The sequence below is a fragment of the Paenibacillus sp. MAHUQ-63 genome, from assembly GCF_028765165.1.
In the GTDB taxonomy this organism is placed as follows: Bacteria; Bacillota; Bacilli; order Paenibacillales; family NBRC-103111; genus Paenibacillus_E.
The window spans coordinates 1,265,646-1,496,331 of the sequence record NZ_JARADB010000001.1 but is presented as its reverse complement, the minus strand read 5'-3'; the positions used below and the strand labels follow the sequence as shown (position 1 = coordinate 1,496,331).

Genomic DNA, 230,686 nt, shown 5'->3' with positions numbered 1-230,686 from the left:
TCGGCCAGCCGCGGCCGGTGTCCCACGTCATCAAGCCCAAAGAAACCGTCCAGCCATTGGCTAGACGGTTTTTGTTATTCAAAAGAAGGCTTCGTGAGCGGACAATTCGGCAGACCCAGAATCTCCACATTATAAGCGGCCAGCTTGCGCAGGAAATAGCACGTCTCCGGGATGTGATGCTCCAGGAACCGCAGCGTCAGCTTGCTGAGCAGCTCCGTATGCTGAAAGTCGTTGATCACCTTCTCCACCACGTGATAGAAGCCGATCGTCGTTTCGGCGACCTGTCTGGCGAACTTCTGCTGGACGGGGAAGCCCGGCGCCGTGAAGCGGAGGAAGCCGCGCATGGCGGTATTTTTGACAATATGGGCGGAGAACTGCTGCCCGTACTGCTGCGTGCTTTTGAGCAGCTCCATTTCCGTTGGATCCAGATGGTTCCCCAGAAGCACCGTGTGCCCAAGCTGATCCTCCATCCACATCTCGATGAGGGCAACGAGCGGGAGGGGCTCATAGTTGACGCCGTTCATCCAAGCGTGCAGAATCCGCAGGTACTCGCCGTTCTCCAGCAAAGTTCCGTTGAAATAAACCGGGGTCATGGAGATCACGACTTTATTTTGAATGCGTAAATGCTGCAAGTGGCCTTCGAACTGGTAATAACCGTGGGCAATGGGGTATATATCCTTAGAGAGCTGAATCATGGTTTCCGATGAAACCGGCAGCGACGGGTCTGTTCGTAAAATCCGGTTCCGCAGTTCGGTGAAGGCGGCGATGTACCTTTTGGCGACGGTGATCCACTGAACCTCTTCGTTGGCCAGCGCCTCGTCCACAAAAATGGCGTGATCCTGCAAAATTTCCACCCAAAACAAATGTTCCTGCCAGGGCGTGATGGTTTCATTTAGACTCATGGAAACGTTCCTCCTAAGCATCTTAACTTCATTCCATTCCCTGCCGATACTACCCATACCGAAATGTATTCGGCAGTTTCAGGATCGAGAACAGCTTTCGTCGGATTTTGTGGTAAAATAGAAGGAATGGTTGATGAATATGGAGCAGAAAGAGATGTTATGACAATGAAAAAAGAAGCTAAGTATATAGCGACGGTCTCCTTAGGCGTGATGGGAGCCGGCTTCCTGGCCACGCTGCCCGTATCCTCCACGGTGTGGGGAGGCTTTCTGCAAGGCGGTTTTGAAGCCGGTGTGGTAGGCGGATTGGCGGACTGGTTCGCCGTTAGCGCCCTGTTCCGTCACCCGCTGGGCATTCCGATTCCGCATACGGCCCTGCTGCCGAAGAACCGCGAGAAAATTACGAATGCGCTCGTGTCCACGGTTCAGAATGAGCTGCTGTCCAAAGAAACGATCCGTGCCCGCTTGCAGCAAATCCGTTTCCTTGAGAAAGGGCTGGAGCTGGCGGAAGGTCATCTGGACAACGCGTCGCTGCACAAAGGGTTGAGCGCTCTCGCCACACAGGCCTTGCTGGCCATCGATCTTGAGAAATTAACTCCGCTGCTCGCAGAGGAGCTGCGCCAGGCGCTGCTGGACGTCGATACGGGCAAGCTCGTTCGCACGCTGGTCGATACGGTGGTTGAAGGCGGCTATGACAGCAAAACGTTCGATTTCGTCCTCGATAAAGTAGAGTCTTGGGCGTTCAAAGCGGAAACGCGGGACCAGCTCGGCGCGATGGCGCTCAAAGCGTTCGAGGGACTGCAGTCCAACGGGTTCATGGCTTTCGCCGTGAATGCGTTCATCGGCATGGTCAACGAGGAGAAGATCGGCGGCATCATTCAGAACTTCCTGCTGTCCTACATCGAACAGCTGCGCATGAAGCATCATCCCCGCAGGGAAGCCGTGCTGTCGTTCATTCGGGGCGAGCTGAACAAGCTGGAGCGGAATCCGCAGCTCTTGGCGGAGCTCGAGGCGCTCAAAGCGAAGCTGCCGGACATGTTTGAGCTGGACGCGAAGCTGTCGGGGCTGCTCGCACGCATTAAAGAGAAAGCGCTGGCTTTCGTGGAACAGCCGGATTTCGTTCCTGCGCATGTGGTGCCGGTGATCCGCAACGTGCTGGCAACGGTCAAGGCGAACGAGGCCTTGCTGCAGCGCGGCGAGAGCTGGGTACAGGATCAGATCGCTTCTTATTTGGAGAAAAATCACAGCAAAATCGGCCAGCTTGTCAAAGAAAATCTCGACAAATTCGATAACGAGAAGCTGACGGAGCTGATGGAAGATAAGGTCGGCAAAGATTTGCAATGGATCCGGGTGAACGGCGCCATCTGCGGCTTCATAATCGGACTGGGCTTGGCCGGAATCAAGATGCTGTTCTAGTTGCAAGGCTGACGGGACATACCCGGGGGAGGGGAAGCGGTTTGATCGAAATCAAAGGAGTCAGCAAGACGTTCGTTCAGAGAGTCGGAGGCAGCTACAAGGCGCTGGACAACATTACGCTGACGATCAGAAAAGGGGAGTTCATCTCGATTCTGGGACCGTCCGGCTGCGGTAAATCTACCGTGCTGAATCTGGTCGCAGGGTTCGACACGCAGAGTGAGGGCACGATCGAGGTGAACGGCAAGAAGGTCACGGGAGCGGGGGCCGACCGCGTCGTTGTGTTCCAGGAGCACGGCTTGTTCCCGTGGCTGACGGTGCTGGACAATGTGGCCTTCGGCCTCAAGCAGAAGGGTATCCCCAAGAAGGAGCGTCATGAACGGGCGATGGAGCAGATCAAGGCGGTGCATCTCAGCCGCTTTGCGGACCGGTATCCGCATGAGCTCTCTGGGGGAATGAAGCAGCGTGCGGCGATTGCCAGAGCGCTTGCGATGGATCCGGAGATTTTGCTCATGGATGAGCCTTTTGCTGCATTGGATGAGCAGACCCGTCTAATTTTGCATAAAGAACTGGAAGAAATATGGATGCGGACTCGTAAAACGATTCTCTTCATTACCCATAACATCCGTGAAGCGGTCATTCTCTCCGACCGGGTTGTCGTGATGTCGACACGTCCCGGCACCATTAAGAAAGAGTTTGCCGTGCAGGCGGCGCGGCCGCGGGATATCGCGGATCCGCTGCTGCACCATGTGGAGAATGCGGCATTGGATGCCTTAGCGGATGAACTGGAGAAGGTGGTCAGAGAGGAGACGGGTGATGAGTACCGCATTAAGAAGAACGATTTTTCTGGTACTGCTTCTGATAGCTTGGGAGGCGGGATTTAGGCTGTTTGATTGGGGGTGGAAATTCCCTTCGGTCACCCAGACGCTGCAAGCTTTCTACGACGGGTTCGTCCACGGGGAACTGCTGGAAGCTTCCGTCGCTTCGATGATCCGCTTGCTGGTCTCCTTCGTCATATCCTTGGCAGTCGGCACGACGCTAGGCTTCCTGTTCGCACGTTACCGTCTGCTGGACGATACGCTAGGGTTTCTAGTCGTGTCGCTGCAGACGATTCCGAGTATCGCTTGGCTGCCTTTCGCCATCATTTGGTTCGGTCTTAACGAATCATCGGTTATTTTCATTACGACGCTGGGCGCAACGTGGACGATGGCGCTGGCGAGCCGCACCGGGATCAAGAACATCCCGCCGATTTATTTGCGGGCGGCACAGACAATGGGAACGGGGAGCGGCTTCAAGCTGTTCGTCCAGATTATGATTCCGGCATCGTTCCCGCATCTGATCAACGGGGTGCGCACGGCTTGGGCTTTTGCTTGGCGCGCTCTCGTGGCCGGGGAGCTCATCGCCAAAGGGGCGGGTCTCGGCCAGCTGCTGCAGGACGGACGGAACCTCGGCGATACTTCGCTGATGCTCTGCATCGTCATTATCATTGCTGTGCTCGGGACGGTTTCCGACCATTTCTGCTTCAAGAAACTGGAAGATAAAGTGCTGGAGCGCTACGGCCTCGCAGGCTCGAAATCTTAAGCAGGGAGCGGTCGCATGAGAAAAATAGCATGGATGCTGCTGCTGCTGTTCATTGTCACGACGCTGAGCGCTTGCGAGGAGAAGCTGACGGCCACAGGCAAGCCGGCAACGGTTAGGGTTGGCGTCTTCAAAAATGTCACGCACGCCGCTGCCTACATCGCGTTGGAGAAAGGCTACTTCGCCAGGGAGTGGGGCGACGATGTGAAGATCGAAGTCACCGCCTTCGATAACGGCTCGGATTTGTCGATTGCGATGGCCACAGGCGATATCGACATCGGCTTCGTCGGCCCGGGTCCGGCAACGACGTTCTTCCTGAAGAGCGGGAACTTCCGCGTGGTGTCCGGTTCCAACAACGGCGGTGCGGTGCTTGTCGCCCGGAATGGCGCAGGAATTAACGGGGTTAAAGATTTAGTGGATAAAACGATTGCGATCCCGTCCAAAGGGAATACGAATGAAATCTCGCTGCGGATGCTGCTGCAGCAGGAAGGCATCACGATCTCGCGCGATGCGGGAAGCGCGCATCTCATCGTGCGCTCTCCGTCGGACGCGCTCATTTCCTTCCGGCAGAAGGAAATTGACGCGGCGCTCGTCCCCGAGCCGTGGGGGACGCAGATCGAGAAGGCCGGACTCGGCAAAGTCGTCGTCGACTGGCAGGCGATCCCGCCGAATCGCGGTGACTATCCGACGGTTATCATGGTGGCGAGCGATAAGCTCATTCAGCGGCACCGGGATATCGTCAAGGGCGCGATCAAAGCGAATATGGACGGCATCGCGTTCATACGGAAGAGCCCGGAGGAGGCTTACGGGCTCATCAACAACCAGCTGAAGCAGTACAGCGGCAAGGGAATGGAGAAGAGCTTGATTCAAGCCTCGCTCAGCCGTTTGAAGCTGACCACCGACGTCGACGTCAAGGTGATGGAGGATATGGCGAAGGTGTCGATTGCCGCGCGGTATTTGAAGGGGATAAAGGCGGAAGAATTGGACTTGAGTCCGTTCGTCGACCTGTCGATGCTGGCGGAGGTAAAGAGCGGACAATAAGGCGCATGATGAGAGAAGCGGCCGGTATCTTACGGGATGCTGCCGGTTCTCTTGCTGTCTCCGTTCTATATTCATGAAAGCGCTTAAAAATTCATATTGTCAAATGGAAAAGTTAGCTATATACTAAAAACCAGAACCATGATGAACAATATGGAATCGGTACCAGAATGAAATATGGTTTTTCTAGTTTTTTAAGAGAGGAAGGCATGATCAATATGGAATCGATACCAGTGTTTGTGAACAAAGTTGGGGAAGGTGGTTAGACCATGCAAACAGATCTCTCCACAGCGAAGGCAGGCAAGGCAGCGAAGAGGAAGCATGCAGAATTAAGAAAAAGAATCATCCAGCATAAGTACATGTATCTGATGCTGCTTCCTTGTATTGTTTTCTTTATCATTTTCTCGTATATCCCGATGGGGGGCCTGCTGCTGGCTTTCAAGGAGTACCAGTTCAATAAAGGCATTCTTCTCAGCCCATGGGTCGGCCTCCGGTATTTCAAGACCTTCTTCGAGAGCTATGAGAGCGGCAAGCTGATCGCTAACACCGTGATTATTAGCTCTATGAAATTATTTCTCGGCCTTCCGTTTCCAATCATCCTTGCGCTTATATTTAACGAGGTTAAAAGTAAGCGTTTTCGGGGGATAACCCAGAGTATTGCGTATCTGCCCCATTTCTTATCTTGGGTGATCGTCGTAGGGGTTATCCAAAGAGTGCTGGCTCCGGATACAGGCTTACTGAACGAAGCTATTAAAGCGTTTGGCGGTAATGGCGACACCTTTTTCCTAATGGAACAAAGCTATTTCTACTCGATCATGTTCGGCAGCCATATTTGGAAGACGGTCGGATGGGATTCGATTATTTACTTGGCGGCCATTGCGGGGATCAATCCGGAGCTGTACGAAGCCGGAAGAATTGACGGCGCAAGCAAATGGCGCGAAATTTGGAACATAACGCTCCCGATCATTAGGCCTACCATCATGATTTTGTTTATCTTATCGCTGGGCAGCATATTGTCTGCCGGCTATGACCAGCTCTATCTGCTCAGAACGCCAGGTAACATGGACGTCTCGGAAATTCTGGACACCTACGTCATCAGCGTTGGCCTACAGAGCGGACAATATGGTTATGCAACGGCAGTCGGCATGCTGCAGGGCGTCATCGGACTGATTCTGGTCGTTGCGGCTAATCGCATAGCCCGCCGTTTTTCAGAAACGTCAGTATGGTAGCGATACCATATGAAGTCTGTTGAAAAGCGCCAACCTTGGCGGTTTCATAAAAAAATAGGTGAAATGGGGAGTGCTCATGAGCAAGAAATGGATGAAATGGTCATTGTTTTCGTTGGCTTCCGTCATGCTGCTTGTTGGCTGTCAAGACAATGTGGATCAGGCGGCTACGAAGGATAGTCAACCGGCTAACGAACCAAGCGCAGCCGGAAAGCCGGCGACATGGATCGCCGACCGCACGATCAAAGGCCGGCTGTTCATTGACAGCGACGACCTCTCTAAGGATATCAATCCGGAAATCGCCAAGAAGCTTAAAGAGATGACAGGCATTACCTTGCAGCTCGAAGGGGTAACAGCCGATCACGCCATCGATGCGTTAACGGCCGGACTTGCGTCGAACGATTTACCGGACTTTATCCTCTATTACTTAAACAATAGCGGCCGGAAAGAAATGTCCGTCATCCTGAAGGGCGCTCGGGAAGGGATGTTCACCGACTTAACCCCATTGATCAAGAACAGCAGCATCTACAGTAAGTATTTGCAAGATAAATACTTGCCTTTGGATACGCAGTATGGGGTGATGTTCCGTCCCGAATTTAAAGGCTCGTCGTATTTCATCCATATGAACATTCCGCGGGAAGGCGGTTACCAGGAAACCAAGTATGTAGGCGGCCCCTATATCCGCAAAGATATCGTAGATGCGCTTGGGATTGATCCCAAATCGATCCAAACCTCGGATCAGTTATATGAGCTGGCGAAGAAAATTAAAGCCGGCGGTTTCAAGGATAAGAACGGCAAGGACGTCTATCCGATCGGACCGAGATATTGGGGCGGAAGAGAAGTTGGCGCTCTGTATAATGATTTGGTCTGGGGAGCTGATGAGCAGCGGATTCACCAGACGAAAGACGGCAAGATTGTTCACGAAAGCAAGACGGAATATCCGATGAAACGAGTCGCCTATGTGCAAAAGCTGCTGAGTGAAAAATTGATGGTTCCGGAGTTCTATACCATGGAAGAGAATCGCGGAACGGAAGGCATTCTGAACGGTTCTTACGCGATCATTGCCGATATGCACAACTATCTAGAATTTAATAAAGACGCGCACTATGTCCCGCTAGGCCCCATGAACAGCGTGGATGGTCCTTACCAAATGCAGCTGGATTACAAAACGGGCTATATGGCCTGGTCGATTCCGAAAACGACGAAAAATCCGCAAGATATCGTCAAGCTCGCCGATTTCCTGGCAAGCCGCGAAGGCAAGCTGCTTTGGCAGTACGGGATTGAAGGAAGGGACTATACGCTGGATGCCAAGGGCAATCCGATCGTGAAGAAAGAAGTGCTTGAACTGAAAAATAAAGATCCGAAAGCCGCGAAAGCCCTTGGCTTCGATGGCGTTGGCAACTCTTGGGGCAGCTACCTGGGAAGCACGGACTTGAACCGCCAAGCCGATTTTAATGAAATGCAGTACGGGGACGCCGCTGCGCCGGAGGCGAATGCGGGACCGCTCAAGATTGTCGAGATGTGGGGATACGAGGAGAAACGCAAAAATGCCAAGCTGAACGATGGTTATCAACCGCTTGCTTTCCTAGGCGAATTCGAGCAAGAAACGCAATTAAAGGATGCGCTGAAGAAATACGATGACAGCATGATCCGTGCATTCTACGCGAAAAATCTGGATGAAGCGAAGAAAATCATCGATGCGGCCACGGCTCAGCTGAAGTCGGCAGGCCTGGATAAATATGAAGAACTGCTAATGAAGAAAAATGCGGATCCCAAAACAAAGGTCATTGTGAACTAGAACGGTTAGGATGCTTGGGAGGATCGGGCTGCTTCCCCACATTACCATGGAAGATGGAAGCAGCCTGCTTCCAACGAGCATGGAACGCTCAAAGGAGGTTCAAGGATGGGCAACACATTCTACAAGCTCACCACTGGAGAGAAGCTGTTTAAGATCGGGGTCTATTGCGTCATCATTGTGCTCTGCTTGTCCATTGTAATTCCATTTCTTAATATCTTTGCGCTTTCCTTTAATGCCGGTAAGGATGCGGAGCGCGGAGGCATTTACTTCTGGCCGAGAGTATGGACGCTAGAGAACTATGAGGAAGTATTCTCATCTTCTAACATCATACAGGCATTTCTGATTTCGATATTCCGTACGGTAGTCGGAACGGTATCCAGCGTTTATTTAACGGCAATGGCCGCATATGCATTGAAGCGTACGACAATGCCGGGATCACGCTTTTTCACATTGCTTATCGTATTTACCATGCTGTTCAGCGGGGGCATTGTTCCCTACTATATGCTGCTTAAGAGCTTACATTTAACCAATACCATTTGGGTATATCTTATACCCGGCATGTACAGCGCATGGAATATTATCATCATACGAACCTTTTTTCAACAGATTAGCGTTAGCTTGGAGGAGTCGGCGAAGCTCGACGGCTGTAACGATCTGGGGATCTTCCACCGCATCATGCTGCCGCTGAGTAAACCGGTTATCGCCGCCATTTCGCTATTTACTGCGGTAGGGCATTGGAACGATTGGTTCACCGGAGCTTTTTTCGTACAGAAGATGACGCTGCGCCCGCTGTCCACCTTAATGCAGGAGATGTTGACGAGACAGGACGCGATCCGGGAGGCGCTTATGCAAACGGCAGGAACAACGCAGTATCAAATGCTGGAAAACATGCAGCTGACCGGAAATTCTTTGAAAATGGCAACGATTATGGTCGTTATCGCACCGATCGTTTGTGCCTATCCTTTTGTGCAAAAATATTTTGCCGAAGGCGTCATGATCGGTTCGGTGAAAGAATAGAAGGAACGGAGGAATTCACGATGACCATAATCAATCCCTATGACAAGCAAGGCGAATGGCTGCGAGGCAGCTTTCATAACCACACGACGAACAGTGATGGGCATCACCCGCTTTCGACGGTGTACCGCATGTATCACGATTATGATTTTCTGGGCATTTCCGACCATGATGTGATGACTGAACATGAGGGGGATCACACGATTGGAACTGTTTTCGAGGCGATTGAGGTCAGCAGCTCTCAAACGCACATGCTGCTGGTCCACCCTCCCAGGTCGCTGATGGACGGGTATTCCAACGTCTTTTCGATCGAGAATTATCAGAGGCTTTCCGATCTATGTGTGGACCATGGCGGTTTATCTATTCTGGCCCATCCGAACCGGTACTTCTCGCATTATTGGCGGCATGAGGATATGCTGCGTATGCAGCGGTACAATGGCATTGAGGTTGTGAACGGCGACGGAAATCCGGAATATGACATTGCTTTTGATAAATGGGATTTTCTTTTGTCCGCAGGGCGCAAGGTATGGGGCTTCGGAAATGATGATTTCCACGTTTACGGACAGGAGAAGCGTGCCTGGAACATGGTTTTGACGGCTTCTAATACCAAAGAGGCCATTCTAGCCGCGATTCGCGAAGGCAGCTTTTACGTTTCAACAGGCTATGGCTTCGAAGGCATTCGGGTCACAGACGGTCAAATTATTTATGATCTTCGGTCGAGCCCATTATATGATAAGATGTATAAATATGTAACGCTGATCGGCAAGGATGGCCGTATACTCCACGAGGAAACCGGCAGAATGAAACAGGTGAAGTATACGTATAAAGGAGATGAAGGCTATATCCGTATCGCCGTCTATTTGGAAGGCGGATTCGGAGCTTTCTCTCAGCCCCTTTTTGTCGAATAACGCAGAAAAATGTTCGTGCTTGCGAGTAAGGAAGGATGATAATCATGGCGCCCAAAATTAAAGATGTAGCCAAAAAAGCGGGAGTATCCGTCACCACGGTGTCCAGGGTTTTAAACGGAGAAAAGTACGTGAAGGACGATCTGAAGGCCAAAGTGAAACTTGCGATTGAGGAGCTTGGCTATGCGCCCAGCCATATCGCGAGGAGTTTGGTGCGGAAGAAGACGAACCTGATTGGTGTCATCGTTCCCGATCTCACCTCAAGTTTCTATTCGACGATCTTGAGCAGCATCGAGGAGACGGCAAGCCTGAATGATTACAACCTGCTGGTTTGCAATATTATAGAGGATACAGATAAAGAGCTGAAATATTTAAATGTCTTTCATGAGATGCGGGTAGACGGCATCATTATTATGCATGAGAAGTTAAGCGACGACATTCGCAGCTTCATCCATAAACTGGATATCCCGATCATTTTTTCAAGCGTAAGACCTGTAGATCATAAGTTCATTTCGGTTATTATCGATGATTATGAGGCAGCCTATGATGCGACGAAGTATTTAATTGAGCTCGGACATGAGCGGATTGCCTTCATAGGCGGGGATATGAGAGACATTACCTCAGGTCAGAACCGTTATGTCGGCTATCGCAATGCCCTTAAAGATCAGCGGGTTCGCATTGTGAATGATTATATCCGGTTTGGCGACTATAAAATCCAAAGCGGATACGACATGATGAAGGAACTGCTGGCATGTGAGCCCCGTCCAACCGCTGTATTTGCCGTGAGCGACGATATGGCGGTAGGCGCTATGAATTGTATTCATGACCATGGGCTTAAAGTGCCTGACGATCTATCTATTATCGGATTCGACGGAAGCCAATTGACCGAGCTCGTACGACCGCGGTTGACTTCGATGGAGCAGCCTATTCAGGACATGGGCAAAATTACGGTGAATACGCTGATCGATTACATCTCAGATCCTGCGTCAAGTCCGCGTGAAGATTTGATATTGGTTCATAAGCTCGTCGTACGGGACAGCTGCAGGGCATATCAGGAAGAGAGATAGGCAGAGAACAGAACAGAGCGGAAGAGGGAGTGCGGAGTGAGTACAAAGTTTGATGTCGTTGTCATCGGCGATGCCAATATTGATCTCGTGGTAGTGGGCTGTAATCAAATTCCTCAGCCCGGACAAGAAATTTTCGTTGATCAAATGATGACGCACGTTGGCGGGGGGGCGGCGTTATTCACAATCTCATTGGCTAAGCTTGGGCTGCATGTCGCGTTTGACGGTGTTCTTGGTGATGATGGCTACGGCCATTATATACGGGAACATTTCACTCAATATGGTATCGATACCAGTATGATCAAGACTAGCCAAACGAGCCGTACAGGCATCACGATTGCGATTAATCCTGAGCTGGACCGTTCGTTCATTACGTATATAGGATCCAACGCCGAGCTGCAAGTCGGGGAGCTGGATGTCGAGCAGATCGCATTAGGCAGGCATGTTCATGTGACCGGTTATCGGGGACGCCGCAACCATGACGAATTCGTGGCAATGGCTCGGAAATTGAAAGAAGCGGGAGTCACTTTGTCCTGCGATGTAGGCTGGGACGATACCGGAGAATGGTATGCAGGCGTTTTCGAGTTGATGCGTTATATGGATGTATTCCTGATGAACGAAACGGAAGCGCTTCATTATACAGGCTTTACTCGCGTAGAAGACAGTTTAAGCTATATGTCAGGGTTCTGCCGCCATGTCGTTGTTAAACTCGGAGCCCAAGGAGCCGTTGCGATGAAAGACGGTCTGCGAACGGTAAGCCCCGGATTCTCGGTCGAAGCCGTGGATACGACGGGAGCAGGGGACTCGTTTAACGCCGGTTACATGTATGGCTTTTTGACGGGGCTGAATGTGGAGACCTGCCTGCTGTATGGCAATGTATGCGGAGCGATGTCTGTTGGCGCCTATGGAGGCAGTACAGGAACCCCGGACAAGGAAGGGCTGGAAGCTTTTATCCGTCACAACAAACCTGCAGACCTTCTTGTTGAAACGACGGCTGCCGACGACAAGGCTTCAGGGACATAGAGTCCGCATCATTCCATGCGAAATCGAATCGGACGTTCGAAGGAGAGCAATCATAATGAACTATATGCATATACAGGGTGTGAACAAGGCCATCTCCCGCATCCTGATGGGGACGGGGGATTTGCGTAAACTGGAGGAGCCTGAGCGTTTGATGCTGGATGCTTATCTGCGCGCGGGCGGCAATACCTTTGATACGGCTCATCAATATAGAAATAAAGAAGTCATTCTCGGCCGATGGCTGGAGGAAAAGAAACTTCGCCAAGACGTCGTCATTCTCACCAAGGGAGCTCATCATGACGACGGTAGTCCAGGCCCGAGGGTGAATGCGCAAGCGATTCGCCACGATCTCATGGAAAGTCTGGAGCGGCTGGGCACGGATTACGTCGATCTGTACGCTCTTCACCGCGATGATCCGGATGTGGCGGTAGGTCCGATTATGGAAGAATTGAATGAACACATTCGCGCTTCGCGCATCAAGGCGATCGGGGCTTCCAACTGGTCGTACCGCCGCATTCAGGAAGCGAATGAATACGCCGCGGCCCATCAGCTAACCGGGTTTACATTTAGCAGCCCGAACCTCAGCTTGGCCAAGCCGAATGAGCCTCGATGGGAAGGCTGCGTGTCGGCGGATGCAGAGACCTGCGCTTGGCATACAGGCAATCAGCTGCCGCTCCTTGCGTGGTCGTCGCAGGCCGGAGGTTTTTTCTCAGGTGCTTTTACGCCGGATAATCGGGCCCATGATGAAATGGTGAGGGTTTATTATAGCGAAGCCAATTGGGAGCGCTACCGGCGTGCGGCCAAGCTTGCCGCGGACAAAGGCGTCACTCCGATTCAAATTGCTCTAGCCTATGTGCTGAATCAGCCTTTTCCGACCGGTGCAATCATTGGTCCGAAAAATCATGAAGAGCTGCATGCTTCCATAGACGCTATGCAGATTACATTCTCATCGCACGAGCTTGCGTGGCTGAACTTGGAAAGGGAGGAGATCGCGGAATGATCAGACACATGCTGGCAGCCCAGTTATATACATTAAGGAACGAGCTGAAGGAGGACTTTCCAGGTGTACTTAAGGATCTGAAAAAGATGGGCTGGGCAGCCGTCCAAATCGACGGATTGCATGGGTACCCCGCGGCAGACATTGCCGCCGTTATGAAGGAAACCGGACTACGCACAGCGGGGATGCACGTTGGTTTAGAGCGGATGAAGCACGATCTTGAAGCGGTATTGGAGGAAGCCCGATTGTTCGATACCCAAGACCTGATTTGCCATTCCCTGCCGAATGGACTGCAGAATCCGGAGGGCTATCTCAGCGTGCGAAGCGATTTGCAGCAAGTTGCCGCTCAAGTAGGCGGACGGGGTTACCGGGTCGGTTATCACAATCACGATTTTGAATTTCATACGACCATTCAAGGAAAGTTTGCGCTCGAATATTTGCTGGAAGATCCGGCCGTGTATCCAGAGATCGATACGTATTGGGTGCAAAAGGCGGGTCAGGACCCACTGGCCTTCATCAGCCAGTATGCCTACCGGATGCCGATCCTGCATTTGAAAGATATGACCTCCGACGGACGGCAATATTTCGCTGAACTCGGTACGGGTATCATTGATTTTGCTCCGATTCTGAAGTGGGGCTTGCAGCATGGCGTGGAATGGTTCGCTGTGGAACAGGACTACTGCCCGGGAAGTCCGCTCGATAGTCTGGCAACAAGCTTAGCCTACTTACTGGAGCTCGAGAAGAATCTCTCTTTTTCATCATAAAAAGGCCAACGGGACCGCTTAGTTGACCTCACACCAGTAGAAGAAGCTGCCCCTCAGGTCCGAAAGGACCCCAGGGACAGCTTCTTTCCTTAGTTGCCGCCGGAAACCGCTTGCTGCTCGCTCTTCTGCTGCTTATGCGCTTTCGCATCGATCACCTTGCCGCCGCTGCCGCCGGCCTTATCGCCCACCGCCGAGAGCTGCATGGCGCTGCTACCCTGGAAGACTCCGCCTTCCTGAATGACGAAGGAGCGGACATCGATGTTCCCTACCAGCACGCCGGAGCTGGTGACGATGAGCTTGCCTTTGGTTTGGATGTTGCCTTTGACCTTGCCGGCCACGATGACATCGCGCGCTTGGATGTTGGAGTGAACGACGGCATTCTCGCCGATCGTAATGTCGCCGGCGCATTCGATGTCGCCCTGCATCTGGCCCTCGATGCGGAGGCTGGCCTCGGACATGATCTTGCCTTCACAGATCGTGCTTCCGCCGATTAGCGTATCGGTTGTTTTGGCATCGATGCGCTTCGATTTCGAGCTTCCGAGCATTAGCGTTCATCCTTTCTGTTCGTTATGAGATAGGGGGTCGGGTCAATGGGGACGCGGTTCTTCTGCACTTCATAATGCAGGTGGGAGCCTGTGCTTCGGCCCGTGGAGCCAAGAAGTCCGATCTGTTGACCTTTCGTTACTGATTCTCCGCGTTTCACGAGAATTTTATGCAAGTGCATGTAACCCGTTTGGATGCCACGGGTATGATCGAGGATGATCCGGTTGCCGAACTCGTTGTCGAAGCCGGCCTCCGTCACTTTGCCGGCGGCCGTCGCATAGACGGGATCGCCGATCTCGCCGTCGAGATCAAGCCCCGTATGCATCGAGGGCTTCCCCGTGAACGGATCTCGGCGCATGCCGAAGCCCGAGGTCTGGCTGTGGGCCGTGACCGGCCATAGCGTCGGTGTGATGCTGCGCAAATAGTCGGCCTGCTTCAGCCGAGCCTCGGACTCGCTGAGATTGACCAGCAGCGTGTTGATATCGCCGACCAATGTGGAAAGCCCTTGTCTGGTAGAACTCATCAGCTGCGACACCTCTTCCGAGGTAACGGGAATGTCGGTGCCGCCGACATCCGGTCCGCCTCCAGCCGATTCGCTTAGAGCGGACAGCTTTTTGCTTGTCCTGTTCGGCTCTTCGGACTCGCTCATCAGCTGCAGGACATGGTCGAGTTTCTTAATTTCCTCGAGCTTAACCTTAAACTCATCCGCTTGGTGAGACAGGTCAATCAAATTGGCTTGCAGCAGTTCCAGTTCATTATTTTTAAGTGTAATTTGATTAACCAGTTGCCGTTCTTGTCCATCGAATGCTTGCTGCATGTGGTCCTTAGTGCGGTGGGCGTACGTATTCATCAAGTAAATCGTGACAAAGAAACCAAACAGCACGAGCAGGATCACGCTGGGCACAATATACAGGCTACTGTGCGGAAGCTTGAATCTTACGGTACGGCGGTTGGCGCCAGGGATGATCATCAACGTGAATTCCTTCTTATCCCACATAAGTCTTTGGCCGATTCCTCTTCCTTTCCGTATCAAAGTCCCCCCTCCTTGATTGGATTGTATTCATGAAGAAGAGGAGTCATGCCTACTTTCTATTTTCGCAGGGAGGCGTTTGGGTAATTTGCCCAGATGGGGCATACTAAAATTGGGTATAGGAAGAAGCCTGGCAGCCTCAACTTTTTGATGAAAGATTACGTCAGTAATAGTGAGGGACGAAGGTTATTAAGCGCAAGGAGTGAAGATCATGTTGAAGAAAAATGTACCTGTTGTGGCCCTGCTGTTCATGCTGGCTCTTACCGGCTGTAAATCCTCGGGAGCAGCGAACGGTGCCGCGGACGTTTCGGCAACGCCGCAGCCTACCGTGCAAGCGACGGAGACGCCGGCTGCAACCCAATCGCCGCAGGCTTCTCCGGCAGGAACGCCTGTTGCGGGAACCAGCGATAAACCAACCAAGGTTGCGATGACCGGCGTAACGGCTGTTCGTTTGGCGGATGCCAAATCCGGCTGGATCGGCGGCAAAGGATGGATTGCACATACAACCGATAGCGGCAAGCAGTGGCAGATTCAATATGAAGGAAACGGCGAGATCAAGCAATTGTTCGCGCTGAATGGGCAAGAGGCTTGGGCAAGCGTCGGACAAGACGGCAAGCTGCTCAGCACGAAGGATGGCGGGCAGCATTGGGCATCCGCCGGTAAAGTGCCGAATACCGCATTCTTCCATTTTATTTCCAAATCGGAAGCGTTCAGCGGCAACGCTCATACAGTGGATGGCGGAGCGAACTGGAGCACGATGCCGGTACCGGAGGGCATTGCAGGAGACGCCTATTTCCATGATGCCAAGAATGGATGGGCCGTCAAACCGGGCAAAGACACCGTGGAGGTGCTTCGCACCCAGGATGGCGGGAAAACGTGGAACAGCGTGATGTCCCGCAAGACCGCGGCCGGAATTACGGGAACCGTGATCCGTTCTGCCGGAGCGAACGATGCTTGGGTGGAGCTCATCGGCGAATCGGGGATGACGCAGACCTCGTACTCCTTGTTCCACACCAAGGATGGAGGCAAGATCTGGCAGACGGTGCTCGCGAACAGCACCGCCGGCGGCGGACCGGCCCCCGGCTTCCCTGCGGGAGACACTTCAGGGCCGAAGAATACGGGCTCGAAGCCCGGTCCGCTCTACGTCGTGAGCCCCGACGTCGCGTTCATGGGCGGCCAGTGCCCGGCTTGCGACAAGCCGAACTCCGTCGGATGGACGAAGGACGGCGGCAAAACATGGGTGAACGGCCAAGAGACGTTCACCGGCTACGGCGAGCTGCTGCTGGCCATGGCTGACGCGAATCAAGGCTGGATGATTACGAATGACAACGAGCAGCCAAGCGTGATGTATACCACCGGCAACGGCGGTGTTAACTGGACGAAGGCACATACCTTCGATGCACCGAAATAACAAGAAGCCTTACCGGCAGTTGAACTGCGTACGGTAAGGCTTTTTTTTCCTGCCTGTCAACCCCCTGACCTTGCCGTCATGCCGAGAATGGTATGGGTATACTTGCCACATACAGGAGGTTAGACATGTTAGCCCCCAAGCATATGTTATCTACACTAGTGATTGCGCTTGCAGTGCTGATCGGCTTTACTTTGCAGAACCCGGAACAAATGACGCTCAGCGCGGCATACTTCCCGTCGAACAATACGGATAAGGCGACTCCGCCGACGATAGATGATTCAGCCCAGCCACTTGGCCCCTCTCCCGTGATGGAAGAGAGGGTATCCGCTGCGACAAGTGGGCACAAGGAGGCGGTTCATACCGCTATGCCTACACACTTACCGGAAGTGCCGGCATCCATGAAAGCACAGCCAACTGCGCTGCCTGCTCCGACTGCCGCCGCGCCTCTGGAGACGGCTGCAAGTCCGGAGCCGTCCGGGAACGCGCCGGAATCCGAAAAGGCTCCTTCCGCAAGCAGCTCGGCGCCGCCTGAGAAGAAGCCTGTGAAGGAGTATATCGGCGATGGAGACGACCCCGTCGCGAATGTGAAGAAAGTGAATCTTCCCTCCGCAGAAATCATGAAGATCAAAGCCCGGTTCGAGCTCTTGGCCGCATCGGGCGAGAAGAAGCCGGATTGGAAGCGCAAAGCCGAACGGCTCATTGCCAAAGGGATGGACTATCTGGGAACCCCTTACGTATTCGGTGCGAAAGCGGGGCAGACCGAATCGTTCGACTGCTCGTCCTTCTTGCAGTATCTCTTCGGCACCCAAGAGGTCAAGCTGCCTCGCGATTCCAGACAGATGAGCCAGCGGGGGACCGAAGTGTCGATCGGCGAGCTGCGCGAAGGCGATCTCATCTTTTTCACCACGCCCAAACGAAGAAACAGGCAAGGCACCGAACGGATCGGCCATGTCGCCGTATACATCGGTGGCGGGCTGATGCTCCATACGTTCCGCCCGGGGATAGGCGTGACCGTATCGGAGCTGGACGGTGCCTGGAAGGACCGTTTTATTAAAGCTAAGCGCGTGCTGTCTTAATGGATTTTGGCCGGAATAGCCTTGTTATATGACAGAAGCTCGGATACGGTGACCATTTTGTAGCCTCGGCTGTGTAGCTCCGGAAGAATGACCTTGAGGGCTTCGATCGTCTGGGTCGGGCCTTCGATATAATCATGGAACAGCACGATGTTGCCGTTCTTCACATTTTTGAGCACACTGTTGACGATACGGCGAACCCCGGGGGTATCCCAATCTTTCGTATCCAATTGCCAGCTCCACATAATCATGGTGTACCCCTCATCCTTCACAGTGGAGACAAGCCGCTCATTATAGAAGCCTCCGGGCGGACGAAACAATTGGCTGCGCCGTCCCGTCTTCTCCACGATGAGCTCCTCCGTCGTGGTCAGCTCTTTCTTGATGTTGGTCTTCCGGCTTAGATAAGCATGGCTGTATGTATGATTGGCAATCTCATGTCCAGCCTGCGCCGTTTGCTCCAGAACATCCGGGTAGAGCTTGATCTTGTTGCCGACAACGAAAAATGTGGCCTTCGCCTCATACTGCTTCAGAAGATCGAGAATTTCCGCCGTATATTTCGGGTGAGGTCCGTCATCGAACGTCAGGGCGATCACCTTCTCGTCCGTGTTCACTTCCCACACAATATCCCCACGCGTTTCATAATAAGTGCGGTCCTTCTTCGGAGCGGCGCTGAGAGCGACGGGCTGCATCAAAAACAAACAAACACACAAAGCTGCAAGTATTTTCATGATGTCTCCTTAATGGGTGTAGTACACCTAGCGTTTCCAATTCCCATGAAAGGAATTCACGACTTCGGCGGCGCTCCATCACTGCTCCCATTCCCGTTTCCATTGCCGTTCCCGCCGTTATTTCCATTCCCATTCCCGTTGAAAAATGTTGTCGTAAGGGCTTTGATTTTCTCCATGAACTTGCCGTAGCCGTATCCGGTCAGGAAAGCCACCGATATGCGCGCTGACATGGAGTCCCCGACCTGCAGAAGCAGGATCCCGCTTTCGAACAGAATGATCGTCATGATCGCCGAACCGAAGCAGAGGATCGGTCTCATGAAATACCAGTACATCCATTGGACGGTAAGATCGTGATAATGCTCATGAAACATGCGCAGCCCGTAAAGCGCGCCGCCGAGTGCCCCGGCGAAGCCGAAGCTGGCGTAAGCCCGATAAGCCTCCAAGTGAATACCCAGAAACTTACCCTGGACTTCCCCGCTGCCGAGAATCGCCATCATCCAGAGACTGCCGACGAACCATACGAGCAAATACACGAAAATGGACGGTTTGCCAAAACGCTGAATGGGATTCAAAAAAAATCACCGCCCTATACATGGTTAATACCATTGTATGAGCGGTGTTGTTGATGATGCCTGCAGATAAGGGCGCTTCTCCGATAACTTCAGATATTGCATGATCGCTTTGGAGCAGTCTTGCGCTCCGAATTTTCGACTTTTGCGGATCGAATTCCGGCGCTGCGACAGCTCCGGGTACTGTTCAAGCAGCAGCTTGAACCAATGATCGATCATCTCCAGCGATGTAATCATTTGACCGTAGCCCTGCTCTTGGAAATATTGGCAGTTCATCTCTTCCTGACCGGGAATGGGGCTGTAGAACAGCATCGGAATCCCTTTGGCCATCGCTTCGGTACAGGTCATTCCGCCGGGTTTGGTGATAAGCAGGTCCGAAATGTCCATGAGCTTATTAATTTCGTTCGTATAGCCGATCAGGTGGATGTTAGGCTTGCGGAAGGCTTCTTCCTCCATAAGCTGCCGGCGCGCCTTCTCGTTCGTTCCCAAACAGATGAGAAGCTGAATATCTTTGCTCCAGGAGGCCAGATAGGAGAGCAGCTCTTCTTTCTCCTCCTTCTTGAAGACGCCCCAGCCGCCGCCCATCACCATGACCGTTGGCATTGCGCTAAGCCCGAATTGCTTGCGGGTTTGCACTTTGCTGTGTTCGAGGTGAAAGTTCGGATGAACGGGGATGCCCGTTACCTCAATGTGCGTCTCCGGCACGCCGCGGGCAATCAGCCGCTCCCGAACGAGCGATGTGGAGACGAGATATTTATCCACGGCGGGATCGACCCATGTGCCATGCACGTCGTAATCCGTAATGACCGTGAACAAGGGCACCTGAAGCCCGGCACGTTTCAGACGGGAGACGATGATGCTGGGGAAGGGGTGCGTGCACACGATGATATCCGGTTTGAGCTGCTGGATGATTGCCTTGGTTTGCGAATAAAACATCCGGTGCAGCACAAGGCCTGCCATACGGCTTAACGATTTCTTATATTGATTGCGGTAAAGCATACCATAGAGTTTGGGCTGTGAAGTCACCGTGCGGCGGTATGCCGAGAAGATCCAAGGTGCGATGGTAGGGTGCAAAAAAGCGCCAAGCTCGATCACTCGCGTGATGATTTCCGATGAGCTTTGTCGCAGCTCGACGGACAGCGCATGTGCGGCTTGTGTATGACCTTTCCCGAAGCCCTCAGATAGGAGCAAAATCCGTTTTTTTCGCAAGGAACTCACCTTTCTTTGACAACCATTTCGATAGTTTAGACGCTGACTGCGAGGAAATCCCTGCAGCTAGGCGCCTAAAGTTGCTTTACGTTTGCCTGCATAGCATTGGCGGCAGACAGGAACATAGCTTTCATTCCCGCCGATTTGAATTTGTTCGCCATGGAAAATAGGTTCTCCGTCCTTACAGCGCATATTCATGATCGCTTTCTTGTCGCAGTACCAGCAGACCGTTTTGATTTCTTCAATCGTGTCGGCCGCAGCCAGCAGCGCGTTGCTTCCTTCGAAGAGCTGCCCCATGAAGTCAGCCCTGAGTCCGTAGGCGATAACGGGAATGTTCAAATCATCGACGATCGCGATGAGCTGGGCGACCTGCTCCTTATTAAGGAACTGCGCTTCATCGACCAATATGCAGTTAGGGAGCTCCTTCTGCGCTAACGCCATCATATCCAGTTGGTCGTCTACGACAATGGCGTTCTTCTGCATGCCGATGCGGGAGACGACTTTGCCGACGCCGAAGCGGTCGTCTACGACCGATGTCAACAGCAGCACTTTCTTGCCTTGTTCTTCATAATTATGCGCCACGCGCAGTACTTCAATGGATTTACCGCTGTTCATCGTGCCATAACGGAAATATAGTTTTGCCAAGCTGGGCCAGTCCCCTCTGAAGATCTAAGTATGATTATATCGTAAAAAAATAGGTGGCGCTTAGGGAATCAAGCTCCGCCAATTTCACGGCACATTGGAAGCTTGCCTCGGAAGCGGGTTTATCGCCGATTAGCGGTTGTTTTTTATATATTTTGCGAATATTCACTTCGATACTGCCCTTGACCGGTTCGTTCATAATCTGGATGCGATGCGGCTCGTACATCAGGACATGCATGATGTCTTTGGCGACGGGATTCGTACTTCCCAGCAGCTCTTGCATCAGTTCATGGTCGACAAGGGAAGGCAGGAGCTCCCTCATGCCCGGATTGGACTCGCAATGATGGGCGGCCGCTTTGGCCAGCAGCGCATCCATAGCAAGGAACGGCGGACTGAGGAATATCCGGTGGTCTTCCACGACGGCATGAACGAGTGCGGCAGCCGTTTCTTCATTAGCTTCTATATAGTTCCCGCGCAGGCGGAGTTGTCGGACCAGCTCGGAAGGCGGCAGCTGCTGCTGGCCGGCGTAATATGTATCCCGTAGAAAGCTGTCCAAATGGTCCAAACCCATGAGGGGCGTTTTATTCGTTAAAGGACTGTCCTGATGCAGGATGGACACAATCGCTGCCGGAGAAATGCCATGCTCCGTCAAAATATCGGCAATCGTTCCGTTCAAGATCAATCGCTCCGTGTGCAGGTGATGGTCGTAACCGAGCGTTCGTTCCACCGCATGAGAGAAGGGCAGGTGCCCGATATCGTGCAAAAGTGCCGCCACGCGCAAATGAAGTTCGTCCGGGCAAAAGTGAGCCATCAGCGACCATACGCCGACGGTGTGCTCGAACCGCGAATGGGTCATTGGCGAGAATAACGCCGAAGCTCCGAAGTGATGCAAGAACTTCAAGCGGCGAACCGGCTGCGATCGGAAAAGCTGGACTTCAACCGGATGGGCTGGAATTTGCCACTGATATAGGGGCTCCCAAATCATCCCAGTCGAAAAAGTATGCTGTAGACTCAAAGCAGCGTTCCTCCTAGGCTGTGAAATCTGGATGAATGTTTCAATGCAGCGCATTAGCTATCATAGCATGAAACATAGAAAGTTTGCTATCTTGAGCGTATGAAAAAGATGCGTAAAACATGCACGACAAGCCCCCGGAGCCTTGGCGCTTGCGGCGTCGCCAGGCAGGTGGAGGTCGCTGGAAAAAGGGGAAATATGCGGTATTGGCGGATATCGGGCGAGTAAGCGTTCCTTCATTCGATAAGCCGGCCGAAGCGGAGAATAAGGCAATTGCGTCACGAAGGCCGGCAGGCGGATCGCGGTGACGGCGGCGGACCTTGAGCGGGGGCAGACTAGTGAAAAATGATAAAAATATTAAAATGAAAACCTTTACATTTTCATTGAACTATACTATTTCTGGTGTTAATATAATATAAAAAATATTGAGACTATTTCATCAATTTATATTCTCCTATTTTTGATGAAATGCGCGCCATCACGTTTCGACAATTTAATACTTTAAAGCGTACATTGGACAAAGCGCGTCCAAAAACCAGAAAAGAAAGGTTGCACAACATGACCAAAAACGGGTTACCTCCCAAGCAAGGATTGTATGATCCTCAGTTCGAGCGTGATGCCTGCGGTATTGGCTTCGTAGCGAATATTAGAGGCGTGAAATCGCATGAAATCGTCAAGCAGGCGCTTCGTGTGCTTTGCAATTTGGATCATCGCGGCGGTCAAGGAAGCGAGCAGAACACAGGCGATGGCGCGGGGATTCTGATGCAAATTCCGGATGCTTACCTCCAGGCGGCTTGTGAGCAGGAGAATATGAAGCTCCCGGCGGCGGGTCACTATGGTGTAGGTATGGTCTACTTGCCTCAAAATCTGGAGGAGCGCCAGGCATGCGAGAGAATCATCGAACGCATTGTCGGCGAGGAAGGTCAGCAATTCCTGGGCTGGCGGACGGTTCCCACCGACAACAGCTCGCTCGGAGAATCCGCGAAGTCGGCAGAACCCTATGTACGCCAGGTATTTATTGGAGAAGGCGCGGGCATGACGAGCAACCTGGATTTCGAGCGGAAACTATACGTCATACGTAAAGTATCTGAGAACGCTATCAAAGCGTCGCTTTCGCATGCGCAATTTTACTATTCTAGCTTGTCTAGCAGAACGATCGTATATAAAGGGATGTTGACGCCCAAGCAGGTCGACGCCTACTATGTCGAGCTGCAGGACGAGAAAGTGGCTACGGCGCTGGCGCTGGTGCACTCCCGTTTCAGCACGAACACGTTCCCGAGCTGGGAGCGCGCCCATCCGTACCGTTATTTGATTCATAACGGCGAAATCAACACGTTGCGCGGCAACGTGAATTGGATGTACGCACGTCAGGCGATGTGCGATTCGGAGCTGTTCGGCGAAGATTTCAAACGTATTCTTCCTATTATTGATACGGATGGCTCGGACTCGCAAATGTTCGATAATACGCTCGAATTTCTCATGCTCTCCGGGCGTTCGCTTCCTCATGCGGCCATGATGATGGTTCCTGAGCCATGGTCCAAGCATGAGTCGATGGACGATGCCAAGAAGGCGTTCTATGAGTATCACAGCACGCTCATGGAGCCATGGGATGGCCCGGCGGCCATCGCGTTCACGGACGGCAGCCAAATCGGCGCTATTCTGGACCGCAACGGTCTGCGCCCGTCGCGTTATTATGTGACGAAAGACGATCTGATCGTGCTGGCTTCCGAAGTCGGCGTGCTGGACATCGAGCCGGAGCGCGTGCTGTACAAGGATCGCCTCAGACCGGGCCGGATGCTGCTCGTGGATACGGTAGCAGGCCGTATCGTCGCGGATGAGGAGATCAAAAGCGGCATCGCCGGCGAACAGCCGTACCGCGACTGGTTGAACGAGCATCTAATTTCTCTGGAGGAGTTGGAAGAAGCCCCGATCGTGCTCGGTTCCGATTATGAAACGGTTCTTCAGCGCCAACAGGCATTCGGCTACACGTTCGAGCAGCTCCGCAAAATTCTGGAGCCTATGGCTAAGACGGGGGTAGACCCGATCGGCTCTATGGGGACGGATGCGCCGCTGGCCGTATTGTCGGACCGTCCGCAGCTGCTGTACAACTACTTCAAGCAATTGTTTGCCCAGGTGACGAATCCGCCGATCGATGCGAACTTCGAGGAAATTATTACGGCGCAGGGTACGACGATCGGACCTGAGCGCAACCTGATCCGGCCTGAGCCGGCAAGCTGCCGCCAGATCCGGCTGACAACGCCGTTCATCACGAATGAAGAGTTGGCGAAGCTGCGCCATATTCAGCGTGACGGCTTCAAGACGGTCACGCTGCCGATTCTGTTCGAAGCGGGGCAAGGAGCAGCCGGCTTGGAGGCGGCGATGCAGGCGCTCTATAACGGAGCGGATCGAGCGATTCAGGATGGCGCTGCGCTGCTCATTCTCTCCGATCGCGGTGTTGACGGCCGCATGGCGCCTATTCCGGCGCTATTGGCTACATCCGGACTGCACCATCACTTGATTCGCCAAGGCACGCGGACGAAGGTCAGCTTGATTGTGGAGTCGGGCGAACCGCGCGAAGTGCATCATTTTGCCTTATTGCTGGGCTATGGAGCCGGCGCAATCAACCCGTATCTCGCTTTGGAGACGCTGGACGATATGATCCGCCGCAATCAGCTTGTCGGCGTGGATCGGGATAAAGCGACATATAACTACCTGAAGGCGGTAACCAAAGGCGTTGTGAAAGTGCTTGCCAAAATGGGCATCTCCACGATTCAAAGCTATCGGGGAGCGCAGATCTTCGAGGCGATCGGACTCAGCCAAGAGCTGGTCGATGCGTATTTCACATGGACATTTACCCCGGTTGGCGGTATAGGTCTCGATGTTGTGGCCAAAGAAGCCGAGCAGCGCCATCACCGTGCTTTCTCGGAGCAGGAGGGGCGCGACAAGGTGCTCGATACCGGCGGCGACTTGCAGTGGCGCAGAGACGGGGAGGATCATCTCTATACGCCGGAGACGGTGCATGCCCTTCAAACGGCGGTGCGCACGAATAATTACGCCATGTACAAGAGCTTCGCGAAGCTGATCAAGCGCGAAGATGAGAAATATATGGCGCTGCGCGGGCTGCTGACGTTCAAAGCGGGGCGCCAGCCGGTTCCGCTCGATGAGGTGGAGCCGGTCGAGTCGATCTTCAAGCGCTTCAAGACGGGAGCCATGTCCTACGGCTCCATCTCGAAGGAAGCGCATGAGACGATCGCGATCGCGATGAACCGCATCGGCGGCAAGAGCAACACCGGCGAGGGCGGCGAGCATCCGGAGCGTTTCACACCGGATGCGGGCGGCGACCTGCGCCGCAGCGCAATCAAGCAGGTGGCCTCGGGCCGCTTCGGCGTCACCAGCCATTATCTCGTCAATGCCGACGAGATTCAGATCAAGATGGCGCAGGGCGCGAAGCCCGGCGAGGGCGGGCAGCTCCCGGGCACCAAGGTGTACCCTTGGGTGGCCGAGGTTCGCGGCGTTACGCCGGGGGTAGGCTTGATTTCGCCTCCGCCGCATCATGATATATATTCGATCGAGGATCTCGCTGAGCTGATCCACGATCTCAAGAATGCCAACCCGCGCGCCCGGATCAGCGTCAAGCTCGTCTCCGAAGTGGGCGTCGGCACGATCGCGGCCGGCGTTGCCAAGGGGAAGGCGGACGTTGTGCTGATCTCCGGCTACGACGGGGGGACGGGCGCGTCGCCGCAGACGAGCATCCGTCACGCCGGACTGCCGTGGGAGCTCGGTCTGGCGGAGACGCATCAGACGCTCGTGCTGAACAATCTGCGCAGCCGGATTACGGTAGAAACGGACGGCAAGCTGATGACGGGACGCGACGTCGTCGTAGCTGCGCTGCTGGGCGCCGAAGAATTCGGCTTCGCGACGACGCCGCTGATTACGATCGGCTGCGTGATGATGCGCGTGTGTCACCTGGATACATGTCCGGTCGGCGTTGCCACGCAGAATCCGGAGCTGCGTAAGAAATTCGCCGGCGATCCGCAGCATCTCGTCAACTTCATGACCTTCATCGCGCAGGATGTGCGTGAGTTAATGGCTGAGCTCGGCTTCCGCACCATCGAGGAAATGGTTGGACGCACGGACGTGCTGGAATCCAAGCAGGTTGTCGCTCACTGGAAAGCGAAGGGCGTCGACCTTGCACCTCTGCTGCATCAGCCGGACGTCGGCGAAGACGTGGGCCGCTTCTGCCAGATTGCGCAGGACCACCGCTTGGACCACTCCTTGGATATGACGAAGCTGCTGGAGCTCTGCGAGCCGGCGATTGAACGCAAGGAGCATGTGCATGCGATTCTGCCGATCGCCAACACGAACCGTGTCGTCGGCACGATTGTCGGGAGCGAAGTGACGCGCCGCCACGGCGCGGACGGACTGCCGCACGATACGATCCGTCTGCACTTTAACGGCTCCGCCGGTCAAAGCTTCGGTGCTTTCGTGCCGAAGGGGATGACGCTGTCCCTGGAGGGAGACGCCAACGACTATGTGGGCAAGGGATTATCCGGCGGCAAACTGGTTATTTTCCCGCCGTCTGAGGCTTCTTTCGTACCGGAGGAGAACGTGATTATCGGGAATACGGCGTTCTACGGCGCCACGGACGGCGATGCCTATATCCGGGGGATTGCGGGCGAACGCTTCTGCGTGAGAAACAGCGGCGTGCGTGCGGTTGTCGAGGGCGTCGGCGACCACGGCTGCGAGTATATGACAGGCGGGCGCGTCGTCGTTCTCGGCTCCACAGGCCGCAACTTTGCCGCCGGGATGTCCGGAGGCATCGCGTACGTGCTGGATGAGAAAGGCGATTTCGCCGACAAGGTGAACAAAGAGATGATTCTTCTTGAGCAGGTAGAGGAAGCATTTGAAATGAACGAGCTGAGAACGATGATTCAGCATCATGCGACATTTACGGATAGCAGCGTGGCCCACCGCGTCATTCAGCACTGGGATGAATACGTTTGGAAGTTCGTGAAGGTGATTCCGAAGGACTACAAGCGGATGTTTGATGCCATCGAGAAGGTGAAGCGCTCCGGACTTGGCCAGCAGGAAGCGATCATGGTTGCTTTCGAGGCGAATATGCGGGATGTTTCCCGTGTTGGCGGAAACTAACGAATCAGATCAGGCTTATGACGCAAGCTTTGCTGAAGCAAAGCTTATAGGAGGGACTATACGTTCATGGGTAAACCAACCGGTTTTATAGAGCATCGCCGTGAAGTGGCGGCTGAAGCCCAACCGCTGACTCGAATCGGCCATTGGAAAGAATTCGCGACGCCGCTGACGGATGATAAATTGCAGACGCAAGGGTCTAGATGTATGGATTGCGGCATTCCGTTCTGCCACACGGGAGCCATGATTAGCGGCATGGCCGCCGGCTGTCCGGTGAATAACCTCATTCCCGAGTGGAATGATCTGGTATATCGCGGGCAATGGCGGGAAGCGTTGGATCGTCTGCACAAGACGAACAACTTCCCGGAGTTTACAGGCCGCGTGTGCCCGGCGCCATGCGAGGGCTCCTGTACGGTGGGCTTGAAGGACACGCCGGTAACGATCAAAAGCATTGAGAAGGCGATTATCGACAAAGGCTTCGCCGAAGGCTGGATCAAGCCGGAGCCGCCGGAAGTTCGCACGGGGAAGAAGGTGGCCGTGGTCGGCTCGGGGCCTTCCGGACTCGCTGCCGCCGCGCAGCTGAACAAAGCCGGACACTGGGTCACCGTCTTCGAGCGCGCCGATCGCGTGGGCGGACTGCTCATGTACGGCATCCCGAATATGAAGCTGGACAAAGCGTATGTCCAGCGCCGGGTAGACCTGCTTGAAGCGGAAGGGATTACGTTCATCACCGGCGCTCACGTCGGTGTGAACTATCCGATTGAGAAGCTTCAAGAAGAGTTCGACGCCATCGTGCTGTGCGGCGGAGCCACCAAGGGCCGCGACCTTCCGATCGAAGGGCGCGAGCTCCGCGGCATCCATCTGGCGATGGAATTCCTGGGCAAGAATACGAAGAGCTTGCTGGATTCCGAGCACGCCGATGGCGAGTTCATCTCGGCGGAGGGCAAGGATGTCATCGTCATCGGCGGCGGCGATACGGGAACGGACTGCGTGGGCACGTCTTTGCGCCATAAGTGCAAGAGCGTGACGCAGTTCGAGATCATGCCGAAGGCGCCGGAGACGCGTCAGGCGAACAATCCTTGGCCGGAGTGGCCGAAGGTGCTGAAGGTCGACTACGGCCAGCAGGAAGCGGCGGCGGTGCAGGGCGAGGATCCGCGGACGTACTTAATTAACACGAAGAAATTCGTGGGAGATGAGGACGGCAATCTGAAGGAGCTGCATACGGTGCTGATCGAGTGGCAGAGGAACGAGAAAGGCGCGTTCGTTCCGGTGGAAGTGCCGGGCAGCGAGAAAGTGTATCCGGCGCAGTTGGTATTGATCGCGATGGGCTTCACAGGACCGGAGAACACGGTGCTGGATCAGCTTGGCGTTGTCCAGGATGAGCGCTCCAATGCGAAAGCCGAGTACGGCAAATTCGCCACAAACGTGGAAGGCGTGTTTGCCGCCGGCGACATGCGCCGCGGACAGAGCCTTGTCGTTTGGGCAATTAACGAGGGGCGCGCAGCGGCCCGTGAGGTTGACCGGTATTTGATGGGAACGTCGAATTTACCATAAATAAGGAAAACCCCAAACCAGATTTGCTGGCTTGGGGTTTTTTGGTAGCTTTCAGGGTGTTTGAACGATGGCTGTATTTCTCGCCGTGTTACTGGAACCGCCGTATTGCCGGCACGCACAGCACGCCCCCTACGATGACTAGGCCGAGCAGGGCGAAAAGGGTGATCGTGATGGTACCCCCAATTTGATCGGCGATCCAGCCCACTAGCGCATAGCTCAACGGCAGCAGGGCGAAAGAGCCAAGCAGATCCAGACTGACCACCCGCCCGAAAGCTTCCGGAGGGACAAGCTCCTGCAGGCTGGTCTCCCAGATCAGGCCGAAGATCATGAGCCCGAAGCCTTCGATCGCCATGAGCAGCGAGAGCAGAACGGGCGAAGCTGTGAAAGGCATGGCCAGCAGCGCAGCACCGCTCAGAATGACAGCGCCGTAGGCCAATATGCCCCGGTGCAGCCACTGCGTTCGCGACCCGAAAATAACGGCGGCGGTAATGGCACCAGCCCCTGAGCAGGTGATCCCGATCCCGTATATGAGCGGATCAAGTCCTAGATGGACCTTGAACAGCCATGGAACAAGGATGACAATAATACCGTTGTAGCAAATGTTGACGAAGCAGAAGGCCAGAATCGTAATCCAAAGCCACGGATGTCCTTTGAGGATGGTCACTCCCTCCAGCAGTTCCCGCTTCCACGAGAAGGAGGCGTTCGATTGGACGGCTTCATGCTTGGATTTTAACTTATATAACGATTTTTTCACAAGCAGCAGCAGGCATAGATAGGAGATTAAATAGGTTAGCGCATCCAAACCGAACCCGTAGCTGGCGGATACCGTTGAAACGATAAGTCCGCCGAGGACCGGTCCGATAATCCGGACGCCTTGATGGCTCATTTGGGTCAGGGCGTTAGCCGCATTGCGGATATCCGGTGTGAACACTGTTGCTCGCACGGCGGAATAGGCCGGATGAAACAGCCCTTCCATCAGACCGTACATGGCGACCAGTCCGAAAAGCACGGTTATGGACAAGGCCCCGGTGAAGATAAGCGCTGCAATCGCCAACATGACGATGAACCGAACGATGTCCGTAAGCATCATGATCCTGACGCGATCATACCGGTCTACAATCCATCCCGACAGGGGAAGCATGAGGACGTAGGGCAGCATGTAAGCGGTCATGACCAGACCCATCATGGTCGTCGAGCCGGTGATGGAATAAACGACCATGGGTAAAATAACGGTTGTGACCGAGCCGCCCAGCATGGATATCAATTGGCTGAGCCATATATAAGGGAAGGCACGCGACTTCGCGAAAGGAATGAGGAACTGCTCCAGCATGCGCGGCTTCTTCCGGATCGGAGCTTCAATGTGCATGGGAAGCGCACTCCTTCAGGATCGAATCCTAGGTTTAGTCGAATATGAATAATGAATAAGCCCAAGGATAGTGGATGCGTCTATGGAAGTCAATGGGGTGGTCGATATTCATCACGGGTCCGCAGTTGAAAAGATTCAGATAAAGGTGAACATTTCTTCAACTTCATGTACAATAGGATGAAGTAAGCGGCAGCCGGGGAAGGCTGCATGAAACGGAAATGGAGGGTGCACATGAAGAAAGAGAAGCTCATGACGCCTGCAGAGCTGAGTGCGCTGCTTGCAGAGAATGGCGAGGACTCTCTTGAGTTTGACGCAGATGAACCGCTCGGAGAACGGCATGTGATGGCTTTGCAGAAAGCTGTCAGACTGCTTGCAGCGCAGGTGGCGGATCTGCAGGCTCAGCTTCATGAGCACCTTGAAATCCATACGAAGCAGGAAGAGTACTTGATGCGGCAGATGAAGCATCAGATGGAAACAAAGCTCTATGAGCAGATCATCCATCGGGTTACGGGCAGGCAGGAGGACGCGCAGGCAGACGCGGAGCGGGTGGTCATACAGGGGATACATGAGGCTCCGTTCACCTCATTGACGCTCATGGGCGAGGGTCAGACTGTCGAGGAGCCGCAGCCGACGTATTCCCGTGTGAAAAGCTACCGGAAGATTCGCAAAAGGAAAAAGGGCTTCCTGGAGAGGCTCTTTGAATAGCCAGGGCGATTTGGCAGAAGTGGAAATGCAGTGCGCTATTCGAGGGAAACAGCTGCAATTTGGGTAATCGAGAGGAAAATATTGTTCGCTATTCCCTCGAGTTAGGCCCAAAATGCAGTGCTGCGTAACGAATAAGGTACTGTATTTCCATATGGGGCTTCGGACAGCGGAGTTGGCGTAGATAAGGTCGTGTCATTCCGCTATGGTGCGGTTGTGGTCGAAAGGACCTGGTACCTAAATATGCCCAAAAAAGCGGTGCAAGATGAGCTAGGGCTCATCCTGCACCGCTTCTTCGGTCTTACAGCATTCCTTCCTCGTGAGCCTTCTTGGAAGCTTGCACGCGGTCGCGGACGTCCATCTTGGAGTAGATGCTGGAAATATAATTTTTGACGGTTCCTTCGGAGAGGAACAGCTTCTCGGCGATTTCCTTATTGTTGAGGCCGTCGGCGATGCACTGCAGCACCTGCACCTCGCGCTCGCTGAGCCCGTAGGCGTCGGTGCGCGAAGCCTCCTCGCCCGCCGGCTTCGCCTCGGCATCGCGCGATGACGGTTCGGCGGCGCCTCTGGCCTGCTCAACGAGCATGCGTGCGATATCCTGCGGGATGAGGGTGCCGCCTTGATGCACCCACTTGATGCCGGCCGCCAAATCCTTCGGATGGATCGCTTTGAGCAGATATCCCTCGGCTCCGGCGCCCAACGCGTCCACGACATAGGTAATCTCCTGGAAAGTCGTCAGGATGATGACGCGCGTTTGCGGCCAAGCCGCTTTGATCTGACGGGTAGCTTCGACGCCGTCCATCACGGGCATGTGGATGTCCATCAGGACGACATCCGGGCGATGCTCTTCGCACTGCTGGAGGGCGATGCGGCCGTTCTCGGCCAAGCCCACGACGTCGATGTCCGGGTCCATCCCCAGCACGATGTGGAGGCTTTCTCTTATTAAATCCTGATCATCGACCAGGAGCAGTTTCAGCGGTGTTTGACTCACGCGGGTTCCTCCTATGCATGATAAGCATGTGTATCCATATTGTACCACCGTGTACCACCGCCCGCTAGCCGTGCTAAAGCGCATGGATTCAAGCTAGGGGGCAGCATCGCGATAGCGGCGTGCCAACAGGTAAGGCTCAAATCGACGGCAGGCGCTTGGCGGGAATGGAGCATTCCACGATCGTCCCTTGCCCGGCGGCTGAGCTGACCTGCAAGGTGCCCTGCAGCGCGAAAATCCGCTCCTGCATCGCATTGATGCCGAAGCCGACTTTGAGCTGGTCCGTCCCGACACCATCGTCTTCGATCCGGATGCCGACCCCGTCACCCTTGTAGCTGAGCGTAACTTCGACCGAGGTGGCACGTCCGTGCCGCTTGGCGTTCGTTAACGATTCCTGCAAGCAGCGTATGAGGGAGAGCTTGGTTTGCTTCGGAATTTCGTATTCTTCGCCGGCCGTCGTGAACCGGATCTGCGTCCCGGTATGCAGGGCGAACTCGTTCGCCAGCCTCGTTAATTGTTGCGAGAGCAGCATATCGCCCTCTTTGGGCACCATCTGATGAATGCTGCGACGGACTTCTTCCAAGCCGTTGCGTGTAACGCCGCGCAGAACGTCCAGCTTCTCTTTGGCTTTGTCGGGAGCCGCTTCGATCAGATAAGAGACGGCATCCATGCCCATGATCACGGAGGTGAACGTATGGCCAACCGTGTCGTGCAGCTCGCGCGCCATCCGATTGCGTTCCTCGAGCAGCGTCAGCTGTTCGATTTGGTTGGCGTACTGCTCCAGGGCGTTATTTTGCTCGTGGATGAGCAGGTATTGACGTTGGTTCTCCGCCAGCAGCTTCTCCGTCTTTTCATTCGAAGTAACCACCCGCTGTAAACTTAAACCGATCGCGTAGAACAGCACGGCATTCAGGATGACGCTGAACAATTCGCCGACCCCCATGCCCATGTGAAGGATCAGGAAGTAGGCGACAGGCATGGCGACGAGCGAGATCGGGGCGGCCCACCAGGCATTTTTTCGATCGGTTAGGAATCCGATGACCATTAATGGGCAATTAATAGTAAGGTAAGCGTCTTCTTGCATCCAAGATAGATAGATTTGTAGAGGAATCCCTGTCAGCAGAACGGAAATTGGGTACAGTGTTGTATGGATGTAGTTAGGTCGCCAGAACAGAAACGGCAGGCCGTAGGAAAGCAGCAGGGCACACAGGGTAAGAAAAATGTTGCTATGTTCATTCTCATTCATATGGAGCAGCGCATAGAGCAGGCCAAGCAGTACGGAGCCGGTCAACACGATGAATAATGACCACTCTACACCGTGCCAAGGTCTTCTTTGAATCATAGAGGAACTCCTTTACCGGCGAAATTGTATGAGACCATTGTACATAAGATTTGGATAAAACTATAGTGAGCGCAGTCATATTGTGAGCGTGACGCCGTATGACTCGAAAGAATGAATGACTTGAGTAACTTGAACGACTTGCCTAAGGAGTGAGACAATGACAGCAGCCCAAACGCCGATTGTGCAGATTGAGCATGTAACGAAGCGGATCGGCAGTAAAACGATTATTGACGGTTTAACGTTCGATGTGCCACGGGGCGAAGTTTTCGGCTTTCTTGGACCTAATGGAGCGGGCAAAACGACAACCATTCGCATGATGGTCGGCCTCATGGCGATTACAGAGGGGGATATCCGGATTGGCGGATACTCCATTCGGACGCACTTTGAGAAGGCGATCCGGCATGTCGGCGCGATTGTGGAGAATCCGGAAATGTACAAATTTTTGAGCGGGTATCACAACCTGGTCCATTACGCGCGGATGATCCCGGGTATTGGTGCTGAGCGCATCGGCGAGGTTATTGAACTCGTAGGCATGGAAAACCGTATCTACGATAAGGTGAAGACGTATTCATTAGGCATGCGCCAAAGGCTCGGCATCGCCCAGGCGCTGCTCCACAAGCCGGACGTGCTCATCCTGGATGAGCCGACGAACGGCCTGGATCCTGCCGGCATACGCGAGCTGCGCGATCATTTGCGCCAACTGACTCGGGAGGAAGGCATCTCCGTTATCGTGTCGAGTCATCTATTGGCCGAGATGGAGCTGATGTGCGACCGGGTCGCCATCATTCAGAACGGCAAACTTGTGGACGTCAGATTGATTCACGGGTATACCCAGACAGAAGGCAAGCTGCATGTCGCATTCGAAATGTCGGCCTCCGATCAAACCAAAGCGTTGGAGCTGGCGGCCGCTCAGGCCGTGCAAGCCGAAGCCTCCGAAAGCGGACCGGTCCTCCTGCTGGATCGCGAAGAAACGGCGCTATGGAACAAACGGTTCGTTGAAGCCGGGCTGGCCGTGTATGGGATTCGTGCGGCGAAGAAATCGCTGGAGGATCAATTTTTAGAGATGACGGGAAGTGACCCGATTGCTTAATTTAATAATGAATGAACAGATGAAAATTTACCGCAGGCTGCGGACGTGGATACTGGGGCTGCTGCTTATCGTGATCGTCGTTCTGGCCGCTCTGGTTTCACACCCGGGGGCGGACGCGAGCTCGCAAGAGAATTGGAAAGCCCAGGCAGCGGATACAATCGAGCATAACAAGAGGGAGCTTGAGAACAACGATATTCCGGAGAAGTTCAGACAGCAATTGAAGGAAGAGTTAGCGATTCAGGAGTATAGGCTGGCGCATAACTACCCTCCGACGGAGAATACGTTATGGGGCGGCGCCCTGCGGGCCTCGGGGATGATCGTACTCGTGACGCTGTTTACCGTCATTATTGCAGGCGACATGGTCGCCGGCGAGTTCACGTGGGGGACGATCAAGCTGCTGTTGATACGTCCGGCCAGCCGGGCGAAGATTCTGCTATCCAAGTATGTGACCACGCTGCTTTTTGCCGCCACATTATTGGTTGTCATGTTTATTGCGTCGCTTATCGTGAATGGCTTTCTTTACGGGTTTCAAAACCTCGGTCTTCCGCATTTGAGCGCCGTTGCCGGCGGGCAAGTTCATGAAAGCAGCATGCTGGGGTTCACGTTCGCCACATACGGACTGAAGCTGATTGAACTCGTTATGATCGTCACGTTAGCTTTCATGATTTCGACCGTATTCCGAAGCGCTTCCTTGGCGATCGGGCTCAGCATTTTTATTATGTTTGCCGGACAGGTCATCGCTATGCTGCTGCTTCGCTATCCTTGGGGCAAATATTTCCTGTTCGCCAACACGGATCTGACACCTTATCTGGAAGGTCAGCCGCTGGCGGAAGGGATGTCGCTCGGCTTCTCGGTTACGGTGCTCGTGTGCTACTTCGTTGTGTTTAATCTGCTTTCTTGGGAAATATTCCGCCGGCGCGACGTAGCGGCATAAGACTACCACACGGCGGGCAGGGATGCTCCTCGCCCTACAAGCTATTTGGACAATGGAATAACAGGAGTTTTTCCGTTTATTTTCGGTTCGGCTACTCGCCCCTGCTAAATAGCTGGCTCGGCTGAGTAACAGCAGGAAAAACTCCTGTTATTTCTGTGTTCCATCGCGGCTTCTAAACGTTTAACTGGAAATCATCACGTTAATTCAAGCGAAATTCCCCCTTTGAAGGGGGCGAGAGGGCTGATTAACGGGAGAAATTCCAGTAACTTCGCTCCAACCGCTCATTTCACCGAAATTAACAGGAGGATTTCCTGTTAAGAGCACCCGACTCTGTCAAGCCAATCCATACAAAAAGACGATTCCCAAGGCTGCATATCTGCATCCGGGAATCGTCTTTTTCATTTATTTGGCAATATACGTTTGAATCGTCGATGGAACTTCCTGCAAGGAGCCGAGCTGAAAGAAGGCGCCTTGTGGCGTTATGTCAATCGTTCCCGTATTGTAGGCCCAATCCTGCTCCACGGGAATGTGAATGGAATGGATACCGGCATGCAGGGCTGGCAATACATCGGTTTTGACCGAGTTGCCGATCATCCAAGTATGTTGGCGGTCGAAGCCTTGCTCGAGCATGATCGTTTCCATGAATTCCTTCGTTTTGTGCACGGTGACGAAGATTCTGTCGTGGAAGTAGGTGTCCAGACTGAGATCGCGGACTTTCTTCATCTGAATCGAAGCATCGCCGCCGGTGTACAGATACAGCCGGTGTCCGGCCTGCTGCAGCTGCTCGAGCGTTTCGTTCATCTGCGGGTAAGGCTCTACCGTGTACTCATAGACCGTATGGCCGAGCTGCATGAGCCAGGATTCTTCTTTGGCACTTCTCTGCCGGTTGAACCGCTCGCTGAACCATTGGTAAGTCTCAACGAACGATTGCGGAAAACGATCCGGCATGAAGCCGTGAATATGGATGCCCGCAAGATCGATCTGCAGCTGCTTCTGCTTGATGTCCTGTGCGGATAGCCCGTGGCCGGCGAACCAAGTGAGCATGAGATCGACGAATTGGTCGATCACAACGTCGAAATATTTATTGCAGTGCACTAACGTATCATCAAGATCAAAGAGTATCGATTGTTCTCTCATAGGCGTGTTCTCCTGCATCAGTTAGAAATGAGTGTCCAACTATTATACCATGCAAGAATCGCATCTCCTAGGGGCGTTTTCATTTCGTTTTCAAAACAGTACCCATCCATGCTGCTCCTGTCTCGTCCCATAAGTTCATCCCATACGTTCGTTACATGGCGATAGTGTTGCCTTTATAAGCACCACCGGCGGGTGCCGGCGCAGGCGGATTGATGGTATCCAGATCTCCTGTTGGCTGGGGAGCTGCCGCCGGTTGGGCCGCTTCCATCTTGCTGTTCCCCTGGAAGAGCCCACCTTCTTCGATGATGAAGGAAGCGGCGCTAATGTTGCCGTACAGGGAGCCTGTTGATGTAATCGTTAATTTGCCCTTCGTTGTCACATTGCCATGCACATTGCCGGCCAGAATGACATCCCTGGCGGAAATGTTGGATTTCACGACACCGCGTTCCCCAATGATGACGTCGCCGGCGCAATCGATATCTCCAGTAATGCCGCCTTCAATGCGAATGCTCGCTTCGGATTTAATGCGTCCTTCGAAGGTGGTTCCTTCGCCAATCAACGTATCTGTCGTATTCGGATTCATCAGGTTTTTCTTCCCTTTAAACATGGTGTCTAGTCATCCTTTCGATTCGCTTTAAGATAGGGTTTAGGATCGATGCTTTCCCCGTTTTTGAGAACTTCATAGTGAAGGTGGGGCCCGGTGCTGCGGCCCGTGGAGCCTACCAAGCCGATCGTACTTCCTTTGGCTACGGATTCCCCATTGTTGACGAGTATTTTATTTAAATGCATATACCAAGTGCGCAAACCCTTGGAATGCTCGATGACGATGTTATTGCCGTGATAGATGTCTTTGCCGGTACTGACGACTTTCCCATCGGCAGTCGCGAAGACGGGATCGTTCTCCCTGGCGCCGAAATCAATGCCCGAATGAAAGCTCGGGCGGCGGGTGAAAGGATCCGTTCGATACCCGAACGTCGAAGTGACGATCTTGGTGTTCGTCGGGAAGAGCGTCGGCGTGATCGCGAGCAGATGCTGTTTGTCGGCAACCTTCTGCTTCGTTTCGGTTAAGCTCGTTTGCAGCTCTTTCACTTCGGTATGCAAGGCGGTGAAGGAGGCTAACGTTTGCTCGCCAAGCTTCATTATCGCTTCCTGCGAAGCGGGGTTTGGGCCACCGCCAATACCGCTCCCGAGAGGGGATGCCTGCTCCTGAACGGTTTTGTCCGGCTGCCCCGAGTCAGCACTGGCAACGGCTTTGCCGGTTGCGCTGGCATCCAGCCCGGCAATCGATTTGAGATCATTTTCGAATTTCTTCATTTCTTCCACTTGCGTTTTCATTTGCTCGGCTTGCTGGGAGAGCTGAATCACTTCATTCTGCAGTTCTTCAATGGCTTTATCCTTGGAGGTTAACGTTTCGTTCCATTGCTGGCTTGCTCCGCTTAACTTGGCCTGCAGAGCACTGGCTTTCTGCACGGTTCGAGCGTGTACGGCGTATGTAATTATCATAATAAGGAGCAGCAGAGCGAAACATGCTGCAGCGGTATAAGCGAATAAATGGGGTACTCGAAACCTGACGACGGATTGATTGGCATCGGGAATGATGACCAGCGTCAGTTTTTTGGGCTTCCATTTGAGCTTCATAACGGCAAACTAGTCTCCTTGTCGTGGTTTAATTTGGTAATGGTGTCATTCGTCATATTCCGTCAAAAACCTTCCTTATACCTAATGGTCCTACATAAAATGAGTCTAAAGTAGGAAGGAATCGTGTCGGATATAATCGAATCTTCTTTACAATTACAGGAAAGACCTCAGATTTGGAGTGGAGAACGCATGGTTAAGCTAGCAGGTATTGATATTGGTAACGACAGTATCAAGCTCGTATTGGATGGTTCCAGGGAACCGCTTGTCATCCCGAATATAATCGCCCCGGGGTACGAAAGGCATATTTTGCAGGAAGAAGATTCCCCATGGAAAGCGCTCGATGTCATGATTTACAGTCCGTCACTTGCCCAGAGAAACCAGCGCTACTTCGTCGGACAGCTTGCGCTGGAGCACGAAGATAATCTGGAATTGGAAGACACCGACAATAAAGCGGTTTCGGATCAATCGCTGATCGTTGCGCTCACGGCACTGGCCTATCAAGGTCTTGCAGCGCAAGCCTTCAACAGCGGATACGGCAATGTGGACGAAGTCGAATATACGCTGGGAACGGGTCTGCCGGTCCGCGCCTTCGCTAAGTACAGTCAGCTATTCGAACAGAGGCTGCTTGGCGAGCATGAAGTGACTTTCCTCTCCACACCGCAATTCCGGAACCGCAAAATCAAAGTCATTGTACGCAAGGTCGCAGTCTCCATCGAAGGAGCCGCCGCCATTTTCCATTTGGCTACGCACGACAGTCTGCAAGTCAAGGACGAAGAAATATACAACGGCTGCATCGGTGTCTGCGAGATCGGCGCCTTGACTACCGACTTCCCGGTGATCAAGCGGATGGCGATTGACAACCATTTCAGCCATGGCGAGCAGATCGGGATTGCCACGTACCTCGACGCGATCATTCGCGATGTGGAAGATGCGTACGGCTACGTATTTCCCAGCCGCGCGAAGCTCGTGCAGCGGATCAAAAGCCGGGACTTCACCGTCCAACAGCTAGGCGAAGGCCAAGTCGACATCCGGTCGATCGTTGATCAGCATTTCCGCCGCGCTGCGTCGCGGATGATCGAGATGATTAAAAAGCGGTGGCGCAAGTACCCGGATATCCAATGCTTCTATGTCATCGGAGGGGGCGCTTCGGCCTTAAGGCCATATATCCAGGAAGCGGCCGGCTCGCTCAAGTTACGGTTCGCTAATGAAAGTGAATTTCTGAATATGTACGGTTACCTGAAAGTGGCCAAAAGCCGGCTTCATCAGAACGTACCCGTCTAATCGGCAGCAAGCACCTGTTTTACGGGTGCTTTTTTATTTACTCGCTTCCGCTTGCTTCAGCAGACTCACCTCCATATAAGTTGTTAACGTGGTGAGTATCATGCAGATCGCGAAAATAACCGCACAGATCGTTCCGATGGTGGAATGATACCTGCTGAAGATGAACCCTGTCAGTAAGCAAAAGGTTGCCAACGCAACGAGCGTATTGCCAAACCAAAGCCATTGTTTATACGAGTAGCGCTGACTGAGCTTGCCCATCTTTTGGGACGGCCGCACGGCGGGAGGCTGTCCATCTGAGGCAAGATGGCCTGCCGAAGGATCCTTTTTCTTTTTCCGGGCAACGGCAACAGTGAGAATAATCATGACCAAAGGCTGGTAGGCAAGCACAATGATCGGAGCGCTGTAATTCGAGAAGGTCAGCAGCTCCGTCGTGCTTTTGAATGATAAATATGTCGTAATCATCATGAACAGCGCAACCGGCTTATTGATGGTCGGGTAGTTGCGCTTATCCATCATGGAGCTGATTCCTAGGAGGAGCGCCATGTAGATCGCGATGATTTTGCAAGAGATGGTCGGATACCAGATCATGAGGATGATGAGGTCCACACGATCAAGGAAGTCTGTAACGTGAATCGTTTGAACGAGATTATACAAGGGATACAGGAAATTCCCCGGCATCTTGGGCCCTAGCACGACAAGAATTAAGAAGATGGACAGCGTCAGCAGGAAAATGCCAAGCAGTGCTCCGTGCCGAATGGATGAACGGACTTGATTGGAGTTATATATCATATGCAGGAAGGCGCCAAGGATAAAGATATCTCCAGCGCTTCCGATTGTGAGCAAGGAGCTGACGGCGACATGCTGGATGGGCATGGTCATAGCCGGTGTCACAAGCCGGAAATAAAATTCGTTGGATAGCAAGAGCGGCATCATAAGAACGGTTATGACGAATAGCGGGTAGAACAAGTCATTCACCCGGGCGATGACCTCCACGCTGCTCTTGCCGAAGTAGATGAGCAGCAGACAGGGCAGCAGGATCAAGATCTCAAGCGGCGTATTGTGCAGCAGCAGCGTTGTACTGAACCTCGAAACGGACGATATGTCGCGGATGACGATTTGCCAGAAATGAAACAGCATGATCAAATTAATGACCGTGCCGCCGAACCGGCCGAGCACCTCTTTCGATATTTCGAAAATATGCTTTTGCGGATATACCTTCGTCATATAGGCGAAAAAGCTGGCAACCCCAAATACATAGAAAACCGAAAGCAAGTAGCTGTACCAGGAGTCCATCTGGGAAATTCGGATCAGCACGTTCTGCAAGGTAAGGACCCCGCCGCTTGTGATAACCGAAGAAGCCAGCCAGGAAAACTGCCGCTGATTAATGACTTGTTTTGTATCCATGGAATATGAAACCGCCTTTTATCATTAGATCCTTAAGCCTTCAGATGCCCATCATCCGCGCGAACCATGGCGATACTGTATGAATGAAGAATCGCGAAGGCATTGGAATTTTCCAATGCAGATATTTGCTGATGAAGAGGCCTAAGGTTATGCAGGTGAATAACCCGTAGGTCAGTTTGATCACGCCCGTCTCTTGCCTAAGCATTCGGCGGTCGATGAGCAGTGAACCGGCTAGCGTGCTCAGGAAGCTGAGCATGAAGATGCCGTCCATATCGCAAGTCAGATCCCTTCTTCAATGACATTTTTGTTAATCAACCCGGTTTCCGGTATCGAGGCGTTCACATGCAAGCGAAATTCCGCCTCTTTGAAATAAGTATCCCAATTCGCTTCGATCCGCTTATACCATTCGTTAGGGTGACTCCGCCAAACGATTAACCCCAGCTGCGCGGAATCCGTGCCTTCCTTCTGCATCTGCTTCACGGCAGCATGAATGGATTCGCTGATCTGCTTGGCAAGATCCCGCTCTACCTTCCGCATCACCTCCGCCTTGTTCAGATCCAGCACGGAGAAGTTCTCCCGAACCGAACCGCTCGCATCGATGATCACATCGAAGATCACTTTATCGCTTTGAAGCTTCGGTTTGATCTGTACCTGCCCCTTGGTCACCAGGATGGAAATGTCTTTGCCTCCCTCCGCCGGAAAGGTCAGGAGATGCTCCTTCACCTGATTGCGGAGCCACATGATCCCCTGGGATTCTTTCTGCTGGTAAATGCCGATGAGTCGATCGCCTTTGAACTGCCCGTAACCCATCATTTGAATCTCGCTGGAAGGTTTCTTGGAACCCTCCGACTCCTTACGTACCAGGTAGGTTAAGATCGGGTCGCTCTTGAAGCTTAACGTCATGCCGATATCTTTGGTCGAGGTGGCCATCGATTGCCGGGATTTCGTCAGCTCCCGGATGACCTCAGCCGGGAACCGCTCGAATTTGGGCTCGGCGTTCAGCAAGTCGTAGCCTTTGCCTTTGGTAATGACCAAGAAAGACGTCATCCGGCTTTCGGGCGTGCGGGGGACCGTATCGAATAAAACGGCAATGCCTTTCTTGGCGAGGGCCTCTCCGATCACAATCGTCCGCCGGTGGGAAAGAAACAAGCGCCGTGACATGCGCATCTGCAGTTTGGAAGTCGCTTCTCGCATCGTGACTCCGACTTCGGAATCAATGTAGTAGCTCTTGCCTCCCGAGGTCCCCCCGCCGCCCCCGCTGGCTCCGCCCATGGAGCCGGGAAGCGGCAGCAAGTAGGATACACGGTATCTGCCGTCTTCTTCCAGATCGACGGAGGAGGTGAGAACGAAGGCGATATCGTTCGTTTCCGTCCGGTCCCAACAACCGGTCAACAGCAATGGGAGAAGCAAGAGGATCAAGGTGAGCAAGCTTAGCCGCTTAGGATGAACCATTTTGATTGCCCTCCTCGCTGGAATGGTGCACATGCTGAATGGAGCTTCCGTCTAGGCCTCCGTCCTGCATAATTTGCTGGGACAGCTTGTCGTCCATGCGCTGCTTGTCTTGAATCGACATGAATTCAGGGCGCTTCTCCAGCTGCCACCATGGGGCGCGCATGAAGACGTCCTTGATATCGCTGGAGGACAGCGGTCCGAGCGGCGATAAGTACGGAACGCCGAAGGAGCGCAGATTCGCCATATGGCCGATCAGAATCATGAGCGAGAAGAAGATGCCATAGAAGCCGAATACCGACCCCGCCATCAGGATGGGGAAGCGCAGCATCCGAATGGCGATCGCACCGTTGAAGCGCGGAATCGTGAAAGAGGCGATTCCTGTGATCGAAACGACGATAACCATCGGGGCTGATACGATACCGGCTTGGACGGCTGCTTGTCCGACGACGAGCGCCCCCAAGATGGAAACGGCGGAGCCGACCGCCTTAGGCAGCCGAATGCCCGCTTCCCTTAACGCTTCGAATGTGATCTCCATGATGAAGGCTTCGACGACAGCGGGAAACGGAATGGCTTCCCGCGAGGCCGCGACACTGAGCATCAGCGTCGTCGGCAGCAGCTCTTGATGGAACGTCGTGATGGCGACATAGAGTGCCGGTGTCGTTAACGATAAGAAAACGAAGACGTACCTCAGGATGCGCAGCAGCGAGCCGATCTGGAACCGCTCATAATAGTCCTCGCTCGTCTGCATCGTCTGAATGAAGACGAACGGGACGATAAGCACGAACGGCGTTCCGTCCGTAATGATGGCTACCCGTCCTTGCATAAGTGCGGCGGCCACAACGTCAGGACGCTCCGTATTCTGCATCTGCGGGAACGGAGAGTAGGCATTGTCTTGAATCATCTCCTCGATCATGCCGGACTCCAGAATGGCATCGATCTTGATCAGCTCGAGCCGCTTCACAACTTCCTCGACCAGAGAGGGCGTAGCCAGATCGTCCATATAGCACACGACGACATTGGTGTTGCTTTCTTTGCCGATGCACATGGACTTCATCTTGAGCCTCGGCGTCTTGATCTTCCTGCGGATCATCGAGGTGTTCGTGCGGATGCTCTCCACGAACCCTTCCTTCGGTCCGCGCACGACGGTCTCCGTCTCCGGCTCTCCGACGGAGCGTTTCTCCGTTCCGCGAATGCCCAGCAGGATCGCCTTGGCGTTGCCTTCTACGAGCAGGGCGACGTCACCGCCAAGCACGGATACGAGCAGGTCCCCGTAATTGTCGGAGACCTGCGTCTGGGACACGGGCAGAATCGCGCCGACGATGCGTTCAATGGCGGTTTCGCCGCCACCCAGCAGCATCAGCGATTTCATCGTTTCGTTGAGCAGTTGGGTGTTCGTGAGCCCGTCGACGAACAGCAGCAGCGCGGGAATGTTCGGCTCGATTTCGAATTCGCGGACGACGACGTCGGAGCAGTCCTGGAAAATGGTTTTGATGAAGGCATGATTGTCATCCAGGAGCAAGGAGAGCGGCGTTTTCTTCAGCTCATCAATGAAATGATAATCCAGCGAATCCTGAAGACCCGCCGATTCATTGCCGCCATCTTCCTGCTTGTCGGATGGGCGCTTGCGCAGGATGCTCTTCATCAAGGGATTGGATGTTTTGGCCAAGCGATTGGCACCTCCTGCCAGGCAGCGGAATGAAGATCATAAGAATGCGAATATTATTCTCTGCGAAATGAAGGATTTTATTACGAAACTTGGAAAATTTTATTCCGCTCCTCTGTCGGCGGCGTGTGAGTATAGCGGAGAAGGCGTTGGCAAAAGCTAACGGGACAAGGCACAAGGGACGATACGCACCTTGTGGCGGTAGAGGGGATGGAACCATGATTTGGGTTGTATGTATACTGCTGCTTTTCATATTTCAGACGGCCACAATCCTGATTGGGGAATACAAACGACCGGCCAAGACGGTGGCGTGGCTGTTCGTTCTATTTATTTTTCCGATTATCGGATTCATCATGTACTATTTCTTGGCGAAGGAATACACGCAGCGCAAAATCGTACGGCGCAAAGGGCGGCGTAGAGTAACGGAAATCAAGCATCAATGGGTTGGCTGGAGCCGGCAAGATGAGGCTCGGAATGAGCTCGTCTATCCGCTCTACGAGGATTCCCGCTTGTTCGGGCTGCTGCACAATATTCCGGGATCGTCCATTTCGCCGCACAACCGGGTCGAAGTGCTGACCAACGCGGATGTGACCTATACAGCTATGCTGGAAGCGATAGAGAAGGCGAAGCGGCATATCCACTTCGAGTTTTATACGATCAGGCATGATGAAACGGGGAAAAGATTTCAAGAGGCATTGATCCGCAAAGCGCAAGAGGGCGTCAAGGTCAGAGTCATTTATGATGGAATCGGTTCCTATACACTCTCAAATGCATACATAAACAGATTTAAAGAAGCGGGCATTGAGGTATACCCGTTCCTGAGACCGCTGATCGCCTTCTTCGATAAACGGATGAACTACCGCAATCACCGTAAAATCGTCGTCATCGACGGCTTGGTCGGCTTTGTCGGGGGCATCAATATCGGTGACGAATATGTGGGAGCCGATCCGAAGCTGGGCTTCTGGCGGGATACGCACTTGAAGCTGTGCGGCGACTCCGTTTATTATTTGCAACAGACATTCATGACCGACTGGCTGTTCGTTAGCGGGCAGCGAATTGTTGACGCATCCATGTTTCCCGAGCACCATGTGCCCAAAGGGTCTTTGGTGCAGGTCATTTCAAGCGGTCCTGACGCGTATTGGGATGCGATTCAGGAGATGTTTTTCGCAGGGATCATTGCCGCCAAGAAGCGGGTGTATATGACGACACCCTATTTCATTCCGGACGCGAGCATCATGATGGCACTCAAAACGGCCGTCATCTCCGGCGTGGATGTCCGCATCATCCTGCCCTACAAGGCGGACTCCCGTATTGTTCAATACGCTTCGCGCTCCTATTTGTTGGAGCTGATGCAGGCGGGGGTCCAGTTTTACCTGTACCGCAAAGGCTTCATGCACGCCAAGGTCATGCTCATCGATCACACGATGGCGACGGTGGGGACGGCGAATGTGGATATGAGAAGCTTCTTCAGCAATTTCGAACTGAATGCCGTCATGTTTAATCAAGATGTGATTGAACGGCTGGAGGCCGACTTCCTGATGGACCTTAAGGATTGCGACGAGATGAAGCTATCCGAGTTTGAACAGAGATCCAGGCTGGAGAAAGGGAAGGAAGTGATCGCGCGGCTGCTCTCCCCTTTGTTCTGATTTAACGGAGTGTCGTGGGGTACTACTACAACGGTATGCTATTGCAGCCGGGCTAGGATAGCGTCCAGATTCTGAAGAGGAACGCCTTCGATGAGATCGCCGTGCCGGCGCAGCCGGTCCATGACGGTATGCAAATTGAATTCACGCGGACTGGGACGCAGCTCGACCTCTTTCCATAACAGGGGAGTGGAGACCGAGGCGTCTTTTCTGGCGCGGGGCGTATAAGGTGCGGACAGCGTTTTGCCGTACCAGTGCTGGAGGTAATCGATGTAAATGTTATCGCCGCGATTCTTCTTGAACCGCTCGATGGTGAACAGCTTCGGGTACATCTTCACGGCATAGGACGCAATGAAATGACCGATCTTGCGCAGCTGCTCGAACGTGTAGCCGTGTTGGATCGGGATGTAAATTTGCACGCCGGTAGCTCCGGAGGTCTTGGCGATCGATTGGATGCGCAGGGAGTCCAGCACTTCACCGATGATATGCGCAGCTTCCATAATGCGCGGCTCTTCTTCCAAGCTGGGATCGATATCGATGATCCATTCCGCAGGCAGCGTCTCGCCGATCCGGTGGAAGGAAGGATGGAATTCCAGGCAGGCCAAATTGCCCAGCCACAGCAAGGTTGGCAAGGAGTCCAGGTGGACATAGTTGATCCCGTCGAGCGGCGCCAGCTTCACGAAGTCGGGAAGCGGATCAGGAGCGTTCTTCTGATAAAAGGATTTCTGATCGTACCCGTTCGGGAAACGGATGGTCGTCAAATGCCGGTTGCGGCAATAGCGCAGCAGGTAAGGGGAGAGCTCGGACAGCTTGGCGAGGTAATCCGCTTTGGTAATCCCGGCCTCCGGCCACAACAGCTTATTAGGGTTAGTGATCGACAGCTCATGTCCTTCCACGAGCAATGTTCCTTTGGTTGAAACGGCCATATGGATACGCCTCCGAACGTCATATTCGTTCAGTAGTATTCCCTGCCGGAGGGCGTCTCAAACTTTTTTCACAAAGCGGCAAACCGCCCGCTCGTTCCCTTCGTTACCTTAAGTAGAAAATGAAGGAGGCGTAGATAAATATGATCAATGTTAAAAAAGCACTCATCTCATCCCTGTTATTAGCGGGTATCGCAGCAGCTACAGCGGCATGGTCGGCCGCTGCGGCCGAACCGCTGAATGTGAAGTCCGAAGCGGATATTGCGGGCGATTTGGGCATTCTGCAAGGCGAAGGCAGCGGACTGACCGCGGAATACTTGAATAAGTCAACGACGAGACTGCAAGCGGCCGTGATGTCTCTCCGGTTGAAAGGGCTGGAAGCGGAGGCGCTGGCGTTCCAGGGTACTGCGAATTTCGCGGATGCCGGTACGGTCTCCAAGCAGAATCAAGCGGTTCTCGGTTATTTGAAAGCGCATCCTGATCTGGGCTGGCAAGGGACGGGGAGCGATGCCTTCGAACCGCTAGCTGCGATAACGGCTCAGCAGTACTATAAAGTATTGCTGGAATCGCTAGGTTACGCGCAGGGCACTGATTTCCAATATGCCGAGACCATTCCTTTCGCCGGTACTAAAGGGTTAACCCGGATCGCCGGTGTGAAGACGTTCAAGAACCTGCACATCGCGTCAGCCACGCTTGAAGCCTTGAAGGCGCAAGTGAAGGGATCGACCCGCACGTTGGCTGCGGATTTGAGCGGCAAGGGCAGGATCAGCGCCAGCAAGCTGAGCGAGCTGGATGCTCCGGCGCTGGGGTTGAAGCAGAGCGATCAGCTGGGCAGCTTCTTGACGGATACCAAAGGCATGACCCTGTACTATTTTACGAAGGATGCTGCGGATGTGAATTCCTGCGTTGGAGCGTGCTTGAGCGCATGGCCGATCTTCAATGACAGCAGCTTTACCGTTCCGGCTGAATTCAGCGCCGCCGACTTCGGGAAGTTTACGCGTACCGACGGTAAGGATCAGCTTACATATAAGGGATGGCCGCTCTATTATTTTGCGAAGGATAAGCAGCCTGGAGACACGACGGGTGATAACGTCGGCAAAGTATGGTTCGTCATTAAGCCGGGGAACGGCGGGATTGCCATCGGCACGAAGCCGGATCTTGGCAACTATTTGACCGATGCGAATGGGATGACGCTGTATTATTACGATAAGGATACGAAGGGCGTGAGCAATTGTTCCGGCAAATGCCTGGAGAAATGGCCTGCCTTCTACTCGGATGCGATCTCCGCGCCGACCGGCGTCAATTCCGCTGATTTCGGCACGCTGACTCGAGCGGACGGCAGCTTGCAAACGACATACAAAGGCTTCCCGCTGTACTATTGGGTAGACGATAAGAAGATGGGCGACACGACTGGGCAGGACGTCGGTCATGTCTGGTATGTAGTTGATCCTGCGGCATTCAGCGGAACGAAAGCTTCGCAATAGTTCCTAACTTCGCTCCGGCGAGCTGGCACGTTCAGCTTCCGGGGCTTTCTTTTTCTATAAATCTATTGCCAATACATCCTCCGAGCGATATGGTAAACGTATAAACTTAATGACGACTCGGAGTGTGCCGAATATGCGTAATCGAACAGACGCGGAGCTCATGAAGCTGGTTCTCGGTAAGCATCAGCCCGCTTTGGAAGAGCTTTATGATCGTTATGCGAAGCTTGTGTATTCATTCGCGCTGAAATCATTGAAGGAAGAACAGGCTGCCAGGGAAATCGTTCAGCTTGTGTTCACGCGTCTGTGGACGACGGAGAAAGGCTATGATCCCGGCAAGGGCGGGTTCGTCAACTGGATCATCACCGTTACGCGCAACATGACCATTGATTATTTGCGTAAAAAGCGCCGGCTCGAGCAAGTCGTTCGCTATGAGCCTAGGGAGTGGGAGCATGCACTTGTCTCCGATGACCCGGATCCGGATTCGGTCCTATCGCGCAAATGGATCGGGGAACAGATTCACGAGGCGTATGTGCATTTATCGGAAAGTCAGATTCAGTTGATCGATATGATGTATTGGCAGGGCTATTCACTGAGCGAAATCGCAACCCGCACGAACGAACCGGTCGGTACGATCAAGAGCAGGCTGCATCAATGTTTGAAAATACTTCGCAAGCATCTGACATCGTTGAGGGAGGGATGACGTCATGAAAGAACATGAAACCATAGACTGCGGTTACTTGGTCAACTATGTGACCGGCGACTGCACGGAGCTTGAGCGCGCGGCTTTCGAACGGCATCTGCGAACTTGCGTCAACTGCCGCGAAGAATGGAGCGAATTGCAGGCGGTCTGGCAGGCGCTGCCTTTCCAAATGGAAGAAGTGGATGTTCCGCCGGACTTGAAGCAGCAGGTGATGGATGCGATCGTGGCGCCGCACCCTAAGGCTGAGGCCGTCAAGGATGCAATCGTGCCGCCACGCCCTGAGGCTGAGGCGGTCAAGATGAAGAAGAAGCGTTCCAACAAGTGGATATATGGCTGGACGGCGGCGATTGTTGCAGGCTTAGCCGTCGGCATTTGGTGGAGCCAGGGGTCGAAGGATACCGTGCTTTCGGCAAATCCGGGGCTCGGCAGTCCCGCTGAAATCAAGCATACTTATCAATTAAAGTCCGTTGAAAGCTCGATGCCAAGCGCTTCGGGTACGGCATGGATTCTGCAGAACGGAGACGTTCATAATGTCGTCATCAATTTGCAAGGTCTCAATGAAACGGAAGGAGAGTCCGCTTACCAGGTCTGGTTCAACCGGAACGGGAAGCGATATAATTGCGGAACCCTTCGCGTGGATGAGAAAGGAACGGGCGTACTCACGTACAGTATTCCGGTGAAAGGAAGCGACTTCCAGGTCGATTCCTTCGGCGTTACACTAGAACCGGATGCGAACGGGCAGCAGCCGCGCGGGAAGAAGATCTTGGGGACATCTTGAGATTGAAATAAGGAAGGAGCTGAGTCCGAGCAAGTGTTGTTTTCAATATTGATTTTCATAGCTGCCGGACTTGCCGAAATCGGCGGAGGATATTTGGTCTGGCTCTGGCTGCGGGAATCCAAACCGTTATGGTATGGGATTGCGGGCAGCATCGTGCTCATCCTGTATGGTATCATACCGACCTTGCAGACCTTCCCATCGTTCGGAAGGGTGTATGCAGCTTATGGCGGCGTATTCATCGTTCTGGCCGTGCTGTGGGGGTGGGTGGTCGACAAAAAAACACCCGACATTTACGACTGGACCGGTGCCGTCGTCTGTGTCATAGGTGTCTCAATCATGCTGTGGGCGCCAAGAAGCTGATGCTAATCCGCCGCGGGCTCCCGGTGCCGCTTCCAGCCCAGTATGCACATGCTTAGGGCGGCTCCGGCCAGACCGAGCCCCATATCCTTTTCTGAGTCGAAAGGGTCGCCCTGCATGCCTACATACTCTTGCCCCGCTTGTCCCGCAACGAGTGCCGCTATCATTTCTATGATTTCGAAGAGTGAACTGAAGCCAAAGACGATGGTCACGGGTAAGACGTAGGACCAGATCCCCTTTCGTACCGCCGTCACGCGGGTCAGCCACTCGCGGGCCGGATAGGTCCAGAACAGGCCGAACAAGAAATGCACGACTCTGTCGTAATAGCTTCTGTGCGTATGAAAAGTTCCCTTCAGCCATGCGTCAAACGGCGTGCCTTGGTACGTATAGTGTGCTCCATAGGCATGGAAGCAGAGGAACACGAAGATAAACCAATAGGAAATCATCGAGAATTGAAATCTTCGGTATGTGCATAGAAGAAGCGTCACGGCGGCGACGAGCAGCAGGTTCTCCATCAGCCACTGGATCCGGTTGGTCGGCGAGATCGCCAGGACGGCCCAGTACACGGCAAAAATAAAGAGCATGACTTGCAATTGCTTAACCATAAAGTCCACCTTTCTGCATGCAGCAATGAAAAACAAAGGAGCCGGTTTTCATAGTGTGGACATAAATGTAAACATCATGCGTCGCTCAGGCAATAATCTCCAACCACAGGGCTAATCCCAGCAGGGTGATCAGCAAAGTAGGGATCGTCAGCACGATGCCAATTCTGAAATACGTTCCCCAAGTGATTCTCACGCCTTTTTTGGCCAAAACATGGAGCCACAGCAGTGTCGCGAGTGATCCGATCGGCGTCATTTTCGGTCCCAGATCGGAGCCGATCACATTGGCATAGATGAGCGCTTCGCGAACGATGCCAGAGGTATGGGTGCCATGAATCGCCAGTGCACCGATCATTACAGTCGGCAAATTGTTCATAACCGAGGAAAGAACGGCGGCGAGGAAGCCCATCCCCAGCGAAGCGGCCCATAAGCCATGCTTCGAGATCACTTCAATCAGTTCGCCGAGCGCAGCGGTTAAACCGGCATTTTTCAAACCGTAGACGACCACGTACATCCCGATCGAGAAGATGACGATCCCCCAGGGAGCGTCTTTGATGATTTGCTTCGCCTGAACGGCTTTGCTGGTGCGGGCCATCAGCATAAATACGAGGGCAGCGGAGCCGACGATGAAGGAGACGGGCGTATGGGTGAATCCGCTGGCCAAGTAAGAGGCGAGCAGGATGCCCAGGATGATCCACGATAACCGGAAAAGCCGCATGTCCTTGATGGCTGTAGCGGGTATTTTCAGATGAGTCCTATCGTAATCCCTTGGAATGTCTTTGCGGAAATACAGATACAGCACAAGTAAGCTCGCGCCTAGCGAGAAGAGACTTGTGACGAACATCCGGCTGGCATAGGTCGCGAAATCAATGCCGAAGAAATCGGCGGATACGATGTTAACCAGGTTGCTGACAACGAACGGAATGGACGTCGTATCGGCGATAAATCCGCTTGCCATGACGAAAGGCAGGACCATGCGGTCCGGAAATTTCAGCGCGCGAACCATGGCGAGCACGATCGGCGTTAAGATGAGCGCGGCACCGTCGTTGGCGAAGAAGGCGGAAACGGCCGCCCCGAGCACGATGACATAGATGAACATGCGTTTGCCGTCGCCTGCGGCCATACGCGCCATGTGGAGGGCCGCCCATTCAAAAAATCCGATGCTGTCGAGAACGAGCGAGATCAGGATGATCCCGACAAAGGCCAGCGTGGCGTTCCAGACGATGCCCGTCACCGTGACGACATCCTGCAGGGACACAACCTGGCACAGCAGTGCCAGCACGGCGCCGGCCGAGGCAGACCAGGCGATGTTAAGACCTCTAGGCTGCCAGATTACAAACGTAATCGTAAGAATAAAGATAAAGACGGCTAAATAGACCATATGTTCCTCCTAAGTGCAGTTCTTCAACATTTTCATAGTTCCCTCGCTATTTGTCAATGCTTGAATGGAGCGTACCCTTCGATCCGTTTCGTATGATAGAATGGAATATCATGATCTACAAGGAGCAGCGTATGTCACAAGAGCGATTACCCAAGGCGGTCTATGAGAAGTTAGCGTTATTTCGGTATCAACTCCGTAAATTTATACATTTCAGTGAGTCGGCGGCGCGGGCGAAAGGGCTTACTCCGCAGTATCATCAGCTGATGCTGGCGATCATGGGGTTCCCGGGACGCGATTACGCAACCCCGAAGGAGCTTGCAGAACGTCTGCGGATTACACCGCATGCCTGTGTGGAATTGATTAAGCGCTGCGAGCAGCTTGAGCTCGTATACCGCGTGCCTAACCCGGACGATGGGCGGAGCATCTTCATTCGGCTGTCGGAGTCCGGGATGCGCATTTTGGAGGATTTGTCGGAGATCCATATGAACGAGCTCAAAAGCATCGGATTTCTGGAGTTTCCGGATTACGAGGAAATGCGGGACGAGGAGCGGACGGAGGAGAGCTAAGGGTGAAGGTGACGTAGAGAAGCGAAGAGCGTAGAGCGTAGAGTGTGGAGTGTAGAGCGTAAACCATAAACCGTAAACCGTAAACCGTAAACCGTAAACCATAACGTTGACGCTCGAATCCATGTGGAGGCAGCGTGCTGGTCATAGAAATCGCCATTTACTTTGCGTTCAGGCAAAGTGAGTGGCGATTTTTTGATGGTGAGGCTGCGTAAAAAAGGACTTTGCGAGCCGTATCGTCATTACGCAACATCTAACGGACACCACGGCAGCTATTGGCGCGAAAAACGGCCCGATGCGATTCTAACGGACACAGGGGCGCCTATTTTGCCGATTTCGGCGCGAATTGGCGCTGAAACATGCAAGTAACGGCGCTGGTGTCCGTTAGAATTCCGCCACGGCCCAAATACGCGGAATAAGGACCGCTGTGTCCGTTAGCCCAACGGGGGAGGCGCTGGCGTCACCGCCGCCGCCCGCACTAACGGACATCACGGCCGCTATTGGCGCGAAAAACGGCCCGATGCGATTCTAACGGACACAGGGGCGCCTATTTTGCCGATTTCGGCGCGAATTGGCGCTGAAACATGCAAGTAACGGCGCTGGTGTCCGTTAGAATTCCGCCACGGCCCGAATACGCGGAATAAGGACCGCTGTGTCCGTTAGCCCAACGGGGGAGGCGCTGGCGTTCACCACCGCCGCCCGCACTAACGGACACCACGGCCGCTATTGGCGCGAAAAACAGCCCGTCACGATTCAAACGGACACAGGGGCGCTTATTTTGCCGATTTCAGCGCGAATTGGCGCTGAAACAGGCAAATAACGGCGCTGGTGTCCGTTAGAATTCCGCACCGGCCCGAATACGCGGAATAAGGACCGCTGTGTCCGTTAGCCCAACGGGGGAGGCGCTGGCGTTCACCACCGCCGCCCGCACTAACGGACACCACGGCCGCTATTGGCGCGAAAAACAGCCCGTCGCGATTCCAACGGACACAGGGGCGCTTATTTTGCCGATTTCAGCGCGAATTGGCGCTGAAGCAGGCAAATAACGGCGCTGGTGTCCGTTAGAATTCCGCACCGGCCCGAATACGCGGAATAAGGACCGCTGTGTCCGTTAGCCGCAGGAGGGGGCTCACTTCTTAAGTCTCAAACATCACGCGCCCCGTCTGGGACAGATCATATCCTTGGATAGGGCGCAGCTCGTTATGAAACGCCTCCGATTGCAGCACGTCCTTGACGCGCTCGATCCAAGCCAGGTTTTCCGGCTTCTTCAGCATGACAAGGTCGACACGCTCCTGGATGAGCGGAACGAAGTCAACGCCTCCGACCATCGAAGCCGCCTTCTCTATGCCTACCCCGAAATCACCTTCGCCGGTAGCGACTTTCCCGGCCACGCCCATATGATTCGATTCCTCCTGATCGTATCCGAGCAGTTCCCTGTACGAAATGCCATGCAGGCGCAGCTGTTCGTCCAGCAGGACGCGGGCGCCGGAACCTTTCTCCCGGTTAATGAGACGCAGTCCCTTCTTGCCCAGATCGGCCCATCCGTGAAGTCCTTTCGGGTTGCCACGCTGCACATAGAGACCGGCCGATCTGGAAACAAGCCGGATGACGATATAAGAAGAACCGATCAAAATTTTGCGAACATAAGGAATGTTGTACTCGCCTGTATCGCCGTCCAGCAGATGGGTGGAGACAATATCCGTTTCCCCCCGGTACATCGCGATCAGGCTGTCCAAACTTCCTACATAGGAACGCAGCGGTCTGCTGCCAGGCACCTTGCGTTCGATATGTTTGGCCAGAATGTCCAGCGAAATATCCTGGCCGGTGATGACGAGAGCGCTTTTGCCGGAAGGTGCGGCACCGGGCGGTGAAACGGCAAGCGCAGGTCCCGCTGGCGGATCGAGGACAGGCGGATCGACGACACGTGAGGAGCTCGTCATCCCGCCTTTGGCGCGGACTTTATACGCTTCGAGATCAGAAGCGTCTACACGCATTTGCTTGCCTACCCGGTAGGCGGGCAGGTCTCCTTTTTTGATGAGGTCATACACGGTCAGTTTGGAGATTTTGAGGAGCTTGGCGATCTCTTCGGTTGTATAGGAAATGTCAGCTGTCATGGTATCCTCCGTAGGCGGTTTCAATAACTCCTATGATAAGCTGATATAACGAGTATGACAATCTGAATATTTTCCTAGAAAATGTACGGTTTATGTAATAGAATATAACAAGATTATTCTATTTATATCTAAATAGATAAATAAATGAAAGTGGTGGGGTTACCATGCTCAAAAGAAGACTGTTTAATCATGTTTCGTTATTATTCATTGCTTCCTCCATGCTTTTCACGGGATGTGCAGCGAAAACCAATGAAAGCGCGGGCGCGACTCCGGCAGCGGCATCCATGGCACCATCTGCGGCGCCATCGGCTCCAGCAACACCGGCGTCCAAGGAGAAAGTGGAGCTGACCATTTCCGCAGCCGCCAGCTTGACCGACGCACTGAAAGAAATTCAAACCAACTACGAAAGCAAACATACGGGCATCAAGCTCAACTACAACTTCGGCGCCTCGGGTGCGCTACAGCAGCAAATCGAGCAAGGGGCTCCGGCGGACATGTTCCTGTCGGCAGCGGCCAAAAATATGAAAGCACTCGTGGATAAAGGACTCATCGACGCCTCCAAGCAAAGCAATTTGCTCCTCAATGAATTGGTGCTGGTCGTTCCTGCGGACGGCAAAGCGGCCGTGCAGAAGGTGGAAGATTTGACGGGCGACGCGATCAAACACATAGCGGTCGGTGAACCGCAAACCGTTCCCGCAGGCGGCTATGCCAAAGAAGCGCTGACGCAAGCGAAGCTATGGGACACTCTTCAAGGCAAAATTGTGCAAGGGAAAGACGTGCGTCAAGTATTGACCTATGTGGAGTCCGGCAATGCCGAAGCGGGTTTCGTCTACAAGACCGATGCGTTAAGCTCCAAAAGTGTGAAGGTTGCGCTTAGCGTCGATCCCAAGAGCTACACGCCGGTCGAATACCCGGCAGGGGTCGTGAAAGCGACGAAGCACAGCCAAGAAGCCGCTGATTTCCATGCCTATCTGCAAACCAAAGAAGCGCAGGACGTTTTCGTGAAATACGGCTTCACCATCCCGGCGAAATGATGGAAGACATCACCTGGGGGGAATTCGCCGCTCCCATTGTGCTTTCACTCAAAGTGGCCGCGGTGTCCAGCCTATTCGTCCTCCTGCTCGGCGGCTTGGCGGCTTGGCGAATGTCGCGGCGTAAATTCCGCGGGAAAGCCTTCGTCGAAACGGCAATTCTGCTGCCCTTGGTGCTGCCGCCTACCGTTGTCGGCTTCATCCTGCTTGTGCTTCTGGGCAAGAAAAGCTGGATCGGCTCCTTATTTGAACGGCTGTTGGGTCTCCCTATCATTTTTACCTGGGGAGCCGCCGTTGTCGCCTCGGTTGTGGTGGCCTTCCCGCTCGTGTACCAAACGATGAAAACAGGGTTCTCGGCCGTCAGCAAAGACCTGGAAGACTCCGGTCGGTCGAACGGCGCGAACGAATGGCAGGTGCTGCGCTATATTACGCTTCCCTTGGCCCGTCGCTCGATTACGTCTGCGTACATTCTGGGCTTCGCCCGGGGACTCGGCGAATTCGGCGCGACGCTCATGATCGCTGGCAACATCCCGCATAAGACGCAGACGCTGCCGACAGCCATCTATATTGCCGTAGAATCCGGCAATCAGACGCTGGCCTGGCTCTGGGCCGGAGCCATTATCGTCATCTCCTTCGGACTTGTGCTGATCGTCAGCCGCAAAGCCGAATAAATAAACCCTCCGGCTGCCCGTTCAGGATATAGAGCGGAGGGTTATTGCTATTTCGGCGGGAGGAGTTGTCTGCTCTGGGGCTGGGCGGTGACCAGCTTCCGGTTTGTCTTGAGGGGCCACGTTGACGCCGTCGCGGGACTGCGCAGCCTCATGTACTTCGGCGGCAAGGGCGCTTTGAGCCAAAGTCTGTATGTGCTTGGCGGCATGGCGGCGGCAGCCGCTTAACGATATGCCGAACACGGACATCTGACCATCAACGTGGCGTTGATGGTTTTTCTTTTGCCGCCGATGGTAATAATGAGAAGTATCCTGCAACAGATGGAGACGCATATGGAACTCTCACTCAACCCGGTCATCCCGTTCGAGCCGGTCAGCACGGAAACGATACCGGAAGGCAAGCAGTGGATCGCCCAAATCAAATGGGACGGGGTCCGGATGCTGACTTATGATGATGGGCACAACGTTCGTCTGGTGAATCGAAGATTGAACGACCGGACGCTCCAATATCCCGAGATCGCGAGTACACGGTCGTATTGCAAGGCGAGCTCCGTCATTCTGGACGGGGAATTGATAGCGCTCAAAGACGGCAGGCCGTCTTTCCATGAAATTATGCGCCGGGACGGCGTCCGCAACGCCAAAAATTTGCCCCTGGCGATCAAATCGGTTTCCGTCGTGTATATGATCTACGATATTTTGTTCCTTAATGGCAAATGGCTTGTGGATGAAGAGCTGCAGGAGCGGCAGCGAATATTGTCGGAAGTGATTCATACGAACGAAACCATCCAGCTCGTTCCGAATTACCCGGATGCCGATGCCTTATTCGCCGTCATGAAGCAGCATGATATGGAGGGTGTCGTGATCAAGGATTTGCAGAGCAAATACTTAATCGGGGGCAAGGACAAGCGCTGGATGAAAAAGAAGATCGTTCACGATCTCATCGCCGTCGTAGGCGGGGTAACCAAGCGAGGCCAATTGGTCAATGCGCTGATGCTGGGGCTCTATGACGCTTCCGGCCAGCTGTGGTACATCGGACACGCCGGGACGGGCAAGCTGACGCAGCAGGATTGGCGATCGCTGACGGACGTCGTGAACGGGATGACGATTGGCAGCAAGCCGTTCGTCAACGTGCCGGAGAGATCCAAAGATGCCATCTGGATCGAACCGCGCATCACGGTGAAAATCAACTACATGGAATGGACGCGGGACAGGAACTTGCGTCAGCCGAGCATACAGGCAATCGTGACCGCCTCTCCGGAGGAATGCGGCTTCAACCAGCTCTAACAAAGAATAAGCGCCTGTCCAGGGGCCGCCTCGGCTCTATGGATAAGCGCTTATTGATCGTTATGAGACAGGTTCTTTCACCTTTTTGGCCCGCGACTTCTTCGGTTTCTTCTCTTCTTGAACGGTTGCATCCGGGGCTAGCGTCACCTTGCCGTCGTCATCCGCCGATTTCGTGGCATCGAGGCTCGCTTGCAGCGCGGCCATGAGATCGATGACGCTCGTTTTCTGCAGAGCAGGCGCGGCTTGCACTTCTTCGCCGGCGATTTTGTGCTCGATGGCCTCGAGCAAGCGTCCCCGGTATTCGTCCTTATATTTCTCCGGTTCAAAAGGGGAGGACAGCTGGCTGATCAGCATCTTGGCCATTTCCAGCTCGCGTTCGTTGACGGTCACCTTCTCAGGCAGATTGGGAACCTGCGAGATTGGCCTGATTTCATCGGGATAGAAGATGGTCTCCAAGGCCAGGCAGTTCTCGATGACGCGGATCGCAGCCAGTGAGCTTTTGGAGCGAATGGATACTTTGGCGACGCCGATTTTGCCGGTTTGGCGCATAGAGTCCAGCAGCAGATTATAAGCGCCTGCTCCCGTATCCCCGGGGCCTAGATAATAGGTTTTTTGAAAATAAACCGGATCGATATCCGTCAAGTTGACGAAATCCAGAATCTTGATCTCTTTGTTCGCCTCTCCGGAGATGCTTTCCAATTCATCCTTCTCGAAAAGGACAAAACGCCCGGGCTCGTACTCGTAGCCTTTCGTAATTTCGTCCCATTCTACTTCTTTCTCGCAAGTCTGGCATTTGCGCACATAAGCTAGAGGGGTAATGCAAGTTTTATGAATGTATCTCATGGAGATGTCTTTATCTTCCGTAGCCGAAAACATTTTCACTGGTACATGGACGAGCCCGAATGAAATGGCGCCTTTCCAAACCGTATGCATCGCGTAATTCCTCCCCAATGATATTCGTTATTGTACTAGTATTCTCTTGATTTTCTGCCTTTATACGGCAGTGAATAAGAGAATGGATTTCGGGCGGCGTGGGCACGTTAAAGATGCAAGTTGATTGCCATAGGGCTTGTCAAAGTACGCTTAAGGAGGGATTTACGGATGGCACAAGATTCAAATGCAACCCAAGATACAAGCGATCAAGGAAAAGATGAGCATTTCATGGACATCGATCGGATGATTAACGAAGGCTTGGGCGGAGGCAACGTTACCATGCATAACGGATTGATCGAATCCACGACCACGGATACGATGGATCATCCGGAATCCGTATTGGACGAGCCATGAACCTTCATCGCGCTCAAGAAATTTTAGCTGCCGACGAGAAGATTACGGTTGAACTGAACGGCGTTCCGGTATGGATCGATAGTGTCGATCCCGGCAAAGCGCTGGCCAAAGTTCATGCCGAAGAGAATCCGGCCGATGCTAAGCTGGTAGCCGTGCAGGAGCTCGAAGAGGTCCGCTAAGGCGTCAGGAAGCCCGTTCCCTATGTGGGGAGCGGGCTTCCTGACGTTCGTGGGAGCTAACGGACACAGGTGCCGTTGTTCGCTGAAAATCGGCCGCTTGGACAATGTAACGGACACAGATGACGTTATATACGCCTATGAGCTTGATGATGTCCGATATATCGGCATATAAGGTCTTTGGTGTCCGTTAGCACGGAAACAAGGCGCTTCAAGCTTGATTAGCGGCCTCTGTGTCCGTTACAACCGGGGCTCGGTCAGAGTCGCTGTTCCCTTGGTTGATCCCCGGGGCCCGGCCCAACCCAACCCAACCCGGCCCAACCCGGAGCATGGCGAGCTTGTACCGGCCGGGAAACCGCCATTGCTATCGCAGTAAGACGAAGGCTATAATAGGAGCAGCACGCGCATTCGGAAAGAAAGGGATGAGATCACTGGCTCAAACCGCATATACGTACTATTCCCGGCAGGAGGCAGATACCGACAAGCTGGGGCAGCTGCTGGCCGGCTGCCTGCATCCCGGAGCTGTTCTTACGCTGGACGGCGATCTGGGAGCAGGCAAAACGAGGTTCTCGCAAGGCTTCGCTAGAGCGATAGGCATTCAGGAAACGGTGAATTCGCCGACGTTTACGATTATCAAAGAATACGAGGGAGCGCAGCTTCCTTTCTATCATATGGATATGTACCGCATTTCCCAAGAGGAGGCGGACGAGCTGGGGCTCGAAGATTATTTCTACGGGGCAGGCGTTACGCTGATCGAATGGTCGAGCCTTATCGAAGATCTGCTCCCGGCAGAACGGCTTGCGATTACGATTTCTTTGCAAGAGGATCAAACCAGAGTGTTTCACCTGACGCCATACGGGGAGCCGTACGGCAGTTGGTGTGTACAGATGAAGGAGAACGGACAACTACAATGACAGAACGGACAAAGCATACAGGCCGATGCTTAGCCATCGACACATCCTCCTCGGCAATGACGGTAGCCCTATTAGAAGACGGCAACCTGCTGGGCGAGGTCAGTTCGCACGCCGAACGAAACCATTCCATCGGGCTCTTGCCCCATATCGAGGAGCTGCTGGCCTCCCGGCAGCTGAAACCGAAAGATCTGCAAGCTGTCGCTGCCGGCGTAGGCCCAGGCTCTTATACCGGCGTCCGGATCGCCGTCTCCGTGGCCAAAACATTCGCCTGGTCGCTGGGTCTTACTCTCATCGGCATATCCAGTTTGGAAGCGATGGCGCTGGGCGGAGCCGACAATCGGCTTGAAGTTCCTGCGGACGGTCTCACATGGGTCGTCCCGCTCCTGGACGGACGGCGCAAGCAGGCGTTTACAGCCGTGTATGCGTACGAAGGCGCTTCTCCGCTTGCTGCAGAGGGAGATCCCGATGCATCATGGCGCGAAGTGCTACCGGACGGCATTCGCGTCATCGGGCCGTGGCTGGCACAGCTGCGCTCGGCGGCAGCGCAGGCGGGGCCGGGACAAGCGCCCCGCAGCATCCTGTTCGTAGGCGAAACAGAAGGCTTCGAGGCGGAGCTTGAGCAATTCGCGCAAGACTGGCCAGGGAACTGCGAACAGCTTAGCTACGGAATCGAAGCCCAATATATCGGCAAGCTGGCTAATCCGCGCTTGGCTCGCGGGGAGCGTGCGGACGTGCACACCTTGGTGCCGAACTACACCAGACTCCCGGAAGCGGAGGCGAACTTACTGGCCGGCGTCCAAATGAAGAAAGGGGAGAGTTGATTCGTGGAACAGCATCAACCGCATACGACGGAAGAAACGTTGGTTTTTCGCTCCATGCAATTGGAGGACATCCCCTACATTTGTGAAATCGAACAAGAGGCTTTTACAACCCCATGGACTAGAGGGGCTTTCGAGAACGAATTGACGAACAATCAGTTCGCTCATTATATGATTATGGATGCCGGCGGCGAGGTCGCCGGTTACGGCGGCATGTGGCTCATCATGGAGGAAGCGCATGTGACGAACATTGCCGTCAGGAACACGTATAGAGGGCGCAAGCTCGGGGAGCGTCTGCTGCGGGAATTGATGAAAACGGCAGCCTTCCTGGGAGCGATCCGGATGACGCTGGAAGTGCGGGCATCGAACTATGTCGCGCAGAATTTGTATGAGAAAGTCGGCTTCCGCTCCGTCGGTGTGCGCAGGGGTTATTATACGGACAACCGGGAGGACGCCGTCATCATGTGGGCGGATTTGCCCAAGAGAAGGAAGGATAGTCTCGGATAATGAGGCTTCGGCAGGTGAACCATTGTGACTATACAGAATGAACAACAGATGAATCAGGCAGGTCAGGAGCCTGTCTATATTTTGGCCATAGAAACGAGCTGTGACGAAACTTCAGTAGCGATTGTCGAAAATGGCAAAATCATCCGCTCGAACGTCGTCTCGAGCCAAATCGAAACGCATCAGCGCTTCGGCGGCGTTGTGCCGGAGGTGGCTTCCCGGAAGCATGTGGAGTCGATCACCTGGATGCTGGAGGAAGCCGTGGAGAAGGCGGGCGTATCGCTGCAGCAGCTGTCCGCGATTGCCGTAACAGAGGGCCCCGGCCTGATCGGGGCGCTGCTGGTCGGCGTCGTCGCGGGCAAAGCGCTCGCCTGCGCCTTGGGGCTGCCCTTGATCGGCGTGCACCATATTGCCGGACATATCTATGCGAATCAACTCGTGCATGAGCTGGAATATCCGCTCCTCTCGCTCGTCGTGTCCGGCGGACATACGGAGCTGGTGCTGCTGGAGGAGCCGGGCCGATTCCGGATCATCGGGCGCACACGGGACGACGCGGCAGGCGAAGCGTACGACAAGATCGCCCGTGCGATGGGCCTGCCTTATCCGGGCGGCCCGCACGTGGATCGGCTCGCGCACGAGGCCGATTCCGAAGTGAAGCTGCCTCGTTCGTGGCTGGAGGCGGATTCCTACGACTTCAGCTTCAGCGGTCTCAAATCCGCTGTGCTGAACGTCGTCAACCAAAGCAAAATGCGCGGCGAAACCGTCCAAACCGCGCAAATCGCCAAAGGCTTCCAAGCCTCCGTCATCGACGTGCTTGTCGAGAAAGCGGCCCGCGCCGTGCGGGAGTTCGGCGCGAAGCAGCTGCTGCTCGCGGGCGGCGTCGCTGCGAACAGAGGCTTGCGCACCGCGCTGGCCGAGCGCTGCGCGCAGCTGGACGTGCCGCTGCTGGTGCCGCCGCACAGCCTCTGCACGGACAATGCGGCGATGATTGCCGCCGCTGCGTTCCTCAAGTGGGACAAGCAGGAATTCGATACGATGGAGCTTAAAGCCGAGGCACAGCTGAAGCTGGAAGAGTGGTAAGTTCCACGCTGCTCAGCAAAATTTAACAATTTTCAGATAACTGTATTGACTTTGCCGTGAACGCATATTATAATCACAATCAATACTTTTGAAACGCTAAGAACGGGAATAGTACGGACCCTCAGTTTCGCTCAGAGAGCTGTGCGCTTGGTGAAAGCACAGACGAAACGTGACCAGAACTCGCCCGGGAGCGGTAAGGCTGATCAGGATGCCAAGGATCCGGCACCAAGTAGGTCTTGACGGTTGACCCCCGTGATCGGGTACACGAGTGGTTTCGAGCTAACAGCTCGGATCAATGAGAGTGGTACCGCGGAAGGTTCAGGCCTGTCGTCTCTTTTATAGAGATGGCAGGTCTTTTTGGTCGTTCTAGACGGCTGCCCCACCGCCATGCACCTCTGCCTTAGCTGCATCTCTTTCCGTGCAGTTCCGCCGATTGAGACTAGTCAGCCGCAACATACGGCGAATTTACCGAATTTTCTTGAAATTGAACGCGGGAGCCCGTATTTACTGCAGGAAATACAGGGAACTCTACCGAATCGCAGCTATTCGTCAATCACACCACATATCAACCATCTGAACATAGAATAAACGCAATGAACAAGAGTAGTAAGGGCTCACCTCCACGGTACAGAAAGCTGCGGGTCGATGCGACGCAGACCGGGAATGCCCCGAACTCGCTTGGAAGCGGTCATGCTGAGCGGCATAGCTAATGCTGTTAGGCATGAACGGATGACCTCCGTGATCGGGTGACATGACCGGCTGCATCTTGGCCGGCAATGTCTGAGGTGGGCTCCGCACGCGGAGTCAACAAGAGTGGTACCGCGCTGGGTGAAGACCCGTCGTCTCTTATATGGAGATGGCGGGTCTTTTTGTTGTTGTAAAGTACAAAAGCGAGAGCGCCTGTCGACCTGTTGGACTTGTCCATAAGGCTGCTCTGACATTCATCATCGCCAGCAGCGTCTGGCTCACATTCGAGGAGGAATATAACCATGGAACATCAAACTAACCGCCGCATTCGTATTTTCGATACAACACTGCGTGATGGAGAGCAAGCGCCGGGCGCTTCGCTGTATCCGGAGGAAAAGATTCGCATCGCCAGACAGCTGGCCAAAATGGGTGTCGATACGATCGAGCCCGGCTTCCCGATCTCGAGCCCCGGCGACTTCCATGCGGTCCAGCAAATATCCCGCGAGCTGCACGGCGTCGAGATTTGCGGATTCGCCCGCGCGATGAAAGCCGACATCGACGCAGCGGTCAAAGCAACGCAGGATGCCGCATCGCGCCGGATTCACATGTTTCTGTCTTCGTCGGACATCCACCTGGATTTCCAACTGCGCAAATCGCGCCAGCAGGTCGTGGAGATGGCGCGCACGATGGTTGCGTATGCCAAGAAATTCGTGAATAACATCGAATTCTCGCCGATGGACGCTACGCGGACAGGGGATGAATTCTTGTTCGAAGTTCTGGAGGCCGTTATCGCGGAGGGCGCCACGATTCTCAACATCCCGGACACCGTCGGATACGCGCTGCCGGAAGAATACGGAGCGATGTTCCGCCGAGTACGCCATAGTGTAAGAGGCGGCGATACGGTCGAATACAGCGCTCATTGTCACAACGATCTGGGGCTTGCCGTTGCGAACTCTTTGGCTGCCATTGCCGCCGGCGTTACCCATGTGGAGGTTACGGTCAACGGCGTCGGTGAGCGTGCGGGGAACTGTTCGCTGGAAGAACTGGTCATGGCGATTGAGACCCGTAAGCAAACGATGGGCGTCGAGACGGGCATTGTGAGCAGCGAAATTTTCAACACGTCTAAGATGGTTTCCCGCATCATGGGCTTCCCGATCGCCTACAATAAACCGATCGTCGGCCGGAATGCGTTCCAGCACGAAGCGGGTATTCATCAAGACGGTTTGCTGAAAAACCGCAGCACGTACGAAATCATGGATCCGGAGAAGCTGGGCATTCCACGCTCGATGATCATTCTGGGCAAGCACTCCGGCCGCCATGCGCTGAAGCACCGCGTAGGTCAATTCGGTATCGAGCTGACCGGTGAAGAGCTGGATACGCTGTATACGAAGTTCAAGGAAAAAGCCGACGAGCAGAAGATGGTTACCGACGATCAGCTGCTGGAGCTTGTAGGTACAACGGTTGAAGGCCAGATGGAGCCGTTCACGCTGACGCATGTGCAGGTCGTATCCAGCAGTGACCGCAACCGGGTCGCTTCCGTGGCCGTCAGGAACAACCAGACGGGAGTCGAGAGCGTCTACTCGGGCACAGGCGAAGGACCGATCGAAGCGATCGTGCAAAGTCTTCGTCAAGCGGTGCCGATGACCGTGGAGTTCTCCGATCTGGAGCTGCATTCGCTATCCACAGGGGAGAAAGCAACCGGTGAAGCGGAAGTGACCATTTCCGTCGATGGCCAGACGTATAAGAACACCGGTATCGACCAAGATGTGCTCGTTGCAGTGGCGAAAGCATTCATCTCGGCCTGCAACCAAGCCATTCGCATGCAGGGACAGGGCGCTCCGGAATCGACATCCGAGGTCACAACGGCTTCTTAAGGGGACAGATTCACTTGAATTGTGAGAAAACTTAGTTATATACACAACTTGTGAGCAAAGTTATCCACATACCCTGTGTACAATGTGAACAACTATAAGAAATCCCCATAGATCAACGATTTTAAGGGGGAAAAAAATCGGATAACTTTTGAACAGGTTTTTGGGGATAATGTGGATAAGTTTGTGGAAAAATGCAAAAAATCGCAGGGGGAGGCGGGTTTAGCCTCCCTTTTTTCATGTGGATAACCATGTGTGTAAGAATTGGGGGTGACAAATCGTCTCCTAAATTATCGGAACAATTCGGCATTGGATACTTTCACCGCTTGAGGAAAAAGCTATAACCAAAAAACGGGCGGGAGAATTCGTATGAAATTAAAAATAATGATTTGTCTTGTGGGTATCTTGAGTTCCGTACCGGAGTTGTCCACATACGGGATAGCTGCCGGCGCCGAGGCGACTTCAACGATTCAACGTGCACAGGGAGTAGCGGCCGAAGCCCAAGTGTCTTTCAGCCCTAATGAAAGATTCAAGAAAGTGACGGTCATTGCCATTCCCTGCTTTTCGTTCCTGGAGCTGAGGCCCGAGCGGTTGGGAGCTCTGCCGCATATCCGGAAGCTGACAGAGCTCGGAGCTATCGGCGGGATGAATATTCGAACGGCTGCTCGTTCAATGCGGGATGTCTACAGCTCGCTTGGGGCTGGGGAAGCGCTCACCGGACTTCCGGAGCTGCAAGCTTTGGAAGCTGAGGATATGAGGCTTGGCGTCCGTGCTACACAGCTTAGGGAACGGTATATGGGCCCGGCGCAAGAGGATGTGCTTGGCGCCGCAGCAGCAGGGGCACTGCTAGTTCCCGATCTGCCCAAACTGAAGAGGCTGAATCAAGATCAACTGTATGGGGCGGGGATGCTGGGGGATTTGCTGAAAGGATATGGGATTCGGCGCACCGTCCTCGGCAGCAGCGATTTGGACCAAGGCGCCCATGTTGAATTCAAACAGCTGCGCCGCTATGCGCCTCTCATGCTGATAGATTCCAATGGGATTGTGGATAACGGGACTCTGGGGGATGAAGCGACGGCTGCGGCTGTGGATAGACCCTACGGGATGCGTACCGATTATGCACAGCTTCTTCAGTTGTGGAAAAAAAGAATGCCATCCAGCTTCACGCTCATTGAATTAGGCGATCTGTACAGGCTGAACGCTGACAAAAGTCATTATGACACGGACCGCTGGGAGGAACTGAAAGGTAAGGTGCTGCAAGAGATAGATGCCTTTCTGGGCCAGCTAATGGAGGAAGTGCAGACAGATCAGGACAGCTTGTGGGTATTCTCGCCGGAGGTGAGCTCGGAAGCGGCAAGGGAAAAGGCTTATCTATCGCCGCTTATTCATTACACGGGGGAGAGCGGCATGCTCGTATCGGAATCTACCCGCCGCAAAGGCGTTGTGACCTTTCAAGATTGGACAAGCTCACTGCTGGACGAGTTCAAAATTCCGCAGCCGCCAGGATTGAGCGGCATCCCGCTGGCAGCTTCCTCCGCAACCGGGGGGCTCGCCGAGCTGCTGCTTGATCAGAACAGCATGCGAATGATTTACCGCAGCCGTCCGTATTTGCTGTATCCATTCGCAACTTATGAGATGTTCGTTTTACTGGGAAGTTTGCTTTATGCGGTTTGGCTGAGAAGGCGCGGGGAAAGCCTGGGGCAATTCAGCGGGTATGGACTGATCCGCACGCTGCTGTTATCGCTGCTGACGGCGCCGGCCGTCATGCTGGTCCTGGGCTGGGCCGCCGCTCCTCTGACGGCAATAGCGGGGATACCCGCGGCAATGGCTATGCTTGTGACCTATTTCGTGCTGGGGAGCTTGGCGCTTGCCCTTTTGCTCCAAAACTGCACGGAAACTAAGGCCATGATGGGCATCGGTCTCGGGCTTGCCGGAATCATTACGCTCGATACGTTCACAGGGGCGCAGGCTATGAAATATTCCGTGCTAGGCTACGACCCGATGATCGGCGCCCGTTATTACGGCATCGGCAACGAATACATGGGCGTCCTCATCGGTGCGCTGGTGCTCGGCGTGACCGCCGCCTTGCAGCGCCGTCATGCCGCAGGCGGCGCTGTAAGGCGTGGGGCCGGCGCGGCTGCCGGCACCGCGTTCCTGCTCGTGACGGCCGCCTTGGCGGCACCGTCACTCGGAGCGAACGCGGGCGGCGCCCTGAGCGCTGCGGTCGCCTTCGGCATCGCCGGCGTGCAGTGCTTCGCCGGCAGCCGCTGGCGCGAGCTGAACCTAGGCAGGGGCACGGCCCTGCTGACGGTGCTGCTCGCGCTCGGGGTCGGGGCGCTGTGGCTGCTCAACAGCGCCGATTCTCCCGCGGCGTTCGCGCGGGAGAGCCATGTCGGGCGCGCGTTCCACGCGCTGCGCGAAGGGCGGTTCGATCAGATCGGGCATCTGATCGTGCGCAAGCTGCGGATGAATGTGCACCTGCTTCGGGCATCCGCTTGGAGCAAGGTCCTCCTCACGAGTCTCTTCGTGATGGCGGTGCTGGTGCTTCGCCCGCGCGGCAGGCTCCGCGTGTGGCAGCACGAAAACCCGTACTGGATGTACGGGTTCTCAGCCAATATGATCGGAGCCATCGCAGCGCTGCTGCTCAATGACTCCGGTATTGTGGCCGCAGCGACGATGATCGTCTTCGTCGCCGTGCCGATGCTGCTGCTGCGGCTGCGGGAGCTGGCGCCGTCTTCTTAGACGAGCAGCGCCTCCCACTCCTCATAGCAGCCTGCTAGCATACTCTTGCGCTTATCCACCTCGGCCTGCTTCTCCTGCACGAGGACGTAGTTGTTGTACACGTCCGGATCGGCAAGCTCCGCCTCCAGCGCGGAGACTTCGTCTTCCAGCCGGGCGATGTCGAGCTCCAGCTGCTCCAGCTTGCGCTGGCGGCTGCGTTCCTCGCGCTTGGCCGCTTTGTCCGCCTCGTACCCGCCGGCGGCGGGTTCATTCTTGGCCGCCGCTCCGCCGGCCGCCTTCTTCTCCGCCTCTTTGGCCAAGCGCTTGGCTTCAATCTCCGCCAGCTCGGCTTTCTTTTCCACATAATCGTCGTAGTTGCCGAGATAAGCGGTGAGCCCGTCTTTTTGCAGATCGAGCATGCTCTCCGCCATTTTATTCAGGAAGTAGCGGTCATGGGAGATGAACAGAAGCGTTCCCTCATAGTCGATCAAAGCCGACTCCAGCACTTCTTTGCTGTACAGATCAAGATGGTTGGTAGGCTCATCGAGGATGAGGACGTTCGCTTTCTGCAGCATGAGCTTGGCCAGAGCGACCCGGGCCTTCTCGCCGCCGCTCAGCGCAGCGACCTTCTTGAACACTTCCTCGCCGCTGAACAGGAAATTCCCCAGCACGGTGCGAATGCGCGCCTCCTCCAGATGAGGGTACGCGTTCCATACTTCCTCCAGGACGCTGTTCGCCGGGTTCAGCCCTGTCTGCTCCTGATCGTAGTAGCCGATCGTGACGCCTGTGCCCCACTTGAACGTGCCGGCATCGGGCTGGTGTTGACCGATTAAAGTTTTGAGCAGCGTCGATTTGCCGACCCCGTTGGGTCCGATGAGCGCGGCCGTCTCCGAGCGGCGAAGCTGGAAGGAGACCCCGTCGAGCAGCCGGTTTATCCCGTCATAGGAAATCGCCAGACGATCGACCTGCAGCACTTCTTTGCCTGATGTATGCTCGATTTCGAAAGAGAACGAGGCGCGCTTCAAATCGCCCATCGGCTTGTCGAGCCGGTCCATCTTCTCCAGCTGCTTGCGGCGGCTCTGAGCTCTCTTGGTTGTCGAAGCACGCACGATGTTGCGCTGCACGAAATCTTCCAGCTTCGCGATCTCCTCCTGCTGCTTCTCGAACTGCTTTAGTTCGATTTCGTAATTCGCTTCTTTAATTTCGATGAACCGGGTGTAGTTCCCGGTATACCGCTTGGCGGCATGACGCTCGATTTCGTAGATGGAAGTGACCAGCGCATCCAGGAAGAACCGGTCATGGGATACGACGAGAATCGCACCCGGATATCCACGGAGATATCCCTCCAACCAGGTTAAGGTTTGAATGTCCAGATGGTTCGTCGGCTCATCGAGCATGAGCAGGTCGGGCTCTTCGAGCAGCATTTTGGCTAGGGCCAGCCTTGTTTTCTGCCCGCCGCTCAACGTTTGCACGAGGGTATCCGGCGAGAATTCGCCGAAGCCCATCCCGTGAAGAATGCCGCGAATTTTCGCTTCGATTTCGTAGCCGCCCTGCTCGCGGAACCAATCGGAGCGCTGGGCGTACCGGTTCATGGTGGTCTCGTATTTCTTCTCGTCGTTGATCAGAGCAGGGTCGGACATCTGCGCCTCCAGCTCGCGCAGCTCCTTCTCGGTCTCCAGCAGGGTACTGAACACGCTGAGCAGCTCGTTCCAAATCGTTTTGTCCGTTTGGAGTCCGCTATTTTGTTTGAGATAACCGATCTTCGTTTCTTTGGCTTTGAAAATGTCGCCGCTGTCATAGGACATCTCACCGGCAATAATCTGTAGCAACGTAGACTTCCCGGCGCCGTTCACGCCGACGAGACCAATGCGTTCTTTATCTTCGATTTGAAGCGTTATATTGGAGAGTACGGAACGTACTCCATAGCTTTTGGAAATGTTCGAAACTTGTAATAGCATCTGCTGCTGCCTCCTGCTTATTAATGAAGGAATCTGTGTGAGCCCGCCGTCTGGCGGCTGATAATCCCATCAATTCACTAGTATACACCATGCGTGAAGACATCGTATGCTTAATTTTGCATAGATGTTGGGGGGATGGGGAATGGCGGTTTCCAGGACGCGGCTTGCCAGATTTGCCGGTTTGTTCGTTCTTTTCTACATAATTAGTGCGCCGAATGCAGACATCGGACGAGGCTATTCTTCTGCGCTGAGTAAGCCGGCTGCTCTAGCCCAGGCCTCTTCTCTCACAATTATGACATTTAATATGCGCCACGGCCAGGGGATGGATGATAAAGTCGAATTAAGTCGAATTGCGGATCTTATCCGCGAATCCCGCGCCGACGTCATCGCCCTGCAGGAAGTTGACCGATTCCGGCTGCGCAGCGGGTTCGTAGACCAGGCCGAGGAGCTTGCGAAGATGCTGGGCATGGATATGCGCTTTGCTCCAAGTCTAACCTACACCGTTGGGCAATATGGCAATGCCATTCTGAGCCGTTATCCGATTCTGGACAGCTCCTGGACGCTGCTTCCGGGCAGCAAGGAAAGGCGAAGCCTGCTCACGGCAACGGTTAAGATCGGTTCGGAGGAGGTTCATGTCGCGACGACCCATCTGGGTCTTTCGCAAGAGGACCGGAAGCTCCAGCTTTCCCGAATTGCGGACGTGTTAACCTCCACGGAAGGTTCGCTTGTCGTCGCCGGCGATTTTAATATGGAAGAGGATGCTTTTCCGCTAAAAATGAACAGAATAAACATAATGAGCGTTCCGCTCGGCCAAACGGAGCACGGCACTTTCGCAGACGGTGCAACGATCGATTACATTTTCACCAATCTGCCGAATGCCGGTTCCGCATGGACGATTCGGACGAATGTCTCGGATCATGATCCGGTCATTGCGCGCGTCGAACTGGGGTCCGCAGCGCGAGTATAGTTTTTTTCCTTGTTTATGTTAAAATGGGGGAAACACTCTTCGTTAGGAAGGGCTGAGCCTGTTATGAATATTCGTGAAAGAAAAATTGAATTGCGTAAGGACATGGAACAAATCCGCTCCTCGATTACGCCCGAAGAACGGGAAGAGAAGCAGCTTCGCATACATGAACGAATGACCAAGCTTTGTACCGAGAGGCTTCTGGGGGCTCGGCATGAAGAGGCGTCCGTTCCTTCAACGATTATGACTTATATGCCATTTCGGTCCGAGCCTGACGTTGCCCCGCTCATGGAATGGTGCTGGCAGCAGGGAATTCGTGTACTTGTGCCGAAGGTTGTAGCAGATACGAAGACAATGAATTTGCATATCATCCATACTTACGATGATTTGGAAAGCGGAGCTTGGGGAATCCGAGAGCCGCGCAGCGATGTTCCTGTAGAGGATGACCTGTCCACGATTTCCATGATTGTGGTGCCGGGTCTAGCCTTCGATATGGACTTCGGCAGACTGGGCTATGGCGGCGGCTTTTACGACAGGTTCATGCAGCTGTTCGCTGCGCGCGGGTTGAAGCGTCCTTTCGCGGTCGCGGCAGCCTTCGACAAGCAGCTGATTCCCGCGGTTCCTTCTTCCTGGCATGATTTCCGGGTTGACGGCATTGTCACGGAGAGTAAAATGGTGTTCAAATCCCAATCCTGAAGAGGTGAAACAGTTGCCGGATTCTCCATTAACGCATTTTAACGACCAGGGACGAGCCCGCATGGTTGATATTTCCGATAAAGCGGAAACGAAGCGCACGGCGACGGCCCGCTCTACCCTAGTCATGCAAAGCGAGACGCTTGCCTTGATTAAGCAGGGTAAAATGAAAAAAGGCGACGTGCTGGCCGTCGCGCAGGTGGCCGGTATCATGGCTGCCAAGAACACGTCAGACTGGATCCCGATGTGCCATCCTATTGCACTATCGGGCGTCGATATTCAGTTTGCCGATAATGGCAACAATGAACTCTACATAGAAGCTACTGTGCGTACGACGGGGCCTACAGGCGTGGAGATGGAAGCCCTGACGGCGGTATCCGCGGCAGCGCTGACCGTCTATGACATGTGCAAAGCCGCCGAGAAGGGCATGATCATCTCTTCCACGATGCTGGTTACCAAAACAGGCGGCAAAAACGGGGATTTTCACCGAAACGAAGCTTGACGGTTTGATAGCGTCGGGCGATGCTTAAGAGGTAAGGGGTTATCTCATTCAGTTAACAAGGGAGAGGTGACGAAGGATGCACTGGAAAGTTGGGATTTTGACAGCCAGTGACCGCGGTTACCGAGGAGAACGAGAAGACACTAGCGCTCAGGTAATCCGCGAGCTCATTGAAGAGGAAATTCAAGGTGAGATCATCGAGTACCGGGTGGTTCCGGACGAGATGGACGAAATTATGGCTTCATTAATCGAAATGACGGATTATTATCAGGCCGATCTGATTCTGACGACGGGCGGTACGGGGCTCGCTCCCCGGGATGTGACGCCGGAGGCGACGCTGAACGTGATCGACCGGGTTGCACCTGGCTTTGCGGAAGCGATGCGCATGATCTCGATGCAGAAGACGAAGAAAGCGATGCTCTCCAGAGCGGTATCCGGCATTCGCGGCCGCACCCTGATCATTAATTTGCCGGGCAGCCCGAAAGGCGTGCAGGAGAATCTGATGGCGATTATCGATCAGCTTCCTCATGCGCTGGGCATTCTGACAGGCAAAGAAGGTGACCATGGGTGAGTGAGAGCAAAGTCGGTTCCATGCTGCGCGAAGTCAAGGTGGAAGATGCGATCGGCATGATTCTGCCACACGATCTGACGCAGATTCTGCCCGGCGAATTCAAGGGACGCTTGTTTCGCAAAGGGCATCAAGTGACGGAGGCGGATATTCCGGCGCTGCTCAGCATCGGCAAAGAGCATATCTACGCAATGGAGCTTCAGCCCGGCTATCTCCATGAGGATGAGGCGGCGCTGCGCATGGCCAAGGCGGTCGCGGGCGACGAGCTGATGCTCACCGAGCCGCATGAGGGCAAAGTGAACGTGAAATCGCCGATTCACGGCTTGGTCCACATCGATAAGACGTTCGTCGACAGCGTGAACGCCATCGATGAGGTCGTGATGTCCACGATTCGGACGAACACGGTGGTGAAGGAAGGCGCTTCGCTCATCGGGACGCGGGTGATCCCGCTTATAGTGGACGAAGCGAAGGTGCTGGAGGTGGAGCGGATCGCCGCCGCTCGCCGGGCCGAGGGCTTCACCCTGCTGGCGGTGAAGCCGTTTCGCAAGCTGCGCGTAGGCGTCGTGACGACGGGCAGCGAGGTGTACAAGGGCCGAATCAAGGACAAGTTCGGCCCTGTCGTCAAGGAGAAGGTCGCGCAGCTCGGCTCCGAGGTGGTGGACCAACGCTTCGCGCTGGACGACAGCGAAGCGATTGTAGGCGAGATCCGCGCGCTGCTGGCGCAGAACGTGGATCTGGTCCTGGTCACGGGCGGCATGTCCGTGGACCCGGACGACCGCACGCCGGGCGCGATCAAGATGGCCGGCGCCCGGGTGGTCAGCTACGGCACGCCGATGCTGCCGGGTTCGATGCTGATGATCGCCTATCTGGGCGATGTTCCGATTATGGGCTTGCCGGGGTGTGTCATGCATGACCCGTACACGTCCTTCGATGTGCTGCTGCCGCGCATATGCGCAGGTGACACGATTGTGCGCAGCGACATTACGGAGATGGGGTATGGCGGGTTTTATCAGTGTTAGAGAATTGTGGGATATAACCTGCAGTAGCTGCAGGTCATATGGATATTGCCATACTTGATGGAGATGAAAGACATGTTCCAGAATATCGGGTTCACCGAAATATTATTAATTGCAATTATTGCGCTTGTTTTATTCGGGCCGCAGAAGCTTCCCGAGATTGGCCGCGTGCTTGGACGCACGCTGCGGGATTTCAAGAAGGCGACGAGCGAGCTGATGAACGATGAGCCGCGGAAAGCGCCTGCGCCGGTGATTGAGCAGGCGCCGAGCGCTGCTGTAACGGCACAAGCTGCTGTGTCTGCGCCAGTACCTGTGCAGCCGGAAGCCCAGCCGTCTGTGGAGGCGGAGCCGGCACAGGCCGAAGCGAAGCCTGCGGTGGCCTTCGTGTCGAGCGCGCCACAGGCTGCCAAGGCAGAGCCGGACAGCGAGACGGTAACCGGAGCTGCGGCCTTCAGGCCTGCGGTGACGTTCGCTTCGAATGCGCCGGAGCTGCCGGAAACCGAAACGGCGCCGGTCTCTGCTCCAGCGGCTGCGCCATCAGCTGCGAAGTCGGCACAGTCACGGCGTCTGCCGGACTAGCCGTTTCTTTTTTTAGCATATCAAGAAGAGTAGCTCAGCCTTTCCGACAAAGTCTGCGCTACGGGAATCAGGTTGGTGAAATATGTCAGCAAACGATGAAATGTCGCTCGTGGAGCACTTGAGCGAGCTCCGCAGACGGATCATATGGATTTTGGCCGTGCTCGTTATCGGGATGGTAGCGGGACTGGTTTCAGCCAAGCCGATCATCCGGTATCTCAAAAATATTCCGCCGGCCGATACGATCGGATGGAATGTTTTCTCCCCTTGGGACGCTTTACGCTTATATATGAATTTTGGACTGGCCGTTGGGATTTTGATCACGCTGCCGGTCATTCTCTATCATATATGGGCTTTCGTGAAGCCGGGACTCCGGGAAGCGGAGCAAAGAGCTTCGATTATTTATATTCCTTATGCGTTTCTGCTGTTTCTGGCCGGATTATCGTTCGGGTACTGGGTCGTTTTTCCGATGGCCTTTTATTTTACGTCCTCCATCAGCCACAGTCTGGAAATTACAGAGATGTATGGGGCGGCGCAGTATTTTACGTTCATGTTCAATATTCTCATACCGCTGTCGATAGTGTTTGAGATGCCGATCGTGGTGATGTTTTTGACGAAAATCAGGCTGCTGAACCCCGCTCGTCTGCACAAGTTCAGAAGATATGCGTATATGCTGCTTGTCATTTTGTCTACCGTTATCACGCCGCCGGATGCGATTTCGGCTATTCTCGTGGCCGTGCCGCTTATCATTTTGTATGAATTCAGCGTCTGGATGTCGCGCATTATTTACAGCAAACAGCTGGTGCAGGATGCCGCTTGGGAGCGGGAATTCGGCGCCAAATAAAAGAACAGTCTGCTCATGACGTGCAGGCTGTTTTCTTTTGAGGGCAGGGAATATTTGTTTATCATTTGGGTAGAATGAGGGGGGTGCTCGAAAGTACGAAAATTGTGTAAAAGGACTTGCAAATTACTCCCAGAATGAGTATCATAAGAATTGTTGTTAGCACTAAACACATTCGAGTGCTAATAACCCCTGAAAAACACCATTTCCAATTTTCTAAAGGAGGCTATTTTTCCATGATCAGACCGTTAGGTGATCGAGTTATCATTGAAGCCGTTGCGAAAGAGGAGACTACAGCAAGTGGCATCGTGCTGCCAGATACAGCGAAAGAAAAACCGCAAGAAGGTAAAGTTGTAGCCGTTGGCGCTGGCGCGTTGAAAGATGGCGTTCGTGTTCCGCTTGAAGTAAGCGAAGGCGACCGTATCATTTTCTCCAAATACGCAGGAACTGAAGTGAAATACGAAGGCCGCGAACTGTTGATCTTGCGCGAAAGCGACATTCTCGCTGTATTAGCCTAATTTAGCAGGATATAGATCGAATAGATCGGCAACACGACGGTTTACTTAGGTTTTCCGTTTTACTACTTACTATGTACCGTTTTTAATAAGAGGAGGTTTCCTAATCATGGCAAAAGATATTAAGTTCAGTGAAGACGCACGCCGCGCGATGCTTCGCGGGGTAGACGCTTTGGCGAATGCCGTTAAAGTAACTTTGGGTCCTAAAGGCCGTAACGTTGTTCTTGAGAAAAAATTCGGCAGCCCGCTGATCACGAATGACGGTGTGACAATCGCGAAAGAAATCGAGCTGGAAGATGCTTTCGAAAACATGGGCGCTCAACTTGTTAAAGAAGTAGCTACCAAAACGAACGATGTTGCCGGTGACGGTACAACAACTGCAACGGTTCTTGCACAAGCGATGATCCGTGAAGGTCTGAAAAACGTAACGGCTGGCGCTAACCCAATGGTTATCCGCAAAGGTATCGAGAAAGCTGTTAAAGCAGCTGTGGAAGAGCTTCAATCCATCGCGAAGCCGATCGAAGGCAAACAATCCATCGCACAAGTTGCAGCTATCTCCGCTGCTGACGAAGAAGTAGGCGAACTGATCGCTGAAGCTATGGAGAAAGTAGGCAAAGACGGTGTTATCACAGTTGAAGAGTCCAAAGGCTTCTTGACTGAGCTTGAAGTCGTAGAAGGTATGCAATTCGACCGTGGTTACACATCCCCATACATGATCACTGATACGGATAAAATGGAAGCTGTCCTTGACAACCCATACATCCTGATCACTGACAAAAAGATCTCCAACATCCAAGAAATCTTGCCTGTTCTGGAGAAAGTCGTTCAATCCGGTAAACAACTTCTGATCATTGCTGAAGATGTTGAAGGTGAAGCACAAGCAACGCTTGTTGTGAACAGACTTCGTGGAACATTCACTTGCGTAGCGGTTAAAGCTCCTGGCTTCGGCGACCGTCGTAAAGCTATGCTGGGCGATATCGCTGCCCTGACTGGCGGACAAGTGATTACAGAAGAGCTTGGATTGGATCTGAAATCCACGCGTCCTGAGCAATTGGGTAGCGCGCGTCAAATCCGCGTAACCAAAGAGAACACAATCATCGTTGACGGTGCCGGCGACGCGAAAGATATCGCTGCACGCGTTACACAAATTCGTTCCCAACTGGAAGAAACAACTTCCGATTTCGATAAAGAGAAACTGCAAGAGCGTTTGGCTAAGCTTTCCGGCGGCGTAGCGGTTATCAAAGTCGGCGCAGCTACAGAAACTGAGCTGAAAGAGCGCAAGCTTCGCATCGAAGACGCTCTGAATGCAACTCGCGCAGCGGTTGAAGAAGGTATCGTATCCGGTGGTGGTACTGCCCTTGTGAACGTCTACAACGCAGTAGCGAAAGTGGCTGCAACTGGCGACGAGCAAACAGGTGTGAACATCGTTCTTCGTTCCCTGGAAGAGCCGGTTCGTACGATCGCAGCTAACGCTGGTCAAGAAGGCTCCGTTATCGTTGAGCGCTTGAAAAACGAGCAAGTTGGCATTGGTTACAACGCAGCATCCGGCCAATGGGTGAACATGTTCGAAGCAGGTATCGTTGACCCTGCGAAAGTTACGCGTTCCGCTCTTCAAAACGCAGCTTCCGTTGCGGCTATGTTCTTGACAACTGAAGCGGTTATCGCTGATAAGCCTGAGAAAGACAAACCAAGCATGCCTGATATGGGCGGCATGGGCGGTATGGGCGGCATGATGTAAGAGGTTTGAAAAAAACCTTATAAATGCAGGAATGACGGGCTCCTTCGGGAGCCCGTTATTATTTTAAAAATCACATTTCTTGCAATTTTACTGCTCCAAGAATTTCGCCATGCGGCAAAGGATGGACAGAAGAGGATAGGAGAAAAGCAGATAGTACGATTAATGAACTTAGAAACAGAATCTACATTCAGCATCCAGCTGGGTTTAGAGTTTTTATTACATCTGCAGAAGAAAAACATTTAATGGAGCAACTAAAAATGTTTCGTGCTTTCAACAAACAAGAGAAGAAATAGCAAGCCTTCCTGGCGCTGCAGGAAATACAAGCGGCACAATTTAGTGTGAAAATGGAGCTTTCGCGGATAGTCGAGTGAAAAGAACAATATCAAAAATGAGAAAAATCCGAACATGGGATATCCCAACGTCCGGATTTTTGCTTCCGTTCCTTGCTTACATTTTCCTGCTTACTCATTGATTAATGAAGATGTTTCATGTCCTTTTCGGTCATAGTCAAGCCTGGAAGCGTAGAAGCGCTTGCATTGATCGCAAAGGTATTTGCTGTCACATTTAAGTGAGCCGGAAGAATAAGACGAATTTCATAATGAAATTGTGCTAAAGCTTGGCTAAAAGACATGAACGTATTAGGCAGCATAGTTAGAGACTGGTTGAAGAGAATAACCGGCGAACCCGTATTCCAATCAATAACTAAAATTGTCACATTAGCACTTCTATGAGCTTCTAGGTTTACAACTTCAATATGTGCTGCTGTTTGACCAACGACTGTGTTTAAGACACCAGTCGTTAACATTTTCGGATGGCTTAAAGGATGTGGCATTTGAATCCCCCCTCTCATTCGCTTATTTGAACCAATCGCTAGGTTCATAGAATAATATATTCTAGTAAAACAAATTTGGAAAAGACAAACAAACACTATCATCAGTGGAAAAATATGAAATTTTTAGGGGGTCTTAAGCGCGGGGGCTAATAGTCAGATAATGTTCTTGTCATCCGACATCAACTGACAAATGTCTGATGACAAGAACTTGAGGACATTCCCTTATTATCCTTCACCATTTCAATAAGGTGGATGTAGACCGTTTAAATGAGATGGTTCAGCGTCATAAAAATGGAAAAGGCGACGATCTGTTGCTCATCCCACCGATTATCGACGGTGGTTACTAAATACTTGATGTGCAATCAAACGGCAGGGAGGAGGTTACCTATATCGTTCGAATACGATAACTTATTGAATCTCTAATAAAATAATCACAAAAAAATCACGGAAGCTCCGTTTTAATATGAATTAATATGGACAATCGAATTCGTAATCTAGGTATTTTCCTTTAAAGTAATAAGGAAATGAAGCCATACGTTCGACTATAAACCCAGCTGTTAAATGGGCGGCATCATCATGCAGCTCGAAAAGGCCTCTCGGATTCTAAGGAATCCGGGAGGCCTTTTTTTGCTTGTGTCATGCCGTCGGATGAAAGGATCCGAACCGGCTATGGGACTTTGTCTTGTGTAATAGCGTCAGCCCCAATGCTAACGGACTCAGCCGCCGTTATTTTAGGTTATTGGCCATTGTTCAAAATCCCCTAATCTAACTCCCAAGCCGCCACGACCTTGTTCTTCCCCGTCCGCTTCGCCATAATCTCGGCCGAATCGGCCTGCTCGATGAGCTTCTCGACGGAGCAAGGCCGGCACAGCTCCAGGGAGGAGACGCCGATGCTGACGGTGATCTTGTAAGGCCGCCCATAGGCGAACTCCTTCTCGATCTCCTCCCGCAGCTGATGGGCGATGCGCAGAGCTTCCTTGCCGTCTGTCTTCGGCAGAATGAGAATGAGCTCCTCGCCGCCATAACGGCCGGCGATGTCGCTCTTCCGCAAATTAAAGCGGAAGATGTCGGCGATTTCCCGCAGGACGCGGTCGCCCTCGGGATGACCGAATTCGTTGACCTTACGGAAGTTGTCGACGTCGATCATGATCACGGACAGATCGAGTCCGTAGCGGCCGGACAGCGCGAATTCTTCCCGCAGCTTGTCCATGTAATAGCCTCGCAAATAGAAGCCTGTCAAGTTATCGATGACCATTTCCCGATGCAGGAGCACGTTGATGATGTGCGGCTTGATGAACGACAGGAAATGCTCCATATGCTGCTGCTTCGTGCGGGTCATGCCATCGACATGCACCTTCAAGGTGATCTCTTGATCGCCGCGCTGGAACAGCGTGAAGGCGAGCGCACTGCTCTCTTCGCCTCGGGAGGCGTAGGGTGTCAATTCGTCATGATCCCGCAGCCCGGAGGCCGTGACGAAAACCTTCTGTTTATAATGCAGCAGCTTGTAGGTGATGGCGAGTTGGAGGACCGGGAAATAATCGAACAGCGCTTTCGTCAGCCGCTGCATGGTAGTCGCCAAATCCAACGTTTCCGTCACCTGCTCGCTGAGCTCAATGATGATTTGCAGATCCAGAGACAGGAGCAGCCAATGTTCGCGTTCGGCGGCCATCTTTCGAACGTAGTCGTCTTCTAGGATATGAGATGATGCCGGCTCGTAGGCAGGCTTGATAGCCATCTCGATACAAGCCTTCAAGTAAGGCTGCCAAGCTTCCTTTTTAATAATCTGATAGCCGTTCAGGGCTCTTCGCAAGTACAGCAGCGCTTGCTGGATTTCCCCTTCGTACAGGGCTCTTTCCGCCGAAAGCCGATAGTAATCAGGCCAGAAAACATCATACGAGCAGCGCTTCAAATATTCCGCGAACTGTTCGAACGAATCGTTCAACCGTTCCGAACGAAGCTCAAGCTGCAGGGTCAGCAATTCCCGGTAAGCCCAGCCGGCATAGAGGCCGGAATTATTTCTCGCAATGAACTGTTCAAAAAGCTCGCAAGCGCTCCGTTTGTTTCTCAACTGGATCTGGCGCAGAGCCTCCAAGAATACGCCATGATTCTCGTTGTCGAGGTAATGAAGCTCAGGCACAGGCTGATGCAGGCGAAATGCGGCATAACCTTGATAGAAATGAAGCAAAGCCGAGCCCGATTCCGTCATATGCTGCTCGAGCAGCTCCTCTTCCACCTGCCGGTACAGAGACCAGTCCTGCCACTCCAAAGCGTACAAGAGCTGAATGATTTGATAATTCTCGGCCAAATCTTTGCGCCTGAGTTCGTCGATCTGAAGGACCCGTTCTTGATGATACTGAAAACTGGCGATATCGCCTTGATTCAGCGTGAACTCCATTGCGTTCAGATGACCGACCTGCTCTTTGATCGTATAGCCCGACCTTTTGGCACCTTCAATGCCCCGATAGACGTACGTATTAATGAGCTTGTTATTGCTCTGATAAGAATAAACGTCGTAGAGCCGAAGCATCAGATCCGTATGCGGTGATGTGTCCAAGAGCGGCTCCAGCTTGGCGGCAATCGATAAGGCCAATTCTTCCGTTTCAGGGAAATGAATAAGCATATTAATCGTGTAATAGTACGTAATCTCTCCGAAATGACGCAGCGAGAGCCGGTGCCGATTCGGATAGATAACCTCCTTGTAGAAGAGGTGCAGCGCATGCATGTCCTCATCCTGCAGGGGAAAGCACAGGTTGCTCGTATTCAGCAGGAAGGCCGCCCGAACCCGATCCTCCAAAGGCTGATCTTCGTCAGCGATGAAAGGAAACAGCGTCTCGCGCAGGCGATGGACGTCTACTTTATTTTGAAGCGTTCGGATATAAATCCACCCGAATCTGTCGGATGTTCGGCCGGTTTGCTCGTAGACGGTGAGAGCAAGCTGTTCGGACAGCGCGAATTGGTTGAGCAGATGATAGATGCGGCTTAGCAGCCGGTCTAGGAAGATGAGATAGGGTCTTTCCAGCTTCTGATGCAAATATTTGATGCGTTCCAACAGCTCGACCTTCTGGCTGTAGGAGAGCAGGGAGCGAATTTGCTTGTAATATTGGAGCAGCAAATAGTATTCGACCTTATATTCCCCCGCCTGACTAGCGAGCGTTATGAGCTGAGGCAGCGCAAACGGGCGAAAGCCATGCATGTAATCGAGCGCCGTCCGGTAGTAAGATGCCAGCTGATCTTCCGCCAGCTGATCCAGCACCAAATGGGCGATGTCGTTTGCAATGAACAAGCTGTCATTGCGGCTGACATGGATCAAGCCTTGCGCCGCAAGCTTTGTGACCGACAGCAACATGGTGCCGACATCGACCCCATTGGCCGTGAACAGTGAAACCATGTTCACAGGCATGGGCAGACAGCTAAGCAGTCTGAGCAGCTCGAGCTCCTTGGTATCCAGCAGCGCGATGCGAGCCGCGAACAGCCGGCCCGGATTCAGTTCGTCGGCATGAAGCCGGAACTTGGCGGTTGGATGCCAGCCGTTGCGCGTCAGCTCCAAATAGCCGGCCCGGATCAGCTCCTCCAGAACGATTCGGCAGTGGCACACATTGATGTCGTGGGCTTGGAGCCAATCGGTCAGCTCGCGAACGAGCGCTGAATCAGCCCGGCCGAGCTGCGAGGAGAGCATCCGCTCATAAATCGCCGGATCGCAGTGACGGATCTCCAGCACTTGGGACGTTACGCTAGCGAAATGGACGGGCATCCGGCTGCCGCTAAAAATGAAATGTAAACATTTCATCTCATGACCGTGCTCCCGCCAGAAGTTCAACAGGATGAGCTGCGAATCGGTATCGAAGCTTTCGCAATTCTCGAAGGTGAAGACAAAATTATGCACCGGGAAGAGCGGGATGATCGAGTTGAAAAATTGATGCAGCCATTCCGTCAGCAAATAGAGGATATCGTCCCCTTCATAGTGCTTTTTGAGCAGCTGATCGAATTTCCGGGCTAGATTGCGCAGCATCGTAATCGCTTCAGGCAGCGTATCGTAGGCTTTGTGCAGCGTTCTCGAGACAACCTCGCGCAGGGTGGAATACGGAAGCTCCTGGGAGACGATTTTGAAGAAAAAGCCTTCCTCTACGACCTCATTGATATATTGGGCGTATAAATCGAAACGAACAGCTTCATCCTCACAGATTAGACCTAAGAGACGGTCGTCCTGCGATTTCAGGAAAGCGCGAAAAAGCTCCTGCTGTTCCTGTGAAATTGGCGCAACGGCCGGATACAGCTCCTTCGCGAGCTGTAGGTCAGCCGGACGCCGTTCTGCAGACAAAGCCAGGGCGTCCTGTATAAGCTCTGCAATTTCGCTTGCAGACAGGAAGGTTTCCGGTTTGTCGCGCAACCGATCGCATACAGGCCGCAGGGCGGAAGGAACGGCTTCACCGAAGAGCCATTTCATCATCCGATGGACGCATTCGAAATCGGCGACTTGCGAGAGAAGATATCTTCGCGCATAGCGCGGGAATAAGGTGTATGGATAGTCCGGCACCAGGTGATTAACGAACTCTATAGCGGAAGGAAACGGTTGCACATCCAGGAGGACAGCCCACGTTCTCGAATGAACAAAGCAGTGTTCCGGGAGCAGGAAGCCCAAGTAAAACTTGCCGGCATGTAAACCGGTAAGTGCGTTACACAGCGATAGGAGCAGCTTCCCTTTGGCTTCATCCGTCAGGGAATCCATCGCCAATTGCGATAGCGGGACGTATCCCTCCGGCAGCGCAGGAAGCTGAATTCGCAGATTCCCTTCGAACGAATCCCAGCTGAGCGGCCGGCGGAAATAGTTGCCTTGGGCGGCGTCCGTCCAGGCATGCAAGCGGTTTTCAATTTGTTTATAGTGAAAGTATTGCCACAGGTTATGGTGGATGCGCATTTCCGAATAGTCACAGGGTTGAGAGTAAGTTAGATGACGAGTATCCGAATAAGTGGTAGAAGTTGTATGATTCATCTTACTCTCTCTCCTTCAAATGTGTACAGTGTTCCGTATGGAAGATAATCCAAATCCCAATAAGTCCGATCCTCCAATTGTAACAAAAAAAATAGGTAAATGGCAGGCAGATAGTTGGAAATTCATGTTTGGTGCCTGGCTTATTGGCGCCTGTGTGGACAGATACCTGCTTGGCCCGTCTGAACCCGCCTAATTATTGGAAATATAGGCATTGGTACATTCCTAGGACTAGGGATAAACGTATACTAACACAAACCTAATGAGGAGTTGACCTTACGAATGGCTTATCAACCGAATCAACCAACAGGAAAACAATTCCAGTGCCCCCCAGCTGACCCGATAATGACAAGTCCGGAAAGAGTGGTTAGAGACTTCTATCACCCGCAAAAAGTGCAAGTTATCCATCCGATCCAAATCGTAAACAGACATCACTGTGTTCCTGTTTATGAGCATGTATACACATGTGAGGAAACGGATGAGTATTGCGGCACTCACCCGCATCCGCATCAAGGCATGCTGCGCGACAAATAATAGCGGCGGCCCTGGCCCCGGCAAGAATCGGCGACGATTCCTGCCGGTTTTTTCTTATCGGCCGGGAAGGAATGCCCTTGCCTTTTCCTGTATAATGGAGGGACAGGCAGATGTCGATGGAGGACCGTGGAATGTTGGAAATGGAGTATTTTGAGCACCGGGGCGGGATTAAGCTGCCGAAGCCGGCAGGAACGTGCGCGGACTGGATGGCTTATTTTGATAAACAGTATGGCAAGTCGAAGGTATATAACGCTTACAGCGTAGAAGAGCTTTATAATCGCGCCTGGAGGCAGCTGAATCAGTTGGCGGATGATTGGGAGCCGACGATTCGGGGGATTTATGATATTCTGGTCGCGCTTTACCTTAAGCAGCTGGTCGATGCCTTGGTTGATTCGAAGAGGGACAGCGGCGGCGGTGCTCCGGATTTCTTTTATCAGGCAGGGTACTATTTCGCCAAAATTGCGAAGCACAGTCAGGATCAGCTGACCTCTGTTCTTGAGAAAATCGATAACGGTAAGGCTCAGAGGGCGTACAGGGCGCGTTTGCAGGAGCTTGCGGCTTATGCGGCGGAACAGTTTGCCAAGGAGACCGTGGAGACCGTATATCGTGACTGGTCTTGGTTCAATATCCATAAGCTTCTCTGGTCCGGATTGCTTAACGAGAAAAGTCTGATTGCGGACGAGTTGGTTCGGCTGCGGCAAGCGGCGGCGAATTCGGGCCCCGGGCAGGCAAGGGATGCGGCGGTCAAGTCGCTGGCTCATTTTGATTTGATGGCTGGCGATGATGAGAACGCATGGGACCGGATAGCAGCTATGCTGAAGGAGATCGATCCTAGGGATTGGTTGGGCTATTTGGAGGATTATGTCCGGGCGCAGCAGTGGAATCGGTTGTTGAAGTGGCTGGAGTGGCTGAGACCTGTCATCCGCGATAAGGCGCAGGACTTCACGATGGCTTACCTTGATTTGTGGCAGGAAGCGGTGAATGACGTAGAGGTGGAGGGAGCTTTCAGAGAGGCGATGGTGAGTTTGCTGCCTTCCAGCTATGGGCACTATTCCCGGTTCCTGCTGGACAAAGAGGAGTACCGGGCATGGGCCGATCTGCATCTGCTGCTGGGGTATACGCCTGCTTCGATCGAGTCCGCCCAGTTAAAAAAAGTGGAGAAAGCGGATCCTCCTGTCCTTCTTCCGATCTATCACTATGCGGTGGAGATGTGGATGGGGGAGAAGACCCGGCTGGGCTATAAAGAAGCGGTTAAGCTTCTGAAAAAGCTGGAGGCTGTTTACAAAAAGCTGAGGATGGCGCCGCGCTTCGAAAGTTATCTGGCTGAGCTGGTGAAGAAAAGCTCGCGTTACCGGGCGTTTCAAGCCGAATTGCACAAAGGAGGTCTGCTGCGATGATCTCTTTGTCACAGATCCATATCCGGGTCGATAAGCTGCCCGGAGGGAGCTTCGTCTTCTTCGGTGAAACGGAGGAGGCGAACCAGGTGCACGGGACGGAGCTGCGAAAGCTGCTTTTTGCCTGGCATGAGCGGTCGTTCTATGGGACCGGGATCCAAGACGTTCAGGTCGGGTACCGGATAGGCTTGGAGCTTTCGCCGTATATGGCGTTGGATTACTTGGCAGCACCGGGTATTTTATTGCATGGGAAATTATCTTGGGATGAGGCTGCGATGAGGCTGAAAAAGGGAGCGGCACTGTTCAAGGAGGCGCTGGCGTCCGGCTGGTACAAGCCGTCTTTCGAGCATTGGCTTCGTGGGAGTGCGGGCTGGAAGCCGCAGTTCCCGGGTGCGAAGCTGGGAGAGTTCGAAAGGCTTTGCGGCGGTTCGCTGGATGAATCGTTCTGGCTGGACTGGTTTAGCATTGCGGCATTGGAATTGGTTCGAGAAGAGCCTGAGTCGGCGATTGGCTTGGCTTGGCGGCGATTGGCGGAAAGCAGCCCCCTGGTGACCCAAGGGCCGTCTCCGAATGTGAACTGGATGCGGGAGGACGATTGGCTGCTGGCGATCGGCTGGAAGCAGGACGGTATGCCGTACAGGATTTGTGTGCAGCTGCTGGAGCCCTATGCCGAGACTTACGTGGACGGCACGACTTCGGCCCAAGATAATGGCGCCGATTGGCGGCTGCGATTCATTGCACAGGACCGCAAGGATGCGAACCGGATCGTGGAGTTCAGCACGACGGGGAATTGTCTGGTGGGGAGAGTGCCTGAGGCTTGGCAGGATGGCATAGCCGCGAGTATACAAGAGCAGAGTGAAAGGATTCTGCGGATACTGCCGAGTCTGGAGAGCGAGTTTCAGAAGGGGAAAATCGTGGAGCAGCTGTCCGACGACGAGGCGTGGGAGTTCCTGACGGAGTCGAGCCTAGCGTTGGTAGCGGCAGGTATTTCCGTATTCCTTCCCTCCTGGTGGGGGGAGGTCAGCCGTGCCCGGCCGCAGCTGCGGGCCAAAGTGCGGAGCTCCGTCGGCGGTTCGCGCAGACCGATGTTCGGCATGGATCACATCGTCCAGTATGATTGGCGGATTGCCCTGGGCGGGGTGGTGCTGTCTCAAGAGGAGTTCTATGAAATCGCCCTTCAGAAGAAGCGGCTGACTTATATCCGCGGCAAATGGGTGCAGCTGCATCCAGCGGATTTTGAGAAGCTTAAAGCATTGATGATGAAAAAGGAGCGGCTGACGTTTCGGGATGTGTTGGATGCCCAATTAACGGAACCTCCTGTGACGGAGACGAAGCGTCTTCAAGCTTCCAGCTTCGGCCAAGGGGAAGGCGAAGGCGCGTTTAAGGCTCAGATTGAGCTGAATGCCTCCCTGCGAGCGCTGCTGAAGAAATTGAACCTGCGGAAATCCATTCCCCTCGTTGAGCGGATCGACGGCTTGGAAGCGAATCTGCGGCCTTATCAGACGGAAGGGGTGTCCTGGCTCCTTTTTCTACGTGAGATTGGTCTGGGCGGCTGTTTGGCCGATGATATGGGGCTTGGGAAGACGCTGCAATTTATTGCGTACTTGCTGGCGGTGAAGAATGTAAAATCCGAAGGACTTATAGCTGAGACTCCCTCTCTGCTGATTTGTCCGACGTCCGTGCTTGGTAACTGGCAGAAAGAGCTTGCCCGGTTCGCGCCATCCCTTAACATTCATCTGCACTATGGGGCTCAGCGCGCCAAAGGGGATGCTTTCGAAGGCTCTATTGCCGGAGCGGATCTGGTGCTCAGCTCCTATAGCACGGCTCTGCTCGATGCAGAGGAGCTATCCGGCGTAACATGGAACGCTCTTTGTCTGGATGAGGCTCAAAATATCAAAAACGCCTACACCAAGCAGTCTCAAGCTATACGCGGACTGAAAGCCCGTCAACGCATTGCGATGACGGGGACCCCGCTTGAGAACCGGCTGACCGAGCTTTGGTCGATCTTTGACTTCATCAATCCGGGGTATCTCGGGACCTTGCGGCATTTCACCCATCACTATGTAGGGCCGATTGAGAAAAGCACCGATGGCGCGCCGGAAATTACGGCAAGGGTACAGCGGCTGATTCAGCCCTTCCTGCTGAGGCGCGTGAAGAAAGACCCGGCCATCCAGCTGGATTTGCCGGAGAAAATCGAGTCCAAGACGTATGTGACCTTAACGCCGGAGCAGGCGGCACTGTACGAGAACGTCGTGCAGCGCATGATGGAGCGGATCGACAGCGTCTCCGTGATGGAGAAGAAGGGATTGATCCTGGCTTCGCTTATGAGGCTGAAGCAGATATGCGATCATCCTTCGTTGATTTTGAAGGATGATGGGGGTGTGGGCTTGAGCAGGGATGCGGATGCGGTCGGAGACGGAGGAGCCAGTGCGGGAGCAAGGGCAAAGGCGGTCGAAGCCGGTGCCGGCGGCTCCGCGGCGGCCGGGCGTTCAGCGAAGCTGGAGCGCCTGCTGGAAATGATCGACGAACTCAGAAGCGATGGAGGCAGCTGCCTCATCTTCACCCAGTTCGTCGAGATGGGGCTGCTCCTGCAGCGCGTTATCGCGCAGGAGCGGGGCGAGCCCGTGCAGTTCTTGCACGGGGGCGTGCCTGCGGCGAAGCGCGATGAGCTGGTCGCGCGCTTCCAGGACGAGGCGCTCCCGGAGGGCGAGCGCTGCCGGATCTTCGTCCTCTCGCTGAAAGCGGGAGGGACGGGGTTGAACCTCACGGCGGCGAACCATGTGTTCCACTATGACCGTTGGTGGAACCCCGCCGTGGAGAACCAGGCGACGGACCGGGCATTCCGCATCGGTCAGTCGCGCGACGTGCAAGTGCACAAGTTCATTGCACTTGGCACGCTCGAAGAGCGCATCGACGAAATGCTCGGGCGCAAGCAAGGCTTAAGCGACCACATCGTCGGCACGGGCGAGAGCTGGGTCACGGAGCTGTCGATGGGCGAGCTGCGTGAGCTGTTTGCCTTGCGCCGGGAGTGGGTGGAGAAATAAAAGAAGAAGCGCCGCGATGATGCGACGCTTCTTCTTTTATATCGTTGCCCATCTGGATTAGGGCATTATTTTGGGAAATTTGTGGCCACAATGGCCTCGATGTTTTGCTTCTCGGCAGGATCTTTGGCAATCAGATTGTTAAGCAAAGCTTGGTCCTGTTTGCCATCCTTCTGCAGAGCGGCCAGATACCAGCGGATCAAACCGCGATTCGTTTGATCATCGAGATTATCTTTGATATGTGGTTGAATCGTAGCTGCAGCAGCGACATAGTCTCCGCGCATGTAGTTGATTTGTCCGACATACAGTGCCATATTTGGCGTGACCGCAAATTCACGGCCTTGTGCCTGTTCTTTAGGCAGATTTTTCAGAGATTCCACTCTATCGAGCACTTGCTGATACGTGGCTAATGCGCTATCCAGTCTAGACTTATACTCTTGGATATTGTTCTTGGCGCTTGCTTGGTTAGCCAGATCAATGTTCAAAGAAATACTTTTCTCATACATTTCGGTGTACCAAGGATAGTTAGGAATCTGGGCGTTCGACCAGTCCAGCGCCTCTTGGTGCTTTCCTTTGATGAGATACATGTTAAGCTGCTGCATCGCCGCTATGCGGTTATGCGGTTCCTTTGCCAGAAGCTGGTTCAGAAGATCTTGGGCTTGAGTGAAAAACGGTTCTGCTTTCGCAGGATCTTCTTTCTGCATTTGATTATACACCTGAAGCAAAATGCCGATTCGGCTCACTTGCCCTGTCAACACATAGTCCGGATGAGCAGGGTGCAGCGAAATGGCTTCATCCAGAGGCTTCACAATCGCGTTGTAGTCCTGACTTGTTTTGATAACCTGCAGCGTTTGCTTATAAGAGCTGTTAGCCGAAACGAGCTGAGCGGAGATATAGAACATCACGATCGATAAGACGGCCAATAGGGCAGGGAATGATTTATGAACAGCCATAGATTCCGATTTCAAACGCAGCGGAGCTGAAGACGCATTGCTGAGCATTCCGCCAAGCGCAAGGAACAGAATAGCGCCTAAATACACATAGCTCAAGTCAAAGTCAATCATACTGTGAATCAAAAGCGAAATCGTCACAATGAAGAATAGGAAGTGAAGATCCCTCGACTCCTTGTTACGGATATAGCTTCGAATGTAGTAAATGAAGACAGCAAGCACAAAACCGACAAAAATAAGGAACCCAAGCGCTCCGACCTCAACCAAATACTGCAGGAAGAAGTTGTGAGCTTGGCGGCTCGTATAAGGGTTATTCTGATATTTCTCATATAGGGAAGCCCATGCGCCACCGCCGGCACCGATTATCGGATAATCCGACCACAGCTTCACGGCATCTACATAAAACGTACCACGCTCCAACACACTGTGCTGCTGGAAGTTAATATTTTCGATCCGTGTTTTCACGTTTTCAGGAAGAATATTTTTAAAGCCCGTATCGCTCAGGATAAGGATAGCTCCGATCATGCCTACAACAATCGCAGCGACCGGGAGAATGAAAGTAGCATACTTCTTTGCTTCAAGTCGAGCTGTAATGCGCTCCAACCACGGTGCAACGAACAACTGAATAACGATAGCTACCACTGTGAAAACTACAGAAGCAATCAGTAGAATTGACCAGCCGTGCCATGATTCTGAAGCACTAGGCTGCTTCTGTAAGCCGATCCCGATGTCTGTCACTTTTTGCAGAATGAGAAGAGACGTTATGAAAGCTAGTCCGAACTGAAGGAGAGCTAGAATCTGTCTGCTGATTGAGAAGAAGAACAGCATGATCAGGAAAATAACCGGAATCACCACAATCGCGCCGCGGGAGAGCGTCAGCCAGAATGAAACGAGCACCGGCACGATCAGGAACGCGTGTGGGAGTATCGATAACCATTTGCGAGACTTCACTATGTAAAATAGTGCAGCAAGCGCCAACATGATGAGGAACGCCGCATACGTATTCGCGTATTGGAACACGGAAGTTAACCGGTAACCGTTCGAGTCCACCATAACTGCGTCGCGGTACAAGGTTGGGTTCGTTCCATCCATAAAAGCAAACCATCCAACGACGGTTCCGGCGAAATTGCCGTTGCCCAGCCAGTAGAAGAGTCCGAACACGACAATAAAATATCCCGAGATCATCAACAAACTGGCAACAATCGACGTTCCAAGCTTGTTTTTTGTCAGAAATACGCCTAAAATGAAGAAGGTTGCATACAGCATTTGGATGTACACCATATTGGTTGCCAAATAGTGCGAGGCGGCATTCGACAAAGAAATGACATAGGTAAGAGGTATGATGAGTACCAGAATCGTTAAAACATCTTTGTGCTCTTTAAGCTTAAAAACAAAGAAAGCCAAGATGGCAATCAGCAGCAGGATGATGGAGGACCATACCGAACCCGAGTAGATGGAGCGCTCGAAATCGAAGGTTCCCCCATTGAACAACGCCCGCTGAAACGGCGCCCAGAACATGAAGAGGCCCGCAAACACAACCAAGATCCAAAAAATAACAGAGCTTTTCTCTGTCGTCATCGTTCCATTCGCTTTTGCACGTGATGCCGCGTAGGCATTTTTCCTTGCACTCATGAGAAAATAGTCTCCTTCTTCGCTAAAGTTCGACTTTATTTTAGCATAGATGGAAGGGAGTTTCCAAATAAGAAATATAATTAAATAACATAAGGAAATTCATATATGGTAACTGTTTCAATAATAGTTAGAACGTTGAATAGAAATTTACTACTGAAGCGTACGATTCAGTCAATTAGAAGCCAGACCTATCGTGACTGGGAAATTATTGTTGTTAATAATGGTGGCGACAAAGACGAATTAGAAGAGACTTTGCAAGATGATGTAGTACTAATGCGTGACAAGTTGAAAATTATCCATATGAATAAATCCGAGTATATGGAAGTTGCAACAAATGTAGGGATTAAGAATAGTATTGGTGAGTATATAACTTTATTGGATGATGATGATACTTGGGATCCAAGCTTTTTAGAAAAGTGTGTTGCTAAACTGGAAATGCCAAACATTTATGGAGTTGCAACCCGAACATCATTAATATATGAAGTTGTTCAAGATCGTGATGTGCGTTTCATTAGTTTAGAAAAGTTCAACGGCAATCTTAAAAATGTATCTTTATATAAATTAGCACGCCGAAATTTATTCACAACAAACTCTTTTATGTACAAAAGGAGTTTACTAAATGAAATAGGGTATTATAGAGAAGATTTGCCGGTATTAGGTGACTGGGAATTCAACTTAAGGTTCAGATTAAATTACCCCATATATGTTATTCCGGAGTATTTAGCCAACTATCACAAGCGTTTGCCTCAAGATAAAATTGGTTCTTTAAATAATACTCAAATTAAATTGCATCTACAATATGATAAGAAACTACGATATAACTATTTATCTAAAGGATTTCGAGGAGAAATTCCTTTTTGTTTTGGCCTTTTAATATTCTTCTACATGTATCTGAATTTTTCATTTAGAGGGTTGAAAAAAATGATAGGGAGGGGATAAATGATGGAAGGGTTTGACTACAGGAAAAGTCCTGGCCGAGTACGTTTTGAACGTAATGTCATTAACGATGGAGTGCCATTAGTAAGTATTGTCACTCCTTATTATCATGCAAATGAAAATTTCATGGAAACGGTTAATAGCGTTCTCAATCAAACTTTCCCATACTTTGAATGGCTGATAGTAAACGATGGCAGTACTAACGAAAAAGATATTGATTTATTAAATAAAGTGGAAGCATTAGATTCACGCATTCTTGTCTTACATACTGAAAATGGCGGGATTTCAAAAGCAAGGAACTTAGCCATAAAAAAATCAAACACTGAGATTATTATTCCTTTAGATGCTGACGATCTAATTGAGCCAACATATGTTGAATGCATCTACTGGACATTATATACGAATCCTGAGGCAAGCTGGAGTTACACCGATTGCGTGGGTTTCCATAGGCAAGAGTATTTATGGAAACAACCATTTACTGTAAAACGAATGAAGTATGAAAATTTGCTTACATGTACGGCGGGAATACGCAAAAGTGTATTGTTTGAAGTCGGTTTATATAATGAGACGGAAAAGCATTATAACGAAGATTGGAATTTATGGTTAAGGTTGTTAGGGGCAGATAAAATACCAGTTCATATGGGTTGGTATGGGTTTTGGTATCGTCGAACGGACAGTGGAATACTAAATCATGTTAATTCTAGTAAAGAAGCGAAATATCGTTCAAAACAGATCATTTCTGAAGCGGCAAGAGGAGTAAATATAGGGCTGGAGGCTATTGAATTTCCTCGTTACAAAGCCAAAATGCATTTTTCCAAACCGAATATCTGGGAGTGGAACCGTCCTCCATTACTGGGAAATGAAAAAACAAAAGTGTTAATGCTTCTTCCGCATATGGAAATGGGAGGCGCAGATGTATTTAATTTAGACATCGTTTCTAAAATAAATAAAGAAGAATTTGAAATGTCAATTATAGTAACCAATCCTGCTGATTCAACGTGGCGTCAGCGTTTTGAAGATCATGTAATTGATTTATTTGATTTAACAAAATTTTTGGATATAAACCAGTGGGCATCGTTTATTCATTATTTTATTAAGTCGCGGGATATCGATATTCTGTTTTTGTCCAACAGCTATTATGGTTATTATTTAATTCCATGGCTTCGTAAACACTTTCCAAATCTCATCATCCTCGATTATGTACATATGGAGGAGTGGTACTGGAGGTCAGGAGGATATGCTAGGACTTCAGGAGCGCTTGGAGACGTGATTGAAAAAACATACGTATGTAATGAGCATCTTCGTCAGGTCCTGATTCAATCGTTTAATAAGCAATCAGAAAAAGTAGAAACTTTATATATTGGTGTGGATGAAGAGGAGTTTAATGTTAAAAATGTGAAAGGTAACATTCATCAATTATTAGGGATACCTAACAATCGGAAGATTGTCTTATTTCCTTGTAGAATTCATCCTCAAAAGCGCCCTTTTTTAATGCTGAAAATCGCAAAATTATTAAGAGCAAAACTGCCTGATGTTGCCTTTGTTGTTGTGGGAGATGGTCCGCAATTAGAAGAACTGGAGCTTGCAATTCGAAAAGAAGAACTTAATCAGACGGTTTTTTGCGTTGGGCGTCAAAGTGAGTTATCAAATTTCTATAGTGATGCCGAAGTAACATTAATCTGCTCACTGAAGGAGGGGCTAAGTTTAACCTCATATGAATCGTTGGCGATGGGAGTGCCTGTCGTAAGTTCTGATGTTGGTGGTCAAAAAGAACTGATCAGCAATGAGGTCGGGAGAATTTTACCCCTTTATCAAGATGAAACTCGAGACCTGGATAACCGTAATTTTGCTAACGAAGAAATTGAATTATATGTTAACGCCCTTCATGAGGTCCTAACCCTTGATGGCAAAGAAAAAGAGTGCATTCGAAAAGCCTGCCGCGAGAGAATTGAACAAGGTTTTACAAAAAAACATATGATAAGTAAATTGGAAGATGATTTCCGTTCATGGATGGATGGTAAAGGTAAAGAGAAAAGGAAAGAAATCTCTAATGCTCTTAGGCTGCTGCCGAACCTTGTTGACGATTATGTTGCCCTGTATTGCGAGTATGAAGTGAATATAGTTATGAGCAATAGAGCCGTACAATTAGTACAATATTTAAAAACTATTATTCGGCTTCAAAAATCTCCAATAGCCATACTGCGAGACTTCAAAAGATTGAGTAGTCGTTATTTTATGCAGCGTGCGATCGCAAGATTAAAAGTATCAAGTATAGCAGTAATTATGAGAAGGGCGAAAAATGCGATTTTTCCAAAAAAGCTTACAACAAAGAGAAGGTGATTCTAATTAATATTATAGGTGTGATTCCTGCTCGCTTAAACTCCACTAGGCTTCCCAATAAAGTGTTATTAGATATTGGCGGTAAGCCGATGATTCAACACGTTTGGGAGCAGAGCACAAAAACGCTATTAAACAAAGTGGTTATCGCAACGGATTCAATTGAAGTTTATGAAGCCTGTTCAAAGTTCGGGGCGACAGTTGAAATGACTTCGAGTGATCATCAAAATGGGACAGAAAGAATAATTGAAGTAGCTAAAAAACACTCGGCTGACTTTTATATCAACATTCAAGGCGATGAGCCATTTATATCTTCCAGATTAATTAATCAGATTGTTGAAAAAAAACAAAGCCACCCACATGTAGAGATTATAACTGCTGCGCACTTGTCTACGGATGAGAGTGAGTGGGTGTCTCCGAATGTTGTTAAGGTTGTACTCGATAACAATGAAGACGCCATATATTTTTCTAGGGCAATGATCCCCTTTAATCGAAACAATCCTGACGAAATCCAATTCTATAGACACATAGGTATTTATGGGTATAGTTATGAGGCATTAAAACTGTATATGAGATTTAATAATTCAACATTAGAGAAAATCGAAAGCTTGGAGCAACTCCGTTTTATTGAAAATAACATTAAAATCAAAGTTGTTCTTACAGATTACAAATGTATAGGTGTAGATACCTTCGAAGATTTAGAGAGGGCAAGGCTGATTTATAAGGAGATTAAAAAAGATGCAAATCAAGATAAATGAGATCGAATTAAGAGAACGTTTAAAAGAAATAAAGATGGTTGTTATGGATGTAGATGGCACTTTAACAGATGGTCAAATTATTATTGATGATAATGGCATTGAGACTAAATGTTTTAATGTAAAAGATGGCATGGGTATAAAATTACTTAGAGATGCTGGGGTTAACATAGCAATTATTTCTGCGCGATCGTCTAGAGCTGTCGAAATGAGAGCCAAAGAATTATCTGTATCTAGACTATTCCAAGGTGTGGCAAATAAATTTGAATCTTTTCAAGAACTTCTTTCCGAGTATCAAATTCATAACAAAAATACTGTTTATATTGGTGATGATATTAATGATATTGAAGTCGCCGAAGCCGCGGGAGTAAGCTTTGCTGTTAATGACGCCTCCCGTACCTTTAAAGATAAAGTTGATGTCATTCTAGCGAATGATGGCGGTAAAGGGGCTATTAGAGAAGCGGCTGAGTTAATTTTGACTGGTTTACTTGAAACGAGGAATCAGAATGGTTAATATCTTGCAATTATTGCGTATTATAGGGAAGAATAGAGAGCTTGTTCAACAGTTTGTAAAGAGGGAAGTCATAACAAAATATAAAGGTTCATATTTAGGCATGATGTGGTCAATCATCACACCATTAATTATGTTAAGTATTTATACTTATGTATTTGGATATATTTTTAAGTCTAAATGGGATTTTGCAGTAAGCTCAACTAAACAAGAATTCGCAATAACCGTATTCTGCGGAATGATCATTTTTGCAATCTTTAGTGAAACCATTACCAAATCGCCTTCGATTATAACGAATAACCCCAACTATGTGAAAAAAGTAGTATTCCCATTGGAAATTTTACCCCTAAGTTTATTGGGAGGGGCAGTTGTAAATTTTTTAATTGGACTAGTTATTCTACTTGCAGGTAAGGTCATTTTCATTGGTCCATTGAATTGGGAATTTTTCTATATTCCAGTCATTCTACTTCCCTTATTGATTGTGTCACTTGCATTATCTTACATCTTTGCCTCCTTGGGGGTTTACCTTAGAGATTTAGAGCATACTATTGGCATTACAGTTCAAGCATTATATTTACTTACGCCCATTTTCTATCCAATAAGTGCAATTCCTACACAGATTAGAAGTTTATTTTTATTCAATCCTATTGCTGGAATTGTCGATAATATGCGGAAAATCATTATCTGGGGAATGAAACCGGATATGGCTTTATGGGGTTATCAAATTATTGGTTCCATTATTTTACTGCAAATAGGATACTGGTGGTTTATGAAATTAAGGAAGGGTTTTGCCGATGTCATCTGATACGATAATTGAAGTAAATAATATCAGCAAATGTTACCAGATATTTGATAACCCTAAAGACCGATTAAAACAAATCATGACTATAGGTAATAGAAAATATTATGATGAGTTTTGGGCGTTGCAAGGTGTAGAATTTCAAGTGCAAAGAGGAGAAGCTGTCGGAATCTTAGGTAGAAATGGCAGTGGGAAGAGCACTTTACTACAGATTATTTCGGGAACTCTTACTCCAACCTCGGGCAATGTTAATGTTAAGGGGAGAGTGGCGGCTTTACTCGAATTAGGTAGCGGGTTTAATCCGGAATACACGGGTAGAGAGAATGTTTATTTAAATGGAAATATATTGGGTTTATCAAGAAAAGAAATGGATACTAAGTTTGATGACATAGCAGCATTTGCAGATATCGGCAATTTTATTGAACAACCTGTGAAAACTTATTCAAGTGGAATGATGTTGAGACTTGCCTTCGCCGTACAAGCATGTATTGACCCAGATGTACTAATTGTTGATGAAGCTCTGGCTGTTGGCGATATGTTATTTCAAAAAAGATGTTTTTCTAGAATGAAAGCCTTAATAGAAAAGGGGACAACCCTTTTATTTGTTACTCATGATGTAGAAATGGTGCGTACATTCACATCAAGAGCCGTTTTACTTGAAAGAGGGAAGATGGTCAATATTGGTCCATCTGCAAATGTAGTATTAGACTACCGCAGCAGGATGCATCAAGAAGAGTCTGCTTATTATCAAAGTCTATTGCAGACAAATAAAGAACAAGAACCCGTACAAAATAATGAGTTGATTAAAGAAGAAAATTCAGAAAATACTATGAATGATTCTGAGAAATTCCAGGAGTCTCAAAATAGTGAAAATGACTTCGGAGATAAAGATGCAGTTATTACACAGGTTAGAGTTCTGGATAATCAGAATAAAGAAAATAATTTGTATTACCCAGGGGATGAAATTAGAATTGAAATTCAATGTAAAGTTCGAAAAACATTGAATAATTTAAATATTGGTGTTCGGCTTCGTAATAAAACAGGAGCGAAAATTTATTCTTGGGGAACATTAAACCAGGATGTAGCGATATGGAGCGGTAGAGCAGGCGGAAAAGAGTTTTGGTCCGAAACCATACAAGGGGGTACAGTTTTAACGACAAATCTAACCTTTAGTTGCAGTCTAGGTACAGATTTATATGAGATTCAAGCTTATGTGACACAAGAAACAGACCGATTCTTAAGGGAACAGAGAATGCTACATTGGCTCGATGAGGCAGCATTTTTTCAAGTTAGCCAAAAGCAGCACGAGTACTTTTTTGGCGGAATTTGTGATTTGCGTATGAAAGCTGAAGTAAAGAGTTTAGGTGGAAGTACACTTGAAAAGAAAGGGTTTGTTATGTAGTGAATGATTCAGTACTTAATGATCTGGATGAAATTGAAGATTATAACCGAATAATTTGCGACTCGAAATCTAAGGCACACGATATTGCTGATGAAATCATTAAATTATGTGGGACTGGATCTATTTTAATTTTAGGAGAAAGTGCTGATTTTTTAGAAAGGGACTTGCTTTCAAGAGGGTTCTCTGTTGAAGTGGGTTCATTCTCTGAGTTATTTGATAACAAATTCGAAGATAAGACTTTTGAAACAATTGTTTGTATTGGATCTTTGGTAAATCTGTCAAAAACAGATCTGGAGAAATTAGTTCGTACTATGCATAAGGTTGCAACCAGATACTTTTATTGTAGAATATTTAGTTCGAAAGACAGAGCATACTGGGAGCGCTTCTTCTTTCAAGGTGGATTCCGTAAACATCCATTGTTACTACAATTTATCGGTTATGAGTCTTTTGAATTTGAAGGCGGTAAACTTTCACTCATTTTCGAGAGGATTCCACATGAAGCTTTTGAACAATATACGCCCGAAAATCTGCTTGAAGAACGCTCTTTACACATGGATATGTTAAGAGAATCGGGTAGACGTTCAGACGCACATGTCGCAAGGTATACTCAAGCTCTGCAATTTGTAAGGCCTAATGATGTAATTTTAGATGTAGCATGCGGGCTTGGTTATGGCGCGGCTGTACTATGGGATGGCTCTTTAGCTCAAAAAGTTATTGGTGTTGATAATTCTACATATTCAATAAATTACTCAACAAAAAATTATACTCAACATCGGGAAGGATTACTTTTTGTACAAGACGATGCCCAAAATTTATCTTTCATTGAACCTGAAAGCTTAGATCTAGTAGTTTCAATGGAAACCGTGGAACACTTAGAAGATCCTGGAGCATTCTTTGAAAGAATAACTAGGTTGCTGAAACCTGGCGGAAGGATAATCCTATCTGTTCCGAACGAATGGGTTGATGAACATGGAAATGATCCCAATCCGTACCACCTGCAAGTATTTAATAGGAAATCCATACTAGAATTAGCTAAACGCTATTTCATGGTGGAAAGAGTATTTGGTCAAATAGCCGGCGGTGGAATGAAACATACAGATTCAGCTAGGGCTTGGTACAATAGTGAAGATATGTCTGATGAAGCTGAATGGTGGATCGTCGTCGGAATGAAAAATCCAGTTGTTCAGCAGCCTGCCTACAAAGAAACTGTGCTCTGGACAGAAGAAAAAAGACCCGATAATCTATCTCGTAATTCATATGATTATAATCAACAGTATAACTTTCCTTGGATCCAACATTCTCTGGTTTCAATCGGTTATAGGGCTTCTTCCGAACAATTAATTAGAGAGATTATAGCTGATGTTCTTGTCCGTGCGGACAAAAATACGGCGGATTATGGTGCGGCTCTTTGTGTACAAGGATATAAAATGTTAGAGAAATATAATTGTACTGATCCTGAATTTAAAGAAACTATTCAAAAATTAAAAGAGTATGTTTCTAAAAATCCTACTACAGGTATGGAATTAAGATGGAACATTTCTTGTTTATACGTGTTAGCTACCATGTACTTACAAAGCGGCAAGCAGGTTCTTGCTATGGAGACTTATAAGACATGTTATGAGTCAAATTATTTGAAATACTCCCCAACTTTGGCAACGAAAATAGTGAGTGCTGGTTTCATTGTTGGAAATTTATATTCGATTCAAAAAGACTTTCCTGAAGCAAGAAAATGGTGGAAGCGAGTTATTGCTGAAGCGGATAAATGTCTTAAAGTTGATATTAACGAATGGATAGGTTGTATTGAAGAACCGCTGACTTTTGGGCTCAAAGAAGCTAATATGGTGCTTGATATTGCAAGCCAAGCTGCATATGCGCTATGGCTAACAACCAAAGGGAAGTTTAGAAGACCTTCAGATTACCAAGCAATCAACGAGTTTTCAGAACTAGCTCAAAAAAAGTGGTTCCAAAAACAAGTAGAATTATTACAGAATGTTGATAAAAACTCTCAGAAAGTTGGCGCTTGGGCATCAAGGGTCGAAGAATCAAGAATATGGGCCCAAGAACACATTGAAAATTTGGAGAAGGAAAACGAAAAATGGAAAGAAGACAGTACATCTCTCAAAACGTGGATAGATGAGCTGCAAAAATCTAAAGATTGGTTATCCGACAAAGTAGATTATTTAGAAAATTCATTGAAAGAAAAGGAAAAAATTCTTCTAGAACAGATTGAATGGACCAAGCAATTAGAGAATGGAAAGAAGTGGATTGAGTCTAAGCTGATTGAATATGAAGAATTGTTAAAAGAAAAAGAAGCTGAGATTGAAAAATTAAAAAATATTTAGTCTGATTCTAATTTTGATAAGAAATAAGGTGGATTTAATGGAAAAGGATATTTTCCTTATAGCTGGACCATGTGTTGTTGAAGATGAAGGACTGACGCTAGAAATTGCGCAGGAACTAAAAAAAATATCAATGAATTTAAACATTAACATTACTTTCAAAGCATCATATGATAAAGCTAACAGGTCATCGATTCACAGTTTTCGTGGGAATGGAATGAAATATGGATTAGATATATTAGCAAAGGTTAAATCGACTACCGGATTAAGCATTCTATCAGATGTTCATGATGTCTCTGAAGTAGACCCGGCTGCCGAAGTGTTAGATGTTATTCAAATTCCCGCATTTCTAAGCAGACAAACTGATTTATTACTAAAAGCAGCATCAACAAATAAAATTATTAATATCAAAAAAGGTCAATTTCTAGCACCGTGGGATATGAAAAATGTGGTTGATAAAGTTGCTAGTGTAAATAGGAATTTATGGATAACTGAAAGAGGTACAACTTTTGGATATAATAATCTTGTCGTTGATTATCGTTCTTTAGTCATTATGCAGGAATTCGGTTACCCGGTTGTATTCGATGCAACACATAGTGTTCAGTTGCCAGGAGGTTCGGGAGACAAATCTTCCGGACAGAGAGAATTCGTACCTTACCTGGCTAGAGCTGCCGCCGCGTGTGGCGTGGATGCTATTTTCATGGAGGTTCATCCAAATCCAGATCAAGCACTTTCCGATGGCCCCAATACACTTCATTTAAAAGATGTCGAACCTCTTCTTAAAGATGTAATCGCCATTCACAAAATACAGCAAGGTCAAAAAAAATGAGTAAGTATAAAAATTTTTTTTCACAAGTAATGGAAGCTGAAGCAAGAGGAATTCTTGAAACTATTCAATATGTCGATTTGGATCCAATAATAGATGAAATTTTAATTTGTAAAGGGAAAATTGTCCTTACAGGTGTTGGAAAATCGGGAATCATCGCACGTAAAATATCGGCAACAATGTCTAGTCTTAGCGTTTCTAGTTACTTTCTCCATCCCGTTGAGGCTGTTCATGGTGATATTGGAAACCTTAAAGCTGAAGATTTGCTAATAATGCTTTCAAATAGCGGAGAAAGTGAAGAGCTTATTCATTTAATTCCCCCTGTGAAAGAAATATCTTGTAAGCTAGTTGTTATCACTGCAAAAATTGATTCAAGCATTAGTAGAGCTGCAGATATAGTCATTACCATCCCACCGCTTAAAGAAGCGGATCCGTTTTATTTAGTACCTTCGGTTAGTACAACGGCGATGCTTGCGCTTGGAGATGCGATTGCGATAACGATCATGCAATTAAAAAAATTCAATAAAGAGGATTTTTCTATCAATCATCCTGCCGGTTCTATTGGCAAACGCTTAAGTCTTAAAGTAAAAGATATAATGAAAACTACCTCAAGCATTCCTGTAGTTTATTTGGAAAGTACTGTACAGGACGCAATTTTTGAAATATCCAAAAAAGGATTAGGCGCTACATTAGTTACCAATGAGTTAAATATTTTGGGGATCATTACAGATGGAGATATAAGAAGATCTTTAGAAAAGAACAATGAAGTTTGGAGTTTAAATGCTAGCGAAATTATGACGAGAACACCTACAACCATTGAAGAGTCGAAGGAAGTTATCAAGGCTCTTGAAATAATGGAAATGAAAAAGATTACTGTTCTACCAGTAGTTAACTCATCCAGGGAAATAACTGGAATCATCCATTTACATCAAATTCTTCAAATTCTATAGGGCTGCAAAAATATATAGGGAGGTCTCTATTTGTTTAATGACTTTGACTTCAATAAAATACCCGGGAGCTCGCGGCTCAAACGCGTTGTAATAAATAGCGGAAAACCTTTAGTAAGCATTATTACGCCTTTCTATAATTCAGGGAAATATTTTCAAGAAACAATCAATTGTATATTAAATCAGACGTTCCCTTATTTCGAATGGATTATTGTTAATGACGGCAGTACGAATACAAATGATTTGGATGTATTGAAGACTATAGAGAAGCTAGATTCTAGAATCAGTGTGTTTGAAAAAGAAAATGGTGGGATATCCTCTGCTAGAAATTTTGGTATAAAAAAATCTTGCACAGATATCATTATTCCTTTAGATGCTGATGATTTAATCGAACCTACATATATTGAATGTATTTATTGGTCGTTATATACAAACCCCGATGCCAGTTGGAGTTATACGGACTGCATAGGTTTTTTTGAACAAGAATATTTATGGAAAAAGCCTTTTATCACTCAAAATTTAATAAAAGAAAATTTTTTAACATGTACTGCTGGCATAAGAAAACAAGCCTTATTAGATGTAGGGCTATATAATGAATCTGAGAAACACTATAATGAAGACTGGAATTTATGGTTAAAATTAATGGGCCAAAGGAAAATACCGGTTCACATGGGTTGGTATGGCTTTTGGTATAGACGAACGGATCAAGGTGTTCTTGGTATAGTTAAAACGGATAAAGATATTCAGGCTAGATCAAGGCAAGTAATTGAAAGTGCAGCGAAGAAAGTAGATACGAACTTGCAAGCAATTGAATACCCGCGATTTAAAGCTGCAAATTTTGCACAACCAAAGAAATGGGAATGGGACAGACCGCCAATCTTCAATGACGGGAAGATGAAAGTACTTATGCTTTTACCTCATATGGAAATGGGTGGGGCTGATGCGGTAAATTTAGATATTGTATCAAGGATTAAAAAAGAGGAGTTTGAAGTATCCATTATCACAACAAATCCTGCTGCTTCTGCTTGGAGACAGCGATTTGAGGAGAATGTAACGGATGTTTTTGACCTTACCACTTTCTTGGATGTAGACCAATGGAGTGCATTTATCCATTATTTTATAAAATCTAGAAAGATTGATGTTCTTTTCTTATCTAATAGCTACTATGGATACTATTTGGTGCCATGGCTAAGGAAAGAATTCCCAGAATTGAAAATAGTGGATTTGATTCATATGGAAGAGTGGTATTGGCGCTCAGGGGGTTATGCAAGAACATCGAGAGCTGTTGGAGATATTATTGAAAAAACCTATGTCAGCACAGGTCACTTGAAGAATGTCCTGATTCAACATTTCGGCAAAAATGAAGAGGACGTTGAAACTATATATACAGGCGTTGACTCTGATGTATTTGACCCTCAAATAATCGAAGAAGGACAAATTCGAAAACAGTTAAATATAGAAAACCATAGAAAGATAGTGCTTTTCTCATGCCGAATGCATCCACAGAAGCGTCCTTTTTTAATGGTAGAGATTGCAAAAGAACTAAGAAGAAAAATGCCGGATGTCGCTTTTCTTGTTGTGGGGGACGGACCGCAATATGATGAACTAATAGATAGAATAAAGAAAGAAAAATTAGAAAAGACAGTATATATGGTAGGAAGACAGCAAGATCTGCGTCCTTACTATAAAGATAGCGATATTGCATTGATATGTTCAATCAAAGAAGGCATTAGTCTCACAACCTATGAAGCTTTGGCAATGGGAGTTCCAGTTATAAGTTCTGATGTAGGAGGGCAAAAAGAGCTTATAAACACTACTAATGGCAGAATACTAAAGGTATTTCAGAATGAAGAAACTGACTTAGATAATCGGCAATTTGAAAAAGAAGAAATAATGCAGTATGTAGATGCACTTGAAACTATCTTGAATTCCGAAGATTTAAGTCAAATAAAAAGTAACTGCCGAACGCATATTATCAATAATTTTACCAAGAATCAAATGGTTCAGCAATTTGAAGAAGAGTTTCGTGCATGGGCAACTGGTAAAGGAAATGCAAAGCGTGCTGAGATATCGAATTCTATCCAGATGATGCCAAATTTAGTTGATGATTATTTGACTATATATCATGAGTATCTAAGTAAAGATCTGGAATCGGAACAGATTTGGAATGCAAGAGTATATTTTGAAGAGTTATATAAAAAAAATATAAGTGAATCACAACACATACAACCCATTAGCGGAGATATTAGTAATACTATTGCTATTCAAGAGCTCAATAGGATATACGAAATGCGTTCTTGGAAGTTAGTTCAAAAATACAGGCTTTTTATGGATAATACTCAATCAGGAAAGATTGCAAGGAAAATAAGAAATCTTTTTTTGAGAAAGTAGAATAAGGGTGAGTGGAAATGAAAAATAGTAGATGCCTATTATTTGGAGGCGGCGGCTTTATAGGTGCTAACCTGATACCGAGTTTAATCAAAGAAGGGCATCAGATTACTGTTTATGATCGTAATTTACACAAGAAACACCAGATTCATGGTGTGAATTATATCGAGGGTAATTTCTTTGAAGAAAATAATTTCATTGAATTGCTGAATGGACAAGATGTCGTCTTGCATCTAATTAGTGGCAGTCTTCCGGCCACTTCAATGAATAATATCTACTCCTCCTATGAAAATGACGTGCTGAAGACATTGCAAATGGTAGAATCTAGTAGAAGTGCGGGTGTTAAGAAAATTGTTTTCTTTTCTTCTGGAGGAACTGTATATGGAAATACATCAAATTCGCCAGTAAGTGAAGAAAGTCAAAATTACCCGATCAATCATTATGGCATATCAAAATTAACAATTGAAAAAATGTTAATTATGTACAATCATCTATATGGTATGGATAATATAATCTTAAGAATATCTAATCCATATGGATTAGGTCAAAACATAGCCAAAAAGGTAGGAGCGGTTTCAACTTTTATCGATAAAATTCTTAGCCGTGATGAAATTATCATCTTTGGTAAAGGCGATATTATAAGAGACTACATTCATGTGGATGATATTTCGGCAGCTGTTGTGATGGCATTGCAATATCAAACAAAGAACGGCATTGAGCCAATATTTAATATTGGTACAGGTATTGGGACCGGTTTACTAGAGTTGGTTCGTAAGCTTGAATATAATATTGGCTTGGAAGCTAACATTAGTTTCCAAGAAAAAAGAAATATTGATGTTTCATATAACGTGCTTGATATTTCAAAGGCACAGAGAGAGTTTGGATTCCATCCCAAGTTCTCTTTGGATCTTGGAATAAAGGATATTATAGAATCAATAAAGTCTTGTAAAGGGGTAGGACAATGAAAGGGATTGTACTTGCTGGGGGAAGTGGTACGCGATTATACCCACTTACTAAAACTATTTCAAAACAACTACTTCCGATTTATGATAAACCAATGATTTATTACCCTTTATCAGTGCTCATGCTCGCAGGCATACGTGAAATTTTAATTATTTCTACGCCAATTGACACACCTCGATTTCAGCAGCTGCTTGGATCAGGCGAAGAACTTGGTCTTGATATCTCTTATGCAATTCAACCTTCACCGGATGGTTTGGCGCAAGCTTTTATTATTGGTGAAGAGTTTATCGGTGAAGATAACGTAGCCTTGATTTTAGGGGATAATATTTTTTATGGTATGGGGTTTACAGCAATGCTAAAAAATGCAAGTCATCGAAAAGATGGAGCAACCATATTTGGTTATCGAGTTAAGGATGCAGCGCGATTCGGTGTAGTTGAATTTGATGAAAACCAAAAAGTGATTTCTATAGAAGAAAAACCTGAGAGACCAAAGTCTGATTACGCAGTAACCGGTCTTTATTTTTATGATAAAGATGTTATAGAAATAGCTAAAAATCTTAAGCCTTCAAAAAGAGGCGAGTTGGAAATTACCGATGTGAATCTCGAATACTTAAATAGAAAAAAATTAAATGTGGAACTTTTAGGTCGTGGATTTGCTTGGTTAGACACCGGTACCCATGAATCTCTGCTTCAGGCTTCGCACTATATCGAAACAATTGAAAAGAGGCAAGGGCTAAAAGTTGCTTGTCTCGAGGAAATTGCTTATAACATGGGTTATATCAGCAAAGGTCAATTAATCGAGTTAGCAGACTCTATGAAAAAAAATGAGTACGGTCAATACCTCTTGGAAATAGCTAATACTCAGATTTCACATAAAGAGAATCTCTAAATAGTGCATTCGAGGTGTTTTATGAAAATAATTGGTACGAAACTTGAAGGACTATATTTCCTTGAGCCAAAAGTTCATAGCGACAATCGTGGATTTTTTATGGAAAGTTATAATAGAAATAATTTCTCTAAATTAGGTATGAATTACAATTTTGTTCAAGATAATCATTCCCTATCTTTGCAGGCTGGTGTGTTAAGAGGCTTACATTATCAATTAAGTCCTAAGGCCCAGACTAAATTAGTTCAGGTCGTATCAGGTGCAATATATGATGTGGTGGTAGACATTCGTAAAGATTCGCCTACATTTGGGCAATGGTTAGGAACAATTCTTAGCTCAGATAATAAACGCCAAATTCTCGTACCTAAAGGATTTGCTCACGGTTTCTGTTCAATCGTAGAAAATACACAAGTCCTATATAAGGTGGATGAGTACTATTCACCTGAACATGACCGCGGCATCTTATGGAATGATCCTAAACTTTCTATTGATTGGCCTACTACTAATCCTATATTATCAGAAAAGGACAAAAAACATCCTTTGCTGAAGGAAGCAGAGATCGTTTAAGATCATAGAATGCTCAGTTAACATAAGTAAATGTTTTGAACGGAGAGATGTAATTGGCTAAAAAATTTACAAATCATAATGTTATAATTTTTCTGGCTTTAATGATAATAGGTTTAACTATTAATAGTTTATTTTTAGGAAATCACTATTCTTTAGATGCCTATTTTGTTGAGAAAAACCAGGATGAAATGATGATTAATATCCAGTCTTCCCTAGGTAGACCGTTGATCGTCTTTTTTGGAATCTTATTCAAATTCTTGAATATAAAAGTGATGGAACATCAAGTGCTATTAATGATAATAGCACAAGTTTTTCTATCATTATCAGCTTTATTAGTAGTTACAAAAATCTTACCTGACAATAGAGAAAAAAAAAGTGCGATTATTATTTTGATTTGTGCCTCCCTGTTAATTACAAATAATATTTTTAATATAGAACTATTATCTCACATTTATTTAGCAGTATTTAGTTCTCTGGCTGTCTTATTGAATGTATTAGCAGCAAGGATTGTATCGGAGAAGCAAACCCTAACAAAGTATTTATTGTCATGTGTTCTTGTAACTTGCTCTTTATGTCTTTACCAAGGATGGGGAGCTTTATTTTTGCCCTTGGTTCTAGTATTTTATTTGCTTGAAAAAAATTATTCAATAATAATACTGCTTAAAAGGATAGTGATTTTTACCAGTATTTATTTATTTGCTTGTATTATTAATTTAATATACTTGAAAGTGATACATCCTCATTTTTTTGGGAATATAGAACATAGAGCAGAAAATAATATTAATATCATAAGCAACATAATAACTATTATAAAAATCCAAAAAAATATTTGGCTGTATCATGACTATCTCTTGCCAAAATATTTCTTTATGATTAGTGTGATAGTTTTAATTCTAATATCTATATCAATAATAATAAAAAATAAATTAAAGCTTACATTTAACTTATTAATTTCTGCATTTATAGTAATGTTAATTTGTATTTTGCCCTTTATGCCTCATTTAATAACAGCTACGGTTTGGGCTGTTCCAAGAACTATACCTGTAATATCTGCTTTACCTGGATTTTTAATTTTGATTTCATTAATATTCATTCAAGATTCTTCCAAGACTTTCAATAACAATATGCACTCTATAACATTATTAGTATCAGTTATTATTTTTATGAGAATTATTGTTTCAACCACCCAAATTGAGAGCGATCAAATTGCAACAAATAAGATTGATGAAGAAATGGCTACATTGATTGTAAACACAATACAAGTTAAAGAGAAAGAATTAAACACGACAGTAACTAAACTCTCATTTATTCAAGATAAAAATCCGAAATATATGTATAAGGATATTAAGGGATTTGGCGATCTCAACGTAAGGGCAATGGTTATTGATTGGACAGCAAAAATTTTGATAAGTAACATTTCAAATAAGGCATACCAAATTACTGAATTTGACAAAGATATCTATGATGATTATTTCAAAGATAAAAATTGGGATTTCTTTAGTCCAGACCAAATTATAATTAAAGATAATGTGGCTTATATTGCTATGTTCTAATATGGTTATAATGGAACTATTTTCGTAAAGGATGAGCCTTATTAGATATTTAATCTCAAGATTTGCTCAGGAACTTAAATTTGCAATTGTAGGATTAATAAATACAGGGATATCTTTTATCATTTATGCTATATTGGCTTTTTATAATGTTAATTATATAATTGCACTTATTATTTCATACTTGGTTGGGATAATATCCAGCTTTATGTTAAATAGTAAATGGACTTTTAAAACAAGTGATAAAACCCAAATTAAAGCTATCTTGAAATTTGTTATGGTATATGTATTGAATTTAGCCATTAATTCATTACTATTAATAATTTTAGTAGATTATTTCGGAGGAAATAAAATACTGTCACAATTATTAGCATTAGTGCTGACAACTGCTTTTAGCTTCTATGGACATAAATATTGGACATTCAAAGGAGATTATGACAAGTGACAACAATAGGTTCTGTTATAAAATTTGGTAATAAAACTGCTCTGGTTCTAGAGAATACCGGCAATAATAATTTGACATTAGTAGATCTCGATAAGCATTCAAAGTTAGACAGTGATTTAACAATTACTTTTGAGGGAGAAATTTATTCGCTAGACATTTCTAGTAAATATTCGGAAAATAAAAGGGATTTTTCTTTTATCGGAAATATTACAAAAAAAGAATTAGAAAATGTTATGCGAAAAGAAATTTTAAATAAAGTAAACAGCTTCTATCATCTTTTTCATAAAAATAAAGATGAATTTATTCCAGGAACTTCGCAAGTGTCCTACGGTGGTAGGGTTTATGACCATAATGAAATGGAGAATTTAGTCGATTCATCATTAGATTTCTGGCTAACGGCAGGAAGGTTTTCAAAACAATTTGAGAAAGAATTCGCTGAATTTATTGGGGTCAAATATGCTCTTTTGACGAACTCTGGATCTTCAGCAAATCTCCTGGCCTTTTCAACATTAACCTCTCCAAAATTAGGAGATCGAAGAATTCTTCCAGGAGATGAAGTTATTACAGTTGCAGCCGGATTTCCTACTACAGTGACTCCGATTGTTCAAAATAGAGCAATTCCAGTCTTTATTGATGTTGACTTAGGAACTTATAACATCTTAGCAGATAAAATTGAAGAAGCTATCACTCCAAAAACAAAAGCCATTATGATAGCTCATACAATGGGGAACCCTTTTAATTTAGAAAAGGTAATGGAAGTTGCAAGGAAATATAATCTTTGGGTTATTGAAGATAACTGTGATGCATTAGGCTCTAAGTTTGATGGGAAGCTAACAGGAACTTTTGGGGATATTGCAACTTCCAGCTTTTACCCACCTCATCATATGACAATGGGTGAAGGTGGAGCGGTATATACGAATAATGCCCAGCTTAAAATGATTATCGAATCTTTCCGTGATTGGGGAAGAGATTGTTGGTGCCCTTCTGGATGTGACAATTCTTGTAAAAAGAGATTTGGTTGGGAATTAGGAACATTGCCATATGGCTATGATCATAAATACACGTATTCACATATTGGCTATAACTTAAGAGTTACCGATATGCAAGCAGCAATTGGTTTAAAACAATTGAAAAAAGTTCCAAGTTTTGCTGAATCAAGAATTAATAATTTCAATAAATTACATGCCGGCTTGAAAGACTTAGAAGAGTATTTTATTCTTCCTCATGCAACATTTAATTCGGAACCAAGTTGGTTTGGATTCATCCTCACACTTAGGGATAATCTGAAGTTTACTAAGAATGATATTGTGAATTATCTGGAAGAAAATAAAATTCAAACAAGAATGTTGTTTGCTGGAAATCTGACCAGACAACCATCATTTTCAGAGGTTGAATATAGAATCCACGGTGACTTGAAGAATACAGATAAAATTATGAATGATACTTTCTTGATTGGCGTCTATCCAGGATTAACAGAAGAAATGGTTAATTATATGATTAAAAAAATTAGAGAATTTATTCAATTAAATAAATAATTATTGAAGGGGATTTTTTAGAATGAAAGTCGTTATTTTAGCAGGGGGCTTTGGAACACGTATTAGTGAAGAGTCTCATCTTAGACCTAAACCTATGATTGAAATAGGAGAAAGACCTATTTTGTGGCACATTATGAAGATATATTCATCATACGGCTTTAATGATTTTGTGATTTGTCTTGGATATAAAGGGTATTATATAAAGGAATATTTTGAACATTACTTTTTACATGAATCGGATGTAACTTTTGACTTTAGGAATGAAAATGAAAGAATTGTTCATGTTCATAAAGCTGAGCCATGGAGAGTAACGCTTGTCAATACAGGATTAGATACAATGACCGGTGGCAGGGTTAAAAGGATTCAAAAATATGTTGGAAACGAACCATTTATGCTTACATATGGAGATGGAGTTTCTGATATTAATATTCGTCAATTGGTTGATTTTCATAAATTGCATGGGAGAATTGCAACGGTTTCTTCTGTTCAACCCAGCGGCCGATTCGGTGCACTCGACGTGAACGTTAATGATCAAGTTTTAGGTTTTCAGGAAAAACCAAAAGGCGACGGCTCGTGGATCAATGCTGGATTCTTTGTATTAGAACCAGATGTTTTTAATTATATTGACGACGATAGTACAATTTTTGAACAAAGACCACTTGAAAATCTAGCGAAAAATAATGAGTTGATGGCCTATAGACATTCAGGATTTTGGCAGCCTATGGATACTTTGAGAGATAAAACCTATTTAGAGAACTTATGGAAGAAAGGTAATGCTCCATGGAAAAAATGGGACTAGTAAACAGTTTTTTTTGGAAAGATAAAAAGGTCTTCCTGACTGGTCATACCGGATTTAAAGGATCATGGTTAAGTATATGGCTTCATTCTATGGGTGCAAAAGTTACAGGTTACTCCCTTAATCCGCCTACGGAACCATCTCTTTTTTCTTTATGTCAAATAGATAATTTAATAGAGAAATCTATTGTTGGTGATATTCGCGATTACGAGAAATTGAAACAGTCCGTATCTCAAGCAGCCCCAGAAATTATTATTCATATGGCAGCCCAGCCTTTAGTTCGAGAATCGTATAAGGATCCAATTGAAACTTATTCGACTAATGTGATGGGTACTGTTCATCTTTTTGAAGCGGTTAGAAGTTGTTCATCTGTAAAGGCTGTTTTAAATGTTACTACAGATAAGTGTTATGACAATAAAGAGTGGGTATGGGGCTACCGCGAAGATGAACCATTGGGCGGATATGATCCCTATTCCAGTAGTAAAGCATGTTCAGAGTTAGTAACTTCGGCATTTAGAAGTTCCTATTTTTCAAAAGAAACGTACGCTGATCATCAAGTTGCATTAGCCTCCGCTAGAGCTGGGAATGTGATCGGTGGCGGCGATTGGGCCAAAGACCGCTTGATTCCAGATATCATTAAATCCATTACAACCAATGAAAGAATTCTTATTAGAAATCCAAATTCGATTCGTCCTTGGCAGCATGTACTTGAACCGCTAAGCGGATATTTGCTCTTGTGCCAAAATTTATATGAAAATGGAACGACATATGCAGACTCCTGGAACTTTGGTCCGAATGATGAGGATGCTAAACCAGTTGAATGGATTGTCAATAAGATATGTCAAAAATGGGATGGTTACAATCTAGGTTATGAGGTTGATCGTGCTAATCAGCCGCATGAAGCACATTATCTAAAACTTGATTGCTCAAAAGCTAAACAGCTGCTTCATTGGCATCCACGTTGGAGCCTTGATAAGACCTTGGACAAAATTGTCGAATGGACGAAAGCATATGAAAGTGCCAGTGATATGTATAAAATTTGTTGTGATCAAATAATGGAGTATCAAAACTCATGAATATTTTGATTACAGGGGCTACAGGATTCTTAGGCAGTTATGTTACCCATCATTTTTTAAAAGAGGGTCATAACCTTATTATTTTAAAAAGAAGTTACTCAAATACGATTAGGATTGACTCTATATTAAATGAGATTACCTCCTATGATATAGACCAAGTATCTATTGAGACGGTATTTAAAGAAAATAATATTGATATTGTAATTCACGCGGCTACCAATTATGGGAAGACTACTGCTGCTCATGAGGTAATTGAGTCAAACGTGGTTTTTCCTTTAAAATTGCTGGAGTTGTTGACCGATAACAAAGGAATTGCTTTTATTAATACGGATTCTTTTTTTAATAATAATAATGCTGTTAATTATGGTTACCTGAACACTTATTCATTATCAAAAAAATATTTTTTAGAGCTTGCCACTATTTTTTGTGGAATGAGAAAATTCAAGTTTATAAATATGAGGTTGGAACATCTCTATGGGCCAAATGATGATTTATCGAAGTTTACGATGGAAACTATTGATAAGTTATTAAAGAATATTGATTCAATGAATCTAACTCCTGGAAAGCAAAACAGAGATTTTATTTATGTTACTGATGCAGTGGATGCCTATTCATGTGTTCTTGGGAATATTGGCTCTTTAGAAGATTCGATTCATACTTTCCAAGTTGGGAGTGGAGCTGCAGTTACAATTGAAAAGTTTGTAATAATGGCCAAGCAATTGACTGGCGCTAAGACACAGTTGAACTTTGGTTCAATTCCTTATCGGGATAATGAAATCATGCATTCATTGGCAGATAATGAGCCTTTACGAAGGTTAGGATGGGAAAGTAAGATTGGGTTAATGGATGGAATAGGGTTAATAATTGAATCCATTCAAAGAAAATAAGAAAGGGCAGTGTGAATGAATTGTCCTCTAAAAAGATGATTTCATATATTGTTCCTGTATATAATGAGGAAGATAATGTTAATCCTTTATACGAAGCTGTAATAGATATAATGGACTATCTGCACAATTATGATTTTGAAATCATATTTACAGATAATCGAAGTACAGATGGGACGTTTGGTTTGTTGGAAAGCATCGCTAATAAAGACAAACGTGTTAAAGTAATTAGATTTTCTCGTAACTATGGATATCAAAAGTCTATTTTCACTGGATATTTACATGCCAGTGGAGACTGTGCCATACAGTTGGATTGCGATCTGCAAGATCCAATCGCATTGGTACCGGTTTTTATTGATTATTGGGAAAAAGGTAATCAGGTCGTCTATGGAATTAGACGATCCCGCAAAGAATCCTGGTGGATAAATAATATACGTAAAGTATTTTATTGGATGATTGATCGTCTGAGTGAAGATCAATTACCAAGAGATGCAGGTGATTTTAGGTTAGTTGACAGGAAGATACTTGATGAATTAAAGAATATCCATGACGAGCAACCCTATTTGCGAGGTACTATATCATCTATGGGGTTTAAACAGATTGGAATTCCGTATGACCGGGATGAAAGATTAAGGGGAGAGAGTAAATTTTCATTCAGTCAATTAATCAGACTTGCATTTGATGGTATATTAAATCACTCGTTGGTGCCTTTAAGGCTGGCTTCATATATTGGTCTTAGTGTGAGCGTAGCTACTTTTATTGGACTTTTAATTTATTTTGTTGGTAAATTGCTTGGTGCAGATTGGCCTGCAGGTTTTGCAACTACAACTATTCTCATACTCATGTCGCTTAGTTTGAACGCCCTTTTTCTTGGAATAATCGGCGAATATCTGGGAAGAATATACCAACAAGTCAAGAAGAAGCCATTAACAATTGTTGATAATAAAATTAATTGTGATGAAGAATTGGCTGTTGAGCAAAGTAACCCAATTAGATTCGTTGCGAAATAAAAAGAATGAATTCACATACTACGAAGGATTATATATTATAGAGCCCGTTGTCCACTGGGACAATCGGGCTATTTTTATGGGAGAGATTGGTGCTGCAACAGAAGTTCATTTCTAGACTACTATACTCTTTTGAGTATATTACGTGTATACTTTAAAATAGTGTGGATCTTTATGGCAAATAGCAAGCATTGAAATTAATGCAAGAGAAGCCGGTACAATAAGGAACTAAACTTTTAAATTGGAGTGGAGTTATACCGATATGAAAATACTCGTAACAGGCGGAGCCGGATTCATCGGCAGCAACTTCGTTCATTATATGCTTGATCGTTATTCTGATTATAAAATCATCAATTTAGATGCATTAACTTATGCCGGAAATTTAGAGAACCTTACATCTATCCAAGAAAACAGTAATTATACGTTCGTAAAAGGCGATATCACTGACACAAAGCTAGTCAACTCACTGTTTGAACAGGGAGTGGATACTGTTGTTCATTTCGCCGCGGAATCGCATGTGGATCGTAGTATCTTGGAACCTGATGTTTTCGTGAAAACAAACGTACTTGGTACCCAAGTACTGCTTGAGGCTGCACGCAAGCACGAGGTTAAGAAATTTGTCCATGTTTCTACAGATGAAGTCTATGGAACACTTGGTGAAACAGGTCTTTTCACGGAAGAAACGCCTTTATCACCAAACAGCCCGTACTCGGCTAGTAAAGCCGGGTCCGATCTTCTCGTTCGTTCTTATCATGAAACTTTCGGGCTTCCGGTTAACATTACCCGGTGCTCTAATAATTATGGTCCCTATCAATTCCCTGAAAAGTTAATCCCGTTAATGATTGCAAATGCTTTGGGCAATAAGTCTCTTCCCGTGTATGGGGATGGTCTAAACATTCGTGATTGGTTATATGTTGAGGATCATTGCAGTGCGATTGACCTAGTTTTACATAAGGGTATTGATGGTGAAGTTTATAATATTGGTGGAAATAATGAGAGAACGAATATTCAGATCGTCCAAACGATTCTGCGTGAATTAGGAAAACCGGAATCACTCATTCAATACGTTAAAGATCGTCCTGGACATGACCGTCGATATGGGATTGATGCAACGAAGATTACGAGAGAATTAGGTTGGGCACCTAAACATAATTTTGAGACTGGAATTCACGAAACGATTCGTTGGTACCTGGATTATCAGGACTGGTGGAAAAGAATTCAGACGGGTGAATACCAACAATATTTTGCTAAACAGTATGGCGATCGTCTAGGTGTATAGTGATGAAAATTACAGTGACAGGGGCTAATGGCCAATTAGGACAAGATGTCGTTAAAATTTTAGGTCAACACCATGTTGTTCATGGTCTTGGAAGAGAACAGTTGGATATAACGAATGAGCTCCAATGCCTAGAGGCTGTAGAGTCTTTACAACCAGATGTTATTATCCACAGCGCTGCTTATACAGCTGTAGACTTAGCCGAGACAGAAGAGGACATGGCCTATAAGATTAATGCAATGGGGACAAGAAATCTTGCTGTTGCTGCTGAGAGGGTAGGGGCAAAGCTTTGCTACATCAGTACGGATTATGTTTTCGATGGGACAGCGGCTATACCATATAGAGAATACGACAATACGAATCCTCAAAGTATTTATGGGAAATCGAAGAGAGCGGGAGAACTGTTGGTTCAGTCGCTTTCGACGAAATATTTTATAGTTAGAACATCGTGGGTTTATGGTGTAAACGGGGCGAATTTCGTGAAAACCATGCTCAAATTAGCACAAGATCGTGATACTTTGAAGGTAGTAAATGATCAGTTTGGGTCACCTACTTATACAGTTGATCTTGCGAACTTCTTAGATGAGCTTGTGCAAACGGAGCGTTACGGTATTTATCACGCTTCAAACTCTGGAGTATGCTCTTGGTTCGATTTTGCCAGCGCTATTTTTGAAGAAAGCGGGAAACAGGTCAAGGTTCTACCTTGTTCCACGGAAGAGTTCCCGCGGCCTGCGCCAAGACCTAAGTATTCGGCAATGGAGCATCTGGCGATTCGTACGAACGAGTTTGAGGATTTAAGACCATGGCGTGAAGGACTTAAGGCTTTCTTAGAGGAATTAGGCGTGAGCAATGAACTCCGCTAGCATCCACATCGTAACCTATAATAGCTCCGAGCACATCGATGACTGCCTGGAAGCCGTTCTAAAACAATCCTATCCCATTGAGCAGATAGTTATTATCGACAATGCCTCGAAAGATGAGACGCTAGAGAAGCTCCGAAAATGGTCAAATAAGATTAACCTTGTTAAGAATTCGAAGAACAATGGTTTTGCAGGTGGACATAACCAAGCGATACGAATGACGGAAACGGATTATTGCTTGATCTTAAACCCTGATGTGGTTCTCGAGAAAGATTACGTGCTGAATTCAATCAAAGCTATGAAGAACACCCCGCGGGCAGGAAGTGCCACCGGGAAGCTGTTATTCAAGGCTGATCCAACTCACATCGACAGCACAGGGCTTGTTATTAATAAAGCGCGTAGAGCTTTTGACCGCGGCGCTCATCAGTCTAGCGAGCAATTTCAGCAGTCGGAGGAAGTGTTTGGCGTTTCAGGGGCTGCTGCAATGTATTCCCGTGAGATGATTAACGACATTAGTTTGAATGGCGAGTTTTTTGACGAGGATTTTTTTGCATATAAAGAAGATGTAGATGTAGCATGGCGGGCGCGGTTGCTTGGCTGGAAGGCGCTCTACGAACCATCTGCTGTCGCGTTTCACGAAAGAGGATGGAAAGAGGGCGGCAGAAGCAGCAAGCCTCTGTTTGTTCGAAGATTATCCTATATGAACCGTTATAAAATGATGGTGAAAAACGACCGAGTTTCTTTGATGCTGAAAAGTTTTTTTCCGCTGTTCATATATGAATGCCTTAGTCTTGCCTACGCGATCCTAAGAGAACCTAAACTTCTGGGAGCATGGGCTGACTTCTTTCGCAAGTATTCCGAGCTTAAACAGAAACGAAGTTGGATCCGCAACAAGACCAAAATTAATGCAGCAGAATTAAATAAATGGTTTCGCTCATAAGATTAGCCACAAGCTAGTCTTATTTTTTTAGGCTTATTTTAATATTCGCATGTTATAATAAAAGTAACGAAGTCAAAATCAGTGAGGTTTTCCCTTGGATTTATCAATTATTATCGTTAACTACAAAACGCACGATCTAACCATCGCCTGTATAAAGTCAGTTTTCACGTCAGTTACATCTTACAAATATGAGGTTATTTTAGTCGATAATGCCTCAAATGACGGTATCATCGATTCCGCTAATGATCTGTTTCCGCAGGTGACCTGCATTGCGAATAAGGAGAACGTCGGCTTCTCAAGAGCGAATAATCAGGGTATTCGCGTCGCACAAGGCCGTTACATATTGTTACTCAACTCCGATACGATTGTGCAGGCCGATACATTAGACACCATGCTTCGTTTCATGGACGAGAATCCGACAGTGGGAGCCAGCGGCTGCAAAATCGTTCTGCCCGACGGATCACTCGATAAGGCCTGCAAACGCGGCTTTCCGACGCCGTCAGCGTCCTTTTACTATGCTTTCGGTTTCTCGAAGCTTTTTCCCAAAGTACCGCGGTTCAATCAATACCAGCTGGGTTATTTGAATCCGGATCACGAATATCCCATCGACTGCCTTGTTGGGGCCTTCATGTTAATCCGCCGCGAAGCTATTGATCAGGTCGGTATGCTGGATGAGGAATTTTTTATGTATGGTGAGGATATAGATTGGTGTTATAGAATTAAGGAAGCAGGCTGGGTGAATTACTATTATCCCCGCACTCAAATCGTACACTACAAAGGCGCCAGCAGTCGAAGGAAGCCTTTCAAAATTATATATGAGTTCCATCGTGCCATGATCTTGTTTCATAGGAAGCATTATCGTAAGAAGTATTCCTGGGTGACGAACTCGATCGTTTATGCAGGGGTTGGCGTGAAATTTTTACTTTCGTTAGCACGAAATAAATTAAGACCAGCGAGGTGATGCACATTGATTCGACAGAGTCAAGGTTTCCTAACCCAACTTTACGCACTGGCCGACTTCATATGTATCCAGCTCGTATTTCTGTTTTCCTGGTGGCTGAAATTCAAAAGCGGCTGGATTCCGTTCGATTCACCACTGCCGATTAAGCATTATTTGATGTGGAGTGTCAGTTATGCGCTCATCGCCGTCTTCTTAAGTTACATGACGAATTTCTATACGCCGAAGAGGAAAAAGCAGTTCTCGTACGAGGTTTTTAAAATTATCCAGGTGCATATTTTCAGTTTGCTGCTGCTTCTCAGCCTTTTGTTTATTTTAAAAGAACTCGATGTATCTCGGTCTTATCTTTTGCTCTTTCTTGTAAACAATATTCTGTTCATTAGCTTTTACCGCTATCTGATCAAGATTTCACTCAAACGTGTGAGGCAAAAGGGATACAATAAACAGTTCATCCTGATCCTTGGTGCCGGCTCTTTGGGACGGCAGTTTTATAATAAGCTTCGGCAGCATCCCGAACTAGGGTATGAAGTCGTTGGCTTTCTCGATGATTATCAAGAAAAGCATGAAATTCCGCATCACAACTATAAGCCGATTATTGGCAAAATTGACGATCTGGAATCCGTTTTGAACGAGGTTATTATCGATGAAGTCATTATCGCGCTGCCGTTGGATGCTCACCGGAAATTCGGCCACATCATTAATGTTTGTGAGAAAATTGGTGTCAAAACGTTAATTATTCCCGATTTCTATGATTTCCTGCCGTCTCGACCATACTTCGATAATTTTGCGGAGATGCCGCTTATCAACGTGCGAGATATTCCGTTGGATGAGGTCCGGAACCGGATTTTCAAACGGGCATTTGATATTGTGTTCTCTCTCGCAGCTATTGTGATTACAGCGCCGGTTATGCTGGCATCCGTCATTGCGATCAAGCTAACTTCGCCAGGGCCGGTTATCTTTAAACAAGAGCGTGTAGGGCTGAATCGCAGAACATTTATGATGTATAAGTTTCGCAGTATGAACGTGCTGCCCGAGAATGCCTCGAATACGGAGTGGACGGTGGAGAACGATCCGCGGCGAACGAAGGTGGGGACATTCCTGCGAAAGACGAGTCTCGACGAGCTGCCGCAGTTTTTTAATGTGCTCTTCGGGCATATGAGCGTCGTTGGGCCACGGCCGGAACGGCCTTATTTCGTGGAACAGTTCAAGGAAGAGGTTCCGAAGTATATGGTTAAGCATCATATTCGACCGGGAATTACCGGTTGGGCGCAGAGCAATGGCTTGCGGGGAGATACCTCGATCGAGGAACGCATTAAGCACGATATTTTCTATATTGAAAATTGGACTTTTCTTTTTGATATTAAAATTATTTGGCGAACGATTATTAATGGATTTATTAATAAAAATGCATATTAATGTGATGTGATCACTCAGGGGGAAATATGAAGATATTAGTTACTGGTGGGGCAGGTTTTATTGCTTCGCATATTGTTGATTTGCTCGTAGATCTTGGACATTATGTTGCGATATTGGATAATTTCTCAACAGGCAAGAATGAGAATGTAAATGCAAGAGCTAAGGTTTATAAGATGGATATTCTAGATGATCGTACTGCAGATATCTTTCTAGAATTCGAACCAGACATTGTTATTCATCATGCAGCTCAAATTGATATTCAATCTTCGATAAAAGATCCTGCATTCGATGCCACTACTAATATCGTGGGAACTGTTAAATTGCTCGAAAATTGCAAGAAAACAGGTGTTAAAAAGATTATTTACGCCTCATCGGCAGCTGTGTATGGAGACCCACGATATTTGCCGGTTGATGAATACCACCCTGTACGCCCGCTGTCCTATTATGGTATTTCCAAGCATACTCCTGAGCATTATATTGAGGTTTTCTCCACACAAAATGACATTGATTATACAATTCTTAGATATGCTAATGTCTATGGAACTAGGCAAGATCCAAAAGGTGAGGGTGGAGTAGTTTCAATATTTATTGATAAAATAATGGATAAAGCTCAACCGATAATTTTTGGAGATGGAGAACAAACAAGAGACTTTATTTATGTCAAAGATGTAGCGCGTGCGAATATTGCTGCATTGGATAAAGGAAGCAAAGGGATTTACAATATTAGCTGTAATACACAGACTAGTGTTAATGAATTGTTAAACATGATATCCGAAGCAAGTAATGTCAAAGTTGTTCCTGGTTATAGAGAAGTAAGGTCTGGAGACATTCTTCATAGTTTTCTTGATAATACTTCCGCAATGAAAGATTTGAATTGGGAACCGCGATACTCACTTAGAGACGGTTTACAAGAGACTTGTGATTATTACCTGACTCATAGTATAAATAATAATTAAATTTTTCACTTTAACCGCATGATTCGTCAACATCTTCCCCATACTAAGCATATACTATGTAGTGCGGGGAGGTTTGCGTATGATCGATCATGATGATGCATACCAGGATGAACGCTTGTCGATTGGCAAAGGTTTAATTGTGGGCGTGGTGTTCGGTTCCCTGCTGTGGGCAGGTATCATTACCGGGATTGTGTATATGTGGTGAAAGCAAAGATATGACAAAGACTGCCAGGCTATTTAAGCCTTAGGCAGTCTTTTGGTGTTCAGGGTATATGAAGACGATGCGAGAACGCCCTTTAACAAGGAGACGAGCGGTTTCTCAGCAAGTTTGTAAGCTAATAAGCACAGCGGAATGACTACTACCACAATGATCAGATCGGTGAACCAATACCCCAAGCGACCGGCCAAATGAGAAACAACACTCAGCTTCATCAAAACAGAAATGAATAAGAGATGTGTTAACAAAATCGTATACGAAGCATCTCCTAGCTTGCTGAGCCTTATGCCCCAAGCAGGTAAACGAAAGTCTTCAGGGATCGATGAGGCACCGATCAGAATACATACAGACGGAATCATATATAACAGGTAGCTATGGTAGGGAACGAACTGAACTTTATTATTGATCCAGATGAACACAAAGCCAAGAAAGCCCAAAACAATCCATGGCTTAAAGCGCACAGGTTTAACATAGGCCACGCATTTCGCCACTAAGCAGCCCAGAAGGAACTCCAGATTCACATCGCTAAACAGAAAGTTCAAATAAAAATGACGGTCAATATCCGTACTAATGAACGGCACTTGTAGAACATGACACAGGGTCAGAACAATCCAAATGGATGCGAGAATATAAGCGGACTTCTTCTTAAGAGCCATTAGCAGGCCGAACGCGACGTAAAAAAGGATAAAATAACTCAACGACCAAGCAACAGGCAGAATTGGCCCGTGCGTTTGGGGGAGCAGCATAAACGACTTGACTATCGTATCTTTGTGGGTCTCATACCCATAGCCGAAGCTTGGAACAAGAAAATACACGGGCAGAACAATAAACGTCATTAACCAATAAAAAGGATAAATCCGAATGATACGGTTGGTTAGATAAGGAATGATGTTCATTTTCGAACCGATTTTGTGGCCGTATGTATGAAAGAGAAGAAAGCCTGTAAGTATGAAAAAGAAATCGACGCCGCCCGATCGTCCAATGGCGCTGACACCCAGGAAGTCGTATTGATAATACTTATAAGACATAGCTGAGATATGGAACAGCATGACGAAGAATGCCGCCGCTCCTCTTGAGGCTTGAAGCCCGATTTTTGGGTTGTTATTCAATTTTACTTCCTCCGGTCTTCATGAATGATTTTAATCTAACAACCATCATGCCAGATCAATATGAAAAATTGATGTATACGAGCTGAAAGAATGCTGAAAGTAAATAAACCGCTCTAAGATTTAACTCCAACAGAGCTAGTCTTATTTTTTTGACCAAATCGGTCCAAGCTGGTAGCTTGGCTGCATAATCGGCCAAGTCCCCTCATATGCATGTACTATGTTGATGTTAATCATGAGTGAGGGGATGATCGAATGCGCCGGGTCACATGGGTGGTAACAGTGATGATGTGCTTAGCATTGGTTCTCGCAGGGTGCGGGATGGGTAAGAAGGATGCAGGATCTATCGTAAAGGATTTGGATCATGTGATCAGCAAAGCGGATAGCTATCAGGCTTCGGGAAGCATGATTTTGCACACGGGCCAGCAGCCGCAGGAGTATCAGGTGGAGGTGGCGTTCTCGCCGGAGCATTTCTACCGGATCTCGCTGACGAACGCGACGAAGGATGTTACGCAGATCGTGCTTCGCAATGAAGAGGGCGTGTTCGTACTGACGCCTCACCTGAAGAAGAGCTTCCGTTTCCAAAGCGACTGGCCGGAGAATCAAGGACAAGTGTACTTGTTCCAATCTCTAGCCAAAAGTATTATTGCGGACAAGGATCGCCAGTTCACAACGGACAACGATCATTATGTGTTCGATGTCGCGGCGAATTATCAGAATGAACAGCTGTCCCGCCAAAAAATTTGGCTGAATAAGAAGACCCTCGCACCTGCGCAGGTACAGGTATCCGATGCGAACCAAAACGTGATGGTGCAGGTCAATTTCACGAAGTTTGAGTTTGATGCGAAGTTCGATAAGGATTTCTTCCAAATGGAGCGCAACATGACCAGCTGGAACATGCAAACTCTGCCGACGATGTCCAATGTTGCTGTGACGGATGCCAATCACCCTGCAGCGGGTGTTACAGACAAGAACTTGACGGCAACAGGCGGCCAATCCGACCAAGCTGCCACAGGCACGAAAACGGATGCAACGAAGCCGAACGCCGCGGCAAGCAAACCGCAAAGCATCGGCATCATCGAGCCGAATTACCTGCCTAAGGATGTCGTGAAGCAGGACATTACGGATATGAAGCTGGGCGAAGATGCGGCCGTTCTTCTCAGATACAAAGGGAAGTACAACTTCAGTATCGTTGAGGTCAGACCTCAGTCGAAGTCGGTCTCCTTGCAGCCAGGTGATATTGTGGATCTTGGATTCACGATCGGGGTACTTACCGGAGAAGACCAAAAGACGTTGACATGGACGAATGACGGTGTCGAGTTCCGTATGACAACGGCTGATCTCCCGGCCTCGGAGATGATTAAAGTGGCAATGGCGACGGAAGGACAATCCGGTAAATAATTGAATGATGAAAGGATCTGCTATTAGGAGCAGGTCCTTTTTTTCGCACATCTGAGCCGCGAAATGAGCGGTATTGCACCATTTATCAGAGAAATTTAATGTACCAAAATGTGGGGAGACAGCCAGGCGGCAAACCATGGATAAGTGATGAGGTTGACGGAGGAAGATGCCGCAAATGTGCGAGGAGAGGAGCATCCGGCAGTTTATCAGCGTATCTCGGTGATGCGAACGGACAGGCACATGCTGTAGGGCTTAGGAAGATGACGCGATTTTGCCTTATTTATGGGAGAAAGGTAGGTTGACAGCTTTTCGTCATTCGGATTAACATAGATTTATTGGTCCGAACGGGTTCGGCATTAGGTTGACATTATTGGAAGGGGAGTCCTGCTTGCACGTAGAGCGGGCCTTCCCTTGTCCTTTGCATTTGGAAAAAGAGGTGAACGCTGGTGGATGCTTTTTATCGTCCCACGTGGGTTGAAATTTCGTTAGATGCTCTGCGAAGCAACATTGAAGGTTTTCAGAAGATACTGCCGGCCGGTATGAAACAGATGGCAGTCGTAAAAGCGGATGCGTACGGACACGGGGCTGTGGAAGTATCCAAAGAGGCTCTAGCCGCTGGTGTGGATTATTTGGGCGTAGCATTCTTCGACGAAGCGCTGGAGCTTAGAAATGCGGGTATTACGGCGCCCATTCTAGTTCTCGGCTACACGCCTCCTGAAGGGGTGGAGAGGGCCCGTGAGCTGGATGTGACGATTGCCGTCTACAGCCGGGATGTCCTGGAAGAGCTGCAAGCGCAGCAGCATCGCAAGAAGCTCAAAATCCACATTAAGCTGGATACGGGCATGGGGCGGCTAGGCTTGCATACGGAAGCGGATGCGATTCCTTTCATTGAACAGGCGCTTACGATTCCGAATGTGGAAGTGGAGGGTCTGTTCACGCACTATGCGAATGCGGATGAAGTGGATAAAAGCTATACGCTGGAGCAATATCGCCGCTTTGAGCGGATTGTGAGCTATTTTACGGACAAAGGCGTATCGTTTCCTTATATACATGCCGGCAATAGCGCGGCGGCGATCGATCTGCCGGGGTTAACCTATTCGATGGTGCGTCTGGGCATCTCGATGTACGGCCTGTATCCTTCCGCGGATGTCGATCAGGCGAAAATCGATCTGAAGCCTGTACTTAGCCTCAAAACAGGAATCGTTCATCTCAAAACGCTCCCTCCGGGCTCAGGAATCAGCTACGGCACGATTTATCATACGAAGGGCGAAGAACGAATCGGGACGCTGCCGATCGGTTACGCGGACGGATATTCCCGGATGCTGTCGGGCAAAGCGGAAGTTCTCGTTCGGGGCAAAAGAGTCCCGATTGTCGGACGCATTTGTATGGATCAGTGCATGATCAATGTGTCCGAAGTGGAAGACGTCAAGGCGTTAGATGAGGTTGTGCTTATCGGGGAGCAGGACGGCCAGTGTATACGGGCTGAAGATATTGCAGACCAGCTGGGCACCGTAAATTACGAAGTGATCTGTATGATTTCTCATCGCGTTGCTCGTGTGTATGTTCGCGGCGGCGAACGCGTGGATGCTATCAATCCGCTGATGCGTCATCGCTATTAATTGCTTGGCTACATGAATTTACCATATAAAAATTATCCTTCCTATAGAGGAATTTCGGTGGAAGCTATCGAATAGGTAGTGTAGAATCTTATATCTATAGGTGTAACATATTTGATATACGCGTTGCATATATCTATTGTATAATTTGGTTTTCATTATGACATACTGGTAATATTGTCTTTGTATCGTTTCTGGGGGTGCGAGAGTGTGAGCAATGCGCATAATACGAAAAGGATCATGATTAGCTTGCCTGACAATCTGTTGCAGGAAGTCGACGGCATTGTCGAGAAGGAGAACTCCAATCGCAGCGAGTTCATTCGCCAGGCAATGAAGCTGTATTTAATTGAACGCAAAAAGCGCAGTCTACGCGAATCCATGCAGCGTGGGTATATGGAGATGGCGAAAATCAATCTCAGCATGGCATCTGAAGCTTTTCAAGCGGAGGAAGAAGCGGACGGTACGCTTGATCGCTTAGTAAGCGGGGTGTAGGGTAGTGATTGTGAAACGTGGCGATGTTTTTTTCGCAGATCTTTCGCCGGTAGTAGGGTCGGAGCAGGGAGGAGTTCGTCCTGTTCTAGTGATCCAAAATGATATCGGCAACCGCTTTAGCCCAACCGTGATTGTAGCAGCGATTACAGCTCAAATCCAGAAGGCGAAGCTTCCCACGCATGTGGAAATCGATGCGGAAACGCACGGTTTCGATCGTGATTCGGTGATTCTGCTTGAACAAATCAGAACGATCGATAAGCAACGGCTTACGGACAAAATTACGCATTTGGACGAAGATACGATGCGGAAGGTTGACGACGCTTTGCAAATTAGTGTGGGACTGATAGAATTTTGAATAAGATCTGGAACGGACGAGGGTAAGTGGTTCCCTCGTTTTTTGGTTTGCATACATACATAGAAGTGAGGAATGACAGTGACCTTATTGGATATGATCATGAACAAACAGTTCAATGCCGCCGGCGAGGCTTCGGGCCAAACCGTGGAAAAGACCGATGAGCCGAAGGTGAAAATCGTTCTCTCCGAGGAGAAGAAAGCGGAAATTCAGGAGCGGATCCTCAAGCAAATCTCGGCCGAGCTGCAGCTGCCGGCAGGCAAAGTGAAGACGACGATGGGGCTGCTCGACGAGGGCAACACGATTCCTTTCATCGCCCGGTACCGGAAGGAAATGACAGGCGAGCTGGATGAGAACCAGCTCAGGGATATCGAGGAGCGGCTGCAATATTTGCGCAACCTCGAGGATCGCAAGCTGGAGGTTGTTCGTTTGATCGACGAGCAAGGGAAGCTGACAGACGATCTACGCAAATCGATCGAAGGCGCTTCGAAGCTGCAAGAGGTCGAAGACTTATACCGCCCATACCGTCAGAAGCGGAAGACGAGAGCAAGCGTCGCTAAGGAGCGTGGCTTGGAACCGCTGGCGGAGTGGATTTGGAAGCAGCCGCGCCAAGGCTCGCTCGAGCAAGAGGCGGAGCGCTATGTGAACGCGGACAAGCAGGTTGCAACCGCCGCAGACGCCATTCAGGGCGCGATGGACATTCTGGCGGAAAATATCGCGGACGATGCCAAGATCCGGGCTTGGGTGCGCCGATATACGCAGGATCAAGGCATCATCCGGACGGAAGCGAAGGATGCGAAGCAAGAATCCGTGTATGAGATGTACTACGCGTACCAGGAACCGGTCAAACGTCTGCCACCTCACCGTATTCTCGCGATTAACCGCGGGGAGCGGGAGGAGATTTTGAAGGTCAGCATGGACGTGAATGCAGATAAAATACACGAGTATATGCTGAGACAAATTGTGAGAGGCGACTCTGTCGTTCGCGATGTTTTGCGGGCGGTTGTAGAGGATGCATACAAACGGCTGATTGCCCCGTCCATCGAACGCGAAGTGCGCGGAGAAATGACCGAGATGGGCGAGGAGCAGGCGATTAAGATTTTCGCGGAAAATCTGCGCAATCTGCTGCTCCAGGCACCCGTCAAAGGGCACGTCGTGCTCGGTGTCGATCCCGCTTACCGGACAGGCTGTAAGCTAGCCGTCATCGACGACACCGGTAAAATGCTTGAAATCGCCGTGACTTATCCGACACCTCCGAATAATAAGGTGGCGGAAGCCAAGGCGAAGTTCAAGCAGCTGATCAGCAAGCACGGCGTAGAGCTGATCGTCATCGGGAATGGGACAGCTTCCCGTGAAACGGAGCAGTTTGTTGCGGAGCTGATCGGGGAGATCAAGGAGCGGAAGCTCAAGTACTTGATCGTCAACGAAGCGGGGGCGAGCGTGTACTCCGCGTCGAAGCTGGCGCAGACGGAGTTCCCGGATCTCGACGTGGCCGAGCGCAGCGCGATTTCGATCGCGCGGAGGCTGCAGGACCCGCTCGCGGAGCTGGTGAAGATCGAGCCGAAGGCGATCGGCGTCGGGCAGTACCAGCATGACGTTTCGCAGAAACGTCTGGATGAGAATTTGAAGGCCGTTGTGGAATCGGCCGTTAACCATGTCGGCGTGGACCTCAACACGGCGTCCCCGTCTTTGCTCTCGTATGTGTCGGGCGTGAACCCGACATTGGCGAAGAACATCGTCAAGTATCGCGAGGACAACGGCAAGTTCAGCTCCCGACAGGAGCTGTCGAAGGTTCCGCGCCTCGGCGCGAAAACCTTCGAGCAGTGTGTCGGGTTCATGCGGATTCCGGGCGGACGGAACCCGCTCGACAACACCCCGATCCATCCGGAGTCTTACGACGTCGTGGATCGGCTGTTCAAGGAGCTGCGCCTGGAACTGGCGCAGCTCGGCTCGCAGCAGCTGCTCTCGCTGCTGCAGACGCTGGAGCCGGAGCAGCTGGCTCCGAAGCTGGGCGTTGGTGTCCCGACGCTGAGGGACATCCTGGAGAGCCTGCAGCGCCCTGGGCGGGATCCGCGGGACGAAGTCCCTGCGCCGATCTTCCGCACGGACGTGCTGCAGCTGGAGGATCTGGTGCCGGGTATGGAACTCACCGGCACAGTGCGCAATGTAATCGACTTCGGCGCGTTCGTCGATATCGGGATCAAGAACGACGGCTTGGTGCACATCTCCCAGCTCAAGAACGGCTTCGTCAAGCACCCAATGGACGTCGTGTCTGTTGGGGACATCGTTCAAGTGTGGGTGCTGAACGTGGACCAGAAAAAGGGCCGTGTAGGCTTGACTATGAAGAAGCCGCAGCAATAGGTTTGGAATCAACAGTTGGCAGATTCGTCTGCCGGCTGTTTTTTTGGTTGGTATGCAGCTTATGCGGAAATACAGACCGCTATTTCTGCCAATCATGCCTATTTCGCTTAGGAGTGGGAAATAGGATGCTCTATTTACGAAATTTCGTTAATAAATAAAGTGAAATAGGCCTAATAAGGTCGTGTAGTTCCGCTAAGGCAGGGAATTCGTACTTTTTGAGTATAATAGCGGAATGGATTTCCCTTAGACTGTTGAGGGGCAAGGATGTCGAGGCCATAGCCCGGTTAGGGGCGAGTGCGGCATGAGCAGGTTATGGTTTCTCGTGTTCTCGCCATCCCAGCTCCACATCATCCTCTCCCCGTGTTCTCGCCAACCCTAGTCCACATCATCCTCTCCTCGTGTTCTCGTCATCCCTATCTCCACATCATCCTCTCCTCGAGTTCTAGCCATCCCTGATCCACATCATCCTCTCCCCGTGTTCTCGCCATCCCTATCTACACATCATCCTCTCCCTGTGTTATCGCCATCCCAGGTCCACATCATCCTCTCCTCGTGCTCTCGTCATCCCAGGTCCACATCATCCTCTCCACGAGTTCTCGCCATCCCAGGTCCACATCATCCTCTCCACGAGTTCTCGCCATCCCAGGTCCACATCATCCTCTCCACGAGTTCTCGTCAACCCAGGTCCACATCATCCTCTCCACGAGTTCTCGTCATCCCAGATCCACATCATCCTCTCTTCGTGTTCTCGTCAACCCAGGTCCACATCATCCTCTCCACGAGTTCTCGCCATCCCTTGTCCACATCATCCTCTCCCTGTGTTCTCGTCAACCCTATCCCCACAAACGTCGTATAACCTGCTGCGGCGCACCTCACTTGGCCAGCGAGGAAGCGGCAGACGACTACTGCTCAAGCCCCATCTCCTTTACAGCGTATATGGCTCTGTTGTGCTGCCAAGCAATAATGGTAATAAGCCCCTCCAATAACATGCGATGCAGCCACAGGGCGGCGGTACCAATGTTGACATTGCATTCGGATGCCACCTGGCTAACGCGAATGACACCGTTATGGCGCTTGGCGATATGCAGAATAGCTTGTCGGCGCATATCCCAGATGTGGCCGCCGGGAGCAGACGAGGCAGCATGATAAGCAGCTCTCCTTTCCTGAAGCCAATACACATTCCGCTGAACATTGTCCCTGCTGAGCGGAAATAACTCGATGACCGCTCCGGAAGCCCCCGCGTTATCTTTCCGGTTCATCAGCCGACTCATCCAATCCCATTTCCTCGCTTTCAACAACCCATTTCTCCTTTTGCGACGGCGCAAATCTGAAACCTCCTTCACATGGTTATAAAAGAAAAAAGCACACCGACCGCAGAACATTCTGCTGATCGAGTGTGCTTCACTCAAACGAGTATGACATTTATTTACAGTATAGAGGGCTCATTTCAAATATGCAATCATTTTTTGAAAAAATGTTTACTCGTATGTAACCACCAAGGCAAAAAAGCCAGCACCTGTCTTACACAAGTACTAGCTCTTTGATTAGAATTTACGTTTGCCCGGTCCGTCCGTCGATTGGGTGTCAGGCCACTCCTCTTGTGAGCGGCGGGTGCGGTAAAAGTACCAGCTATCATTCAGTAATCGGATTTGTCTGCGGTTTTTGTTCTGGAAGGCCCGCATTAATTGATTACAGAGCCATTGCGGCATATGCCCATCCCCTTCTTCGCCATGTACTTATATCATATGAAGATGAGGGGAGATGGGTGCAGGTCCTTAAGGGATTTAACCTTCAAATTCCTCTTCGTACCACTGTTCCAGCTGCGCTTGCAGCGCGCGGATTTCGGTCAAGAGCGAGATCAGAGGATAAGATTTCTCCTGAATGCCGGCAAAAGTTTGCTCCAACCGGTTCAAATAGTCCAGTCCTTGAATAAGGGTATGCGACGTTCCGATGAGCTCGAGGTCATCACACTCGGCAATAACGCGCGGAAGCTGAGGTACGTCGTCAGCCGTCAGTTTATCCAGTTCTTTGTGCAAGCGCTGGTTCAAGGCAGTTAATTGATAGGAATAGGAAGATGGCATGGCAACGAATTCCAGTTGCTGGTCGAGCTGAAGGATGGCATAGCGCATTTGCGGCATAAAATTGTTTCAATCCTTTCTACGGGAAGCCTACGTTCTTAATATACATACTTGACAGTATAGCTGTACATACGGTACAAATTCAAGTGAGAACTTGTCTAAACCAAGCTAATTGTTGCAAGTTTTCCCTAGAGCACATTGAGGGAGCGTAGAAGATGGAGGACCGGGAGCTTCAGGAATGGATCGAACAAATTTCTTTGGCCTCATTCGGCAGGCCGTTTGTCCATCAGGCGCGGTTTAACCGGAGATTAAGGTCGACGGGCGGGCGCTATTTTACCAAATCGCATGATATTGAAATCTCCTGGGCGCAGTGGGAAACGTTCGGTCGGGAAGAGATTGAGAAAATCATCAAGCACGAGCTGTGCCATTATCATCTGCATATACTTAAGCGCGGCTATAAGCACCGCGATAACGACTTCAAAACGCTGCTGGCCCAAGTGGGCGGATCCCGGTATTGCCAATCGCTGCCGCAGATGCGTCCTAAGACAGCCTATAAGTACCGTCTGGAATGTGTCAATTGCCGCACGGAGTATTACCGCAAGCGCAAAGTGGACATCCGCAAATATGCCTGTGGAAAATGTAAGGGAAAATTGAAATCGTATACACTTGACTTACCATCGCCTTCATAATAAAATAAAAATACTTCATTCCCTGATAGCTCAGTTGGTAGAGCACTCGACTGTTAATCGAGTTGTCACAGGTTCGAGTCCTGTTCGGGGAGCCATATTTGGAGAGATACCCAAGTGGCTATAAGGGGACCCTCTGCTAAGGGGTTAGACTGCGTAAGCGGTGCGAGGGTTCGAATCCCTCTCTCTCCGTACGAAGCTTAAAGAATAAGCTCTGATGGCATTTTTGCCGTCCGGGCTTATTTTTTTTGCGGGAATTATCTAACAATTGCCTAATATTTAATAAACGATTATGAGATATAGTGAGTAAAACTACATATAGAGTGACAGGGGTTGAACGTATGGCACATCTTTTATCCATCCGAGTACGATTGATTTTGCTGCTTCTTGTGCCTTCCATGTTGTATTTAGCCACAAGCATTTATTTAATGGGACAAAATAAATCCAATACTGAAGTATTGGCATCGTCACTTTACGAGACAACGGATAAAAGCACATCATTGATTTTGAATGCCGATAGAGACATGTACCAGGCGTTAACGGCTTATCAGATGCTCGTTTCCGGGAAGCTCGGCGCTGAGGAGAAGACGGAGCAGCTCAAAGTGATGAAGGAGAATATCGAGCAAGCGAATATGAGAGTGGAGCAGGCCGCTGATATTATGAAAGCGAAAGGTCTGCACCAAATGGTTCATCCGGCAACGAAGCTGACAATTGAGCAAAATATTGCCGGTTTTCACGCATCATTTGATCAGTGGGCGAAGGAAGCGGATGCAGCAGTACAAACGCAGGGCAGAGGGGCTGCCGCCGGCAATGATCTGAAATTGATGGCTGAGTTCGAAAAAGGCCGGGAAGGCATGAATCAGATCGGAGAAATTTTGGATGCGTACGCCCAATCGAGCATTCAGGACATCGAGGCTGGGAATAAACAGACCGAACGAGGTGTTTACATCTCCGTTGTAATGATTATTGCTTTGCTTGCAGCGTCCGGTTGGCTTGTAATCAGTAAAATTATGAAGACGGTCACAACGATTCAGACGGTAACCTCTCGAGTTGCGGCAGGAGATCTCCGCCATGAACCCGCTAAGAAATATGCCAAGGATGAACTGGGCAAAATAACGGAATCCGTCGATTCGATGGTGCTGAACATCAAAGGATTGATCGGTACGATTGCCGCTAATGCGCAATTTGTTCAGGACGCATCGGTCGAGCTTTCGGATAGCTCGAAGGAATCAGCTACGGCTGCCGAGCATGTGGCCGGCAATATTCAAGAAATGTCCCATGACGTCGAGGTGCAAGTCAGAGGGAGTGAAGAAACGAGCCGAGCCATTGAAGAGATGGCAATCGGCATCCAGCGGGTAGCCGAGAATGCCAGCGTAATGGCTGATCATTCTTCGCACACCTCCGAGCATGCGGCACTGGGCAACGATCTGCTTGGCAAGCTTCAGCAGCAAATTGTAAGTATTTTGAAATCGGTAGACCAGCTTGCAGAGACGGTGCATTCATTGACGCGAAAATCGGACGAGATTGGACTTATCGCTTCCAGCATCACAACGTTCGCCAATCAGACGAACCTGCTGTCGCTGAACGCTTCCATCGAGGCAGCTAGAGCGGGAGAACACGGCAAGGGCTTCAACGTGGTAGCGAATGAAATCCGCAAGCTGGCTGCGCAGTCCATCGCATCCGCCGATGGTATCAACCAGCTGATTCATGAGACACGGACGGAGATCGCCAGCGTATCCCAGTCCATGCTTACGACGAAGCAAGAAGCCGGTACAGGCTCGGCGATGATGCAGGAAGTGAATCAAAGCTTCCAAACGATCCTGGCGTCGGTCACTCATATTGTTACGCAAATTCATGAGACATCGGCGATTACCGAGCAAATGTCGGCAAGTTCGCAGCAAATTTCCGCGACGATGGATCATTCGGCTGCCAGCTCGGCGCAGATGCTGGTGAAATCCCAGACCGTTGCCGCGGCAACGGAGGAGCAGCTGGCGATGATGCAGAACATCGCTGCCGCTTCCGAGCAGCTGCGCTCGGTCGTTAATACGCTGAATGAATCCGTAGCTTTCTTCAAAATTGTTTAGGTATTTAACATACAAAGGCACCCCCTGCGATACACGATGCAGTGGATGCCTTTTCGTTTTTTAGAACCAATGCTTGCGCTTGAAAAAATACCACATCGCGCCCCCCATGCCGATCATCAGGATCCACACGTACAGGTAGCCGTGCTCCCAACCAAGCTCAGGGATGTTTTTGAAGTTCATGCCATATAGCCCGACGATGAAGGTTAGCGGCAGGAAAATGGTGCTGAAGATGGTCAGTGTCTTCATAATTTCGTTCATCCGATCGGACTTCATGCTCATCTGCAGCTCCAGCAGTCCTGTTAGCGATTCCCGGAAAATGTCCAACGAATCGACGATGCGCGTAATATGGTCGATAATGTCCAGAAAATACACATCGTCTTCCTCCCGGGTGTAAGGGAAAGAGTGATGAGCGATCGCAGTGAGTGTGACGCGTTCCTCCATAATGACCCGGCGAAGCTGATGCATCGTCCGTTTCAGCTGGAACACGTCCTGCGCGATCCGAATCGCCGGATTCATATAGACGGACTGCTCCATGCTGTCCAGGCGGTCGTCCAGATGCTCCACGATGATGGTATAATCGTCGACGCATTGATCCAGGATAGCATGCAAAATAGTGCCGGGATGGCTCAGCCGCTCAGGGATCTCCTGGCAAGTCAGATAGAGCTGGTCCAGGAAGGGAAGTTTCTCTTGGTAGACCGTGATGACGAAGTTCGGACCGATGACAATGGCAATCTCCTGCGGTTCCAGCCGCTCGGATACGGCGAAGAAAGTCAGGAAAGCATGGTCCTTGTAAGTATCCATCTTCGGCCGCTGATTTAATTTGATGGCGTCTTCAACAAGGAGCGGGTGGCAGTGGAACATATCGCCTAGAATGTGTTTCACTTCATGGGGCGAAGCATGTTCCAACCGGACCCAGACGACTTCGTTTGATCCGGGCGGGCGTACAGCATCCTCACGGAGTGTTTCGCTGGCGGAATCATAGATAAGCATGGATGACAAACCGAACACCTCGAGTTAGGGTAAGTTGGTTTCAGCATATCATATAACACCGATTGCGTTCCATATTTTGTGCTTGTCAATTGTAAGAGTATCCTTTATAATAACAATTGTCGTCAAAAGGGCTGCACAAGCTACTGACATTTGCGGCCCGTTGGTCAAGTGGTTAAGACACCTCCCTTTCACGGAGGTAACAGGGGTTCGAGTCCCCTACGGGTCACTTTTATATCCTCTTATGCGGTCGTGGTGGAACGGCAGACACACCATCTTGAGGGGGTGGCGCTCACAAGGCGTGAGGGTTCAAATCCCTCCGACCGCATCCCAAGAAAACTCTTACTTCGGTAAGGGTTTTTTGTTATTTTTACGGACCTTACGGGGGATGGCTAAAGAGCCTAATGCGCGGATTAGGAGGCGCATCTATTGACCTGCAGCTGAACAGCTTGTAATCGGCGAGGGAAAAGTACAAAATATACTTAATTAGCAAAGCTAAAAGATAGAAATGTCAAGAGCTTAAGCACTAGGAGGAATTGCGAGTGGAAATAGGGATAACGACTTTCGTAGAGACAACGCCGGACCCTCGAACAGGCGAAGTGATAAGTCATGCGCAGCGATTGCGCGAAGTGGTTGAGGAGATTATTGCAGCAGACCAAGTAGGATTGGACGTCTTCGGGGTGGGCGAGCACCATCGCCAAGATTTTGCGGCGTCATCGCCTGCCGTGCTGCTGGCGGCCGCAGCGACCCAGACGCGTAAAATTAGGCTGACAAGCGCAGTAACGGTACTGTCTTCCGATGATCCGGTGCGTGTCTTTCAGGATTTTGCAACGCTGGACGGGCTCTCGAACGGCCGTGCGGAAATTATGGCGGGGCGGGGCTCCTTCATCGAATCGTTCCCGCTATTCGGTTATGATTTGAACGATTATGACGAGTTATTCGATGAGAAGCTGGAGCTGCTGCTGGAATTGCAGAAGTCCGAGAAGGTGACCTGGCAAGGCAAGCACCGTCCTGCCATCAACAATCTGGGCATTTATCCCCGCCCGGTTCAGCATCCATTGCCGGTGTGGATTGGCAGCGGCGGCAATACGCAATCGGTCATTCGCGCAGGCTTGCTGGGACTGCCGCTCGTTCTGGCTATTATCGGCGGAAGTCCGGTTCAGTTCGCTCCGCTCGTGAAGCTATATAAGCAAGCGGCGGAACGCGCAGGCCACGATGCCTCCAAGCTGCCGGTTGCTTCGCATTCGCATGGCTTTGTTGCCGCGGATACGCAAGTCGCCGCGGATAAGTTCTTCCCGCCGACGCAGCAGGTTATGAACGTGCTGGCGCGTGAACGCGGCTGGGGACGTTATGACCGCTCCAGTTTCGATGCGGCGCGCAGCTTCGAGGGCGCGTTGTACGTCGGCGATCCGGACACGGTTGCGCAGAAGATCATCCACCTGCGCAAAAACGTAGGCATCACACGGTTCATGATGCACGTGCCTGTGGGCTCGATGCCGCATGAGGATGTGATGGAGGCGATCCGCTTGCTCGGTACGGAAGTCGCGCCGCGCGTGCGGGCCGAAGTGGCGGCATGGGAAGCGGCCGGCCAAGGGTAGGGATCAGCTAACGGTCACCACAGCCGGTAATGCCGAACTTATGGCCCCGTTACTAAGCTAACGGACACGAGAGACCTTATTTGCCCGGTACGGCGCAAAATCACGCCTGAAATGAGCGAATAACGGCGCCGGTGTCCGTTAGCCATTCACAACGGCTCCATTCCCCCGAATAGGAGCCGCTGTGTCCGTTAGCCATCCGCCCGGGCGCAGCTAACTGGCTGTTCCAGGCACAGCTTGACGAACTTTAATGTAACTGATATAGTTACATTAACATCATTGCCAAGGAGGTATCCCATGATCAGCAGCCGCTTTTCCGTAGCCATTCATATTCTGGCTTTAATCGATATGAATGATGGGAAGATCACTTCCGAGTATATAGCAGGCAGTGTAAATACGAATGCCGCTGTCATTCGCCGCATTATGGGGATGTTAAGCAGAGCCAATCTGATTGCTTCCCGTCCAGGTGTTGTCGGCATTAAGCTGATTAAGCCTATTAAGGAAATTACTTTTTTGGACGTATATCGGGCAGTGGACCTTCCGGAAGAGCACGAGCTGTTCGCCCTGCACCAAGACACGAATCTCCAGTGTGAAGTAGGGAGAAATATACAGTCAGCGCTGGAAAAGCCGCTTCGCGAGGCTCAAAGCCAAATGGAACGTGTGCTCGAAGGCACAACGGTCGAGCAGATCGTGCAGGATATCAGGAGTCGGAGCTAATTTTTTTGAGCTTAAATGTAATGTTAGTAGTTACATTACATTTACAATTCACAAGGTATACTTTAACATGCAGCTACAGATACTTCGAGTTGGTGGTGTGACTTGCTCCAAGAGGGGTAAGCTTTATCATAAATCATTTTTTTAGGAGGAATTACCGATGAATCATTTAATCGTATACGCACATCCGCATGAAGGGAGCTTCAACAGCGCAATTCTGGAAACGGCTGCAGGAGCATTGAAATCCAAAGGTCATGAGGTTACGGTGCGTGATTTGAACAAATTAGGTTTCAATCCTGTTCTCTCGCCCGCAGATACGGCTGCGCTTAGAGAAGGGAATGCCCCAACCGACATTCGAACGGAACAAGAGTATCTGGCTAAGGCCGATGTCATCACGTTCATCTATCCGATCTGGTGGACGGGGCTGCCGGCTATTCTGAAAGGCTATGTAGACCGTACATTTTCGTATGGCTTTGCCTATCAGTACAATAGCGAAGGCGGAATCGACAAGCTGTTGACGGGCAAAAAAGGGATCATGATCAACACGTACGGCACTCCCGGCGAGATTTATGAAGCGATTGGCATGAATGCTTCTTTGAAGCAAACTTCAAGCGCAGGCATTTTCGAATTCTGCGGCATTGAGGTTGTGGAGCATCTGCTGTTCGGCGGCGTCACTTCGGTCGCGACGGATGAGGACCGCAAAGGGATGCTTGCGCAGGTTGAGCAAACGTTCAGTGCGCTGTAACGGCTGCAGCGGCCAACAGATAACCCTGACTCTTGAAGCGGAGTCAGGGTTTTTCGCGTTTGAGCACGGTTTTCATAACATAACGGGTCGGTTTTCTCCCTATTCGCGCCATGGGCTGTGGGCTATGCTTAGTAGCATCGGGATCACGATGGAGGCGAAAGATGATGAAGCCGAGAGAACATGTTCCGGATTGGCAAGAACTCAACGTGCTGGAAAGAAATACGGAGCCGCCGCATGCAGATTTGCTCCCGTTCGCGGATTGGGAGAGCGCGTTGGCAAACGAGCGGGAAGGCTCGGCCTATGTACATGTATTGAACGGAGAATGGGATTTCTCCTATTACGCATCTCCTGCTGAGGTGCCGCAGGATTTTCATGCAACAAGCTTTATAGCGGCAGATTGGGCCAAGCTCCCGGTTCCTTCCAACTGGCAGCTGCACGGCTATGGACGACCGCATTACAGCAGTTGTCCGTATCCATTTCCGATCAACCCGCCGCTCGTGCCGAATCAGAATGCAGTGGGCTGCTACCGGACACAGTTTGAGCTCCGCAAAGGCTGGGAGCATCGGAAAGTCCATCTGACTTTCGAAGGGGTGGATGCTGCCTTTCACCTGTGGGTGAACGGACAATTCGTCGGCTACAGCCAAGGGAGCCATTTTCATTCGGAGTTTCATGTAAGCCCTTACTTGCGTGAGGGGACGAATTGGATTACCGTTCAGGTGTATCAGTGGTGTGACGGCAGCTATCTGGAAAGTCAGGATAAATGGCGGATGAGCGGGATTTTTCGCGATGTGTATTTGCTCAGCTTGCCGCACGTGTCAGTTCGCGACGCCCGCGTAAGGACGCAGCTGCATGACGGGCATAAAGCGGCGAATCTTCAGGTGCTCGTTCAATTAAGCGAAGGGGCGGCACGCACGGAAGCCGCCGACTCCACGGTGATGCGAATATCGCTGCTGGATGCGGAGCGCCGGATTCGCTGGGATCATTACCACACTCTGCAGCCGGATGACCGCGTCGTGGAGCTGGATGAACAGGTGGCGGAGCCCCGTCTTTGGACGGCGGAAACCCCTTATTTATACACGCTGCTAATCACGTTATATGATAACGAGCAGCAAATCGTAGAAGTCACAAGCGTCAACGTCGGCTTCCGAGAGGTCAGAATCGAGGAAGGGCGCCTGCTCGTGAACGGCAGCCCGATTATTGTGAAAGGCGTCAATCGCAACGAGTTCGACGCGGAGCTCGGCTACGTGACGACGATGGCGTCAATGGTGCAGGATATTACGCTCATGAAGCAGCATAACATCAATGCCGTTCGTTTGTCTCACTATCCGAACGATACGCGATGGTTGGATTTATGCGATCGATACGGTTTGTATGTGATTGATGAGACGGATCTCGAGACGCACGGGTTTCATTTCTACGGGAATGAAGGTTATCTTGCCCAGCAGCCTGAGTGGCGAGAAGCCTTCGTGCAGCGCGCGAGGAAGATGGTGGAGAGAGACAAGAATCACCCCTCCGTCATTATTTGGTCGCTGGGCAACGAGTCCGGCTATGGCCCCAATCACGATGCTATGGCGGCATGGGTGCGGGAAGCCGACCCTACGCGGCCCATTCATTATGAACGGGCCTACGATGCCCCGGTCGTTGATATTGTCAGCTCGATGTATCCTGCGGTGGAGACGATCATCGAGGAGGGACGCAAGGACGATCCGCGTCCGTATTTGATGTGCGAGTTCGGGCACGCCATGGGCAACGCCGTCGGCAATCTGCAGGAATATTGGGATGCGGTATATACGTATCCCCGGCTGCTCGGAGGCTTGATCTGGGAATGGGCCGATCAAGGCATACGGCAGCGCACAGAGACAGGCGAAACCTGGTACGCCTACGGGGGCGATTTCGGCGAAGAGCCGCACAGCGGCCACTTTTGTCTGGATGGGCTGCTGTTCCCGGACCGGTCGCTCAAGGCTTCCATCTTGGAGTACAAGAAAGCCATCGAGCCTGTGAAGATCGAAGCCGTCGATGTGCTGCGGGGCCGGTTGAAGGTGCGGAACAGGTATGACTTCGCGGCTCTGTCCCATCTGCACGGCACGTGGAGCTTGCTGCGTGACGGGATCGTCATCGACGAAGGGGAGCTTCCGCAGCTGCACACGCCGGCCGGGCAGTCGGAGGACATCGTCGTCCCGCTGAGGATGCTCTTCAACCATAAGGGCGAATACTGGCTGCGCGTCCGATTCACGCTGCGGGAGGCGGAGGTGTGGGCGCAGGATGGGCACGAGATCGCGTGGGCGGACATCCCACTTACGGTCGTTGCGGAGGAAGCGGACGCGGCTCTTTCCGCCACCGGCGGAAGGCCGCTAACGCTCCGGCAAGCGGGTGACGAGATCACGATCGCAGGCGAAGATTTCGAGGTGCAGTTCAGTCTAGCCCGCGGCACGATGATGGGCTGGACGTACCGAGGCGCTGCCTTGCTGGAAGAAGGACCCAAGATCAATCTGTGGCGGGCTCCGGTCGACAACGATATGCATCTCGCCAAAGAATGGGTGAAAGCCGGGTACGACCGGCTCGTTACCGATGTGCGCGAGGTGAAGGTAGACTCTCTGGCGGATGGAGGCTGGCGCATAACCGCCGAGTCCTTGCTTGGCCCGCGCGGCGGCAAGCTTGCCTTCCGCGCAAACGCCGTCTATACCGTCGACCCGGACGGAGCGATTGCGCTCACGGTGCAGCTTGACCCGCTGGAAGAGCTGCCGCCGCTGCCCAGGTTCGGGGTCGAGCTGGTCATGCCGGGAAGCTTCGAGCGGTTCGGATGGTTCGGACGCGGTCCGCACGAATGCTATGCGGACCGCAAAGAGAGCGGGAAGCTCGGCATCTACAGCGGCTCCGTGGAGGAGCAGTTCGTGCCGTATTTGAAGCCGCAGGAGAACGGCAATAAGACGGATGTGCGCTGGTCGACGCTGACCGATTCGCAGGGAATCGGGCTGCAGTTCACGGGACAGCCGCTATTCGATACCAGTGTTCATCACTACACGACGGCGGATATGACACAGACCAAGCATGTCCACCGTCTGACGAAGGTTGATTCAACGATTGTGAAGCTGGACGCCCGCCAGAGCGGGCTTGGCAATCACAGCTGCGGCTATGCGCCTACGCTGGAGACTTATCTGATTCAAGCGCAAACGATGAGCTTTACGATTCGTCTGAAACCGGTCGTGCTCTCGATAACACCATCAACGGAGGGTTCCTTATGACATTACGAGTTGCTGCTTGTAAAACCGAATACAGACATGATCCTGTCGGTCTTGACGTTCTGGCGCCGCGTCTTTTCTGGCAAGTGCAGGATGACCGGCAAGGGGCGAAGCAAACCGCCTATCACATCCAGGTCGCCTCTTCCCGGGAGGCGCTGGAGCGCGGCGAAGCGGATATGTGGGACACGGGCAAGGTCAGCTCCAGCCAGTCGACGCACATTCCGTATGCGGGCAATCCGCTGCAAGCCGATGAGGACTATTATTGGAGAGTCCGGGTCTGGGACGACGGGAACGAAGCGTCGGCGTGGAGCGATACGGCCAGCTGGACGATGGGGATTTTGTCGCGGGGCGATTGGAAAGCGAAGTGGATCGGCCGGAAGCCGGAAACGGACTTGCCGATGCAGCCTTCTCCTTACTTGCGCAAAACGTTCGCGGTTCACAAAAAAGTGCGCCGGGCCACCGTCTATGCAACGGCACTAGGCGTATATGATCTGCATCTGAACGGCGAGCGGCTCGGCGACTATTTAGCCCCGGGTTGGACGGATTATAACATTCGTGTACAGGTTCAGGCCATGGATATTACAGAGAAGTTAACGGAGGGCAACCATGCGTTCGGCGTTATTCTAGGAGATGGCTGGTATGCGGGGACGGTAGGATTTCTGGGCAGTAAAGTGTATGGCGAAAGGCCCTTTTTCCTCATGCAGGTCAGCATTCATTACGCGGATGGAACGAGAGAGCGAATCCTAACGGATTCGAGCTGGCGAACAAGCCGGGGACCCATTCAATATTCCGATATGATCAAAGGGGAAACGTATGACGCAAGGGAAGAACTAACCGGGTGGACCGAGCCGGATTATGAGGATTCGTCTTGGGAGACGCCGGATGTGCGCGCCGGGTACAATGGCCTGCTGGTCGCGGCGATCGAGCCTCCTATCCGCATTACGCAGACCATGAGGCCGATCTCCATCCAGCGGACGGAGGCCGGGACCTACATTTATGATATGGGTCAAAATATGGTCGGTTGGACGGAAGTCCGCGTCCAGGGCGAACGCGGGACGAAGGTCACACTCAGCCATGCGGAGATGCTGAATCCGGACGGTACGCTGTACCTGGATAATTTGCGCGAAGCCCGCCAGCAGGATCATTACATCCTGAAAGGGGAGGGGCTGGAAAGCTATGAGCCTCACTTCACGTTCCACGGATTCCGCTATGTCGAGCTGATCGGCTACCCGGGTGAGCCGGATCTGGACACGATCACGGGGAAAGTCGTCCATTCGGATACCCCCGTGACGGGCACGCTGGAGACATCGGACCCTATGGTGAACCGGCTCTACGCCAACATCACGTGGGGGCAGCGAGGCAACTTCCTGTCCGTGCCGACAGACTGCCCGCAGCGGGACGAGCGGCTGGGCTGGACGGGGGATGCGCAAATCTTCGCCCGTACTGCCGCCTATAACATGGATGTCTCCCGCTTCTTCAGCAAATACGTGTGGGATATGGTCGATTGCCAGCAGCCATCGGGCGCTTTCACGGACGTTGCTCCCGATGCGGGTTGGATTCGGCACAAAAACTGGAACACGCGGCTGAACTGGTTCGCTCCGGACAACTCCGGCTGGGGAGACGCCGGGGTCATCATTCCGTGGACGATCTATCTGATGTACGGCGATGCCCGCGTGCTGGAAACCCATTACGAGGCGATGGTGAAATGGGTGCAGTACTTGCAGAACACGACCGACGGCCTGGTAAGGCCGGGCTATGCCAATTACGCCGACTGGCTGTCCATTGGGGCGGATACGCCCAATGAGGTGCTGGCGACGGCATATTTCGCCTACAGCACGAAGCTGCTGGCGCAAATCGCGGGCGTGCTGGGCCGAAGCGACGACGAAAGCCGGTACAGCGCGTTGTTCCACGACATCGCCGCCGCCTTCCGCACCGCTTTCGTCGGTGAAGACGGCCGTATTCACGGCGATACGCAGACGGTCTATGTGCTGGCTCTGCAGTTCGGCTTGCTGACGGAGGAGCAGCGCAAGCAGGCGCTTGACCGCCTTGTGGCGGACATCAAGGCGCGGAGCGACCGCTTGTCAACGGGCTTCCTCGGCGTGGGCTACCTGCTGCCGGCGCTGACGGACAACGGGCGTTCGGATACGGCCTACCAACTGCTCACGCAAGAAGCTTTCCCGTCCTGGATGTATTCCATCAAGCACGGGGCTACGACGATTTGGGAACGATGGGACGGTTGGACGGAAGAGAAGGGCTTCCAGACGCCGTCGATGAATTCGTTCAATCACTATTCCCTGGGGTCTGTCGGCGAGTGGATGTTCAGATATATGGCCGGCATCGAAGCGGATCCGGAGGCGCCCGGCTTTAAGCATGTGATCATCAAGCCGAAGCCTGGCGGCAATCTGAGCTATGTGAAGGCCAGCTACGAATCGTTGTACGGCACGATCACAGTGGCGTGGAGCCGCTCCGGGGAAGGCGCGTTCCGGCTCGAAGTGACGGTACCGGCCAACACGTCGGCAACCGTTCATCTGCCGGATGCTTCAGGCGCTCCGATTCATATTGATGCAGGAAGCTATGTGTTCGAAAACGTTTCTATGCTAAACTAAGGGCATATTCCAGGATACAGTCCGGGACCGGAAGGCGGAGGGGCAGGCGCTCCATCGTTAATCCGGCTCCGGCTGTTGTTGCATAGAAGAGAGGCAGGTCATCAGGATGCGCCGGATGGAAAGCATAAGAAAGCTGCTAGTCACTTTATTTCCCAGAATTCGTACCGTGCTGTTATTGAGTTATTTCATCATCATCCTCTTCTGCATTACGTTGATCGGCACCGCTTCGTTCTACATCTCCTATAACTCTATGGCGGACCGCGTGGAAACCGCTAGCGCGCAGATCGTCAGACAGATTGAATTTAACATGGATAACGAATTCCATAACAAAAGAAATCTGCTCCTCGCGCCTTACTACAACCAGGAATATATCGATAACATTAATGCCTATCCGGCCATGGACAGCCAAAATAAATTTCTGTTCCGCCAGAAGCTGGGCGATTTATTTCTCAAGAGTTTCAATATTACCCCTATCCCGGATTTCGTTCGGTTCCAAATTTATTACAGCAACGGGGAATTGTTGAATTCCTCAGACAATACAACCTATGGCAGCCCCAGCCAAGTGCTGAATGCCGAATGGTTCCAGCAAACCGTGGCCAAGGACGGGCTGGTGAACTTCTTCAGCTCACCGCCGGCAGAAGGCACGCAGGAGAGTCCGACGGCTTACTCCACATCGATGCTCATTCGCGATTTCTCCAATCCGATCGGGTTCATTGTTGTTCGCGCCGACTATAACTACGGGCTATTCACGGGGATCGGGCAGCGTGCGGATCTGACGACCAACAGCCGTTTTCTCATTCTTAACGACATTAACAATGCCATCTTCGACTCAGCGGAGGGACACGCTCCCGACTTGGACGCGCCAACGCTAGCCCAAATAAAAGGAGACAACGGCAAGTTCTGGACAGGGACCGGAGACGCCACCATGCTCGTGTCCTACACACGCTCCCAGTATTCCAACTGGAAAACGGTGCTGATCATGCCGAAGGAAGAAATTTTTTCCTCGCTGGACCCTATCAAAACGGCAGCCATTTGGACGGCGATCGCCGCTTTCCTGGTCAGTGCGGTCGTCTCGCTCTTGTTCGGACGCAGCATCACGAATCCTATTCTGCATCTGTATAAAACCGTTAACCACATTAAACGCGGTGACTTCTCCGTCCGAGTGGATATTAAACGGAAGGATGAAATCGGCCGGATCGCGATGAACTTCAATGCGATGCAGGACGAGCTGCAGAAGCAGATCGAGACGAAATACGTGTATCAAATCAAGCTGCAGCAGATGGAGCTGGCCATGCTCTACTCTCAGATTAACCCGCACTTCCTCTATAATACGCTCGACAGCATCAAGGCGATGGCGGACTATTATGATGTGGAGGAGATCGGACAAATGGCGCAATCTTTGGCCGATATGTTCCGTTACAATACGAAGAATTCGGATGAAATCGTGACGCTTCAGGATGAGCTCGTGCAGATCGAGGCGTATATTAATATCCAGAGCATCCGGTTCGAAGGGAAATTCGATTATCGCGTAGAGATTGAACACGAGCTGTACCCATTCCCGATGTTGAAAATGACGCTCCAGCCGCTCGTGGAGAATGCCGTTTTCCATGGAATCGAGCGCAAACGCGGCAAAGGGACGATCCACCTCAAAGCTTGGAAGGATAATGACTCGGTTTATATCCAGGTGAATGATGATGGTGTGGGCATATCGGAGACAAGGCTGGAGCAAATTCTCACTTCCTTAAGGCTGCCCCTCTACCAGGAAGAGTATAAGCTCTCCGCCTCAAGCGGCGGGATCGGCGTCCAGAATGTGTATGCGAGGTATACGATTCGGTATGGCGAGCAGTTTCAATTCAGCATTGCCAGCAGGAAGGGAATAGGGACGCAGGTAACGTTAAAATTAACGAAGACCTGACCGGGATCGCAGATGTAGGATTATTCAACATAGAAAGTCGTTATCGTGCATGGGGGACAGGTAAGCGCTTGCAATATAATCAGATATGTAAGGAATATTGAAGGAGGGGTACAGAAAATGAGGAAAATGAAAACGGTAACACTGTCCGCATCCCTTGCGGCAGTTATGGCATTAACGGCTTGCGGAAGCGGCGGCACGGACTCAGGCACGGGCAGCTCTACACCGGCAGCCTCCCAGGCACCGGCGAACGCATCGACGCCTGCGCCGGCGAAGAAAGATCCGGTCACGCTCACATTCGCCATCGCCAACACGGTTGACGCCACGCCTTTCAATAAAATATTCAAGGAGTTCGAAGCGAAGACGGGCAATAAAGTCGAGCTGCAGGCGCTGCCAGGCGGCGACTTCGATAACATGATGAAGACGCGCTTCTCCACCGGCGACTTCCCGGATCTATTCCTGATGCAGCCTGGCCCTAAGCAGTACGTGAAGCTGAGAGCTTCGGAGACGCTCCGCGAATGGTCAGGGGATCAAGCGGTATGGGACCGCATTATTCCGACGATGAAAGATTTCCAAATGGATGCGGGCAAGAAAATCTACGGTGTTCCTTTCGGCGCTACCGGCATGATGGGAATTTACTATAACAAGGATGTATTCGCCAAAGCAGGCATTCAGCCGCCCAAAAATTATGCCGACATGATCGAAGGCGCGAAGAAAGTGAAAGCCGCAGGCGTCACCCCTTTCTACGAGGGAGTGAAGGACGGCTGGCCGCCTCAGGTGTTCTACTTCACAGGTTGGGTATCGAACGTCGATCCGGCCATCGGCGATGCAGGCGTGCAAAACCTCGAGAAAAACGCGCTCAAGCTGGCTGACATTCCGGCACTGAAGGATCTGTTCGCCAAGCAGAAGGAATTGAAGGATCTGGGACTCATCCAGTCCAACCCGCTGGCGGGCACCTTCGACGAGCTGCAAAACTTGATGGGCGAAGGCAAGGTGGGCATGGCGTTCATGCTGGACGGCATTATTCCGCAGCTGGAGAAGAAATTCGGGAAAGATTTCGTCACGAATAAAATCGGCTTCTTCCCGTTCCCGTCGGCAACCGATGCGGGTACGGCCATGATCACCCCGCCGAATCAGCTCATGATTCCGACGAAGGCGAAGCATGCCGACGTGGCGGCAGATTTGGTGAAGTTCATGATTACGCCGGAAATGGTCGATCTGTACTACCAAACAAGCCCGGGCATTCCGATCTTCCAAGGCGCGAAGAGCTCCTTATATCCCGTACAGCAAACGGTGAAAGACTTGATCGACGCGAATAAAGCGAAAATCAACGTGCAGAACCGCCTGACACCGACATTCGCCGATTTCCAGAAAACGCTGCAAACGTTCTTCATCGACGGCGATGTCGACAAAGCGTTGAAGGAATTCTCAGCGAACTATGAGAAAGACGGCAAGTCCAAGCTGCTTGAAGGCTTCAAGTAAGCTGTGCCTTTACCCGGCCGGAAACTCCATGCTTCCGGCCGGAACATTACATGAAGCTGAAGGAGGGGGGACGAGATGGGGAAGCATACGTACCCGCTATATTTTTCATTCCCGGCTCTCGCCGTTTTTCTCTTATTTTTTATTACGCCGACATTGATTGGGTTCTACTATAGCTTCACCGATTGGAATATTAACGCCGAGAGCATCCAGTTCACGGGGCTCGCGAATTATATCGAGCTGTTTCAGGAACCGAGATTGAAAACGGCTTTGATCAATACGCTCATCTTTGCCATTGTCGTCACCTTGATGCAAAATTTTCTCGGCTTAGGCCTAGCCCTCATCTTGAACGAGGCGCTGAAGCTGCGCAACCTGCTGCGAACGATTTTCTTTCTGCCGTATGTGATTGCGCCGATTGTCATCGGGTATATTTTCCGGGCTATTTATCATCCGGAACACGGCATTGTGAACACGCTGCTAAGCGGGATAGGGCTTCAATCGCTTGTGCATGATTGGCTCAACGATCCCAAGTACGCCTTGTTTTCCATTATTGTGACGGATCTATGGCGTGTGGCCGGGTTCTCGATGGTCGTTTACTTAGCCGGTTTGCAGTTCATTCCGAAGGATCTGATCGAAAGCTCGTCGATGGACGGAGCCCGGTACTGGCAGCGTTTCCGCTCGGTGGTGTTCCCGCTTCTGGCTCCTGCTCTGACCGTTAATGTGCTCCTATCCATGATCGGTTCGATGAAAGTGTTCGAAATGGTCATGGTGCTGACGGAAGGCGGCCCCGGCTATACGACGGAAGTGTTCTATACCTATATTCGAAGCATGTTTAGTACGGGTTTATTCGGTTATGCGACTGCTGTGAATGTGGTGCTGTTCGTACTCGTTACGATCGTCGGCGTTCCCGTGCTCATGGCCATGAAGAAGAGGGAGGTCGAGATGTGATGGCGCCAAAATGGAGATTATGGATGCTCGAAATTGTCGCTGTCATCCTGGCATGCCTGATCTTGATCCCTTTCCTGATGATCTTGGTCAATTCGTTCAAAGGCATTCGGGAATCCGCTTTATTCGGACTATCGCTGCCTTCTGAATGGCAGTTCACGAACTATAAGGAAGTATTTCAGCAGGCGAACATTTTGCGGGGGTTCAAAAATAGCATTCTGATTTCCGGCCTGGTCGTGGTATGCGTAAACTTGTTCGCGTCTATGGCGGCCTTCATTATCCAGCGAAGAGACGACCGCTTCCTGCGGGGAGCTTACTACACCTTCATTATGGGGCTGATCGTTCCGGTGTCTATCGTGCCGACGATTAAGCTGTTGGGCGACCTGCATATTAAAGGCACGTATTTCAGTCTGATCATGTATTATACGGCGGTGCTGCTGCCATTTGCGGTGTTCCTGCTGGTCGGCTTCATGAAGTCGATTCCGAGGGAGCTCGATGAGGCGGCCTTGCTGGAGGGCTGCGGCTATTTCCGGTTATACGGGCAGATCATCTTGCCGCTGCTGATGACGGTGCTCGTGACCGTATCCATTGTCGTAATGGTATCGGTCTGGAACGATTTCTTCGGGCCGTTCTACCTCATGACGGACAGTACGAAATGGACGATTGTATTGCAAATTTTCAACTTTGTGACGATGTACAGCACGAATTGGGGCGTCGTGTTCGCCTTCATGGTGCTGGTCGTATCACCGATTCTCATCGTGTATCTGCTGCTGCAGCGCTATATCATTGACGGGCTGACGGCAGGATCGTTGAAAGGATAATGATAGGAATCGAGAGCCGAAGGAGGAAAAGGAAATGCGAAGAGTCATCATTGTGGACGATGAGAAGTGGATACGCAGAGGATTGATTCAGTCCATTTCCTGGAACGAATGGGGCTTGGAGCTCGCAGGGGAAGCCGGCGACGGCGGCATCGGCTATGAGATGGCATTGGAGAAAAAGCCGGATCTGCTCTTCCTCGATATGCGCATGCCGGGCTTCGACGGCAAGCAGCTGCTGGGGCTGCTGAGCCGGGAGCTGCCGGACCTGCTGACGATCGTGATCAGCGGATACTCGGATTTCGAATATACGAAAGAAGCGATTCGCCATAAAGCTTTCGATTATTTGCTCAAGCCGGTCAAGAAGGAAGAGCTTGCCGCCGTAGTGGAGAAGGCGCTGCTGGAGCTGGACCGGCGCGAAGACGAGAAGCGCAAAGCATCCGGCGGTCACGGGGAGGATTGGCTGCGGCAGCTGCTGCATGCGGCGGAGGGCGAGCATGCGCCTGCAGGCGCGAGCTTCGTGCCGTCCGCTTGGCAGACCGGCGAGATTGCGCTGCTGGTGGGGCATCCGGACGCCTTCGAGCCCCCGTGCGATCAGGCTCGGTTGCTGCCTGCCGTGCAGGAGCAGCTGGACCGGATGCAGCCTTTCCTGTTCGGAGGGCGCTGGACGTATGAAGTGACGGCGCTGCAGGACGGCTCCAGGGACATGGTTATCGCGCTGTGCGGACCTTGCCTGGATGCCAAGGATATCGGCAGGCTGCATACAAGCGCGCAGACAGCGCTGAAGCAGGCGGGGAGCGCGAGCATCAGCTTCGGCGCGGTCATCCGGAAGGAGGGCGCCTCCAAGCTGGGAGAAGCGCTTGGCGAAGCGAGGAAGGCGCTGGCGGGCAAAGAGCTGACGGCTGTGAGCGCACTGCTCTTCGCCGAGAAGAGCAGCGGCGTCCACCTGTCAGGAAGCTATCCGCAGGATAAGGAGAAGACGTTCTTATGGAGTCTTCAATCCGGCAACGGCGAGGCTGCGAATCAAGAGCTGGACCGCTTGTTCGACGCGTTCGCCGGCGGTTCCGCGACGGTCGGACAACTGCAATGGCGAGCCGATCTGCTCCTGCATGCCGTAGAGAAGCAGCTTCAGGCGAAGGAAGCGAGACTGGAGGATATCAGCGGCAAGAATACGCTCGCTTATTCGGAAATGATCTATGAGCGCGGCGATGTCAGCGCGGTGAAGAAGATTTTCGCAGAGGAGCTGATCCCCGCCGTGCTGGCGTTCTACCGGCAATCCGGGGAGAAGCAGGGAGAGAAAGTCGTCGGCGAGCTGAAGAAGTGGATGGAGAACAATTACGACCAATCCGTCTCGCTTCATCAAATCGCCAGCAGCTATTATTTGAATCCGGACTATTTGAGCCGGGTGTTCAAGAAGATGACGGGGAAAAACTTCGTCGATTATTTAACCGATATTCGCATGCATAAAGCCAAAGAGCTTATGAACGTATCCACATACAAAAATTATGAAGTCGCGCAAAAGGTCGGCTATGAGGATTACCGGTACTTCAGCCAGATTTTCAAACGGAAAGTCGGCATGACGATCGGTGAATACCGCAAAGCAATCGGCCAGGCGGACCAATAAGGAGAGAAGCACGCATGACGAAACGACTTATTCCCGATACGCTGATGCTGGAGGAACGCGCTGCACATGCCATTAATGCGATGATCGGCATGGCGGACCATGATCATAACTATATTCCCTTTTTTGCCGCTAACTTAATGCATAAGCCTGCTTTCGTGACGCACGGAGACTGGGATTACGGCTCCTCTCACGGGCGTATGATCGACGGACTCATTCTTGCCCGGCATATGTCCGGGGAAACTTACGGCCAAGAGGTGGAGGCGCGCTACCGGGAGAACCTCTTGTCCTTCTTCAAAGAAGACGGGATGAGCTACCGGCAGAAGAACCCGACCCGCGATTGGGAGCCGAATGCGAATCTGATTGATCAGCGGGCTGTCATTCTATCGCTGACTTCTTGGTATATGGAATCGCGTGACGAGAAGGTCAAAGAAGCGGCGGACCGCCATGTGGCGGCGCTGAAGCGAATCGCGATCAAAGAGCGTGATGTCTGGTACTATCCGGCTTCCGAGTATAAGGAAACGGGCTGGCCATCCGCCAATGCGGTGCAGCTGCGCCTTGCGCCGGATCCAGCAGCGTTCTGCGGCCGGCTGGTGATGCCGCTCCTGAAGTATCACGAGCTGACGGGCAACGAGGACGCCTTCGAGCTGTGCCAATTCTTCACCGCGTTAATTATGGAGCGCAGCGGCGTGTTCAATAGCGACGGCAGCTTCAACGATTCGCTCGCTTACCGCAGCGGGCACTTCCACACGCGAATCGGCACGCTGGACGCCATCGCAAGGTTCGGCGTCTTCACGGGCGATGCGGCGATGATCGCCTGGGTGAAGAAGTGCTACGATTGGGCGCTGACCAAATGTACGGCCTTCGGCTGGACGCCGGGCGACCTGCATGAGCAGGCGTATGAGCATGAGACGTGCTCGCTGGTCGACTTGATCGCAACCGGCATTACGCTGGCGAGAAGCGGCTATGTGGAATATTGGGGGACCGTGGAGCGCTTCCTGCGCAACCATTTGGCCGAGTCTCAGCTGCTTGACCTGGACTGGGTGGAGCAGGCTCATGACAAGTCGAATGACATCCTGGCGAACAAAAGCTTCTATAAAGTCGCAGAGCGCACGCGCGGTTCATTCGCTGGCTATTCGGCGCCGAACGATTTCGTCTGCGATGTGAATGAAGGACGCGGCCATACGAACGATTTGCAGCTATGCTGTCTCGGTTCGGGGACGCGCGGCCTCTTCATGGGCTGGAGCAATACCGTTACGGAGAAAAACGGGACGATCAGCGTCAATTTCCTCTTGAATCGCGGATCCAAGTGGCTTGATGTCAGCTCCTATTTGCCGCACGAAGGCAAGGTTGTCCTCGATATTCATACCGATATTTCCCGTCTGCAGATTCGGATTCCGGAATGGGCGGGCTTTACCAAAATCAAGTTCGTCCGCGAGCGGGACGGAGAGGTCATCGAAGGCAGAGGGAACGAAGCCAGCCGTTGGGTGAACAAGCACTTCCTCATGCTGGGGGCGGCAAGCGCCGGAGAGCGAATTACCGTGACGTTCCCGCTGAGCTTCCGCAAAACATTGGAGAATGCGGTCGGGCAAACCTTCGAGGCGGAATGGCGCGGAGACGATGTCATAGGCATCACGCCGAAAGGCAAGAATAAGCCGCTATATAGCGGGCGGCAGGTTTACGAAGAGGCGCCTCTGAGAGAAGGGGATTACCGGCGTTTGGATAAGGAGTTCGTCTGGTAATAGGTTGGCCGATGGCTGCAGTGGATAGGGCCAGCGGGTACGGGATGGCGTGAGAATGAGGGGGCTGGATAAGTTTGGAACAAATGTCAGGAGGGACTCCGATGCAAACTGTCGTTGCGATCTATACGGGCCAAGGGTTGGCCGATCCGTTGAAAAAGGTGTTTCAAGAGCTGCTGCCGGACGTGCGGCTCTACAATATTATCGATGACAGCCTGATCGGGGATGTCGTGCGTGCCGGGCATATTCCGGAGGTCGTGTCTAAGCATTTGATGCAGTATTACCGGCATGCCGAGGAGATCGGCGCCGATGTCATTCTGAATACATGCTCCTCCGTCGGAGACGTTGCAGACGAGGCGCGGACGGCGCTGAGTGTGCCAATTGTTCGGATCGACGAAGCCATGGCGGGCGCAGCGGTGGCCGGCTATGAGCGAATTGCCGTATTGGCGACGCTGCCGTCCACCCTCGAGCCGACCCTAAGGCTGATCCAGCGCAAGGCGGATGAAGCGGGTGCTGCCGTGCAGCTGGTCAGCGGGCTGGCCGAAGGCGCGTTCGACGCCTTGGTCGGAGGCAAGCCGGAAGAGCACGACCGCCTGCTGCTGGAGACGGCGAAGCGGGTGATGGACGGCGCCGATGTGCTCGTCCTGGCGCAAGGCTCGATGGCGCGTATGGAGCAGGCGCTGGCTGAGGCAACTGGCAAGCCGGTGCTGTCATCGCCGAGATTCGGCGCTCTGCAGGTGAAGGCTGTGCTGGAAGCGGCTAAGGCGGGTTCGTAGGAGGAGAAGCGGAATGAATCAAGATCGCGTAACGGCTGTTTATTTGGTGGAAACTGCGTATTCGTTGGAGCAGGCTGCCGCTTGTATAGCCGGGGAGCAGTCCACCGGGACGTTCACCGCGGTTCCCGGCGAGACGGACGCTCTGAAGGAGCGGCATGGGGCAAGAGTGGAGCGCATCGAGCCGTTGGAGCCGGCTGACCGGCCATCGCTGCCCGGTGCCAAAACGCCGCCGAATCACGATGGCAAGTACCGCCGCGGACGGGTGAGCGTGTCGTTCCCGCTGCTCAACTTCGGGCCCTCGATCCCGAATCTGATGTCGGCTGTCGCCGGCAATCTGTATGAGCTGCAGGAATTGTCAGGGCTGAGACTGCTGGATTTGGAGCTGCCGGAAGCTTTCGCCGTGCGCTACCCCGGGCCTAAGTTCGGCATTGAAGGGACGAGGAAGCTGACGGGCGTCTACGACAGGCCGATTCTCGGGACGATCGTGAAGCCCAGCGTCGGCTTGTCGATGGAAGAGCTGTCGGCGCTGGTGGAGAAGCTGGCTCGGGCGGGAATGGATTTCATCAAGGATGATGAACTGAACGCCAATCCTCCCTATGCGCCGCTAGCGGATAAAGTGAAAGCCGTCATGGCGGCTGTCGAAAGGGCGGCGGACGCCACCGGCAGGAAGCTGATGTATGCGTTCAATATCACAGGCGATTATGACGAGCTGCGCCGCAATCACGACTTGGTCGTAGGGGCGGGCGGTACTTGCGTGATGGTGAGCATCCTGAGCATCGGGCTTTCGGGTTTGTCCTATTTGAATTCGTTCAGCGAAGTTCCGATTCACGGACATCGTAATCAATGGGGAATGATGACCCGTTCTCCGCTGCTCGGCATGGAGTTTACGGCTTATCAGAAGCTTTGCCGGTTGGCCGGGGCGGATCAGCTGCACGTTAACGGATTGAACAGTAAATTCTATGAGAGCAATGAATCGGTCGTACGGTCCATTGAAGCTTGTACGGCGCCTCTGTTCGGCGGCTATAAGGCGATGCCGGTCGTATCCTCCGCCCAGTGGGCGGGAACGGCGCCGGTTACATATGCGGCAACGGGAACGGTGGACGTCATGCACTTGGCCGGCGGTGGTATGCTGGCCCACCCCGACGGGCCGGCGGCCGGCTTCGAGAGCATGAAGCTGGGCTGGGAGGCGGCGGTGCAAGGCATTCCGCTCGAGGCGTATGCCGCGCAGCATCCTTCCTTGCGGAGGGCGATCGAGAAATATGGGAAGGTGTGAGGGTGATGAGCGGGGAGGACGATCTTAGGGAAAGGCAGCCTGTAGCGAAGCGTGCCAGACGGCCGCTCTGCTATTATGGGGACGACTTCACGGGTTCGACCGACGTGCTGGAATCGCTTTTTCAGACAGGGCTTAGAACGGTCCTGTTTCTGGAGCCTCCTGCGCAGGAACTGCTGGAAGCCAGGTTTCAAGAGATCGACTGCTTCGGCGTGGCCGGTGTCGGACGGTCGCTGACGCCTGAGGAGATGGAGCGGGAGCTGCGCCCCATATTCACAACCTTGAAGGCGGCTGGAGCTGCCGTCGTGCATTACAAAATATGCTCGACCTTCGACTCCTCGTCCGGTACGGGCAGCATCGGCAAAGCGGCGGAGATCGGACGCGAGGTGTTCGGCGGCCGTTATATTCCGCTGCTGGCCGGTAGTCCTTACTTGGGCCGGTATACGCTGTTCGGCCATCATTTCGCTGCCGGCGGCGTCGGCAGCGCCGGTGGCGCCGTGCACCGGCTGGACCGCCATCCGACGATGTCCGCGCATCCGGTCACGCCGATGGCGGAGGCGGATTTGCGCCGGCATCTGGCTCAGCAGACAGAGCTGCGGGTCGCGCTGCTGGATATTTTGGCGCAGGATGGCGTGGCCGAAGAGGTGCGCGAGCGCTTGGAGCGCATTATCGCGCAGGAGGCGCCGGATATGGTTCTCTTCGACGTGCTGGATGAGCGGCGCTTGGAGACGGCCGGGCGGCTCATCTGGGAGGAGGCGGCCGGGCAGGACGGCTTGTTCGTCATCGGATCGTCGGGCGTGGAGTACGCCTTGGGGGCGGTATGGCAGCAGGAAGCGGCAGCGACAGCAGGGCCTTCAGGGCCTTTAGGGCTTCCTGTGCCTCAGACGCCCCCGGGAGGCGCTTCCGGTACAGCGCCGCTGCTGGTCGTCTCGGGCAGCTGCTCGCCGGTCACAGGGGCGCAGATCGCGTGCGCCCTGGAGGCGGGCTTCGCAGGCATCCGGGTCGCGGTGGAGGAGCTGCTGAGCGCGGAATCGCGGGAGGCGGCGATGGCCGCCCTGCGGCAAGAAGCGGCGAAGCAGCTGGCCGGCGGCAGAAGCGTCATCCTCTATTCGGCAACAGGCCCGGAGGATGCAAGTATCGCGCATACTCGCCAAGCGCTCGCTGCCCGGGGAATCCGCTCCGAGGACAGCAGCCGTCTGCTGGGTATGGCGCTCGGTTCTCTCACGAACGAGCTCGTCAGGGAGCTCGCCTTGCCCCGTGTTCTGATCGCGGGGGGAGACACCTCGGGGTATGTGACGAGAGAGCTCGGCATCTATGCGCTGGAGTGCAAGGCGCTGCTGGATCCTGGAGGACCGCTCTGCCGGGCGTATGCCCATAATCCGCGTTTTGACGGTCTGGAACTGGTGCTGAAGGGCGGTCAGGTCGGCGGGGTGGACTTTTTCGAACGGGTAGCTGCTTATGTATCGTAATAAAACCGTGAAGCGGGCTGCTTCACGGTTTTTTTCGCGGTTTCTTTTTGACCAGCTTAGGCAGATGCTTGATGCTCTTCAGCATGCCGCCTTTGCACAGCGGACATTCCGGCGACGGAGAGGCTGCCAGCTCTTCGCGCATCCATGCCTTACATTCGTTGTTCTTGCATCTCCAAATAGGGACTGGGGATAAGTCCGGCTTGGTCACTTCGGCATCCAAGACAGTAACACCTCCTGCTGCCTTAACCTGCCCGAATGCCATTATCTTCATTCAACGTCTTGAATCTGTAAGCGGTATACCTGCTCGGCATTCGCGCGGCGCCCGCTCCATATCATTAACTAGATCGGCTATAATAGTAGATGACATATTTCAAAGGAGATAACGAATGATGAGATACAATCGAAGAAGTCGATTAGTGGATGTAAGCCGGCAGCTAGCGAAGGTCGCAATGGGTCATGCGTTCGCGGATACGGTTATCAAGAACGGAACGCTCGTGAATGTGTATTCGGGAGAATTGCTAGCGAATATGGACGTTGCGATCGCCGCCGGGCGAATCGCCTATATCGGAAACGCCGATCATACGATTGGCGAGCAAACCGTTATGATCGATGCCGGCGGCAAGTACATCGTTCCCGGCTTTTTGGACGGACATATGCATGTCGAAAGCACGATGCTCTCGGTAACCGAGTTCGCCAAAGCGGCGCTCGCCAAGGGAACGACGGGCATCTTCATGGATCCGCATGAGATTGCCAATGTGTGCGGGGTAGAAGGAGTGCGGTTGATGCATGAAGAGGGGCAGGGACTTCCGCTTAAGGTGTTTACGACCTTCCCGTCCTGCGTACCCGCTACAACGGACTTGGAGGATGCCGGAGCAAGCTTGGGTGTAGCGGATATTGAGGCGGGTCTGAAATGGGATCAAGTCGTCGGACTTGGCGAAGTGATGAATTTCCCGGGTGTCGTGTACGGCGATCCCACCATGTGCGGAGAAATCGAGGCCACCATCCTTAGCGGCAAGACGGTCACGGGACATTTCCCCAGCGAGGATGACCGCATGCTGCAAGCCTATATCGCTTCGGGCGTGACTTCCGATCATGAAACGGTCACGCGGGAGCAAGGGCTGCATAAGGTGCGCATGGGCATGCATCTGATGATCCGCGAAGGCTCGGCATGGCATGATGTCAAGGAAGTCATCAAAGTCGTCACCGAGGATAAGGTGAACACCTCCAATATCTCGCTGGTGACGGATGATGTAAGCCCGCAGACACTTGTGGAGCAGGGTCATCTCAACCACGTCGTGCGCCGCGCGATCGAGGAGGGTGTCGACCCGGTGACCGCGATCCAAATGGTAACGATCAATGTGGCGCGCTATTTCAATCTGGAGAAGGATTTAGGCAGTATTACGCCGGGCAAATGTGCGGACATTGTGCTGTTGGATGATCTGTACAAGGTTGAACCGGCTGTAGTGATAACGGATGGGACCGTCATCTATGAGAACGGCCGGCTTGCAGCCGAGTTCCCTGTCTACACATATCCGGAGCAAATTCTCCATTCAATGCATGTGAAGCGTGCGCTGGCAGCGGAGGATTTCCGCCTTGCGAGCCGGTATCAAGGGGAGCGGACGCGAGTCCATGTTATCGGGGCTATCGAGAATAATGCCCGCACGGCGAAAATGACGGCTTCGCTAAAGGTTGAACAAGGCATTATCCAGCCGGACCCCGGCCAAGATATCATTCGGCTTGCCTGTATAGAGCGGCACCGCGGGACAGGTCAGCTTGCGCTTGGCTTCGCGCATGGCTTCGGGCTGAAGTCGGGTGCGGTCGCTTCAACGGTGGCTCATGACAGCCATAACTTAATCGTGATGGGTGTGGATGAGAACGATATGGCTTTCGCAGCCAATGAACTTGTGAGAATCGGGGGCGGTATGATCGTCGTCGAAGACGGCAAGGTGCTGGCTCAAGTACCGATGGCGATCGCAGGCCTGATGTCTGATAAATCGTTACAAGAGGTTGTGCAAGAAGTCGCCGAGCTGGAATTGGCCTGGAAGCAGCTGGGTTGTCCGCTCCATGCTCCGTTCATGACGTTCTCGCTGATTGCACTGCCGGTTATCCCTGAAATTCGCATAACGAACCGCGGCATCGCAGATGTTACACAGTTTGCGCTGATAGAAACGGAAATAGGGGAATGACCGAAGAGGCCAAACCCGGAATTATACCACAAGTTAAGTCTGATAAGTAAAAATTATGCAATTCTTATCGGAATTTTATTGAATTCGACACCATGCAGCAATTATTGCTATGTACAGTTAATTTTTTTGCGAACTATAATAAGAACAGACTGTATGAAGACGGAAACAATTAGATACTACCAGATTGATAAAGGCAAATCATTGGAAACAATGAGACGCAAAGCCGTGGCCTAAGGCATACCATTTCACTGTATGCTATGGTTGACAGGTTACCGGGTAGGGAGAGACCATCCTGTATTCGGGGTGGTCTTTTCTTTATTAACCATTGGATAATCCATCCAGGGGGGCTTTTGTTTGAAAGAGCTTATGCAGCACGAAGTCATAACTGACGCTTCCATGCTGCTTGATTTCTTTATCGCCATCCCGATCCTGCTCGTCATTATCGGCTTGATATTGTCCCGTCTGCACGCGGTGAATGCCTGGATTCCGATGATTCATACGCTTTCGCTAACCATGTGCAGCATGTCGATCATCGCCGGAGGCAAGGGGATATTTGAGTATCATTTTTCAATTTTCATGGTCCTGGCCATTCTTATTGCCGTTCAACATCTCGCGGGATTCGTGTTATTTCCTGAACTGGTGTGTGGCTCTCCGGGAAGTACGCTTTCTCGATGGTAGCGATTCACTTGATTTTCGTCATCTTGTTTTATTGGGGCCTTGATCTATCAAATTATGGCCAACCGAAAAGCTGCGGCGCTATTCGAAGATCAGCAGAATCTGAAGCTTCAGCAAACCGTGAGGTCGATTGTAGAGAGTCTCTCGCACACAATATCCGTCCTCTCGGTACAATTAGCCGACAATGTGAAACATGTAAGTTAACGAACCGACGAACAGGATCAGGTCATGTCATTCACCGAACATCGAAGCCGGCCGACAAACTCGAGGGGCATAGTGATCAATTGAATGAGATCGTGCATACGGCGAAGATCACATTCTCCTTACAGTAATAACGAAATGAGGCTTGTCTATGCATCATACGATTACGGAAAGCTATAATGTCGTCCTTGTTCTCCTCTCGTTCAGCATAGCGCTGCTCGCCTCCTTCACGGCGTTGAACCTCGCGCGCAAAGTTTTGTCTACCGACGGATGGCAGCGGACAAGCTGGTTGATCTGCAGTGCGGGCGTTATGGGTGTGGGTATATGGTCGATGCACTTCATCGCCATGCTGGCGTATCAATTGCCTGCTGGGGTGACCTACGATATCCGGATCGTAAGCGCCTCTATTGCAGTGGCGATCGCGGGTACGCTCATCGGATTTGCCGTGACGTTCCTGGGCACATATTCCCGCGCCAGGCTTATCATCGGCGGGACTTCGATGGGGCTGGCGATCAGCGGGATGCATTATATCGGCATGGCCGCTTTGCAGCAGATCAGCATAAGCTATCATCCGCTGCAGCTCGCTTTGTCGATTCTCATCGCCGTATGGGCGGCTGTAACTTCGCTGCATGCCTTATTCAAGAGGAGCCAGAACATTGCGTTCAGCGGCTTCATTATGGCGGTCGCCATTACCGGGATGCACTATATGGGGATGTCTGCAGCTGTCATGACATTCCCGGAAGGCTATCATTCCGGCGGCGCGCACGGAACCAGCATGGATTTCTTTGTAGTGGCCATGTACGTAGCCTTCGGTACGATTCTGATTTTCGCGGTGAGCTTCATCAGCTCCTTGTCGGCCGATCGGCGGTTGGCGGAGCAGATTGCGCTCAAGGCATCGATTCTGGAGTCGGCGATTGACGGTATCCTCATGTTCAAATCGCAAGGCCGGATCATTGAATTTAATCCCGCGGCGGAAGCTATTTTCGGGTATACGCGCAGCGAGGCGATTCATCGTACGATTTTCGATTTGCTCTTTCTAATTGACCAAGACGGGGAGGAAGCCGCTTCTCTATACAGGCAGCTGACCCAGCTGGCCGAGACGATCATCGGCAAACGCTTTGAAGTGACGGCTTACCGGGCCGACAGGACTCCGTTTCCAGTAGAGATTATTATAACGAGCCTCGTTAATGAGGGGGAAATGATATACACGGCCTACTTGCGCGATCTGACCGAAAGGAAAAAGTCCGAGGAGCTCATTCAGCGGCTGGCTTATTATGATCATTTGACGGGACTTCCGAACCGCAATCAGTTTAATCAGCTCATCGAAGCCGGCTTGGAGCAAGCCAGAAGTCAACATCGGAGCTTGGCCGTGCTGTTCCTGGATATTTACAGGTTCAAAGGGATCAACGATTCCTTGGGCCATCAGACTGGCGACCAGGTTCTGCAGCAGTTTTCGGCTCTGATTGCCAATGGCCTGCCGGCCGGAGGGTCCACTTCCAGGCTTAGCGGGGATGAATTTGTCATTTTACTGCCTGTGGGACCGACGGGAGAGATGGAGGCTGTGACCAAGCAAGTCCAACAAATCGTGGGTCGGCTGGAAGCTCCCATGCGGATCGGCAGCGGCGAGATCTTCGTATCGACGAATATCGGCATCTCCTTGTACCCGTCTGACGGGGAATCGCCGGAGCAGCTGCTGCGCAGCGCTGACTATGCCATGTACGCGGCTAAGGAGCAGGGGCGGAACAATTACCAATTTTTCAATCAGGATATTAAGCAAAGATTATCTCAATCCGCCGAGATCGTACGGCAGCTAAGCCAAGCCTTCGTGGGACAGGAGTTCAGCCTCGTGTATCAGCCGAAGTTCGATCTCCGTACGGGCGATATTGCGGGTATAGAAGCACTATTAAGGTGGGACAACAAGCTGCTGGGCCGCGTTTCACCGCTGCAGTTCATTCCTGTGGCGGAGGAGTCCCGGCAAATCAACGAAATTGGTGGTTGGGTGCTGCAGACCGCCGTTCGGCAATTGAAAATCTGGCATAACGCTGGCTTGGAGCGTATTCCGATTGCGGTCAACCTATCATCGATTCAGCTGGAACAGGATCACTTCGTTGGGACCGTGCACGATGTTTTGCGGCGAAGCGGGCTGGAGCCTCATTACCTGGAGCTCGAAATCAAAGAGAATCAGAGCTTCGATTCTGAAGGCATGCTGGAGAAGCTTGAGGCGCTTGCCGGGATGGGGGTGAGGCTGTCAATCGACGATTTCGGCACAGGTCACGCTTCCATCCGTTATTTGCGCAAATTGCCGTTTCATGCCATCAAGATTGACAAATCGTTCATACATCGACTCACCGGTCCGGAGCCTGATCCTTCTTTCCTTGAGGCGGCGATCGCGGTTGCCGGTAATTTGAAGCTGGAAGCGGTAGCTGAAGGTGTGGAGTCGGACGAGCAATTGGCGTATTTGAAAAAGCACGGGTGCCGGTATGCCCAAGGTTATTGGCTTGCTGTTCCCGTACCTGCCGATCAGTTCGAGCGGCTTTATATGTCACGCGCCTGCAAGGCCGGGGAGCAGGATGTTTTTATTACGCCGGCTTGAGCGTGCGTGATGGCGGGGGAAGCGCAAGGGGCTGTATTTTATTGTCGTCCGCAGGTCTGCTACAATAGATGAGAAAGCTTGGGCATTTCTCGCTAGGGGGCGAACGGTTTGACCAAATATAAGATCGACGACGTCGCCAAAGAGGTTGGGTTGACGAAGCGGACGATTCGTTATTATGAAGAGCTTGGCTTGCTTGAAGCACCTGAACGGAGCGAAGGCGGGACCCGTCTATATGCCCGCGAGCACATTGAACAATTGAAGCAAATTGTGAACGCCCGCGATGTGTTGGGCTTCTCGCTCCAAGAGATTCAGGAGTTCGTGGCCATAAGCAGGAAGCTTAACGCGCACCGCCAGGGCTATTTGCAAACGGAAGACAAAGCACTGAAGAGACAGGAGCTGCTGGAGATGCGGCAAATCGTCCAGAACCAGCTTGAGCTCATGGATCAGAAGCTTGCCAAAATTGCGGAATTCCGCAAGACCACGGAGCTTCGCTACCAGCGTTTGCAGGCTGTGCTGGATAGTTTGGCAGATTAAAGAAAACCGTCAGTGGGCTTCCCTGACGGTTTTCTTTAGTTGAACCGAAGCGCCGCCTCGGTTCTAACGGACACAGAGGCCGCTATTGCCGGGCGAATCGGCTTGTTCGGAATCTAACGGACACAGATGAGCTTATTTGCCGGTTTTGGAGCAAAATCGTGCTCCAAACGGCCAAATAGCGTCACCGGTGTCCGTTAGATTCTCGATTCGGCGATAATTCGCCGAATAAGCGCTGCGGTGTCCGTTAGCGGGGGGCGGCCCTGCGCTAGGCCGTAGACCCGCACCCGGCTTCGCCGCCGCCGCGGTTCTAACGGACATGGAGGCCGCTATTGCCGGGCGAATCGGCTTGTTCGGAATCTAACGGACACAGATGAGCTTATTTGCCGGTTTTGGAGCAAAATCGTGCTCCAAATGGCCAAATAGCGTCACTGGTGTCCGTTAGATTCTCGATTCGGCGATAATTCGCCGAATAAGCGCTGCGGTGTCCGTTAGCGTGAGGCGGCCCTGCGCCAGGCCGTAGACCCGCACCCGGCTTCGCCGCCGCCGCGGTTCCAACGGACATGGAGGCCGCTATTGCCGGGCGAATCGGCCTGTTCGGAATCTAACGGACACAGATGAGCTTATTTGCCGGTTTTGGAGCAAAATCATGCTCCAAATGGCCAAATAGCGTCACTGGTGTCCGTTAGCGTGGTGCGGCCCTACGCCAGGCCGTAGACCCGCACCCGGCTTCGCTGCCGCCGCGGTTCTAACGGACATGGAGGCCGCTATTGCCGGGCGAATCGGCTTGTTCGGAATCTAATGGACACAGATGAGCTTATTTGCCGGTTTTGGAGCAAAATCATGCTCCAAATGGCCAAATAGCGTCACTGGTGTCCGTTAGATTCTCGATTCGGCGATAATTCGCCGAATAAGCGCCGCGGTGTCCGTTAGCCGCCCGCGCCCGCGCCCCGCGCCCGCGCCCCGCGCCCGCGCCCCGCGCCCGCGCCCCACGCCACAGCTCTAAGCCTGCACCACCGGCAGCTTAAAGCTAAAGACCGAGCCCAGGCCGGGCGCGCTCTTCACCTCCAGCGACCCGCCGTGGTCGACGGCGATTTTCTGGCAGATGGACAAGCCCAGACCGGTGCCGTTTTCTTTGGTCGTATAGAATGGATTGAAGATTTTATCCATATCGCTCTCCGAGATACCGCCACCGCTATCCTCAATTTCAATGATCGCAAGCATGTCCTCCTGTTTTATGCGCACGTGAACATTGCCGGGCTGAAGCATCGCCTCAAAGGCGTTCTGGATGAGGTTCAAGAGAACCTGTACGACTTTGTCCCGGTCAATGAAAATATAGAGCGCTTCCTTCGTATCTTCAAAAATAATGGTATGCCCCCGGTATAAAGCGTCAGACTCAGCCAATGACAAGACGCGGTCCATGCAATCGGACACCGATTCCGGCTTCATATTGCTGATATGAGGTTTGGAGAATTGCAGGAACTCCGCCGTCAACTCGTTCATCCTGCGGATTTCGCTCATGATGACATCGAACCAGGGACGGATATTGTATTCGCTCTTGGTCGCAATCTGCATGAAGCCCTTGATGGTCGTAAGGGGATTGCGAATCTCATGCGCCATGCCGGCCGCCAGCTCACCGATCATCTTCATTTTCTCGGAACGGAACAAATGCTCCTCCCGCTTCAACCATATGGCCCGTTTGCTCTGGAACATGCGTTCCTCGGCCAGTGAGATCAGCTCCTCCGTCGTCGAAGCCTCGAGCGGATACTGAGCGAAGCTGTACGTAACCTGGAAGCCTAATATACTGGAGCCCAGGGACTCGCTAATAGATGCAATGAGGTTCTCTTTGGCAGGCAAAATAATAGCGAACCGGTCGCCGGCATAGCGCGACATGGCGTGCGCATCGCCGAACATGCTGTCGAGCAGCAGCGAGATCTGGTTTAACGTTTCATTCCCGTTATGAATATTTTCGTAGTTCACCGATTTGAAATCTTGGAAATCCAATAAAACCAAAGCGAAATTTAAGCGCTTAATTATTAAGCTTTCGATGGTCATCACATAGCCTTCATAGTTGAGCAGCCCTGTCAGCGGATCATGCGTGGTTAAATAATCGTTCTCTTTCCGCAAACGTTTCTTCTCTAATTCGGAACGAAGTACATATTGAACAAGGAGTACGAAAATAATGCAGCACATGATGTCGTAGACGGAGACGGTGAGATTGTAGAATGTAAAGGGCATGTAGAGTAGGCGTATGACCGTATATAGGCAAATATAGAGGAGGGCGGTCCGCAAGGTATGCGCGTAGGTTAGTCTGTTCTGAATGGCGAAACCGATTAATACATAATACAGAATCAAACACCAATTCAAATGGCTGGACCAATGGAAAAGGGCAAGGAGCACCAACTGAATTTTGGAGGAATAGGGAATCTTCTGCTCGAAGACAATGCTGAGGTAGAAGGAGCAGCCGAGTAATAGAAGGGCGGCCATACTGGGCGCCTTGTCCATGGTGATGGATGAAACTATCGTCAAACAGCATATGAAGGGGATACCTACATGTTTGATAACCTTGATGACCAACAGTAACACTCCCGACTCATTAATAAAATTAGCTCGAAATAGCAACCATTCTAGATTATAAACGATGAAGGTTTAGATAAATGTCGGTTTATGTCACGGTGATCGTTAAATTTTGATGTTTTTTTTTAGCTTGTTGCCACAGCAGCTAGAAGCCCATTAACGATCATAGATCGCCAATAGGCATATCGCTTTTACCGGTGGTTCCGATATTCTTTGGGAGACATCTGGAATTGCTGTTTAAAGACGTTGGTGAAATAGTTGGGCTCATCGAAGCCAATGGCGCAGGCAATTTCGAATATTTTCATGTCGGTATTGCGCAGCAGCAGAGCCGCCTTATCCATGCGCAGACGCGTTACGAAGCGGGTGAAGCTTTCGCCGGTCGCTTTCTTGAAGAGGACGCTGAAATAACTCGGATTAAGATGAAGGTGGGCTGCCACGTCCGTTAATCGACATTCCTCGCTATAATGCTCTTCAATGTATCTTGTCGCCCGTTCGATGACATTGTCGCTTTTGGACGCCTGCCAGTTATGGAACAGGTTCAGGAAATGCTTCACTTGTCCGTCCGCCCAGCGCGTTACATCCGAGGCCGTCCAATGGGCTTGCGGCATGTCGGTCGGGATTCTCGCCATTGCTGCGGTTTCCTGTCCCTCAGGCTCAAATTCCTTCTGAATTGTGCCCAGCATCGCAATGGAAAGCGTTAATGCCTGGATTTTCATTTCTTCCGGAGGCTGCAGAGCCAGATCCTTCAATACTTGCTGCAGCAGCTGACCAAGGGCGGGTTCTCCGCCAATCAGAATGGCCGACATGAGCTGCATTTCCAACTCATTGACTTTGGCTTGATTCAGGGACAGCGTGACCCCGGAGCCCGAGCCCGCTTCCGGATCCAAGTGCGCAGAGCCTGCTCCCGGGGATTCGCCATGCTTGAATTGTTTGTACCACTGGGCTAACTGCTTGTAGGAGGGAGCGGCGCCCATGCTCTGAATATCCACGCGAATGCTCAAATACTGACGGGATGCGTCGGACAGCGCCTGCTGCAAGGCGTCGTCCATTCCCTGTTCTCCGGCGGCCACGGCGACGAAGCAGTCATGCTCGACTAGAACGAGCCTGGCGTCGAGGCCGTCTCTCTTCAGCAATTCTTCGGCAATATTGGAGAAGGCGAATTGGACCAAGCTCCGGTCAGCTTCGCTATACTTTTTGGCCGCCAAGTCATCGCCGTTCAGCTGCAGCAGCCACAGCGATTTCCCGGCAAGCACTTCATCCATGCCCTTCATCGCTTCGTAAGAAGAGGGCAGGTTCAGGAGTGCGGCACGCAGCTCTTGATCCTGCTGCAGGTGGCGCTGAGCGAGAAGCTGCCTGCGCTGTCCGAATTTTTCGTAGAAGCGCTCGGACGCTTTATTCATCACGTTCTTCACATCTTGCTCCGTACAGGGCTTAATGAGCAGATCCAGCGCTCCGAGCCGGACAGCCGCTTGGGCGTACTCAAAGTTTTTGTAGCCGGTCAAAATAATGACAAGCAGATCGGGATAATGCTTCCTCAAATGGGTGACGAACTCGATACCGTCCATGACAGGCATACGTATATCCGTAAGCACGAGATCCGGCTTCACCTCATCCACCAGCGCTAGCGCATCCTGGCCGTTGCTGGCTTCGCCGATAACGTTCCAGCCGAGCTGCGCGTCTTCGAACATTTTGATCAAGCCTTTACGGAAGTTGGGCTGATCCTCCACAATGACTACATTACCCTTCAGCATGATCGCTCAGCTCCTTCCTTTCGGTAATTGGCAGTATAAGGCGCATCGTCGTTCCGCTGCCTACTGCGCTCTCCACCTCAAGCCGGTAAGGCCGGCCGTGCACGAGCTCGAGCCGTCGGACGACACTGCGTACGCCAAGACTTTCCCGTCCGTCCGAACGCTGCGGCAGAGAGGTGCCCTTCGGTCCGAGCAGCAGCGTGATTGCGTCCTGATCCATCCCGCAGCCGTTATCGGTGACTTCAATCTCCAGATGATCCTGAAGCTGGCGTGCCCGGATAATCAGCACTTTATGCCCCACCTTATTTCGGAAGCCGTGCACGAATACATTTTCTACGAGAGGCTGGAGCAGGAAACGCATCATTTCACTGTCCAGAGCCCCTTCATCGGCTTGAATGATCGTTTCTAGTTCGGGCTCGAACAATTCGGTTTGCAGCTTCACATAATTGCGAATTTGCTGAAATTCTTCCCTGACCGTCGTGAGCGTCCGCACCGGCATCAGTGAATATTTGAGCATTTCCGATATGGCGGCAATTAAGGCGGCGGTGTCCTTTTCATCCTGCAAATACAGCTTCCAATAAATCTCGTTAAACATGTTATGCAGAAAATGGGGGTTGAGCTGTACCTGAAGCGCTTTAAGCTCAGCCTCTCTCTCACTTAACTGGGTTAAATAAACTTCTTTGATAAGCCGGCCGACCTGCTCCGCCATGGCATTGAAGCTTTCGGCGATATACGCGAGCTCATCTTTGGTGCGAATTTCTATCCGGGTGTCGAAATCGCCGGACCGCACTTTGCGGAGCCCAAGCAGCAAGTCCTTCAGCGGCCGGAGCAGCTTGCCCGTAAAGATCACGATGAGCAGGCTCGTCAGCGCAATGCTGCTTAAGCCGGTATAGATGATACGCTTGGACAAATTCTTGTTCTTCGCTTGAATGTCCGAGAGCGAGGTCGAGCTGACGAGCTTGAAGGAGGTCTCTTTGGACTCGCCTTGTACGTAGAGATGATCGTCCATCACGCGGGTTTCGTTCATATCCTTCAGCATTTCGGCTTTCTCGGAGGTTCCTTGCACGGCATTGCTAAACAATAATTCTTTATTATCGTTAAATAAATAGACCTCGCCTGTGCCGTCTTTCGTTAACTCCTTGAGCGAGCCTGCGAAGAAGGATTCATCGACGGCCATCACTAGAACGCCGTAAGTATTCAGCGTGCTGTTCTTCATATACCTGGCAATAATAATCGTCTGCCGGAAGCCGCTAGGCTCAAGCGAACTCGGAAGCGGCATGCTCGTCCAAACCAAATTGCCGTAGGTGTCGCTCAGCTTGGTCTGGATCTTCAGAAAGGTGGAAGCATCCAAATTGTTGATGGCCGATGTCGTATATTTGAAATAAGATGGATTCCCGTTCAAATCATACAAATACATGGCCGTAATATAAGGCGCGTCCGATTTGATCTGGAAGATCTGCTCTTCGATTTGTTTCTTATCATAATAAAGATTGAAGGCGTCCTCATCTTCTTGCGAATTGATTCGCCGGATTAACATCTCGATCTGCGGATTGAAGACGACCGTTTGCGAGACGCGGACGATCTCCTGGACCTTCATTTCGATTTTGGCCAAAGCTTCTTCGTTCGTGCGGGAGAATTGCTTGGAGATCTCCTCTTCGAACAGCTTCAAATTGTATTGATACGTCAAATAGCCGGTAATCCCGAAGGCCAGCAATATGATAGCGGACAGACTAAGAATCAGCCTGATCCGAAAGCTTCTATTCATGCCTATAAGCAGCTGCCGCCAAATGCTCATTGTTTCATACCCCGGTGTGTGTAGTTTGGCCTTGATGAGGTCATTATACAATATTTTTAGGGGATAGAAATCGCTTCCACCGATTACCTAACGAATTTATAGAATGTTCTATAATTTTTTAAGGGTTTTAAATGTCGAAGAAGATAAGATAAGTGACATACCAATTGATTAAAGGAGTGAGCAATCATGAGCAGCCGGATAGAAGAACCTCCTGTCTCGATGTCATCCGTGCCACTGCCGAACTCCGCTTCTTTAAAGAGAAGCAGACGGCTGAAACAAAATATCCCTTTGTTCATTATGCTGATCCCCGTCTTCGCTTTCTATATTCTGTTCAAATATTGGCCGATGGGCGGACTTGTGATCGCTTTCAAAAACTATAATTTTGCAGACGGCATTCTGCACAGCCCTTGGGTGGGCTTGAAATATTTCAAGCTGCTGTTCTCCAGCTCCAACACCGTGCAAATTATATGGAACACATTCTGGCTCAGCTTCCTGAATCTGATCTTCGGCTTCCCGGTTCCGATCGTGCTGGCGGTATTGCTGAACGAGGTGAGAAAAGCGAGCTTCAAGAAGTGGATACAGACGATCGTCTACTTACCGCACTTCTTCTCTTGGGTTATTGTCTCCGGTATCGTGCTCTCCTTGTTCGCTACCGATTACGGTTCGATCAACAAGGTGCTCAAATTGTTTGGGATGGAACCGGTTACGTTCCTGTACGAATCGCATTCATGGATCGCCATTTTCATTGGCTCCGGCATTTGGAAAGAGATGGGCTTCAGCACGATCATTTACTTAGCGGCATTAACGACCATTGATCCGGCGCTGTACGAGTCTGCGGGGATGGATGGCGCCTCCAAATGGCGGCAAATTTGGCACATTACACTGCCCGGTATCCGGCATACCATCATTCTGCTGCTCATCCTGGCGATGGGCAGGGTGATGGAAGTGGGCTTCGATCAGGTGTATAACCTGCAGAACAGCGCCGTTGCCGATTCATCCGAGGTCATTAGCACTTATATTTACAAAATCGGTCTGGGCAGCTCGCAATTCAGCCTTACGACTGCGATGGGACTGTTCGAATCGGTCATCAGCTGCAGCCTCGTGCTTCTCGCGAACCGGATCGCCCGCAAATTCGACCAAGCCTTATTCTAGCAGGAGGAACCGACATGAAAACGAGTCAGGGAGAAAAAGTATTCTATGCTGCCAACTATGTCGTCTTGTCAGCGATTGCCTTAACGTGCTTGCTGCCCTTCATTCATATCGTGGCGCTGTCGCTAAGCGACCGTCCCTCGGTTGAGTCCGGTCATGTATTCCTCTGGCCGGTGGGCTTGCAGCTGACCGCTTACAAAATATTTTTCATCGCCAGCCCCGCCCTTGAGGCATTCAAGAATAGCATTATCATTACGGTAATCGGTGTCGTGATCAGTATGCTGGGAACAATTTTGGCCGCTTATCCGTTGTCGAGGGGATATTTGTACGCCCGCCGGTATCTGGTGATGGCAATGGTATTTACGATGTTATTCTCAGGAGGGCTCATTCCCACCTATCTGGTCGTCAAAAACCTGTCGCTCATCGACTCTTACTGGTCCATTTGGTTAACAGGGTTCATTAGCACGTACAACATGCTCTTGATGAAAAGTTATTTCGAGAACATCCCGCATGAAGTGCAGGAGGCCGCACGAATCGATGGCTGCAGCGATACATGGCTGCTGATTCGGGTGATCCTGCCGCTGTCGCTGCCGATGCTGGCTACGCTGGCTTTATTTTATGGCATTAATTACTGGAATGCTTTCATGAGTGTTCTGATGTACATTAACAAGAGTGAAATGCAGAATCTGACGGTCATCGTGCAAGCGATGCTGCAGAAGAACGATTTGTTGAACTCGCCTAGCTTGAATCCAAGCGAACAGCAGATGGTTGTGACGGAGATGGTGAAATCCGTTGGCGTCGTGGTGATGGTGGTGCCGATGCTGCTTGTGTATCCGTTCCTGCAGAAGTATTTTGTGAAAGGCGTTATGCTTGGCTCTGTCAAAGGTTAGTTCACCGTTATTGAAGAAGGCATCTCAGTTTATTTCAAACTTTTACAATATACTCTTGGGGGGAAAAAGTATGAAAAACTTGAAGCTATGGTTAGGCGTAAGTTTGAGTGTGGTAGCGGTAGGCGCTACGCTTGCAGGTTGCAGTACGGAGAAAAAGGAAGGAACGGCGACGACGGCTGCGACCGGCAAGCCGGGCGAGGCAACGCCAGCCAAACGCGGAGATGTAACCGTATCCATGTATGACCGGGGGGGAGTTCCGGCTTCGGAAGGCAACTATGAAGAAAATCGCTGGACGAAATGGATTAATCAAAACGGTCCGGCCAATGTGAAGTTCGTCCCTATCCTGCGCAGCGATTCGACGAAGAAATTGAATGTGCTTTTCGCTTCAGGCTCAGCACCGGATATCGTGAACGAGTACAACACGCCGTTCCGCGGAAGCTTGTACGATCAGAAGCAGCTGCTCCCTCTGGATAATATTTTGAAATACATGCCGACCTACTCCAAATTGCTGGAGCAGTATCCGCAGCTTAAGAAAGCGGGCACGAAGCCGGACGGTAAGCTGTACGAGATCGGGAAAGTGAAAGAGGCAGTGCCGGCGCATATCCTGCTCATTCGTTCGGACTGGTTGAAGAAACTGAATCTCTCCATGCCGACGACGACCGAGGAGCTGTTCCAGGTTGCGAAGGCGTTCGCCGATCAAGATCCTGACGGCAACGGCAAGAAAGATACGTACGGCATGAATATGAGCACATATTCCGAGCAGGCGATCAACGAAATGTTCGGCGAAGGCTCGTCCAGCACGCTGCTGGCATGGGGACTGAAAGACGGCAAAGTGATCCGTCAATGGGATAACGAGCTGGCTTCCCTGACCTTCAAGAAGATGCTTTATGACGATGGAATCATCGATAAAGACTATATCAACGATAAAGACGGAGCCAAAGCGAAGCAGGACTTCCTGAACGGTAAGATCGGCATCTATGTGAAATTTACCGGAGGCTGGTACGATTTCGTGATGAACGATATGGTGACGCTGAAGAAAAATGTCGCCGGCGCCGAGATCGCTCCGCTCGGCTATCCGAAATCACCGCTCGGCACATTCACGGGTGCGATTGACAACCCTGTCCAAATGACGACGGTCATTAATGCCAAAGCCAAGGATCCGGAAGCGGTCGGACGTTACCTCGACTTCATGATGAAGCCGGAGAACGCGATGAAAATTATCGCCGGGGATGAAGGCACGCACTGGAAGAAAGGCAGCAACGGCTGTCCGCAAACGATCGACCCGGCTAAGTCTAAGAACGAGGTTGGGTATGCGCTCGACTATACGATGTTCTTCTCTTCCGGTACAGACAAGTGCAACTACGTCCTGAACCAGTTCTCGCCTGATGTGCCGGAACAGAAAGCGGGCATGGACATGTACAAAGAAGTACAGAAGCTTTATTTTGATCCGCAAAGAGAATATCCGGGTATCACGCTTGGAGACCATATGCCGGTTTACAGCGCCGATCTCAACATCATTAATACGACGATTCTGAAAGAGAAAGGCGATCTGTTCGTCAAGGCGATCATCAGCGGCAGCAAGTACACGCCGGAGCAAGCGATCAAAGACGCGCAAGCAGCTTGGGATAAAGCAGGCGGCAAACAGCTCGAGGACTTCATGAATAAATGGTATCAAGAAAACAAAGACAATGCGTTCATGGCGAAAGACGTGAAGGAAATCGTCAAACAGCAAATGGAAATGGTGAAGTAATTCAAGAGGATTCAGGAGGCAAGCATCATGAGGAAACTGCAGGTTGGCATTATCGGCTGCGGCGGCATTGCGACAGGTAAGCATCTGCCCAGCTTGAGTAAAATTGAGCAAGTGGACATCGCGGGATTCTTCGATGTCCGTCCGGAGAGCGCGAGACAGGCGGCGGAGAAGTTTGGCGCTCCCGATTCGAAAGTGTACGACAGCTATCAGGCGCTGCTCGCCGACGCTTCGATTGATGTGGTTCATATCTGTACGCCGAATGACACCCATGCGGAAATATCCATTGCGGCACTGGAAGCCGGTAAGCATGTCATGTGCGAGAAGCCGATGGCCAAAACGGCGGCCGATGCCAGACGCATGGTGGAGGCGGCGAAGCGCACCGGGAAGAAGCTGACGATCGGCTACAACAACCGGTTTCGCGCAGACAGCCAATATCTGAAGCGCGTTGTTGAGGAAGGCGATTTGGGCGAGATCTATTTCGCCAAGGCGCATGCGGTTCGCAGACGCGGTGTGCCGACATGGGGCGTCTTCCTCGATGAGGAGAAGCAAGGCGGCGGCCCGCTGATCGACATCGGTACGCATGCCCTTGACTTGACCTTGTGGCTGATGAACAATTACGAGCCGAAGGTGGTACTCGGTACGGCCTACCATAAGCTGTCGCGCAAGGAGAATGCCGCCAATGCCTGGGGACCGTGGGATCCGGCGAAGTTCAAGGTGGAAGACTCGGCTTTCGCGATGATCGTAATGAAGAATGGCGCAACCATTATGCTGGAGTCCAGCTGGGCGCTCAATACGCTGGATACGAAAGAAGCGAAGACCACTCTCTGCGGAACCGAAGGCGGCGCGGATATGCAGGACGGCCTGCGCATCAACGGTGAGAAGCATAGCCGCCTCTATGTGAACCAGCTGCAATTCGAAGCGAAGGGCGCGGACTTCTATGAAGGCAAGAAGGAGAGCATGCAGGACAAAGAAATCCGCTTATGGATCGATGCGATTCTGCATGATAAACAGCCGATTGTAACCCCTGAGCAATCTTGTGTCGTATCGGAGATTCTCGAGGCGATCTACGAGTCGAATCGGACAGGGGAAGCCGTTTATTTTAATTAAATTCACGAAGGAGATTTATGCCGCATGATTCGAGTCGCGATGTTAAGCTTCTGGCATGTGCATGCCAAGGACTATGCCCGCCAGGCGCAAATGAACCCGCACACGCAGATCGTCGCAATCTGGGATGAGGAGCCTGAGCGGGGACGGCAGAAGGCCGAGGAGTACGGCGTCACCCTCTATGAGGATTTGCACGAGCTCTTGGCGGATCCGAACATTGATGCCGTCATTGTGTGCACGCCGACGGCGATGCATCCCGAGGTGATGATCGCTGCTGCTCAAGCGGGCAAGCATATTTTCACGGAGAAGGTTGTCGCCACGACCGTGAGGGCTTGCAACGACATCCTGGCAGCCGTTCGGACGGCAGGCGTGAAGCTGACCGTTTCACTGCCCCGTGCGTACACAGGCTTCGCAGATGCCATCTTGCGGGCGATTCGCGAAGAGGAGCTCGGGACCGTGACGACCGTGCGGATCCGGCTTGCGCATAACGGCGCGCTTCCGACGGAGCAGCATCCGAACGGAGCGCTGCCCGCTCACTTCTTCAATCTGGCGCAATGCGGCGGAGGCGCGCTGATGGATTTGGGCTGCCATCCGATGTATTTGACCCGCATGTTCCTAGGAGTGCCGGAAAGCATCAGCGCCTCATTCGGTTATATTACACAGCGCGAGGTCGAGGATAGCGCAGTCGCAATTCTTCGCTATCCCGGCGGTGCGCTGGGCATTGTGGAGGCGGGCTTCGTCAACGCCTACTCGCAGTTCGATATTGAGGTGCAGGGAACGCAAGGCAGCATGAAGTACAGCAGGACGGATAACACCTTGTTCGTCCGCCAATCCAAGCTGGCCGGCGAAGGCTGGCAAACCGTGACGGAGCTGAGGGATGATATCCCGATGCCTTTCGAGCAGTGGGTCTCTCACATTCAGCATGGAACGACGGCATCGGAGAACTTGGCGCTAGCTCTTGACTTGACCCGCTTCATGGAAGCGGCGACGATATCGGCAAGATCGGGGGCGGCCGTTCGGCTGCAAGACCTGATGGAGTGAGGCATCCGCCTGCGATAAGGCCAGTTCATCCCCTGCATAGATGGTATGGGAGAGCTGGTCTTTTCAGTATTTTGACACAGCATTCGACATAGGGGATTCATAAGGAGGCATATATTCAATGATCGACAAAGGGGCGTATTCCTTTTCTACGTGTTGGAATATTAAGAAGCATTCGATTGGCCGGGAAATGATCGAGGAGATTAAAGCGCTTGGCTTTCGTAACGTGGAGCTGAACTACAATGTAACCGAAGAGATGATGACGACGATCGAACCGATGATCGAACGGGGAGAGATCGGCATTTCGAGTGTGCACAACGTGTTTCCGTTCATTAACGATCCAGATTACGATACGGATTCCGTTATGCTCGGCTTTGATGATGAAGAGAAGCGCAAGCGTTCCGTAGAGCTGCTGATCCGGTCGATGGAGTACGCGCACCGTTACGGTGCCAAGGCCGTGGTCGTGCATCCGGGGGAAGTGCCTTTCGCATCTAATATCGATCTGGATCTCAAGAGGCTGTACCGGGACTATGGAAGAAATTCGGCGGAGTATCAAGGGTTATGGCACAATATGCTGGAGCGGAGAGATCAGCTGAGCCCCCGGTATGTGAAGCGCATCCAAGACAGCTTGGAAGAAGTCAGCGAGCATGCGGCGAAGCAAGGCTGGAACATCGCCATCGGCATCGAAACCCGCTCCAGATCGTACCAAATGCCTACATTAATGGAGGCTAAATCCATTTGCGACCATTTGCAGGGCAGTCCGGTCCGCTTATGGTACGATATCGGACACGCCATGATGATGGACCGGATGGGCTTATATGACAATTTGAAGGAGCTGCAGGAAGTGAAACGCTATATATATGGCGTGCATATTCATGAAACGCTGGAGCTGTCCGACCATTGGTGCCCGTATGTGCACAGCAAGGATCTGCATTTCTTCGATCATTTTCTGGAGGTTATCGATGCGGCGGCATGCAAAGTGTATGAGCTGAAAGCCTTGTGCCAGCCGGATGAGATCGAAGAAAGCCATCGGCTGATTACAAGTAAAATTGCCGCTATGAAAGGTTAGAGGTGAGGAGCATGGACCCTATTTATAAGCAGTTAGTTGACCAAAATGACCAGCTTGCCGCTGCAGCGCTGGAGAAGCAGGTACTGGACCCCGCATCGAAGTATTACGGCGGCGTCATCGACGAAACCGGCATCGCCCGAGCCAGCCATCACAGCACGCCGGTGTATATCGCCGCCTGGGCTGCCGCGCTCGTAAATCCCGATTCCCGCTATTACCGGGATCCGGCATTAGCCGCCTCGCTGGACATGGCGGCGGATTTCATGCTGAACCGGCAGCATGCGGACGGGACGGTGTCGCTCGGCTCCACGAATTATCATTCCCCGCCCGATACGGGCTTCGTCATCGGCGGCGTTGCGCAGATTTATCAGCTGCTGGCCCGTCAGGAATGGGCGGACGTGCAGCCGGCCGCCGCCAAGCTGAAGCTGTTCCTGGAGCGCACGATTCCGGCGATGCTGAGCGGAGGCTGCCATACGCCGAATCACCGCTGGGTGATTACAGCCGCTCTTGCGATGCTTCATGAAATCTTCCCGCAGCCCGAGCTGAAGGAAAGAGCCGAGGCATGGCTGGCCGAAGGCCTCGACATTACGGCGGACGGCGAATGGACCGAGCGAAGCAACGGCATCTATAATGCGGTCAGCGACCTTGCGCTGTATCATACCGCTCGTGTATGGGGCCGCCCGGAATTGCTGGATAGCGTCCGGCGCAATCTGCGCATGATGGTCTATCTCATTCATCCGTCAGGCGAAGTCGTGACCGATTACTCGGGCCGGCAGGATTTCGGCCAAACGTACAACATGGCGACGTACTATACCATTTACCGGCTGATGGCCGCTTACGACCAAGATCCTGTATTCGCCGCGATGGGCGATTATGCCGGCACCTTCCTGAAAGGGCCGGACGGTGTGAACAATAACGGGCTGCTGCACATGCTGCTCTATCCGGAAACGGAAGCCGCGGTCCGCGAGCTGCCGCGTGCCGAGCTGCCCGATTCGTACGTTCGCATTCTGAATCTGTCGCACCCTGTACAAGAGCATCTGAGCCTGATCGATGCGGTGGGCCACCATATGCATATTCAGCATAGCTCCATGCATCTGGCCTTCGGCGCGCCGGTCGTACGCATCCGCGAGCAAGCGCAGAGCGTAACGATCATGCCTCGGACGCCGTCTTTCTTCTCGCTGCGCCACGGAGATGCGAGATTGCTCGGCGTAAAGCTGTCCACCTCCTTCTCGCCGGGCATCGTGAAATTCGATGAACTGACGGCGGAAGATCATGTGTACCGATTAGACGCGACATTAAGCAAGGGCTATAACGGGCCTATCCCGCAGCAGCATCTGCCGCTCACGTCCCAAGGTCCTGTAAGCCCATGGTATTTGCTGCCGCACCAGCATAGACCGATGACGCATCTGCAGACACTCGAACTGCAGGCCGAAATTACGCGAGGCGCGTCCGAGTGGAAGATTCGTGTCCAATCGGATCAGCGCGAGGATGTGTTCGCGCAGCTGACCTTTATTTTGGGCAGCGAAGGAGAGCTCGAAGGCAGCGGCTTGGAGAATGCAGTTGACGGGAAATATTTCCTGAAAAGCGGTTCAGCCGTCTATACGGCGGGGAATGACCGCATCGAAATATCGGACGGGGCTTATGAGCATCTCCTGCCAGGCGTGCGTGAAGATGCGCATCCGGCAGGCTGCACATATGTCCATGTTAACCTGATGACGCCGTTCGACCGTACGTTCACGGTAAGGCTGTTATAGAAAGGATTGTGGAGCTATCATGACGACTTATTTCCATGAGCAAGAGAGCATCCGGGCCAGGCTGGGCGGGGATGACGTGCGTACGCTCAAAGTGCTCGCCGACCGTTATATCGGGGCGAACCCGCCCGTACCGTTCGCGTTCCGGGCGTTTAACCGGGATGGCATTCTGCAAAATGAAGAGGGGCTGTTCGACCTGGACCTGGGACGCCGGTTCCCGGAAGCGAAGCAGGGCCAAATCTCTTACGCCTACAGCCTTGTCTGGAGCGATAGCGATCGCAATCTGGATGTCCTTCTACGCTGCCTGGGGCCTGTCCAGTTTTATTTCAACGGGGAGCTGGCCTACCGTTCTAACGTGATGGATGAGCTGAAGCCGGATGCGACGGTCAAATTGAATCTCGATTTCGCCAAAGGCTGGAACCGTCTCTGGATCAAGGCGAAGCACACGGCGGCCGGCTTCGGATGTCTGTTCGGCTCCGACGAGGCGAAGGTACGCATCCTGAATGTGCGCTCGCCGTTCGCAGAGCGGTTAGGCCAGGCCGGTTGGGTGTACTCGGCGCCCGTCGACGCGGATGTGTTCGAAGGGATCGCGCTGCCGAATCCCTTCTCCTCCGAGCGGGAGCACGGCTTAGCTTGGCTGCCGGAGGGCCGGTGGCGCGAGGAAGAGCTGGCGCTGCTCAATTGTGAGCGCATGTTCGGTGTCCAGCCCGGCAGGACGGCCTATGCCTGGAGCGTGCTCCACTCGGACCGCCCTGGGGCTGCGCCTTATGTGCTGAAGGGAACGAGCGCGGGTCCGGCAACCGTCTGGGTGGATGGCCGCCTAGTCGCGGATGTTCCGGCGGCCGGCAGCTTCCAAGCGGAGGTGGAGCTTGTTTATGGCCGCCACGACGTGCTGGTATGCAGCAGCTGCGGTCCGCAGTCGTGGGGGTTCACATTGGAAGGATGGGCAGGAGGAGAGCCCGCTCCATTCCGGGCGCCTGCTGACGTGCACGGGAGCAGTGGGGAGGCGTGGTTTTATCTAGGTCCCTTCGATGCTTCGCATGACCTTGATGTCAACGAGCTGCTTACGATGAAGCGGGTCTTCCATAACCAATATTGGCGGCTGGACCGTCCGCAGACGTGGATCCGCCCTTATTATGAGAATGCCATGCTGAGCAACAAATGGACGGTTGGGAACGCCACCAATTTCGGCCGTTGGGATTATCCGCTCGGCGTGACGATCTATGGCCTGCTTCAAACAGGGCGTTTGCTCGGTCGGCCGGATATAATTGCGTATGCGCTGGAGCACGTGCAAAGCTGTACCGACATGTACGAATACTCGTTATGGGATCGTGCACAGTACGGATTTCCGGCCATCAACCAGCAGCTCGTCATGATGAAAATGCTTGATAACTGCGGCTCGTTCGGCTCCGCGATGCTGGAATCGCATAAGGATGATGCGAACGCCGGGTACATGCCTATTGCACAGCGGATCGGAAACTTCATGCTGCGGGAGCTGGAACGGAAGGAGGACGGAGCCTTCTATCGGGTATGCCAGGATGAGTATTCGGCGAATACGATGTGGGCCGATGACCTCTACATGAGCACGCCTTTCCTATGCCGGTATGCCGGTATGACAGGAAACAGCGAGGCGTTAGACGAAGCCGCCAGGCAGTTTCTTCTATTCCGCAGCTACCTGTACATGCCGAAGCAGCGCATGATGTCCCACGTCTTCGACTTCAAATATGGAATGCCGACACGCATTCCTTGGGGGCGCGGAAACGGGTGGACCTTGTTCTCCCTCACGGAGGTGTTGGAGGCTCTGCCGGAGGACCATGTGCATCGCGCAGAGCTCGTTGCGTTCTTTCAAGAGTTGTGCGCGGGCTACGCGGAGGTGCAAGCGGATAGCGGGCTCTGGCATCAGGTGCTGAACGATCCCGATGCGTACCAGGAGGCTTCCTGCACCGCGATGTTCGCATACGCTTACGCCCGGGGCGTCCGGTTCGGCTGGCTTCGCGAGCCTGAGAGATTCGTCCGTGCGGCGCTGCGCGCGTGGGACGGCTTAACCCGTTACGCCATAGACGGGCAGGGCAATGTGCACGGCGTGTGCAGCGGTTCGCGTTATGCATTTACAGCTGATTATTATAAGAAGGATCTGCTGACGGTTACGAATGATAACCACGGTGTTGGGATCATGATGCTTGCAGGAACTGAGCTTGTGAAGCTGAAAGATTGGCTTGGCGGGCGGGGCACGATTGGAAGCGCCGGGCTTGCCGACTAGTTCTGTTTGCACCGCCCCATAAAAGGAAGTCCGGCATGTTCACGTCGTGTGAATGCCGGACTTTTTTAGTGGCTGGGAACCGAGGTTCCGCTAATGGACAATGCGGACCTTATTCGGCGTAATTGCGCCGGTTTGATATTGTAGCGGACACCAGCGCCGTTATTTGGCCGTTCGGACCGGAATTTGGCAATAGCTTTGCATAGAACCTAACATTCGTTAAATAGTGTGTGTGTAGGTGCCTCGTACCCCAGTACGAAAATCTCCCAAATCTAACCGGCTTAGACATGCTTCGATTGGGAAGCTTGGCGCGCGGGAGCGGAACGGAAATACAGGCCCTTATTTTAGTATAACGAGGGCCAATAGCCGCCGAAGCGGAAATAAGATGCGTTATTATGCTGATTGAGCTGCAAAACGACCAAATTCAGCAAGGATAACGCATTGTATTTCCGCTTTACCTTCCAGAACCGCTAATTCAGCCGTGTTAGCGAACTGTATTTCCGCTGGCGTGAGCGAAACGGAAATACAGGCCCTTGTTTCAGTATAACGGATGCCAATAGCCGTCGAATCGGAAATAATTTGAGAGGTATGCAATCAGGGTCAAGTAAATTTGGTTCCATACAGCTGACGCTTTGGTGTTGTAGAGCTTCTTTAAATTCACATTTTCCTTCAGAGATCGAAAGAATATTTCAATCTTCCATCGGTACTTGTAAATATCACTAATCTCCATTGCTGTCAGATCCCATCGATTCGTTAGCGCCCGAATTCGAACTAGCTTTTTCTTTCGATCGACAAACGTATACTCCACCAGACGTAGGCGAACAGCTTTCTTCGATGTTGGTACCACAATGTCCACATCGGCATTTAATATGACGGTAGACTGACCTGTTACTTTTCTCGTTTCCACGATCTTACACTTGCTGTTCGACTTAATGCGAGCCATGAAGCGAGTACCTCCTTCTGCCCATTGCTGGTACTGGGCGTAGTTGAGATACACCATTGGTCAAACACATATGTATACGTCGGTTCAATCATCAGTCTTGAAGCAACTTCTTGGTCCGAGACAGCGGCGGTAGATAAGACGACTTTTGCAGGGCATACACTGTCGTTGTCCGCGGCAACAAGCATGGTCTGCATGTTGACGGCATTTTGCGTCTCCGAAACATAGGCCCACTTACCGTAAACTGGAGGAAGCGAGATTTCCGAAGAGTCTAGAATGGCCAAATGTCCCAAAGCGTCCAGAAGATTTCTTTACATAATGCGTCCGTTAGAGAGAGTCTTCCAAATAAAAATGGATACGGGAACCCCGTATCCATCTCTTCTCCGATTAACAAGTGAACGAATCAATGAAGCGCAAGTCAATGCCGAAGTACATCCATGAGAAGCCGTTCCAACGGAAGCCTGCGATGGAGTTGCGGCCCACGAAGATCGGATAATACCAGAACTGCTGGCCATTGCTCAGCCACACATACGTGAAGCGGAACATGCAGCGCCGAATGCCGCCCGGATCTACCGCAAAGGTGGTACCGCCGCCCGATTTAAGCGGCTTCTGCGGTGTGAAGGCCGGAGGCGCAGTTGTCGGAGCTTGCGCTTGGCCGCCTCCAGGCGGCATGCCTGGGCCTGGTCCGGGGAAACCAGGCTGCCCGGGGAATCCGGGCTGACCGGGAAATCCCGGCTGCCCAGGGAATCCAGGCGCACCCGGGAAGCCGGGCTGTCCTGGGAAGCCCGGTTGCGGGAACCCCGGCGTCATGCCGCCTCCGGGAATACCCGGGAAGCCGCCGCCCGGCATACCGGGGAAGCCGAACATGCCGCCTAAGCCGCGCGGGTCATAGACAGGCACCCAAGTATAGGCTTGGGGGACGGGATAACCATATGGATAAGGGAGAGATTGCGGATAGTCGGCAGCGTAGACCGGTTCCGAATCGAGCTGCTGCTGTTCAATCGTATGTTCTTGTTCGATATTCCGGGTCTCTAGCTTTTTGCTTGACGTCATAAACAGTTGTTCCTCCTTAGGTAAAAGCGGATTTGTCGATACTTACTATATGCAGGGGGCTAGACGGATGTCACGGTTGCAAGGGGGTCTAGCGATATCTTTTACCAATACGCACCAAAAGTCCTAAATCACATTGGGTTTATATGGGTTTTAGGTTTTTTATCCTAGGTTAGGATGGATAAAGACGGGAAAAAGATCCCATGGTTGTAGCTTATTTTGTCGTATATAATAGAAAATGGTTATATTTTGAAATAATGGGGCGAAGGCTATTGAGAGAGCTATTGGGCAAGATGCTGAAATACGATGTAATGACAAGCTATGGACTTGTATTGGCACCTAGTAAAACCGTACTCACCCAAGAGCACTTGGATTTATTTCGACAACATCGTATTCACTTCATGGACATAATAACGACAACGGTACAGGATGATGAAGATCAGCCGGTCTTGGAAGTTGTCAGCTCCCCTAACACCTCCGAGCTTCTAGTACAACAAGCTTCCGCATATGCCAAGCAATTATTCGAACGGATCGGGACTGAGCAGAAGATTCCGCTGACGGAAATCAAGAGCGAGCTCCTCCCCATTGTGCAGCAGGCTGCCGAGCAACCTAATTTGTTTAAGCTGTTTCAAGCTGTCAGAGCGAAGGATGAGTACACACATCAGCACAATATCGGTGTAGGAGTTCTGTCGACGCTGATCGGCAAATGGTTGAACATGGACGAGCAAGAAGTTGAATTACTGACACTTGCAGCCACACTGCATGACGTAGGCAAAGTGACCATCTCGCCGGACATTTTACAGAAACCGGGCAAGTTGACGCCGGAGGAATTCCGGGAGATGAAGCAGCATACGATTCGCGGGTACAATTTGCTTCGGGAGACCGCCGGCATCCACTTTCGGGTAGCTCTTGTGGCCTTGCAGCATCACGAGCGGGCGGACGGCAGCGGGTATCCGATGGGATTGAAGGAAAGCCAGGTTGATCGAATGAGCCGGATCGTCGCTGTTGCGGATGTGTTCCATGCCATGTCTTCGAAGAGGCCCTACCATCCCATGATGCCGTTCTACGAAGTGGTAAGACGCATGAGGAGCGGACTTTTTGGTGAATTGGATCCCCATATCGTGTCTGTTTTTCTGGATAATATGATTCGCAACCTAATTGGCAAGAAAGTGAAGCTCACCGATGGTCGTTGGGGAGAAGTGATTTACATCAATCCGACGGATGATACGAATCCGCTTGTGAAGATAGAAGAAGCCTATGTAGACCTTAGTCGAGAACGTCACATTCACATAAAGGAAGTTGTTGTATAATGCAGAATTCAATCGCAGATAGTCAGGTGCTGCAACAATTTTTCAACAAGTATGGTTTGACCCAACGTGAATCGGAAATTTTAAGCCTTATTGTCACTCACGGGTATACGAACAAGGAAATTGCCGAGAATTGCTGTATCAGTGAGAAGACGGTCAAAATTCATCTGGCGAACATTATGAACAAAATCGGCATCGGCTCGATGAGGCGGCTGTTAGCCTTGCTTCTACGGCAGGCGCTTATGGTTTCGGCACTGAAAAATGAGAAAAATATCGTGACCTCCATGGCGATAAATTAGGGACAAAGAAAGGGCCTTTTCCGGGCCTTTTCTTTTTTTTTCGCGCGATACGATTTGGAACTTCTTGCCGTAACATCTTATTGACATGATACAAAAAGTATCTTAAAGTAGTAATTACAAGAAGATACAAATAGTATCATTGAAAATGAAAAGAGGACTTCTCACGGAGGGGAAACATGGAAATTAATTTAAAGGGATATCTGACCATCATCTTGAAGCGCTGGTGGCTGATTGTAATGATTGTGCTAGCATGCACCGTACTGACAGCGCTATATACAACGTCGAATTATGTTCCTATTTACCAGGCATCCACGAAGCTGATCGTCAATAAAACCTATGAGCAGGACCAGCTTGGCACGGAGCAAATCGATTATGGAGCGATCGGCGTGAATATGGCGCTCATTAATACGTACAAAGAAATCATCAAGACACCCGCTATTATGGACAAAGTCGTTCAACGCTACCCCGATCTCAACGTCTCTACGGATCAATTAATCTCCATTGTCAATGTGTCGAACCTCAATGAAACGCAAGTCATGTCGATAACTGCAAGGCATGTTTCACACGAAAGAGCCGTTAGAATTGCGAATGCGGTATCCGATGTCTTCCAAACCGAAATCCCCAAGATTATGAAAGTCGATAATATCACGATTCTGAACAGAGCCAAAGTGCAGGACAATCCGACCCCCGTGAATCAAAAGTCGAATCAATATATCATCTTAAGCTTCATTGTTTCGTTGGCTGCTACAATTGGTATCATTCTGCTGGTGGATGCGCTGGACGATACGTTGAAAACGGATGAAGATATTCGAGAGGTTATGGAATTATCCACATTGGCCTACATACCGAAAGTGAAGAATAAAGAACTGAGAGCCAAGCTAAGGTCCAAATCCAGAAAAAAAGCAAAGGAAATCGCCTATGCCAAAACCATCCACTAATTCGCCAAGCCTGATGCACATGCACCTCGATTCTCCGATATCGGAAGCTTACCGCTCCTTGCGGTTCAATATCGAATGCTCGGTCTTCGGCCGCGAAGCCAAGACGATTACGATCACATCCTCAAGCCGTGGGGAAGGGAAAACGACAACGGCCGTGCATTTGGCAGTAGCTTATGCCCAGATTGGGAAGAACGTGCTGCTGCTTGACGCCGACCTGCGCAATCCGTCCGTTCACCTTGCATTCGGCGAGAGCAACGCCAAAGGGCTAACCAATTATCTGGTTGAGCATTATACGGCGAGAGAGCTCGTGAAGAAAACGCACATCGAGCATCTCTCCATCCTGACTGCGGGACCTGTCCCCCAGAATCCGTCCGGGCTGCTTGCTTCGAAGCAGATGGATACTCTGTTGGCGGAGCTCAGGGAAGAGTACGACATTATCATCGTGGATACGACGTCGGTGCTGCATATTACGGATGCCAAAATTATAGCTACGAAGAGCGACGGCGTTCTGCTCATTGTTGAATATGGCAAAGTGAAGCGCAGCGTCGCCAAGAAAGTGAAAGAAGAACTGCAGCTGGCCAATGTCAAATTGATCGGCGTCGTACTGAATGAAATCAAGCACAACAGTGCCGAGGCCTATATGTAACCGATGATGTGAAAATTCATGGCAAGGGGAGCGAATTCATAGCCAATGAGAAGAAAACGACGAAAGCCAAAGCGGCAAGCGATGAGAATGGTCGGCTTGATCACGCTGAGCATCGGCATCCTGGCGGGCTGTTCCGATACGGTGGTAAATCCGGAGGCGAATTCCGTGTATACGGATCAAGCGCTGAAGCCCGTGAAGGTCTTTAAGGTGATTAAGCAAAAAATCGGAGATCCGGTGGAACGCGCCGCTGAAGTACAGTCCTCCGCGCAATTCGGCGTTACGTCCAAGGTTGCCGGGGATATTGAGCAAGTACTGAAGAAGCGCGGCGATATGGTGCAGGAAGGCGAAGTGATCCTCCGCTTGAGGTCGGCGGAGGCGGTGAGCCAGAGAGAAGCGGCCGAACGTGCCGTCGCTACGGCGCAAGAGGCTATTGCCAAAGCGAAGGCCCGGGCGATCAAAGAAACGGAAAGCCAGAGGCTGGAAATGAGCAACTCCATTCAAAAGATGGAGTTAGGGATGACCGGTCTAATGCGTAACTACAATAAAATGAGGAACGATTACGATATCGGGCTGGTCACGAAGGCACAGCTGTACCAGATGGAAAGTCAAATGATGAGCGCCCGCTTGGATTTGGACCAATTGAAGAAGAAGCTGAGCCTGCTGGAGCCGGTCGATGCGACCTCGGAATTGGAGCCGCAGCTCAAGAACGCACAGATTGCGCTGCAGCAAATCGATCAGTCCATGAAAAATCTCGAAGTGAAAGCCACGGTCAGCGGTTTATTGACTGAGATGCCGCTGGAAGCGGGAATGACACTGCAGCCAGGCGCTAACGTCGGAGTCATTCAACGGCTGGATCCGATCAAAATCAAAGCCCAGTTGAACGAAACGGAAGCTAAGCAAATCGGCGACAAGAAGGAACTGACCTATTATGTGACAGGTGCGAAAGACAAGTATAAAGGCGCGATCAGCTACCTGTCCAAAGTCATCGATCCGGAAACGAAGTCGTATGAAATCAACTTGGAAGTACCGAACAAAGATCTGGCTTTGAAGCCCGGCTCGAAGCTGCGTCTTCAACTGACGGAGGAGCAGGATCAGATCGTTGTGACCGTTCCAACTTATAGCATCGTGAAAGAGGGAGACGACGCTTTCGTCTTCGTGCTTGCGGGAGATACGGTGGAGAAGCGGAGCATTCAGCTGGGAAGATTGAATGAACCTAACCAAGAAGTGCTGTCGGGTCTCAAAGAAGGGGAGTTGGTTGTGAAAACCAGCCCGAATGAGCTCAGCAACAAACAGAAGGTTCAAATGACGGCTGTGGAAGAGCAATAAATAAAATTGGAGTGACTTGAATTGAAAATAAAATGGAAACATACGATGGTCATGTTCATCTTGTCCGCCTCCCTCGTGATTCCATCAGCGGCTTTCCATGTGGCAGCCGATGAGAAATATACGTATTCCTCATCCGTAACCAGCTATTCATTGACCGACGAGATCAAGGTGGAAGTAAAAAGTGTATTGAACGAATCCACCCCGGAGGGCACTAGAATCGGCGCAGTTGTCCGCTTATTCAACAATGGAGACCGCTTGACCGGAGTCCCTGAGTATGAAGTTCGCGTCAAGACGCAGGACGGCTTGGAATACATTCTTCGCCCGAGTCTGGCGAACGCCAAAAATATTCAGCCCAAGGAGACGGTCGAGCTCAGCTATATGAATGTAGTGGAGCGTTACGATGTCTTCGCTTTGACGGAGCTTTCCTTCTATGATGTGGATGAATTCGTTTATCCGAAGCAGGAGAAGAGAATCATATCTCTGCCTGTATCCGCCATAGAATGGAAAGGCGAGAAAGCTGTCCTCACGGATCCTGCGGCACTGAAGAAGTGGGAGGATTCCTTCAAGATTCCTGTTCTGTCGGATACGCTGGAGTTTAAGCCGGTTAGCCTGAACGAACAGAATACGTCCGATGGAGCAGTGACCATTGCCACCATGCTGGCTGTGAATACCGGAGATAAGAAGACAGCAATCCCTGACTTCCGGTTGAACGGAAAATCCGAGAATAAGGTGTACGAAGCCAAAAGATTGGAGAAGGATCCGATCTTCCTGGAACCGGGAGAGAAAAATTATCTCCACTACGCCATTCCAATCAGGAACAGAGCGGATTTGAAAAGCTTGTACGTGCTGACGCCGGAAGACTTCGTGGCCGAGGATAAAACGCATACGACTTATGCGATCGGCAGATTGTCGATTACGCCGCCGGCAACGAACAGTGCGCGTTACGATATGAACCAATTGCTGCCCTACGAATTGAACAAGCCGATCAAGATCGATCCGTTAACGAAGCTCATTCGACCTGATATCGAAGTTTCGATGACCGACCTGCGCATGTACGAAAGTGCCGGAGGCGGCTTCAAAGCAGCGGTAGCCAAGTTCAAGCTGCTCAACCGCAGTGAGAACCCGCTCCAGGTTCCCCAGTTCCAGACCGCTCTGACAAGCCTTAGCGGGAATAAGTATGTGGGGACAAGACAGAGTACGCAGGTAGATACGCTTATCCCGAATATCAGTTACGTCATCTACTACTCCTTCATCATTCCGAATGCAGAAGCGAGCGAGCAGCTGGCTATGGAGATTACGGATGGCAAGAGTGTGGAGCCATATCATCTTCCACTGGCCGCCTTCAAAACGAAGATCATCGAAGAGACGGACGATATGTCTTCGGCGTTCTATCCGTTCCAAGCTACGCTGAACGATTGGACAAGAGGAGTTAACTACAGTATGGGCGGAGGAAGTCTGCCCTACGCCTATAAGATGAATTTGGATTTCACGATCAAGCTGCAGGATGAAATCGTTGTGGACCAAAGCTTTTCCAAAATGAGGGTAGAGTTCGCTGACGAGAAGAACAGAATCATGGCCTCCAAAGTATTTTCATTTACAGGCGAGAACAAGCTGGTAAGCGGCACACAAACGGTCGAATTCAGTTTGGATCGCCTGGAGACAACGGTATATATTCGTATATACGAAATGATTGATACACCCTTCGGGGAAGCAAGACGCCTTATCCAAACCTTGAAACGCTAGGAGAGTGAGACGATGGAGGACAACGCGAAGCGGGAAACCAAGCCATATGCGCGCCCCATGGTTCTAAGCCAACAGCCGGTTCGTTTTGAAACGGCTCAAAGCTGGAATAAGGGCCGAGGTAACCTGGATCATCCAGGTACGGGGAATGGCGGCATCAATTATCCGAACCCTCCGTACACCGGACCGCATCACGGCGGCAAGAAGAAGTAAGTGGTCTCCACAGGGTCAATGGCGGGAGCCGTTGGCCCTCCCAGTAAAAAGTGAATAACGCCCAAGGGGATGCACCATGGATACGATATATACGACAATTGGCGAGCAGGCCATTCAAATCAATTGCCATTCGGAAGCGTTAACAAATTGGATAAGCAGGAACTTCCCGGAGACGCCTCCCGGGAAAGCGTCTGCCGATCTCATGATCGAGCTCTATGACGGATATGGGACTCCTTTTGCCGATTATCACGTCGCGATCACCAAGGAGGCGGATACGATCCGTTTCGGCAGGGCTGATTATTTGATCGAGACTGATGCAAGGTATCGCCACGCCATTGTTTCCGTACATAATGACCTGGCACTCAAGCATGCCCTCATGAATTTATACAGCTCTTATGCGGTACGTCATCAGTGGGGATTATTAATTCATTCGTCTTGTGTGATGGATAACGGGAAGGCGTACCTGTTCGCCGGGCATTCGGGGGCGGGCAAATCTACCGCCGCTAAGCTGTCGCATCCCCGGGAGCTTCTCTCGGATGAAGCGACGATTCTCCAGATTACTCCCGAAGGGATCACCGTCCATAACTCTCCTTTCCGCAGTGAGTTGGACACCTCAGATACGATCGCAGCCAGTCCGCTGGCAGGCATATATTTATTGAATCAGGCGATTCAGAATCGCGTTGTTCCTTTCAGCAAATCGAACGGCTTCCTTCAGCTGATGGATAAAGTGTTCCATTGGTCTCACAATGCGGAAGAAACCGGATACGTCCTGCAATTAATGCAGCATCTTGTGAATACAGTTCCCGTGTACGATCTGCATTTTCAGAAAAATAATACATTTTGGGAGTTGATTTCCTCATGACCCGATACCTGCGGATGAACGATTATGAATCGATTCAACTGGATGCGGAATGGATTATTTTGAATACGGACGAATATACCTTAACCAAGTTAAACGGCGTGGGCGGATTCTGCTGGTCGCTGCTCGGTGCGGCGCAAACCGTCAGCTCGCTGAGCGAAGCCGTTCGCCAGGAATACGCCGGCGCGGACGCAACGGTGGAAGAGGATGTTGAAGCGTTCCTCAGCGACATGGTGGCCCGAGGCTTGGTTCAACATGCCGTTTCCTAAGGAATCGATTCAGCTTATTGCTCGCGTCATTCGCAAGCAGGGCTGGATCGAACTGCCGGCACGAGGAACGAGTATGTATCCCTGGATTAAGAAAGGGGATGTATGCCGGTTCGTCGATGCGGAAGCCGCTAACATCAGGAAGGGCGATATCCTTCTCTATCATACGCCGTATGGAAGCATGGTCGCACATCGGTTCTGCCGGCTCGAAACGGGCAAGCAAGATCGCGAGCATCGCTACGTATGCAAGGGGGATAGTAATCTTGCGGCTGACGAACCCATTACGCGGGATCAGCTGCTCGGCAAGATGGTCTGGACGGAACGGAACGGGCGAATTATTCCTGCAACGGGACTGGTCGCTGCGATATGGGGGCGGACGATTCTTGCGGTTCCCCTGTTCTCGCTGTTCGTTAGAATGTACTTAAATCGAAGAGAAAGCAAGCTCGGATAGCTTTCTATGGAGTGACCGTATGATAGGCATGATTCGCAACTGCATAATCGCCGCTAAGGAATATTTAACATTGAAAGAGATTCGGAGAACCTACGCCTTGTTAACCCCTTATATGCTAAGGTACTGGAAGGTGTACACGGGTCTCTTTTTTTTACTGTTTACCGATATCGGGCTCACCTTAGCCTACTCGTGGTTTTTCGGAAATTTGACGGATGCGGCGATTCACAGCGATTTCGTGCGGATGAAGCAGATTATGCCCCTCGGGGTCGGTCTCGTGCTTACCAGCATTGCGTCGGCGTATCTGAATACCGTTCTCGAAACCATTGCGACGAATGCCGTGAAAAGGGATTTCTCCGTTCATTTGTTTAAGCATATGTTGTTATTGTCGGGGAAGCATTTGTCCGCCCATCACTCCGGCGAACTGATGTCTCACTTCGCCAATGACATTCACAGCATGAACGGCGTAGTCGGGAGAAGCCTGCTCGATCTCGTGCGGCTCCCGTTCATTTATCTCGCCGTGTTGATTTACTTGGTGCAGATCAGTTGGAGCCTTGCGCTTCTCTGCGTCCTCATCGCTCCGGTAGCGATGGCGACCGGCGTTATCTTCGGTTTCCTGCTTCGCAACAACGGCAGATTAGTGTACAGCTTGATGGGAACTATCAGCTCGCTGCTTAGTGAAACCTTCCAAGGCCTGCCTGTCATTCGGGCGTATATTATGGAGAAGTCCATTTTCGCTCAATATGTCAATAAGAATCAAGAATTGTATGAACTGGAAATGAGCAATGCCAAGCTGCGGGGCTGGTTCTATGCAGGGGGCCATGCGATCTCCTCGATCACCTTCCTTGTCAGCCTTTGCGTAGGTTCCTACTACGTATCTTTGAGTGCAATTACCGTGGGCTCCTTGCTCACTTTCGTTAACCTGGTTAATCATCTGGTATATCCGATGACAGAGCTTGCCGGACAATGGGCAGGTTTCCAACGATCGGCCGCAGCATTGGAGAGAATCCACAAAGTTCTGGAAGAGCCCCGGGAACAAAAAGGGCTGCCGGAGGCAGTTCCCGCCAAATCGCTGGAGAAATCGATTCGTTTTCACGACATTACGTTCAGCTATGACGGACAACACCACATTTTCGAACAATTCCACTTGCAGATTCCGGCCGGTAAGGTCGTTGCCATAGTCGGCTCGAGCGGTGCGGGGAAAACGACGTTATTCAACCTGCTGTTGGCCTTATACAGACCGCAGACCGGCACCATCTTCCTGGATGACAGCTCCTATGAGGAATTCTCGCCATCCAATCTTAGAAGTCTATTCGCTCATGTTTCGCAAGAAACCTTTCTATTCGGCAGTACGATCAGGGAGAACCTGCTATTGGCGCGGGAGGGCATTACCGATGAGGAAATGATGCGGGCCGCTACCATTGCCAATATCCACACGTTCATCGCTACGCTACCGCATGGCTATGACACCGACATCGGCGAAAGAGGAATTCGGCTGTCCGGCGGCCAGAAACAGCGTATGGCCATTGCGCGGGCCGTGTTAAAGAATGCTCCGATCCTCCTGCTGGATGAGGCTACCTCGGCCCTGGACAATGAGACCGAACAGCAGGTGCAAGAAGCCTTGTACCGATTGATGGAAGGACGTACGACACTTGTGATTGCCCACCGGCTATCGACGGTGCAGCACGCGGATCTTATCCTCGTCATGGATCAGGGCCGTATTGTGCAGAAGGGATGCCATCAAGACTTGATGCGCCAGAATGGCCTTTATCGCAATTTATATCGGAAAGGGTTGCAGAAAGGGGATAAGCTCGTTGATCATCACTTTGATACAAGCGCTGTATGATCCGCGAATTCCTATGCCCCAGGATCAGCAGTTCTATGAACAGGCATGGGAGGATGCCGAGTTTTTCGAGATATCGCCGCAGATATACGGGCTATTGAAGCAGCGGGAGCAGCTTGAGCGTACGCCGTTGTTTTTTCAGGAGCGGCTGCGGCATAAATTTAATAAGGCCGTCTATCAAAACATGTTCATCCGGCATCAAACGCAATTGCTATTGGCAAAGCTTGAAGAAGCGTGCATTGAAACCATTCCGCTCAAGGGGACGCTGTTCGCTGAGAAATATTTCGGTCACCTGGGAGCCAGGTGCACGTCGGATATTGATCTCCTGATTCGCCCGTCCGAGCTGGAGAAGGCCATTCTTTGTGTGAAATCGCTGGGCTATACGATCGAACAAGAGCGAATCTCCGGTCATTTCCATTGGAGCTTCAGCAAACCGATACCCGATTCGGTGATCCCGTTAACGGTTGAGCTGCATTGGGATTTGCTGAAAGAGAACACATCGAATTTAAGAATCGAAGAGTTCTGGGAGCAGGCTGCGCCTTTGGGTGCCTATAGGTACATGAAAGAATTATCGGACTATCATACGTTCTATATGATTTGTTTGCATGGCTGGAGGCATAATCTTAACTCCCTTAAATATTTTCTCGATATCATTCAGATCATTCACCACCTTAACGGCAAGCTGAGCTTCGACCGATTGCAGAGGGACGCCGCTGCTCACCGGACACAGAGGAGGATCGGCCGGACTTTGGCCATTGTGTACGCCTATTTCCCGCATCTGACGAATACGCTGGAGCTGCCCGAGGCATGGAAGGTGCGTCTATGGTGGGAGTACAGTTCGCTAAGGTATAAAAAGCGTTCGCTGCAGGGGTATTTGAATTGGGTTTATTATCATATTTTTGATTATGACAAGGTTCAGCATACGTGCGGAGCGCTGTTGGAATGGCCGTATCGTGCAGCGGATCGGGTGGCGGCAGGCAGAAATAAAAAGCTGCAATAGACAGTTGACAGGCAAGAACTTCGATGGTATTCTGATATTGTTCTCGATAAAGAACAACCTCGAAGCTTTAAAGAAAGCAAAAGTAAACGTAATTTATGTAAACAGTGAATCCTGTCGTTCTTTAACGAGAACGACTGCGCGGGGAATCCCCCTTATCTTGTGGCGTTGCGGAGGAAAGTATGAGTGCCATTACCGGACTAATTCACTTTAATGAAGAACCAGTAGCTTTGGCGCATGGCACCGGCTTGATGGAAGCCCTGCGAAAGTATCCGGCGGATGACGTTCAAGTCTGGTACCAGGAGCGCATCTTTCTCGGCTGCCATGGACAATGGATTACCCCGGAGTCGATCGGCGAGCGGAATCCTTATTATGATTCCGAAAGGCAGCTGGCGATTACCGCAGACGCCATTATCGACAACAGGAATGAATTGTTTGATCTGCTGCAGGTTGAACACGGTCTCCGGCGAACGATGCCTGACAACGTGTTGATCCTGCTGGCCTACGATAAATGGGGGGAAGAGTCCCCGAAGTATTTGATCGGCGATTTCGCTTACATGATTTGGGATGAGAGGAAGCGGCGGTTGTTCGGGGCCCGGGATTTCTCGGGGAGCAGGACGTTGTACTTTCACCAAGCGGGGAACCGGTTTGCGTTTAGCACGACCATCGAGCCTTTGTTCTCGCTACCTTATGTGACGAAGGAGCTTAATGAACAGTGGCTAGCTGAATACCTAGCTATATCCTCTGTGGTTGAAGCGGTAGATGCTTCTATAACGCCTTATCAATACATTGAACAAGTACCTCCATCACATAGTATCTCAATCGCTAGCGGTCAATTAAGGTATACAAGATACTGTACACTTACTGCTGGTGAGCGGTTAAAACTAAAGTCAAACGATGAATATGTCGAAGCCTTTCAGGATGTCTTTCGATCAGCTGTACAATCACGTCTGCGGACTTATCGCGGGGTTGGCGCTCAACTGAGCGGAGGATTAGATTCCGGTTCGGTCGTTAGCTTTGCGGCTAGCTCTCTGAGCAAGGAAGATAGAAGACTGCATACCTTCAGTTATATCCCTCCAAAAGATTTTAAAGATTATACGCCTAGACATTTAATGCCGGATGAAAGGCCTTTTATTCAGTTAACTGTGCAGCATGTGGGAGGAATTAACGCCCACTATCTAGAGCTCGAGGGTAAAAACTCATATTCGGAAATTGATGACTTTCTGGAAATGACGGAGCTTCCTTTTAAATATTTTGAAAATTCATTTTGGATCAAGGGGATATTTGAAAAGGCTCAAGAAGAAGGAATAGGCGTGCTGTTAAGTGGTGCTAGAGGTAACTTAAGCATATCTTGGGGATCCGCTTATGAACATTATGCCCTGCTTCTAAAGAAAATGAAATGGGTTCGTCTTATCCAGGAACTCCATCACTATAGTAATAATATAGGGGGGCCAAGACTACGAAGGCTTCCGGAAGTAGCAAAAATAGCGTTTCCGTTGATCGACCGTATCTTTCCATCCAAGTATAAACCCTATGTTTTTCCTAGATTAATTAATGAGAATTTTGCGAAAAAAACAAATGTTTTCAGCAAATTAAAAGATTATGGAATCGATCATACGGGTTGGTATTCCACTAGTGATCTATATGAGCTAAGAAGAAGACATTTCGAGGAAGAATTCCACTGGAACACAACAAATACTTTAATGACAAAGTTGTCCTTACGCTACTCATTATGGCAGCGTGATCCAACTAACGATTTACGTGTAATTCGTTTCTGCCTATCTGTTCCCGAAGAACAATATGTTCAAAATGGATTGGATCGAGCACTTATAAGGAGATCCACAAAAAAATTGTTGCCAGATAAGGTCAGATTAAATTTGCACTATAGAGGGGTTCAAGGTGCAGATTGGGTTCATCGGATGACTCCATATTGGAATGAATTCAAAAATGAACTGAAATCCCTTAGTAAGGATGATCGAGTCTTAGCCTATATTGACGGAGAAGTGTTAAATGCTGCGTTGGGAAAGGTAGAGGCTGGGGCTATACCGGAGAATGCGACTGATGCAGATTATAAAATTTTAATGCGCAGCTTAATTTTCTATCGCTATCTGAAAAAGTTTGCTTGAAAGGAGGTGATTAGGGATGAAAAAAGAATGGCAAAAACCTGAACTAGAAGTGTTGGATGTAAACCTGACAATGCTTGATCCTAAGAACGGTAATAACCTCGACCATACTTATCCGACAGGGACACCACGTGACCAATTAACTTGGAGTTAAGAATGATTTGTAGATTCTAGCTAGATTGCTTACATATGTTAAAGCCCTTATACATCTTGACCGTATAAGGGCTTTAACATAATCATGGTAATATTGGAGTGAAATAATGTTAGATATTAAACAAAAACTTATTTTTAAAGCTTTCGGCTTAACCATATCCAGCGATATGGATTTGCCGGAATTGATTAAGATGAACGATCAGTTAGAAGTAACGGATATTGAGATCTTAATTGATCCGGAGCTCACTTCATTATTTTTTGAGTTATCCGATAATCCCCAAAAATTTCTGATCAAAGAAAACTTAATTATGTTCCATTTGCCTGAAATAGCAACCTTCTCCATAAAAGAAGGAAGAAGGATTACAGTTTCGCCGATGATAGGTGCAGAAGCTGGTGAAATTCGGCTACTAGTTCTAGGAACATGCATGGGTGCAATCTTAATGCAGAGAGGGATATTTCCGATGCACGGAAGTGCAGTAGCTATCAATGGCAAGGCCTATGCTATTGTTGGAGATTCCGGTGCGGGCAAGTCTACACTCGCATCAGCTTTCTTAAACCAAGGATATGAGCTTCTTAGTGATGATGTGATAGCCGTATCACTCCAAGAGGGAAACAGTCCCTATGTAATCCCATCATACCCTCAACAGAAGCTATGGCAGGACAGCCTCTCTAACTTTGGAATGGAGTGCAGCAATTATCAATCTTTGTATGGAAGAGTGAATAAATATTATGTCCCGGTAGCAGCTCGATACCATCAAGAACCCTTACCGCTTACAGGTGTGATAGAACTAGTAAAGTCGGAGGCGGATACAATAGAAATTCGCCGAATTGAAAAGCTCAGCAGATTTTCTCCTCTTTTCTATCATACGTACCGCAATTTTCTTATCCAGGGTATGGGATTAACGGAGTGGCATTTTAAAACATCCGTTTGCATTTTGCAACATATCAAAATGTTTCAATTAAGCCGGCCGGTATCCGGATTTACGGCTCCTCAGTTAGTATCGACTATCTTGGAAACGTTAAATTTGGGGGAATGAACCATGATTACAAATGGAATGGTGTCAATGAATGATTATGTCGTACAGGTCAAAGGGAACATTGTAAGTGATATGGGTGGAGAAAAGGTCATGCTAAGTATTCAGAACGGAAAGTATTATAATCTCGGGGAAATGGGCGGGATCATCTGGGATTTAGTTGAGGTTCCGATTTCAATTGGACAGTTAATTACAACATTAATGACAGAATACGATGTGGAACAAAGTGAGTGCCAGCGGCAAGTGGTATCCTTTCTAGGACATTTATTAGAAGAAGGGCTAGTTCACTTAGGAGCCGATGTGCATCGTGAATAAAGTTAAAGTATTCCTCTCATTGGATATGAAAACAATGCTTTTATTTATAGAAGCTTATTTTTATTTAGGCTGGGCACGGATTTTACTCTTTTTTCCTTTTGCTAAAGTTGTACCATCTTTAGGTAATCAGATGGAGGAAACAACAGAAGCACGGGTACCTACGAATACAACCACTTTGCGTAAAGTTCATGATGTGATTCAGATTATGAGTCGACATACTTTCTGGGAAAGCAAGTGCTTGGTAAAAGCTATAGCCGCGCTGAAAATGCTTGAAAAGCGAAAAATTGAAAGCACACTATATCTTGGGACTGGTAGGGACGAATCCGGAAAAATGGTGGCTCACGCATGGCTCCGCAGCGGTCCCTACTATATTACCGGTGCCGACGGCATGGAAAGGTACGTAGTGGTTGGTAAATTTGCAAAATTTATTAGTGGGTAAAAAGGAGATTAAAGATGGATAATGATTTCCGTGTGGATTCTGCTCTCTTTTCTAAAGAATTGAATCTATTGCTATCTGTCATAAGAAATGAGCATGAAAAAATAAATGAAGTCGAGTGGGATACGTTTCTTCAGCTAGCAAGACATCATCGGGTATATCCCATTCTGTATACACGTCTTCGTAACTTCGAGCATGGACAGATTCCTTTGGAAGTTATGAATGAACTGAAAAAGGAATATAAGCGCAACACCCTTGATATGTTGCGCTTGAGTGCTATAATGGAAGGCCTGTTTAAAATGCTCTCTAGTTCCAGCATCCGCGCTATTGTTTTGAAGGGACCGGTTCTTGCGGCTGATCTTTATGGCGATATATCACTTCGAACCTCACGCGATTTAGACGTCCTGATTCCAATACAAGATGTGGAACAGGTTGAGGAATTGCTAGAAGCACACGGATATGTCAAGAAAGAGGAATATAAGACCATATTGAATGACTGGAAATGGAGACATCATCATGCTACCTTTACCCACAATGAGCTTGGAGTTACACTCGAGATTCATTGGAGATTAGGTCCTGGTCCAGGGAAAGAACCCAACTTCGATGATCTGTGGGAGCGAAAACGGATAAGCACGATTACAAGTAATCCTGTCTATTATTTAGGGAGAGAGGATTTATTTTTATTTCTTGCTGCGCATGGGGCTCGCCATGGGTGGTCGCGGCTTCGCTGGTTGGCTGATATGGACAGGATTATCCTTCAGGAACTTGATTTCGCACTTCTTTATCGACTACTTAAGAAGTACGATAAGCTTCACATTGGGGCACAAGCACTTATTTTGGCAAAAGGTATTTTCCATACTCCGTTGACAACGGAATTGAGATCTCTAACCGCAGCTAAGCGCGCAAACCGTCTAGCTTATGATGCACTATTTTATATTCGCCAAATGATTAATTTGCACACTCCTCCTTTACCAGAGTATGTGTCCATGTATCATAAACGTCATTTGTTTTCACTGATGTCGACTCAGCAAAAAGTACTCTTCGTATTAAGTTTCTTATATCCATATCCGGAGGATGCCGAGACATTAGCGTTACCCAAACAGCTTCAATTCCTGTATTTTCCTTTAAGACCCTTTCTATGGCTTTGGAGAAAAACAAGAAAGCATAACTTATCACAGGGAGAAGTTTGATGGAACATCTTTACTATTTTATAAAACAGTTGCATGCCTACGCGGGTAAAATTTTGTATGTGAATCTTCTCGGAATGATGCTTATCAGCTTTATTGAAGGAATGGGGATATTCTTATTGCTCCCATTACTCGGAATTAGCGGAATTATGGACATTAACACGGGTTGGAGTTCTCATCTAAGTTTTATTGAACAGTTAAATCAGCTTCCTAAGGCAGTGTCGCTGCTAGTGATCGTGGGCGTATACGTTGTACTTATAACTGGTCAAGGGTTAATCCAGCGAAATCTTAACCTTCGAGATATCAAGATTCATACTGGCTTTATTAATCATGTAAGAGCAGAGACATATAATGCTTTGCTGCAATCAAATTGGAATTTCTTCATTAAGAAAAGGAAATCAGATCTAATCAATTCATTAACTGGGGAACTAGGTAACGTAACTACTGGATCATATGTCTTTTTGCAGTTCCTGACATCCATTATATTTACATTGATCCAAGTTGGGATTGCATTGTGGTTATCCGTTAAATTAACAATCTTTGTCATATGTTGCGGACTGGTCATATCGTTCTTTTCGCGAACTTTTATTAAAAGAGCCAATAAGATTGGAGCTCAGTCGTTAGAGATTGGACGAAATTATATTGGAGGAATCACAGATCATTTCAATGGGATTAAAGATATCAAAAGTAATATGTTGGAGGAATCTCGTCGCAACTGGCTGATAAACTGGTGCCAACAGTTCGCTCGGGAACGATTCGAGGGCGCTAAAGTAAGCGCAAATTCGCAGCTATACTACAAAATATCATCATCATTGATCATTGCCTTTTTTATTTACGCGTCCGTTATGCTCTTTCATACACAAGGTCAACAGTTAATGTTGATCATTCTCGTATTTTTTAGACTGTGGCCACGGTTTCAAGGCATTCAGTCGAGTCTGGAACAAATCGCTATGGCCATACCTGCTTTTAAATCGTTAAAAGAGTTGCAGCACGAATGCAAGTTAGCCAGGGAAATTAAAGATGAAAGTCACGACCATCAACAAGCGAAGCCGATGAATATTGAGAAATACCTCGAGTGTCGTGATGTATCTTTTCGTTATAATCGCAATGATGAAATCTGTTCCCTTCAGGATATTAACTTGAGAATTCACTCTAAACAAATGACAGCAATCGTCGGCCGCTCAGGAGCGGGGAAGAGCACTTTAATCGATATCCTGATGGGACTGCTTCAGCCAGAGAAGGGGCAAGTTCTGGTGGACGGTGCTCCTCTTACAGGATTGAATTTGCTAGCCCTGAGAAAATCGATCAGCTATGTGCCCCAAGACCCCTTCCTTTTCAACGGAAGTATAAGAGACAATTTGCTGATGATTAATCCGAATGCAACGGAGCTACAAATCTGGGAAGCACTAGATTTCGCTGCATCAGCTGAATTCGTCAGCAAGCTTCCACAGGGGCTAGATACGCTGATTGGGGATCGAGGAGTCCGTTTGTCCGGTGGAGAAAGACAGAGGCTTGTATTGGCACGGGCGATATTGCGTAAGCCTTCAATTCTGATTCTGGATGAGGCAACCAGTTCATTAGATACGGAAAATGAGGCAAAGATTCAAGAAGCACTTGACCGACTGCATGGAAACATGACAATAGTTGTAATTGCCCACAGATTGTCAACCATACGAAATGCCGATCAGGTCATTGTATTAGATCAAGGAAGAATTGTTCAAGAAGGTGGGTTCAGCCAACTAGCTGGGGAAATAGGAGGATTATTCTCCAACCTATTAGGGAACCAGTTGAACGATTTTACAGTCATAGTCGCAACAAAAACTTAAGGAACGAATTCATTGACATGTTCTTTATAAAGAACTACAATTAAAATGAGACATATGAATAGCGGGATAAGTTAAAAATACCCATAAATATCTATGTCCCATTGTTCACTATAATGAACGTTTGACTTGTCGGATATATACGGAGGCGAATACGATCCTTGAATAACAAGAACTTCAAAATTCCAAAAGTTATCCATTACTGTTGGTTTGGTGGAAATGAACATCCGGATATCGTTAAGAAATGTATTGAAAGCTGGAAATCGAATTGTGCCGAGTATGAAATCATCGAATGGAACGAGCATAACTTTGATGTTCATTGTAACGCATATGTAAGGGAAGCTTACAAAGCCAAAAAGTTTGCCTTCGTGAGCGATTACGTAAGAGTATATGCTCTTTATCATCATGGCGGCATATATTTGGATACAGATGTTGAACTATTCAAACCTTTTGATGATTTGCTGCATCATGAATCATTCTGGGGATTTGAGCAGGGAAATTATATTGCAACAAGTACGATCGGCGCCGCGAAGGGGAATAAGCTTATCGAAACCTTCTTGGCCTCGTATAAGGATATTACCTTTATTAAAGAGGATGGGACTTACAACGATCTGACTAATGTAGCCTTGCTTACTCAACTCTTACAGAATAAAGGGCTCCAATTAAATGGCGAGTATCAAGTAATTGACGGTGATGCGGTATTTTATCCTCAAACTTACTTCTCACCATATGATTATATTAACTGCCGTAAATTCATCTCAGATAACACCTACGCGATGCATCATTTCTACAAAAGCTGGCTGCCGCCGGCTGTAAGATTTAAAGGTAATATCAAGAAGACCCTGGCCAAAATTATTGGTGGCAATAATATTGCAAGGCTAAGGGCTCTTTTACCAAAATAGCTGGAGGAACTGATTAATGACTCTTCATGTTGTGTACTCAAGCGATAACAATTATGCGCAGCATGTAGGCGTATCGATGGTATCGCTATTTGAAAATAACAAAGAATTCGATCACATCCATGTTTATTTAATTCAAAATGCAGTATCACTGGATAACAAAAGTAAGCTGGAAGAAGTTTGCAAGAAGTACAAGCGAACAATTACTTTCATTGGATTTGACGAAATATCGGCAAAGTTAAACCTAAATATAGGTAACACAATTTCGTTAAATGCTTATGCTCGATTGTTTTTGACAAGCGCTTTAGAAAACACTATCGATAAAATTATCTATTTCGATTGTGACTCCATCATAAATGGTTCACTCCATGAGCTATGGCATACGGACATAAGCGATCATTATGTAGCCGGTGTCTGCGACACAGTGAGCGACAATACCAAAATTAAAATTAACATGCATATAGATCGCCAATACATCAATTCTGGCATGCTACTGATTAATCTTAAAAAGTGGAGAGAAGATGAGATAGAACGAAGATTCATTGAATTTATCAGTGCTCACCACGGGCAAGTATTTCATCACGATCAAGGGACCATTAATGGTGTACTGAATGATAAGTTTGTTATCCTTCATCCAAAATACAACGCCATGACGACATACTTCACAATGAGTAGAAATGAAATCATTCAGTATTACGGATTAAGGTACTACTACAGTGAGGCTGAGTTAGTTGAAGCGGTTAACAATCCCGTTTTTATACACTATACGCCTGCCTTTGTCAATCGCCCCTGGATTAAAGGTTGCAAGCATCCTTTAGCAGCACGCTATCATGATTACTTGAAGATAAGTCCATGGAAGGAAAGTGAACTTGGTGAGGATAAAAGAAAAGTGGGAGAGAAGTTTGTAGCGTATCTATATAATCACTTTCCGTTTCCGGTGGCTCGCGGGATCTGTAATCTCATATTTAAATAAAGATGCTTATATCAGGAGATGTGTTTGAAGTATGAAGAAAAAAATATTGATAAGCATGTATTCGTTGCATATTGGCGGAGCTGAAAGAAGTCTAATCGGTTTGTTGGAGAGTTTCGATTACCAAAAGTATGAGGTTGATCTGTTTCTATATCGACACGAAGGGGAGTTCTTGCAGTTTATACCAAAAGAAGTGAACTTGTTGCCAGCTATTAATGAGTATACAACGTTTGAAAGACCAGTGAAAGATATTATTAAAGAAGGCCACATATTTCTAGGTGGAGCTCGTGTTCTGGCTAAAATTAAAGCTGCCATTAAAAATAAAGGCGCGCATAAAGAACAAAGAACCTACAAACAAATGCAATATTCTTGGCATTACTCGATGCCTAAATTACCAAAGTTAAAAAAGCATTATGACGTAGCGATCAGCTTTCTGGGACCTCATAATTTTATTCTTGATAAAGTAAATGCAAATATCAAATTCGGCTGGAACCATACAGATTATTTTGCAATTGTTAATCCTGATATGGATTTAGACGAAAAAATGTGGAATAGACTGGATTTTATTGTTAATGTGTCGAGTGACTGTGAAGAATCATTCCTGAAGGTATTTCCGAAACTTAACAGTAAGGTGATTGTGCTTGAGAATATCATTTCTTCTACCTTTGTACACAAACAGTCCAATGAGAATATATCAGGTGAAATGCCTGAAGATGGTTCAATCAGAATTTGTTCTGTAGGTAGATTCTCCAATCAAAAAGGCTTTGATATGGCTGTTCTAGCGTGTAAAAGGTTAGTTGAATTGGGTTACAACATTACTTGGTATATCATCGGATATGGTACAGAGGAAGAACAAATTAGGCAGATGATCCATGAGAATAATCTTGAAAAAAGATTTATTTTACTTGGTAAAAAAATAAACCCTTATCCGTACATCAAAAATTGTAATATTTACTGCCAACCCTCAAGATATGAAGGCAAAGCCGTAACCGTTAGAGAGGCACAAATACTAGCTAAGCCTGTTATAATAACAAATTTCCCCACCTCAAGTAGTCAACTTGAAGATGGAGTAGATGGTCATATTTGCGAGCTATCAATAGAAGGAATCGTAGAAGGGTTAGAAAAACTGATAAATGACGCCGAGTTTCAAATCCACTTTTCTGAAAATTGTAAAAAAAGGGATTACAGTAACGCAAGTGAAGTTCAAAAGCTATATAACTTAATAAGTTGATTTCGAACATAGGGTGGAGGTTCTAATGTCCCCAAAAGTAAGTGTTATAGTACCGGTTTATAACTGTGAGAAGTACATATCTAATTGCTTGGAGAGCATAATCAGCCAAACTTATTCCAACATCGAAATTATATTGGTTAATGATGGTTCAACCGATGGTAGTGAAAACCTAATAAAAAAATACTTGGACATCGATAAGAGGATTTTTTATTGCTATCAAGATAATAGTGGTCCCTCTACAGCCCGTAATAAGGGCATTTCCAGTGCTAGCGGGGAGTATTTAGTATTTGTTGATTCCGACGATACGATAGATAAGTTGTATATTGAACATATGTTGGATAACATGTTGGTCTCCCAGGCTGACTTGGTGTGTTGTGGTTATAAGGATATTTCAATTTACGGAGTATTGAACTGCACAGATTTTTACTTTACGAGCAGTGATTCTAAACACAATTTTATGGAAATGGTTTGTGAAGGTACGGGAGGCGTATTATGGGGAAAGATTTATAAAGCAGAGATCATCAAGAAAAATAACCTCCAGATGGACAAAAATATCTTCATGTCTGAAGATTTAGTTTTTGTCCTCCAATACGCTACATATTGTAGCTCCTTCGTTGCCATACGTGAGTATTTGTATCATTACAATAGACTTAACCAGAATAGCATTAGTTCTAATATATCAGTAAGTTATTTGAAGAATTATATTTTAGTGTGTAAACATATGGAAAACATATTCCGCACTGTTAATATGACGGAACATCGAATAAATCAGATTGTTACAAAAAGAATCCAAGATGTTGTAATAAATTTAGTGGAGCAGCAAAGTATCAATCTTAAATTAATTGGAATTAAAAAAGCGATTAATAATGTCAAGCAGCTTGTTACAGCACAGTACATTGAAGAGTATAAGAATAATTTTGAAACAAACAGTACTTGGTATAAACCATATATCTATTTAGTTAAAAATGATCTTGTCAGGACCAGCATAGTATATGGCGTTCTATTAAATGCGTTAAGAAACTTTAAGAAGAAATTCACTAGAAGGGAGGTACAGAAAATATGAATAAAAAGAAGCTTCTCTTTGTTATTGACTCATTAACCATCGGGGGAGCAGAGAAAAGTTTATTGTCTTTATTAAACATGATAGATGCAACTAAGTTTTCTATTGATTTATTGTTATTTAAACAAGGTCTCGATCTCGAAAAATATGTCCCGAACCATATCAACATTTTACCCGTTCCAGAATATTTCAGGTATCTAAATAAAGAGCAAGTTTCCGTTAGGAAGAAGCCGGTATATCTCTTTTATCGAATTCGAACATCCGTCAATTTAAGACTGAATCAATATAAAAGTACCCCGATCCACAGCGAACAAGTCGTATACAGATCTAGTGGAAAAGTCATCCTGCCAACTTCACCCAAAACGTACGACATAGCTATCGCATACAGTCAAGGTATGCCCACATACTTTGTTGCTAATAAAGTAACAGCGTTAAAAAAATTAGCTTGGATTAATACGGACTATGTCAATACACTCTATGACAAAGAAATTGACTATGAATCATACAAAAGGATCAACAAGATAATTGCTGTATCACAACATACAAGAGACTCTGTTTCGAAGATTCGAGAAGAGTATAAAAATAAAGTTCAAACCATATTAGATATAGTTAACCCGGAGATAATTAACCAGATGGCTGAGGAACATAAGGTTGAGGACTTCAATAAATCGATAACCAATATACTCACTGTAGGGAGACTTGCATCTGCCAAGTCCTATGATAAGGCCATAGAGACAGCGAGATTATTAAAGCAGCACGGGTATTCCTTCAAATGGTATGTTATAGGAGAAGGCCCCGAGAGGAATAAACTGGAAGAGTTAATTGCCAAATATCAGTTAGAAAACAATTTTATTTTACTGGGGAAAAAAGTGAATCCCTACCCTTATATGAAGAATTGTGATTTATATGTACAAACGTCCATCAAGGAAGGTTTTGGACTTACGGTCTGTGAAGCAAAAATACTCAAAAGACCCATTGTATGTACCGATTTCCCGACTGCTAAAGAGATTATAACCAACAACAAAGATGGTCTTATTGTCCAACATGATGTTAACAGCATATTTTCAGGAATCAGACAATATTTAGATGATGACACGTTTAAAGACAAAATCGTAAGAAATCTCGCTGCTGACAAGCTATATAGTTCCGTGAATCAGCTGGATAAGTTCTATGAACTTATAGAAAAATAAATGGAGTTTGGGGATATAGATGATGAAAATATTCGTGGATATTTATTTAGCATTTAATCTGGGGGACGATTTGTTTTTAGATATTCTTGCAAAAAAGTATCCTAACTGTGATTTCACTGTTAATCACTTAGGGGGCAATTATGACCAATTTATTTCACAATATAATAATGTTAGGCGCAGGGAATATACGTTATTGGATAAAATTAGCCGGAGGCTTAAGTTTTCAGATCCAATTACCTCTTACGATAAAATAGCGAGTGAACATGAAGCGCTTATCTTTATTGGGGGGTCCATCTTTAGAGAAGAACAGTATCATGAAGCATTGTACCAAGATAGAATGAAAATGGTTTTAGAGTTTAAAAAATTGAATAAGCCCGTTTTTATTCTTGGTGCGAACTTCGGCCCTTTCGAAACTGAACAATTTTATAATGATTACAAAGAGCTCTTTAAAATTTGTGATGATGTTTGTTTCAGGGATTTATACTCCTATGAATTATTTAGAGCACTACCTCAAGTTCGTTACGCTCCAGATATCGTCTTTCAAATGAATGTAGATGAGTATAAGGCCACCTCAACGAGAGAAGTCATTGGATTTTCCATCATAAATGTGAGACATAAACAAGGGTTATCAAAATATTATGATGATTATATGACAAGTACAACAAAATCAATAGAGTTAATGGTAAGCAAAGGATATGAGTGCTGCTTAATGTCCTTTTGCGAAAGAGAAGGGGATTTAGAAACAATTGAAGCAATAAAATCATTACTGCCTAATGAAACACTGCGAAGGGTAACAATATATGAATATAAAGGGAATTTGAAAGAGGCTATTCAGTTGATGGCTTCTTGTAAACTGTTTATTGCCGCAAGATTTCATGCAAACATATTAGCCCTTTTATTGGGTGTTGGGGTTATGCCGATTATTTATAGCTCCAAAACAACGAATATGCTTAAAGACATCAATTTCGATGGCTATTTAATAAACATGGAAGAGATTCAGCTGCAGTATGATGAGCAGCATGTAAATAGATCCTTCCGAAATAAAGCAAACTTAGCTCAGGTTTCAATTAAAGCAAAGAATCAATTTGAACGACTAACCCATTTTATAAATGCCGTATAACGCTGGAGGCACATGAAAAAGAAACTTATTTTTATGATGATAAATATGAATGTAGGCGGTACTGAAAAAGCATTACTTAATATGATCGAAGCTATTCCAAAGGAACAGTTCGACATAACCATATTGATGCTAGAAAAGTATGGCGGTTTTCTAAATTCAATACCCCAAGAGGTGCACATTGAGTATTTAGAGGGGTATAAGGAAATGAAAGAAGTACTTAACAATCCGCCTCAGAGAACGGCTCTTGGCCTATTGAGGCAGGGAAGAGTAGTAAGGGCAATTAACATTATGTTCTTACATTTAATCTGTAAGTTAATAAAAAACAGAAAATTTTTCTTTAATTATGTACTAAAGAATCATTCGCTAATTAATGATCAGTTCGATGCCGCGGTAGCTTATGCAGGTCCTATGGAGTTCATAAGCTTCTTTGTCTTACATAAGATTAAAGCTAAAAAGAAAATTCAATGGGTTCATTTCGATGTTACGAAGATTGGATTTAATCCCCAGTATGAGTCTGCATCTTACAAGAAATTCGATCAGATCTGCGTTGTATCCAATGAGGGTAGGAACAAATTGATTCAGTTAATCCCTGAATTGAAAGATAAAACAGAGGTATTCTCAAACATAGTCTCATCTGAGTTAATCCATCGTTTGGCGGATGAGGGACCTGGATTTAAAGACAATTTTAATGGCTTAAGAATTTTAACGGTTGGCAGATTAACATCCGAAAAGGGCCATGATTTAGCTATTCGGGTCATGTCCAAGTTGGTTCAAAATGGGTATAAGGTCAAGTGGTATTGCGTTGGGGAAGGCAGCTCTAGAAAGAGGTATGAGGAGTTAGTTAAGGAATACAGCATACAGGATAATTTTATTTTTCTAGGCTCTGATCCAAATCCATACCCTTATATGAAGCAATGTGATATATACGTCCAGCCATCGAGGCATGAAGGATTTTGTATAACACTAGCTGAGGCCAGGTGTTTGAAGAAACCAATTGTGACAACTAATTTTACCGGTGCGAAGGAGCAGATCAGAGACGGGGAAACTGGACTCATCGTTGGCGTTGATGAGAATGAACTGTATGAAGGGATTGTTAAATTGATTAACGATAACGAATTATGCGATAGGTTCAATAGAAATCTTGGTATGATAAAAATTAACCATCAAATGGAAAGCGATAAGTTATATAAGCTTCTTAGCGTGTAATGATATGTTACATATGGAAAGGTAGCTATTAAATGAAAAATCAATTAAAAGCCGGAGCTGTTTTGTCATATGTAGCATTGTTTATAAACAGTGCTATTTCTATACTGTATACTCCAATAATGTTACACCAATTAGGGCAGTCAGAATATGGTCTATATAGCTTGGCCACTTCAATAATGGCTTATTTAGGTGTATTAGATTTTGGATTAGGTAGCGCGGTAATTCGATATACAGCGAAATATAAAGCACTTAATGAACAAGAAAAGTGCTCTAATTTGTATGGAATGTTTTGTGTGATGTATGGAGTCTTAGGTTTTATAGCACTAATATGTGGTTGTATTTTGATTTTCACATCTCATCATATATTTTCAAACTCTATAACCACAAGCGATATACAGGCTTTGAAAATAATGATGACTATAATGGTAGTTAACTTGTCTACAAGTGTAGGTTTAGGTCTTTTTAGTGTTCTTATCCTTGCGCATGAAAGGTTTATTGTACAAAAGGTAATTGGTATAGTGAGTTCTGTTATTAGTCCGCTAATTATGCTGCCGTTACTCTTCATGGGCTATGGATCTATTTCAATGGTTATAGTTACAACATCTCTAAATTTACTGACAATCTTCATTAATATGTATTTTTGTTTCAGAGTTTTGAAGATAAAAATTGTTTTAAAAAAGTTCGACTTAAGTTTATTTAAAGAAATCCTATTATTTTCCTCACTGATATTTTTAAATTTATTGATTGATAAAATATATTGGTCTACTGATCAAGTTATTCTTGGTATCTATAGTGGAACAATTGCGGTTTCGATTTACACCATAGGAGCTTCATTCTCTGGATACTTCTCAGCCTTTTCATCCGCTATCTCCAATGTGTTCCTAAGTAAAGTAACAGGAATGGTGACCAAAGAGGTTCCTGATAGAGAAATATCAGATCTATTCATAAGGATCGGCAGAGTTCAATATATCGTCATCTCATTTGCATTAAGTGGATTTATCGCCTTTGGGCAGGAGTTTATTAATTTATGGGTTGGAACTAGTTATAGCAGCTCTTATCTGATTGCTTTATTGATACTTATTCCAATGATTATACCTCTCATCCAAGGAATGGGGGGGATTATCCTTCAAGCAAAAAATATGCAAAAGTTTAAATCGTTTGTGTATATTGCTATTGCCTTAGCAAATGTTTTGTTAAGTATACTTTTCGTACAATGGTGGGGAGCTGTAGGATGTGCCCTTGCAACGGCAATAGCTTTTACCACAGGAAACATCATCATTATGAACATTTATTACTGGAGAAGGATTAAAATTGATATACCTAAATTTTGGAGGAACATTCTTGGTATGAGTGTGCCCCTATTGAGCAGTCTCATTTTTGGAATTACGTTAAATAAATATATTCATGCTGATAATTGGATCTTTTTCTTATTCAAAATTAGTATCTTTTCAATACTATACATGGCCTTGATGTGGTTCGTTGCAATGAATAAGTATGAGAAAAATCTCTTTAAAGATCCAACAAAAAATTTAATAAATCGATTTAGAAAGCGAAAATTAGTTGAGAGTCAAAAAGTTGAAATCTTATGATGTTACCTGCTCACAATCGCCCCTAACATCCATTCGTGAATTATTCAGATGGAGGTTAGGGCTTTTATTTTTCAATGTCAAAGCCAATATTATAAAAAACTGGGATGTATCATTTGGAAAATAAAGGGTTGAATCGATTGAGGAATAAGTTTAAAATACAGAAGAGTGTTCTTAATAAAGAATTTTTTGGATTGGGGGGATAAACTCAAAAAGAGGATAAATGAATTAGAGCGTTCTCAAATCGGCCGAATTAGTTTTTGAAATTTGAGGTAAATTATAACATTGGTGTAGTTAAGTTGTTGGAATCAATCGCATACCTGTTCAATCAACCAGCTAATTAGAAATGAGGATAACAGAAAAAATGAGAAAGATATTAATACCAATATTATTGACAGCATTGTTTTTACAGCTTATTCAATCTACGGCGTTTGCAGTGACAAATGCAAACACAAACACAAACATTGAAAGTGCGGTAAATGTCAAGGTGGATAACATTTATAATTTAGAACTCTCAAGATGGAACATTTTTAATGATGGAACGCATGCAGTAGAAACAACAAATGGTATTAACAAAGCCTTAAAATGGGCACAAGATCAAGGTTATAAAACGTTCAAAGTGCCCGCTGGAACCTACTTAATAGCAAAAGGAAAAGTGGAGAGAGAACCGACGGCAAGAATTAACATGGTTTCCGATATGACCTTCCTGGTTGATGATAGAGCGATTATAAAAAAAGAAACAAGCGGTTTTCAAGGATATCAAACCCTATATATGGGGCGTGAAGTTCATAACGTCATCATTAAAGGTGGCGTCTATCAAGGAGATAAATTAACACACGACTATACAACAAATAAGGGAACACATGAAGGTGGTCATGGCATCGTCATTGAAGGTGCAACTAACATTACGATTGATGGTGTGAAAACAGAGAACTTTACAGGAGACGGTATGTTCGTGGGAGGATGGGCCGAAGGGATTGGAGGATTTGTAGGTCAGCATTTTCAATCAGGCGCCATTGACGATAAAGGCAATCTAATAAACGATTCAAAAAAACAACGCACTGTAAAGAGAATTACGCTTGGCACACAGAAAACCATCACATTCAACCAATCTCAAAATCTTCCGAATCAATTTCACATTTATTTCTACAAGCAGGATGGAACTTTCATATCATCAGAAAAAAATAAAAAACAGGAAGAATGGATCAATGTTCCCGCGGGTGCTAACTATTTTTCACTTGTATTTGACAAACCCTTTGATAATAAAGCCTATATCCTAGGTTGGACCAAAGATGTGTCCAGAAACATAACGATTCAAAATTCTGAATCCTCTTTTAACCGTAGGCAAGGTATTACTATTGCTGGCGTGGATAGCCTGCTTGTAATAAATAACAAAATACACGATACAAAGGGAACAGCTCCAAGTGCGGGAATTGATGTGGAAAGCGAAGGTTTTTTTCCAGACACCAAGATGGTATTTAGAGGAAATCATATCTACAATAACAGCGGTCCTAGCATTGTAGTTTGTGATGGATCTGACGTAACTATAGATGGGAATCGCTTGGAATCCACGGGTGTTACTATTTGGGGCTATATAAAAGGGGCAACTGTGGTAAATAACACATTTGAGAACTCTGGACTCCATACCATGACAACAGCGTCAATACGTAATAATACACTAATTAATTCTAATATCACTGTAGACGCGGCAGGAACGGTTGTTGATGGTGTAAAAGGTACAGATGGAATAATTGGAGTTAATAGCCCGGCCCCATTTACAATTGAAGTGTCCAATGTCAACATCAAAAACACGGGAACCAAGGATGCAGGATTAGCAATATGGAAAAATCCTGTACGTATCAAAAATGTTACGTTCGATGGTCCGACAAAGAATTCTCCTTATCTTGGTGACGCAACAGCAGAGAGTATCTTCGAAAACTTTAAGATTTTAAACAATAATCAAGGCGTGAATGTACTGCCTGGGACATATACCAACTGTACCTTTGAGTTGACAGGAGGCTTACAAGTCAATAGAGATGGGAAATTCGTGCTAGACAACTGCACAATAAAAGGCGGTACGAATATACTTCGCGTGAACACAGCCTCTCCTGATGTGACCGTTCAAAACTCCAATCTTTCGATGACAGGTAATGCACATTGGGTTGCTGCTATATATGTGGAGAAGGCAAAAAACTTTGTGTTTAAAAATAACACCGTAAATGTCAACAGCCTAACACAAGGAGCATCCGTTCTTCGAATCAGCCCTGTTGGTGGGTCAAAACCTACACAAGTATTAGGTGCAGCCCTAACAGGTAATACGATAACAACAAACATGCCTGTGCTTGGGATTGATATTGGTAATAACCAAATCAATGCACCTTCGTATCAAGTAGGCAACAACAAATTGTACAATGCAAAGATAGCTGTAAAGACAAATGATGTTAATGAGGGTAATCAGCTGCTCACGCGTTGATTTAGTTTAACCCTAATAAAGAGAGGAATCCGATTAAAACGGATTCCTCTTTGCCGTTATTAACTTGACTACTAATTTTACAGGCGTAGGTAGTCGGATGATGTCTTCTGGTTGTTCTTAATAGTTGATGCCACTTTATCAATTAATTTTACTATTGGTTTAAATAATAAATTAATAAACCATGATGATATCAAACACAATATTAAGAGCCATGTGAATATTAGAACGGGATATTTGGGAGCGAAGACTAGCGATTGGAATAACGTGCCGTAGAAAAACATATGAGTCAACCAGATATTAGTGGAGTGTTTCCCGAAAAACTCTAAAGAGTTTTGAACTCGTTTTCCTTTTTTTATAATAGTAAATAAGCATATAAAGGGGATGGCTGTAAATGGAGCGATAAATAACGTTTCAATTCGTGAATGTATGAAAACCAATAATAGTATTCCAAGCAGGCATATTGTATTTTTGAAAGGGACTTTATGAATAAGCAGGGACATCTTTGTATATATTTTTTCTTTTGCAAAAACGGAGCCAATAACAAATGGAAGTAATGAGGTTCCTAGAAGAACAATAGAGTTCACAACTGCATTGATATAGACATTACCCCCAAAGTCATATATGTGCTTAATTCGCTGAATATAACTCAGTAAGTAAATGACTCCTGTTATTGAAATCAATAACAATGTATTGTATTTCTTTATTAAGGATACTAACAACGGTGCAAGCAGCACTAAGATGATATAGGTCTGTAAAAACCACCATGCGCCGTTATACGAATAAGATAAAGTGAAAAAGTTAAGAAGAAATTTACTCAGACTACCAGGATACAGATCGCTTTTACCAACTAAGAATCCCACTATAACAAACATAACAAGGATTATCCAATAATTAACGAGCAACTTAAATATTCGCTCAAGATTTCTTTTGAGTACAGATTTTTGCTCGTTATTAATACTTATGTAAAGGCCGTATCCGCTTGCAAAGCAGTAAATGGACACACATGCATCACCAAATAATCCGATGTAGTATACAAAAGGTATCCCATTTATTGTTGGATAGGTTTCATATAACCCATTAACATCTTTCCTGCAGAAGAGGTGTAGCAATAGCATGAATAAGATAGCTACTCCTTTAAGTATGGTCATGTCACGTTTTGAAAACTCCATAATTGATGAACACCGCCTTCAAAAGTAATAATGGTATAATGGTATTATAACACACTTGTTCTTTATAAAGAACATTCATTTAAGGGAAGAAGTGTTATTCATAAAAGTTTGGTATTGTAATTTCTCCTTATTCTTTGCTCCGAAACGAATTTTCTTACGTAAAGGTTCTTCATATATCAAATATATTAAAATACTCAAAAGAATAGATCCAAAAAAGGTAATTAAATGATTAAGTAAGCTTCCCATCGGATAAACTCCAACATAGTTAATAACTAATAAATGAATCATGTAAAACGAAAAGCTGGCTTCTCCTAATAATACAAACAATCTATTTGATAACGCTTTGGAGACAAATCCACCTTGATATGCAAAAATATAAATTAATATACACCACATAGGAACATAGTAAATACTGAATCTAAAAACTTGACTAATATAAGGAGAGAGACTAATCCAAACAACCAATAGACATAAAGAGAATATCTCCAATAAATTAAATAATGACTTATTTATATGATTTTCTTGAACTTTTTTTGTTGCAAACAACATTCCAACTAAAATACCAATAACAAAATCAAATGCTCTAAAAATAGGGAATACATAATAGTACCAATCATCTAGTTTTGCTTCACGATAAAGTGTAGAGAATGTTGTAAGGAATATCATACAGATGAAAGCTAATATTATTATTAAGATTTTTAATGCTCCAGTGTTGATCTTAAGTTTCTGCAACAAATAGACTACAAACGGAAACATGATATAGAAAAATAATTCGTCTGATAAGCTCCAAGATACTGAATTAAATGAATAGGGCATAGTGCCGAAGGGTAAGGGAAAAAAACTTTGTATCATTAATAGATTTGCAAATAAACCAGTAAAGAAATCTCTATCTAAAGTTCTTGCTGAGATCAATAAAACATACGGAATTGAAAGGCCAAGGGTTAGAAGATGGACTGGGTAAACTTTTGCTAATCTTGCAATATAAAAATTTTGAATCGTAGTTTTATTTAATTCAGTGAATTTTGAATGGTAGTTATAAGCTAGTATAAAGCCCGACAAGACGAAGAAAAAAGATACCCCGATATAACCGAATTGAAAGTTTTTAAATAGACCAACACTGTGATAAAGGTAAACCATGAAAGCAGCAAAAAATCTAAATGAAGTTAATGACTTTAGCACGATATCGCCTCCAAATATTGTGTTGTTCTTTTTAAAGAACAACTATTTACATCTTATAAAATAGTTCCATATTCTTCAATAGGAAAATTAAAAGCTTAGTCCTTAGGTTGTGTAATTAAATGATTTTTAGCCTGTTACTATCCTAGTAATCAGAATTAAAAATAAGTAGCATTTTAGAATAGTCTCTGGTACATTCTTAATAAAGAACAATTACATTCTTCTTAAAGGACTTTAATCTAATGAAAGATAGAGGGGCTTCTACATGAATTCACGTTTTGACTAGCTTGATTCAATTAGAGGATTAGCTGCAGTATCAGTAGTTATTTCGCATTTAACTTTAATACCCCAAAATATTGGAATAGTCCAGAAATTGAAGAACACTCCTTTGCATCTAGTGTGGGCTGGACACGAAGCTGTAATTTTATTTTTTATTTTAAGTGGTTTTGTTCTTTCCTTGCCTTATTATAATAAAAAGAACTCTAAGTATAAGGATTACTTAATAAAGAGGATTTTTAGGATTTATCTCCCCTATTTGGTATCTGTTTTTTTAGCGATTGCTTGCGTTTTTGTTTTTTCGCGGGGAGGAATACCAGAATTGAGTAAGTGGTTTAATGGAACGTGGGAAAGGCAACTTACCATTAACCAATTACTAGAACATATACTCATGTTAGGTGATTTTAAAAGTTATAATTTCAATGGTCATTAGTTCATGAGATGAGAATTTCAATCTTATTTCCTCTCTTAATGTATGTTGTCGTAAGAATAGATTGGAAAAAAAGTGTAATAGTAGCGCTAACTTGTTCTATAGTTTATTTTTTTATTTGGTTAACTAGTAACAAGTTATTTAATTATAATATAAGTAAATTTGATACATCTTATATCTTAACAATTCATTATCGGGTTCTTCATCTTAGGTGCTGTATTAGCAAAACATAAAGAGCAAATTCGGGATTTTTACGTGAACTTATCAAAATCATTCAAAATTTTATTATTGTTAGCGGGTATACTTACATATACATATTCTTTCTGGTTTTTTCCAAATACATTTTATGTTCATTTTGTTATTATTAATGATTGGGCCATAGCAATTGGAAGTTCATTGTTTATCATAAGCAGTCTTGGATCAAGAAGCATTAGTAAGGTATTACTGATGCAACCTATTCAATTCACGGGGAAAATCTCTTACAGTTTGTATCTGTTTCACACGACAGTAATATTTTCGATGATGAATTTGTTGTATGATAAATTGCCAATGGTTATCATCCTGTGTACATCATTCGTTCTTTCAATTATCGTTGCAACTTTCGGATACTACGCAATAGAGCAACCATCAATTAAGCTTGGTAAATTACTAACTTTTGGGAAAATGAATAAACATAATAATCATAAGTTAACAGTAAAAAAATACATCTAAGAGTATGACGAACAAGACGCTAGCCTCATTTTTAAGAACATTTTTATGCTTTAAGAGATCTCCCATTGCGATATCTCAAAAATGAGATTGTTAGGAGAAGACTATCATTTTTTGCTTTCATATGAAGGATGGATTCTTTAGGAGCTGCGGAAGTGTTTAAGAGTATATAGATTATTTATAGTTCAGTAAGGCACCATCAGACATAAATAAGATGACTCCTACTCATATAGAAGTCATCTTATTTCATTTAGTATGGAACTGCTGAAGGAGTTTTAGTAGAAAAGCTTCCAATAAAAGGATGACCAAATATCTCGGATTAATAAGTATTATGTACTTAGAAAAGGTCAATACATTATGAAATTTTCGAAATAATATTAAATAAGTATTTCCGAGGTAGTCTTTTTTTGTACATAGTAAGACCCATGTTGTACAAGAAATCTATATTTTTAGTACTAATCGCGGTTAAGTACTCTTTTGAAAAGACTTTTACAGAACCTTCTGTGCTAAGACACTCGATTAACTTATCATTATTTACGTATTCTTCAATTAACGTTTTAATCTCAGATTTACTCAATTTACCGTTAAATAAATTATAAAGACACGTTTTGAATGTATTTAGCAGCATTACACTTATACCATTCAATCGGGAGTTTTTACTATCTTGATAAAACTCGTCAATTACTTCCTTTTGGATCTGGTATCCATTTATCATATCTTCAAACAAGTAGGGCATGTATTTACTTGTAAATCCTCCCGCTCTGTAATAATAAAGGGTTTTATTTATAATTTTAACTTTATCCGCACGTAATAATATTTCTAAATTATAATAAAGATCATCACCCAAAAAGTGAATTCTATCCAAATATTTACCGCTGGTTACAAGGATGTCTTTTCTATATAATTTCGCAACTAAGTAGGTTGGAAAAGGATGACCGTGTAGATACGCTGCCGCTAATTCGTTTTTTATTTCATCTTTATTGTATATTCTATCATTATTAAAAAAGTGGCTCTTATTTTTCCGCTTTATTAGTTTACCATTTCCCAAGACTTTGAAGTCATTACATACTGTAATGTCCACACGCTCTCTCTCAGACTCATTGTATAGGATTTCGATCGTATTTTTATCAATCCAGTCGTCAGCATCTACAAACATAATGTACTCTGATTTTGCGGCTTGAATACCTCTTCTTCTTGTAGCAATGCTCCCTTCGTTTGTTTTGCTAATAGTTACAATTCTTCTATCGAGTATTTCATACTTTCTACAAATCCCCAAACTGCTGTCCGTTGACCCATCATTTACCAAAATAAGCTCAAAGTCCACAAATGTTTGATTAATAATAGATTTAATACATTTATGAAGCTTTTGTCCTGCATTATAAATTGGTACTATAACACTTACTTTACTCATTGATAAGACCCCTTTCGAGACATTCTTAATAAAGAATATCATATTCTCGATAAAGAACATAGGACCGAAATAAATATTTATGTCAAAAGTCTTATGGTTTTTTATTCTATCTAGTATAGTAGCCCTAGCAAATAACCCATCTAATGAATAATATGCAATATTAGATTAAAATGGAGGTGTTAGCTATGGCAAAGATTCAGGTCACAACGGCATTGAAAGCGAATTTGCCCGTATTAAGTGAAGGTGAGTTCTGTTTTTGCACGGATACAGGTGAATTATTCATTGGTGCACAACAAGGGAATGTTCAATTGGGTACAATTCAGGACATTGGGATTAAATCCAGCCAGTTGGACAGTACCAATTGGGCTGAAGGCAAGACACTTGAGGTTGATTCAAATGGAAAGCTCTCATTTGTTGATAAGCCAACAGTTATCACGAGTCTCAGTGACCTAAGTGATGTTGATCTAACTTCTGCTCCTCCACTTAACGGGAGTGTTTTGCAATTTGATAATGGTAATTGGAAAACAGCAAATTTAGCAGAGACGAGTTCCACTACTAATAGTTCAATCTATATTATTGAGCTAGGTCGTTGGGGAATTAATAATGATGGAACCAATGGGGCAAAAACGACACAAGGTATTAATAATGCTATTGTCTGGGCAAAAGCCAATAGTTATCAGCAAGTTATTTTGCCGCAAGGAACTTATCTTATTGATAAAAACTCGTCAGTCAAACTTTTGAGCAATACAATCTACACGTTCTATGGATGCGTATTTATTAAAGAAGCTAATAATCTTACGGGATATAATGTTTTGCTGTGTGATAGCATAAGTAACGTGGTCATTCAAGGTGCAACGATTAAAGGTGATAGAGAATCTCATATTTACACAAGCGGCAGCACACATGAATGGGGTTATGGTATTGAAAGTAAGAATTCATGCTATAACATTGTTGTTAAAGATTGTGATGTGAGTGAATGCACAGGAGATGGATTTACGACATCAATGGATTTTTCAGCTATTGGCGGGGCTCAGCACCCGGGTCATTTTGCAAAAGGGGATATAGACACTAAAGGTAATGTGGACAGCACGAAGGTGGATTATACCACAGTAACTAAGTTTTTCGATGTTACTGGAGATCTCGTTAAATCTGAAGGTTATTTCTATTATTCAGGCGATGGATATGGTGGTTATGGTACTGGAAGTAACCTGAATAAAACAGTAATTAAAGTTCACTTTTATAAAACGGACGGTTCGTACTTGGGGTTTAGAACTACTAGATCTTATGAATTCATTTATTTAGATTCACTGCCTGTAGGGACAACTAAAGTAAGGTTCTCGTTCCCTCAGAACTATGATGCTATGAATGGCAACCTACACTATGTGATGTGTGCCAAAATCCCACAATATATAGATATTGTTAATTGTAAATTGCATAAGAATAGAAGACTCGGCGCTTCAGTTGGGGGAGGAAGATTTGTAACCTTTGATAGTTGTGAAATATATGATAATAGTAATCCAATGAGCATTTCTTCCGGTACTAATCCTGGCTATGGCGTTGACATCGAAGACGGATACATGGCCAATCAAAAAATTACGTTTAGAAACTGTAATTTTTACGATAATAGGGCGGGTGCACTTATATGTGTTAGTACTAGAGGTGTTTACCTAGAAAATAATAAATTCCGGGGAAATGTTAATTTAAGTGGTAGCGGTGATGATTATTTATCTTTGAATAACATGTATTACGGTAGTATTACGGGCAGGTCAATCACAAGCGGCACTGAAGCTGATGGTACTTTCTGTACCTTTAGAAACGATTCAGTGTTCAATGGAGACTGCAGTATTAATGCTGGTAATACAACACTTGAAAATTGTGTATTCTCTAAAAGCAACCTCATTTTAAGTGGAGAGACGGCAAAAATTATCAATTGCAAGCTGACATTTGATGACCCTAATAGAGCAGCAATTGGTTTTACAAGTAAAAATACAGAAGTATATAACTCAGTATTTGATATTAGAAGAAGCGGGCCATGGGCCGCGGCTTACAATAGCAGTGAAAACGTTATCTTTTCAAACGTCAAGTTCATTACGAATTTACCTGGTGGATCCTATGCGGGTGGAAATTATGTAGGTACTAAGAATTTAGTAGTTTCAAATTGTGAATTTATCCATCTAGGCACTAGTATGAATTATAGTGGAATGACCGTATCGGAATCAATGTTAATTGAGAATTCTACGTTTAAGAATCAATCGCTAAGAATCGATGGAGGTGGATTATTTTCTTCTGAGAAGTTAGCTGCAGATCCGGGTTATGTTACACATGCATTTAAGAATAACAAAATTATTTGGGATGTGCCATTTAGTTCGGCGGTCCATGAAACCAGGGGGCCTGGAGTCTCTTTCAGTTATATACCGCGGTTAGAAGTAAGTAATAACAAAATACGAGTTATTGATCAAGGTGTTGCACTTGGGCAAATGTACACACTGCGCATATTCACCGAGAATCAGCTAACACTTTCTAATAATAGCATTACGACTGCCAATTACTCCGGTACTAACACAATGGGGACAATTACTATTGAAGGAGCTTATCGAATAGCTAATTCAGTGATACCCAAGCCTAAGTCAATTATTGTAGTACAAAATAATAGTCAAGTAAATTCGGCGATTGTTTTTACAAGTAACGTAAATATGCAGCTTGAAAAAAATATTTTGGGTAATATCTTAATGCCTTCTTTAGCTTCATCTGTACCGAGTTTTGGTTCTTATAGTGTTGGGGAGCTGTTGTATAATACTGCACCTGCTCCTGGCGGATACATTGGATGGGTTTGTGTAACAGCTGGTACAGCAAATAACAACTCATGGACACAGAATAAAGCATACTCTATTAATGACTTAGTAAATGCAAATGGAAAAGTTTACAGAGCAACTACAGCAGGAACAAGCGGCACAATACCTCCTTCCCATACAACAGGTGTTGCTAATGATGGAGGCGTATCGTGGGCATATGTAAATGGATTGGCTGTATTCAAACCATTCGGACTAATTTCAAATTAGGCTTATAAGCCAGAATAAACCTTTCGTTTTATTCTGGCTATTTTACTAAAGAGGAAAACGTTCTCATGTCTAGAAACGAAAGCACTACAACTGTATCTGTGAAAATCGTGCGTTATAATGAAAAAATAAAGTTGACACGTTCGTTATGAAGAACTAAAATGAGAGATAAATACAGTTAGCAACTTAAAAAGGTCATTATTTCTATAATGTCGTTCTTTATAAAGAATAATTGTTTTGTAGAGTATGTATTCATTGATTATAACATATTCGCCACGACAGTTAATCATGATGAGAGCATGAATTTTTATTGTCTGTTTGTTCTTTATAAAGAACGGCCCAGGGATCTTTATTATAGTTTCGGTGATGCCTCCTAACCGTTATCAATGGAAGCACTCGACCATGCTGTGGGTTGAAATAGACCTTAGACGCGAGTCGTCGATAGTGTGGTGCGAGGAGGGGTTAGATGCCCTGAATGAAATAAAGTTTTTAATTATACGGTCTTTTCTACAAAAGGCCATATACTTAAGTACTTTATAGAAAGGGTGGAATGATCTTGTCGTACCGTCAAAGATTATCACTGTTAATCGTTGCGGATTCCTTTATCGTATTGACCTGTATTTTCTTTAGCCGGTTTTTATTAAGTGCGAAGTTCGACGTCATCACTTTGCCATTAGTGATAAGTTCAATTACTTTGTTGCTCAGTCATCACTTATTTTCATTGATGTATAAGCTTTATAAGAAGGCCTGGGAGCATGCAAGTGTCGGAGAACTGTTAATTATTCTTAAAGCAGTTACATTCTCCATTATCACGGCTGCATGTATTCAACAAGTCATCGTACAGGATATCTATTTCCGTTTGCTTGCCGTTACATGGATGCTGCACATTTTACTTATCGGGGGCTCCCGGTTCTGCTGGCGGCTACTTAGGGGCTCATTTAATAGTAAGACTCAGAATAAGAGGCGAACTTTAATCATCGGTGCGGGTTCAGCGGGGACAATGGTTGCAAGACAACTTATTAAAAATTCCGAAACAGAATTGTTACCTATTGCATTTATTGACGATAACGTGAATATCCACCAACTTGATATTTTGGGGTTACCCGTGATTGGAGGCACTAGTCGTATTGAACGGGCAGTAAAAGATTTACATATAGAGAATATTATTATTGCAATTCCTTCTTTAGGGAAAAAGGAGTTAAACACTATTTTTCAGGAATGTGCGAAGACGAATGCGAAAACACAAACTTTACCTATGTTAGAGGACATTGTAACAGGAAAGCTATCGGTTAGTCAGTTCCAGGATGTACAGGTTGAAGATTTATTGGGACGAGAACCGGTTGAGTTAGATATTGAGAGTGTATCGGATTTTATTACAGATAAGGTTGTCTTGGTGACTGGTGCTGGTGGATCAATTGGCTCGGAGATTTGTCGCCAGATCACAAAGTTTAACCCGCGACAGTTAATTTTATTAGGACATGGTGAGAACAGTATTTATTCGATTGAAATGGAATTAAAAGACGAGTCATTACATAAGCAAATCGAATTTAGTACTGAAATCGCAGATATACAAGACGCTCAAAAGATGATGTCTATTATGAATAAATATCATCCTGATGTCGTATATCATGCTGCAGCTCATAAGCACGTACCATTAATGGAACGAAACCCTGAAGAAGCAATAAAGAACAATGTAATCGGAACCATGAATGTTGCTAAGGCAGCGAGCAAGTATGGGGTAGATACATTTGTCATGATTTCGACCGATAAAGCCGTAAATCCGACAAGCGTGATGGGTGCAACTAAAAAATTGGCCGAAATGATTATTCAAGATATGGATAGAAATAGTGAAACGAAGTTCGTTGCAGTTCGATTCGGCAATGTATTAGGAAGCCGTGGAAGTGTAATTCCCCGTTTTAAAAAGCAAATTGAAAAAGGTGGACCGGTTTCGGTCACTCATCCCGAAATGATTCGATATTTCATGACCATCCCGGAGGCTTCAAGGTTGGTCATTCAGGCTGGGGCTTTAGCTAAAGGCGGAGAGATATTTGTTTTAGATATGGGGGACCCCGTAAAAATTGTCGATCTGGCCAAAAACTTGATTAAACTTTCTGGAAATTCAATCGAAGAGATCGGCATTGAGTTTACAGGTATGAGACCAGGAGAAAAACTTTTTGAAGAGTTATTGAAAGCGGATGAGGTCGGTGAGAAGCAAGTTTATCCAAAGATCTATATTGGTAAAACGGCGGATCTTTACGTAGATGAAATCTTAGAAATACTATCGACATTCCATACACTTGATAAAGCAAATATAAGGGAACAATTGTTGAATTTAGCAAATGGCAATGTGATAGCTATACCGAAAAAACTAATTTCAATTGTTTAAAGAGAAGGAGAATGCAACCATGAAAGTAAGAAAAGCCATCATTCCAGCCGCTGGTCTGGGCACTAGATTCCTTCCCGCAACGAAGGCCATGCCCAAAGAGATGCTGCCAATTGTCGATAAACCGACGATTCAATATATCGTGGAAGAAGCTGTAGAGTCAGGGATTGAGGACATCATTATCGTGACGGGCAAAGGGAAACGGGCGATCGAGGATCATTTCGATAATTCGTTTGAGCTGGAGCAAAATTTATTCGAAAAGCAGAAATTCGATCTGCTAACGGAAGTACAGAAATCCTCCAAAGTCGATATTCATTACATTCGGCAGAAAGAGCCAAGAGGTCTGGGACATGCCATCTGGTGTGCGCGCAAGTTTATTGGCGAAGAGCCTTTCGCCGTGCTGCTCGGCGATGATATCGTTCGGGCGAATAAGCCTTGTCTGAAGCAGATGATGGACCAATACGATTACCGTCATTCCTCCATCATTGGCGTGAAGCATGTCGCTGACAGCGATGTGTCCAGATACGGAATCGTGGACGGTCATACGATTGAGAAGGGCTTGTACAGCATCAACCATTTAGTTGAAAAACCTAAGAAGGAAGAGGCACCGTCGAATCTGGCGATCATGGGCCGTTACATTTTGACGCCGAGAATTTTCGATATCCTGAATAATCAGAAACCGGGGGCCGGCGGGGAAATTCAGCTTACGGATGCCATTGAGGAATTGAACTTGCTCGAGTCGGTCTACGCTTATGAATTTGAAGGAGAGCGGTTTGATGTAGGCGAGAAGTTAGGGTTTATCCAGACGACGATTGATTACGCCCTGCAGCGGGACGATCTCAGATTCGAGCTGCTGAAATATCTCTCCTCCGTGCTGGAGAAAGAATTGATTAAGTAGGGGATGCGGATGTCTAAGAAAGTGCTGTTATGCGCCACGGTCGATTATCATTTCAAAGCGTTTCACTTGCCCTATATGAAATGGTTCAAAGAGCAGGGGTGGGAGGTCCATATTGCCGCCAAAGGGGATATGGACCTTCCTTATGTAGATGCGAAGTTCAATATTCCGATCCAAAGATCGCCTTTCCATCGTAATAACTTGCTTGCATATAAGCAATTAAAGTCCATCATTACGGAGAATCAGTATGATATCGTCCACTGTCATACGCCAATGGGCGGGGTCCTGGCGCGGTTGGCTGCGCGTGAAGCGCGCAAGCAGGGAACGAGGGTGCTGTACACGGCGCATGGCTTCCACTTTTGCAAAGGAGCTCCTCTCCTGAATTGGTTGGTCTACTATCCGCTTGAGAAAATGATGTCCTCATTGACGGACTGTTTGATCACGATCAATCAGGAGGATTATGATCTTGCGATCAATCGCCGGTTCCGGGCGGGGCGAATCGAGCATGTGCATGGCGTTGGCGTAGATACCCATAGATTTCAACCTACAAATGAAAAGCATAAACATGCGCTGAAAACGATGATGGGCTATAAGCGGGATGATGTTCTCCTGTTCTATGCAGCGGAATTCAATACGAACAAGAATCAGCAAATGATTCTTCATGCTATGGCGTCATTGAAGGATAGTGCTCCTAACGTCAAGCTATTGCTCGCCGGTCAAGGGCCGCTCAAGGAACAGTGCCAAGCGCTCGCCAAAGAAATGGGTGTGACGGATCGCGTGGATTTCCTTGGCTATCGGGACGATATCGACCGTCTCCTGCCAATGTGTGATGTGGCGGTTGCATCCAGTATGCGGGAAGGCCTTCCGGTGAACCTTATGGAAGCAATGGCTTGCGCGCTCCCGATCATCGCTAGCGACAATAGAGGTCACAGAGAGCTGGTCCGCAATGACCATAACGGCTGGCTTATCGCGCCTAATGACCAGGAGGCAATGGCCGCCAGGATCAAACAACTGGCCGGCGACAAGGAGCTGCGGGAGAGTCTGGGCAAGCAGGGACGGGAAATCGTCGAAAGAAGGTATGCCATTCATCAAGTACTGGATGAGAAGCGTACGATCTATTCTTTATTTATGAATGAAAAGGCGGATGTCATGTGGGCAATCCAATAAGAATTTTGCACGTAGTGGTCAATATGAATCGCGGCGGGGCGGAGACGCTCCTCATGAATTTATACCGCAATATCGACCGCACCAAGGTTCAGTTCGACTTCCTGACCAGCAAAGCCGGTGTCTTCGATGCGGAGATTACGGAGATGGGTGGAGTGATTCATCGGATTCCGTATGTATCGGATGTCGGTCATGCGAAATACATTCAAGCCCTTGATCATTTCTTCGCGGCTCATTCCCATTACAAAGTCGTGCATGCGCATATGGATAAAATGAGCGGATTCGTCTTGCGCTCCGCGAAGAAAGCGGGGGCTCCGATCCGTATAGCGCATAGTCATAATACGAGCAGTGAAGGCAGTATGGCGGCCAAGGCTTATAAGTGGGTTGCGGGGACATTCATTCGTTCTTGTGCGACGCACTTTTTGGCATGTTCCCATAAAGCGGCCCAATGGTTGTTCGCCAACCGAGGGAATCAAGCGGTGATCCTCAAGAACGGGATTGAGAGCGAGAAGTTTGCGTTCTCCCTAGAGGTTAGAGAGCAAGTAAGGCAGGAGCTGAGCCTTCCTCTAGATCATTATGTTGTAGGGCATGTCGGGCGATTCGCTCATCAGAAAAATCATGCCTTCCTCATTGAACTCTTCGCAAAGCTGAATCAAGAAAAGAAGAACACGGTGTTGGTCTTGGCGGGGGACGGTCCGCTTCGCGCGGAGATGGAGAAGAAAGTGATGATGATGGATCTCCAGCATCAAGTGAGGTTCTTGGGTGTACGCAGCGACATTACACGACTGCTTCAAGCTTTCGATATGTTCGTCTTTCCTTCTCTGCACGAAGGCCTGCCTGTAACGCTCATTGAAGCGCAGGGAGCCGGACTGCCGTGCCTCATCTCGGATGAGATTACCCAAGAAGTGGATATGGGCATCCACTTGGTCGAACGGCTGCCTTTGAGGGATAAGTCGTTATGGGTCGACCGAATGAAGGCTGTTATGACGAAGAATTCACCTAGACAGATTCCGCAGATGTCTTTATCCAACAAAGGTTATGACATTAAGAATACAGCTGGCTGGACAGAGGGGTTCTATCTAGGCATATTGAGGTGATCGTATGAAGAAGCTTACTGTGTTTACTCCGACTTACAATAGAGCATATTGCCTTCATATATGTTATGAAAGTCTGAAGAGACAAACATCCAAGGATTTCATCTGGTTAATTATTGACGATGGCTCGACGGATCGGACAGAGGAATTGGTGGCCGGCTGGATGGCCGAGAACAAGATCGAAATACGTTATCACCGGCAGGACAACCAAGGTATGCATGGGGCCCACAATACGGCCTACAGCCTTATCGATACGGAATTGAATGTATGTATCGATTCAGACGATTACATGCCGGATCGTGCCGTAGAACAGATCAACGCATTCTGGGAGAAACACGGGAATGAACGAGTCAGCGGCATCATTGGGCTGGATTCTTATACCGATGGGCGCATTATCGGCACAAGGCTGCCTGAAGATTTGAAGACGTCAACTCTATTTCAACTGTATAACAAGCATCGTGTTACGGGAGACAAGAAGCTTGTCTATCGAACGGAGTTAACCCGGAACTATCCGTATCCGATTTTCGAGAATGAGAAATATGTAGGCTTGGCCTACAAGTATTACATGCTGGACCAACAGTACGAAATGCTCCTGATGAATGAGGTGCTGTGCTGCGTCGAATATTTACCGGACGGTTCCTCCATGAACATGTTGAAGCAGTACCGCAGGAACCCAAAAGGTTTTGCTTTTTACCGTAAGGAGCTGATGAAGCTGCCGTTTGCCGGCTCGCTGTTCAAATTCAGACAATCGATCCATTATGTATCCTCCAGCATGACTTCCGGCAATCGCAGATTTATGGAGGAAACGCCGGCGAAGCTGCTCACCTTCCTCGCCATTCCATTCGGTTTCCTGCTCTACTGGTATGTTATTCGGAAAACAAGAATCTCGTAAGCAACGAAAGGAAATCACTTATGGCCATCTTGTGGGCTAATTTGGTTGTCGTCTATGTCGCTTCCCTATTTTCAAGATATTTGGCTAAACCTGTGGCAATCGGCTCCGGACCTCCGATGGTTAAGCCTAACAAATGGCTGACGGTCATCGTGATGGCAACGTTCGCCTTGGTAGCGGGGCTGCGTAACAATATCGGCGATACTTATTTTTATATGTATACTTACAGGATCACTGATTTTACGTGGGTACAAATTATGTCTGAAAAAGATATAGGATTCGGAATCTTACAAAAAATTTTGAAGTCTTACACAGAGAATCCTCAGTTATTGATATTCCTAACGGCATTAGTTACCAATGTACTCATCGTCTATGTGCTTTACAAGTATTCCAGACTATTTGAAGTAAGTATCTATATATACATCACATCGGGTCTTTACATCGTATCCATGAACGGCGTCAGACAATTTTTGGCCTCTGCCATCGTTTTTGCGGCTACGAAGTTTTTATTCGAAGGAAATTGGAAGAAGTATTTCCTGATCGTTGCCTTCGCTTCTTTATTCCACGGCAGTGCTTTGATCCTTATTCCGGTCTATTTCATCGTGAGAAGAAAGGCCTGGACATCATCCACGTTTGTTCTCTTGGCTTTGGCTGTTGTCCTGATCATGGGCTATAGCGTTTTGTCGGATGCCATCTTCTCAGCAATTGCGGACACGCATTACAGTGAGTATCAGAATTTCCAAGAAGGCGGGGCTAGCATTATTAGGGTAATCATCGGCGCAATTCCGTTGATACTTGCCTACCTAGGAAGAAACAAGCTGAGAGAAATATTCCCGTACGGCGACTACGTCGTCAATATGTCACTGCTGAATTTCGTCGTGATGGCCATTGCCACACAGAACTGGATATTCGCAAGGTTTACAATCTATTTCGGTCTGTATAATGTCCTTCTGATGTCCTGGGTCATCAGCCTATTTGTTCGAAGAGAACAGAAGTTCATGTATTACGCCATTCTGGGTTTTTACTTGATTTATTTCTACTTTGAGAACGTAGTGACTCTAAATATCATTTATAAAAGTGACTACTTGAAATTTTAAACAAGGTGAGGTCTAAAAATATGCCCATCCTCATAACAGGCGGAGCCGGTTATATCGGCAGCCACACCTGCGTAGAATTGTTAAATGCGGGATATGAAATTGTCGTTGTGGACAATCTGTGCAACAGCAGTGCGGAGTCGTTACGGCGGGTTAAGGAGTTAACCGGCAAAGATTTTCAGTTCTATCAGATGGATTTACTGAATCGGACTGATCTGGAGAACGTGTTCAGGCAGCACAGCATTGAAGCGGTTATTCATTTTGCTGGGCTCAAAGCAGTAGGCGAATCTGTGCGTTTGCCGCTTCGTTACTACCATACGAATATTACGGGGACGCTGATCCTCTGTGAGCTCATGCAGCAATACGGAGTCCATCGAATCGTATTCAGTTCCTCGGCTACCGTGTACGGCTTGTCCGAACGAGTGCCGATTACGGAGAATACGCCGTTAGGCGCAACCAACGCCTACGGACGAACGAAACAAATCATCGAAGAAATCATGCAGGACCTGCACGTGTCCGATCCATCATGGAGCATTGCGCTTCTGCGCTATTTCAACCCGATTGGAGCTCACAGCAGCGGCAGATTAGGCGAAGACCCGAACGGTGTGCCGAATAATCTTGTGCCCTATATTACACAGGTGGCCGTGGGCAGATTGAAAGAAGTGCAAATCTACGGCAATGATTATGCAACGCCCGATGGTACGGGCGTGAGGGATTATATTCACGTCGTCGATCTGGCACGCGGTCATTTGAAGGCATTGGAGAAGGTGATGGCTGCTACGGGAGTGGAAGCTTACAACCTGGGGACAGGACGCGGATACAGTGTGATGGAAATGGTCGCTGCATTCGAAGGCGTAACAGGGAAACGCATCCCCTACAGAGTGACCGAACGAAGAGCCGGCGATATCGGGGTTTGTTACGCCGATGCCACGAAAGCGCAGCGGGAGCTGGGATGGGTCGCGGAGTTGGGCATTGAAGAGATGTGCCGGGACGCTTGGCATTGGCAATCGAGAAACCCGCACGGATACCAAGAAGCGGCACCAATCGTACACGCCAATTAAAGGAAAATACCTAATACGAGGTAGCGGATATGGATATATCGGGTCTTACCCAAGAGCAGATGAAAGAGATCCTATTGAAAGCTTACAAAATTGGCCAGGAGAAAGAAAGCATGGAAGTCAAAGAATTAATTGAAGAGATCAAGCAACAAATTTTAACTGTGCTAGTGAAATGATAGATTAAGATTGCAGGAGTATGATTGCGAATGAAACGACTTTTCGATTTGCTGGTGTCGATAACGCTATTGCTGCTTTTATCTCCCGTGATCGGGATTGTTGCTCTACTAGTCAGATTCAAGCTGGGCTCGCCCATTGTATTCAAACAGCAAAGACCCGGGCTGAACGCGAAGCCTATACATATTTATAAATTCCGGTCTATGACTGATGAGAGGGACAGCGAAGGGAATTTGCTGCCGGACTCCATCCGGTTGACGCCTTTCGGGGAACTTCTCCGGAAGTACAGTCTGGACGAATTGCTGCAGTTGGTCAACGTCATCAAAGGCGATTTGAGCTTGGTAGGCCCAAGACCGCTGCTGATGGATTATTTGCCGCTCTACACCGAGGAGCAAGCCAAACGCCACCAAGTACGGCCTGGCATTACAGGCTGGGCACAAGTGAACGGCCGAAACGCCATTTCCTGGGAAGAGAAATTCAGGCTGGATGTTTGGTACGTGGAAAATCAGAGCATGCTGTTGGATTTAAAAATTTTGCTGTTAACTTTTATCAAGGTTATCAAGTCGGATGGCATTAGTCATAGTAACCACGTGACAATGGAGAAGTTTTCGGGCTCCAATCTCTCATGAAAGTTGTGATGCAGGTTGAATCTGGTCATTATCGGTGAAGGCGGCCATAGCAAAGTCGTCAGAGATTTGATTCATGCCAGGAATGACATGAAAGTTACGGCTATATTGGACGACAAGTATGAAGAGCTAATGCTTCGCGAAGGCATTCACAAAGGTCCGGCATCTTCCGCGCATCATCTATTAAGCCGATTCTCGGACTTGAAATTCGTGATCGCGATCGGAAATAACGAGATTCGCAAGTCCATCGTGAAGAAGCTCGGCCTCCCTGCTGAGTCCTATGGTTCGTTAGTTCACCCTACTGCGATCATAAGTCCAAGCGCTTCGATCGGTGTTGGAACGGTGATCATGGCGAATACGATTGTTAGCGCCGATACATACATCGGCGATCATGTGATTATTAATTCAGGCGCTATCGTTGAGCACGATAATCGCATTGGAAATTATGTTCATGTTGCTCCGAGAGCGACATTAACCGGTGCTGTCACCGTGAACGAGGGGACTATGGTCGGAGCGGGAGTAACGGTCATTCCAGGGAAGCGCATCGGTGAATGGGCTATGATCGGAGCGGGTGCCGCAGTGATCAGCGATATTCCGCCCTATGCAACCGCTGTGGGAACACCTGCAAGAATTATTGCCAAACAGAAATTTGCTTAACGGCGCATCGGCGCTTTTTTTGTGCATAAATAACCAAGAAGGAAGTGGCGACAAGCATGTTCAACGCGAACAAAAGAATATATCTATCCCCTCCGCACATGAGCGGGAATGAACTTGCCTATATTCAGAATGCATTCGATACGAATTGGATAGCTCCGTTAGGTCCGCATGTCGATGCATTCGAGAAAGAGCTCGCCGCCTATGTCGGATTGAACGACGCGGCTGCGGTCAGTTCGGGGACGGCGGCTATCCATTTGGCGCTGCAGCTGCTGGAGGTGAAAGCCGGGGATACCGTCTTCTGCTCGAGTCTCACCTTCGTGGCGAGCGCTAACCCGATTGTGTATCAGGGAGCCAAGCCGGTATTTATCGATTCGGAGCCCGATACTTGGAACATGTCGCCTCAAGCGCTGGAGCGTGCATTGTACGAAGTGGCGCGCGAAGGGAAGCTGCCGAAAGCGGTTATCGTCGTTCATCTATATGGCCAGAGCGCCAAAATGGACGAGATCATGACACTGTGCAATGCATTCAACATCCCTGTCATTGAGGATGCGGCAGAGTCATTAGGCTCTACATACAAAGGGAAAGCGAGCGGTTCCTTCGGCAAGTACGGCATTTACTCTTTCAATGGCAATAAAATCATCTCGACGTCGGGCGGAGGGATGCTCGTGTCCAACGATGTCGAGGGCTTGAATAAAGCGCGCTTCCTGGCTACGCAGGCACGCGACTATGCTTTGCATTACCAGCATAGCCAGACGGGCTACAACTATCGCATGAGCAATGTGCTGGCCGGCATCGGAAGAGCCCAGCTGGAGGTGCTGAATGAGCGGGTTAGCGCCAGAAGAGCGATTCAGGCACGATACGAGCAAGAATTGTCACAAATTCCGGGCATCCGAATGATGCCGGAGCTGAAGGAAACACGCTCGAACCGCTGGCTTACGGCTCTAACCCTGGATGAACAGGAGGCCGGTGTAACGGTCGTGGAGCTGCTGGAGGCTTTGGCGGAAGAAAATATCGAAGCTCGTCCCGTTTGGAAACCGCTTCATCTGCAGCCTCTGTTCCAAGGAATTGCCTATTATCCGCATAGCGATAACGAGAATATCTCCGAACAGTTATTTGCAAGCGGACTATGCCTGCCTTCCGGATCCAATATGACGGAGGACGAACAGATGAGGGTTATCGAATGTATCAAGAAGCTGGTCTTGAAGGCCAGAGGCATTAGTGCCTAATGATGCGAAACTTGGTTCCATCGTACATTTTCCGTTTATGATGCTCGATCTTAGCCAATAAAGCTACTTTCATTTCATTGTCAAGACAGTCCCTATAAAGGATAGAGTTGTATGCATGCATGACCTTATGGTAAGTACGCTGCGTCTTCTTCCATATATGAGTCGAACGTGGATACATGACAAGATCCCTCCTTTTGTAAAAACTTATGAGCGAAGCAGCAAATGTATGCGGTCTACACCCAATTATTACCTTATTGTTCTTTATTAAGAATTTAAATCATTAGAGGAGGATTTACCGTGTGTGGAATTGTAGGTTATATCGGTAATCAGGACGCGAAGGACATCCTGGTCAGAGGATTGGAGAAGTTGGAATACAGAGGATACGATTCCTCCGGAATTGCGGTAATGAACCAGAGAGGCGTGCACGTATATAAAGAGCAAGGGCGTATCTCGGCACTTCGGGAAGTAATCGATGAGAATGAAACGGCAGCGATCGGCATCGGGCATACCCGATGGGCGACCCATGGCAAACCGAGCCGACGCAATGCGCATCCGCATCAAAGCAACAGCGGCCGCTTCACGATCGTACATAATGGCGTGATTGAGAACTTCGAAGAATTGAAGCAGCACGATTTGCAGGGAGTCCCCTTCGCAAGTGACACGGACACGGAAGTGATCGTGCAGTTGATGGAGAAGCTGGTGGCGGACGGGCTGCAAGCAGAGGAAGCTTTCCGGCAATTGCTTATGAGTTTGAAAGGTTCATATGCTGTTGCGCTGCTCGATGCGCAGAATACCGACACGATCTATGTCGGGAAGAATAAGAGTCCGCTGCTCATCGGTCTCGGAGCGGACTTTCATGTGGTCGCCAGCGATGCCATGGCTATGCTGCAGCTCACCCATCAGTTCGTTGAATTGATGGATGAAGAAATGGTCATTCTCCGCCAAACGTCGTTAACGATCAAGAATTTGAACGGGGAGAGCATTAGACGGAGACCTTTCCAAGTGAAGCTGGACGCCAGCGATATCGAGAAAGGGCCTTACCCGCATTACATGTTAAAGGAAATCGATGAACAGCCTGCCGTTATTCGGAAAGTCATTTCCAAATATCAGGATGCCGACGGCGAGTTGATGATTGACCGTGACATTCGCGCCAGCCTGAATGATGCGGACCGTCTCTATATCATTGCTTGCGGAACCAGTTATCATGCGGGTCTGGTCGGCAAACAGTTAATCGAGAGAATTGCCGGCATCCCGGTCGAGACGCACATTGCGAGCGAATTTCTGTACAACCGCCCTATTCTGTCGGAACGGCCTCTCTTCATTTTTATTTCCCAGAGCGGGGAGACGGCGGATAGCCGAGGGGTACTGGTGGCTGTCAAGCAATTGGGCTATCCAGCCTTGACCATCACGAACGTACCTGGTTCGACGTTATCCCGTGAAGCGAACTTCACGCTGCTCACACATGCCGGACCGGAGATTGCGGTAGCATCGACCAAAGCCTATACCGCGCAAATTGCCGTATTGGCGGTGCTTGCCTTTGATTGTGCCCGCAGTAAGGGAAGAGTATCGGGTGTGAACCCTATTCACGAACTCAGTATTGCCGCTAATGCGATGGAAATTATGATTAACAAGAAGGAGATGATGGAAGAGAGCGTATGGAAGTATCTGAATACGTCACGCAACTGCTTCTTTATAGGCCGGGGCGTTGACTATTACGCGTGTCTGGAAGGCGCGCTCAAGCTGAAGGAAATTTCATATATTCAGGCGGAAGGCTTTGCCGGCGGGGAATTGAAGCATGGGACCATCGCTTTGATTGAAGAAGGGACCCCTGTCGTAGCGCTGCTGACACAAGCTCATATTAAGGGAAATATCAGAAGCAATGTGCAAGAGGTTATGGCGCGCGGAGCCCAGGTTTGTATGATCAGCATGGAAGGCATGGAGGCGATGAACGACCAGATCGTCCTGCCGTCGGTGTATGAGCATCTGACCCCGCTCGTGGCCGTCGTTCCGTTGCAGCTTATTGCGTATTACGCAGCCGTGTATCGCGGATGTGATGTTGACAAGCCAAGGAATCTTGCCAAAAGTGTCACTGTGGAGTGATGATAACGATGATTGGTCAAAATATTTCAAGTATCCGCAAGCAAAAGGGATACACATTGTCCGAGCTCTCCGAACGGACGGGGATTTCCAAATCGTATCTAAGCAATATTGAAAGAAATCTGAAGCAAAATCCATCCATTCATGTGATGGAGAAAATTGCCGAGGTCCTCATGGTCGATCTCAAGCTGTTATTGAAAATTACCGTTGATGCGGAGACAGACCGACAGCTGGATCAAGAATGGATGGATTTCATCGATGATCTGAAGCAATCCGGCATTGATAAGGGACGACTCCATGAGCTTAAAATTTTGATTGAATTTATGAAATGGCATAATGAGAAGCTGATCAAGTCAGATTAACAAGCCCCGCTTGGGGCTTGTTGTTTGTGCCGTTCTTAATATGGAACAAATTTGTTCTTTTAAAGAAATCCTGATATAATAACAAGAGGAACCATAATTTTATTATAAGGGAAGATCTCGCATGATTGGAAAACGT

Annotated in this window: 198 protein-coding genes, 4 tRNA genes, 1 riboswitch and 2 other annotated features (1 of these 205 running past the window's edge); of the genes, 161 read left to right on the top strand and 41 right to left on the bottom strand. The window is 48.8% G+C overall.

Features of this window, described 5'->3' with window-relative positions; all coding sequences use genetic code 11:
* Positions 1 to 74: 74 nt before the first annotated feature.
* Positions 75 to 902, bottom strand: a complete 828-nt coding sequence (locus PUT07_RS06560; protein ID WP_274467021.1) for a DUF2935 domain-containing protein — start codon at positions 900 to 902, stop codon at positions 75 to 77.
* Between the two features lie 165 nt (positions 903 to 1,067).
* Here PUT07_RS06560 and PUT07_RS06555 point away from each other — a divergent pair, with 165 nt between their 5' ends.
* The 12 genes from PUT07_RS06555 to PUT07_RS06500 all read left to right on the top strand — a co-directional run bounded on the left by PUT07_RS06555 (position 1,068) and on the right by PUT07_RS06500 (position 13,716).
* Positions 1,068 to 2,315, top strand: a complete 1,248-nt coding sequence (locus PUT07_RS06555) for a DUF445 domain-containing protein (protein WP_274467020.1) — start codon at positions 1,068 to 1,070, stop codon at positions 2,313 to 2,315.
* 41 nt (positions 2,316 to 2,356) lie between these two features.
* A complete protein-coding gene (locus tag PUT07_RS06550) occupies positions 2,357 to 3,196 on the top strand; it encodes an ABC transporter ATP-binding protein (protein WP_274467019.1) in 840 nt (279 codons plus the stop codon).
* A complete protein-coding gene (locus tag PUT07_RS06545; protein ID WP_274467018.1) occupies positions 3,129 to 3,893 on the top strand; it encodes an ABC transporter permease in 765 nt (254 codons plus the stop codon). The genes PUT07_RS06550 and PUT07_RS06545 overlap by 68 nt, the downstream gene beginning before the upstream one ends.
* Positions 3,894 to 3,908: 15 nt before the next feature.
* Positions 3,909 to 4,931: an ABC transporter substrate-binding protein gene (locus PUT07_RS06540; protein ID WP_274467017.1), complete on the top strand. Its 1,023-nt coding sequence runs from the start codon at positions 3,909 to 3,911 to the stop codon at positions 4,929 to 4,931.
* A 266-nt stretch (positions 4,932 to 5,197) separates the two neighbouring features.
* Complete coding sequence (locus tag PUT07_RS06535; protein WP_274467016.1) at positions 5,198 to 6,157, top strand: ABC transporter permease; 960 nt, start codon at positions 5,198 to 5,200, stop codon at positions 6,155 to 6,157.
* A 76-nt stretch (positions 6,158 to 6,233) separates the two neighbouring features.
* Complete coding sequence (locus tag PUT07_RS06530) at positions 6,234 to 7,952, top strand: extracellular solute-binding protein (protein WP_274467014.1); 1,719 nt, start codon at positions 6,234 to 6,236, stop codon at positions 7,950 to 7,952.
* A 105-nt stretch (positions 7,953 to 8,057) separates the two neighbouring features.
* Entirely contained in the window at positions 8,058 to 8,969 is a 912-nt protein-coding gene (locus PUT07_RS06525; protein ID WP_274467013.1) for a carbohydrate ABC transporter permease, read from the top strand.
* 20 nt (positions 8,970 to 8,989) lie between these two features.
* Complete coding sequence (locus PUT07_RS06520) at positions 8,990 to 9,874, top strand: phosphoesterase (protein ID WP_274467012.1); 885 nt, start codon at positions 8,990 to 8,992, stop codon at positions 9,872 to 9,874.
* A gap of 44 nt (positions 9,875 to 9,918) precedes the next feature.
* The gene (locus tag PUT07_RS06515) at positions 9,919 to 10,938 is read left to right on the top strand and encodes a LacI family DNA-binding transcriptional regulator (RefSeq protein ID WP_274467011.1); all 1,020 of its coding nucleotides are present in this window, start codon (positions 9,919 to 9,921) and stop codon (positions 10,936 to 10,938) included.
* A gap of 36 nt (positions 10,939 to 10,974) precedes the next feature.
* Positions 10,975 to 11,958, top strand: coding sequence for a carbohydrate kinase family protein (locus tag PUT07_RS06510; RefSeq protein WP_274467010.1), 984 nt, complete (start codon positions 10,975 to 10,977; stop codon positions 11,956 to 11,958).
* A 55-nt stretch (positions 11,959 to 12,013) separates the two neighbouring features.
* Positions 12,014 to 12,955 (top strand): aldo/keto reductase, encoded by a 942-nt coding sequence (locus PUT07_RS06505; RefSeq protein WP_274467009.1) that lies wholly within the window; start codon positions 12,014 to 12,016, stop codon positions 12,953 to 12,955.
* The gene (locus tag PUT07_RS06500) at positions 12,952 to 13,716 is read left to right on the top strand and encodes a sugar phosphate isomerase/epimerase family protein (RefSeq protein WP_274467008.1); all 765 of its coding nucleotides are present in this window, start codon (positions 12,952 to 12,954) and stop codon (positions 13,714 to 13,716) included. Before PUT07_RS06505 ends, PUT07_RS06500 begins: the two co-directional genes overlap by 4 nt.
* Positions 13,717 to 13,805: 89 nt before the next feature.
* On the opposite strand, the gene PUT07_RS06495 is transcribed toward PUT07_RS06500, so the two are convergent.
* Both PUT07_RS06495 and PUT07_RS06490 read right to left on the bottom strand, forming a co-directional pair.
* Positions 13,806 to 14,261: a bactofilin family protein gene (locus PUT07_RS06495; RefSeq protein WP_274467007.1), complete on the bottom strand. Its 456-nt coding sequence runs from the start codon at positions 14,259 to 14,261 to the stop codon at positions 13,806 to 13,808.
* Positions 14,261 to 15,292 (bottom strand): M23 family metallopeptidase, encoded by a 1,032-nt coding sequence (locus PUT07_RS06490; protein WP_274467006.1) that lies wholly within the window; start codon positions 15,290 to 15,292, stop codon positions 14,261 to 14,263. The genes PUT07_RS06495 and PUT07_RS06490 overlap by 1 nt, the downstream gene beginning before the upstream one ends.
* A gap of 208 nt (positions 15,293 to 15,500) precedes the next feature.
* Between PUT07_RS06490 and PUT07_RS06485 the strand changes: the two genes are divergently transcribed.
* Both PUT07_RS06485 and PUT07_RS06480 read left to right on the top strand, forming a co-directional pair.
* Positions 15,501 to 16,700, top strand: a complete 1,200-nt coding sequence (locus PUT07_RS06485) for a hypothetical protein (protein WP_274467005.1) — start codon at positions 15,501 to 15,503, stop codon at positions 16,698 to 16,700.
* A gap of 125 nt (positions 16,701 to 16,825) precedes the next feature.
* A complete protein-coding gene (locus tag PUT07_RS06480; protein WP_274467004.1) occupies positions 16,826 to 17,776 on the top strand; it encodes a C40 family peptidase in 951 nt (316 codons plus the stop codon).
* On the opposite strand, the gene PUT07_RS06475 is transcribed toward PUT07_RS06480, so the two are convergent.
* The 5 genes from PUT07_RS06475 to PUT07_RS06455 form a co-directional block, all read right to left on the bottom strand.
* A complete protein-coding gene (locus tag PUT07_RS06475) occupies positions 17,773 to 18,501 on the bottom strand; it encodes a polysaccharide deacetylase family protein (protein ID WP_274467003.1) in 729 nt (242 codons plus the stop codon). The two genes, PUT07_RS06480 and PUT07_RS06475, sit on opposite strands and share 4 nt — an antisense overlap.
* 56 nt (positions 18,502 to 18,557) lie before the next feature.
* Positions 18,558 to 19,073, bottom strand: coding sequence for a hypothetical protein (locus PUT07_RS06470; protein ID WP_274467002.1), 516 nt, complete (start codon positions 19,071 to 19,073; stop codon positions 18,558 to 18,560).
* 24 nt (positions 19,074 to 19,097) lie between these two features.
* Complete coding sequence (locus PUT07_RS06465) at positions 19,098 to 20,279, bottom strand: MGDG synthase family glycosyltransferase (RefSeq protein WP_274467001.1); 1,182 nt, start codon at positions 20,277 to 20,279, stop codon at positions 19,098 to 19,100.
* A 66-nt stretch (positions 20,280 to 20,345) separates the two neighbouring features.
* Positions 20,346 to 20,924, bottom strand: coding sequence for a thymidine kinase (locus tag PUT07_RS06460; RefSeq protein WP_274467000.1), 579 nt, complete (start codon positions 20,922 to 20,924; stop codon positions 20,346 to 20,348).
* A gap of 34 nt (positions 20,925 to 20,958) precedes the next feature.
* Positions 20,959 to 21,936, bottom strand: coding sequence for an HD domain-containing protein (locus PUT07_RS06455; RefSeq protein WP_274466999.1), 978 nt, complete (start codon positions 21,934 to 21,936; stop codon positions 20,959 to 20,961).
* Positions 21,937 to 22,491: 555 nt separating this feature from the next.
* Between PUT07_RS06455 and gltB the strand changes: the two genes are divergently transcribed.
* Together gltB and PUT07_RS06445 are read left to right on the top strand one after the other, a co-directional pair.
* Positions 22,492 to 27,084 carry a glutamate synthase large subunit gene (gene gltB / locus PUT07_RS06450; RefSeq protein ID WP_274466997.1) on the top strand — a complete coding sequence of 1,531 codons (4,593 nt, stop codon included), beginning with the start codon at positions 22,492 to 22,494 and terminating at the stop codon, positions 27,082 to 27,084.
* A gap of 66 nt (positions 27,085 to 27,150) precedes the next feature.
* Positions 27,151 to 28,635, top strand: coding sequence for a glutamate synthase subunit beta (locus PUT07_RS06445; RefSeq protein WP_274466996.1), 1,485 nt, complete (start codon positions 27,151 to 27,153; stop codon positions 28,633 to 28,635).
* 88 nt (positions 28,636 to 28,723) lie between these two features.
* Here PUT07_RS06445 and PUT07_RS06440 read toward each other — a convergent pair whose 3' ends face one another.
* Entirely contained in the window at positions 28,724 to 30,001 is a 1,278-nt protein-coding gene (locus tag PUT07_RS06440) for an MFS transporter (RefSeq protein ID WP_379239621.1), read from the bottom strand.
* A 231-nt stretch (positions 30,002 to 30,232) separates the two neighbouring features.
* On the opposite strand from PUT07_RS06440, the gene PUT07_RS06435 reads away from it, so the two are divergent.
* On the top strand, positions 30,233 to 30,706 hold the full coding sequence (locus PUT07_RS06435) for a hypothetical protein (protein ID WP_274466995.1): 474 nt from the start codon (positions 30,233 to 30,235) through the stop codon (positions 30,704 to 30,706).
* Between the two features lie 298 nt (positions 30,707 to 31,004).
* Here the strand turns inward: PUT07_RS06435 and PUT07_RS06430 are convergent, their stop codons facing one another.
* Complete coding sequence (locus tag PUT07_RS06430; RefSeq protein WP_274466994.1) at positions 31,005 to 31,742, bottom strand: response regulator; 738 nt, start codon at positions 31,740 to 31,742, stop codon at positions 31,005 to 31,007.
* A gap of 88 nt (positions 31,743 to 31,830) precedes the next feature.
* The gene (locus tag PUT07_RS06425; protein ID WP_274466993.1) at positions 31,831 to 33,033 is read right to left on the bottom strand and encodes a sensor histidine kinase; all 1,203 of its coding nucleotides are present in this window, start codon (positions 33,031 to 33,033) and stop codon (positions 31,831 to 31,833) included.
* 157 nt (positions 33,034 to 33,190) lie between these two features.
* On the opposite strand from PUT07_RS06425, the gene PUT07_RS06420 reads away from it, so the two are divergent.
* Both PUT07_RS06420 and PUT07_RS06415 read left to right on the top strand, forming a co-directional pair.
* The gene (locus PUT07_RS06420) at positions 33,191 to 34,123 is read left to right on the top strand and encodes an ABC transporter ATP-binding protein (protein ID WP_274466992.1); all 933 of its coding nucleotides are present in this window, start codon (positions 33,191 to 33,193) and stop codon (positions 34,121 to 34,123) included.
* Positions 34,116 to 35,057 carry an ABC transporter permease gene (locus PUT07_RS06415; RefSeq protein WP_274466991.1) on the top strand — a complete coding sequence of 314 codons (942 nt, stop codon included), beginning with the start codon at positions 34,116 to 34,118 and terminating at the stop codon, positions 35,055 to 35,057. Before PUT07_RS06420 ends, PUT07_RS06415 begins: the two co-directional genes overlap by 8 nt.
* Before the next feature lie 402 nt (positions 35,058 to 35,459).
* Here PUT07_RS06415 and PUT07_RS06410 read toward each other — a convergent pair whose 3' ends face one another.
* The 3 genes from PUT07_RS06410 to PUT07_RS06400 form a co-directional block, all read right to left on the bottom strand.
* On the bottom strand, positions 35,460 to 36,194 hold the full coding sequence (locus tag PUT07_RS06410) for an HAD family hydrolase (RefSeq protein ID WP_274466990.1): 735 nt from the start codon (positions 36,192 to 36,194) through the stop codon (positions 35,460 to 35,462).
* A 151-nt stretch (positions 36,195 to 36,345) separates the two neighbouring features.
* Positions 36,346 to 36,801: a bactofilin family protein gene (locus PUT07_RS06405; protein WP_274466989.1), complete on the bottom strand. Its 456-nt coding sequence runs from the start codon at positions 36,799 to 36,801 to the stop codon at positions 36,346 to 36,348.
* Positions 36,802 to 36,806: 5 nt separating this feature from the next.
* Positions 36,807 to 37,832, bottom strand: coding sequence for a M23 family metallopeptidase (locus PUT07_RS06400; protein WP_274466988.1), 1,026 nt, complete (start codon positions 37,830 to 37,832; stop codon positions 36,807 to 36,809).
* A 189-nt stretch (positions 37,833 to 38,021) separates the two neighbouring features.
* On the opposite strand from PUT07_RS06400, the gene PUT07_RS06395 reads away from it, so the two are divergent.
* A complete protein-coding gene (locus PUT07_RS06395) occupies positions 38,022 to 39,113 on the top strand; it encodes a ParM/StbA family protein (RefSeq protein WP_274466987.1) in 1,092 nt (363 codons plus the stop codon).
* Positions 39,114 to 39,146: 33 nt separating this feature from the next.
* Here the strand turns inward: PUT07_RS06395 and PUT07_RS06390 are convergent, their stop codons facing one another.
* Genes PUT07_RS06390 through PUT07_RS06375 form a run of 4 tightly spaced genes read right to left on the bottom strand, consistent with a single transcriptional unit; the run spans position 39,147 to position 43,611 of the window.
* Entirely contained in the window at positions 39,147 to 40,517 is a 1,371-nt protein-coding gene (locus PUT07_RS06390) for a GerAB/ArcD/ProY family transporter (RefSeq protein ID WP_274466986.1), read from the bottom strand.
* A gap of 40 nt (positions 40,518 to 40,557) precedes the next feature.
* A complete protein-coding gene (locus PUT07_RS06385) occupies positions 40,558 to 40,788 on the bottom strand; it encodes a hypothetical protein (protein ID WP_274466985.1) in 231 nt (76 codons plus the stop codon).
* Positions 40,789 to 40,796: 8 nt separating this feature from the next.
* Positions 40,797 to 41,969, bottom strand: a complete 1,173-nt coding sequence (locus PUT07_RS06380) for a Ger(x)C family spore germination protein (RefSeq protein ID WP_274466984.1) — start codon at positions 41,967 to 41,969, stop codon at positions 40,797 to 40,799.
* Entirely contained in the window at positions 41,956 to 43,611 is a 1,656-nt protein-coding gene (locus PUT07_RS06375; RefSeq protein WP_379239636.1) for a spore germination protein, read from the bottom strand. Before PUT07_RS06375 ends, PUT07_RS06380 begins: the two co-directional genes overlap by 14 nt.
* 239 nt (positions 43,612 to 43,850) lie before the next feature.
* Between PUT07_RS06375 and cls the strand changes: the two genes are divergently transcribed.
* Positions 43,851 to 45,278 (top strand): cardiolipin synthase, encoded by a 1,428-nt coding sequence (cls, locus tag PUT07_RS06370; RefSeq protein ID WP_274466982.1) that lies wholly within the window; start codon positions 43,851 to 43,853, stop codon positions 45,276 to 45,278.
* Between the two features lie 38 nt (positions 45,279 to 45,316).
* Here cls and ligD read toward each other — a convergent pair whose 3' ends face one another.
* The gene (ligD, locus tag PUT07_RS06365; RefSeq protein WP_274466981.1) at positions 45,317 to 46,201 is read right to left on the bottom strand and encodes a non-homologous end-joining DNA ligase; all 885 of its coding nucleotides are present in this window, start codon (positions 46,199 to 46,201) and stop codon (positions 45,317 to 45,319) included.
* 140 nt (positions 46,202 to 46,341) lie between these two features.
* On the opposite strand from ligD, the gene PUT07_RS06360 reads away from it, so the two are divergent.
* The 4 genes from PUT07_RS06360 (at position 46,342) to PUT07_RS06345 (ending at position 49,520) form a co-directional block, all read left to right on the top strand.
* On the top strand, positions 46,342 to 47,682 hold the full coding sequence (locus PUT07_RS06360) for a hypothetical protein (RefSeq protein WP_274466980.1): 1,341 nt from the start codon (positions 46,342 to 46,344) through the stop codon (positions 47,680 to 47,682).
* A gap of 133 nt (positions 47,683 to 47,815) precedes the next feature.
* Complete coding sequence (locus PUT07_RS06355) at positions 47,816 to 48,382, top strand: sigma-70 family RNA polymerase sigma factor (protein ID WP_274466979.1); 567 nt, start codon at positions 47,816 to 47,818, stop codon at positions 48,380 to 48,382.
* A gap of 4 nt (positions 48,383 to 48,386) precedes the next feature.
* The gene (locus PUT07_RS06350) at positions 48,387 to 49,160 is read left to right on the top strand and encodes an anti-sigma factor (protein ID WP_274466978.1); all 774 of its coding nucleotides are present in this window, start codon (positions 48,387 to 48,389) and stop codon (positions 49,158 to 49,160) included.
* Between the two features lie 33 nt (positions 49,161 to 49,193).
* The gene (locus PUT07_RS06345) at positions 49,194 to 49,520 is read left to right on the top strand and encodes a YnfA family protein (RefSeq protein WP_274466977.1); all 327 of its coding nucleotides are present in this window, start codon (positions 49,194 to 49,196) and stop codon (positions 49,518 to 49,520) included.
* Between the two features lie 2 nt (positions 49,521 to 49,522).
* Here the strand turns inward: PUT07_RS06345 and PUT07_RS06340 are convergent, their stop codons facing one another.
* Together PUT07_RS06340 and PUT07_RS06335 are read right to left on the bottom strand one after the other, a co-directional pair.
* Complete coding sequence (locus PUT07_RS06340; RefSeq protein ID WP_274466976.1) at positions 49,523 to 50,122, bottom strand: DUF2238 domain-containing protein; 600 nt, start codon at positions 50,120 to 50,122, stop codon at positions 49,523 to 49,525.
* Positions 50,123 to 50,207: 85 nt separating this feature from the next.
* Entirely contained in the window at positions 50,208 to 51,500 is a 1,293-nt protein-coding gene (locus tag PUT07_RS06335) for an arsenic transporter (protein WP_274466975.1), read from the bottom strand.
* 131 nt (positions 51,501 to 51,631) lie between these two features.
* On the opposite strand from PUT07_RS06335, the gene PUT07_RS06330 reads away from it, so the two are divergent.
* The 3 genes from PUT07_RS06330 (at position 51,632) to PUT07_RS06320 (ending at position 53,109) form a co-directional block, all read left to right on the top strand.
* A complete protein-coding gene (locus PUT07_RS06330; RefSeq protein ID WP_274466974.1) occupies positions 51,632 to 52,066 on the top strand; it encodes a MarR family winged helix-turn-helix transcriptional regulator in 435 nt (144 codons plus the stop codon).
* A gap of 649 nt (positions 52,067 to 52,715) precedes the next feature.
* Positions 52,716 to 52,883, top strand: a complete 168-nt coding sequence (locus PUT07_RS06325) for a hypothetical protein (protein WP_274466973.1) — start codon at positions 52,716 to 52,718, stop codon at positions 52,881 to 52,883.
* Between the two features lie 58 nt (positions 52,884 to 52,941).
* On the top strand, positions 52,942 to 53,109 hold the full coding sequence (locus PUT07_RS06320; protein WP_274466972.1) for a hypothetical protein: 168 nt from the start codon (positions 52,942 to 52,944) through the stop codon (positions 53,107 to 53,109).
* Between the two features lie 90 nt (positions 53,110 to 53,199).
* Here PUT07_RS06320 and PUT07_RS06315 read toward each other — a convergent pair whose 3' ends face one another.
* Positions 53,200 to 54,177, bottom strand: coding sequence for a helix-turn-helix transcriptional regulator (locus tag PUT07_RS06315; protein WP_274466971.1), 978 nt, complete (start codon positions 54,175 to 54,177; stop codon positions 53,200 to 53,202).
* 164 nt (positions 54,178 to 54,341) lie between these two features.
* Here PUT07_RS06315 and modA point away from each other — a divergent pair, with 164 nt between their 5' ends.
* From modA to PUT07_RS06295, 4 genes are all read left to right on the top strand, one after another.
* Positions 54,342 to 55,211: a molybdate ABC transporter substrate-binding protein gene (gene modA / locus PUT07_RS06310; RefSeq protein WP_274466970.1), complete on the top strand. Its 870-nt coding sequence runs from the start codon at positions 54,342 to 54,344 to the stop codon at positions 55,209 to 55,211.
* On the top strand, positions 55,211 to 55,879 hold the full coding sequence (modB, locus tag PUT07_RS06305; protein ID WP_274466969.1) for a molybdate ABC transporter permease subunit: 669 nt from the start codon (positions 55,211 to 55,213) through the stop codon (positions 55,877 to 55,879). The genes modA and modB overlap by 1 nt, the downstream gene beginning before the upstream one ends.
* 87 nt (positions 55,880 to 55,966) lie before the next feature.
* On the top strand, positions 55,967 to 56,104 hold the full coding sequence (locus PUT07_RS06300; protein ID WP_274466968.1) for a hypothetical protein: 138 nt from the start codon (positions 55,967 to 55,969) through the stop codon (positions 56,102 to 56,104).
* Positions 56,105 to 56,209: 105 nt separating this feature from the next.
* Positions 56,210 to 57,160 carry an ATP-dependent DNA ligase gene (locus PUT07_RS06295; protein ID WP_274466967.1) on the top strand — a complete coding sequence of 317 codons (951 nt, stop codon included), beginning with the start codon at positions 56,210 to 56,212 and terminating at the stop codon, positions 57,158 to 57,160.
* Between the two features lie 60 nt (positions 57,161 to 57,220).
* Here PUT07_RS06295 and ku read toward each other — a convergent pair whose 3' ends face one another.
* Positions 57,221 to 58,093 (bottom strand): non-homologous end joining protein Ku, encoded by an 873-nt coding sequence (gene ku, locus PUT07_RS06290; RefSeq protein ID WP_274466966.1) that lies wholly within the window; start codon positions 58,091 to 58,093, stop codon positions 57,221 to 57,223.
* Positions 58,094 to 58,261: 168 nt separating this feature from the next.
* Between ku and PUT07_RS06285 the strand changes: the two genes are divergently transcribed.
* The 8 genes from PUT07_RS06285 (at position 58,262) to PUT07_RS06250 (ending at position 67,239) form a co-directional block, all read left to right on the top strand.
* Entirely contained in the window at positions 58,262 to 58,447 is a 186-nt protein-coding gene (locus PUT07_RS06285; protein WP_274466965.1) for a hypothetical protein, read from the top strand.
* Positions 58,444 to 58,626: an H-type small acid-soluble spore protein gene (locus PUT07_RS06280; protein ID WP_274466964.1), complete on the top strand. Its 183-nt coding sequence runs from the start codon at positions 58,444 to 58,446 to the stop codon at positions 58,624 to 58,626. Before PUT07_RS06285 ends, PUT07_RS06280 begins: the two co-directional genes overlap by 4 nt.
* Before the next feature lie 419 nt (positions 58,627 to 59,045).
* Positions 59,046 to 59,537, top strand: a complete 492-nt coding sequence (tsaE, locus tag PUT07_RS06275) for a tRNA (adenosine(37)-N6)-threonylcarbamoyltransferase complex ATPase subunit type 1 TsaE (protein WP_274466963.1) — start codon at positions 59,046 to 59,048, stop codon at positions 59,535 to 59,537.
* Positions 59,534 to 60,358, top strand: coding sequence for a tRNA (adenosine(37)-N6)-threonylcarbamoyltransferase complex dimerization subunit type 1 TsaB (gene tsaB, locus PUT07_RS06270; RefSeq protein ID WP_274466962.1), 825 nt, complete (start codon positions 59,534 to 59,536; stop codon positions 60,356 to 60,358). Before tsaE ends, tsaB begins: the two co-directional genes overlap by 4 nt.
* A 3-nt stretch (positions 60,359 to 60,361) precedes the next feature.
* Positions 60,362 to 60,862, top strand: a complete 501-nt coding sequence (rimI, locus tag PUT07_RS06265) for a ribosomal protein S18-alanine N-acetyltransferase (protein ID WP_338000743.1) — start codon at positions 60,362 to 60,364, stop codon at positions 60,860 to 60,862.
* A 24-nt stretch (positions 60,863 to 60,886) separates the two neighbouring features.
* Positions 60,887 to 61,939 carry a tRNA (adenosine(37)-N6)-threonylcarbamoyltransferase complex transferase subunit TsaD gene (gene tsaD / locus PUT07_RS06260; protein WP_379239620.1) on the top strand — a complete coding sequence of 351 codons (1,053 nt, stop codon included), beginning with the start codon at positions 60,887 to 60,889 and terminating at the stop codon, positions 61,937 to 61,939.
* Between the two features lie 89 nt (positions 61,940 to 62,028).
* Positions 62,029 to 62,277, top strand: a binding site (T-box leader).
* A gap of 246 nt (positions 62,278 to 62,523) precedes the next feature.
* Positions 62,524 to 62,789: a binding site (T-box leader), on the top strand.
* Between the two features lie 139 nt (positions 62,790 to 62,928).
* Complete coding sequence (locus PUT07_RS06255; protein WP_274466961.1) at positions 62,929 to 64,500, top strand: 2-isopropylmalate synthase; 1,572 nt, start codon at positions 62,929 to 62,931, stop codon at positions 64,498 to 64,500.
* A 366-nt stretch (positions 64,501 to 64,866) separates the two neighbouring features.
* Positions 64,867 to 67,239, top strand: a complete 2,373-nt coding sequence (locus tag PUT07_RS06250; protein ID WP_274466960.1) for a hypothetical protein — start codon at positions 64,867 to 64,869, stop codon at positions 67,237 to 67,239.
* Here the strand turns inward: PUT07_RS06250 and PUT07_RS06245 are convergent.
* The gene (locus tag PUT07_RS06245; RefSeq protein WP_274466959.1) at positions 67,236 to 69,176 is read right to left on the bottom strand and encodes an ABC-F family ATP-binding cassette domain-containing protein; all 1,941 of its coding nucleotides are present in this window, start codon (positions 69,174 to 69,176) and stop codon (positions 67,236 to 67,238) included. The genes PUT07_RS06250 and PUT07_RS06245 overlap by 4 nt on opposite strands.
* Before the next feature lie 142 nt (positions 69,177 to 69,318).
* Here PUT07_RS06245 and PUT07_RS06240 point away from each other — a divergent pair, with 142 nt between their 5' ends.
* The 9 genes from PUT07_RS06240 (at position 69,319) to groL (ending at position 76,586) form a co-directional block, all read left to right on the top strand.
* A complete protein-coding gene (locus PUT07_RS06240; protein WP_274466958.1) occupies positions 69,319 to 70,143 on the top strand; it encodes an endonuclease/exonuclease/phosphatase family protein in 825 nt (274 codons plus the stop codon).
* A gap of 63 nt (positions 70,144 to 70,206) precedes the next feature.
* On the top strand, positions 70,207 to 70,836 hold the full coding sequence (locus PUT07_RS06235) for a 5-formyltetrahydrofolate cyclo-ligase (protein WP_274466957.1): 630 nt from the start codon (positions 70,207 to 70,209) through the stop codon (positions 70,834 to 70,836).
* 13 nt (positions 70,837 to 70,849) lie between these two features.
* Positions 70,850 to 71,335 carry a cyclic pyranopterin monophosphate synthase MoaC gene (moaC, locus tag PUT07_RS06230; protein WP_379239619.1) on the top strand — a complete coding sequence of 162 codons (486 nt, stop codon included), beginning with the start codon at positions 70,850 to 70,852 and terminating at the stop codon, positions 71,333 to 71,335.
* Positions 71,336 to 71,411: 76 nt separating this feature from the next.
* Entirely contained in the window at positions 71,412 to 71,903 is a 492-nt protein-coding gene (gene mog / locus PUT07_RS06225) for a molybdopterin adenylyltransferase (RefSeq protein ID WP_274466956.1), read from the top strand.
* 20 nt (positions 71,904 to 71,923) lie between these two features.
* The gene (locus PUT07_RS06220; RefSeq protein WP_274467485.1) at positions 71,924 to 72,919 is read left to right on the top strand and encodes a molybdopterin-binding protein; all 996 of its coding nucleotides are present in this window, start codon (positions 71,924 to 71,926) and stop codon (positions 72,917 to 72,919) included.
* A gap of 72 nt (positions 72,920 to 72,991) precedes the next feature.
* Positions 72,992 to 73,495, top strand: coding sequence for a twin-arginine translocase TatA/TatE family subunit (tatA, locus tag PUT07_RS06215; protein WP_274466955.1), 504 nt, complete (start codon positions 72,992 to 72,994; stop codon positions 73,493 to 73,495).
* Positions 73,496 to 73,577: 82 nt separating this feature from the next.
* Positions 73,578 to 74,336 (top strand): twin-arginine translocase subunit TatC, encoded by a 759-nt coding sequence (gene tatC, locus PUT07_RS06210; protein ID WP_274466954.1) that lies wholly within the window; start codon positions 73,578 to 73,580, stop codon positions 74,334 to 74,336.
* Between the two features lie 233 nt (positions 74,337 to 74,569).
* Positions 74,570 to 74,851, top strand: coding sequence for a co-chaperone GroES (gene groES, locus PUT07_RS06205; RefSeq protein WP_028553854.1), 282 nt, complete (start codon positions 74,570 to 74,572; stop codon positions 74,849 to 74,851).
* 106 nt (positions 74,852 to 74,957) lie between these two features.
* Positions 74,958 to 76,586 (top strand): chaperonin GroEL, encoded by a 1,629-nt coding sequence (groL, locus tag PUT07_RS06200; protein WP_274466953.1) that lies wholly within the window; start codon positions 74,958 to 74,960, stop codon positions 76,584 to 76,586.
* A 472-nt stretch (positions 76,587 to 77,058) separates the two neighbouring features.
* Here groL and PUT07_RS06195 read toward each other — a convergent pair whose 3' ends face one another.
* Both PUT07_RS06195 and PUT07_RS06190 read right to left on the bottom strand, forming a co-directional pair.
* Complete coding sequence (locus tag PUT07_RS06195) at positions 77,059 to 77,418, bottom strand: hypothetical protein (protein WP_274466952.1); 360 nt, start codon at positions 77,416 to 77,418, stop codon at positions 77,059 to 77,061.
* 760 nt (positions 77,419 to 78,178) lie between these two features.
* On the bottom strand, positions 78,179 to 82,408 hold the full coding sequence (locus PUT07_RS06190; RefSeq protein ID WP_274466951.1) for a GGDEF domain-containing protein: 4,230 nt from the start codon (positions 82,406 to 82,408) through the stop codon (positions 78,179 to 78,181).
* Between the two features lie 279 nt (positions 82,409 to 82,687).
* Here PUT07_RS06190 and PUT07_RS06185 point away from each other — a divergent pair, with 279 nt between their 5' ends.
* The 3 genes from PUT07_RS06185 to PUT07_RS06175 all read left to right on the top strand — a co-directional run bounded on the left by PUT07_RS06185 (position 82,688) and on the right by PUT07_RS06175 (position 87,377).
* Positions 82,688 to 82,939: a hypothetical protein gene (locus PUT07_RS06185; protein ID WP_274466950.1), complete on the top strand. Its 252-nt coding sequence runs from the start codon at positions 82,688 to 82,690 to the stop codon at positions 82,937 to 82,939.
* A 131-nt stretch (positions 82,940 to 83,070) separates the two neighbouring features.
* Positions 83,071 to 84,336, top strand: coding sequence for a hypothetical protein (locus PUT07_RS06180; protein WP_274466949.1), 1,266 nt, complete (start codon positions 83,071 to 83,073; stop codon positions 84,334 to 84,336).
* On the top strand, positions 84,333 to 87,377 hold the full coding sequence (locus PUT07_RS06175; RefSeq protein ID WP_274466948.1) for a DEAD/DEAH box helicase: 3,045 nt from the start codon (positions 84,333 to 84,335) through the stop codon (positions 87,375 to 87,377). Before PUT07_RS06180 ends, PUT07_RS06175 begins: the two co-directional genes overlap by 4 nt.
* A gap of 65 nt (positions 87,378 to 87,442) precedes the next feature.
* Here PUT07_RS06175 and PUT07_RS06170 read toward each other — a convergent pair whose 3' ends face one another.
* Complete coding sequence (locus PUT07_RS06170) at positions 87,443 to 89,956, bottom strand: O-antigen ligase family protein (RefSeq protein WP_274466947.1); 2,514 nt, start codon at positions 89,954 to 89,956, stop codon at positions 87,443 to 87,445.
* 105 nt (positions 89,957 to 90,061) lie between these two features.
* Between PUT07_RS06170 and PUT07_RS06165 the strand changes: the two genes are divergently transcribed.
* The 27 genes from PUT07_RS06165 to PUT07_RS06040 all read left to right on the top strand — a co-directional run bounded on the left by PUT07_RS06165 (position 90,062) and on the right by PUT07_RS06040 (position 119,516).
* Positions 90,062 to 90,895: a glycosyltransferase gene (locus tag PUT07_RS06165; protein WP_274466946.1), complete on the top strand. Its 834-nt coding sequence runs from the start codon at positions 90,062 to 90,064 to the stop codon at positions 90,893 to 90,895.
* The gene (locus PUT07_RS06160) at positions 90,896 to 93,232 is read left to right on the top strand and encodes a glycosyltransferase (RefSeq protein WP_274466945.1); all 2,337 of its coding nucleotides are present in this window, start codon (positions 90,896 to 90,898) and stop codon (positions 93,230 to 93,232) included. It abuts the gene before it with no gap.
* Positions 93,229 to 93,987, top strand: a complete 759-nt coding sequence (gene kdsB, locus PUT07_RS06155; protein ID WP_338000742.1) for a 3-deoxy-manno-octulosonate cytidylyltransferase — start codon at positions 93,229 to 93,231, stop codon at positions 93,985 to 93,987. The genes PUT07_RS06160 and kdsB overlap by 4 nt, the downstream gene beginning before the upstream one ends.
* Positions 93,968 to 94,498 (top strand): KdsC family phosphatase, encoded by a 531-nt coding sequence (locus PUT07_RS06150; RefSeq protein WP_274466944.1) that lies wholly within the window; start codon positions 93,968 to 93,970, stop codon positions 94,496 to 94,498. The genes kdsB and PUT07_RS06150 overlap by 20 nt, the downstream gene beginning before the upstream one ends.
* Positions 94,491 to 95,300: an ABC transporter permease gene (locus PUT07_RS06145; protein WP_274466943.1), complete on the top strand. Its 810-nt coding sequence runs from the start codon at positions 94,491 to 94,493 to the stop codon at positions 95,298 to 95,300. Before PUT07_RS06150 ends, PUT07_RS06145 begins: the two co-directional genes overlap by 8 nt.
* Complete coding sequence (locus PUT07_RS06140) at positions 95,290 to 96,696, top strand: ABC transporter ATP-binding protein (RefSeq protein ID WP_274466942.1); 1,407 nt, start codon at positions 95,290 to 95,292, stop codon at positions 96,694 to 96,696. Before PUT07_RS06145 ends, PUT07_RS06140 begins: the two co-directional genes overlap by 11 nt.
* Positions 96,696 to 99,038, top strand: a complete 2,343-nt coding sequence (locus PUT07_RS06135) for a methyltransferase domain-containing protein (protein WP_274466941.1) — start codon at positions 96,696 to 96,698, stop codon at positions 99,036 to 99,038. Before PUT07_RS06140 ends, PUT07_RS06135 begins: the two co-directional genes overlap by 1 nt.
* 37 nt (positions 99,039 to 99,075) lie before the next feature.
* Positions 99,076 to 99,864: a 3-deoxy-8-phosphooctulonate synthase gene (gene kdsA, locus PUT07_RS06130; RefSeq protein WP_274466940.1), complete on the top strand. Its 789-nt coding sequence runs from the start codon at positions 99,076 to 99,078 to the stop codon at positions 99,862 to 99,864.
* Complete coding sequence (locus tag PUT07_RS06125) at positions 99,861 to 100,811, top strand: KpsF/GutQ family sugar-phosphate isomerase (RefSeq protein WP_274466939.1); 951 nt, start codon at positions 99,861 to 99,863, stop codon at positions 100,809 to 100,811. The genes kdsA and PUT07_RS06125 overlap by 4 nt, the downstream gene beginning before the upstream one ends.
* Before the next feature lie 30 nt (positions 100,812 to 100,841).
* The gene (locus tag PUT07_RS06120; protein WP_274466938.1) at positions 100,842 to 103,199 is read left to right on the top strand and encodes a glycosyltransferase; all 2,358 of its coding nucleotides are present in this window, start codon (positions 100,842 to 100,844) and stop codon (positions 103,197 to 103,199) included.
* 17 nt (positions 103,200 to 103,216) lie between these two features.
* Complete coding sequence (locus PUT07_RS06115; protein WP_274466937.1) at positions 103,217 to 104,161, top strand: NAD-dependent epimerase/dehydratase family protein; 945 nt, start codon at positions 103,217 to 103,219, stop codon at positions 104,159 to 104,161.
* Positions 104,158 to 105,048, top strand: coding sequence for a glucose-1-phosphate thymidylyltransferase RfbA (rfbA, locus tag PUT07_RS06110; RefSeq protein ID WP_274466936.1), 891 nt, complete (start codon positions 104,158 to 104,160; stop codon positions 105,046 to 105,048). The genes PUT07_RS06115 and rfbA overlap by 4 nt, the downstream gene beginning before the upstream one ends.
* Before the next feature lie 21 nt (positions 105,049 to 105,069).
* Positions 105,070 to 105,612: a dTDP-4-dehydrorhamnose 3,5-epimerase gene (gene rfbC, locus PUT07_RS06105; protein ID WP_274466935.1), complete on the top strand. Its 543-nt coding sequence runs from the start codon at positions 105,070 to 105,072 to the stop codon at positions 105,610 to 105,612.
* 53 nt (positions 105,613 to 105,665) lie between these two features.
* Positions 105,666 to 107,165 (top strand): glucosyltransferase domain-containing protein, encoded by a 1,500-nt coding sequence (locus tag PUT07_RS06100; protein WP_274466934.1) that lies wholly within the window; start codon positions 105,666 to 105,668, stop codon positions 107,163 to 107,165.
* Between the two features lie 31 nt (positions 107,166 to 107,196).
* The gene (locus PUT07_RS35565) at positions 107,197 to 107,607 is read left to right on the top strand and encodes a GtrA family protein (protein ID WP_379239618.1); all 411 of its coding nucleotides are present in this window, start codon (positions 107,197 to 107,199) and stop codon (positions 107,605 to 107,607) included.
* Complete coding sequence (gene rfbH / locus PUT07_RS06095; RefSeq protein ID WP_274466933.1) at positions 107,604 to 109,142, top strand: lipopolysaccharide biosynthesis protein RfbH; 1,539 nt, start codon at positions 107,604 to 107,606, stop codon at positions 109,140 to 109,142. Before PUT07_RS35565 ends, rfbH begins: the two co-directional genes overlap by 4 nt.
* Before the next feature lie 22 nt (positions 109,143 to 109,164).
* Complete coding sequence (gene rfbF / locus PUT07_RS06090; RefSeq protein WP_274466932.1) at positions 109,165 to 109,941, top strand: glucose-1-phosphate cytidylyltransferase; 777 nt, start codon at positions 109,165 to 109,167, stop codon at positions 109,939 to 109,941.
* Positions 109,923 to 111,014: a CDP-glucose 4,6-dehydratase gene (gene rfbG / locus PUT07_RS06085; RefSeq protein WP_274466931.1), complete on the top strand. Its 1,092-nt coding sequence runs from the start codon at positions 109,923 to 109,925 to the stop codon at positions 111,012 to 111,014. Before rfbF ends, rfbG begins: the two co-directional genes overlap by 19 nt.
* Positions 111,011 to 111,901, top strand: a complete 891-nt coding sequence (locus PUT07_RS06080; RefSeq protein WP_274466930.1) for an NAD-dependent epimerase/dehydratase family protein — start codon at positions 111,011 to 111,013, stop codon at positions 111,899 to 111,901. The genes rfbG and PUT07_RS06080 overlap by 4 nt, the downstream gene beginning before the upstream one ends.
* 11 nt (positions 111,902 to 111,912) lie before the next feature.
* Positions 111,913 to 112,908 carry a glycosyltransferase family 2 protein gene (locus PUT07_RS06075; RefSeq protein WP_274466929.1) on the top strand — a complete coding sequence of 332 codons (996 nt, stop codon included), beginning with the start codon at positions 111,913 to 111,915 and terminating at the stop codon, positions 112,906 to 112,908.
* 259 nt (positions 112,909 to 113,167) lie between these two features.
* Positions 113,168 to 114,184, top strand: coding sequence for a dTDP-glucose 4,6-dehydratase (gene rfbB, locus PUT07_RS06070; protein ID WP_274466928.1), 1,017 nt, complete (start codon positions 113,168 to 113,170; stop codon positions 114,182 to 114,184).
* A gap of 2 nt (positions 114,185 to 114,186) precedes the next feature.
* The gene (rfbD, locus tag PUT07_RS06065; RefSeq protein WP_274466927.1) at positions 114,187 to 115,044 is read left to right on the top strand and encodes a dTDP-4-dehydrorhamnose reductase; all 858 of its coding nucleotides are present in this window, start codon (positions 114,187 to 114,189) and stop codon (positions 115,042 to 115,044) included.
* Positions 115,031 to 115,981, top strand: a complete 951-nt coding sequence (locus tag PUT07_RS06060; protein WP_274466926.1) for a glycosyltransferase family 2 protein — start codon at positions 115,031 to 115,033, stop codon at positions 115,979 to 115,981. The genes rfbD and PUT07_RS06060 overlap by 14 nt, the downstream gene beginning before the upstream one ends.
* Before the next feature lie 94 nt (positions 115,982 to 116,075).
* Positions 116,076 to 116,942, top strand: a complete 867-nt coding sequence (locus tag PUT07_RS06055; protein ID WP_274466925.1) for a glycosyltransferase family 2 protein — start codon at positions 116,076 to 116,078, stop codon at positions 116,940 to 116,942.
* 6 nt (positions 116,943 to 116,948) lie between these two features.
* Positions 116,949 to 118,355: an undecaprenyl-phosphate glucose phosphotransferase gene (locus tag PUT07_RS06050; RefSeq protein WP_274466924.1), complete on the top strand. Its 1,407-nt coding sequence runs from the start codon at positions 116,949 to 116,951 to the stop codon at positions 118,353 to 118,355.
* 26 nt (positions 118,356 to 118,381) lie between these two features.
* A complete protein-coding gene (locus PUT07_RS06045; RefSeq protein WP_274466923.1) occupies positions 118,382 to 119,311 on the top strand; it encodes an NAD-dependent epimerase/dehydratase family protein in 930 nt (309 codons plus the stop codon).
* A gap of 79 nt (positions 119,312 to 119,390) precedes the next feature.
* Positions 119,391 to 119,516 (top strand): hypothetical protein, encoded by a 126-nt coding sequence (locus tag PUT07_RS06040; protein ID WP_274466922.1) that lies wholly within the window; start codon positions 119,391 to 119,393, stop codon positions 119,514 to 119,516.
* A 32-nt stretch (positions 119,517 to 119,548) separates the two neighbouring features.
* On the opposite strand, the gene PUT07_RS06035 is transcribed toward PUT07_RS06040, so the two are convergent.
* Positions 119,549 to 120,637: an acyltransferase family protein gene (locus PUT07_RS06035; protein ID WP_274466921.1), complete on the bottom strand. Its 1,089-nt coding sequence runs from the start codon at positions 120,635 to 120,637 to the stop codon at positions 119,549 to 119,551.
* A 252-nt stretch (positions 120,638 to 120,889) separates the two neighbouring features.
* Between PUT07_RS06035 and PUT07_RS06030 the strand changes: the two genes are divergently transcribed.
* The 5 genes from PUT07_RS06030 to PUT07_RS06010 all read left to right on the top strand — a co-directional run bounded on the left by PUT07_RS06030 (position 120,890) and on the right by PUT07_RS06010 (position 126,856).
* Entirely contained in the window at positions 120,890 to 122,035 is a 1,146-nt protein-coding gene (locus PUT07_RS06030; protein WP_274466920.1) for an outer membrane lipoprotein-sorting protein, read from the top strand.
* 446 nt (positions 122,036 to 122,481) lie between these two features.
* A complete protein-coding gene (gene alr, locus PUT07_RS06025) occupies positions 122,482 to 123,654 on the top strand; it encodes an alanine racemase (RefSeq protein WP_274466919.1) in 1,173 nt (390 codons plus the stop codon).
* 207 nt (positions 123,655 to 123,861) lie between these two features.
* Positions 123,862 to 124,143: a CopG family ribbon-helix-helix protein gene (locus PUT07_RS06020; protein ID WP_028553892.1), complete on the top strand. Its 282-nt coding sequence runs from the start codon at positions 123,862 to 123,864 to the stop codon at positions 124,141 to 124,143.
* A 4-nt stretch (positions 124,144 to 124,147) separates the two neighbouring features.
* A complete protein-coding gene (locus PUT07_RS06015) occupies positions 124,148 to 124,498 on the top strand; it encodes a type II toxin-antitoxin system PemK/MazF family toxin (RefSeq protein ID WP_274466918.1) in 351 nt (116 codons plus the stop codon).
* Positions 124,499 to 124,591: 93 nt separating this feature from the next.
* Entirely contained in the window at positions 124,592 to 126,856 is a 2,265-nt protein-coding gene (locus PUT07_RS06010) for a Tex family protein (protein WP_379239635.1), read from the top strand.
* Positions 126,857 to 127,758: 902 nt separating this feature from the next.
* On the opposite strand, the gene PUT07_RS06005 is transcribed toward PUT07_RS06010, so the two are convergent.
* From PUT07_RS06005 to PUT07_RS05995, 3 genes are all read right to left on the bottom strand, one after another.
* Complete coding sequence (locus PUT07_RS06005; RefSeq protein ID WP_274466917.1) at positions 127,759 to 128,151, bottom strand: hypothetical protein; 393 nt, start codon at positions 128,149 to 128,151, stop codon at positions 127,759 to 127,761.
* 249 nt (positions 128,152 to 128,400) lie between these two features.
* On the bottom strand, positions 128,401 to 128,565 hold the full coding sequence (gene cmpA, locus PUT07_RS06000; protein WP_090818813.1) for a cortex morphogenetic protein CmpA: 165 nt from the start codon (positions 128,563 to 128,565) through the stop codon (positions 128,401 to 128,403).
* A 75-nt stretch (positions 128,566 to 128,640) separates the two neighbouring features.
* On the bottom strand, positions 128,641 to 128,994 hold the full coding sequence (locus tag PUT07_RS05995) for a hydrolase/acyltransferase (RefSeq protein WP_274466916.1): 354 nt from the start codon (positions 128,992 to 128,994) through the stop codon (positions 128,641 to 128,643).
* A gap of 155 nt (positions 128,995 to 129,149) precedes the next feature.
* On the opposite strand from PUT07_RS05995, the gene PUT07_RS05990 reads away from it, so the two are divergent.
* The 4 genes from PUT07_RS05990 (at position 129,150) to PUT07_RS05975 (ending at position 131,704) form a co-directional block, all read left to right on the top strand.
* The gene (locus PUT07_RS05990) at positions 129,150 to 129,623 is read left to right on the top strand and encodes a SprT family protein (protein ID WP_274466915.1); all 474 of its coding nucleotides are present in this window, start codon (positions 129,150 to 129,152) and stop codon (positions 129,621 to 129,623) included.
* A 19-nt stretch (positions 129,624 to 129,642) separates the two neighbouring features.
* Positions 129,643 to 129,718 (top strand) — tRNA-Asn (locus tag PUT07_RS05985).
* Between the two features lie 5 nt (positions 129,719 to 129,723).
* Positions 129,724 to 129,812: transfer RNA gene (locus tag PUT07_RS05980), tRNA-Ser, on the top strand.
* 149 nt (positions 129,813 to 129,961) lie between these two features.
* Positions 129,962 to 131,704 carry a methyl-accepting chemotaxis protein gene (locus PUT07_RS05975; protein WP_274466913.1) on the top strand — a complete coding sequence of 581 codons (1,743 nt, stop codon included), beginning with the start codon at positions 129,962 to 129,964 and terminating at the stop codon, positions 131,702 to 131,704.
* A gap of 60 nt (positions 131,705 to 131,764) precedes the next feature.
* Here the strand turns inward: PUT07_RS05975 and corA are convergent, their stop codons facing one another.
* Entirely contained in the window at positions 131,765 to 132,694 is a 930-nt protein-coding gene (gene corA, locus PUT07_RS05970) for a magnesium/cobalt transporter CorA (protein ID WP_274467481.1), read from the bottom strand.
* A gap of 154 nt (positions 132,695 to 132,848) precedes the next feature.
* Between corA and PUT07_RS05965 the strand changes: the two genes are divergently transcribed.
* From PUT07_RS05965 to PUT07_RS05890, 16 genes are all read left to right on the top strand, one after another.
* Positions 132,849 to 132,920 (top strand) — tRNA-Glu (locus PUT07_RS05965).
* A 17-nt stretch (positions 132,921 to 132,937) separates the two neighbouring features.
* Positions 132,938 to 133,019, top strand: a tRNA-Leu gene (locus tag PUT07_RS05960).
* 214 nt (positions 133,020 to 133,233) lie between these two features.
* Positions 133,234 to 134,289, top strand: coding sequence for an LLM class flavin-dependent oxidoreductase (locus PUT07_RS05955; RefSeq protein WP_274466912.1), 1,056 nt, complete (start codon positions 133,234 to 133,236; stop codon positions 134,287 to 134,289).
* A gap of 294 nt (positions 134,290 to 134,583) precedes the next feature.
* On the top strand, positions 134,584 to 135,003 hold the full coding sequence (locus PUT07_RS05950) for an Rrf2 family transcriptional regulator (RefSeq protein WP_274466911.1): 420 nt from the start codon (positions 134,584 to 134,586) through the stop codon (positions 135,001 to 135,003).
* A 157-nt stretch (positions 135,004 to 135,160) separates the two neighbouring features.
* Positions 135,161 to 135,745 (top strand): NAD(P)H-dependent oxidoreductase, encoded by a 585-nt coding sequence (locus tag PUT07_RS05945; RefSeq protein WP_274466910.1) that lies wholly within the window; start codon positions 135,161 to 135,163, stop codon positions 135,743 to 135,745.
* Between the two features lie 161 nt (positions 135,746 to 135,906).
* Positions 135,907 to 138,987 (top strand): glycoside hydrolase family 2 TIM barrel-domain containing protein, encoded by a 3,081-nt coding sequence (locus PUT07_RS05940; RefSeq protein ID WP_274466909.1) that lies wholly within the window; start codon positions 135,907 to 135,909, stop codon positions 138,985 to 138,987.
* A complete protein-coding gene (locus PUT07_RS05935) occupies positions 138,984 to 141,590 on the top strand; it encodes a glycoside hydrolase family 78 protein (protein WP_274466908.1) in 2,607 nt (868 codons plus the stop codon). The genes PUT07_RS05940 and PUT07_RS05935 overlap by 4 nt, the downstream gene beginning before the upstream one ends.
* A gap of 115 nt (positions 141,591 to 141,705) precedes the next feature.
* Positions 141,706 to 143,505, top strand: a complete 1,800-nt coding sequence (locus tag PUT07_RS05930; RefSeq protein WP_274466907.1) for a cache domain-containing sensor histidine kinase — start codon at positions 141,706 to 141,708, stop codon at positions 143,503 to 143,505.
* Positions 143,506 to 143,622: 117 nt separating this feature from the next.
* Positions 143,623 to 144,984 (top strand): ABC transporter substrate-binding protein, encoded by a 1,362-nt coding sequence (locus PUT07_RS05925; RefSeq protein WP_274466906.1) that lies wholly within the window; start codon positions 143,623 to 143,625, stop codon positions 144,982 to 144,984.
* Between the two features lie 75 nt (positions 144,985 to 145,059).
* Positions 145,060 to 145,929: a carbohydrate ABC transporter permease gene (locus PUT07_RS05920; protein ID WP_274466905.1), complete on the top strand. Its 870-nt coding sequence runs from the start codon at positions 145,060 to 145,062 to the stop codon at positions 145,927 to 145,929.
* The gene (locus PUT07_RS05915; RefSeq protein ID WP_274466904.1) at positions 145,929 to 146,747 is read left to right on the top strand and encodes a carbohydrate ABC transporter permease; all 819 of its coding nucleotides are present in this window, start codon (positions 145,929 to 145,931) and stop codon (positions 146,745 to 146,747) included. Before PUT07_RS05920 ends, PUT07_RS05915 begins: the two co-directional genes overlap by 1 nt.
* A gap of 34 nt (positions 146,748 to 146,781) precedes the next feature.
* Positions 146,782 to 148,365, top strand: a complete 1,584-nt coding sequence (locus tag PUT07_RS05910) for a response regulator (protein WP_274466903.1) — start codon at positions 146,782 to 146,784, stop codon at positions 148,363 to 148,365.
* Positions 148,366 to 148,379: 14 nt separating this feature from the next.
* Complete coding sequence (locus tag PUT07_RS05905; RefSeq protein ID WP_274466902.1) at positions 148,380 to 150,104, top strand: hypothetical protein; 1,725 nt, start codon at positions 148,380 to 148,382, stop codon at positions 150,102 to 150,104.
* A 101-nt stretch (positions 150,105 to 150,205) separates the two neighbouring features.
* Positions 150,206 to 150,877, top strand: coding sequence for an aspartate/glutamate racemase family protein (locus tag PUT07_RS05900; RefSeq protein WP_274466901.1), 672 nt, complete (start codon positions 150,206 to 150,208; stop codon positions 150,875 to 150,877).
* Positions 150,878 to 150,890: 13 nt separating this feature from the next.
* Complete coding sequence (locus PUT07_RS05895; protein WP_274466900.1) at positions 150,891 to 152,150, top strand: ribulose-bisphosphate carboxylase large subunit family protein; 1,260 nt, start codon at positions 150,891 to 150,893, stop codon at positions 152,148 to 152,150.
* A 5-nt stretch (positions 152,151 to 152,155) separates the two neighbouring features.
* On the top strand, positions 152,156 to 153,616 hold the full coding sequence (locus PUT07_RS05890; protein ID WP_274466898.1) for a four-carbon acid sugar kinase family protein: 1,461 nt from the start codon (positions 152,156 to 152,158) through the stop codon (positions 153,614 to 153,616).
* A gap of 22 nt (positions 153,617 to 153,638) precedes the next feature.
* Here PUT07_RS05890 and PUT07_RS05885 read toward each other — a convergent pair whose 3' ends face one another.
* Entirely contained in the window at positions 153,639 to 153,836 is a 198-nt protein-coding gene (locus tag PUT07_RS05885; RefSeq protein WP_274466897.1) for a cold-inducible protein YdjO-related protein, read from the bottom strand.
* Positions 153,837 to 154,002: 166 nt separating this feature from the next.
* Here PUT07_RS05885 and ade point away from each other — a divergent pair, with 166 nt between their 5' ends.
* The 4 genes from ade (at position 154,003) to PUT07_RS05865 (ending at position 159,805) form a co-directional block, all read left to right on the top strand.
* Positions 154,003 to 155,802 (top strand): adenine deaminase, encoded by a 1,800-nt coding sequence (gene ade / locus PUT07_RS05880; protein ID WP_379239617.1) that lies wholly within the window; start codon positions 154,003 to 154,005, stop codon positions 155,800 to 155,802.
* Positions 155,803 to 155,984: 182 nt separating this feature from the next.
* Positions 155,985 to 156,079, top strand: a riboswitch (cyclic di-GMP riboswitch).
* 77 nt (positions 156,080 to 156,156) lie between these two features.
* The gene (locus PUT07_RS05875; protein WP_274466896.1) at positions 156,157 to 156,480 is read left to right on the top strand and encodes a hypothetical protein; all 324 of its coding nucleotides are present in this window, start codon (positions 156,157 to 156,159) and stop codon (positions 156,478 to 156,480) included.
* Positions 156,481 to 156,829: 349 nt separating this feature from the next.
* Positions 156,830 to 159,271, top strand: coding sequence for a bifunctional diguanylate cyclase/phosphodiesterase (locus tag PUT07_RS05870; RefSeq protein ID WP_274466894.1), 2,442 nt, complete (start codon positions 156,830 to 156,832; stop codon positions 159,269 to 159,271).
* Between the two features lie 108 nt (positions 159,272 to 159,379).
* On the top strand, positions 159,380 to 159,805 hold the full coding sequence (locus PUT07_RS05865) for a MerR family transcriptional regulator (RefSeq protein WP_274466892.1): 426 nt from the start codon (positions 159,380 to 159,382) through the stop codon (positions 159,803 to 159,805).
* Between the two features lie 999 nt (positions 159,806 to 160,804).
* On the opposite strand, the gene PUT07_RS05860 is transcribed toward PUT07_RS05865, so the two are convergent.
* The 3 genes from PUT07_RS05860 to PUT07_RS05850 form a co-directional block, all read right to left on the bottom strand.
* Positions 160,805 to 162,379, bottom strand: a complete 1,575-nt coding sequence (locus PUT07_RS05860; protein ID WP_274466890.1) for a sensor histidine kinase — start codon at positions 162,377 to 162,379, stop codon at positions 160,805 to 160,807.
* Between the two features lie 191 nt (positions 162,380 to 162,570).
* Positions 162,571 to 164,130: a response regulator transcription factor gene (locus tag PUT07_RS05855; RefSeq protein WP_274466889.1), complete on the bottom strand. Its 1,560-nt coding sequence runs from the start codon at positions 164,128 to 164,130 to the stop codon at positions 162,571 to 162,573.
* Positions 164,117 to 165,922 carry a cache domain-containing sensor histidine kinase gene (locus PUT07_RS05850; RefSeq protein ID WP_274466888.1) on the bottom strand — a complete coding sequence of 602 codons (1,806 nt, stop codon included), beginning with the start codon at positions 165,920 to 165,922 and terminating at the stop codon, positions 164,117 to 164,119. The genes PUT07_RS05855 and PUT07_RS05850 overlap by 14 nt, the downstream gene beginning before the upstream one ends.
* A gap of 219 nt (positions 165,923 to 166,141) precedes the next feature.
* Here PUT07_RS05850 and PUT07_RS05845 point away from each other — a divergent pair, with 219 nt between their 5' ends.
* The 8 genes from PUT07_RS05845 to PUT07_RS05810 all read left to right on the top strand — a co-directional run bounded on the left by PUT07_RS05845 (position 166,142) and on the right by PUT07_RS05810 (position 176,930).
* Positions 166,142 to 167,074 (top strand): ABC transporter permease, encoded by a 933-nt coding sequence (locus PUT07_RS05845; RefSeq protein ID WP_274467479.1) that lies wholly within the window; start codon positions 166,142 to 166,144, stop codon positions 167,072 to 167,074.
* Positions 167,075 to 167,088: 14 nt separating this feature from the next.
* Positions 167,089 to 167,961, top strand: coding sequence for a carbohydrate ABC transporter permease (locus tag PUT07_RS05840; RefSeq protein ID WP_274466887.1), 873 nt, complete (start codon positions 167,089 to 167,091; stop codon positions 167,959 to 167,961).
* A gap of 70 nt (positions 167,962 to 168,031) precedes the next feature.
* Positions 168,032 to 169,711, top strand: a complete 1,680-nt coding sequence (locus tag PUT07_RS05835) for an extracellular solute-binding protein (RefSeq protein WP_274466885.1) — start codon at positions 168,032 to 168,034, stop codon at positions 169,709 to 169,711.
* A gap of 24 nt (positions 169,712 to 169,735) precedes the next feature.
* Positions 169,736 to 170,818, top strand: coding sequence for a Gfo/Idh/MocA family protein (locus PUT07_RS05830; RefSeq protein WP_274467478.1), 1,083 nt, complete (start codon positions 169,736 to 169,738; stop codon positions 170,816 to 170,818).
* 24 nt (positions 170,819 to 170,842) lie between these two features.
* Complete coding sequence (locus PUT07_RS05825) at positions 170,843 to 171,856, top strand: Gfo/Idh/MocA family protein (protein ID WP_274466884.1); 1,014 nt, start codon at positions 170,843 to 170,845, stop codon at positions 171,854 to 171,856.
* A gap of 118 nt (positions 171,857 to 171,974) precedes the next feature.
* Positions 171,975 to 172,922 (top strand): sugar phosphate isomerase/epimerase family protein, encoded by a 948-nt coding sequence (locus tag PUT07_RS05820; protein ID WP_274466883.1) that lies wholly within the window; start codon positions 171,975 to 171,977, stop codon positions 172,920 to 172,922.
* A gap of 11 nt (positions 172,923 to 172,933) precedes the next feature.
* Positions 172,934 to 174,673 carry a hypothetical protein gene (locus tag PUT07_RS05815; protein WP_274466882.1) on the top strand — a complete coding sequence of 580 codons (1,740 nt, stop codon included), beginning with the start codon at positions 172,934 to 172,936 and terminating at the stop codon, positions 174,671 to 174,673.
* Between the two features lie 19 nt (positions 174,674 to 174,692).
* Positions 174,693 to 176,930: a glycoside hydrolase family 88/105 protein gene (locus tag PUT07_RS05810; protein WP_274466880.1), complete on the top strand. Its 2,238-nt coding sequence runs from the start codon at positions 174,693 to 174,695 to the stop codon at positions 176,928 to 176,930.
* Between the two features lie 535 nt (positions 176,931 to 177,465).
* Here PUT07_RS05810 and PUT07_RS05805 read toward each other — a convergent pair.
* Together PUT07_RS05805 and PUT07_RS05800 are read right to left on the bottom strand one after the other, a co-directional pair.
* Complete coding sequence (locus PUT07_RS05805; protein ID WP_274466879.1) at positions 177,466 to 177,927, bottom strand: transposase; 462 nt, start codon at positions 177,925 to 177,927, stop codon at positions 177,466 to 177,468.
* A gap of 327 nt (positions 177,928 to 178,254) precedes the next feature.
* Entirely contained in the window at positions 178,255 to 178,677 is a 423-nt protein-coding gene (locus tag PUT07_RS05800; RefSeq protein ID WP_274467477.1) for a collagen-like protein, read from the bottom strand.
* 512 nt (positions 178,678 to 179,189) lie between these two features.
* On the opposite strand from PUT07_RS05800, the gene PUT07_RS05795 reads away from it, so the two are divergent.
* The 28 genes from PUT07_RS05795 (at position 179,190) to PUT07_RS05660 (ending at position 208,605) form a co-directional block, all read left to right on the top strand.
* Entirely contained in the window at positions 179,190 to 180,227 is a 1,038-nt protein-coding gene (locus PUT07_RS05795; RefSeq protein ID WP_274466877.1) for an HD-GYP domain-containing protein, read from the top strand.
* Positions 180,227 to 180,523, top strand: coding sequence for a helix-turn-helix domain-containing protein (locus PUT07_RS05790; protein WP_274466876.1), 297 nt, complete (start codon positions 180,227 to 180,229; stop codon positions 180,521 to 180,523). The genes PUT07_RS05795 and PUT07_RS05790 overlap by 1 nt, the downstream gene beginning before the upstream one ends.
* A gap of 176 nt (positions 180,524 to 180,699) precedes the next feature.
* Positions 180,700 to 181,461 carry a YveK family protein gene (locus PUT07_RS05785; RefSeq protein WP_274466875.1) on the top strand — a complete coding sequence of 254 codons (762 nt, stop codon included), beginning with the start codon at positions 180,700 to 180,702 and terminating at the stop codon, positions 181,459 to 181,461.
* Positions 181,442 to 182,107 (top strand): CpsD/CapB family tyrosine-protein kinase, encoded by a 666-nt coding sequence (locus PUT07_RS05780; protein WP_274466874.1) that lies wholly within the window; start codon positions 181,442 to 181,444, stop codon positions 182,105 to 182,107. Before PUT07_RS05785 ends, PUT07_RS05780 begins: the two co-directional genes overlap by 20 nt.
* A 45-nt stretch (positions 182,108 to 182,152) precedes the next feature.
* Positions 182,153 to 183,433: an efflux RND transporter periplasmic adaptor subunit gene (locus PUT07_RS05775; RefSeq protein ID WP_274466873.1), complete on the top strand. Its 1,281-nt coding sequence runs from the start codon at positions 182,153 to 182,155 to the stop codon at positions 183,431 to 183,433.
* 21 nt (positions 183,434 to 183,454) lie between these two features.
* Complete coding sequence (locus tag PUT07_RS05770) at positions 183,455 to 185,176, top strand: hypothetical protein (protein ID WP_274466872.1); 1,722 nt, start codon at positions 183,455 to 183,457, stop codon at positions 185,174 to 185,176.
* 12 nt (positions 185,177 to 185,188) lie between these two features.
* The gene (locus tag PUT07_RS05765; protein ID WP_274466871.1) at positions 185,189 to 185,386 is read left to right on the top strand and encodes a hypothetical protein; all 198 of its coding nucleotides are present in this window, start codon (positions 185,189 to 185,191) and stop codon (positions 185,384 to 185,386) included.
* Between the two features lie 76 nt (positions 185,387 to 185,462).
* Positions 185,463 to 186,248 (top strand): hypothetical protein, encoded by a 786-nt coding sequence (locus PUT07_RS05760; protein WP_274466870.1) that lies wholly within the window; start codon positions 185,463 to 185,465, stop codon positions 186,246 to 186,248.
* Complete coding sequence (locus tag PUT07_RS05755; RefSeq protein WP_274466869.1) at positions 186,245 to 186,514, top strand: PqqD family protein; 270 nt, start codon at positions 186,245 to 186,247, stop codon at positions 186,512 to 186,514. Before PUT07_RS05760 ends, PUT07_RS05755 begins: the two co-directional genes overlap by 4 nt.
* Positions 186,453 to 186,962: a signal peptidase I gene (locus PUT07_RS05750; protein ID WP_274466867.1), complete on the top strand. Its 510-nt coding sequence runs from the start codon at positions 186,453 to 186,455 to the stop codon at positions 186,960 to 186,962. The genes PUT07_RS05755 and PUT07_RS05750 overlap by 62 nt, the downstream gene beginning before the upstream one ends.
* Positions 186,963 to 186,981: 19 nt before the next feature.
* A complete protein-coding gene (locus PUT07_RS05745) occupies positions 186,982 to 188,805 on the top strand; it encodes an ABC transporter ATP-binding protein (RefSeq protein WP_274466866.1) in 1,824 nt (607 codons plus the stop codon).
* Complete coding sequence (locus PUT07_RS05740; protein WP_274466865.1) at positions 188,774 to 189,802, top strand: nucleotidyltransferase family protein; 1,029 nt, start codon at positions 188,774 to 188,776, stop codon at positions 189,800 to 189,802. Before PUT07_RS05745 ends, PUT07_RS05740 begins: the two co-directional genes overlap by 32 nt.
* Before the next feature lie 179 nt (positions 189,803 to 189,981).
* On the top strand, positions 189,982 to 191,925 hold the full coding sequence (locus PUT07_RS05735) for a lasso peptide isopeptide bond-forming cyclase (RefSeq protein WP_274466863.1): 1,944 nt from the start codon (positions 189,982 to 189,984) through the stop codon (positions 191,923 to 191,925).
* A 16-nt stretch (positions 191,926 to 191,941) separates the two neighbouring features.
* Positions 191,942 to 192,076 carry a paeninodin family lasso peptide gene (locus PUT07_RS05730; RefSeq protein WP_274466862.1) on the top strand — a complete coding sequence of 45 codons (135 nt, stop codon included), beginning with the start codon at positions 191,942 to 191,944 and terminating at the stop codon, positions 192,074 to 192,076.
* Between the two features lie 106 nt (positions 192,077 to 192,182).
* Positions 192,183 to 193,112 (top strand): aldolase, encoded by a 930-nt coding sequence (locus PUT07_RS05725; RefSeq protein ID WP_274466861.1) that lies wholly within the window; start codon positions 192,183 to 192,185, stop codon positions 193,110 to 193,112.
* A gap of 3 nt (positions 193,113 to 193,115) precedes the next feature.
* Positions 193,116 to 193,424, top strand: a complete 309-nt coding sequence (locus tag PUT07_RS05720; RefSeq protein WP_274466860.1) for a lasso peptide biosynthesis PqqD family chaperone — start codon at positions 193,116 to 193,118, stop codon at positions 193,422 to 193,424.
* Positions 193,408 to 193,863: a lasso peptide biosynthesis B2 protein gene (locus PUT07_RS05715; RefSeq protein WP_274466858.1), complete on the top strand. Its 456-nt coding sequence runs from the start codon at positions 193,408 to 193,410 to the stop codon at positions 193,861 to 193,863. The genes PUT07_RS05720 and PUT07_RS05715 overlap by 17 nt, the downstream gene beginning before the upstream one ends.
* A gap of 14 nt (positions 193,864 to 193,877) precedes the next feature.
* A complete protein-coding gene (locus tag PUT07_RS05710; RefSeq protein ID WP_274466857.1) occupies positions 193,878 to 195,050 on the top strand; it encodes a nucleotidyltransferase domain-containing protein in 1,173 nt (390 codons plus the stop codon).
* Complete coding sequence (locus tag PUT07_RS05705) at positions 195,050 to 196,873, top strand: ABC transporter ATP-binding protein (RefSeq protein WP_274466856.1); 1,824 nt, start codon at positions 195,050 to 195,052, stop codon at positions 196,871 to 196,873. The genes PUT07_RS05710 and PUT07_RS05705 overlap by 1 nt, the downstream gene beginning before the upstream one ends.
* Positions 196,874 to 197,031: 158 nt before the next feature.
* Positions 197,032 to 197,772 (top strand): glycosyltransferase family 32 protein, encoded by a 741-nt coding sequence (locus PUT07_RS05700; protein ID WP_274466855.1) that lies wholly within the window; start codon positions 197,032 to 197,034, stop codon positions 197,770 to 197,772.
* A gap of 16 nt (positions 197,773 to 197,788) precedes the next feature.
* The gene (locus PUT07_RS05695) at positions 197,789 to 198,742 is read left to right on the top strand and encodes a glycosyltransferase family 8 protein (RefSeq protein ID WP_274466854.1); all 954 of its coding nucleotides are present in this window, start codon (positions 197,789 to 197,791) and stop codon (positions 198,740 to 198,742) included.
* 31 nt (positions 198,743 to 198,773) lie between these two features.
* Positions 198,774 to 199,970 carry a glycosyltransferase gene (locus PUT07_RS05690; protein ID WP_274466852.1) on the top strand — a complete coding sequence of 399 codons (1,197 nt, stop codon included), beginning with the start codon at positions 198,774 to 198,776 and terminating at the stop codon, positions 199,968 to 199,970.
* A 25-nt stretch (positions 199,971 to 199,995) separates the two neighbouring features.
* On the top strand, positions 199,996 to 201,033 hold the full coding sequence (locus tag PUT07_RS05685) for a glycosyltransferase family 2 protein (RefSeq protein WP_274466851.1): 1,038 nt from the start codon (positions 199,996 to 199,998) through the stop codon (positions 201,031 to 201,033).
* Positions 201,030 to 202,220 carry a glycosyltransferase gene (locus tag PUT07_RS05680; protein WP_274466848.1) on the top strand — a complete coding sequence of 397 codons (1,191 nt, stop codon included), beginning with the start codon at positions 201,030 to 201,032 and terminating at the stop codon, positions 202,218 to 202,220. The genes PUT07_RS05685 and PUT07_RS05680 overlap by 4 nt, the downstream gene beginning before the upstream one ends.
* A gap of 19 nt (positions 202,221 to 202,239) precedes the next feature.
* On the top strand, positions 202,240 to 203,340 hold the full coding sequence (locus PUT07_RS05675) for a polysaccharide pyruvyl transferase family protein (RefSeq protein WP_274466847.1): 1,101 nt from the start codon (positions 202,240 to 202,242) through the stop codon (positions 203,338 to 203,340).
* A 12-nt stretch (positions 203,341 to 203,352) separates the two neighbouring features.
* The gene (locus PUT07_RS05670; protein ID WP_274466845.1) at positions 203,353 to 204,546 is read left to right on the top strand and encodes a glycosyltransferase; all 1,194 of its coding nucleotides are present in this window, start codon (positions 203,353 to 203,355) and stop codon (positions 204,544 to 204,546) included.
* A gap of 32 nt (positions 204,547 to 204,578) precedes the next feature.
* Complete coding sequence (locus PUT07_RS05665; RefSeq protein WP_274466844.1) at positions 204,579 to 206,135, top strand: oligosaccharide flippase family protein; 1,557 nt, start codon at positions 204,579 to 204,581, stop codon at positions 206,133 to 206,135.
* Between the two features lie 361 nt (positions 206,136 to 206,496).
* Entirely contained in the window at positions 206,497 to 208,605 is a 2,109-nt protein-coding gene (locus PUT07_RS05660) for a right-handed parallel beta-helix repeat-containing protein (protein WP_274466843.1), read from the top strand.
* Between the two features lie 77 nt (positions 208,606 to 208,682).
* Here the strand turns inward: PUT07_RS05660 and PUT07_RS05655 are convergent, their stop codons facing one another.
* Entirely contained in the window at positions 208,683 to 209,753 is a 1,071-nt protein-coding gene (locus tag PUT07_RS05655; protein ID WP_274467476.1) for an acyltransferase family protein, read from the bottom strand.
* A gap of 96 nt (positions 209,754 to 209,849) precedes the next feature.
* Positions 209,850 to 210,953 carry an acyltransferase family protein gene (locus tag PUT07_RS05650; protein WP_274466842.1) on the bottom strand — a complete coding sequence of 368 codons (1,104 nt, stop codon included), beginning with the start codon at positions 210,951 to 210,953 and terminating at the stop codon, positions 209,850 to 209,852.
* 292 nt (positions 210,954 to 211,245) lie between these two features.
* On the opposite strand from PUT07_RS05650, the gene PUT07_RS35560 reads away from it, so the two are divergent.
* Together PUT07_RS35560 and PUT07_RS35555 are read left to right on the top strand one after the other, a co-directional pair.
* Entirely contained in the window at positions 211,246 to 211,659 is a 414-nt protein-coding gene (locus tag PUT07_RS35560) for an acyltransferase family protein (RefSeq protein WP_379239634.1), read from the top strand.
* A gap of 186 nt (positions 211,660 to 211,845) precedes the next feature.
* Entirely contained in the window at positions 211,846 to 212,367 is a 522-nt protein-coding gene (locus tag PUT07_RS35555) for an acyltransferase family protein (RefSeq protein WP_379239633.1), read from the top strand.
* 352 nt (positions 212,368 to 212,719) lie between these two features.
* Here PUT07_RS35555 and PUT07_RS05645 read toward each other — a convergent pair whose 3' ends face one another.
* The gene (locus PUT07_RS05645) at positions 212,720 to 213,775 is read right to left on the bottom strand and encodes a glycosyltransferase family 2 protein (RefSeq protein ID WP_274466840.1); all 1,056 of its coding nucleotides are present in this window, start codon (positions 213,773 to 213,775) and stop codon (positions 212,720 to 212,722) included.
* 185 nt (positions 213,776 to 213,960) lie between these two features.
* Here PUT07_RS05645 and PUT07_RS05640 point away from each other — a divergent pair, with 185 nt between their 5' ends.
* From PUT07_RS05640 to PUT07_RS05570, 15 genes are all read left to right on the top strand, one after another.
* Positions 213,961 to 216,834 (top strand): right-handed parallel beta-helix repeat-containing protein, encoded by a 2,874-nt coding sequence (locus PUT07_RS05640; protein WP_274466839.1) that lies wholly within the window; start codon positions 213,961 to 213,963, stop codon positions 216,832 to 216,834.
* A gap of 553 nt (positions 216,835 to 217,387) precedes the next feature.
* On the top strand, positions 217,388 to 219,217 hold the full coding sequence (locus PUT07_RS05635; RefSeq protein WP_274466838.1) for a polysaccharide biosynthesis protein: 1,830 nt from the start codon (positions 217,388 to 217,390) through the stop codon (positions 219,215 to 219,217).
* Positions 219,218 to 219,236: 19 nt separating this feature from the next.
* Positions 219,237 to 220,112 carry a UTP--glucose-1-phosphate uridylyltransferase GalU gene (galU, locus tag PUT07_RS05630; RefSeq protein WP_274466837.1) on the top strand — a complete coding sequence of 292 codons (876 nt, stop codon included), beginning with the start codon at positions 219,237 to 219,239 and terminating at the stop codon, positions 220,110 to 220,112.
* A gap of 9 nt (positions 220,113 to 220,121) precedes the next feature.
* Positions 220,122 to 221,276, top strand: coding sequence for a glycosyltransferase family 4 protein (locus PUT07_RS05625; protein ID WP_274466836.1), 1,155 nt, complete (start codon positions 220,122 to 220,124; stop codon positions 221,274 to 221,276).
* On the top strand, positions 221,261 to 222,370 hold the full coding sequence (locus PUT07_RS05620) for a glycosyltransferase family 1 protein (protein WP_274466835.1): 1,110 nt from the start codon (positions 221,261 to 221,263) through the stop codon (positions 222,368 to 222,370). The genes PUT07_RS05625 and PUT07_RS05620 overlap by 16 nt, the downstream gene beginning before the upstream one ends.
* A gap of 4 nt (positions 222,371 to 222,374) precedes the next feature.
* Positions 222,375 to 223,259, top strand: coding sequence for a glycosyltransferase family 2 protein (locus tag PUT07_RS05615; protein WP_274466834.1), 885 nt, complete (start codon positions 222,375 to 222,377; stop codon positions 223,257 to 223,259).
* A 20-nt stretch (positions 223,260 to 223,279) separates the two neighbouring features.
* On the top strand, positions 223,280 to 224,353 hold the full coding sequence (locus tag PUT07_RS05610) for an EpsG family protein (protein WP_274466832.1): 1,074 nt from the start codon (positions 223,280 to 223,282) through the stop codon (positions 224,351 to 224,353).
* A 20-nt stretch (positions 224,354 to 224,373) separates the two neighbouring features.
* Positions 224,374 to 225,411 carry a UDP-glucose 4-epimerase GalE gene (galE, locus tag PUT07_RS05605; RefSeq protein WP_274466831.1) on the top strand — a complete coding sequence of 346 codons (1,038 nt, stop codon included), beginning with the start codon at positions 224,374 to 224,376 and terminating at the stop codon, positions 225,409 to 225,411.
* 29 nt (positions 225,412 to 225,440) lie between these two features.
* The gene (locus tag PUT07_RS05600) at positions 225,441 to 225,584 is read left to right on the top strand and encodes a hypothetical protein (RefSeq protein ID WP_274466830.1); all 144 of its coding nucleotides are present in this window, start codon (positions 225,441 to 225,443) and stop codon (positions 225,582 to 225,584) included.
* A 30-nt stretch (positions 225,585 to 225,614) separates the two neighbouring features.
* Positions 225,615 to 226,211 carry a sugar transferase gene (locus PUT07_RS05595; RefSeq protein WP_274466829.1) on the top strand — a complete coding sequence of 199 codons (597 nt, stop codon included), beginning with the start codon at positions 225,615 to 225,617 and terminating at the stop codon, positions 226,209 to 226,211.
* A 15-nt stretch (positions 226,212 to 226,226) separates the two neighbouring features.
* Positions 226,227 to 226,865, top strand: a complete 639-nt coding sequence (locus PUT07_RS05590; protein WP_274466828.1) for an acetyltransferase — start codon at positions 226,227 to 226,229, stop codon at positions 226,863 to 226,865.
* A 56-nt stretch (positions 226,866 to 226,921) separates the two neighbouring features.
* Positions 226,922 to 228,091 carry a DegT/DnrJ/EryC1/StrS family aminotransferase gene (locus tag PUT07_RS05585; protein ID WP_274466827.1) on the top strand — a complete coding sequence of 390 codons (1,170 nt, stop codon included), beginning with the start codon at positions 226,922 to 226,924 and terminating at the stop codon, positions 228,089 to 228,091.
* A gap of 297 nt (positions 228,092 to 228,388) precedes the next feature.
* On the top strand, positions 228,389 to 230,191 hold the full coding sequence (glmS, locus tag PUT07_RS05580) for a glutamine--fructose-6-phosphate transaminase (isomerizing) (protein ID WP_274466826.1): 1,803 nt from the start codon (positions 228,389 to 228,391) through the stop codon (positions 230,189 to 230,191).
* Positions 230,192 to 230,199: 8 nt separating this feature from the next.
* Positions 230,200 to 230,550 (top strand): helix-turn-helix domain-containing protein, encoded by a 351-nt coding sequence (locus PUT07_RS05575; protein WP_274466825.1) that lies wholly within the window; start codon positions 230,200 to 230,202, stop codon positions 230,548 to 230,550.
* A gap of 121 nt (positions 230,551 to 230,671) precedes the next feature.
* A protein-coding gene (locus PUT07_RS05570) for a helix-turn-helix domain-containing protein (RefSeq protein ID WP_274466823.1) crosses the window boundary here: on the top strand, positions 230,672 to 230,686 show its start. It continues 327 nt past the right edge of the window; only the first 15 of its 342 coding nucleotides appear in the window; its start codon is at positions 230,672 to 230,674; its stop codon lies off the right edge, out of view.

What these genes read in the sequence shown, in the direction of transcription:
- PUT07_RS06185 (WP_274466950.1), top strand. Translation starts at nt 82,688, where the DNA reads ATGGCTTATCAACCGAATCAACCAACAGGAAAACAATTCCAGTGCCCC.
- PUT07_RS05690 (WP_274466852.1), top strand. Translation starts at nt 198,774, where the DNA reads ATGAAGAAAAAAATATTGATAAGCATGTATTCGTTGCATATTGGCGGA.
- PUT07_RS06540 (WP_274467017.1), top strand. Translation starts at nt 3,909, where the DNA reads ATGAGAAAAATAGCATGGATGCTGCTGCTGCTGTTCATTGTCACGACG.
- PUT07_RS05940 (WP_274466909.1), top strand. Translation starts at nt 135,907, where the DNA reads ATGATGAAGCCGAGAGAACATGTTCCGGATTGGCAAGAACTCAACGTG.
- PUT07_RS05640 (WP_274466839.1), top strand. Translation starts at nt 213,961, where the DNA reads ATGGCAAAGATTCAGGTCACAACGGCATTGAAAGCGAATTTGCCCGTA.
- rfbG (WP_274466931.1), top strand. Translation starts at nt 109,923, where the DNA reads ATGGAAAAAATGGGACTAGTAAACAGTTTTTTTTGGAAAGATAAAAAG.
- PUT07_RS06475 (WP_274467003.1), bottom strand. Translation starts at nt 18,501, where the DNA reads ATGAAAATACTTGCAGCTTTGTGTGTTTGTTTGTTTTTGATGCAGCCC.
- PUT07_RS05890 (WP_274466898.1), top strand. Translation starts at nt 152,156, where the DNA reads ATGAGCGGGGAGGACGATCTTAGGGAAAGGCAGCCTGTAGCGAAGCGT.
- PUT07_RS06420 (WP_274466992.1), top strand. Translation starts at nt 33,191, where the DNA reads ATGACAGCAGCCCAAACGCCGATTGTGCAGATTGAGCATGTAACGAAG.
- tsaB (WP_274466962.1), top strand. Translation starts at nt 59,534, where the DNA reads ATGACAGAACGGACAAAGCATACAGGCCGATGCTTAGCCATCGACACA.
- PUT07_RS06535 (WP_274467016.1), top strand. Translation starts at nt 5,198, where the DNA reads ATGCAAACAGATCTCTCCACAGCGAAGGCAGGCAAGGCAGCGAAGAGG.
- PUT07_RS05710 (WP_274466857.1), top strand. Translation starts at nt 193,878, where the DNA reads ATGGATAATGATTTCCGTGTGGATTCTGCTCTCTTTTCTAAAGAATTG.
- PUT07_RS05835 (WP_274466885.1), top strand. Translation starts at nt 168,032, where the DNA reads ATGAAAAACTTGAAGCTATGGTTAGGCGTAAGTTTGAGTGTGGTAGCG.
- PUT07_RS05800 (WP_274467477.1), bottom strand. Translation starts at nt 178,677, where the DNA reads ATGACGCCGGGGTTCCCGCAACCGGGCTTCCCAGGACAGCCCGGCTTC.
- cls (WP_274466982.1), top strand. Translation starts at nt 43,851, where the DNA reads ATGATTTGGGTTGTATGTATACTGCTGCTTTTCATATTTCAGACGGCC.
- PUT07_RS05705 (WP_274466856.1), top strand. Translation starts at nt 195,050, where the DNA reads ATGGAACATCTTTACTATTTTATAAAACAGTTGCATGCCTACGCGGGT.
- PUT07_RS06380 (WP_274466984.1), bottom strand. Translation starts at nt 41,969, where the DNA reads ATGGTTCATCCTAAGCGGCTAAGCTTGCTCACCTTGATCCTCTTGCTT.
- PUT07_RS06045 (WP_274466923.1), top strand. Translation starts at nt 118,382, where the DNA reads ATGAAGATATTAGTTACTGGTGGGGCAGGTTTTATTGCTTCGCATATT.
- PUT07_RS05895 (WP_274466900.1), top strand. Translation starts at nt 150,891, where the DNA reads ATGAATCAAGATCGCGTAACGGCTGTTTATTTGGTGGAAACTGCGTAT.
- PUT07_RS05930 (WP_274466907.1), top strand. Translation starts at nt 141,706, where the DNA reads ATGGAAAGCATAAGAAAGCTGCTAGTCACTTTATTTCCCAGAATTCGT.
- modA (WP_274466970.1), top strand. Translation starts at nt 54,342, where the DNA reads ATGCTCAAAAGAAGACTGTTTAATCATGTTTCGTTATTATTCATTGCT.
- PUT07_RS06485 (WP_274467005.1), top strand. Translation starts at nt 15,501, where the DNA reads ATGTTGAAGAAAAATGTACCTGTTGTGGCCCTGCTGTTCATGCTGGCT.
- PUT07_RS06010 (WP_379239635.1), top strand. Translation starts at nt 124,592, where the DNA reads ATGATCATGAACAAACAGTTCAATGCCGCCGGCGAGGCTTCGGGCCAA.
- rfbC (WP_274466935.1), top strand. Translation starts at nt 105,070, where the DNA reads ATGAAAATAATTGGTACGAAACTTGAAGGACTATATTTCCTTGAGCCA.
- PUT07_RS06150 (WP_274466944.1), top strand. Translation starts at nt 93,968, where the DNA reads ATGCAAATCAAGATAAATGAGATCGAATTAAGAGAACGTTTAAAAGAA.
- kdsA (WP_274466940.1), top strand. Translation starts at nt 99,076, where the DNA reads ATGGAAAAGGATATTTTCCTTATAGCTGGACCATGTGTTGTTGAAGAT.
- modB (WP_274466969.1), top strand. Translation starts at nt 55,211, where the DNA reads ATGGAAGACATCACCTGGGGGGAATTCGCCGCTCCCATTGTGCTTTCA.
- PUT07_RS05685 (WP_274466851.1), top strand. Translation starts at nt 199,996, where the DNA reads ATGTCCCCAAAAGTAAGTGTTATAGTACCGGTTTATAACTGTGAGAAG.
- ligD (WP_274466981.1), bottom strand. Translation starts at nt 46,201, where the DNA reads ATGGCCGTTTCAACCAAAGGAACATTGCTCGTGGAAGGACATGAGCTG.
- PUT07_RS06170 (WP_274466947.1), bottom strand. Translation starts at nt 89,956, where the DNA reads ATGAGTGCAAGGAAAAATGCCTACGCGGCATCACGTGCAAAAGCGAAT.
- PUT07_RS06360 (WP_274466980.1), top strand. Translation starts at nt 46,342, where the DNA reads ATGATCAATGTTAAAAAAGCACTCATCTCATCCCTGTTATTAGCGGGT.
- PUT07_RS06180 (WP_274466949.1), top strand. Translation starts at nt 83,071, where the DNA reads ATGTTGGAAATGGAGTATTTTGAGCACCGGGGCGGGATTAAGCTGCCG.
- PUT07_RS06255 (WP_274466961.1), top strand. Translation starts at nt 62,929, where the DNA reads ATGGAACATCAAACTAACCGCCGCATTCGTATTTTCGATACAACACTG.
- PUT07_RS05825 (WP_274466884.1), top strand. Translation starts at nt 170,843, where the DNA reads ATGATTCGAGTCGCGATGTTAAGCTTCTGGCATGTGCATGCCAAGGAC.
- PUT07_RS05905 (WP_274466902.1), top strand. Translation starts at nt 148,380, where the DNA reads ATGACGAAACGACTTATTCCCGATACGCTGATGCTGGAGGAACGCGCT.
- PUT07_RS05665 (WP_274466844.1), top strand. Translation starts at nt 204,579, where the DNA reads ATGAAAAATCAATTAAAAGCCGGAGCTGTTTTGTCATATGTAGCATTG.
- mog (WP_274466956.1), top strand. Translation starts at nt 71,412, where the DNA reads ATGCACTGGAAAGTTGGGATTTTGACAGCCAGTGACCGCGGTTACCGA.
- ku (WP_274466966.1), bottom strand. Translation starts at nt 58,093, where the DNA reads ATGCATACGGTTTGGAAAGGCGCCATTTCATTCGGGCTCGTCCATGTA.
- PUT07_RS06545 (WP_274467018.1), top strand. Translation starts at nt 3,129, where the DNA reads ATGAGTACCGCATTAAGAAGAACGATTTTTCTGGTACTGCTTCTGATA.
- corA (WP_274467481.1), bottom strand. Translation starts at nt 132,694, where the DNA reads ATGCTTATCTATGATTCCGCCAGCGAAACACTCCGTGAGGATGCTGTA.
- PUT07_RS05660 (WP_274466843.1), top strand. Translation starts at nt 206,497, where the DNA reads ATGAGAAAGATATTAATACCAATATTATTGACAGCATTGTTTTTACAG.
- PUT07_RS06405 (WP_274466989.1), bottom strand. Translation starts at nt 36,801, where the DNA reads ATGTTTAAAGGGAAGAAAAACCTGATGAATCCGAATACGACAGATACG.
- PUT07_RS05815 (WP_274466882.1), top strand. Translation starts at nt 172,934, where the DNA reads ATGGACCCTATTTATAAGCAGTTAGTTGACCAAAATGACCAGCTTGCC.
- PUT07_RS06280 (WP_274466964.1), top strand. Translation starts at nt 58,444, where the DNA reads ATGAACCTTCATCGCGCTCAAGAAATTTTAGCTGCCGACGAGAAGATT.
- PUT07_RS35565 (WP_379239618.1), top strand. Translation starts at nt 107,197, where the DNA reads ATGAGCCTTATTAGATATTTAATCTCAAGATTTGCTCAGGAACTTAAA.
- PUT07_RS06495 (WP_274467007.1), bottom strand. Translation starts at nt 14,261, where the DNA reads ATGCTCGGAAGCTCGAAATCGAAGCGCATCGATGCCAAAACAACCGAT.
- tatA (WP_274466955.1), top strand. Translation starts at nt 72,992, where the DNA reads ATGTTCCAGAATATCGGGTTCACCGAAATATTATTAATTGCAATTATT.
- PUT07_RS06350 (WP_274466978.1), top strand. Translation starts at nt 48,387, where the DNA reads ATGAAAGAACATGAAACCATAGACTGCGGTTACTTGGTCAACTATGTG.
- PUT07_RS05820 (WP_274466883.1), top strand. Translation starts at nt 171,975, where the DNA reads ATGATCGACAAAGGGGCGTATTCCTTTTCTACGTGTTGGAATATTAAG.
- rfbF (WP_274466932.1), top strand. Translation starts at nt 109,165, where the DNA reads ATGAAAGTCGTTATTTTAGCAGGGGGCTTTGGAACACGTATTAGTGAA.
- PUT07_RS05945 (WP_274466910.1), top strand. Translation starts at nt 135,161, where the DNA reads ATGAATCATTTAATCGTATACGCACATCCGCATGAAGGGAGCTTCAAC.
- PUT07_RS06315 (WP_274466971.1), bottom strand. Translation starts at nt 54,177, where the DNA reads ATGACAGCTGACATTTCCTATACAACCGAAGAGATCGCCAAGCTCCTC.
- PUT07_RS06220 (WP_274467485.1), top strand. Translation starts at nt 71,924, where the DNA reads ATGCTGCGCGAAGTCAAGGTGGAAGATGCGATCGGCATGATTCTGCCA.
- PUT07_RS06295 (WP_274466967.1), top strand. Translation starts at nt 56,210, where the DNA reads ATGGAACTCTCACTCAACCCGGTCATCCCGTTCGAGCCGGTCAGCACG.
- PUT07_RS06555 (WP_274467020.1), top strand. Translation starts at nt 1,068, where the DNA reads ATGAAAAAAGAAGCTAAGTATATAGCGACGGTCTCCTTAGGCGTGATG.
- PUT07_RS05720 (WP_274466860.1), top strand. Translation starts at nt 193,116, where the DNA reads ATGATTACAAATGGAATGGTGTCAATGAATGATTATGTCGTACAGGTC.
- PUT07_RS05670 (WP_274466845.1), top strand. Translation starts at nt 203,353, where the DNA reads ATGAAAAAGAAACTTATTTTTATGATGATAAATATGAATGTAGGCGGT.
- PUT07_RS05780 (WP_274466874.1), top strand. Translation starts at nt 181,442, where the DNA reads ATGCCAAAACCATCCACTAATTCGCCAAGCCTGATGCACATGCACCTC.
- PUT07_RS05750 (WP_274466867.1), top strand. Translation starts at nt 186,453, where the DNA reads ATGTTGAAGCGTTCCTCAGCGACATGGTGGCCCGAGGCTTGGTTCAAC.
- PUT07_RS05695 (WP_274466854.1), top strand. Translation starts at nt 197,789, where the DNA reads ATGACTCTTCATGTTGTGTACTCAAGCGATAACAATTATGCGCAGCAT.
- PUT07_RS05625 (WP_274466836.1), top strand. Translation starts at nt 220,122, where the DNA reads ATGTCTAAGAAAGTGCTGTTATGCGCCACGGTCGATTATCATTTCAAA.
- PUT07_RS06335 (WP_274466975.1), bottom strand. Translation starts at nt 51,500, where the DNA reads ATGGTCTATTTAGCCGTCTTTATCTTTATTCTTACGATTACGTTTGTA.
- PUT07_RS05775 (WP_274466873.1), top strand. Translation starts at nt 182,153, where the DNA reads ATGAGAAGAAAACGACGAAAGCCAAAGCGGCAAGCGATGAGAATGGTC.
- PUT07_RS05995 (WP_274466916.1), bottom strand. Translation starts at nt 128,994, where the DNA reads ATGCCGCAAATGCGCTATGCCATCCTTCAGCTCGACCAGCAACTGGAA.
- PUT07_RS06440 (WP_379239621.1), bottom strand. Translation starts at nt 30,001, where the DNA reads ATGCACATTGAAGCTCCGATCCGGAAGAAGCCGCGCATGCTGGAGCAG.
- PUT07_RS06080 (WP_274466930.1), top strand. Translation starts at nt 111,011, where the DNA reads ATGAATATTTTGATTACAGGGGCTACAGGATTCTTAGGCAGTTATGTT.
- PUT07_RS05715 (WP_274466858.1), top strand. Translation starts at nt 193,408, where the DNA reads ATGTGCATCGTGAATAAAGTTAAAGTATTCCTCTCATTGGATATGAAA.
- PUT07_RS05735 (WP_274466863.1), top strand. Translation starts at nt 189,982, where the DNA reads ATGAGTGCCATTACCGGACTAATTCACTTTAATGAAGAACCAGTAGCT.
- PUT07_RS06125 (WP_274466939.1), top strand. Translation starts at nt 99,861, where the DNA reads ATGAGTAAGTATAAAAATTTTTTTTCACAAGTAATGGAAGCTGAAGCA.
- PUT07_RS05655 (WP_274467476.1), bottom strand. Translation starts at nt 209,753, where the DNA reads ATGACCATACTTAAAGGAGTAGCTATCTTATTCATGCTATTGCTACAC.
- PUT07_RS06190 (WP_274466951.1), bottom strand. Translation starts at nt 82,408, where the DNA reads ATGAATCATACAACTTCTACCACTTATTCGGATACTCGTCATCTAACT.
- PUT07_RS05585 (WP_274466827.1), top strand. Translation starts at nt 226,922, where the DNA reads ATGTTCAACGCGAACAAAAGAATATATCTATCCCCTCCGCACATGAGC.
- PUT07_RS06435 (WP_274466995.1), top strand. Translation starts at nt 30,233, where the DNA reads ATGAAGAAAGAGAAGCTCATGACGCCTGCAGAGCTGAGTGCGCTGCTT.
- PUT07_RS06245 (WP_274466959.1), bottom strand. Translation starts at nt 69,176, where the DNA reads ATGCTATTACAAGTTTCGAACATTTCCAAAAGCTATGGAGTACGTTCC.
- PUT07_RS05990 (WP_274466915.1), top strand. Translation starts at nt 129,150, where the DNA reads ATGGAGGACCGGGAGCTTCAGGAATGGATCGAACAAATTTCTTTGGCC.
- PUT07_RS06285 (WP_274466965.1), top strand. Translation starts at nt 58,262, where the DNA reads ATGGCACAAGATTCAAATGCAACCCAAGATACAAGCGATCAAGGAAAA.
- PUT07_RS06385 (WP_274466985.1), bottom strand. Translation starts at nt 40,788, where the DNA reads ATGGACGGCATCTTCATGCTCAGCTTCCTGAGCACGCTAGCCGGTTCA.
- PUT07_RS06390 (WP_274466986.1), bottom strand. Translation starts at nt 40,517, where the DNA reads ATGGATACAAAACAAGTCATTAATCAGCGGCAGTTTTCCTGGCTGGCT.
- PUT07_RS05935 (WP_274466908.1), top strand. Translation starts at nt 138,984, where the DNA reads ATGACATTACGAGTTGCTGCTTGTAAAACCGAATACAGACATGATCCT.
- galE (WP_274466831.1), top strand. Translation starts at nt 224,374, where the DNA reads ATGCCCATCCTCATAACAGGCGGAGCCGGTTATATCGGCAGCCACACC.
- PUT07_RS06395 (WP_274466987.1), top strand. Translation starts at nt 38,022, where the DNA reads ATGGTTAAGCTAGCAGGTATTGATATTGGTAACGACAGTATCAAGCTC.
- galU (WP_274466837.1), top strand. Translation starts at nt 219,237, where the DNA reads ATGAAAGTAAGAAAAGCCATCATTCCAGCCGCTGGTCTGGGCACTAGA.
- PUT07_RS05840 (WP_274466887.1), top strand. Translation starts at nt 167,089, where the DNA reads ATGAAAACGAGTCAGGGAGAAAAAGTATTCTATGCTGCCAACTATGTC.
- PUT07_RS05675 (WP_274466847.1), top strand. Translation starts at nt 202,240, where the DNA reads ATGATGAAAATATTCGTGGATATTTATTTAGCATTTAATCTGGGGGAC.
- PUT07_RS05855 (WP_274466889.1), bottom strand. Translation starts at nt 164,130, where the DNA reads ATGCTGAAGGGTAATGTAGTCATTGTGGAGGATCAGCCCAACTTCCGT.
- PUT07_RS06425 (WP_274466993.1), bottom strand. Translation starts at nt 33,033, where the DNA reads ATGATTCAAAGAAGACCTTGGCACGGTGTAGAGTGGTCATTATTCATC.
- PUT07_RS05765 (WP_274466871.1), top strand. Translation starts at nt 185,189, where the DNA reads ATGGAGGACAACGCGAAGCGGGAAACCAAGCCATATGCGCGCCCCATG.
- PUT07_RS05950 (WP_274466911.1), top strand. Translation starts at nt 134,584, where the DNA reads ATGATCAGCAGCCGCTTTTCCGTAGCCATTCATATTCTGGCTTTAATC.
- PUT07_RS06530 (WP_274467014.1), top strand. Translation starts at nt 6,234, where the DNA reads ATGAGCAAGAAATGGATGAAATGGTCATTGTTTTCGTTGGCTTCCGTC.
- PUT07_RS06250 (WP_274466960.1), top strand. Translation starts at nt 64,867, where the DNA reads ATGAAATTAAAAATAATGATTTGTCTTGTGGGTATCTTGAGTTCCGTA.
- PUT07_RS06525 (WP_274467013.1), top strand. Translation starts at nt 8,058, where the DNA reads ATGGGCAACACATTCTACAAGCTCACCACTGGAGAGAAGCTGTTTAAG.
- PUT07_RS05915 (WP_274466904.1), top strand. Translation starts at nt 145,929, where the DNA reads ATGGCGCCAAAATGGAGATTATGGATGCTCGAAATTGTCGCTGTCATC.
- PUT07_RS06160 (WP_274466945.1), top strand. Translation starts at nt 90,896, where the DNA reads ATGATGGAAGGGTTTGACTACAGGAAAAGTCCTGGCCGAGTACGTTTT.
- PUT07_RS05975 (WP_274466913.1), top strand. Translation starts at nt 129,962, where the DNA reads ATGGCACATCTTTTATCCATCCGAGTACGATTGATTTTGCTGCTTCTT.
- PUT07_RS05850 (WP_274466888.1), bottom strand. Translation starts at nt 165,922, where the DNA reads ATGAGCATTTGGCGGCAGCTGCTTATAGGCATGAATAGAAGCTTTCGG.
- PUT07_RS05925 (WP_274466906.1), top strand. Translation starts at nt 143,623, where the DNA reads ATGAGGAAAATGAAAACGGTAACACTGTCCGCATCCCTTGCGGCAGTT.
- tsaE (WP_274466963.1), top strand. Translation starts at nt 59,046, where the DNA reads ATGAGATCACTGGCTCAAACCGCATATACGTACTATTCCCGGCAGGAG.
- PUT07_RS05600 (WP_274466830.1), top strand. Translation starts at nt 225,441, where the DNA reads ATGGATATATCGGGTCTTACCCAAGAGCAGATGAAAGAGATCCTATTG.
- PUT07_RS05610 (WP_274466832.1), top strand. Translation starts at nt 223,280, where the DNA reads ATGGCCATCTTGTGGGCTAATTTGGTTGTCGTCTATGTCGCTTCCCTA.
- PUT07_RS06505 (WP_274467009.1), top strand. Translation starts at nt 12,014, where the DNA reads ATGAACTATATGCATATACAGGGTGTGAACAAGGCCATCTCCCGCATC.
- rfbA (WP_274466936.1), top strand. Translation starts at nt 104,158, where the DNA reads ATGAAAGGGATTGTACTTGCTGGGGGAAGTGGTACGCGATTATACCCA.
- PUT07_RS05575 (WP_274466825.1), top strand. Translation starts at nt 230,200, where the DNA reads ATGATTGGTCAAAATATTTCAAGTATCCGCAAGCAAAAGGGATACACA.
- PUT07_RS05755 (WP_274466869.1), top strand. Translation starts at nt 186,245, where the DNA reads ATGACCCGATACCTGCGGATGAACGATTATGAATCGATTCAACTGGAT.
- tatC (WP_274466954.1), top strand. Translation starts at nt 73,578, where the DNA reads ATGTCAGCAAACGATGAAATGTCGCTCGTGGAGCACTTGAGCGAGCTC.
- PUT07_RS06375 (WP_379239636.1), bottom strand. Translation starts at nt 43,611, where the DNA reads ATGAAGAGCATCCTGCGCAAGCGCCCATCCGACAAGCAGGAAGATGGC.
- PUT07_RS05790 (WP_274466876.1), top strand. Translation starts at nt 180,227, where the DNA reads ATGCAGAATTCAATCGCAGATAGTCAGGTGCTGCAACAATTTTTCAAC.
- PUT07_RS06355 (WP_274466979.1), top strand. Translation starts at nt 47,816, where the DNA reads ATGCGTAATCGAACAGACGCGGAGCTCATGAAGCTGGTTCTCGGTAAG.
- PUT07_RS05870 (WP_274466894.1), top strand. Translation starts at nt 156,830, where the DNA reads ATGCATCATACGATTACGGAAAGCTATAATGTCGTCCTTGTTCTCCTC.
- cmpA (WP_090818813.1), bottom strand. Translation starts at nt 128,565, where the DNA reads ATGCCGCAATGGCTCTGTAATCAATTAATGCGGGCCTTCCAGAACAAA.
- PUT07_RS06410 (WP_274466990.1), bottom strand. Translation starts at nt 36,194, where the DNA reads ATGAGAGAACAATCGATACTCTTTGATCTTGATGATACGTTAGTGCAC.
- PUT07_RS05845 (WP_274467479.1), top strand. Translation starts at nt 166,142, where the DNA reads ATGTCATCCGTGCCACTGCCGAACTCCGCTTCTTTAAAGAGAAGCAGA.
- PUT07_RS05645 (WP_274466840.1), bottom strand. Translation starts at nt 213,775, where the DNA reads ATGAGTAAAGTAAGTGTTATAGTACCAATTTATAATGCAGGACAAAAG.
- groES (WP_028553854.1), top strand. Translation starts at nt 74,570, where the DNA reads ATGATCAGACCGTTAGGTGATCGAGTTATCATTGAAGCCGTTGCGAAA.
- PUT07_RS05920 (WP_274466905.1), top strand. Translation starts at nt 145,060, where the DNA reads ATGGGGAAGCATACGTACCCGCTATATTTTTCATTCCCGGCTCTCGCC.
- PUT07_RS06030 (WP_274466920.1), top strand. Translation starts at nt 120,890, where the DNA reads ATGCGCCGGGTCACATGGGTGGTAACAGTGATGATGTGCTTAGCATTG.
- PUT07_RS06115 (WP_274466937.1), top strand. Translation starts at nt 103,217, where the DNA reads ATGAAAAATAGTAGATGCCTATTATTTGGAGGCGGCGGCTTTATAGGT.
- PUT07_RS06040 (WP_274466922.1), top strand. Translation starts at nt 119,391, where the DNA reads ATGATCGATCATGATGATGCATACCAGGATGAACGCTTGTCGATTGGC.
- gltB (WP_274466997.1), top strand. Translation starts at nt 22,492, where the DNA reads ATGACCAAAAACGGGTTACCTCCCAAGCAAGGATTGTATGATCCTCAG.
- PUT07_RS06195 (WP_274466952.1), bottom strand. Translation starts at nt 77,418, where the DNA reads ATGCCACATCCTTTAAGCCATCCGAAAATGTTAACGACTGGTGTCTTA.
- PUT07_RS05745 (WP_274466866.1), top strand. Translation starts at nt 186,982, where the DNA reads ATGATAGGCATGATTCGCAACTGCATAATCGCCGCTAAGGAATATTTA.
- PUT07_RS06515 (WP_274467011.1), top strand. Translation starts at nt 9,919, where the DNA reads ATGGCGCCCAAAATTAAAGATGTAGCCAAAAAAGCGGGAGTATCCGTC.
- PUT07_RS05615 (WP_274466834.1), top strand. Translation starts at nt 222,375, where the DNA reads ATGAAGAAGCTTACTGTGTTTACTCCGACTTACAATAGAGCATATTGC.
- PUT07_RS06445 (WP_274466996.1), top strand. Translation starts at nt 27,151, where the DNA reads ATGGGTAAACCAACCGGTTTTATAGAGCATCGCCGTGAAGTGGCGGCT.
- rfbD (WP_274466927.1), top strand. Translation starts at nt 114,187, where the DNA reads ATGAAAATTACAGTGACAGGGGCTAATGGCCAATTAGGACAAGATGTC.
- PUT07_RS05725 (WP_274466861.1), top strand. Translation starts at nt 192,183, where the DNA reads ATGTTAGATATTAAACAAAAACTTATTTTTAAAGCTTTCGGCTTAACC.
- PUT07_RS06520 (WP_274467012.1), top strand. Translation starts at nt 8,990, where the DNA reads ATGACCATAATCAATCCCTATGACAAGCAAGGCGAATGGCTGCGAGGC.
- PUT07_RS06560 (WP_274467021.1), bottom strand. Translation starts at nt 902, where the DNA reads ATGAGTCTAAATGAAACCATCACGCCCTGGCAGGAACATTTGTTTTGG.
- PUT07_RS05810 (WP_274466880.1), top strand. Translation starts at nt 174,693, where the DNA reads ATGACGACTTATTTCCATGAGCAAGAGAGCATCCGGGCCAGGCTGGGC.
- PUT07_RS05595 (WP_274466829.1), top strand. Translation starts at nt 225,615, where the DNA reads ATGAAACGACTTTTCGATTTGCTGGTGTCGATAACGCTATTGCTGCTT.
- PUT07_RS05680 (WP_274466848.1), top strand. Translation starts at nt 201,030, where the DNA reads ATGAATAAAAAGAAGCTTCTCTTTGTTATTGACTCATTAACCATCGGG.
- PUT07_RS06240 (WP_274466958.1), top strand. Translation starts at nt 69,319, where the DNA reads ATGGCGGTTTCCAGGACGCGGCTTGCCAGATTTGCCGGTTTGTTCGTT.
- PUT07_RS05730 (WP_274466862.1), top strand. Translation starts at nt 191,942, where the DNA reads ATGAAAAAAGAATGGCAAAAACCTGAACTAGAAGTGTTGGATGTAAAC.
- PUT07_RS06165 (WP_274466946.1), top strand. Translation starts at nt 90,062, where the DNA reads ATGGTAACTGTTTCAATAATAGTTAGAACGTTGAATAGAAATTTACTA.
- PUT07_RS06480 (WP_274467004.1), top strand. Translation starts at nt 16,826, where the DNA reads ATGTTAGCCCCCAAGCATATGTTATCTACACTAGTGATTGCGCTTGCA.
- PUT07_RS06400 (WP_274466988.1), bottom strand. Translation starts at nt 37,832, where the DNA reads ATGAAGCTCAAATGGAAGCCCAAAAAACTGACGCTGGTCATCATTCCC.
- groL (WP_274466953.1), top strand. Translation starts at nt 74,958, where the DNA reads ATGGCAAAAGATATTAAGTTCAGTGAAGACGCACGCCGCGCGATGCTT.
- PUT07_RS05760 (WP_274466870.1), top strand. Translation starts at nt 185,463, where the DNA reads ATGGATACGATATATACGACAATTGGCGAGCAGGCCATTCAAATCAAT.
- ade (WP_379239617.1), top strand. Translation starts at nt 154,003, where the DNA reads ATGATGAGATACAATCGAAGAAGTCGATTAGTGGATGTAAGCCGGCAG.
- PUT07_RS06235 (WP_274466957.1), top strand. Translation starts at nt 70,207, where the DNA reads ATGAATATTCGTGAAAGAAAAATTGAATTGCGTAAGGACATGGAACAA.
- PUT07_RS05805 (WP_274466879.1), bottom strand. Translation starts at nt 177,927, where the DNA reads ATGGTGTATCTCAACTACGCCCAGTACCAGCAATGGGCAGAAGGAGGT.
- PUT07_RS06140 (WP_274466942.1), top strand. Translation starts at nt 95,290, where the DNA reads ATGTCATCTGATACGATAATTGAAGTAAATAATATCAGCAAATGTTAC.
- PUT07_RS06175 (WP_274466948.1), top strand. Translation starts at nt 84,333, where the DNA reads ATGATCTCTTTGTCACAGATCCATATCCGGGTCGATAAGCTGCCCGGA.
- PUT07_RS06330 (WP_274466974.1), top strand. Translation starts at nt 51,632, where the DNA reads ATGTCACAAGAGCGATTACCCAAGGCGGTCTATGAGAAGTTAGCGTTA.
- PUT07_RS05785 (WP_274466875.1), top strand. Translation starts at nt 180,700, where the DNA reads ATGGAAATTAATTTAAAGGGATATCTGACCATCATCTTGAAGCGCTGG.
- PUT07_RS06340 (WP_274466976.1), bottom strand. Translation starts at nt 50,122, where the DNA reads ATGGTTAAGCAATTGCAAGTCATGCTCTTTATTTTTGCCGTGTACTGG.
- PUT07_RS06060 (WP_274466926.1), top strand. Translation starts at nt 115,031, where the DNA reads ATGAACTCCGCTAGCATCCACATCGTAACCTATAATAGCTCCGAGCAC.
- rfbB (WP_274466928.1), top strand. Translation starts at nt 113,168, where the DNA reads ATGAAAATACTCGTAACAGGCGGAGCCGGATTCATCGGCAGCAACTTC.
- PUT07_RS05910 (WP_274466903.1), top strand. Translation starts at nt 146,782, where the DNA reads ATGCGAAGAGTCATCATTGTGGACGATGAGAAGTGGATACGCAGAGGA.
- PUT07_RS06145 (WP_274466943.1), top strand. Translation starts at nt 94,491, where the DNA reads ATGGTTAATATCTTGCAATTATTGCGTATTATAGGGAAGAATAGAGAG.
- PUT07_RS06500 (WP_274467008.1), top strand. Translation starts at nt 12,952, where the DNA reads ATGATCAGACACATGCTGGCAGCCCAGTTATATACATTAAGGAACGAG.
- PUT07_RS05900 (WP_274466901.1), top strand. Translation starts at nt 150,206, where the DNA reads ATGCAAACTGTCGTTGCGATCTATACGGGCCAAGGGTTGGCCGATCCG.